At 58.4% G+C, this 230,686-nt stretch carries 149 protein-coding genes, 48 pseudogenes and 1 other annotated feature (1 of these 198 only partly in view); of the genes and pseudogenes, 56 read left to right on the forward strand and 141 right to left on the reverse strand.

Features of this window, described 5'->3' with window-relative positions; translation table 11 throughout:
* The 3 genes from ACSKB8_RS02660 to ACSKB8_RS02670 all read right to left on the reverse strand — a co-directional run.
* On the reverse strand, positions 1–268 hold the start of the coding sequence (locus ACSKB8_RS02660; protein WP_438102321.1) for a carbohydrate ABC transporter permease. It extends 629 nt beyond the left edge of the window; the window shows 268 of its 897 coding nt (coding positions 1–268); the start codon lies at positions 266–268; its stop codon lies beyond the left edge, outside the window.
* A gap of 53 nt (positions 269–321) precedes the next feature.
* Positions 322–1,602, reverse strand: a complete 1,281-nt coding sequence (locus tag ACSKB8_RS02665; RefSeq protein ID WP_438102322.1) for an ABC transporter substrate-binding protein — start codon at positions 1,600–1,602, stop codon at positions 322–324.
* A gap of 190 nt (positions 1,603–1,792) precedes the next feature.
* Positions 1,793–3,217 carry a mandelate racemase/muconate lactonizing enzyme family protein gene (locus tag ACSKB8_RS02670; protein ID WP_438102324.1) on the reverse strand — a complete coding sequence of 475 codons (1,425 nt, stop codon included), beginning with the start codon at positions 3,215–3,217 and terminating at the stop codon, positions 1,793–1,795.
* Positions 3,218–3,232: 15 nt separating this feature from the next.
* Between ACSKB8_RS02670 and ACSKB8_RS02675 the strand changes: the two are divergent.
* Positions 3,233–3,933, forward strand: a pseudogene (locus tag ACSKB8_RS02675) (transposase); the annotation flags it as partial.
* A gap of 204 nt (positions 3,934–4,137) precedes the next feature.
* Positions 4,138–4,692 (forward strand): annotated as a pseudogene (locus ACSKB8_RS02680) (IS701 family transposase); the annotation flags it as partial.
* A 54-nt stretch (positions 4,693–4,746) separates the two neighbouring features.
* Here the strand turns inward: ACSKB8_RS02680 and ACSKB8_RS02685 are convergent.
* Positions 4,747–5,941 (reverse strand): annotated as a pseudogene (locus ACSKB8_RS02685) (IS256 family transposase).
* A 155-nt stretch (positions 5,942–6,096) separates the two neighbouring features.
* On the opposite strand from ACSKB8_RS02685, the pseudogene ACSKB8_RS02690 reads away from it, so the two are divergent.
* A pseudogene (locus ACSKB8_RS02690) lies at positions 6,097–6,911 on the forward strand (IS701 family transposase); the annotation flags it as partial.
* A 98-nt stretch (positions 6,912–7,009) separates the two neighbouring features.
* Here the strand turns inward: ACSKB8_RS02690 and ltrA (ACSKB8_RS02695) are convergent.
* The 3 genes from ltrA (ACSKB8_RS02695) to ACSKB8_RS02705 all read right to left on the reverse strand — a co-directional run bounded on the left by ltrA (ACSKB8_RS02695) (position 7,010) and on the right by ACSKB8_RS02705 (position 10,462).
* Positions 7,010–8,332 carry a group II intron reverse transcriptase/maturase gene (ltrA, locus tag ACSKB8_RS02695; protein WP_438102326.1) on the reverse strand — a complete coding sequence of 441 codons (1,323 nt, stop codon included), beginning with the start codon at positions 8,330–8,332 and terminating at the stop codon, positions 7,010–7,012.
* A 1,535-nt stretch (positions 8,333–9,867) separates the two neighbouring features.
* On the reverse strand, positions 9,868–10,095 hold the full coding sequence (locus ACSKB8_RS02700) for a hypothetical protein (RefSeq protein ID WP_438102328.1): 228 nt from the start codon (positions 10,093–10,095) through the stop codon (positions 9,868–9,870).
* A gap of 25 nt (positions 10,096–10,120) precedes the next feature.
* Complete coding sequence (locus ACSKB8_RS02705; RefSeq protein ID WP_438102330.1) at positions 10,121–10,462, reverse strand: hypothetical protein; 342 nt, start codon at positions 10,460–10,462, stop codon at positions 10,121–10,123.
* 390 nt (positions 10,463–10,852) lie between these two features.
* Here ACSKB8_RS02705 and ACSKB8_RS02710 point away from each other — a divergent pair.
* Positions 10,853–11,044: pseudogene (locus ACSKB8_RS02710) on the forward strand (IS3 family transposase); the annotation flags it as partial.
* 281 nt (positions 11,045–11,325) lie between these two features.
* Here the strand turns inward: ACSKB8_RS02710 and ACSKB8_RS02715 are convergent.
* The 5 genes and pseudogenes from ACSKB8_RS02715 to ACSKB8_RS02735 all read right to left on the reverse strand — a co-directional run.
* The gene (locus ACSKB8_RS02715; RefSeq protein ID WP_438110356.1) at positions 11,326–12,177 is read right to left on the reverse strand and encodes an NAD-dependent epimerase/dehydratase family protein; all 852 of its coding nucleotides are present in this window, start codon (positions 12,175–12,177) and stop codon (positions 11,326–11,328) included.
* 141 nt (positions 12,178–12,318) lie between these two features.
* A pseudogene (locus ACSKB8_RS02720) lies at positions 12,319–12,590 on the reverse strand (SAM-dependent methyltransferase); the annotation flags it as partial.
* A gap of 14 nt (positions 12,591–12,604) precedes the next feature.
* On the reverse strand, positions 12,605–13,075 hold the full coding sequence (locus ACSKB8_RS02725) for a hypothetical protein (RefSeq protein WP_438102332.1): 471 nt from the start codon (positions 13,073–13,075) through the stop codon (positions 12,605–12,607).
* A 246-nt stretch (positions 13,076–13,321) separates the two neighbouring features.
* Positions 13,322–13,873 (reverse strand): dTDP-4-dehydrorhamnose 3,5-epimerase family protein, encoded by a 552-nt coding sequence (locus tag ACSKB8_RS02730; protein WP_438102334.1) that lies wholly within the window; start codon positions 13,871–13,873, stop codon positions 13,322–13,324.
* A gap of 477 nt (positions 13,874–14,350) precedes the next feature.
* A pseudogene (locus tag ACSKB8_RS02735) lies at positions 14,351–14,614 on the reverse strand (IS256 family transposase); the annotation flags it as partial.
* Positions 14,615–16,399: 1,785 nt separating this feature from the next.
* On the opposite strand from ACSKB8_RS02735, the gene rfbH reads away from it, so the two are divergent.
* Genes rfbH through ACSKB8_RS02750 form a run of 3 tightly spaced genes read left to right on the forward strand, consistent with a single transcriptional unit; the run spans position 16,400 to position 17,905 of the window.
* Positions 16,400–17,449 carry a lipopolysaccharide biosynthesis protein RfbH gene (gene rfbH, locus ACSKB8_RS02740; RefSeq protein WP_438102335.1) on the forward strand — a complete coding sequence of 350 codons (1,050 nt, stop codon included), beginning with the start codon at positions 16,400–16,402 and terminating at the stop codon, positions 17,447–17,449.
* Complete coding sequence (locus ACSKB8_RS02745) at positions 17,373–17,783, forward strand: DegT/DnrJ/EryC1/StrS family aminotransferase (RefSeq protein ID WP_438110358.1); 411 nt, start codon at positions 17,373–17,375, stop codon at positions 17,781–17,783. The genes rfbH and ACSKB8_RS02745 overlap by 77 nt, the downstream gene beginning before the upstream one ends.
* Positions 17,780–17,905 carry a hypothetical protein gene (locus ACSKB8_RS02750; RefSeq protein WP_438102336.1) on the forward strand — a complete coding sequence of 42 codons (126 nt, stop codon included), beginning with the start codon at positions 17,780–17,782 and terminating at the stop codon, positions 17,903–17,905. Before ACSKB8_RS02745 ends, ACSKB8_RS02750 begins: the two co-directional genes overlap by 4 nt.
* Before the next feature lie 150 nt (positions 17,906–18,055).
* On the opposite strand, the gene ltrA (ACSKB8_RS02755) is transcribed toward ACSKB8_RS02750, so the two are convergent.
* The gene (ltrA, locus tag ACSKB8_RS02755; protein ID WP_438102338.1) at positions 18,056–19,429 is read right to left on the reverse strand and encodes a group II intron reverse transcriptase/maturase; all 1,374 of its coding nucleotides are present in this window, start codon (positions 19,427–19,429) and stop codon (positions 18,056–18,058) included.
* 646 nt (positions 19,430–20,075) lie between these two features.
* Here ltrA (ACSKB8_RS02755) and ACSKB8_RS02760 point away from each other — a divergent pair.
* Positions 20,076–21,064 (forward strand): annotated as a pseudogene (locus tag ACSKB8_RS02760) (IS256 family transposase); the annotation flags it as partial.
* A gap of 244 nt (positions 21,065–21,308) precedes the next feature.
* On the opposite strand, the gene ACSKB8_RS02765 reads toward ACSKB8_RS02760, so the two are convergent.
* Together ACSKB8_RS02765 and ACSKB8_RS02770 are read right to left on the reverse strand one after the other, a co-directional pair.
* Positions 21,309–21,716, reverse strand: a complete 408-nt coding sequence (locus ACSKB8_RS02765; protein WP_438102340.1) for a hypothetical protein — start codon at positions 21,714–21,716, stop codon at positions 21,309–21,311.
* A gap of 173 nt (positions 21,717–21,889) precedes the next feature.
* Positions 21,890–22,243 (reverse strand): hypothetical protein, encoded by a 354-nt coding sequence (locus ACSKB8_RS02770; protein WP_438102341.1) that lies wholly within the window; start codon positions 22,241–22,243, stop codon positions 21,890–21,892.
* Between the two features lie 614 nt (positions 22,244–22,857).
* Between ACSKB8_RS02770 and ACSKB8_RS02775 the strand changes: the two are divergent.
* Positions 22,858–23,076 (forward strand): annotated as a pseudogene (locus tag ACSKB8_RS02775) (transposase); the annotation flags it as partial.
* Positions 23,077–23,357: 281 nt separating this feature from the next.
* Positions 23,358–23,501 (forward strand): annotated as a pseudogene (locus ACSKB8_RS02780) (transposase); the annotation flags it as partial.
* A gap of 377 nt (positions 23,502–23,878) precedes the next feature.
* Here the strand turns inward: ACSKB8_RS02780 and ACSKB8_RS02785 are convergent.
* The 3 genes from ACSKB8_RS02785 to ACSKB8_RS02795 form a co-directional block, all read right to left on the reverse strand.
* Positions 23,879–24,925: an NAD-dependent epimerase/dehydratase family protein gene (locus tag ACSKB8_RS02785; RefSeq protein WP_438102342.1), complete on the reverse strand. Its 1,047-nt coding sequence runs from the start codon at positions 24,923–24,925 to the stop codon at positions 23,879–23,881.
* A 917-nt stretch (positions 24,926–25,842) separates the two neighbouring features.
* Positions 25,843–26,436: an IS3 family transposase gene (locus ACSKB8_RS02790; protein WP_438102344.1), complete on the reverse strand. Its 594-nt coding sequence runs from the start codon at positions 26,434–26,436 to the stop codon at positions 25,843–25,845.
* On the reverse strand, positions 26,436–26,771 hold the full coding sequence (locus tag ACSKB8_RS02795) for a hypothetical protein (RefSeq protein ID WP_438102346.1): 336 nt from the start codon (positions 26,769–26,771) through the stop codon (positions 26,436–26,438). Before ACSKB8_RS02795 ends, ACSKB8_RS02790 begins: the two co-directional genes overlap by 1 nt.
* 1,473 nt (positions 26,772–28,244) lie before the next feature.
* On the opposite strand from ACSKB8_RS02795, the gene ACSKB8_RS02800 reads away from it, so the two are divergent.
* Positions 28,245–29,204: a lysylphosphatidylglycerol synthase transmembrane domain-containing protein gene (locus ACSKB8_RS02800; RefSeq protein WP_438102348.1), complete on the forward strand. Its 960-nt coding sequence runs from the start codon at positions 28,245–28,247 to the stop codon at positions 29,202–29,204.
* A 38-nt stretch (positions 29,205–29,242) separates the two neighbouring features.
* A complete protein-coding gene (locus ACSKB8_RS02805; protein ID WP_438102350.1) occupies positions 29,243–30,577 on the forward strand; it encodes an NAD(P)/FAD-dependent oxidoreductase in 1,335 nt (444 codons plus the stop codon).
* 109 nt (positions 30,578–30,686) lie between these two features.
* Here the strand turns inward: ACSKB8_RS02805 and ACSKB8_RS02810 are convergent, their stop codons facing one another.
* From ACSKB8_RS02810 to ACSKB8_RS02830, 5 genes and pseudogenes are all read right to left on the reverse strand, one after another.
* On the reverse strand, positions 30,687–31,118 hold the full coding sequence (locus ACSKB8_RS02810; RefSeq protein WP_438110879.1) for a hypothetical protein: 432 nt from the start codon (positions 31,116–31,118) through the stop codon (positions 30,687–30,689).
* A gap of 79 nt (positions 31,119–31,197) precedes the next feature.
* A pseudogene (locus ACSKB8_RS02815) lies at positions 31,198–31,686 on the reverse strand (glycosyltransferase family 2 protein); the annotation flags it as partial.
* 305 nt (positions 31,687–31,991) lie between these two features.
* Complete coding sequence (locus tag ACSKB8_RS02820) at positions 31,992–32,660, reverse strand: GDP-mannose 4,6-dehydratase (RefSeq protein WP_438102352.1); 669 nt, start codon at positions 32,658–32,660, stop codon at positions 31,992–31,994.
* Complete coding sequence (gene rfbF / locus ACSKB8_RS02825) at positions 32,657–33,436, reverse strand: glucose-1-phosphate cytidylyltransferase (RefSeq protein ID WP_438110360.1); 780 nt, start codon at positions 33,434–33,436, stop codon at positions 32,657–32,659. The genes ACSKB8_RS02820 and rfbF overlap by 4 nt, the downstream gene beginning before the upstream one ends.
* Positions 33,433–35,280, reverse strand: coding sequence for a hypothetical protein (locus ACSKB8_RS02830; RefSeq protein WP_438102353.1), 1,848 nt, complete (start codon positions 35,278–35,280; stop codon positions 33,433–33,435). The genes rfbF and ACSKB8_RS02830 overlap by 4 nt, the downstream gene beginning before the upstream one ends.
* Positions 35,281–35,607: 327 nt before the next feature.
* Between ACSKB8_RS02830 and ACSKB8_RS02835 the strand changes: the two genes are divergently transcribed.
* Both ACSKB8_RS02835 and ACSKB8_RS02840 read left to right on the forward strand, forming a co-directional pair.
* Positions 35,608–35,814: a hypothetical protein gene (locus tag ACSKB8_RS02835; RefSeq protein WP_438102354.1), complete on the forward strand. Its 207-nt coding sequence runs from the start codon at positions 35,608–35,610 to the stop codon at positions 35,812–35,814.
* Positions 35,815–36,695: 881 nt separating this feature from the next.
* Positions 36,696–37,276 (forward strand): annotated as a pseudogene (locus ACSKB8_RS02840) (transposase); the annotation flags it as partial.
* Positions 36,968–37,085, forward strand: a sequence feature (AL1L pseudoknot). Its footprint overlaps the pseudogene before it by 118 nt.
* Before the next feature lie 129 nt (positions 37,277–37,405).
* Here ACSKB8_RS02840 and ACSKB8_RS02845 read toward each other — a convergent pair.
* The 3 genes and pseudogenes from ACSKB8_RS02845 to ACSKB8_RS02855 all read right to left on the reverse strand — a co-directional run.
* Positions 37,406–37,720, reverse strand: a pseudogene (locus tag ACSKB8_RS02845) (mandelate racemase/muconate lactonizing enzyme family protein); the annotation flags it as partial.
* 313 nt (positions 37,721–38,033) lie between these two features.
* Positions 38,034–38,972 (reverse strand): DUF1932 domain-containing protein, encoded by a 939-nt coding sequence (locus ACSKB8_RS02850; RefSeq protein ID WP_438102356.1) that lies wholly within the window; start codon positions 38,970–38,972, stop codon positions 38,034–38,036.
* 261 nt (positions 38,973–39,233) lie between these two features.
* Complete coding sequence (locus ACSKB8_RS02855; RefSeq protein WP_438110361.1) at positions 39,234–39,857, reverse strand: GntR family transcriptional regulator; 624 nt, start codon at positions 39,855–39,857, stop codon at positions 39,234–39,236.
* Positions 39,858–40,251: 394 nt separating this feature from the next.
* On the opposite strand from ACSKB8_RS02855, the gene ACSKB8_RS02860 reads away from it, so the two are divergent.
* On the forward strand, positions 40,252–40,593 hold the full coding sequence (locus ACSKB8_RS02860) for a hypothetical protein (RefSeq protein WP_438102358.1): 342 nt from the start codon (positions 40,252–40,254) through the stop codon (positions 40,591–40,593).
* A 323-nt stretch (positions 40,594–40,916) separates the two neighbouring features.
* Here the strand turns inward: ACSKB8_RS02860 and ACSKB8_RS02865 are convergent, their stop codons facing one another.
* Together ACSKB8_RS02865 and ACSKB8_RS02870 are read right to left on the reverse strand one after the other, a co-directional pair.
* Positions 40,917–41,273: a DUF5110 domain-containing protein gene (locus ACSKB8_RS02865; RefSeq protein ID WP_438110363.1), complete on the reverse strand. Its 357-nt coding sequence runs from the start codon at positions 41,271–41,273 to the stop codon at positions 40,917–40,919.
* Between the two features lie 39 nt (positions 41,274–41,312).
* Positions 41,313–42,600: pseudogene (locus ACSKB8_RS02870) on the reverse strand (glycoside hydrolase family 31 protein); the annotation flags it as partial.
* On the opposite strand from ACSKB8_RS02870, the gene ACSKB8_RS02875 reads away from it, so the two are divergent.
* On the forward strand, positions 42,554–43,168 hold the full coding sequence (locus ACSKB8_RS02875) for a hypothetical protein (RefSeq protein WP_438102360.1): 615 nt from the start codon (positions 42,554–42,556) through the stop codon (positions 43,166–43,168). The pseudogene ACSKB8_RS02870 and the gene ACSKB8_RS02875 overlap by 47 nt on opposite strands.
* 70 nt (positions 43,169–43,238) lie before the next feature.
* Here the strand turns inward: ACSKB8_RS02875 and ACSKB8_RS02880 are convergent, their stop codons facing one another.
* A complete protein-coding gene (locus tag ACSKB8_RS02880; RefSeq protein ID WP_438102362.1) occupies positions 43,239–45,638 on the reverse strand; it encodes an ABC transporter substrate-binding protein in 2,400 nt (799 codons plus the stop codon).
* On the opposite strand from ACSKB8_RS02880, the gene ACSKB8_RS02885 reads away from it, so the two are divergent.
* The 5 genes and pseudogenes from ACSKB8_RS02885 to ACSKB8_RS02905 form a co-directional block, all read left to right on the forward strand.
* Positions 45,638–46,630, forward strand: a complete 993-nt coding sequence (locus tag ACSKB8_RS02885; RefSeq protein WP_438102363.1) for an ABC transporter permease — start codon at positions 45,638–45,640, stop codon at positions 46,628–46,630. The two genes, ACSKB8_RS02880 and ACSKB8_RS02885, sit on opposite strands and share 1 nt — an antisense overlap.
* Positions 46,627–47,772 carry an ABC transporter permease gene (locus ACSKB8_RS02890; RefSeq protein ID WP_438102365.1) on the forward strand — a complete coding sequence of 382 codons (1,146 nt, stop codon included), beginning with the start codon at positions 46,627–46,629 and terminating at the stop codon, positions 47,770–47,772. The genes ACSKB8_RS02885 and ACSKB8_RS02890 overlap by 4 nt, the downstream gene beginning before the upstream one ends.
* Positions 47,773–47,784: 12 nt before the next feature.
* Entirely contained in the window at positions 47,785–48,819 is a 1,035-nt protein-coding gene (locus ACSKB8_RS02895) for an ABC transporter ATP-binding protein (RefSeq protein WP_438102367.1), read from the forward strand.
* Positions 48,816–49,871, forward strand: a complete 1,056-nt coding sequence (locus ACSKB8_RS02900) for an ABC transporter ATP-binding protein (RefSeq protein ID WP_438102369.1) — start codon at positions 48,816–48,818, stop codon at positions 49,869–49,871. The genes ACSKB8_RS02895 and ACSKB8_RS02900 overlap by 4 nt, the downstream gene beginning before the upstream one ends.
* A 269-nt stretch (positions 49,872–50,140) precedes the next feature.
* A pseudogene (locus ACSKB8_RS02905) lies at positions 50,141–50,502 on the forward strand (DDE-type integrase/transposase/recombinase); the annotation flags it as partial.
* Between the two features lie 325 nt (positions 50,503–50,827).
* Here ACSKB8_RS02905 and ACSKB8_RS02910 read toward each other — a convergent pair.
* Positions 50,828–51,658 carry a phytanoyl-CoA dioxygenase family protein gene (locus tag ACSKB8_RS02910; protein ID WP_438102371.1) on the reverse strand — a complete coding sequence of 277 codons (831 nt, stop codon included), beginning with the start codon at positions 51,656–51,658 and terminating at the stop codon, positions 50,828–50,830.
* 354 nt (positions 51,659–52,012) lie between these two features.
* Here ACSKB8_RS02910 and ACSKB8_RS02915 point away from each other — a divergent pair, with 354 nt between their 5' ends.
* The gene (locus ACSKB8_RS02915) at positions 52,013–52,309 is read left to right on the forward strand and encodes a Dabb family protein (protein ID WP_438102372.1); all 297 of its coding nucleotides are present in this window, start codon (positions 52,013–52,015) and stop codon (positions 52,307–52,309) included.
* Positions 52,310–52,438: 129 nt separating this feature from the next.
* On the forward strand, positions 52,439–52,609 hold the full coding sequence (locus tag ACSKB8_RS02920) for a hypothetical protein (protein ID WP_438102374.1): 171 nt from the start codon (positions 52,439–52,441) through the stop codon (positions 52,607–52,609).
* A gap of 241 nt (positions 52,610–52,850) precedes the next feature.
* Here the strand turns inward: ACSKB8_RS02920 and ltrA (ACSKB8_RS02925) are convergent, their stop codons facing one another.
* Positions 52,851–54,224: a group II intron reverse transcriptase/maturase gene (gene ltrA, locus ACSKB8_RS02925; protein WP_438102375.1), complete on the reverse strand. Its 1,374-nt coding sequence runs from the start codon at positions 54,222–54,224 to the stop codon at positions 52,851–52,853.
* A gap of 558 nt (positions 54,225–54,782) precedes the next feature.
* Positions 54,783–55,969, reverse strand: a pseudogene (locus ACSKB8_RS02930) (IS256 family transposase).
* 711 nt (positions 55,970–56,680) lie between these two features.
* Between ACSKB8_RS02930 and istA (ACSKB8_RS02935) the strand changes: the two are divergent.
* Together istA (ACSKB8_RS02935) and istB (ACSKB8_RS02940) are read left to right on the forward strand one after the other, a co-directional pair.
* Positions 56,681–58,214, forward strand: a pseudogene (gene istA, locus ACSKB8_RS02935) (IS21 family transposase).
* Complete coding sequence (gene istB, locus ACSKB8_RS02940) at positions 58,211–59,053, forward strand: IS21-like element helper ATPase IstB (RefSeq protein WP_076832955.1); 843 nt, start codon at positions 58,211–58,213, stop codon at positions 59,051–59,053. The pseudogene istA (ACSKB8_RS02935) and the gene istB (ACSKB8_RS02940) overlap by 4 nt, the downstream one beginning before the upstream one ends.
* Positions 59,054–59,282: 229 nt before the next feature.
* On the opposite strand, the pseudogene ACSKB8_RS02945 reads toward istB (ACSKB8_RS02940), so the two are convergent.
* Positions 59,283–60,799, reverse strand: a pseudogene (locus ACSKB8_RS02945) (porin).
* Between the two features lie 659 nt (positions 60,800–61,458).
* On the opposite strand from ACSKB8_RS02945, the gene ACSKB8_RS02950 reads away from it, so the two are divergent.
* Entirely contained in the window at positions 61,459–61,776 is a 318-nt protein-coding gene (locus tag ACSKB8_RS02950; protein WP_438102377.1) for a MarR family transcriptional regulator, read from the forward strand.
* Positions 61,777–61,849: 73 nt separating this feature from the next.
* Here the strand turns inward: ACSKB8_RS02950 and ACSKB8_RS02955 are convergent, their stop codons facing one another.
* On the reverse strand, positions 61,850–62,899 hold the full coding sequence (locus ACSKB8_RS02955; protein WP_438102379.1) for an alpha/beta hydrolase family protein: 1,050 nt from the start codon (positions 62,897–62,899) through the stop codon (positions 61,850–61,852).
* 377 nt (positions 62,900–63,276) lie between these two features.
* Here ACSKB8_RS02955 and ACSKB8_RS02960 point away from each other — a divergent pair, with 377 nt between their 5' ends.
* Positions 63,277–64,161 (forward strand): DMT family transporter, encoded by an 885-nt coding sequence (locus ACSKB8_RS02960; protein ID WP_438102381.1) that lies wholly within the window; start codon positions 63,277–63,279, stop codon positions 64,159–64,161.
* 213 nt (positions 64,162–64,374) lie between these two features.
* On the opposite strand, the gene ACSKB8_RS02965 is transcribed toward ACSKB8_RS02960, so the two are convergent.
* From ACSKB8_RS02965 to ACSKB8_RS02995, 7 genes are all read right to left on the reverse strand, one after another.
* Positions 64,375–65,166, reverse strand: a complete 792-nt coding sequence (locus ACSKB8_RS02965; protein ID WP_438102383.1) for an SDR family NAD(P)-dependent oxidoreductase — start codon at positions 65,164–65,166, stop codon at positions 64,375–64,377.
* A gap of 222 nt (positions 65,167–65,388) precedes the next feature.
* Complete coding sequence (locus ACSKB8_RS02970; RefSeq protein WP_438102385.1) at positions 65,389–66,570, reverse strand: M24 family metallopeptidase; 1,182 nt, start codon at positions 66,568–66,570, stop codon at positions 65,389–65,391.
* A gap of 301 nt (positions 66,571–66,871) precedes the next feature.
* A complete protein-coding gene (locus tag ACSKB8_RS02975) occupies positions 66,872–67,675 on the reverse strand; it encodes an enoyl-CoA hydratase-related protein (RefSeq protein WP_438102386.1) in 804 nt (267 codons plus the stop codon).
* 29 nt (positions 67,676–67,704) lie between these two features.
* Positions 67,705–68,976, reverse strand: a complete 1,272-nt coding sequence (locus tag ACSKB8_RS02980) for a CaiB/BaiF CoA transferase family protein (protein ID WP_438102388.1) — start codon at positions 68,974–68,976, stop codon at positions 67,705–67,707.
* 450 nt (positions 68,977–69,426) lie between these two features.
* A complete protein-coding gene (locus tag ACSKB8_RS02985) occupies positions 69,427–69,684 on the reverse strand; it encodes a hypothetical protein (protein ID WP_438102390.1) in 258 nt (85 codons plus the stop codon).
* Positions 69,627–70,523, reverse strand: coding sequence for an alcohol dehydrogenase catalytic domain-containing protein (locus ACSKB8_RS02990; RefSeq protein WP_438102392.1), 897 nt, complete (start codon positions 70,521–70,523; stop codon positions 69,627–69,629). Before ACSKB8_RS02990 ends, ACSKB8_RS02985 begins: the two co-directional genes overlap by 58 nt.
* A gap of 391 nt (positions 70,524–70,914) precedes the next feature.
* A complete protein-coding gene (locus tag ACSKB8_RS02995) occupies positions 70,915–71,295 on the reverse strand; it encodes a Zn-ribbon domain-containing OB-fold protein (protein WP_438102394.1) in 381 nt (126 codons plus the stop codon).
* Positions 71,296–72,012: 717 nt separating this feature from the next.
* Between ACSKB8_RS02995 and ACSKB8_RS03000 the strand changes: the two genes are divergently transcribed.
* Positions 72,013–72,192, forward strand: coding sequence for a hypothetical protein (locus tag ACSKB8_RS03000; RefSeq protein WP_438102396.1), 180 nt, complete (start codon positions 72,013–72,015; stop codon positions 72,190–72,192).
* On the opposite strand, the gene ACSKB8_RS03005 is transcribed toward ACSKB8_RS03000, so the two are convergent.
* The 30 genes and pseudogenes from ACSKB8_RS03005 to ACSKB8_RS03150 all read right to left on the reverse strand — a co-directional run.
* Positions 72,173–73,309: a thiolase domain-containing protein gene (locus ACSKB8_RS03005; protein WP_438102398.1), complete on the reverse strand. Its 1,137-nt coding sequence runs from the start codon at positions 73,307–73,309 to the stop codon at positions 72,173–72,175. The genes ACSKB8_RS03000 and ACSKB8_RS03005 overlap by 20 nt on opposite strands.
* Before the next feature lie 135 nt (positions 73,310–73,444).
* On the reverse strand, positions 73,445–74,314 hold the full coding sequence (locus tag ACSKB8_RS03010; protein ID WP_438102400.1) for an SDR family NAD(P)-dependent oxidoreductase: 870 nt from the start codon (positions 74,312–74,314) through the stop codon (positions 73,445–73,447).
* A gap of 78 nt (positions 74,315–74,392) precedes the next feature.
* Positions 74,393–75,246, reverse strand: a pseudogene (locus tag ACSKB8_RS03015) (MaoC/PaaZ C-terminal domain-containing protein).
* 475 nt (positions 75,247–75,721) lie between these two features.
* Entirely contained in the window at positions 75,722–77,014 is a 1,293-nt protein-coding gene (locus tag ACSKB8_RS03020) for a M24 family metallopeptidase (protein ID WP_438102402.1), read from the reverse strand.
* Between the two features lie 366 nt (positions 77,015–77,380).
* Positions 77,381–78,748 carry an amidohydrolase family protein gene (locus tag ACSKB8_RS03025; protein WP_438102404.1) on the reverse strand — a complete coding sequence of 456 codons (1,368 nt, stop codon included), beginning with the start codon at positions 78,746–78,748 and terminating at the stop codon, positions 77,381–77,383.
* Positions 78,749–79,100: 352 nt separating this feature from the next.
* Positions 79,101–79,925, reverse strand: coding sequence for an enoyl-CoA hydratase-related protein (locus tag ACSKB8_RS03030; RefSeq protein ID WP_438102406.1), 825 nt, complete (start codon positions 79,923–79,925; stop codon positions 79,101–79,103).
* Positions 79,926–79,956: 31 nt separating this feature from the next.
* On the reverse strand, positions 79,957–81,858 hold the full coding sequence (locus tag ACSKB8_RS03035) for an ABC transporter permease subunit (protein ID WP_438102408.1): 1,902 nt from the start codon (positions 81,856–81,858) through the stop codon (positions 79,957–79,959).
* Positions 81,855–82,928 carry an ABC transporter ATP-binding protein gene (locus tag ACSKB8_RS03040; protein WP_438102410.1) on the reverse strand — a complete coding sequence of 358 codons (1,074 nt, stop codon included), beginning with the start codon at positions 82,926–82,928 and terminating at the stop codon, positions 81,855–81,857. The genes ACSKB8_RS03035 and ACSKB8_RS03040 overlap by 4 nt, the downstream gene beginning before the upstream one ends.
* 464 nt (positions 82,929–83,392) lie before the next feature.
* The gene (locus tag ACSKB8_RS03045; protein ID WP_438110880.1) at positions 83,393–83,665 is read right to left on the reverse strand and encodes a hypothetical protein; all 273 of its coding nucleotides are present in this window, start codon (positions 83,663–83,665) and stop codon (positions 83,393–83,395) included.
* Positions 83,666–83,675: 10 nt separating this feature from the next.
* Positions 83,676–84,017: pseudogene (locus ACSKB8_RS03050) on the reverse strand (UPF0149 family protein); the annotation flags it as partial.
* On the reverse strand, positions 84,014–84,244 hold the full coding sequence (locus ACSKB8_RS03055; protein WP_438110365.1) for a transposase domain-containing protein: 231 nt from the start codon (positions 84,242–84,244) through the stop codon (positions 84,014–84,016). The pseudogene ACSKB8_RS03050 and the gene ACSKB8_RS03055, both read right to left, overlap by 4 nt.
* 12 nt (positions 84,245–84,256) lie before the next feature.
* A pseudogene (locus tag ACSKB8_RS03060) lies at positions 84,257–84,558 on the reverse strand (IS66 family transposase); the annotation flags it as partial.
* The gene (locus ACSKB8_RS03065) at positions 84,519–85,193 is read right to left on the reverse strand and encodes an IS66 family transposase zinc-finger binding domain-containing protein (protein WP_438102412.1); all 675 of its coding nucleotides are present in this window, start codon (positions 85,191–85,193) and stop codon (positions 84,519–84,521) included. The pseudogene ACSKB8_RS03060 and the gene ACSKB8_RS03065, both read right to left, overlap by 40 nt.
* 35 nt (positions 85,194–85,228) lie before the next feature.
* Positions 85,229–85,582, reverse strand: a complete 354-nt coding sequence (gene tnpB, locus ACSKB8_RS03070) for an IS66 family insertion sequence element accessory protein TnpB (protein WP_438102414.1) — start codon at positions 85,580–85,582, stop codon at positions 85,229–85,231.
* Entirely contained in the window at positions 85,579–86,040 is a 462-nt protein-coding gene (tnpA, locus tag ACSKB8_RS03075) for an IS66-like element accessory protein TnpA (RefSeq protein ID WP_438102415.1), read from the reverse strand. Before tnpA ends, tnpB begins: the two co-directional genes overlap by 4 nt.
* 481 nt (positions 86,041–86,521) lie before the next feature.
* Complete coding sequence (locus ACSKB8_RS03080; RefSeq protein ID WP_438102417.1) at positions 86,522–87,277, reverse strand: extracellular solute-binding protein; 756 nt, start codon at positions 87,275–87,277, stop codon at positions 86,522–86,524.
* 654 nt (positions 87,278–87,931) lie between these two features.
* Positions 87,932–88,921 carry a DMT family transporter gene (locus tag ACSKB8_RS03085; protein WP_438102419.1) on the reverse strand — a complete coding sequence of 330 codons (990 nt, stop codon included), beginning with the start codon at positions 88,919–88,921 and terminating at the stop codon, positions 87,932–87,934.
* A 416-nt stretch (positions 88,922–89,337) separates the two neighbouring features.
* Positions 89,338–92,710, reverse strand: a pseudogene (locus ACSKB8_RS03090) (carboxyl transferase domain-containing protein).
* Positions 92,711–92,914: 204 nt separating this feature from the next.
* The gene (locus ACSKB8_RS03095; protein ID WP_438102421.1) at positions 92,915–94,306 is read right to left on the reverse strand and encodes an acetate--CoA ligase family protein; all 1,392 of its coding nucleotides are present in this window, start codon (positions 94,304–94,306) and stop codon (positions 92,915–92,917) included.
* Complete coding sequence (locus tag ACSKB8_RS03100) at positions 94,290–94,859, reverse strand: CoA-binding protein (protein WP_438102422.1); 570 nt, start codon at positions 94,857–94,859, stop codon at positions 94,290–94,292. Before ACSKB8_RS03100 ends, ACSKB8_RS03095 begins: the two co-directional genes overlap by 17 nt.
* 174 nt (positions 94,860–95,033) lie before the next feature.
* Positions 95,034–95,516 carry a hypothetical protein gene (locus tag ACSKB8_RS03105; protein ID WP_438102424.1) on the reverse strand — a complete coding sequence of 161 codons (483 nt, stop codon included), beginning with the start codon at positions 95,514–95,516 and terminating at the stop codon, positions 95,034–95,036.
* A 296-nt stretch (positions 95,517–95,812) separates the two neighbouring features.
* Complete coding sequence (locus ACSKB8_RS03110) at positions 95,813–96,250, reverse strand: Rieske (2Fe-2S) protein (RefSeq protein ID WP_438110366.1); 438 nt, start codon at positions 96,248–96,250, stop codon at positions 95,813–95,815.
* Positions 96,251–96,302: 52 nt separating this feature from the next.
* A pseudogene (locus ACSKB8_RS03115) lies at positions 96,303–97,136 on the reverse strand (amidohydrolase family protein); the annotation flags it as partial.
* A gap of 13 nt (positions 97,137–97,149) precedes the next feature.
* Positions 97,150–97,380 (reverse strand): hypothetical protein, encoded by a 231-nt coding sequence (locus ACSKB8_RS03120; RefSeq protein WP_438102426.1) that lies wholly within the window; start codon positions 97,378–97,380, stop codon positions 97,150–97,152.
* 1,006 nt (positions 97,381–98,386) lie between these two features.
* The gene (locus ACSKB8_RS03125; RefSeq protein WP_438102428.1) at positions 98,387–98,653 is read right to left on the reverse strand and encodes a hypothetical protein; all 267 of its coding nucleotides are present in this window, start codon (positions 98,651–98,653) and stop codon (positions 98,387–98,389) included.
* An 890-nt stretch (positions 98,654–99,543) separates the two neighbouring features.
* A pseudogene (locus tag ACSKB8_RS03130) lies at positions 99,544–101,059 on the reverse strand (ISNCY family transposase).
* A gap of 128 nt (positions 101,060–101,187) precedes the next feature.
* The gene (gene istB, locus ACSKB8_RS03135; RefSeq protein WP_076832955.1) at positions 101,188–102,030 is read right to left on the reverse strand and encodes an IS21-like element helper ATPase IstB; all 843 of its coding nucleotides are present in this window, start codon (positions 102,028–102,030) and stop codon (positions 101,188–101,190) included.
* Positions 102,027–103,559 (reverse strand): IS21 family transposase, encoded by a 1,533-nt coding sequence (gene istA / locus ACSKB8_RS03140; protein WP_438102430.1) that lies wholly within the window; start codon positions 103,557–103,559, stop codon positions 102,027–102,029. Before istA (ACSKB8_RS03140) ends, istB (ACSKB8_RS03135) begins: the two co-directional genes overlap by 4 nt.
* 232 nt (positions 103,560–103,791) lie before the next feature.
* Entirely contained in the window at positions 103,792–103,986 is a 195-nt protein-coding gene (locus tag ACSKB8_RS03145) for a hypothetical protein (protein ID WP_438102431.1), read from the reverse strand.
* A 742-nt stretch (positions 103,987–104,728) separates the two neighbouring features.
* A pseudogene (locus tag ACSKB8_RS03150) lies at positions 104,729–104,914 on the reverse strand (transposase); the annotation flags it as partial.
* Between the two features lie 311 nt (positions 104,915–105,225).
* On the opposite strand from ACSKB8_RS03150, the gene ACSKB8_RS03155 reads away from it, so the two are divergent.
* Entirely contained in the window at positions 105,226–106,173 is a 948-nt protein-coding gene (locus ACSKB8_RS03155; RefSeq protein WP_438102433.1) for a transposase, read from the forward strand.
* A 244-nt stretch (positions 106,174–106,417) separates the two neighbouring features.
* Here the strand turns inward: ACSKB8_RS03155 and ACSKB8_RS03160 are convergent.
* The 5 genes and pseudogenes from ACSKB8_RS03160 to ACSKB8_RS03180 form a co-directional block, all read right to left on the reverse strand.
* Positions 106,418–106,782, reverse strand: a pseudogene (locus ACSKB8_RS03160) (transposase); the annotation flags it as partial.
* A gap of 154 nt (positions 106,783–106,936) precedes the next feature.
* The gene (locus ACSKB8_RS03165) at positions 106,937–107,506 is read right to left on the reverse strand and encodes a flavodoxin family protein (protein ID WP_438102434.1); all 570 of its coding nucleotides are present in this window, start codon (positions 107,504–107,506) and stop codon (positions 106,937–106,939) included.
* A gap of 23 nt (positions 107,507–107,529) precedes the next feature.
* Positions 107,530–109,605, reverse strand: coding sequence for a 3-hydroxyacyl-CoA dehydrogenase NAD-binding domain-containing protein (locus ACSKB8_RS03170; protein WP_438102436.1), 2,076 nt, complete (start codon positions 109,603–109,605; stop codon positions 107,530–107,532).
* Between the two features lie 287 nt (positions 109,606–109,892).
* On the reverse strand, positions 109,893–112,088 hold the full coding sequence (locus ACSKB8_RS03175; protein WP_438102438.1) for an acetate--CoA ligase family protein: 2,196 nt from the start codon (positions 112,086–112,088) through the stop codon (positions 109,893–109,895).
* 492 nt (positions 112,089–112,580) lie between these two features.
* Positions 112,581–113,266 (reverse strand): annotated as a pseudogene (locus tag ACSKB8_RS03180) (class II aldolase/adducin family protein).
* Positions 113,267–114,509: 1,243 nt separating this feature from the next.
* Here ACSKB8_RS03180 and ACSKB8_RS03185 point away from each other — a divergent pair.
* The gene (locus tag ACSKB8_RS03185; protein WP_438102440.1) at positions 114,510–115,472 is read left to right on the forward strand and encodes a D-2-hydroxyacid dehydrogenase; all 963 of its coding nucleotides are present in this window, start codon (positions 114,510–114,512) and stop codon (positions 115,470–115,472) included.
* Positions 115,473–115,573: 101 nt separating this feature from the next.
* On the opposite strand, the pseudogene ACSKB8_RS03190 reads toward ACSKB8_RS03185, so the two are convergent.
* Positions 115,574–115,708 (reverse strand): annotated as a pseudogene (locus tag ACSKB8_RS03190) (MFS transporter); the annotation flags it as partial.
* Between the two features lie 21 nt (positions 115,709–115,729).
* Between ACSKB8_RS03190 and ACSKB8_RS03195 the strand changes: the two are divergent.
* Positions 115,730–116,475: pseudogene (locus ACSKB8_RS03195) on the forward strand (MFS transporter).
* 410 nt (positions 116,476–116,885) lie between these two features.
* Here the strand turns inward: ACSKB8_RS03195 and ACSKB8_RS03200 are convergent.
* The 8 genes and pseudogenes from ACSKB8_RS03200 to ACSKB8_RS03235 all read right to left on the reverse strand — a co-directional run bounded on the left by ACSKB8_RS03200 (position 116,886) and on the right by ACSKB8_RS03235 (position 125,595).
* Positions 116,886–117,632: pseudogene (locus ACSKB8_RS03200) on the reverse strand (SDR family NAD(P)-dependent oxidoreductase).
* A 276-nt stretch (positions 117,633–117,908) separates the two neighbouring features.
* A complete protein-coding gene (locus ACSKB8_RS03205; RefSeq protein ID WP_438102442.1) occupies positions 117,909–119,009 on the reverse strand; it encodes an ABC transporter ATP-binding protein in 1,101 nt (366 codons plus the stop codon).
* A gap of 171 nt (positions 119,010–119,180) precedes the next feature.
* Complete coding sequence (locus ACSKB8_RS03210) at positions 119,181–119,993, reverse strand: ABC transporter permease (protein WP_438102444.1); 813 nt, start codon at positions 119,991–119,993, stop codon at positions 119,181–119,183.
* 16 nt (positions 119,994–120,009) lie between these two features.
* Positions 120,010–120,840, reverse strand: coding sequence for an ABC transporter permease (locus ACSKB8_RS03215; RefSeq protein ID WP_438102446.1), 831 nt, complete (start codon positions 120,838–120,840; stop codon positions 120,010–120,012).
* Positions 120,841–120,925: 85 nt separating this feature from the next.
* A complete protein-coding gene (locus ACSKB8_RS03220; protein ID WP_438102447.1) occupies positions 120,926–121,993 on the reverse strand; it encodes an ABC transporter substrate-binding protein in 1,068 nt (355 codons plus the stop codon).
* Positions 121,994–122,979: 986 nt separating this feature from the next.
* A pseudogene (locus tag ACSKB8_RS03225) lies at positions 122,980–123,325 on the reverse strand (hypothetical protein).
* Positions 123,325–124,413 carry an IS5 family transposase gene (locus ACSKB8_RS03230; protein ID WP_438102449.1) on the reverse strand — a complete coding sequence of 363 codons (1,089 nt, stop codon included), beginning with the start codon at positions 124,411–124,413 and terminating at the stop codon, positions 123,325–123,327. Before ACSKB8_RS03230 ends, ACSKB8_RS03225 begins: the two are co-directional and overlap by 1 nt.
* A gap of 123 nt (positions 124,414–124,536) precedes the next feature.
* Positions 124,537–125,595 carry an ABC transporter substrate-binding protein gene (locus ACSKB8_RS03235; protein WP_438102451.1) on the reverse strand — a complete coding sequence of 353 codons (1,059 nt, stop codon included), beginning with the start codon at positions 125,593–125,595 and terminating at the stop codon, positions 124,537–124,539.
* A gap of 1,075 nt (positions 125,596–126,670) precedes the next feature.
* On the opposite strand from ACSKB8_RS03235, the gene ACSKB8_RS03240 reads away from it, so the two are divergent.
* The gene (locus ACSKB8_RS03240) at positions 126,671–128,335 is read left to right on the forward strand and encodes an MFS transporter (RefSeq protein WP_438102452.1); all 1,665 of its coding nucleotides are present in this window, start codon (positions 126,671–126,673) and stop codon (positions 128,333–128,335) included.
* A 443-nt stretch (positions 128,336–128,778) separates the two neighbouring features.
* On the opposite strand, the gene ACSKB8_RS03245 is transcribed toward ACSKB8_RS03240, so the two are convergent.
* From ACSKB8_RS03245 to ACSKB8_RS03255, 3 genes are all read right to left on the reverse strand, one after another.
* Entirely contained in the window at positions 128,779–129,480 is a 702-nt protein-coding gene (locus ACSKB8_RS03245) for an SDR family oxidoreductase (protein ID WP_438102454.1), read from the reverse strand.
* Between the two features lie 529 nt (positions 129,481–130,009).
* Positions 130,010–131,065, reverse strand: coding sequence for an ABC transporter substrate-binding protein (locus ACSKB8_RS03250; RefSeq protein WP_438102456.1), 1,056 nt, complete (start codon positions 131,063–131,065; stop codon positions 130,010–130,012).
* A 422-nt stretch (positions 131,066–131,487) separates the two neighbouring features.
* A complete protein-coding gene (locus tag ACSKB8_RS03255; protein WP_438102458.1) occupies positions 131,488–132,261 on the reverse strand; it encodes a creatininase family protein in 774 nt (257 codons plus the stop codon).
* A gap of 326 nt (positions 132,262–132,587) precedes the next feature.
* On the opposite strand from ACSKB8_RS03255, the gene ACSKB8_RS03260 reads away from it, so the two are divergent.
* Complete coding sequence (locus ACSKB8_RS03260) at positions 132,588–133,025, forward strand: aldo/keto reductase (RefSeq protein ID WP_438102459.1); 438 nt, start codon at positions 132,588–132,590, stop codon at positions 133,023–133,025.
* Entirely contained in the window at positions 132,919–133,566 is a 648-nt protein-coding gene (locus ACSKB8_RS03265; RefSeq protein ID WP_438110368.1) for an aldo/keto reductase, read from the forward strand. The genes ACSKB8_RS03260 and ACSKB8_RS03265 overlap by 107 nt, the downstream gene beginning before the upstream one ends.
* A 291-nt stretch (positions 133,567–133,857) precedes the next feature.
* On the opposite strand, the pseudogene ACSKB8_RS03270 reads toward ACSKB8_RS03265, so the two are convergent.
* The 4 genes and pseudogenes from ACSKB8_RS03270 to ltrA (ACSKB8_RS03285) all read right to left on the reverse strand — a co-directional run bounded on the left by ACSKB8_RS03270 (position 133,858) and on the right by ltrA (ACSKB8_RS03285) (position 139,650).
* Positions 133,858–135,046, reverse strand: a pseudogene (locus ACSKB8_RS03270) (IS3 family transposase).
* A gap of 385 nt (positions 135,047–135,431) precedes the next feature.
* Entirely contained in the window at positions 135,432–136,505 is a 1,074-nt protein-coding gene (locus ACSKB8_RS03275; RefSeq protein WP_438102461.1) for an ABC transporter substrate-binding protein, read from the reverse strand.
* 442 nt (positions 136,506–136,947) lie between these two features.
* The gene (locus ACSKB8_RS03280; RefSeq protein ID WP_438102462.1) at positions 136,948–138,030 is read right to left on the reverse strand and encodes a M20 metallopeptidase family protein; all 1,083 of its coding nucleotides are present in this window, start codon (positions 138,028–138,030) and stop codon (positions 136,948–136,950) included.
* 390 nt (positions 138,031–138,420) lie between these two features.
* On the reverse strand, positions 138,421–139,650 hold the full coding sequence (ltrA, locus tag ACSKB8_RS03285) for a group II intron reverse transcriptase/maturase (protein WP_438102463.1): 1,230 nt from the start codon (positions 139,648–139,650) through the stop codon (positions 138,421–138,423).
* A 1,148-nt stretch (positions 139,651–140,798) separates the two neighbouring features.
* On the opposite strand from ltrA (ACSKB8_RS03285), the pseudogene ACSKB8_RS03290 reads away from it, so the two are divergent.
* A pseudogene (locus ACSKB8_RS03290) lies at positions 140,799–141,276 on the forward strand (Lrp/AsnC family transcriptional regulator).
* Positions 141,277–141,843: 567 nt separating this feature from the next.
* Here ACSKB8_RS03290 and purU read toward each other — a convergent pair.
* From purU to ACSKB8_RS03310, 4 genes and pseudogenes are all read right to left on the reverse strand, one after another.
* Positions 141,844–142,707, reverse strand: coding sequence for a formyltetrahydrofolate deformylase (purU, locus tag ACSKB8_RS03295; RefSeq protein ID WP_438102465.1), 864 nt, complete (start codon positions 142,705–142,707; stop codon positions 141,844–141,846).
* A gap of 61 nt (positions 142,708–142,768) precedes the next feature.
* Positions 142,769–145,270: a GcvT family protein gene (locus tag ACSKB8_RS03300; RefSeq protein ID WP_438102466.1), complete on the reverse strand. Its 2,502-nt coding sequence runs from the start codon at positions 145,268–145,270 to the stop codon at positions 142,769–142,771.
* An 896-nt stretch (positions 145,271–146,166) separates the two neighbouring features.
* Positions 146,167–146,796, reverse strand: a complete 630-nt coding sequence (locus ACSKB8_RS03305) for a bifunctional 5,10-methylenetetrahydrofolate dehydrogenase/5,10-methenyltetrahydrofolate cyclohydrolase (RefSeq protein WP_438110370.1) — start codon at positions 146,794–146,796, stop codon at positions 146,167–146,169.
* Positions 146,773–146,994: pseudogene (locus ACSKB8_RS03310) on the reverse strand (tetrahydrofolate dehydrogenase/cyclohydrolase catalytic domain-containing protein); the annotation flags it as partial. The gene ACSKB8_RS03305 and the pseudogene ACSKB8_RS03310, both read right to left, overlap by 24 nt.
* Before the next feature lie 81 nt (positions 146,995–147,075).
* On the opposite strand from ACSKB8_RS03310, the gene ACSKB8_RS03315 reads away from it, so the two are divergent.
* A protein-coding gene (locus tag ACSKB8_RS03315) for an IS5 family transposase (RefSeq protein WP_438102468.1) occupies positions 147,076–147,824 on the forward strand; the annotation gives its coding sequence in 2 pieces (ribosomal slippage) (positions 147,076–147,406 and positions 147,406–147,824; 750 coding nt in all).
* A 417-nt stretch (positions 147,825–148,241) separates the two neighbouring features.
* Here the strand turns inward: ACSKB8_RS03315 and ACSKB8_RS03320 are convergent.
* Together ACSKB8_RS03320 and ACSKB8_RS03325 are read right to left on the reverse strand one after the other, a co-directional pair.
* Entirely contained in the window at positions 148,242–149,642 is a 1,401-nt protein-coding gene (locus tag ACSKB8_RS03320; RefSeq protein WP_438102470.1) for an aminotransferase, read from the reverse strand.
* Between the two features lie 10 nt (positions 149,643–149,652).
* Entirely contained in the window at positions 149,653–151,164 is a 1,512-nt protein-coding gene (locus ACSKB8_RS03325) for an NAD-dependent succinate-semialdehyde dehydrogenase (RefSeq protein ID WP_438102471.1), read from the reverse strand.
* A gap of 152 nt (positions 151,165–151,316) precedes the next feature.
* On the opposite strand from ACSKB8_RS03325, the gene ACSKB8_RS03330 reads away from it, so the two are divergent.
* On the forward strand, positions 151,317–151,793 hold the full coding sequence (locus ACSKB8_RS03330; protein ID WP_438102473.1) for an Lrp/AsnC family transcriptional regulator: 477 nt from the start codon (positions 151,317–151,319) through the stop codon (positions 151,791–151,793).
* Between the two features lie 261 nt (positions 151,794–152,054).
* Here ACSKB8_RS03330 and ald read toward each other — a convergent pair.
* Positions 152,055–153,116 (reverse strand): annotated as a pseudogene (ald, locus tag ACSKB8_RS03335) (alanine dehydrogenase).
* A gap of 387 nt (positions 153,117–153,503) precedes the next feature.
* On the opposite strand from ald, the gene ACSKB8_RS03340 reads away from it, so the two are divergent.
* Positions 153,504–154,880 (forward strand): L-serine ammonia-lyase, encoded by a 1,377-nt coding sequence (locus ACSKB8_RS03340; RefSeq protein WP_438102475.1) that lies wholly within the window; start codon positions 153,504–153,506, stop codon positions 154,878–154,880.
* A 60-nt stretch (positions 154,881–154,940) separates the two neighbouring features.
* Here the strand turns inward: ACSKB8_RS03340 and ACSKB8_RS03345 are convergent, their stop codons facing one another.
* The 5 genes from ACSKB8_RS03345 to ACSKB8_RS03365 form a co-directional block, all read right to left on the reverse strand.
* Entirely contained in the window at positions 154,941–155,885 is a 945-nt protein-coding gene (locus ACSKB8_RS03345; RefSeq protein WP_438102477.1) for an electron transfer flavoprotein subunit alpha/FixB family protein, read from the reverse strand.
* On the reverse strand, positions 155,885–156,634 hold the full coding sequence (locus tag ACSKB8_RS03350; protein ID WP_438102479.1) for an electron transfer flavoprotein subunit beta/FixA family protein: 750 nt from the start codon (positions 156,632–156,634) through the stop codon (positions 155,885–155,887). The genes ACSKB8_RS03345 and ACSKB8_RS03350 overlap by 1 nt, the downstream gene beginning before the upstream one ends.
* 744 nt (positions 156,635–157,378) lie before the next feature.
* Positions 157,379–157,603: a hypothetical protein gene (locus ACSKB8_RS03355; RefSeq protein ID WP_438102481.1), complete on the reverse strand. Its 225-nt coding sequence runs from the start codon at positions 157,601–157,603 to the stop codon at positions 157,379–157,381.
* A gap of 944 nt (positions 157,604–158,547) precedes the next feature.
* Positions 158,548–158,766, reverse strand: coding sequence for a hypothetical protein (locus ACSKB8_RS03360; RefSeq protein ID WP_438102483.1), 219 nt, complete (start codon positions 158,764–158,766; stop codon positions 158,548–158,550).
* A gap of 75 nt (positions 158,767–158,841) precedes the next feature.
* Positions 158,842–159,312, reverse strand: coding sequence for a hypothetical protein (locus ACSKB8_RS03365; RefSeq protein ID WP_438102484.1), 471 nt, complete (start codon positions 159,310–159,312; stop codon positions 158,842–158,844).
* A gap of 428 nt (positions 159,313–159,740) precedes the next feature.
* On the opposite strand from ACSKB8_RS03365, the gene ACSKB8_RS03370 reads away from it, so the two are divergent.
* The 3 genes from ACSKB8_RS03370 to ACSKB8_RS03380 all read left to right on the forward strand — a co-directional run bounded on the left by ACSKB8_RS03370 (position 159,741) and on the right by ACSKB8_RS03380 (position 161,083).
* Positions 159,741–160,142, forward strand: a complete 402-nt coding sequence (locus tag ACSKB8_RS03370; protein ID WP_438102486.1) for a hypothetical protein — start codon at positions 159,741–159,743, stop codon at positions 160,140–160,142.
* Positions 160,143–160,368: 226 nt separating this feature from the next.
* Positions 160,369–160,623 carry a hypothetical protein gene (locus ACSKB8_RS03375; RefSeq protein ID WP_438102487.1) on the forward strand — a complete coding sequence of 85 codons (255 nt, stop codon included), beginning with the start codon at positions 160,369–160,371 and terminating at the stop codon, positions 160,621–160,623.
* A 226-nt stretch (positions 160,624–160,849) separates the two neighbouring features.
* Entirely contained in the window at positions 160,850–161,083 is a 234-nt protein-coding gene (locus tag ACSKB8_RS03380) for a hypothetical protein (protein WP_438102489.1), read from the forward strand.
* Between the two features lie 93 nt (positions 161,084–161,176).
* On the opposite strand, the gene ACSKB8_RS03385 is transcribed toward ACSKB8_RS03380, so the two are convergent.
* The gene (locus ACSKB8_RS03385; protein WP_438102491.1) at positions 161,177–161,422 is read right to left on the reverse strand and encodes a hypothetical protein; all 246 of its coding nucleotides are present in this window, start codon (positions 161,420–161,422) and stop codon (positions 161,177–161,179) included.
* 110 nt (positions 161,423–161,532) lie between these two features.
* On the opposite strand from ACSKB8_RS03385, the gene ACSKB8_RS03390 reads away from it, so the two are divergent.
* The 5 genes and pseudogenes from ACSKB8_RS03390 to ACSKB8_RS03410 all read left to right on the forward strand — a co-directional run.
* The gene (locus tag ACSKB8_RS03390; RefSeq protein ID WP_438110372.1) at positions 161,533–162,393 is read left to right on the forward strand and encodes a tyrosine-type recombinase/integrase; all 861 of its coding nucleotides are present in this window, start codon (positions 161,533–161,535) and stop codon (positions 162,391–162,393) included.
* A 9-nt stretch (positions 162,394–162,402) separates the two neighbouring features.
* On the forward strand, positions 162,403–163,596 hold the full coding sequence (locus ACSKB8_RS03395; protein WP_438102493.1) for an IS91 family transposase: 1,194 nt from the start codon (positions 162,403–162,405) through the stop codon (positions 163,594–163,596).
* 528 nt (positions 163,597–164,124) lie between these two features.
* Complete coding sequence (gene istA / locus ACSKB8_RS03400; RefSeq protein ID WP_438102495.1) at positions 164,125–165,645, forward strand: IS21 family transposase; 1,521 nt, start codon at positions 164,125–164,127, stop codon at positions 165,643–165,645.
* A 14-nt stretch (positions 165,646–165,659) separates the two neighbouring features.
* A pseudogene (gene istB / locus ACSKB8_RS03405) lies at positions 165,660–166,419 on the forward strand (IS21-like element helper ATPase IstB).
* A 335-nt stretch (positions 166,420–166,754) separates the two neighbouring features.
* Positions 166,755–166,994 (forward strand): annotated as a pseudogene (locus ACSKB8_RS03410) (integrase core domain-containing protein); the annotation flags it as partial.
* 214 nt (positions 166,995–167,208) lie between these two features.
* Here ACSKB8_RS03410 and ACSKB8_RS03415 read toward each other — a convergent pair.
* From ACSKB8_RS03415 to ACSKB8_RS03450, 8 genes and pseudogenes are all read right to left on the reverse strand, one after another.
* Positions 167,209–168,404 (reverse strand): annotated as a pseudogene (locus ACSKB8_RS03415) (IS256 family transposase).
* A 320-nt stretch (positions 168,405–168,724) separates the two neighbouring features.
* Positions 168,725–174,028, reverse strand: a complete 5,304-nt coding sequence (locus ACSKB8_RS03420) for a hypothetical protein (protein ID WP_438102497.1) — start codon at positions 174,026–174,028, stop codon at positions 168,725–168,727.
* 128 nt (positions 174,029–174,156) lie between these two features.
* On the reverse strand, positions 174,157–175,764 hold the full coding sequence (gene mads7, locus ACSKB8_RS03425) for a methylation-associated defense system protein MAD7 (protein ID WP_438102499.1): 1,608 nt from the start codon (positions 175,762–175,764) through the stop codon (positions 174,157–174,159).
* Positions 175,765–175,996: 232 nt separating this feature from the next.
* Entirely contained in the window at positions 175,997–176,917 is a 921-nt protein-coding gene (locus tag ACSKB8_RS03430; RefSeq protein WP_438102501.1) for a hypothetical protein, read from the reverse strand.
* A gap of 173 nt (positions 176,918–177,090) precedes the next feature.
* On the reverse strand, positions 177,091–179,916 hold the full coding sequence (gene mads6, locus ACSKB8_RS03435) for a methylation-associated defense system protein kinase MAD6 (RefSeq protein ID WP_438102503.1): 2,826 nt from the start codon (positions 179,914–179,916) through the stop codon (positions 177,091–177,093).
* Positions 179,904–180,965, reverse strand: coding sequence for a restriction endonuclease subunit S (locus tag ACSKB8_RS03440; RefSeq protein WP_438102505.1), 1,062 nt, complete (start codon positions 180,963–180,965; stop codon positions 179,904–179,906). Before ACSKB8_RS03440 ends, mads6 begins: the two co-directional genes overlap by 13 nt.
* Positions 180,966–181,283: 318 nt before the next feature.
* Positions 181,284–183,392 carry an N-6 DNA methylase gene (locus ACSKB8_RS03445; protein ID WP_438102506.1) on the reverse strand — a complete coding sequence of 703 codons (2,109 nt, stop codon included), beginning with the start codon at positions 183,390–183,392 and terminating at the stop codon, positions 181,284–181,286.
* A 404-nt stretch (positions 183,393–183,796) separates the two neighbouring features.
* Positions 183,797–184,372 (reverse strand): hypothetical protein, encoded by a 576-nt coding sequence (locus ACSKB8_RS03450; RefSeq protein WP_438102508.1) that lies wholly within the window; start codon positions 184,370–184,372, stop codon positions 183,797–183,799.
* Between the two features lie 277 nt (positions 184,373–184,649).
* Between ACSKB8_RS03450 and ACSKB8_RS03455 the strand changes: the two genes are divergently transcribed.
* Positions 184,650–185,033 (forward strand): hypothetical protein, encoded by a 384-nt coding sequence (locus ACSKB8_RS03455; protein ID WP_438102510.1) that lies wholly within the window; start codon positions 184,650–184,652, stop codon positions 185,031–185,033.
* Between the two features lie 416 nt (positions 185,034–185,449).
* Here ACSKB8_RS03455 and ACSKB8_RS03460 read toward each other — a convergent pair.
* A pseudogene (locus ACSKB8_RS03460) lies at positions 185,450–186,175 on the reverse strand (IS5 family transposase).
* Positions 186,176–186,350: 175 nt separating this feature from the next.
* Between ACSKB8_RS03460 and ACSKB8_RS03465 the strand changes: the two are divergent.
* A complete protein-coding gene (locus ACSKB8_RS03465) occupies positions 186,351–186,686 on the forward strand; it encodes a hypothetical protein (protein WP_438102511.1) in 336 nt (111 codons plus the stop codon).
* Between the two features lie 54 nt (positions 186,687–186,740).
* Here the strand turns inward: ACSKB8_RS03465 and ACSKB8_RS03470 are convergent, their stop codons facing one another.
* From ACSKB8_RS03470 to ACSKB8_RS03490, 5 genes and pseudogenes are all read right to left on the reverse strand, one after another.
* Complete coding sequence (locus tag ACSKB8_RS03470; protein ID WP_438102513.1) at positions 186,741–187,097, reverse strand: hypothetical protein; 357 nt, start codon at positions 187,095–187,097, stop codon at positions 186,741–186,743.
* A gap of 196 nt (positions 187,098–187,293) precedes the next feature.
* Positions 187,294–187,893 carry a hypothetical protein gene (locus ACSKB8_RS03475; protein ID WP_438102515.1) on the reverse strand — a complete coding sequence of 200 codons (600 nt, stop codon included), beginning with the start codon at positions 187,891–187,893 and terminating at the stop codon, positions 187,294–187,296.
* Positions 187,894–188,241: 348 nt separating this feature from the next.
* Positions 188,242–189,047, reverse strand: a pseudogene (gene thyA / locus ACSKB8_RS03480) (thymidylate synthase).
* Between the two features lie 857 nt (positions 189,048–189,904).
* The gene (locus tag ACSKB8_RS03485; protein ID WP_438102517.1) at positions 189,905–190,081 is read right to left on the reverse strand and encodes a hypothetical protein; all 177 of its coding nucleotides are present in this window, start codon (positions 190,079–190,081) and stop codon (positions 189,905–189,907) included.
* A gap of 1,617 nt (positions 190,082–191,698) precedes the next feature.
* Entirely contained in the window at positions 191,699–192,295 is a 597-nt protein-coding gene (locus ACSKB8_RS03490) for a GNAT family N-acetyltransferase (RefSeq protein WP_438102519.1), read from the reverse strand.
* 545 nt (positions 192,296–192,840) lie between these two features.
* Between ACSKB8_RS03490 and ACSKB8_RS03495 the strand changes: the two genes are divergently transcribed.
* Positions 192,841–193,134, forward strand: a complete 294-nt coding sequence (locus tag ACSKB8_RS03495; RefSeq protein WP_438102521.1) for a hypothetical protein — start codon at positions 192,841–192,843, stop codon at positions 193,132–193,134.
* Between the two features lie 13 nt (positions 193,135–193,147).
* On the opposite strand, the gene ACSKB8_RS03500 is transcribed toward ACSKB8_RS03495, so the two are convergent.
* From ACSKB8_RS03500 to ACSKB8_RS03525, 6 genes and pseudogenes are all read right to left on the reverse strand, one after another.
* Positions 193,148–193,546 (reverse strand): hypothetical protein, encoded by a 399-nt coding sequence (locus tag ACSKB8_RS03500; RefSeq protein WP_438102523.1) that lies wholly within the window; start codon positions 193,544–193,546, stop codon positions 193,148–193,150.
* Between the two features lie 388 nt (positions 193,547–193,934).
* A pseudogene (gene panC / locus ACSKB8_RS03505) lies at positions 193,935–194,683 on the reverse strand (pantoate--beta-alanine ligase); the annotation flags it as partial.
* 1,464 nt (positions 194,684–196,147) lie between these two features.
* Positions 196,148–196,504 (reverse strand): annotated as a pseudogene (locus ACSKB8_RS03510) (aminotransferase class III-fold pyridoxal phosphate-dependent enzyme); the annotation flags it as partial.
* Positions 196,504–197,138: pseudogene (locus tag ACSKB8_RS03515) on the reverse strand (dethiobiotin synthase). The pseudogenes ACSKB8_RS03515 and ACSKB8_RS03510, both read right to left, overlap by 1 nt.
* Positions 197,029–197,280: pseudogene (locus ACSKB8_RS03520) on the reverse strand (8-amino-7-oxononanoate synthase); the annotation flags it as partial. The pseudogenes ACSKB8_RS03515 and ACSKB8_RS03520, both read right to left, overlap by 110 nt.
* A 379-nt stretch (positions 197,281–197,659) precedes the next feature.
* On the reverse strand, positions 197,660–198,079 hold the full coding sequence (locus ACSKB8_RS03525; RefSeq protein WP_438102525.1) for an SET domain-containing protein-lysine N-methyltransferase: 420 nt from the start codon (positions 198,077–198,079) through the stop codon (positions 197,660–197,662).
* Between the two features lie 842 nt (positions 198,080–198,921).
* Between ACSKB8_RS03525 and ACSKB8_RS03530 the strand changes: the two genes are divergently transcribed.
* The gene (locus ACSKB8_RS03530) at positions 198,922–200,031 is read left to right on the forward strand and encodes a DUF2817 domain-containing protein (RefSeq protein ID WP_438102526.1); all 1,110 of its coding nucleotides are present in this window, start codon (positions 198,922–198,924) and stop codon (positions 200,029–200,031) included.
* A gap of 1,030 nt (positions 200,032–201,061) precedes the next feature.
* Positions 201,062–201,343, forward strand: coding sequence for a hypothetical protein (locus tag ACSKB8_RS03535; protein WP_438102527.1), 282 nt, complete (start codon positions 201,062–201,064; stop codon positions 201,341–201,343).
* Positions 201,344–201,540: 197 nt separating this feature from the next.
* Here ACSKB8_RS03535 and ACSKB8_RS03540 read toward each other — a convergent pair whose 3' ends face one another.
* From ACSKB8_RS03540 to ACSKB8_RS03580, 9 genes and pseudogenes are all read right to left on the reverse strand, one after another.
* On the reverse strand, positions 201,541–202,716 hold the full coding sequence (locus ACSKB8_RS03540) for a M24 family metallopeptidase (RefSeq protein ID WP_438102529.1): 1,176 nt from the start codon (positions 202,714–202,716) through the stop codon (positions 201,541–201,543).
* Between the two features lie 507 nt (positions 202,717–203,223).
* Entirely contained in the window at positions 203,224–204,006 is a 783-nt protein-coding gene (locus ACSKB8_RS03545) for an enoyl-CoA hydratase-related protein (RefSeq protein WP_438102531.1), read from the reverse strand.
* A gap of 284 nt (positions 204,007–204,290) precedes the next feature.
* Complete coding sequence (pimD, locus tag ACSKB8_RS03550; protein ID WP_438102532.1) at positions 204,291–205,433, reverse strand: pimeloyl-CoA dehydrogenase small subunit; 1,143 nt, start codon at positions 205,431–205,433, stop codon at positions 204,291–204,293.
* 172 nt (positions 205,434–205,605) lie between these two features.
* The gene (gene pimC, locus ACSKB8_RS03555) at positions 205,606–206,793 is read right to left on the reverse strand and encodes a pimeloyl-CoA dehydrogenase large subunit (RefSeq protein WP_438102534.1); all 1,188 of its coding nucleotides are present in this window, start codon (positions 206,791–206,793) and stop codon (positions 205,606–205,608) included.
* Positions 206,794–206,872: 79 nt separating this feature from the next.
* A complete protein-coding gene (locus tag ACSKB8_RS03560; protein WP_438102536.1) occupies positions 206,873–207,106 on the reverse strand; it encodes a hypothetical protein in 234 nt (77 codons plus the stop codon).
* 670 nt (positions 207,107–207,776) lie between these two features.
* Positions 207,777–208,655: an acyl-CoA thioesterase II gene (gene tesB / locus ACSKB8_RS03565; protein ID WP_438102537.1), complete on the reverse strand. Its 879-nt coding sequence runs from the start codon at positions 208,653–208,655 to the stop codon at positions 207,777–207,779.
* A gap of 382 nt (positions 208,656–209,037) precedes the next feature.
* Positions 209,038–209,474, reverse strand: a pseudogene (locus ACSKB8_RS03570) (transposase); the annotation flags it as partial.
* A 518-nt stretch (positions 209,475–209,992) separates the two neighbouring features.
* Positions 209,993–210,853 (reverse strand): MaoC/PaaZ C-terminal domain-containing protein, encoded by an 861-nt coding sequence (locus ACSKB8_RS03575; protein ID WP_438102539.1) that lies wholly within the window; start codon positions 210,851–210,853, stop codon positions 209,993–209,995.
* A gap of 783 nt (positions 210,854–211,636) precedes the next feature.
* Positions 211,637–212,524: a TauD/TfdA dioxygenase family protein gene (locus tag ACSKB8_RS03580; RefSeq protein WP_438102541.1), complete on the reverse strand. Its 888-nt coding sequence runs from the start codon at positions 212,522–212,524 to the stop codon at positions 211,637–211,639.
* Positions 212,525–213,538: 1,014 nt separating this feature from the next.
* On the opposite strand from ACSKB8_RS03580, the gene ACSKB8_RS03585 reads away from it, so the two are divergent.
* Complete coding sequence (locus ACSKB8_RS03585; protein ID WP_438102543.1) at positions 213,539–213,673, forward strand: hypothetical protein; 135 nt, start codon at positions 213,539–213,541, stop codon at positions 213,671–213,673.
* 902 nt (positions 213,674–214,575) lie between these two features.
* Here the strand turns inward: ACSKB8_RS03585 and ACSKB8_RS03590 are convergent.
* Positions 214,576–216,122, reverse strand: a pseudogene (locus tag ACSKB8_RS03590) (ISNCY family transposase).
* Positions 216,123–216,162: 40 nt separating this feature from the next.
* Here ACSKB8_RS03590 and ACSKB8_RS03595 point away from each other — a divergent pair.
* On the forward strand, positions 216,163–216,306 hold the full coding sequence (locus ACSKB8_RS03595; protein ID WP_438102545.1) for a hypothetical protein: 144 nt from the start codon (positions 216,163–216,165) through the stop codon (positions 216,304–216,306).
* 1,132 nt (positions 216,307–217,438) lie between these two features.
* Entirely contained in the window at positions 217,439–217,585 is a 147-nt protein-coding gene (locus ACSKB8_RS03600; protein ID WP_438102547.1) for a hypothetical protein, read from the forward strand.
* Between the two features lie 37 nt (positions 217,586–217,622).
* Here the strand turns inward: ACSKB8_RS03600 and ACSKB8_RS03605 are convergent, their stop codons facing one another.
* The 4 genes from ACSKB8_RS03605 to ACSKB8_RS03620 all read right to left on the reverse strand — a co-directional run bounded on the left by ACSKB8_RS03605 (position 217,623) and on the right by ACSKB8_RS03620 (position 225,157).
* Positions 217,623–217,892, reverse strand: a complete 270-nt coding sequence (locus tag ACSKB8_RS03605; RefSeq protein ID WP_438102548.1) for a hypothetical protein — start codon at positions 217,890–217,892, stop codon at positions 217,623–217,625.
* A 280-nt stretch (positions 217,893–218,172) separates the two neighbouring features.
* A complete protein-coding gene (locus ACSKB8_RS03610; protein ID WP_438102550.1) occupies positions 218,173–220,311 on the reverse strand; it encodes a di-heme-cytochrome C peroxidase in 2,139 nt (712 codons plus the stop codon).
* Positions 220,312–220,486: 175 nt separating this feature from the next.
* Complete coding sequence (locus tag ACSKB8_RS03615) at positions 220,487–221,857, reverse strand: hypothetical protein (protein WP_438102551.1); 1,371 nt, start codon at positions 221,855–221,857, stop codon at positions 220,487–220,489.
* Between the two features lie 102 nt (positions 221,858–221,959).
* The gene (locus ACSKB8_RS03620) at positions 221,960–225,157 is read right to left on the reverse strand and encodes a hypothetical protein (protein ID WP_438102553.1); all 3,198 of its coding nucleotides are present in this window, start codon (positions 225,155–225,157) and stop codon (positions 221,960–221,962) included.
* A 1,044-nt stretch (positions 225,158–226,201) separates the two neighbouring features.
* Here ACSKB8_RS03620 and ACSKB8_RS03625 point away from each other — a divergent pair.
* Positions 226,202–227,008, forward strand: a pseudogene (locus ACSKB8_RS03625) (transposase); the annotation flags it as partial.
* Between the two features lie 164 nt (positions 227,009–227,172).
* Here ACSKB8_RS03625 and ACSKB8_RS03630 read toward each other — a convergent pair.
* Positions 227,173–227,787, reverse strand: coding sequence for a hypothetical protein (locus ACSKB8_RS03630; protein ID WP_438102555.1), 615 nt, complete (start codon positions 227,785–227,787; stop codon positions 227,173–227,175).
* A 130-nt stretch (positions 227,788–227,917) separates the two neighbouring features.
* Between ACSKB8_RS03630 and ACSKB8_RS03635 the strand changes: the two genes are divergently transcribed.
* On the forward strand, positions 227,918–228,823 hold the full coding sequence (locus tag ACSKB8_RS03635; protein ID WP_438102557.1) for a hypothetical protein: 906 nt from the start codon (positions 227,918–227,920) through the stop codon (positions 228,821–228,823).
* 153 nt (positions 228,824–228,976) lie between these two features.
* Here the strand turns inward: ACSKB8_RS03635 and ACSKB8_RS03640 are convergent.
* Positions 228,977–230,405, reverse strand: a pseudogene (locus ACSKB8_RS03640) (IS701 family transposase).
* Between the last annotated feature and the right edge of the window lie 281 nt (positions 230,406–230,686).

Below are 230,686 nucleotides of genomic sequence, written 5' to 3' on the forward strand. Positions count from 1 at the left end.
AGGCGAGTTTCAACGGCACCGAGAAGATCACGTAGAAAAAGGTAACGCGCATCGCGGCGACGAATTTGGGGTCCGCCGTTGCGATACGCACGTAGTTGGCCGCGCCTACCCAATCCGGCGCCTGCATCAGGTCGAAATCGGTGAACGACAGGTAGAGCGAGGCGAGCGCCGGACCGAACGTCAGCCCGAAGAAGCCGATGATCCATGGCGCCAGGAAGAGATAACCCGCCCTGTTCTGGCTGAAGGCCGAGCCCGCATGGCGAGACACCGCCCGGGCCTCTCCGCGGGAGGAGAATCTGAGAGAGTTTTCCACGGCGTCCATTAGGATCTATTTCTCGAGAGGATCGCACGTGCTTCGGCGACGAACTGCTTACCGCCGTCCTCTGGCGTCAAGGCTTCAAAGGCAACCCGCTGACTTATGTGAAGCCAAAGGTTGTCGACCTCGCCGGTGCCCGGCGGAGGCGACGGAGGCATCTGTCGAAGCAAGTTGCCGAGCGAGTCGTTATATTCGAGGATCATGTGGTCGATGTCGTTGAGAAACGGCTTCAGTTCCTTCCGTATCGTCAGTGAGACTGGCACGCCGCGCTCGGTGCCCTGGACCTTCCAGGATTCAATGTCGTTGAGGAAGAAGTCGACTAGCTTGACGCAGTCCTCGGCGGCCTTTGTGGTGCTGGACACGCTGAGGGCAATGTTCGGCCTCAGGTAGTGACTCGGCTTGGCATCGGCGCTGGCACGCGGGTAGGCGACTGGGACAAGCTTCTCCTTGCTCAGTTTTTGATAGCCGGGCAGCAGGTGAGAGTAGGAATAGACGACCGCGGCCTTGCCGAGCGCCAGCATGCTTGTGTCGGTAGTGCCCTGATCGAGCGCCTGGACGTCGGCCGGCACGCAGGCACCGCTTCGCCGCATCTTGGCCCAGAGACGGAACCATTCCGCCACATCGCTCTCGTCGATGGCGAGCTTGCCGTCGGCCGTGAAGCGCTCCTTTCCGCGCCCGAGGAGCCAGTTCTCAAAGAACCCCATGGAGCCGCCGCCGTCGGGCGCCCCCCAAAAGCGTTTGCGCTTGGTATCCTTGGACAGCTTCTCCGCGCGCTCGGCAAACTCGTCGAGCGTCATTCCGTTCGATGGCGGCTTCAGGCCCACCTCCTCCCAGGCGGCCGCGTTGACAAACATGGCCCGCACCGCGGTGGAGAGAGTCATGCCATAAAGCTTGCCGTCGACGCGACCAGAATCCACGCTAGGCCGGTCCACATCTTCAATATGGAGACTCTTGCCGAGATAGTCATCGAGGGCGAGGAGCGCGCCACGGCGCCCATATTCGGCGATTTGTGGATAATCCATCTGGATTATGTCAGGCGCGTTGCGTCCCGCTGTCTGGGTCGCAAGACGCGTCCAATAGCCTGCCCACCCGATAGTCTGGCCGTCGACCTGTACGGTCTTGTTCTTTGAGGAATAAAGATTGAGCGCCTTGAAGGTGTGGTCGGCTCGCTCCTGCGAGCCCCACCATACCATGCGCAGGCGCGTCGACTGGGCGACTGCCGAACCACATCCTAGCGCGCCCAAAGACAATCCGCCAGCAAGAAAACGCCTCCTATGGATGACCAAGTGCTCCTCCCTAATTTTGACAGCCCGATCCCCTCAATTAACAAGACCAGCAGTTGCGCCAGGGCGTTGTCGACATCCGGCGGCAGGGCGATTGCCGAGGGAACGGCGACGAGGCGCTTCGGTGGCTCCGTTGTTTCACCGATCCAAGGTGTCAACAGCGGTTGCGATCTCCTCCGTCGCGTCGTGCTGGCTACAGCTGCGCAACCGCATATTTCCTGAGAACAGTGTCGTTGATAGTCACCCCGAGCCCAGGCCCCGTGGGAACTGCGATGGTACCGTCCTTGCCGGGCTCGAGTGGCACGTCGAGCAGATCGTCTCGGATTGGGTTCTCGGCCAAGTCGCATTCGAGCGGCGCTGTGGGGAATGCCGTCTGCCGTTCGGTCCAGTCGGGACGGCTTGCGAGCAGGTGAAGCGTGGCGACACGTGCCAGCTCGCCATCGAAACAGTGAGGGATGGTTTTGACGCCATTGGCGTCGGCAATGCGCCAGAAGCGACCCACTCGCTCGAGGCCGCCATGACCGGCCACATCAGGATTTATGATCTCCAACTCTCTGCGGGCGATAAGGTCGTCGAGCAGGTCGGCGGGGACCGATTCGCCGCCGGAGACCGGCACGTCGATGGAGTTGCGCAGCTCGCGATAAGCCCGCATGTTGGAGCGCGGCAGCGGCTCCTCGAACCAAGCCACGCGCTCGGGGTGATTGAGGGAGCGGATGAACCGCCGTGCAGTCGCAAGATCCATCGACCTGTTGGCGTCGATGGGAAAGACGGTCGGCGCCGGGATCGCATCCATCAGAGCATTGACCCAAGCGATGTCGGTCGCAACGTCGTGATAGCCGACGCGGAGCTTCACGGCGATGTGGCCGCGGGCCACCGCATCTTCGGTTTCGGCGATCACAGCGCCAACAATGTCCTCGGCTTCGCTCGCATTTAACAGAGCGCCATAGGCAGGTTGGGCAGTGCGGTAGGCTCCTCCGAGCAGCGCGCAGATGGGCAGGCCGGCGATTTTTCCCTTGAGATCCCAGAGCGCGATGTCGACGCCTCCGGCGAGCGGCATGTCAAAGGCAGCGATGCGATCCACCAGCCGATTGGACTCCAGGCAGCTGGCACCGACGAGAATCTCGGCGGCATCGCGCCAGTGCTGTTCGAGCACGCGATAACCGAAAGTCTCGCCCCAACCAACTGCACCGTCGGATGTCTCGATCCGGACGAAGACCGAAGAGCGCTGCGATTTCAGGCCAGTCGCGGCACCCTGGCGCCGCCTCAGAGTGCAGCGCAGGTACCAGAAGCCAACCCGGGCGATTTTCATGCCATCATCTCTTGTATGCAGCTTCCCGAACGACAGCTGATAGATTGAACCAGTGGACGTTGCCGTGCATGACCATTCCACACCTCGCATGGTCACGTGAACAAGTGCAATCTTTGTACGAAGCGCACCAATGTGTGCGCCCCCCGGCAAGTGTGCTTTAATCGTGACATAACGGTACGCTTCGTGCACCAGCTGGTAAGAACGCACGGTCCGTACGTTGAGCTGCGCCTTCGAGATGACTGAATGCAACTGTACGGAAATGACCTCGCCCCTTTGGCCTAATCCAGTTTGAAGTTCGTTCTGGCCCACGACAAGGACCAGAGCATGAAGCGCAGCTGCTTTTCGGAAGAGCAGATCATCGCGATATTGAGGGAGCATGAGGCCGGCGTTTCGGTCGCCGACCTGTGCCGCAAGCATGGCGTCAGCGACGCCAGCATCTACAAATGGAAGGCCAAGTTCGGCGGCTGGAGGTCTCGGAGACCAAGCGGCTGAAGACAGCCGCGGAAGATAGCAACTCTCATGAGGGCAATCGCCCGGGAGCGCCGTCGCTTCGGCTATCGGCGCCTGCACGTTCTGCTCAGCGGGAGGACTATGTGATCAACCACAAGAAGCTGTTCCGGCTCTATCGGGAAGAGAGGCTTGCGGTGCGCCGCCGTGGCGGCCGCACGGGGCGATCGGGACCCGGTCGCCGATGACGGCGGCGACGGCGCCGAACGACCGCGGTAGCTCGACTTCGTGTCGGATCAGCTCACCGATGGCCGCCGCTTCCGTATCCTCACCGTCGTCGATGATTACACCCGCCAGTGCCTGGCGCTGGTAGCCAACACCTCGCTCTCCGGCACCCCAGTGGCGCGGGAACTGGACCGGCGGGTGATGGAACGCGGCAGGCCGAAGATGGTCGTCAGCGACAACGGCAGCGAGCTCACCAGCAAGCCTTCCTGAACATGGGCCGATCAGAGCCGTGTGAAGCATGGCACTACATCGCGCCGGGCAAGCCCATGCAGAATGCCTTCATCGAGAGCTTCATGTATAGACGGCCCCGCGGATGCTCATGTGACGGGACGGTTGTGACATGGTGATAGACTTGTTCGCACAGCTCTGCAGGTCGTTGAGTACCACAATGGCGAGTACCCCGATCAAGACGCGCGAAGCAAGCATAACGTCTTAGCACTACTTTGGCAGATTGTCGGTTTTGCTGTGCTTTATAGGATTCCCGAATCAATTTTTCAATGATTCATGGGTGGTCGGCTCTTGGAGGGCTGACCATGGCGGGATGGGAAGACGAACTTGAACGCTGGCTGATGCCGTTTTTGGACCGGCTGGGCCATAAGACTCGGCAGCGGATGTGTCCTCTGTATGTTGCGGGACTGATCGGTCCTGGCGATCGCAAGAGTGTTCAGCCGATGGCGGAGCGCCTTGCCTCGGGCAACTATGATCAGCTGCACCATTTCATTGCGGACGGTGTCTGGGACGCGACGCCGCTGGAGACAGAGCTGCTCAATCAGGCGGACCGACTTGTCGGCGGCAGGGATGCGGTGCTGGTTATTGATGACACCTCACTGCCGAAGAAGGGTGAACGCTCGGTTGGTGTTGCGGCTCAATACGCGTCGGCTCTCGGCAAAACGGCAAATTGCCAAACGCTGGTGTCTTTGACGCTTGCGCGCGGCGAAGTGCCAGTGATGGTCGCGTTACGTCTCTTTCTGCCTGACAGTTGGACAAGCGACGTGTCTCGTTTGAAACGCGCTCGCGTGCCAGTCGAACACCGAACGCCCGATCGTGTCCCGTGGCGTGGTGTAGGTGAGTGCGGGTCACCGCGTCGCCGGCATGGGCCGGATTGGTCAGGTGGCGATTGCCGGGAAGCTGACGGCGGGATCATCGCCTAACGGCGCGATCGTTTCCAGTGTCATGTAGCGGCCGCGCTGGACCGCCCACTCGTCGTTCTGTTCGAGCAGGATGGCGCCGACCAGACGGGTAATGGCGTCCTCATTGGGGAAGATGCCGACCACTTCGGTTCGCCGCTTGATCTCGCCGTTGACGCGTTCGAGCGGATTGGTCGAGTGCAGCTTGGCGCGGTGCGCGGCCGGGAAACTCGATATAGGCCAGCACGTCGGTCTCGGCCTCGTCGAGGAACGCCGCGAGCTTTGGCAATTTGGGACGCAGTTGGTCGGCGATGCGCCGCCATTGCGCCCGTGCCGCCTCGGCGTCGTCCTGGGCGAAGGCGGTGGCAATGAAGGCGGAGACCACGCGCCGCCCGCTCTTGCCGGCATGTGCCAGCGCGTTGCGCATGAAGTGAACACGGCAGCGCTGCCAGGTGGCGTTGAGGACCTTTCCGACCGTAGCTTTGATCCCCTCATGGGCGTCGGACACGACCAGCTTGACACCGCGCAGGCCCCGGCGGGCAAGCTTGCGCAGGAACGCGGTCCAGAACGTCTCGGCCTCGGACGGACCGATGTCCATGCCGAGAACCTCGCGTCGGCCATCGCTGTTGACGCCCACCGCAATGATGACCGCGACCGAGACGATGCGCCCGTTCTGCCGTACCTTCACATAGGTGGCGTCGATCCACAGATAGGGCCAATCCCCTTCAATCGGCCGCTGCAGGAAAGCCTTCACCTTGTCGTCGATCTCGCCGCACAGCCGCGACACCTGGCTCTTGGAGATCCCCGTCATGCCCATCGCCTGCACCAGATCGTCCACCGAGCGGGTCGAGACCCCCTGGACGTAGGCCTCCTGCACCACGGCGGTGAGCGCCTTCTCAGCCATCCGTCGCGGTTCGAGGAAGCCCGGGAAGTAGGAGCCCTTGTGCAGTTTGGGGATGCGAAGCTCGACGGTGCCGGCGCGGGTCTCCCAGCTTCGGTAACCGTTGCGCTGGGCCAGCCGCTCCTGGTTCTTCTCGCCGTAGGCCGCCCCAGTCAGGCCCTCGACCTCGAGCTCCATGAGCCGGTGGGCGGCAAAGCCGATCATCTCGCGCAGAAGATCGGCGTCCGGGCTCTTCTCCACGAGCGCGCGCAGGTTCATCATGTCGTCGGTCATCGGTGGTTCCTCGAATCAGGTTGGTGTCGCAACCCAAACCTTACCGACGAATCATCGGTGACCACCCGCAAAGCCGCTCGCTCGCTACGGCGCTATGTGAGGCGCGCGTCGCGAGCGGCTTAGCTAATCAGCTACACCACTCCTTGGGACACGACCGAACGCCCCGGTCCAAGCCGGAGATTGCTTTGGCCGAGATTGACCGCGCGATGGCAGCCAACGTGCGCTTTGGATGTGTGCTGGCGGATGCAGGATACGGACTTAGCGCTCCGTTTCGACAAGGGCTGACAGAGCGCGGGCTGGCCTGGGCTGTCGGTATCCCTCGGCACCTGAAAGTGTATCCCGTCGATGTGAAGCTCACTTGGCCGATTACCAAAGTCCGCGGGAAACCACGAAAGCACCACGTGCCCGATATCTTATCGATTGCGGCAGAACAAATGCTGGCCAGCGCCAAATGGAAAGCCGTGAGTTGGCGCAGCGGGACGAAAGGTCGACTGAAAGCCCGATTTGCTGCTCTTCGTGTCCGCACCGCCGACGGCCCTCCTCAGCGGATTTGGGATAAGGGTCAGCAGCATCTCCCGGGCGACGAAGCTTGGCTCATTGGCGAGCAACGCGCCTCAGGGGAGAAGAAATACTATCTTGCCAATCTCCCTGCGGCGACGGATCTGCGCACACTAGCCGCCACCATCAAGGCAAGATGGATTTGTGAGCAGGCGCATCAGCAGTTGAAGGAGGAGCTTGGACTTGATCACTTCGAGGGGCGATCATGGCAAGGTCTTCATCGCCACGCCCTGATGACAATGATTGCCTACGCCTTCCTGCAACATCGTCGCCTCGCACACGCGGGGCGGAAAAAAAGAATCAACGGACCTCCGCCTCAGCCAACCATGCCCGCCGTACGTCACGCCATCGTCGATCTCATCCTTCGGCCGCCGTCTCAACGGTGTCCATACTGCCGAAAACAAATCCTTGAAAAACACTGGCGCAAACAGATTCTGTTTGCGGTAGGGACACCCATCACTGGGCGCCCCCCGCGCAGATCCCGGCGAGCCCAATTAAGGCACCGGGCTCCTACCTCGGGTGTTTGACGGCGAAGCGCAGCTTCGGCCATGGATGAAGGATGCGAGCCTTGGGGAGCCAGTCGTCGGTGATCTGCGTTATGCGATCCCAGGTCAGACAGTTCCGCTGACTGCGCCGCCGAAGCGTACGCCTCCAGAGGTCGGTCAGATAGAACCGAAACGCATTGAGCGCTCGGCCATTCGTCGGGACAGCAAAGTACGCAAAGTGGCCGGTCACGACCTGCCTGAGCCATCTCCCCTGTGCAGGGATCGGCCAGTGCATTCGGCGCCTCAGCTCCTTCTTGATCTCGCGGAGTTTGGTTCGCATGCGGTCGCTACGGGTCTTCCGTTGAAGCTGGAAGCGCCCTTGGCGTGATTTGCCGCAGATGAATGTGAACCCCATGAACGCAAAGGTTTCCGGCTTTCCGAGTCCGCGCTGCTTACGTTGAACCGCCGCATGGCGACCAAACTCAATCAGGCGGGTCTTGGCCGGATGGAGCGTCAGCTCGAACTCCTCCAGTCTCGCGCGCATCGCATCGAGGAAACGACGTGCGTCGTCCTCGCGCTCAAAGCCGACCACTACATCGTCCGCGTAACGCACGATGATCATGCCGCCGGAGGCCTCGCGTTGTCGCCAGCGCTTGGCCCACAGGTCGAGAGCGTAGTGCAGGTAGATGTTGCCGAGGAGCGGTGAAATCACCGAACCTTGACCCGTTCCCCTGTCATCAGCGGTTACGACGCCGTCTTCGAGAATACCTGCCTTCAGCCATTTCTGGATGAGGCGGATGATGCGCTTGTCGCCGATCCTATGTTCCAAGAAGCGCACCAGCCAAGATTGACTGACTGCGCCAAAGAAATTTTGGATGTCGGCGTCAACGATCCAGTTCACCTGCCGCGTCTCGATCGCTGTGCAGAGCGCGTCCAACGCATCATGTGGCCCTCTGCCGGGCCGAAACCCGTAGGAAAAGCCACAGAAGTCTCCTTCGTAGATGGCGTTGAGCACGATGACGGTGGCGCCCTGGACGATTTTGTCTTCGAGAGCCGCGATCGCTAACGGCCGCTGCTTGCCGTCTGCCTTTGGTATGTACGTCCGGCGAGACGGTTGCGGGCGGTACGTTCCTCGTTGGACCCGTTTGTGCAGATCGGCGAGCTGGGGCTCGAGATCTTCCTCGTAGTCCTGCCACGTCATGCCATCCACTCCGGGAGCGGCCCTGCGCCTGAGCGCAAAGAACGCCGCCCGCAGTGTATCGACATTGATGTGGTGAAGGAGCGCGGTGAACCGGTCCTTCTTCCTCAGCCTTGCGGCTGTCCGTACGCGGTCCAGCGACTGGGTCATGCGAGCCCGGCCCTGTGTCCGGTGTATGCGCTGCTGTTCCGCGTTTCCCTTGGTCCCCAGCCTTGGCTCCACCCACTCCGCCGCCGGTAATCCGGCTTTGTTCGTCGGCTTCTCAGCTACTATGCCAGAGTCAGACTTCTCCGTGTCGTGCATCAGCGGCTACGGCTCCTCGCCTTCCCGCTGCGGACCATATCCTCGGAGGAGGAAATGGCCGACCCGGAGATATCCCGGTTCCCGTTACAAAGGAGCTTCCATGCATGCCAGGGTCTACGACCACGCCGGGCTGGACGGGTGCTCGCGCTTGCGCACTCGCCCATGTTGCCTTCCGCTCTTTGGACAGCGTCGACGCCCGGGATAACACTGTTTCGCGGCTCAATGGCTGGCCTGCATGCTCCCCTACCGACGCTTCGCCGACCCCCTCGCGGAGGCCTGCGCACGGCTCGGGGCCGATGTAGTTCGCTACACCTTCATCGCAATGGACTTTCACCATCTACTCCTTGCCGGTCTCCCGGCGCACCCAAAGTAGTGTTAGTTGCGGTAACCAACAGAGCGCAGAAGACGTGTCGCCGATGATCCGCCGTCGCGGCGTCCTCGTCTTGGACGAGCGCCTCAAGCGTTCCTCCGCATAGGATGGCGCATAGGCGTGGGGCGGTCATCACGTGTGGCCCCCCCGCAGAGCAGCCGTTTCGACTTCGAGCTCCTCCAGCATCCCGCCCGCCACTGCCTGGGCCCAGCCCATCTGGGACGCATCGGATCCACGCTCGCGCCTTTGGCCGGGAACAGCTTTGCCAAGCGCTGACGTCCTTCGATGCCGCCGGACTCCGCCAAGTGCAAGCCCGGCTGAAGGGCAGCCTCGAGGGACTCAGCCAGTGGATCGGGATCGTCGAGGGGTAGCGCCAAACTTGCCACGCCTGATAGGCCCACTCCTCCAGGACCTCAGGCGCCAGCGGCTGCACGAGCGGCGGAATGACCCGCACCGGCATTCGACCCGGCTGGCCCGGGCGAAGAACTCCGTCGCGTCGGCGCTCAAGAAGATAGGCTGGACCAGGACCAGCCCCGTGATTGCGCAGTCTCGCGTGGCGCCTTCCAGCTGATCCAGGGGCTGACGATGACGGTCTCTCGGCGAAAGGGCATGGACGTCGCAGTCGATCCTCAGCGCTCTCGCCGCAAAGCGCAGGGGCCCGAGCGCCCGCCAGGTCCCAGCTCACGCTCAAAAGCAGGTCCCCGATGGCGGCGCCTGGGCGTAGAGACTCTCCATTATCCGGTCAAGCACGCAGCGAGCGGTGTTCCGCTGCGCGTCGGGGTCGTGGCGCTTGACCTCCATGATGTCGCCGATAGGGGGAAGTCCTGAGGTCGAGTGCCCGCGCGCCGTTGCAAATACGGGCTCGCTATAGGTGCTCATTTGTTGCGGAAAAAATTGCCAGATCCAGATAAGAAGAGGATCTGGTGCTTTCGCCGTTGCACCTGGAAAGACGGGAGCTCCCAATTGCGATCACCTCGCTCGACAAATGCCCCGCGAGCGGAGGCCAGAACTGTTACATCAGCCGTGCGGATTCCGACGATCTCGCCCAGGCATACCGAGATGATGCCGCTTGGGATTCCTGCGCGTAGGTGAAGTTCGAGGCACCGAGGACGGCGACGAAGATCTGAGCATTGCGCCGCTTCCCGGTGACCCGATCGATGACCACGGGGATGATGTCGCCGGCATAGTCCACGAACAGCTTGTCGCCGGTCGCGTGGGCTTGGCAGATCGTTACCGACAAGCGGCCTTCCCAGGCACGGTAGAGCTCACAGACGGTAGCCGTCGGGCTCGGCGGCGATGTCTTCCTCCCACAGAATCGACAGCGTCACATGCTTGCGCTTGAGCTCGCGGTGTACTGTCGCGCAGTCGGGCGCGGCGCCGGTGGCACCGGCGACGGCAAACGGCCGGGCCTCTAGAACTGCATCCGTGACGCTCTTCGGTAACGGCCAGGTCAGGCATGCCGCCTCGAACCGGCGGATCATAGCCGGACCGTCGAGGGTGCAGCCCCGATCCGCCGCGCGATCTCGCAGATCGGCGATCCGGCCGGCTTCGATCTGATCACATCGCGCACACGGCGCGCAAGCCTCTCCGGCGGCATCCAGGTCCACTCCTTCGCAAAGCCGAAAAAGGTGCACCCATCAGAGCCAGAGGAGGTCTCCTCAACCCGGGCGACATCATCCCGGAATGATGGGCGAATCATCTCGGAACGGTGGGCGAGATCATTCCGAAATGGTGGCGACATCGAGCGGAATCCGCAGCCGAAGCGATAGTTGTCGTCCGTTGCGCCAATGCGAGGTGGTCTCGATTGCCACGTGGTCGCCGACCGCCACATATTCGCGGACGGCTCAGGCGTAAGGCCACACGATTTGGAAACACCGAACTTCAATAGCAATTCAGTTGGACGGCCTGTTTCTAATCGGGATAGCAGTCTGTATTCCTGCAAACCAAGCGCCAATGCCGGAGAAATTCAGCGTTGGCGCCCTTGCGCAGGCGCCCAAACAGATGGAGGCCACTCCCGCATCCTCGCCGTCCTCGACGATTGTACGCACGAGTCCCTGGCGCTAGTGGCCAACACCTTGCCTTGGGTGGCGCGGGAAATGGACCGGCTGGTGATTGAGCGTGGGAAGCCGAAGATGGTGGTCAGTGACAACGGCAGCGAACCGGCCAGCAACGCTATCCTGGCCTGGGCTGCGGACATTAAGGCGATCAACAGAAAGCGCGAATGGCTCTCGTTCAATTTAGCAAGCCAGGAGGGCCGGTTTTGCGACAGAAACTAAAGACGTGAATCGCTCAGCAATAGGCCATGACCTAACACACCAAGGACAAATTGGCTGCAGCGCTGCGCGAGGTCGGCCTCAGTGAGACGTTGAAGGAACATGAGGCTGGAGGGAAGACGGCCGACTTGGCTGCAAGCTGGACCTGTGTCGGACAGAACTGACGTGTCTCTGTTGGATGTACATGACTTTTGGTTCTAGGTACGGCTGCGGAGCGAGTCCAACTTGGCAGGCACGCCCCAAAACGCCATCGGTTCGTAATCCGGATAAGGATAGCGCCCACGGTTGAGCCGAATGCAACTAGCTCGCGCACGGCAGCGCTGGCGCACTAGCTCGAGTACCGAAATCGGACGCCCGCTGCTGCAATTGATCACCCCGCTGCATTGCGCCGAATTGGCAGCTGCTCGCACGAAATCAGCCGCCACCTCCTCAATCGGGAGATAATCCCGCAACTGATCACCATTTGACATGTCAAAAACATCATCCCCGCGGTCAATTGCGCAATCAAGCTGCGACAAAAGGCTGTTTGGATTTTGACCCTCGCCGTACATGTAGAAGAGCCGCATCCACTGCAGAGTGAAGGGATGATCCTTCTGCAGCAATTCGAGGCTCTTGCGCAGCGTATCTTTGGCGAAGCCATAGGGCGTATCGGGCCTTGTCTCCGTGTCTTCGGTCAAAGGTCCATACTGCATACCGTATTCAAAGCAAGTACCAGCGACCATCAACTGTCGTAAGCCGGTCGCAACGGCGGCTTCCAGAAAGGCAAGGTTAGCCGGTAAATTGCGGCCGATATGGAAGAAATTACGATAATTCGGCAAGCCGGACCACGCGAGGTGGACCAAGACGTCAGACTTTAGGCAGAGCTCTAGCGCCGGCTTGAAATCCATAGCAAGATCACAGGCGACGAAGTCGACTTGCGGGTACCACGGCATTGCCGCAGCGCGATCGGCGTTTCGCGCGACGGCAGCGAGGGAATGGCCCTCGCGTAAGAACCGAGTGATCACGTGCCGCCCGACAAAGCCGGTGGCGCCGGTCACCACGACCTTCATGACAGAACTTTCAGTTCGGGAATTCAATGACAAACCTGCCGCTCCACCACTTGACCTCCTCATGCCGCTGCATGACCCAGCCGACAGAACGAGGACCCAATCCGGCTTTCGCCTCGCGAGTTCTCTCCGATGAAGGCTCGGAATGTGGCTGCCATGCAAGCACTTCGCCGCGGCATCACAGATAAGGCCGATAAGGTCATCCTTCATCCCGGCATGATTCGTTAGGGTATGCCTTTGGCAGCGGCGCCGTAGGCGGCGACCGCCTTGCCGGCCCGTTTCTGTTCGATTAGAAAAGCGAGGAAGCGGTTCTTTACCTCGTCTGCCTTTGCTGAACGTCCGGTACAAACCGCGCCCCTGCACTCCAAACCGGCTTTCTTGGCCAGCATCGCTATGACGGCTCCTTCTTCCGTGATCGCCTCTGTGGCAGCTAAAGATCCGCCATGCGTCGGGAGCTTTCAAGATCGAAGACGCCTAGCCCGCCCTCAAAAGTACGGCTGACCGCTATCAGCAACAGATACGAGAAGTGTTCATGAGAGGCTGTGTCGAACCGGTTCTGCGCAATCCTGTTCTCGAGGTGCGGGAATTCCGAGTCCACAGCACGCCCCGAATTGAGCGCAATAATCAAGCGCAATATGAAGTCATTGATACCGGGCACATGAGCGTAGACGTTGTTGCCGCAGATCAGATCTACCCGCTGTCCGTTTTCGGCGAGCCTGACAGCGGCCGCGCCAACGAATCCGCGGAAGACCAATGAGCCGATTCGATCGGCAGCGTCGGCGGTGCTGGTACTCGGTTTGGTGCCCGGGGACGGTATGCCTATCGCTACAAAGTTCTTCGGGAGGTATCCGTCATTGGAGGCGACCTCGATGACAACACTGTCTTTGGTCAGATGCGGCATCTCAGTGACTTTTTCGCAATCGTTCTTAGGATGTTTCAACTAACCTTGCGGCGTCGAGAAGAAGTCGGTGTAACCATTTGGGAACAATTCGTCAGCGGCGCTGTAGTCTTCGCCTTGCCGAGCCACCATGACAAACAAATATCTTGGGCGGAACAGTCATTTCCCATACATCGAGTTCCGCTTCGTTGAAGGCGACGAGTGTTCAAGATCAAGGAACGTGCGCTCCAATGGTGTCATGATGGCACTTCATAACTCTAGTCCTTCAAAGTCCACGTCAAGAAGCGGATGATTCGAGTTCCGGGTGGACAAATCGATCGGCGGCAAAGGCCATACGACGCCTACCATCGGTTCGTCGAATCGAACGCTGCCCTCGTCGGGCGGCGAATAGAAAGCGGTGTGCAAATAAAGCACCTCCGAGTTCTCCTCCAATATCTGAAATCCGTGCGCGCACCCTTCGGCGATGATGAAGGAGCGACGGTTGTCCGGGGTGAGTTCGACTGCCGTCCACTTCAGGAACGTGGGCGAGTTCTTGCGTAGGTCAACTGCAACATCGAACACTCGCCCTCGCAGGCAACGAACTATCTTCATCTCGGCCATGGGTGGCTTTTGATAGTGCAGCCCACGGACGGCGCCGACCGAATGTGTGAGGGAGAGGTTAATTTGGACAATTCTCCGTGCGCCGATGATCTTCTGTTCCTCATTGGCGCAGAACAGGCGATGAAATGTGCCGCGGTGATCTGAATGCACGGTGCTTTCAGTAATCCAAATGCCAATGATATCAGCTTCGAATACCTTCATACTCCGCTGCCCTTTGACTAGCCCTAGTTCAAACATACTAAACCACTTGCTTCGTCGCTTGGGCAGCTGCCACATCAGATAGGGGCTAGCAGGCTCTTAAAGAGTGTGCCACGGTCTGGTTATTTAGTCGGCTTCATTTCCGCTGTGAAAGCAAATCCGACCTTCAGGAGTCCCGTCTGGGTGCAGCTCGGCCTATCCGTTGCCGGCCGCTTCGTCCATTTCGTCGTTGCCTGACCAGGTGAACTCCTACGCCGTCACCGTAACCCATGTGAAGGCAAACTCTTCGCCAGATCTGCTGAAGAGGATGGAGGCCGGGCCTCACGCCGGGAAAGTCGGTTTCATAGTCCATCTCAACGACGTGCAGCTTGCCCACAAGAGCTTAGGCAGCCGGATGAGATCATCGGAAGCTAGCGCTCTAATGAATGCGCCTTTTGCCTTCTCAAGAAGGGCTATGCGGGATTTTGTGTCACGAGGTGATCAGGCGCTGACCTTCGGCAACTGATTTGTGCCTTTGAGTCGTCGCCAGGTTTTTGATGCGGCCATGACCAGCTTGAGCACCATCAGCCTCGCAGTGGTCGGCGACAACGAGCCCTTGGTGCGCACCGTCGTGTGCCGTACGGTCGCGAACACGCTTTCGATGGGGTTGTCCGTGCGCAAGTGATCCCAATGCTCGGCAGGGAAGTCAAAGGCCAGCAGGGCGTCGCGATCCTTGACCGGGCATTCGACCGCCCGGCCGTATTTGCGGCGTCGCGAATATTCGCCCGCGCCACCTCGACCGGGCTGACGCCCGTCGCCGTGCCGCACGACACGGGCGCGTCCGTCGGCATTCATTGTGGCAAGAAAAGTCTCGACTTTCACCTCGACGGCCTGCGCCAGATGCTGCCGCGTCCCCGCGCGCGGACACTGGTTAGTGGATCGTCGATCTCGTCGGGCTGACGAAGCGGGACAATGTTGGTACTCTCATTCATGGCGTATTGCTCTCCTCGAGAGGTTCTGGCAGGCTTGGACACCCGCCTCGATACGGCGCCTATCTAAGGTGGTCATGACCACTTTCCCGCCTGGCTCTCAAGAACACGGAACCTGAGCTGGCCGGGACCTCCAAGGGATCTAATCCAGCCGAAGACGGACGCGCTGGCTGATCGCACCGCCGGGATGGCAGGTGGCATGTCGAACGATGCTGTCGCAGCGGGATGCAGTTACGACTGTAGTGCTCTTGATGGCAACATGCCGCGCTACGTTGCGCTCCTTGAGCGCCTCGTCAAAGTCAAGACGTCATAAGCTTTATTCGCGCACAACATGGTGCGCAGACCCGCACGGCGCTCATCGACCCACACCAGAACCACCTCACGCTCGGCAGTCCCTGTGGTATGGGTCACTTCACTCGCGGACGGCAAGGTCGTTGCGGCTCTCCATAATGGAGTGGTCCATATAGTGAGGTCGGCTCTGTTGACCATGCCTTTGTATCTCGATCGGTCGCTCCTTCGGCGCGCGAGCCAAACGTTTTGGAGAATAGCTATAAACGCCACGATGTCGCGGGCTTTGCATCACAAGAGCGCGGATTGGCAGATCGGATGTTGCCGCAGCGTCGACTTGGCGATCGCAACGACAAATGAAATCGTCCACTACTGACCGTCCCTGCCATCCGGCATTGGGCTCTGCAGCACGGCACTGAACTTCAACCGAAGAGCGCGAGCCACAAAGCCTGTTGCTCGCGACGCCGAAATCGGCATCGAGCTCGTGGCGCAAAATAAGAGCCGACCAAGGTCACTCGACGTCAGAAGATCGCTTACTCGACTTTGGCAAGTCCCAATCGGAAACGGCCCCGCCCAGCACGTTATGGATACTCAATTGAAATTCGTCGCTTTCTTGCGACGTGATTGGCAAAGCAAGAATTCCGCGTGCTACCATCCGGTATTGCAAACGTTTTGCCATCCGTTGATCGTGCGTATATTTCTAAACTTCTCGCTATCAACGACCAAACAACTTGTGATTGTTAGGATTAGTCGCGCCTCGTGCGCATCTAACTTGCACCACGGTCAACGACCAACGCTAGTAGTTGATCTAGATGACGGAAACATGCCACGTGTCGGTTGATGAACGTTGGCCTATCACACTCACTTGCAGGGGGTCGGCATGCAAGATTAACCCAATCTGCTGGCCAACGGCCCTGGTCGATGCGATGGCTCCTCACCCGAGAAGTGCTTTTAGCTCGCGATGCCGGCATCTCCAAATCTGGAGCAACCATTCCATTCGAGCTGCAGTACCGGCAATGCGGCAAATATGCGGTCGCACTAGCGGTTGAGGGAGGCATTGCGGCCAATGATCGCTCGACTCGATGCGCACAATGAAATCTACGCTGCACCGATGCACCGTGGCGTAACGCTTGGCCCACTCATAGACGACCGGTGGCGCGAGATTCCGTCGAGGCGCATACCGATCTGCGCCCGAGGCGTTACTACTGCTGACGGTTTGTGAAGGAACCACGTCAGTGCATCGAATCTACCGTCAAACCTCCGGGAAATTATCATGACAATCGAATGCACACCGGCATGCCCGCCTGTCGATTCGGTCCTGCAGGCAGAGGACATCCGACGCGAAATCCATCAGCTGGTCGAACGCTACTACACGCTGACTCATGCCCGGAAACTCTTTTCCGCGGGTCGTTCGTTGGTGCCTGTCTCCGGTCGCGTCTTCGACGCCACTGATGTGAAGCATGCGGTGGATGCTTCACTAGAATTCTGGCTCACCGCGGGGCACTTCAACGATGAGTTTCAGGCCAAGCTCGCACAGCGCGTCGGGGCACTCTATGCGCTCACGGTCAACTCCGGTTCGTCGGCAAATCTGGTTGCTTTTTCAGCTCTCACCTCGCCCTTGCTCCGGGAGCGCGGGTTGGAGCCCGGCAGCGAGGTCGTCACGGCAGCAACCGGATTTCCGACGACCGTCAACCCATCTATGCTGTGGGGGATGACGCCAGTCTTCATCGATATCGACATTCCCACTTACAATGTTACCCCCGAGCTCGTCGAGGCGGCGATAACTCAGCAAACGCGCGCTATCATGGTGGCCCATACACTTGGGAATCCATTCGACGCGACGCGGATCGCTGAGATTGCCAAGCGGCATAACCTTTTTCTCATCGAAGACTGCTGCGACGCGCTTGGTGCAACGCTCAACGGGCGACATGTCGGGACATTCGGCGACATTGGCACCCTGAGCTTTTATCCCGCCCACCAAATTACGATGGGCGAAGGCGGAGCGGTTTTTACCAGCCATCCTGGATTGCGCCGGGCGATGGAGACTTTTCGCGACTGGGGCCGGGACTGTTATTGCAATCCCGGCAAGGACAACACCTGCAACCGCCGCTTCGGCTGGCAGCTCGGAGATCTTCCACATGGCTATGACCATAAATACACGTATGGTCACCTCGGTTTCAATCTGAAGATCACCGATATGCAGGCCGCCGTTGGCCTCGCTCAGCTCGGTCATCTTGAAGATTTCATTGCCGTGCGGCGGCGCAATTTCGACTGGCTGTGGCAGGGTCTACGCGGAACTCGAGGACTTTTTCATCCTGCCTGAGGCCACGGCGAATAGTCAGCCGTCGTGGTTCGGTTTTCTGCTTACGGTACGTGAATCAGCGCCGTTCAGCCGGGACGAAATCGTACGACATCTCAACGATCGGAAGATCGGCACTCGCTTGCTTTTTGGCGGCGATCTCACTCGGCAGCCCTACATGAAAAATCGGCACTACCGAATACATGGAAAACTGACCAACAGCGATCGCGTGATGAACCAGACGTTCTGGATCGGTGTCTACCCCGGTCTTGGGGCTGCGGAACTCGATTATGTAATAAGCACGATCGGTGATTTCTGCCGCGCCCGGCTCGCCACCAATCGCACCAGTAGACCATGAACGGATCCGAATACATTGCCGAATTCCTGGACCGGATCGACAGCACGCGCGCCTTCACGCTCACGGGTTCCTGCTGCGTCATGGTTGATCGTCGCATCAACTCGATGGACCTAATCCCGTGAGCTTGCCGGCCAGGCTCGCGCGACGAAGACGCAAATCCTCGACTACGTCAAGGCGCATCGCTCGTCACCGGGTGGAAAAGGGACAACAAAGCCTCGCGCTGAGGGCACCACACAAAGACACACGCACTCTCTGGGTCGTGGTCGAGTAGCTCAGCCATTTGGCTTCGCCCTCACAGATCCGGGCAGGCGGATTTCCCGCACCCGGCTCTTCCCGAGGGTAACCCGCGTCATATCCGCGCCTGCGCCCAAGTGCGAGTGATGCGTGGGACGGGCAGCCGGAAGCGTGCCGTCAGGGTCTCGAACTCCGACCAGCCCATGCGCCGACTTTTCTGGCTGCGCCGTCTCAGACAGCGCATCCAGGTCCGACGCACTTCGCGGTAGAAGCCGTTGAGCGCTGGATAATTGTGCGGCCTGCCGTAGTAGCCGTAGTGTCCACGCAGAACAGCGGCGAACCACTCGTGCTGCGTGGCCAGTGACTCGTGCATGAGCCGCCAGGCGTCCTGGCGCAACGCCGTCAGCTTGCGCGTCAGGCGTTTCCCTTCCGATGAACCGGCCGTCCCGGGTCCGCCCGCAGTAGTGGGTGAAGCCGAGGAAGGCGAAGGTCTCGGGTCGCCGCTCGCCGCGCCGCTGACGCGAGAGGGCCGCGAACCGGCCGAACTCGATCAGCCGCGTCTTGCCCTCATGAAGCATCAGGCCAAAGCTGACCAGCCGCGCCTTGAGGGCCAAGAGCATCTCCTGCGCATCCGCCTTGCTCTCGAAGCCCATGACGAAGTCGTCGGCATAGCGCACGGTCACAACGCGACCACGTGCATGGCGACGGCGCCATTGGTGGGCCCAGAGATCGAGGACGTAGTGCAGGAAGACGTTAGCGAGGAGCGGGCTGATGCCCGCCCCTTGCGGCGTACCCCTGTCCGTTTCTTGCTTCTCGCCGCTCTCAAGAACGCCGGCCCGCAGCCACAGCTCGATGAGCCGCAAGATGCGAGGATGGGCGATCCTGTGCGCCACCATCCGCAGCAGCCACTCGTGGTCGACCGAGTCGAAGAAGCTGCGTATGTCGGCATCGAGCACCCAGTTGACACGCTGGCTCATGATCGCCGTATGCAGGGCATCAAGCGCCATCTGAGGATTCCGCCCCGGCCGGAAGCCGTAGGAGAACCCGAGGAAGTCGGCCTCATAGACGGCGCTCAACATCTCGGCCACGGCGCTTTGGACAATCTTGTCCTCTAGCGCCGGCACACCGAGAGGTCGCTTACCGCCATCGGCTTTGGGGATGTAGACTCGCCGCACCGGCTGTGGCCGGTAGCGACCGGTGTGGACCCCTCCGCAGAGGTCGCGGATGTTATCCGTGAGCCTCTCTTCGTACTTCGCCACCGTTACCCCATCGACCCCCGCGCTGGCCTGCCGCTTTTGTCGTCGAAACGCCCGAAGCAGAGCGTCCTCGTCGATGTGATGCAGCAAGGCAGTGAACCGGGTTTGGGCAGCCCGCTTGGCCGCCGCGTTCACCCGCACGAGATTCGACGGCAAGGTAACCCGGCTCCGTGTCCGGACCCTGGCCTTCTCGCGCGGGCTCCCCTCGGGCTGGTCCCTTCCCTCCATACATCTCGTTTCCTTCGACGACTTCACAGGTACTATGGACCAGTCCGACTCCCGACCTCAGCTCGGACCGCGGCTCTGGCAGTGCCTTGCCGCTGTCCCCCACTGGAGACCAATCCAATGGACCCGGTCGGGCCTCTCATGTTCCGATGATTACCTTCCATGCGTGATCCGGCCATCGACCCCGACGGAGCGGCATCGTCTCGCTATAACGACGATGCTCATGCCGCCTTCGTGACTAGGGAACACACTCGGCCTCCGCGAACATCCACCTTTCGAGGCTCATTCCCGCACCCCGCATGGCTCCTATCTACACTTCGGACCCCACGTTGCCGCGACGCCCGCAAGACTCGGTCCCGGCTTGCCTGCTTCGGCTTTGGCCGGATGGGACTTGCACCCACAAGCAATCATCAGCTCGGCATGACGTACTCCCAAGGAGTGGTGTAGCTGATAGCTAAGCCGCTCGCGACGCGCGCCTCACATAGCGCCGTAGCGAGCGAGCGGCTTTGGGGGTGGCCACCGATGATTCGTCGGTAAGGTTTGGGTTGCGACACCAACCTGATTCGAGGAACCACCGATGACCGACGACATGATGAACCTGCGTGCGCTCGTGGAGAAGACCCCAGATGCCGATCTGTTGCGCGAGATGATCGGCTTTGCCGCCCACCGGCTGATGGAGCTGGAGGTCGAGGGCCTGACTGGGGCGGCCTACGGCGAGAAGAACCAGGAGTGGCTGGCCCAGCGCAACGGTTACCGCGACCGGAGCTGGGAGACCCGCGCCGGCACCGTCGAGCTTCGCATCCCCAAACTGCGCAAGGGCTCCTACTTCCCGGGCTTCCTCGAAACGCGACGGATGGCTGAGAAGGCGCTCACCGCCGTGGTGCCGGAGGCCTACGTCCAGGGGGTCTCGACCCGCTCGGTGGACGATCTGGTGCAGGCGATGGGCATGACGGGGATCTCCAAGAGCCAGGTGTCGCGGCTGTGCGGCGAGATCGACGACAAGGTGAAGGCCTTCCTCAATCGCCCGATCGAGGGCGACTGGCCCTATCTGTGGATCGACGCCACCTACGTGAAGGTCCGCCAGAATGGGCGCATCGTCTCGGTCGCGGTGATCATCGCGGTCGGGGTCAACGGCGACGGCCGACGCGAGGTGCTCGGCATGGACATTGGCCCGTCCGAGGCGGAGACGTTCTGGACCGCGTTCCTGCGCAAGCTGGCGCGGCGGGGCTTGCGCGGCGTCAAGCTGGTCGTGTCCGACGCCCATGAGGGGATCAAAGCCACGGTCGGAAAGGTTCTCAACGCCACCTGGCAACGCTGCCGCGTCCACTTCATGCGCAACGTCCTGGCCCATCCGGCAAGAGCGGGCGGCGCGTCGTCTCCGCCTTCATCGCCACCGCCTTTGCCCAGGACCACGCCGAAGCGGCCAGGGCTCAGTGGCGCAAGGTCGCCGACCAGCTCCGTCCCAAACTGCCAAAGCTGGCCGCCTTCATGGATGAGGCCGAGCCCGACGTGCTCGCCTATATGAGCTTCCCGCCTCAGCACCGTGCCAAGCTGCATTCGACGGATGAGATGGGCAAGCGAGTTTTATGACCGCGCCGCGAGTGACGATTGCGGGAATCGCGTCCATTCTTTCGTTCGGCCGCGCCGCGGGCCATTCTTCCGTCCCGGCCACCGATCTCGCAGCCGCCGCGCGCAGGGTCGGTCAAGGCCAAGCCGCGCGGTGGCCGCAAACGCGGCCAGCCTTGACCGACCCTGCGCGCGGCGGCATGCTGGCGTGGAACGGGACTGCATTCCTGGCTGGCACTTGCCGTCACCGGCGGTTATGGTTGTCGGGCGCCGGCGACCTCGTGGCGAAGCGTGACGCGTCGGCTGCAAGCATCACCGGACTGCCTATTTTGTCCTGCCGAACTGGGGCGCCCGCGCGCCGGTCTTTTGGGGCCGCCGCGGTTTCCACTTCGACACCAATCGTTCTTAGCTTCGCTCCGCTGGCGGCAATCAACATCTCACGGTCGCGCAGCACCTTGATCTTGTAGGCATAGGCTGGTCCACGCCGGCTGCCTTTCTGTTGCGGATGCCCGGCTTGAAGCTGCATCGCGCGGGTCTTGTTGGCGACCAGCGCCGGCCGCGCCCACAGGTAATCCTCGCCGTTTGTCAACAAATGCCAGCAGAGCACAGTGAGCTTGCGAGCCACGGCAACCGCAGCGATCTGATGGGCCACGCCGGGCGCGGATGCGCACGAAAAAAGCATGCAGTGGACCGGGCGCCTTGGCCGCGGCCCAGGCCGCCTCGACCAGCATGGCGCGCGCGTGACTGCGGCCGATCTTGCTGATGAGACCGTGACGGGCGGCTCCAGTCCCGACTGCCGCGCCCGCGGGTTCAGCCCGAAATAGCTCACCAGCTTCTGCGGGCTGTCGAACCGATCGCCGCCACTATGCCGGCGGCAACCGCCAGATTGACGCCGGTGATCGTCATCAATCTGTTGACCGCGAGATCGTCGGTGGCGACCTGCGCGATCTCGCGGTCGAGCAGAGCCAGATCTTCTGCCAGCCGTTCAAGCTCGCGAACGTGCCGATCGATGGCCGCTCGTTCATCGTCCGGCAACTGTTGAGCGGCCAACCACGCCCGGCCGCGGGCGTTGAAAAGATCCGCATGTGGGCACTTCGGGACCAAGTGTGCGTGCAGGATCGAATGCACCTCGTTCTTGAGCCGCGTGCGATGCCGCACGACCTGGTAGCGCCGCGCCACCAGCCGACGCTTGCGTTCGGTCTCCGCGTCAGGATCCAGATCTGCGGCAGGTACCCGGCCGCCTGCAGACTGGCGAGCGTGCCGGCATCGATCTTGTCGATCTTAACGTGAGCCTGGGCGATCGCTTTCACCTGCAGCGGACTGGCGATAATCACCCGTGCCACGAACGGCGCCGGAACCCGCGACACCGCCATGCTGTTGCCGGTCGCTTCGAGCACAACCTCATCACTGGCCAGCAGGGTCTTGCCAAATCCCTCCAGCGCAGTCCGCGTCATATCAATACGGCCCGCGTGCCGAAGTCTGCATTCTCCCAAAACACCAGCTCGCCGAAGCTTCGGTGGACATCAATGTCAATTACCCGTTGCATTCGTCACCTCCTGTCAGACACATGATGACGGGAGCCTGCGGGCGACACGACAACTACGGATTCGCGCTCCCAGCGCAACCGGGCGAGTCGCAGAGGCGGCCAGCTACTAACTCGAGCTCTCGGCTCATCGAATAACATCGGCCTGCCCGCACTTCGTGCTCCCGGTGCCTCTGTCCTGATGGTCGCACCATACGCCACGATGTAGCAACACCGCAGCCGAACGTTGGCACCGAGACATCTCATACCGGTTACCAATCCGCTCGAACGGGTCAACGGCGAGATCAAGGGGCGAACCGAAGTGGTCGGCATCTTCCCCAATGAGGATGCCATCACCCGTCTGGTCGGTGCCATCCTGCTTGAACAGAACGACGAGTGGGCGGTCCAGCGCGGCCGCTACATGACACTGGAAACGATCGCGCCGTTGGGCGATGATCCCGCCGTCAGCTTCCAGGCAATCGTCACCTGACCGATCCGGCCCATGCCGGCGAATGCGGTGACCCGCAATCAGCCACACCACGCCACGGGACACGATCCACTCGCAGAGAAGGGCACTTATCCGCTATCCTACTGACTGGAGGTAGGCCACACGACTACCCGATCGCCAAGCATCTATCCGCAGAGCAAAGCCGCCGAAGCATACTCGGCGACACCGCCTAGTCTAGACGAGGGCAACGAATTACGCGAGAAACCGGGCGACGGCGGAACTAAGCCGGGTTACTCCAACCGCAGCAATAGGATACGACTGCTCAGCTTCAACAAGCCCTCTACGAGCTTCGCTGGCGGGTCGAGAGCGCCTTCAACAGACTGAAGGACTTCAGGCGCATCGCAACCCTGCGTGAAAAACTGGCACGCAACTGCTTCGCCTCCGCCTGGCTCGTCGCAGCGCTTGTATGGTGGGTGAACTCTATTCAGGCCGGCGAACCCCGGCCAACTTTCAAGACGCCGCCTAATGTCGCTCCCGCCACATGATACTTCATTTTAACATAGCGCGCTATAATCGCGACGGAAGGATTTGGTTGCGGGTTCGATATCTTTTGTGCGTGCAGCCAGCGCTACACCTCACTGGGTTCATACCAGGCGTCTGATCCCCTTTTCAGGAATATTGCGGCAAATACCCGTCGTGGGATGGCATCTCGATACAGCGCGCTGCGGGTCAAAATTGAACAGTGCTCACGCACTCAGATCCTGCCACGTGAGCTCGATTTGACGAGACGGAAGCATGATAGGCCCGAAAGATGTCCGATGCTGTAAGCAGCTCTCTCATCCCGTCAACTGCATTTCCTCCATTCCAATCTTTCATTCAACCGACCTGCCTGCATGTGACCCTCTAACACCTTGAGACGGATCAGATTGGAGGAGAAAAACTCGCCATCTTTGAAGCTCATCCTCTTTAGGCCGGAGATCAGGTTCTCGATAGACTCGTCAAGTTTAACCACTGGCTGATGATGAGGCGCCAGAGAGCGGAACAGGCCGAAATCCACCTTATAGGAGCGACTGTCCACAGGAGCAGACGTATTGATGAGAACGTCGGCACCCGGAACCTTGCTAGCAACCGCGTTGGCAAGTTCCTTCACTTGATAGTTGTGATCATCCGAACCCACATTGATCGCCAGGAAACGACCTCCTGCTTCTGCCGAACGAACAATGGCCCAGTCGATTGCGCGCGCCATGTCCGCGACATCGATCAACGGACGCCACGGTGTCCCGTCAGACAACACGCTGATCTTCTGCCGGCTCAGAGCGCAAGCGACAAAATCGTTGAGGACGAGATCAAGCCGAAGCCGATCAGACATTCCACAAGCCGTGGCGAAACGAAGGCAGGTGACGACCATATTTGGATCAATGGTCGCGAGCTCTTGTTCGGCACCAATCTTCGACTTCGCATAAGTCGTAATCGGATTGAGAGCATCACTTTCTTTTCGGGCCGGTCCATCGGAAATACCGTAGACGCTGCAGCTCGATGCAAAAACAAAATTCCTAACCCCGGCTGCGGCGGACGCTTTTGCGAGAGCAATTGTTGTGTCCCGGTTAATATCCAGTGTGACCGCCTGGAACCGGCTGCTCATCGGATCGTTGGAAATCGCAGCTAGTTGAACGACTGAGTCATATCCTGTCAGATCAATGGACGTCCCCCGAACATCGCCATAGAACTGCTGGTCAAGACAGCGTTCCGGCAGGAACCCACAGCCCGTCAAACAGTGCGCAAAATATGCATTATCAAAGCCGTCCAGCGTTACGTCTGGTCTTCTCGCCCGCAAAGATTTTGCGACCTCAGTCCCAACATATCCCATATTTCCGATGATCAGAATTCTCAAGGGCGGAGTCTCCTTTACTCGTCGCGGATCGGGATTTTAGAGATCCCATTGAATCGTCTCCTATCCGGTTCAAGTTGGTAGCATCAGGCTGCAAGCCTTGTTTCATCTGACGAAACGCCGCAGCCCCGACCGGAATCTTCGCTCGGAGCGCGCGATAAACAGCTCAAACCCAATCCAATTCAGCCACCTGGATTTGGTGAGCGCACGCTCTCCAGCTTGTTCTTTGACCTTCAGGAGCTTTCGCTGCAGTCGATGGATGTTGTTGCTGGATTTTTCTGCAAGCAAACCTCTCCTTCGTGATCCGTCGTGCACACGTTGGCCTTACGAGACGAAAGAGCAATCCGCGTGCCAAGTTGGCGCGAAAGCAGATTGCGCCTTCACCCGCCAGCATCCCCTGATTCGATCTCGTGGCCTTGGGAGATTGACCCATCAGGCGTGTGATCAACATCTCTCGAAACTGCATTGTCCGTTCGCTGATCACTGTGCCGTTCGGGCGCGCCCGGGGCAATGAAGGTCGTGAATCTGGGCGACCGCGTTGGAGCCGAGGTCGGTTAAAGTCTGCCTCTTTCCCAGTCGACTAGGATCGTTTGAAGAGATTCGGCAGACAATCGCACGAATTCAGAGGAGCGACTGCGGACCCTTCGTCTGAAGTGGAGACCCCATGCATGGCACCACGGGACCGGTTTGTTAGTTAGACTCACGGCCGCTTCGGATGTCCTGATATCACGCTGCGAACACCGCTGTCTGCTGCTGTTGTTGCGGCTCTGCGGGCATGTGGGCAACGCCTCGGCGTTGTCCAAGCGCAGCGTCATGTCCACAGCCTATTCAACGAGTCCGTTAATGCCTTCGCACCAAGCCGCCATCGGCGCGCGACGATTGAGCGCCTGATGTCGGTGACGGGTGTTGTAGAAGGCGATTCAGGCGGCGATGCCGGCGTAGGCCTCGCGGCCGTCGGCGTACCCTTTGCGGTAGATGTCCTCGTGCTTGAGCGAGCGCCACAGCCGCTCGATGATCCAGCGACTACGGCCGTCCATCGAGGTGCGCACGTCGGCCGCCATCAGCGCGCCGGTGAAGGCGGAACTGGTGAACTGGCTGCCCTGGTCCGTGTTGAAGATCTCCGGCCACCCGAAGCGGGCAAAGCTTTCCTGCAGCGCACGACGCAAAGAAGGACACGTCCATCGTGTTCGATAGCCGCCATGCCAGCCGCCCGGCTCGCCCAGTCCATGATCGCCACGAGATAAAGGAAGCCGCGGCCGATCGGAACGTAGGTGATGTCGGCGCACCAGATCTGGTTGGGGCGCTCGATCGCGAGGCCTTGCAGCAGATAGGGGAAAGATCCGGCTCGGGCTTGCTGGTGCGGGGCTTCGGCCCGGCGCCGTGATCCTCATCTTGCGCATCAACCGCTGCACGCGCTTGCGATTAATGGCATGGTCTTCGGCGCGCAGCATCGCCGTCACCCGCCGCGAGCCGAGGAGCGGACAACTCGTGAACAGTTCATCGATCCCCTGCATCAGCGCTGGATCGTCATCGTCGTTGGCGGTACGTCGTGGCCGATGACGCTTGAGCGGGCGGCGCCGAACAGCTGGCACCGCCCGCGCACCGATAGCTTACCATGGTTGCAGTCGACGAGCACACTGTGATCGGGGGCGCTCATTTTCCGGACCTCTTCGCTAAAAGATCCCAAGCGACCGATCTTGGCGTGCAGCTTCTCGATCTCGCGCTCGTGCCCGTCTGCGCTGTCGCCGCTGCCGCTCTCGAACGCCCGCGCCGCCTGATCCAGAAGTTGCTTTTTCCAGGCGTAAATCTGGTTCGGGTGCACCTGATAGAGCTGCGCCAGATCGGCCACCGTCGCATGCTCCCGCAGCGTCCAGCGCGATCTTCGCCTTCAGCGCCGCGTCAACTCCTCCGTCTCGTCCTCTGCGTCATTCTCCGCTCAGTCGGTTGCGACGGAACGGCGCAAAATCCAATTAGTCAACCTCCGATTTTCGGGGTCCACTTCAGGCGATCCTATGAAGCTGCGGCCGTATGCACATACACGACGAAATCCAAATTGTAACGGTAGCCTGTAGAGCAGACTTATGCGGCGCGCACCATCGTTACCGCTTTGGCTGGGGAATGTCTCAGCTTCTTTCCGGCGACGACATTGATTTGAAAATGATGAACGGCGACGGCGCTCCTTGCTAAGTCGAGAGATTTGGTGGCCAATGACAGTTGGTGGCTGAGAACGCCGCGTGTTCAAAGTGTCAACATTGGGCGAGGCCACGATCGCAAGTTCGATTTTATCCATCAGAGCCGCAGCGTCTTCGACTAGTACCGGCACCATGTGATCGGCGCGACAAACTGCATGACGGTTGATGAGGCATCAATGCTGAGCGCGCGGTGGCGAGATCGCCCTAGGACACATCATCCTCAAGCAAATGTTCGAGGTCGGATCGACAGGCGACGGCGATCATCTTAAGCTTCCATTTTTCTCTACCATCTATGTCCGGTTGATGACGCCGCTGTCGCGAATCTGACAACGCGTCGCGGTTATTCCAGCGGGCATGCTGGCACGCTTGGTTTTTCGCTCCCGGTAAGCGAGCAAGCACCATGCTCCACGAGTGGCACGCCGATTGCTAAGAGCAAAGAGCCGCCGCGACCAAAGCCGGTCGTAGCGGCCCGGTCCCGGGAGTTCCGGATGAGACTTGTCTTATTGATCCAATGCTATGCTTATGCTGCTTATGCTTGGAAATACAGGAGCGGCGAACATCAATGTGGGACTCCTCGAACTTCACCGAGCCGGTCAACGCTTCAAGAGGAGGCACTGTTGACCTTCGGCACGATCGGACAGTCAGCCCGTTCATCCACGCCGCGCCATTACCAATGCTGACTATTCTGGACCGCTTTGGCAAGCCATCGGCGAGGGATGGATAAGATCCAAATGCACGGCTTCAAAAACCGTGAGCGTGGGTCGCTGGAGGTTGCTGGCCCGGAACATCGTCGCTTTTACTGTTGGGTGGTGCGGTGTGGCGTCGGCTGGGCAACGGTCTTGACCAGCTCGCGTCGCGCAAGCTGAACGATCGAACGGGCGTCCTCGATCCTCCTCGCCGAATTTCCCTTGAGATGATGCGCGGCGGTCCTACTCCGATCGCAAGCGCAAGGCTGGAGCCGTTCGGCTTTTTAAGTTTCAGGCATGGGAGCATCCATGAGAGCATCAGAGAGATCGGCGCCCCCGGAGCGATCCGTTCGAGTGCCCGAGGTGAGCGCGTGTGGATCGGTACCGTCAATGAATGAGGCAACTAGGCCGGGGCTCTTTTTTTGGTTCCGCCGATGTTTTAGCATGATTGTGGGTATCCTTATTAGCTTCGCCTGCATTGGATACATCATCTCGCAAATAGATCTCGCCGGTGTGCGCCACGCTGTGGCGGGATTTGAGTGGCCGTACCTGCTGTTTGGTCTAATTTCGTTTGCCTTTGGATATGCGTCGCGCGTTCTTCGTTGGACGGTTATGTTGCGCTCGACTGGCGCTCCAATTTCGATTAGTGCATGCGCCGGCGCGTTCATGGGATCTATGGCCTTGAATAATGTTCTTCCGGCGCGTCTGGGTGATGTGGTTCGAGCTTTAGTGTTTCCCGCGGCCTTAGGTGTAACGAGAGCCATCTCGACCGGAACCTTAGTGCTCGAGCGCTTGACCGACTTGCTTTCGGTTTTGTCGTTTTTGGCAGCAGGTCTCGCAGCTACTGACAAGGTGGAGCTTAGCACAGGTTTGAGAATGTCCGCACTTCTGCTAGCTGCCGGCGCGACAGTTGTGCTGATCACTATAGTTCTTTGGAGTAAAGTTTTCGCTGAGCGGCTTCAACGGCCGATGTTGCGAAGCTGTGGGCGCCGCGACAAAGCCATCCGGCCAGTACTGGAAGCGTTCGCTCTGTTGTTTTCATGCTTCGACGCAATGTCCAGGCCTACTGTGCTCGTAAATATATTTTTCCTTTCGGCATTGGCATGGGCCGGCGAGGTTGGCCTCTTTTGGTCGCTTCTGATTGGACTTGGCCTTCCGGCGAATGCGAGCTCTGGCGTGCTCGTTATGGCGATCGCGGCTCTAGGAACATTGATTCCCTTGTCTCCTGGGTATGTTGGGCCGTTTCATCTGGCCGCTTACGCGGCCGTATCATTTATTGGGGGGACCTCGGATCAGGCGGCTAGCTTTGCTGTTCTCGCTCACGCATCGGTTTGGCTTCCCACTTCCCTGATTGGAGGATTGGCAATCCTAATGAACCCTCGCCTTTTTAGGCTGCGAACGTAAGTCCCCGTAGATTATGTCATCCCAAAGAACCTGACCAAATGGTAGAAAACAGCAGTTATGACGTAGTAATCGTTGGTGGCGGATTTACCGGCCTAACTGCCGCGTATGATCTTACTAAGGCAGGTAGAAAAGTCGCCGTGCTAGAGGCCGACTCAAGGCCGGGCGGTCTCGCCGGAACCTTCGCATTTACGGATGGCGTCAGAATCGAGAAATTCTATCATCATTGGCACAACCACGATCTCAACGTCCCAGAACTTGTTCGGGAACTTGGGATGGACGGTGATGTCGTCACGTTGCCAACCAACACTGGTATGTTCTTCAATGGTCGCTTGTGGAGACTTTCGACCCCGTTAGATCTTCTTCGCTTTGATGCATTAAGCCTATTCGATCGCTGCCGGTTAGGCTGGTTGGTCTTCAAAGTACGACGCATAAAGGATTGGCGCGCTATAGAACATCTCAGCATTCGGGAATGGCTAGAGCCTCTCGTTGGGAAGCAAGTTTACAAGATTGTTTGGGAGCCGCTGATTACAGCAAAGTTTTCGATCTATGCGGATGCCGTAAACGCTGTCTGGATGTGGAAGAAGCTGGTTCTTCGAGGAAGCACGCGCAATGACAAAGGTGAGGAGGAACTTGCTTACTTTAAGGGTGGTTTTGGTCGTCTCGCCGAGGCACTTGTAAATGCGATAAGAATGGGGGGCGGAGAAGTGTACTTCGAGACTAAAGCGACTGATGCAGTCGTGAAAAATCAGACGATTTGTGCGATGAAGACTTCGCATGGAGAATTTGCCGCGCGACAGTATATTTTTACACCCGCATTTCCTATAATAGCGCGTATTCTTCAAAATTCGTCGGATCAAGACTGGTTGGCCAGCCTACAACAGGTGAATTACCTAGCAAATATTTGTTTGGTCCTCAGATTAAAACAGGGCCTATCGAACACGTATTGGTTGAACGTGAACGACCCAGGTTTCCCGTTCGTAGGCGTGATCGAGCACACGAATCTTGATGCTCCCGAACACTACAAGGACAGCCACGTCGCATTCCTCTCGCGCTACCTTGCCAAGGAAGATCCAGTCTGGTCGTACAGCGACCAACAGTACTTCGAATTTTCGCTTGCGCACCTCAAACGAATGTTCCCTAAGCTGGATCGCAGCTGGGTAATTGAGTACAACGTATGGCGCGCAGATTATGCGCAGCCCGTCACCGAGAGAGGGTATTCGCAATATGTACCTGGACGCAAGACGCCGTTCGACAATGCCCATATATCCACTATGGCGCAAATATACCCGGAGGACAGAGGGACGAATTACGCAATCAGAGAGGGACGCGAGATAGCAGCTGTGGTCGAGAGCCAACTTGCTGCCGAAGCGTGACGTCGCTCCTTGGAACTAAATAAGGAGCAGCGAACCAACCGCGCAGCGCCGGACCAAAGCCACTAGGATACTCGTTCAGCCGGACAAAGAAGCAGGCTATATGCGGAGGCTAAAGCTTGATTTCGTCCGCCCGAAAGTTGAGAGCATCCTCGACAATGGCGAGAGGTTCGCCACGCAAGATTAGATAAATATTGAGCAGATATTCTCCAACGATACCGAGCAGAAATGCATGCAGGCCTATCCCGAACAAGAGCAGCACGTAAACGCTGGCGAACACGCGCGGATAGTCCGGCTGAACGATCTTCTCGATGACGAAATACAGCCCGCCGATGATACTGATCAAGAGCGCAGCCGCTCCGACAAAGGAAGCAAGGCGCAACGGAGCCACCGAATGATTGATAACTGCGGCAAGCCCTAACTGGGTAATTCGCACGAGGTTGAATTTGCTTTGTCCGAGCGTGCGAGGATCCCGCTTGTAGGAAACGCCGATCTGCTCGAACCCGAGTCCGGCGATCATACCGCGAAGGTAAGGACTCGGCACATTCATTCTCGTCAGTGCGTTCGAGGACCGCGCGATCGATCAATCGGAAATCGCCTGCGTCCCTGGGAATGGGGTGCTCGCTCAACTTGTCGATTGTCCAGTAGCCAAGCCGCCGAAACATATTGATCGCGGCGCCTTCAGCTCGCACCCTGCGAATGCCGTATACAACCCGGTGGCCCGATCGCCACAAGTCAAAGAACTCGGCAAGAAGTTCGGGCGGATCCTGGAGGTCGGCATCGATCTGCATCACGGCGTCGCCGCGCGCATGCATATAGTTGGCGAGAATTGATCGTTGATACCCGACGTTCTTGCTGAAGCGAATGGCCCTTACGCGGGAATCCTTGCTCGCCAGCTGCGAGAGCTTCGTCCAAGTCAGATCATTTGAATGGTTATCGCTGAACACGAATTCAAGTGTGCAGAGCCCCGCCATTGTTTCGCCTAGACAGCAAAGTCGCTCGTACAGTGCATCGAGATTGTCGGCCTCATTGAGGACGGGGATGGCAATCGTGATCAACGGGAGGGGCGATTGTCGACCACTTTGAGTTTTGAAAGGAGCTTCCTGGGTCATGACTCGGCACTGCCCTGGATATTCAACGATCGCCCGGTACGCATCCCTGGCTCGACATCTCGCAGGAGCAATGATCGCGAAAACACATCTAGATTCTCGTGGCGCGCCATCGGCCGAGGCCCACCTGCAACTTGTCGAGGCAGCCGAAGGCTGCAATATGTGGGTGGCAAGATCGGAGACGCGGATCGGCTGCGCGTCGTTGAGGTTAAACGCCCAGTTGAGATCCGCATGCAGCAATTGGACATTGCGCTTACCTCGTCGGCGACGTGATGACACTCGCGCAATTGCGTTTTCCCTCGGACATCTCAAATTGTAGCTTGCGCGCAATTTGTCCGAGGAACATGTGATCGGTCGTCGGACGTCCTGTCCTTTGCCCAGTCGCCGCCGTGCCACGTTGCCGGCAGGTGCAGTGGCCAGCGCCACAGCGTGGCCCACATGCCTGCCGGGCGGAAAGGAAGAGTGACGGAAGGTCGAGGACACAACTTCAGCACAGGCCTTGCTCTTGCTATAGGGATCGCGGCCGCGAGCCGATCGCTTTCACGATAGGCCGAGATCGATTCACGGTTCTCGTAGCACCTACCGTAGGTGATATTGAGGACGGCCCGGACCGAGTTCACCTGCCGAAAGCTCTGCAACAAGTGCACCGTTCCCAGGACGTTGGTACGATAGGGTCGATCTGGATTGGCATAGGAATAGAGCACCAATGATTGTGCGGCCATGTGGATAACGATATCTGGCGTAGCGCTACGAAGCGTGCTGACCAAATGATCGTAGTTGGTCACGTCGTCCAGAATCGACGCCCTGCCGGTCCCTACGCGGGCAATTTCAAGGAGTCTGGGCGTTGCGGGCGGCGGAGCCAGCGCGTAGCCGCTCACCCGAGCGCCGAGATGTTGCAGCCAAAGGACGAGCCACGAGTCTTTGAAGCCCGTGTGTTCAGTGAGAAACATGCGCTTGCCCGACCGGAAGCCGCTCATTTCTCCCATACCTTCCACGGAGCCCTACTCTCAATCCAGAGGCTTTCGAGGAACCTCTTGTCGCGCAGAGTATCCATGGGTTGCCAGAAGCCGTGGTGCTGGTAGGCCGAAAGCTGTTGCTGTTCAGCCAAGGCCGCGAGCGGCTCGCGTTCCCAAACAGTGGAGTCATCCACCAGCAGGTCTATTACTTTCGGCGAGAGAACGAAGAAGCCACCATTGATCATCCCCCCGTCACCCCTGGGTTTTTCCCTAAAAGTCGCGACACGGTGATCAGCGCGAATTTCGATAGCGCCGAAACGGCCAGGCGGATAGGTAGCAGTTAGAGTGGCGAGCGTACCCTGGCGACGGTGAAAGGCGATCAATGCGATGATGTCGATGTCTCCCACACCATCGCCGTAGGTGAAACAGAAGGCGTCATCATCGGTCAGGTAATTAGCAACTCGCTTGAGCCGACCACCAGTCATGGTCTTCTCCCCGGTATCGACCAGCGTCACCTTCCAAGGTTCGGCATGGTGCCTGTGAACCTCCATGCGGTTATTTGTCATGTCGAAGGTGACATCTGACACGTGCAGGAACTGGTTTGCGAAGTATTCCTTGATCAGATAGCCCTTGTAGCCGCAGCAGATGACGAAATCGTTTATGCCATAGTGCGAGTAGATTTTAAGGATGTGCCACAGAATCGGCTTGCCGCCGATCTCGATCATGGGCTTGGGCCGAAGGTGGGTTTCCTCGGAGATTTGGGTTCCAAGCCCACCCGCGAGGATCACAGCTTTCACCATCGGCTCCATTTCTGGCTATCCGGCCGTTGGTATCTGGCTTCACGGCAGGATTGCTCCGCTACCGCGGCGGGGCGTACGGGCTTGAGCAGAAACTGGGTGTAAGCATTCGGATAATCCCCGTCGTTGGGAGTTTCGAACGTAGCGGCGACGACGTAGTCCGCCTGCCCAGCTCCAAAGGAGGCCATGATACTGGCATGATCAAGATGACGCGGGCCATCCGGCTCGATCAGTACCCACGCTTTGACCAGATCGACGCAATTCTCAAGTCCGAGTGCTTCCACCGCGGCTGCGTTACTGCCGGGATATCCCCGCCATGGTAGACCGAACCAACCCTCCCGGGTTAGGTTACCGCGAAAAAAAATTGTCCCGGTCAGCCATGGTAGTCCGAGCGCCCGCGTCTCAAGCACATACAACAGGCCGGGCCAGCGGCCAGAAAGATCGACCATCGGCATACTGACTTCAAGGCCGGCGGCACGAGCCTGGGCTCTGGCCGTGGCCAGATAGTCGTGGTAGGATTGCGGAAGTATCAATTTGCCACCACCTGGCAGGGATGTGACAGCCGTATAAGCGCGAAGATCTTTCACCTGACGGAACGGCTTGAGCATGGCATCATTGACGATCGATGCAGCGAGCAGCTGTGCCAAGACTGTCAGGGGCAGTAGGGCGGCGAAGCTGCGTCCCTGTTGCCCAAGAGGGCTCAGGAAGGCAACGACAGCGAGCATCCAGAACAAGGCGGCTTGCGAACCGCCGATCCAGTAGTTGGCATTGGTGCCCAATGCGAACAGGTGCGGCAGGACCAAAAAGGTTAGCCCTAGAGCGAGGCTTGTGGGAGCTTGGACGCGCAGAACCAATCCCTCACGATAGAACATCGCGCCAAGGCATGTGAAGGCCGGCACTAGGAATAGGGTCGAGGGCTCGATGCTGATCGGATGGATCCCCAGCAGCGCAATTGCTATTGTTACGATCAACAGCGCAGCGAGCGCCAGCGATGGGAGCAACTTGTGCGTAGACCCCATGAGAATGCTGAGCAGAAGGGCAATCGCCATTAACACAGCGATAGCCAGTTGCGAGCGACTGGTGACGAGCCAGTTGATCCTAAACATGAGAGATAACTCGTGCCCGGCGCCGAACAGGACTTCCATCTCAGCGCTCTTGACCATACGGGTCACCAGCCCGGTGATGCCGCCGTCGATCAAGTAGGCGGTAACGATCAGTAGAGCGAGAGCGATCAGCGCCGCGCCAAGCATGGGCAGCAACGACTTTCGGCGCAAGACGACGACATTGAGTATAACGACGAGGGCAATACCCGCAGCGGTGGTCGGTTTGGCCATGAAGCAGAACCAGCCGCCAACGCCGACCAGGACCCACCCCAAGACCTGGCCGATCCGCCCTGGCCGGTCGGCTAGCAGCAAGCCGATCATCACCATCAAGAGCGATTGAAAGTTCAGTGTGTTGTAGTTGGGGGTGAGCAGCCAGTCGTTAGAGACCACCAACGCCAGGCTGGCTATCCCTGCCGATAGCACCGCCGTCTGCCGCCAGCCCACTGTCCAGAGGCGCCGGATCATAAGAAAGGCCAGAATCCAGCCTAGCGCCATAGTGAACGTGACGTTCGCCATGCGAAGCACTGCGATGTCGCCGCCCACCCATCGATATGGCCAGTGATAGACGAAGCCAAAAAGGGACGGCGGCATATTGATTGTGTAGGCGAATGGGTTCGCGATGGAGTTGAGGTACCAACCTTCGTGGCTGAGCTCGAGACCGTAACTGCTGTAGTATAGTAGCCAAGCGAGAAGGATTGCCGTAGTCACGGCGGACAGAACCAGCAAAGTCCGATCCAGCAAGACTGCCGTCCTTCTATTGGCAAAGCGGTCTCTTGGCATGGGCGCCTTCCTGCTAGCCACTTAGAGCAAGCTCATTGCTATTAAGCCTCAAGGAGCTTTTAACTGACCTGAGCCCCGTTATCTCCCCCAGGATTGGTAGAGTCCATCACCTCGGAGCGGGATGAACATGAAGCCGAGCCTGTTCACCGAAGAGCAAATCATCGGGATTACGGGAACAGGAATGGGGCGAAGACGGCTGACGTGCGCCGAAAACACGCGATCAGCGGGGCGGGCTGGAAGCGTCCGATGCCAAGCGACCAAAGGCGCGGGGACGACGAGAACACGAAGATGAAGAAGTTGCTGGCGGAGACGATGCTCGACAACTCCATGCTCACGACGGTCGTACAAAAAATGTGGCGGGCCGCCGAACATGAGGCCGTCGCTCGCCTTCTCTGCGATCGCTGTCCGGATATCCGGCGTCCAGTGAACTGCGGAAATCTCGGTTGCTCACGCACTCAACAACCATCGGAGCATCAAGCACAAACTTGCGACTAAACTCGCCGTCACCGTGGGCGATCCAATCCGGAGTCGATTCGCTCGATCCGTTGTAATACGTCTTCACACTCGCGACAAAAGCGCTAACGAAGAGCGCCGATTTGGAAAGCACAAGAAGGACAGTTTAGTGAAGCGCAGCGCCAGATTTCGGACCAATTGACTATTGGATTTCGCGCCGTTCCGTCGCAACAGACGGAGCGAGGAGAAAGACGCAGAGGACGAGACGGAAGATTAACGCGGCGCTGAAGAAGATAGCGCTGGAAGGACTACGGGAGCGGGCGATGGTAGCCGATCTGGCACGGCGTGATCAGGTGCATCCGGAACCAGATTTACGCCTGGAAGAAGCAACTGCTCGAGAAAGGGGGCAAAAGGCATTTGAAAACTGCCAGGGTGAGGCGGCGGATGGAGCGCGAGGCACGAGATCGAGAAGCTACATGTCAACATTGGGCAGTTGATTATCAAGCGAAACTTTTCTGGCGAGAGGTCCGGAAGATGAGAGCCCCGGACCGTCGTGCGCTCATTGACCGCAATGATTGCGACCTGTCGGCTCGCTGGCAGTGCCAGCTGCTCGGCGTTGCGCGGTCGGGCGTCTACGCCTCCCCCAACGACGATGACGGTCTGGCTCTGATGCGCCGGATCGCGCCCCGCCTCGGAGGAGCCGGGGCCGTTGACGGGCTGCTACGATCGGTCGCCATTGCGGCGGGAGAAGAACAAGTGCGCGGCGAATTCTTGGCCTTTGGGGCTAAGACAAACCTTCGTGGACCTCCGGCCCGCTCTCGCCTACTCGCTCGCGCTTGATTTCGTTCGCTCTGCCTCTGGCGTATGAACGTATGAACCGCGCCAGATTGGTCAGAGGCTCCTATTCCTGAGAGGATGGAGCGATGACGAAGCGAACCCTACCCCATTTACCTGAGGTCCCGCCCGCGCGGTCCGGATGGTTTTGGACCAGGGCGAGCACGGCTCGCAGTACGCGGCGATCCGCTCGATTGCCCCGAAGATCGGCTGCTCGGACAAGACGCTTCCCATTGGGTCCGGCAGGCTGAGCGTGACCCAGTCCTGCGCGCCGGCCCGACCATGGACGTGAGCGCATCAAGGCGATCGAGCGCGAGAAGCGCGAGCTACGCCAGGCCAACGAGACCCTGCTGAAGGCAAGCGCCTATTTTGCCCAGACGGAGCTCGAGCGCCGGTCCAAGATAGGATCGCCTTCATAGACGGGCATCGTGCCGTCTACGGGGTTCGAGCCGATTTGCGGTGTGCTGCCGATCGCCCCGTCAAGGTATCACGCCCATGTCGCGCGGCGGGCCGATCCCAGCAAGGTACCGGCACGGGCTCAGCGTGACGCGGCGCTCCAGGCCGAGATCCGGCGTGTGTTCGATCAAACTTTCGCGTCCAGGGCGTGCGCAGAATCGGGCGGCAACTCGGCCCGGAAGGCGTTGCAGTCGCCGGCTGCACCATGGCGCGGCGGCCTTGTACCCCGCCGCGACGAAGGCTCGCGCCTCCTCACCAGTACCCGGTTGCCCTTGCCGGGCCAGTAATAGCCGCCGCTGCTGTAAGCGGGCACGCGATCCAGGACGCAGCTCCCGAGATAGCGGTTCAGCGGCAGTCCGGGGCTGCGCGTCGACAGATCCCGGAGGGCGATGTCGATGGCGGAAAGAGCCCGCATGACGACGCCCACACGCCCGATCAACAGCGTTTCTTGGTAGAGCTCGCGCCAAATCCCTTCGATGCGGGTGGACTCTTCGCCGATCAGCCGCGGCGCCAGAATCTCCCGCACCGCATCGGCGAGGAGCGTACCGGCATTGTTCACCGCATAGCTGTAGCCGAGGCCCTGCTTCCCGCACTCGCCGGTGATGCGGACAAGGCAGTATTCGTCCGCCTTCACGGTGCGCGTGGAGAAATCGATGGGATTCGAAGGGGGACCCTGCTAGGCATACATCGACACTGACAACCTTGGTCATGGGACGACTTCAACGAAGTCTTTTGTACTTATTTCTCGTGTGACTGTTTTTTGTCCTTGTTTGCGGGCGCTAAATATTTGGGATGAAGCTACCGAAAGGACCGGGCGGATGGCGGCGGCGCTGTGCGTATACTGCGCGGCAGTGCTACGCCAAATATGAGAAACCCGCCGCGCAGACGAAGAACGCTTTCATCCTGCTTCCTCTCTTCTGGCTTGTCGCACAAAACGGGCGAAGGAAAAGAAAGTTCGCAGGCAATGACGCCTAGCGTTCGGCCGGCACGTCCGCCGCGCCGAGCGCGGCCAAGATCGCGTCGGTGAGCGCGCCATAGTCGGCGGAATCCGCTGGCGTGACTGACAGATCGCCGACGCGCTGCTGCCAGTCGGCGGCTGCCGTGCTCATCGGCGCGGGCAAGCCCAGCTCGGTTGCCGTCACCGCCACTTCGCGCATCTCGGCGGCGCGGCGAACGCCATGGGTCGCAACCCGCTCCATCATGTGGCCGATGCGCTTCTTCCAGTAGAAGCCGGGAAAGCTGGCATCGAGAGAAGCGATGACGAGATCGTCGACACCGGCCTTGCGGCCGGCCAGCACGCATTCGATCACCAGCGCCTCTAGCCCCTTGACCATGATCGAGCGCGTCATTTTGATCGCCGCGGCGCGGCCGACCTCGCCGGGTTCGAGCCGCACCACCATGTCGAGGCTTTCAAGGACCTGCCGACCGGCCTCGCCGTGCGGGCCGGCGACGATCAGCGGCGTCCTGTGGAGGCCGGGATGCACCGGCGCCATCACCGCCACGTCGACATAGCGCCCGCCGGCCTTATCGATCAGGTGGGCGGATTTGCGCTTAGTTCCGGGCGAACAGGAATTGCAGTCGAAAAACAGTGCGCCCCGCCTGATCACGGTTGCCGCGTCGGTCGCGGCGGCCAGCGCTTGGTCGGCGATCACCGTCGAGAATATTGCCTCCGCGCCGTTGATCGCGTCCGCAAGCGTCGCGCGGCCGGCAACGCCGGCACGCCGGTAGTCCGACCACTTGCCATTGCGCACTTCGGCATAGGCGGCATCGGTCTTGATGTCATAGGCGGCGATCCGCGCCGCCACACCGGCGCCGCGCCACCCCTGTGCGAATGCCGAAGCGGCTTCGCCGAAGCCGATGAAGGCGAGGCGCAAACGGTTTCCTGCGTCGTCGTCAGTTTCGCCTGCCATGACGTCCAGGTCTCTCCTCTGTCTGCAACGCCTTAAGCTACGCTTTCGTCCTTGAAGGAAAAGCGCCGGGCGCGCAGCGTCCACGCTTCTCTCTGGCATGGCGTGTCGTTCGCACGCCTCGAACCCGCTGCCTAGGGTAAATCGGGCAAGTGAACACCGCTTTTCCTTCCGATTTGCGCAGGAGCGCCAGGTAGACGCAGTTCGCGTTTCCGGAGAGAACGAACCAAGTCGGGGCACGGTTCAACTTTCTCTGCGCGGTGGTTAACTCGGATCGACACGACCGAGGTACTCCGCCTTGCTGGGCCTCAGATGATCGACACAAAGCTGTCCGAGCACCCAATTGTCGCACCCCTTCAGCATCTCGATCATCATTCGATGGTGCGCGCTCGAGATTGCGAGCTGCTCGGGCATTGCCATCACCAACGCCCGCACCGGCAGGGTGAGCCGCATATACTGCTCTATCGTGCCGACGAGATACTGGTTGCCGCACGCGCCGAACATGGTCAGGTGAAAGCGATCGTTCGCCTCGTGCGCACCGCGCAGGTTGCCGTCATGGATGTGTTGTTCGAAGGTTTCCTGGATTGCAGTAAGTTCGTCGATCAGCGCCGCCGGCGCGGGCAGCGGAATCCACAGCGCCGCCTGGCGCTGGATGAGTTCGCGAACTGCGTAGATTTGCCTAACTTCCTCCACTGACAACGAACGCACCGTTGCGCCCTTGTTACGTTCGCGCACAACGATGCCCATAGCTTCCAGCTGGACGAGGGCCTGACGCACGAAGTGGCGGGTGACCGGAAAACGCGCCAGGAGCATTTCCTCGGTCAGCCGCGTGCCCGGCTCCAAGCGCCCGAAGATGATGTCCTCCTCAAGCGCCTTGACAATGGGCATTTCGCGAAATGCGGTCGTTGCCGTTCGGTCGAGCAGTTCGAAATCATCGACGTTATTCACGGGAGCGATCTCCTGTGCTGGTGGCGGATGCATGCCGCGCCTGCCGGCTGCTTCGGCCGGCCACGTCGTATGCCGTCTCGACCAACGGCTGAGTATTCAGGTTGTCCGCAAAACTCGTTTCGAAATGCCTGCCCGCAGCGAGCTCGTCCAAAAAGTGGCAGACGGTGCATCCCGACCTGTAATCTTTGATTGCCAGATATTATCTTCCGTTCGTCGAAGGCGCCCCGCGCGTATTTGAGAGTCATCGCGCCAACTCCTGCGGACAATCGACTTTGTCCGTGATCGCGAGCACTATGCAATTCGCTCGCTGCTCTCGTAGCGGGTACAGGCGATCATGCTCCCTTCGATCGAGACACGCAGGTTCCTGGAGACCTTGCCAATTCCGCTGATCGAGGTTGGCAACCTGCCGCGAAAGCCTATCGACTTTGCCGTCGACCATTCCGATTTCGAGGCTGACTGTCTTGCCAACAGGCGTCTGTTCGACGTCGGGCGACACAGGATTGCGAACATCTGCGGCTACGCGCGTCGTACTTCGAACGCGCACGACCATTTGAACGGATATTGCCGAGCTTTGCAAAAAGCCGGCCTGGAGAGCTGGCAGGTGCAGGTCGAACATTCGATCGACGCTAGCTTGAATGGCGTTGATCATCTTTTGTGGTCGGCTCGCGATTGGTGACGATCTCGTCATCAGCGGTAAGATCTGGGCCGCCGCCATCGTGCTGAAGCTCCTCGATATCGGCTGACGCATTTGAGGTCGAGCTCGCATACTATCTGTCCGCTACTATTCGCGCTGCTGCGCGTGAGGCGGCACCCGATCCGGCTGTCATGCGGCTGACGAAATCAGCCAGGCGGTGGTTCAAGTTACCCATCCAGCTTATTGCCAACGCCACTGCATAGGCGCTTGCTCAGGCGCTCTGGAATGCGACCTCCGCGATACCTTCGATAGGGCCGGTGGCGACGACAATGCGATCTTCCAGCATTGTCCAGCAAGGTTGCCCGTCATCTGCTTGCGATTCCACGCGTTTCAGCGGCTGCCCGTTCAGTGTGACACGCAGTGGAATGGCAGGAGGACGGAACTTCGATACGATAGCGCCGGGCGGTGAGCACGCCCTTGTGCCGGCCGGATATTGCGCCGATTTCTAGTTTGAAGGAATTCCGCGCAGCAAGAGCGGAGATGGCGAACCGCTGTTTGGAGTGCTCGCCCTCCTCGTAGCGATAAGTTTCCCGATCATCGTCATAGAGCGTAAACGTACCCTCTTTGTTGCCAGGCACGGCGAGAAGCGTGAGCTGTTCATCGCTCTGGCTCGGGATCGTATCGGAGTTCTGACGCAGCGGAATGACAGTTCCCGTTCTCACAAATAGTGGGTCCTTGCCCAGCGGCGCCTCGACCGTGATGGTGGTCGGACCCTGCCAGACCTGGTGCGTCCAGTAGTGCATCCATTGGCCCTCCGGCAGATACACATCGCGCTGGCGCGCCCCTTTCGTAGACCGGCGCCACGAGCAGGTCCGGCCCCCACAGAAATTCGTTCCAGATTTTCCTCGCGATGATATCGTCGGGATAGGCGAGCACTAATGCGCGCAGCATCGGCAGCCCAGTGCGGTGCGCCTCGGCCATAAGCGTGTAGTTGTATGGAAACATCGCGGAGCGGAGCTTGATCAGCGGGACGAAGCGGGCCTCATTCTCCGGGCCGAAGCCCCACGGCAGCCGGCAGCGCCAATTGGTGCCGTGCGAGCGCATGATTGGAGTGAAAGTGGCGAGAAACGCCCAGCGGATGAAGAGCTCATCGGTCAATTCCCCGGTTGCATAGAACCCGCCGATGTCGGTCTCCGCGAACAGAATGCCAGACATGCACATCTGCAGGAGCCAGACGGTCTGGATCTTCATCAACCGCCAGCTGCTCCAATAGTCACCCTGGTTGACGCCGGTGGCATACGCCTGCATGCCGGGGAACGCGGTACGGTTCAGGAAGTAGACCCTTTGGTCGGGATAGTCGCGGCGCTGACGTTCGTAGAATGCCTTTGCTCGAAGCAGGCTCCAGACGTTGTCGTGCTCGTCACGGAAATCATCCGTGAACTTGGTCTTGTCCTTGATCGTGTACGACTGGTCGGCGGATGTTCCATCCCCGACGTCGCAATATTCGGTACCGTCCAGCCACCATCCCGACCAGCCATCGTCGAGCAGCCCACGATAGTCCTGCCACAGCTTCTCGTTTTCCGCCTCGTCGGAGAAATCGCCTACCCAATAGCCATGAACGATTGGCCGGAAGCCGCGGTCGCATAGCTTTCGAACGTCCGCCGCCCCGTTCGGCAAAAGCTTGGGATTGTACGTCTTGTAATCTCCGCGCTTGTGCCAGCCCTGATAATTGTCGAGATAGCCGGTGTGAAAGTCGCCCCGGCTGTACCCGATGCCGGGGGCCACTCCATAAGTGGTCAGCAGGACGAACCCGTCCACCGGGATTTTCTTCTCGCGGAAATAGGTGGTCACGAAATCGAGTTCGGCTGGCCCCATCCACGAACGGGTCCCCTGCTCGTAGCCGAGCGCCCATGCCGGGTGCATGGGCGGCAGCCCGGTGAGCTTGACGTAATTGCATAGCGCCTCGGCAGGACTCGGGCCATCTATGAAATAGAAGGTGCGGATGTTCTTTCCCGAGACGACGCAGCGGTCGCGGAGATCGACAGTCATCGGGAAGCTCGAAGTCGAACAGCAGGCCGAATCCCTCGCCGGACAGCAGCCAGGGGAAAAAGTTGTTGCCCTGCCCAGTGTAGCGGTGATGGATGCGATACTCGTGTCCCCAGCGGCTGAGGTCGATGTCCATCAGCTCGTCGAATTCGTCCCGAGCCTTGCGACGCCACGCGCTGTTGCCGCCAAGGCCGTAGGCTGGGAATCCGCGGTCGATCGCAATCGTGGCCCCGCCTGTCCATACGCCCACCAGTTCCGCCACCGGGCGCCCGGGTGCGCCCTTTCTGAAGATACGAACCACGTCGCCGGTCAACTCGGCGCGAAGCGTCGCGGTTTCGACGCGGTCGCGGCGGCCGGCGTCGCCGGTCTGCGCGGGTGCTGCGGCGGGCTGCGGCACCAGAAAGGAAGCTTTGGAACGGGTGTATGCGTTGTGGCAGTCGATGGCGACGACATTATCGCCGATCGCGCGCAAGCTCAGGAAATCATCGGTCATAAATTGCCTCGGGAAGTGATGCAAAGGGAGACGGGCACTAGCAGGCTGTTGAAAAAGAGAACGACGTTCCCGGTTTGATTCCGGTGCGATCACATCGGATTCCGATGCGCCCCAGTGAACAAACGACTTTTTCAACACCCCTGATAGACTAATTCTTGAAGTACCACTGTTCGGGCCGCGCGCCGGCAGGGCTTTCGATCACGGTACCGTTGATCTGCCGATCCGGAATATTGCGCATGTTGTTCTTGACGACGCGCACGCCCTGGATCGCTGGGGATAGGCCAACGGTGCCAATTGCCCACTGGTTCTCGAGCACGATCTGCCAGATCTCGCGGCCGATCTCCAGGCGTTTGTCCGGCGGAACCTGCATCCCGGCCTGGTATAGCGCTTCCATCCTCGCCATATCCGGAGGCGGTGGCAAACCCTCCTTGCCCCGGCTTGCAACATAGCGGCCGTATTCGGGGCCGGCGCAGGAATAGGACGCGACCGGCCACAATTCGGTGTGATATCCGAAGATGTTCTCGGCGCCCCATGTCGTGTCGATGGTCAACTCGACCAGATTGGCGCGGCGCCGGGCATAGCTGGCGTTGCGCTCCATCTGCACCACTTTGATCTCGATTCCGAGGTTCTTGTAGTTCTCGGCGATCATCTCGCCCAAGGCGGTGTAATCCATAAACGAGAGATAGGTGAGCAGCTCAAACGACACTCGCTTGCCGCTGCTCGGATATAGGCGGTAGCCCTCGCTGTCGCGCTTGGTCAGCCCGGCCTGGTCGAGCAGCGCGTTGGCCTTGTCCGGCTCGTAGCTCGACCATTTGACCCGCCAGATCGAGTCAGGACCGGGGCTGAAGATCGTCCCTTCCTCAGGCGCGATCGATCCCGGAGTTCCGAGGCCCAGGAACAGCACCTCGTTGATAGCGTCGCGCTTGATGCCGAGCGACAACGCACGGCGGAAGTTTACGTCCGCAAGCAGCTTGCCCTTCTCCGCATCCGCCGTGTAGGATGTGTTTACGCACACGTAGGCTTCGCCGCCTACGCGCGACGTATCGAGGTGGACCTTGTAGTTGCCCTTCTCCTGATTCTCCAACAGCACCGGCAGCTTAGTAAGGTCGATGTGGCGCTCCATCGAGTCGTATTGGCCGGCGATCGCCCGCAAATTGATGACCTCGAGGTTCTCGGCCTTCGTAAATACGACGCGGTCGATGTAGGGCAGCTGGTTGCCGGCCTCGTCCATCCAGATCGAATATGGGTTGCGCTCATACTCCCAAACATCGCCCGTGATCGGCTTCACCAGCTTCCATGCGGCCATGGTGGGCAGATCGACATTGCGGTAGCCGTTCGACCGAGCGAGGAAGAAGGTTACCCAATTATCGAAGCCGCCGGCCTTCGCCATCTTGTCGACCGCTTCCTGCCCCGCGTATTTCGGAAGGAACTGTGCTAGATAGTGCTTCGGCGCAAAGCCGCCTTGGCCAAACATGCCAAAGCCAGCAAAACCGCCCAGCCCCCCGATCGACGCCAGCTTGATGGGCAGCAAGTAGTAAGGATTCTCCGAGACGTAGCGGATCGTGTAATCGTCGACCTTTTCCACGCGAACCGGCTTGCCGGCGACGAGAAGCCCTCGCACCGGGCTCGGATTGATTGCTCGATTCGACGCGATGTCGTCGTACCAGAACACGAAATCGTCTGCCGTGAACGGAACGCCGTCCGACCAGTGGATGCCTTTGCGGAGATGGACTGTTGTCGTCCTGCCGTCATCGCTCATCTCGTAGCTCTTGGCGATGTTAGGCACGAGCTCCGTCTCGTTGTAGCTCCAGAAGAACAGCCGGTCGTGCGCCAGTGCGCGCCTGGCATTCACCTCATCAGTCGGCCCAAGGAACCCGCGGCGCCAAGTGCCGCCATATTTGCCGATTTCGTGAATCGGCCGAAGCACGAGCGGCTCGGGCCCGACACGCTTCTCGACGGGCGGCAATTTGCCGGCCTTGACCAGCTGGGCGAGGTCCGGCGCCTCGTTGTATTTTGACGGCACGAAATCCTTGAGGATCGTGACACCCTCAAGCTTGCCGATCAGGGACCGGTCCTGGGCCGTGGCTGGCACGGCCAACAGGATCGCCGCAAACGATGTGAGCAGTAGTCGTTTCAACATTTCCCCCAGGGCATACGCATTGCAAGATGTGGACTGGCTGCAGGTCAGCTTGAGCTGGGCAACACATATCAACCCGGCCAGAATTGTCAATAATCTTTGTAGTTTTGCCATCCATCGCAGCTTGGTGGTGCGCTGCCTCTGTAAACCATGCAAGCGGTGTAAATCGTCACGAAGCGGAAAATAGAGGATATTTCTTTGGTAGTTTTGACTAAATTGCCCGCTATGATTTTCGGCGCAAGTCGCATGGCCTACAGGTCCACAGCAGCCAGTACTCACGCCATAGGACCGCGCACTCCAAATTATCAATAATTTGTAGTGGCGGTGGTTGACTCTGGGACGGTGCCGTCGATAGTAGTTGGCGAAGGTCCGTCGCGTAGGCGGGCGCGCGCCGAGGGGGCGATGAGACAATGCTTTCCTATTTAGTCCAGCGCCTGCTCATGGCGGTAGGGACGCTGATAGTCGTCTCCATCGTCGCGTTCACGATTATCCAGATGCCGCCGGGCGACTACGTCGATGCCTACAAGGGCCTTCTAGAGTCCATGGGCGAGATCGTCACCGAGGACCGCGCGTATGCTCTGCGGCTGCAATACGGCCTTTTCGATCCAATGTATGTGCAGTACCTGCGCTGGTTGGGCGGCATCCTGACGGGCAATTTCGGGCTGTCGATGGAGTACAACCGGCCGGTCGCGCAGGTGATCGGCGATAGACTGTGGCTCACCGTCATCGTCGCCCTGGCCTCGGTCGCCTTCGTCTGGCTGATGGCGCTGCCGATCGGCATCTACTCGGCTGTTCGCCAGTACTCGTTCGCCGATTATGCCTTCACGTTCATCGGATTCCTCGGCCTAGCGATACCACACTTCCTGCTGGCGCTGATCGTCATGTATTGCTCATTTCGCTATTTCGATGCCAACGTTGGAGGCCTGTTCTCCACCGAATACGTCGAAGCGCCGTGGAGTATCGCGCGGGTAATCGACTTGCTCGGCAATATCTGGATTCCGGCGCTCATCCTCGGCACATCGGGAACCGCCGCGCTGATTAGGGTCATGCGCGCGAACCTGCTGGACGAACTGCGCAAGCCCTACGTGGTCGCGGCGCGTGCGCGCGGCCTGTCCGAATGGCAACTGATCCTCAAGTATCCCGTGCGGGTGGCGCTCAATCCGTTCGCCTCGACGGTTGGCTATATCCTTCCCTACATCGTCTCGGGCAGCATCATCGTTTCGGTGGTACTGAGCCTGCCCACGGTCGGGCCGCTACTGCTGCGCGCATTGCTCGCCCAGGATATGTATCTCGCCGGCACGATCATCATGCTGCTCGGCGTCATGACTGTCATCGGCACCCTCATTTCGGATCTGCTGCTCGCCTGGATCGATCCGCGCATCCGCCTCGTGGGGCAGAAATGACCGTGCAGTCCGAAGCCGCCACCGTAGCGGATATCGGCGGCGCGGCCGTCAAGAGTGAGCGCATCGAGATCGCCACTCCGCGGCAATTGATGTGGTTGCGATTCCGCAAGCACAAGCTTGCGGTCGCATCGGCCGTCGTTCTGCTGGGTTTTTACCTGATCGCGCTCATCGCTCCTTTCCTCGCCACGGCCGAGCCCAACAAATCGGAAGCGCAGCGCTCGCTGATGCCGCCGGTGACCGTCCACTGGTTCGACGACGGCCAGTTCGCGCCACACGTGTTCAAGATGGTCGGCAAACGCGACCCCAAGACATTCAGGCGCGTCTACGTCGAGGACCCGACGCAGAAGTTCCCGCTGCACCTGTTTGGGCGGGGTTTCGAATACAAACTGTTCTGGTTGATCCCGACCGACATTCATCTGCTCGGACTGGAAAACGCCCCCATCGACGAAAACCTTTTCCTGCTCGGCACCGACGTGCAGGGCCGCGATGTCTTCTCGCGGCTTCTTTTCGCCACCCAGGTTTCCATGTCGATCGGTTTGGTCGGGGTATCCATCAGCCTATTTCTTGGCATTGTCCTTGGCGGCATATCGGGCTTCTTTGGCGGCCTCGTCGACACCGCGATTCAGAGGGTTATCGAGATTCTGCGCTCGATACCGACGATCCCATTGTGGATGGGACTGGCCGCAGCGCTGCCGCAGGGCTGGTCCGCGGTCCAGATCTATTTCGCGATTAGCATCATCATATCTATCTTCGGCTGGACCGAGTTGGCCCGTGTCGTGCGCGGAAGATTTCTTGCCCTGCGCCAAGAAGATTTCGTGATGGCCGCCCGCCTTTGCGGGGCAAGCCTGCCGCGCACGATCTTCCGCCACATGCTGCCTTCCTTCTTGAGCCACATCATCGCCGCGAGCACGCTCGCAATTCCGGAAATGATCATCGCCGAGACTGCATTGAGCTTCCTGGGGTTAGGATTAGCGCCGCCGGCGGTAAGCTACGGCGTTATGCTCCAGGCGGCCCAGAACGTACAGACGATCGCGACCACGCCGTGGCTCATGGTGCCCGCTATACCAATCACCATCGCGGTGCTAGCATTCAATTTTCTCGGTGACGGGCTCCGCGACGCCGCCGATCCGTATTCGCAATAGGCTCGCAAACTAATGACTCCGGATCCTTCTCTTCTCCTGTCGGTTCGCGAACTGAGGACGCATTTTCTGCTCGACGAAGGGCTGGTCGTCGCGGTCGACGGCGCGAGCTTCGATGTGCACGCCGGGCGCACACTCGGCATTGTCGGGGAGAGCGGCTGCGGCAAATCGGTGACCGCCCGTTCGATCCTCGGCATTCTCGACCGTCCGGGCAAGATTGCCGGCGGTGAGGTTCGCTTCCGCCGCCGGGCGAACGGAAACGGAGAGGAGGAGTGGGTAGATCTTGCCAAACTTGCGCCCGACGGCGCCGAGATGCGCAAGGTGCGCGGCGGCGAGATCGCGCTGGTCTTCCAGGAACCGATGTCGTCGTTCAGCCCGGTGCACACCGTCGGCGCGCAGTTGATGGAGGCCATCCGGATCCATCGCCATGCCTCCAAGACCGCGGCGCGGCGCATCGGAATCGAGCTGCTGCGTCAGGTCGGCATACCTGACCCCGGCGGTCGCATCGACGCCTATTCCCTGCAGCTCAGCGGCGGACTGCGTCAGCGCGCGATGATCGCCACAGCGCTGGCGGGCAACCCCCGGCTGCTCGTCGCCGACGAGCCGACGACGGCGCTTGACGTCACTACGCAAGCGCAGATCCTCGACCTGCTGCGCAACCTTCAAAGGCGCAACGGAATGGCGATCATGTTGATCACACACGATCTCGGCGTCATTGCGGAGATGGCCGATGAGGTGGTTGTGATGTACCTCGGCTGGGTCGTGGAAAGTGCTCCCGTCGACGAGATTTTTTATGGGGCCAAGCATCCGTATACGCGGACGCTGATCAAGGCGATCCCGAGCATCTCGGCTCCGCCGGGCGAAAAACTTGCCACGATCGCCGGAAGTGTTCCCCATCCGGGCAACCGACCGACCGGCTGCCCATTCCATCCACGCTGCCCGTCATTTATTCCCGGCACATGCGACCGCAAGGTGCCCAATCAAACCGAAGTTTCGCCGGGTCACGCAGTCCGCTGCTTCCTCTACGGCAACACGGAAACAACGACATGAACGTCGCCGCTGCCAGACCCGCCTGTCGCCTGCTGGAAGTCAGGGGACTTAGCAAGCACTTTTCCATCCACGCCGGCTTCTCGCGCCGGGTCGTCGGCACATTCATGGCGGTGGACGACGTCAGCTTCCACATCGATGATGGCGAGACGCTGGCTCTCGTCGGCGAGAGCGGCTGCGGCAAGACGACCACGGCGAGATGCGTTTTGCGCGCCATCGAGCCGACCGCCGGCGAGATGCATTTTCGCATCCCCGATGGAACGCGTGCAGACATCGCCGCGTTGTCGGCACGTGAGTTGCGCCAGCTCAGGCGCCATATTCAGATGATCTTTCAGGATCCGTTCTCCTCGCTGAACCCGCGCATGACGCTGTTCGACATTGTCGGGGAACCGCTTCTGAACTACGGCATGCAATCGCGCTCGTTGCGCAAGGAGCGCGTGGCTGAATTGCTTGGCCTTGTCGGTCTGCGTCCGGAATACATGTCGCGTTTCCCGCACGCATTCAGCGGCGGTCAGAGGCAGCGCATAGGAATTGCCCGGGCGCTGGCGCTCAATCCGCGGCTGGTGGTTGCCGACGAGGCGGTATCGGCGCTCGATGTTTCCGTTCAGGCGCAAGTCCTCAACTTGATGATGGAGTTGCGCGAGAAGTTCGGTCTCGCCTATCTCTTCGTCGCGCACGACCTCAGCGTCGTCAAGCATTTCAGCCACTGGGTGGCCGTCATGTATCTCGGCCGCATCGTTGAAACCGGGCCGACCGAGGCGCTGTTTGCGCGGCCGCGGCATCCATATACCGAAGCGCTGCTTTCGGCGGTACCGACGCCCGATCCGCGCCGCAAGTCGCGTCGCATCGTGCTTGCCGGCGAGGTCGGCAACGCGGTTAGTCCGCCATCCGGTTGTGCATTTCATCCACGCTGCGCCTACGCCACCGAAATCTGTCGCCATGAGATGCCGAAGCTCGAGGAGATTGCTCCGGGACACATGGCGCGATGCCACCACGCCCCGAAGCTCGCCCTTGCTGGCGCAGGCGAAATAGCCGGCAAAACGAGACGCCCGTGAACAAGCCGCCTGTCTTCGGCGATGGAGATGCCACGGCGACGGTGCGCATCTCAGAGTCCCCAGCTCCAGAGCCTGCTTGGCGACGAGCCGCTCCAGCGCAAGCGAGCCGCGCCTCGTACTTCTGGATCAAGTCGGCACGAGCGTCGTCGTCGAAGGCGCCTCATATTGCGAACCCAAGTTGCGGGAGAGGCCGTGACGCTTCGCAAGGCCGTGCAGCGGCTCCGCCGACGAACTCGCGATCTGGCGTTTGAACTCGATGTGGCTACGGTGGCTGGGAATACGTCCACATCTGCATCGACGATGCTTCCCGATCGCCTTCAGCAAGGTCATGAAGAGCGAACGACAGGGCTGCGCCGTAGCCTTCCTCAAGGCCGCGATCGCTCACTACGCAAGCCTGGGCGTCACGGTTCAGCGCGTGATGACCGACAACGGGTCTTGCTACAAATCCCTTGCCTTCCGCAAAGCCTGCAAGCGCCTCAGCCTCAAACACATCCGCACCAAGCCCTACACGCCGAAGACCAACGGTAAGGCAGAGCGCTTCATCCAGACCAGCCTGCGCGAGTGGGACCATGCCCGATCTGACAACACCTCAAAGGAAAGAGCCGCTGAACTGCCGCGATGGCTTCACAGCTAGAATTGGCACCGCCCGCTTGGCAGTATCGGTTCGATGCCACCCATCATTAGGTCTGTGGGCGAGGTCAATGGCAATCGAGGATTGGGCGGTTTGCCCGCACCAGCTCACTAAGCTCTATCAGCAGAGAGGAGTTTCATGGCCCGCCTAGGCCGACTAGCAAACCAGGTCTTCTGCTATGATACAGGACAAGCTGGCGTACCGGGGAAGGAGGCAGCCAAGAAATGCGATCTTCAGCGAAGATGGCGCGCTCTCCACGGGCTGGTCTCGTCCCCTGTTACAGAGACCTCAGTCTACTATGGCTCGCTTCACGTTGCCAGGTCAGCTACGAAGCCGCGTTGGCAGCCACTTTTTCCGATCTCTGCGTGGACTTCTCGTGTTGATTTTTATGATACGCAACGCATTCTGGATCCATATCGTAGGCAGGCCTTGGCTCATGCTCAAACGTGCGAAAAGTGTCCACTCCACGCACTAGGGTCGCAGAGTCCTTGCCCCAAATCTGGCGAACGTAAGTTGGAATGTAGCGAATAGCCAATCCGATGCGACGCTGCGTCTTTGAGCGGTTGGGAGCGGAGCCGTGGACCAAGCGGACATGATGGAGTGACATCTCGCCCGGCTCCAGCTCAAGCACAATGGATGAGCCCGGCTCAACCTCGACGGCAATCTCCTGGCCCCGCGAGAGCAAATTGTCCTTCGCATAAGTCTCGCGATGCGGAAGCTGCTCCTTAAGGTGTGTACCGGGGATAACCTCGAGAGCTCCATTGGCCTTGTTACTCTCTGAGAGAGCCAGCCATGCGGTAACGACATCGGAACTGGAAAGACCCCAGTATGTGGAATCCTGATGCCAGGACACAAACGAGGGGTCACCAGGCTCCTTGATGAAGAAACTACTAGTCCAGCACAGCAGGTTCTCGCCGTACAGATCCTCGATAGCGTCAACGATCCGCTCTTCACGGATCAGATCATTGACCCAAGTAAACAGCAGCTGACTCTTATGGCGAAAATCGCCGCTAAGTGGACCTCCTGTGCTTCTTTCGAATTCCTCGAGGCGCCTTCTAGTCTCAGCCGCACGTTCTGTCGAGATCACTCGTACGGGCGAGAGGTAACCCTCTTTCCGGAAATGCTCGACCTCATCGGCCGACAAGATCTTTGACATGGGCGCCTCCCCTTTGTAACGAATTCGATTGTGACCCCATGATACACCCAGCTCAACATTGTTTTGGTGCGATGAAGGCCTTGGTGGCGAGCAAATTCAGCGCGCCCGCCCTTTTCTTCGACGCATTTCAACGACTTGCCTGCCCGGGGCGACGGCCTATCGAACAGCTTTCAAATCAGAATGAGCACGAGACAGCGTGGCAGGAAGGAATGGACTTGATCACAAATATAACGAGCACGCCTTGGATGAGAGAGAAAAAGGAAAAACTAGCAGCAGTCCACCGCCTCGGCCGTACAGCGCTCCCTTAATTTCACGGTACTCAGCCGATCCACACTCGATAGCACCTACGCATTTATGATTTGCCACATCGTTTTGTTCACCGCCAAGGACAAGGCTCAGATCGACAAAATAGTCGAGGGTCTATCGGTGCTCACCGTAATCCCACATGCGCGCCGGCTGAGAATTGCCCGTAACCGCAAGAGTGACCAACTCGGGAATGATATCGATGTCGTGGCCTATGGCGAGTTTGACGACGAAGCGGAGCTGTCAGCTTACAAGGCGCACCATCTATACATTAAGCGGGTACGACGACCACTGCGGGAGCTACGGTTCGCGGCCGACCACCTTGGAGCAACGGATACGCACGCCTGAATGATGGGAAGGCGTTGGCGCACCACAAGAGCCTACTATTACGCGAGTGGTCTCACTCTCTCCACGAATGACCGCGCGTACATGCTTAGATAGGTTGTCGGGAATGAGTAGCGCGTGCCCTTGTGTTGCATGATCGATCTTCTTGCGCAACGCATGACGACTGTGATCTTTTTCATCAGCGCCTGCGATACGGCGGTGTTTGCCCGGCAATTGAGGGGCATTTCTGGCACGGTGGATAGTTGCGGCGCCCAGAAGGCGATCGCCCGCGGTGTGGTCAGGAGAAGTTTTGAGCCCTCATAAAGGATGTCTCCAGAGTGCGCTCCGCCTAGGGGGAGAGCTCGAGTTTGGCTTGAAATGCGTGAACCAGAGGTGAGACTCGATGCATGCCCGTGAACTCGTATAGCGCGACAATCAGGATGAGAGCGGAGTCTCACCCTGATTGCCGCCGCGCAACTCGGATGGATTGAGTCTGACATAGCTATGCGGCGTCTCGCGCATGCGCCGCAGCTCACATTTTTGGACAGTATCGTGGTCGAGTAGCTCAGCCATTTGGCTTCGCCCTCACAGATCCGGGCAGGCGGATTTCCCGCACCCGGCTCTTCCCGAGGGTAACCCGCGTCATATCCACGCCTGCGCCCAAGTGCGAGTGATGCGTGGGACGGGCAGCCGGAAGCGTGCCGTCAGGGTCTCGAACTCCGACCAGCCCATGCACCGACTTTTCTGGCTGCGCCGTCTCAGACAGCGCATCCAGGTCCGACGCACTTCGCGGTAGAAGCCGTTGAGCGCTGGATAATTGTGCGGCCTGCCGTAGTAGCCGTAGTGTCCACGCAGAACAGCGGCGAACCACTCGTGCTGCGTGGCCAGTGACTCGTGCATGAGCCGCCAGGCGTCCTGGCGCAACGCCGTCAGCTTGCGCGTCAGGCGTTTCCCTTCCGATGAACCGGCCGTCCCGGGTCCGCCCGCAGTAGTGGGTGAAGCCGAGGAAGGCGAAGGTCTCGGGTCGCCGCTCGCCGCGCCGCTGACGCGAGAGGGCCGCGAACCGGCCGAACTCGATCAGCCGCGTCTTGCCCTCATGAAGCATCAGGCCAAAGCTGACCAGCCGCGCCTTGAGGGCCAAGAGCATCTCCTGCGCATCCGCCTTGCTCTCGAAGCCCATGACGAAGTCGTCGGCATAGCGCACGGTCACAACGCGACCACGTGCATGGCGACGGCGCCATTGGTGGGCCCAGAGATCGAGGACGTAGTGCAGGAAGACGTTAGCGAGGAGCGGGCTGATGCCCGCCCCTTGCGGCGTACCCCTGTCCGTTTCTTGCTTCTCGCCGCTCTCAAGAACGCCGGCCCGCAGCCACAGCTCGATGAGCCGCAAGATGCGAGGATGGGCGATCCTGTGCGCCACCATCCGCAGCAGCCACTCGTGGTCGACCGAGTCGAAGAAGCTGCGTATGTCGGCATCGAGCACCCAGTTGACACGCTGGCTCATGATCGCCGTATGCAGGGCATCAAGCGCCATCTGAGGATTCCGCCCCGGCCGGAAGCCGTAGGAGAACCCGAGGAAGTCGGCCTCATAGACGGCGCTCAACATCTCGGCCACGGCGCTTTGGACAATCTTGTCCTCTAGCGCCGGCAAACCGAGAGGTCGCTTACCGCCATCGGCTTTGGGGATGTAGACTCGCCGCACCGGCTGTGGCCGGTAGCGACCGGTGTGGACCCCTCCGCAGAGGTCGCGGATGTTATCCGTGAGCCTCTCTTCGTACTTCGCCACCGTTACCCCATCGACCCCCGCGCTGGCCTGCCGCTTTTGTCGTCGAAACGCCCGAAGCAGAGCGTCCTCGTCGATGTGATGCAGCAAGGCAGTGAACCGGGTTTGGGCAGCCCGCTTGGCCGCCGCGTTCACCCGCACGAGATTCGACGGCAAGGTAACCCGGCTCTGTGTCCGGACCCTGGCCTTCTCGCGCGGGCTCCCCTCGGGCTGGTCCCTTCCCTCCATACATCTCGTTTCCTTCGACGACTTCACAGGTACTATGGACCAGTCCGACTCCCGACCTCAGCTCGGACCGCGGCTCTGGCAGTGCCTTGCCGCTGTCCCCCACTGGAGACCAATCCAATGGACCCGGTCGGGCCTCTCATGTTCCGATGATTACCTTCCATGCGTGATCCGGCCATCGACCCCGACGGAGCGGCATCGTCTCGCTATAACGACGATGCTCATGCCGCCTTCGTGACTAGGGAACACACTCGGCCTCCGCGAACATCCACCTTTCGAGGCTCATTCCCGCACCCCGCATGGCTCCTATCTACACTTCGGACCCCACGTTGCCGCGACGCCCGCAAAACTCGGTCCCGGCTTGCCTGCTTCGGCTTTGGCCGGATGGGACTTGCACCCACAAGCAATCATCAGCTTGGCATGACGTACTCCCGTGGCGTGGTGTAGCTGATTGCGGGTCACCGCATTCGCCGGCATGGGCCGGATCGGTCAGGTGGCGATTGCCTGGAAGCTGACGGCGGGATCATCGCCCAACGGCGCGATCGTTTCCAGTGTCATGTAGCGGCCGCGCTGGACCGCCCACTCGTCGTTCTGTTCAAGCAGGATGGCACCGACCAGACGGGTGATGGCATCCTCATTGGGGAAGATGCCGACCACTTCGGTTCGCCCCTTGATCTCGCCGTTGACCCGTTCGAGCGGATCCGTCGAGTGCAGCTTGGCGCGGTGCGCGGCCGAGAAGGTCAAGTAGGCCAGCACGTCGGTCTCGGCCTCATCGAGGAAGGCCGCGAGCTTCGGCAGTTTGGGCCGTAGCTGATCGGCGATGTGCCGCCATTGCTCCCGCGCCGCTTCGGCATCATCCTGGGCAAAGGCGGTGGCGATGAAGGCGGAGACAACGCGCCGCCCGCTCTTGCCGGCATGTGCCAGCGCGTTGCGCATGAAGTGGACGCGGCAGCGCTGCCAGGTGGCGTTGAGAACCTTTCCGACCGTGCTTTGATCCCCTCATGGGCGTCGGACACGACCAGCTTGACGCCGCGCAAGCCCCGCCGCGCCAGCTTGCGCAGGAACGCGGTCCAGAACGTCTCCGCCTCGGACGGGCCAATGTCCATGCCGAGCACCTCGCGGCGGCCATCGCTGTTGACCCCGACCGCGATGATCACCGCGACCGAGACAATGCGCCCGTTCTGCCGCACCTTCACATAGGTGGCGTCGATCCACAGATAGGGCCAGTAGCCCTCAATCGGGCGACTGAGGAAGGCCTTCACCTTGTCATCGATCTCACCGCACAGCCGCGACACCTGGCTCTTGGAGATCCCCGTCATGCCCATCGCCTGCACCAGATCGTCGACCGAGCGGGTGGAGACGCCCTGGACTTAGGCTTCCTGAACCACAGCGGTGAGCGCCTTCTCGGCCATCCGCCGCGGCTCGAAGTAGGAGCCTTAGCGCAGCTTGGGAATCCGAAGCTCGACGGTGCCGGCGCGGGTCTCCCAGCTCCGATCGCGCTAGCCGTTGCGCTGGACCAGGCGCTCCTGGCTCTTCTCGCCATAAGCGGCCCCCGTCAGGCCATCGACCTCGAGCTCCATCAGCCGCTGGGCGGCAAAACCGACCATCTCGCGCAACAGATCGGCATCAGGGGTCTTCTCTACGAGCGCACGCAGGTTCATCATATCGTCGGTCATCGGTGGTTCCTCGAATCGGTTGGTGTCGCAATCCAAACCTTACCGACGAATCATCGGTGACCACCCGCAAAGCCGCTCGCTCGCTACGGCGCTATGTGGGGCGCGCGTCGCGAGCGGCTTCGCTACCAGCTACACCACTCCTTGGGACACGACCCTCACCGATTACGGGGATAAGTTGCTCAAGCATTTCTTGCGGCTGGCGGAGATTCGCTGACCGTGGGATGCAGGCCCATTGGGATGTGGAATTCCCACCTGAGTCGGCCTCTTACACCCGCAGCAGGTAAGCTCCAGAGCTTTGTCGTGGGACCAAGTAGAATCAGCTTGCGCCCTTGCCGCATGTGTACGACACGATGAGGGTTCGAGCTCCGCAATTTCCCATTGACAACCTTGTGCTCCGCCAGCTTCGCCTGGCAAGCTTGGCTTTCGCTGACCAGTAATCAAATGGCTGCTCTGCACACCGCGCTATGTCCTCATCGTTGCCAAGATCTGGCACGCGAATCGACAGACGCTATGTTGAGTGCGCGGCGGCGATCAGGGTGAGACTCCAGCGACAATCAAGGTGAGACTGCGCCGATGGGGGCGGACCGAAGGGAGGGCGTAGCCCGACCGGAGGACCGTCCCCATCGGCGTCGCGCGTTTTTGGACCCGTCTGGCGGCCGGGTGCGGCTGGTGCAAGCTGTTGATTCGTCTCGACAAGAGGGAATCGATGCCTTGCCTGGCCTCCACATCACCGACCACCAGATGAGGCTGTACATGACCTACCGACAGACACTGCCCCCCGAGGCCGCCGCGGCCAAGGCGGGGTTCTCGAAAGGCAAGCGCGTATCGAATCGAGGGCGATTGTCGCCCGCCATCGCAGAAGAAGACGCCGAGGGGCCGGCGCCGGTCCGATCCGCTCGCGCAGTATTGGGAGGCCGAGATCGTTCCGATCCTGAAGGCTGCGCCCGGCATCCGCGTGATCGGCGTGCTGGACGAGCTGCGCCGACGGCATCATGACCTGAACCCGAACATCCGCCGCACGCTGGAGCGGCGCATCAACGCCTGGCGGGCGCTCAACGGCCCCGAACAGGACGTGATCTTCCGCCAGCAGCACGAGCCCGGTCGCCTGGGTCTGTCCGACTTCACCGACGTGAGCGCGCTCGGTATTACCATCGCGGGTGAGCCGCTCGATCACCGGCTCTATCACTTCCGGTTGGCGTTCTCCGGCTTCGAGCATGCCCATGTCGTGCTCGGCGGCGAAAGCTTCGTCGCCCTGGCGGAGGGCTTGCAGAACGCGCTGTGGGCACTTGGCGGCGTGCCGCGGGAGCATCGCAGCGACAGCCTGTCGGCAGCGTTCCGCAATCTGGCCGCCGACGCACGGGAGGATCTGACGCAGCGCTACGCCGGGCTGATGGGCCACTATGGCATGGCGCCAACGCGCAACAATGCGGGCATCGCACATGAGAACGGCTCGATCGAGAGCGCGCACGGCCATCTCAAGCGGGCACTGGAAGATGCGCTGTTGCTGCTGGGGACGCGCGACTTCGCCAGTCTCGATGCGTACCGGGCTTTTGTCGACGAGATTGTCGGCCGGCGCAACGCCAACCTCGCCAAGTCGATCGCGCTCGAGAAGGAGGCATTGGCGCCGCTGCCAAAAGGCCGCACGACCGACTTCGAGGAGAAAGTGATCCCGGTGACGTCGTCAGGCGGCTTCATCCTGCGGCGCGTGTTCTACACCGTGCCTTCAAGATTGATCGGCCATCGCCTGCGTGTGCGCATCTTCGACGACCGGCTCGAATGCTTCCTTGGCGTCACACCGGTCGTGACGCTGCGGCGCGGTCGGCCTGTGTCCGAGAGCCAGGGCGGTCATGTCGTGGATTACCGGCACGTCATCCATGCCCTGCGGCGCAAGCCGATGGCGCTCCTCAATCTCGTTTATCGCGACCAACTCTTCCCGCGTGCAGCTTACAAACGTCTGTTCGAGACCTTGCGGGAGCATGGTGATGACCGGCGCGCCTGCAAGGTGACGGTCGAGCTTCTGGCGCTGGCTCACGAGCGCGCCTGCGAAGCAGAACTCGCCGAGGCGATCGCGATGGATCTGGACGCCGGACAGTTACCTGATCTTGCCGCGCTGCGCGACCGCTTCCGGCCCGAGGCGGCCTCGATCCCGCGTGTCGCCGTCAAGCTGGCGCCGCTCGACGTCTACGATGAACTCGCCTCCGTCAGCGTCATGTCGGGCCGCTCGAACCTGGGAGAGGCAGCATGACCGGTATCGCTACCTCCGTCGATGCTGCCCGTGTCGAGCTGCTTCTCAATGAGCTCCGCCTGCCGGGCGTCAAGGCGATCTGGCCGAAGCTCGCCGCACAGTCGGACAAGGAAGGGTGGCCTGCCGCCCGCTTCCTCGCCGCCCTTGCCGAGCACGAGGCCGCCGATCGCACCCGCCGTCGGATCGAGCGACACATGGTGGAAGCGCGTTTGCCCGCCGGCAAGACGCTCGCAACCTTCGACTTCGAAAGCGTGCCGATGCTATCAAAGGCACAGGCGATGGCGCTCGCCGCCGGCGACGCCTGGTTGAAGGCCGGCGCCAATTTGCTCTTGTTCGGTCCACCGGGCGGCGGCAAGACCCATCTCGGCGCGGCGATCGGCCTGGCTCTCGTCGAGAACGGTTGGCGCGTTCTCTTCGCGCGAACCACTGATCTGGTGCAACGGCTGCAGGTCGCGCGGCGCGAGCTGGCGCTGGAGTCCGCGATCGCCAAACTCGATCGCTATGACCTCCTGATCCTCGACGACATCACATATGTGAGCAAGGATCAGGCGGAAACCAGTGTGTTGTTCGAGTTGATCGCCGCCCGCTACGAACGACGCTCGCTGCTGATCACGGCCAATCAGCCATTTGGCGAATGGGGGCGTATCTTCCCGGACCAAGCAATGACGTTGGCTGCCATCGATCGTTTGGTCCACCACGCCACGATCCTCGAGATGAACGTCGAAAGTTACCGTCGAAAAGTTGCCCTCGATCGCAAGCGCGGTCCAGGCCGGCCGCCTGTTCACACTACCCCAAACGAACTCGACAAGACTTTGATTGACGCTGGCAGCGCCGCTTGATTGTCGCGCAGCGTCAATCAACGCTTGCCAAGTCGACGGCCAGCGTCAATTATCTCCTGACTCGGCCGCCTCGTCTCATCTTGATTGACGCGCCGCTCTCATCCTGATTGTCGCGCTATAGTTGAGCCTCCACCATTGAAATGGCCTCCAGCGGATAGGCTGGAGGCCTTTTCTGCGGTTTTAGCTAGATCTAGAGAGCCGTGGTTTTCGTTGCACTTGGGACGAAAGCTCAGAAGTTGCGTTGAGCGGACAGCAGCAGCACGAGGGCGTTTTGATCCTTCAGTTCATATGCTGCCCCCGGCTTGGCAATACCCGCCTGCAACGGCAGCGTCACAGTGCTTCCACTCGCGTACTTCTGGTCCAGCATCGTGTAAGCAAGTTCCGCTGAGAAGGCTAGACCTTTGACGGGAGTCCAGCCGGTGCGTACGCCGACGGTCGCATAGTTGAAATTGGGGTTGCAGCCTGCAGTTCCGCTTGAGAGAGCAAGGCCTGTAACGACCGCGCCACAGATGTAGCTCGTAGCTGTGTTGTTATACCGAACAGCAGCCCAGCCGCCGAAGATCGCAGTGGCCCAGTATGGATCCCAATTATGTGTGAAGCCTCCGTTAAAGCCGTAAGTCGTTGTTAGTTCCTGGCCTGAGCCAGCAACGAACACGGAGTCAGAAAGACTGGCAAGTCCGACGCTCTGGTAAACTCCGGCAAGCCCCGAACGACCGTACCTGGCAAAAGTGCTCGATATGAAATCATTGAAGGTGTAGCGGCTAGCGCCGTTGGCATACACACCTTGGATGTTGATGGTATCGCCGGCTCCCGTCGGGAGGTTCTTGATCGATAACGCAAGCTGACCAGCCCAGCCCCACTTGTTACTTGGATGGCCAGTGAGCTCGGACGCGCCATAGTAGCCGACTTGATTGTTGTGTGCGGCAAATGAAGCCTGGAAGAGACCCCAAGCCTGGTCAATACGAGCCATCGCGACGAGGTCTGGAGCTCGCGAAGCACCAATGTTGTTGGAGCCGTAGGCGCCCGTGGCGAGCCCGGCCGCGGTGGCACCGCTAACGTTCCAGATATTACTTTGGTATTCTGCGACTTGATCCTGGGCAGAGAAGGAGGCCGTGATGCCCTGGTCGAAGTCGGCAGTATACGTGATCTGGTTTACGCGGTCGAAACCCCCGCTGCCCGGCAGCTCATGCCAGTTGGCCGGGTACTCAGCCCACGGCGAGGAAAACTGTGACGCAGCCCTACCGAATGTGAAACCAGCGAACTGGATGAAGGCGTCATAAAGAGTGAGTGCGCCACCACCGACCTGAGCACCAGCCGACGTGCTATAGGTCGTCGCACCATTCGTTGCAGTGCTACCAGCACCTGTAAAGCCGCCCGTCGTCCAAGTAAATAAGATCTGGGCGAAGGTGCGGACGACGCCATACTCGGATGCGGTACGCGTATCGACGTACACGGTTTGACGAGCACGGCCCGTATAATAGTTGCTCAGCCGGTTCTGCGCGCCACCCGCGCCAAAGGTGGCGGTATCAGCGATCACATTCGATCCCAACTCGGCCTGCACACGCAGATAGCCACTCAGCTTGATGCAAGTGTCGGTACCCGGGATGTAGTAGAATCCGGCCCATACAGTGAGCAGATTTTCACATACTCAATCGGCTTCGCCTTCATGGGAAGATCGGCCGCCTGCGCCCCAGCGCACGCCAGCATTGCCGCGGAACCGAGCATAAGGCTTTTCGTCAACTTCATTGATGAACCCTCCAAGGTTTGAACTCCAGCTGCATCCTTCAAAGATCCGCCTCCAGGGAGTCGCCGCGTCGGGCGTTTGACGGAACGACTTCGAGGCGCCCCCTCGCTGTCGAGCGACCTATACTTTCGATCATCAATTGTCACAATAAAATAATTAATTCAATCAAAATTTGGCCGGAAGCGTTGCAGATTCGCAACACAGAAGGTGAGCAGACTCAAAAACCGCTCAAAAACCATGACCCAAAAGCAAAAAAGCCTCCAGGGGGCATCCCGGAGGCTTTACTTGGAGGTCCAAAACTACACCGTCTCCTTCTCTGCATCAACGGTCGCGCAAACCTATAGCTGATATTAATTGGATCTGTCAATTGATTTTTTGATATGGTAACTGTGTCTCGCCGGCACTTTTTTAGAGCAGTCAAGAGCGATAGTTAGTGGCGGATCTGGAATCAGGTGGGGCCGTATTGGCAACACCAAGGTTGGCGGGAAAACCCACATGACCGAAACAAAACAACTAGATAGAGCGGTTAGTGATTTCATCTGGAACATCGTCGAGGTTCACTCTCAGCTCGAGGAAATCCATAAAAGCTGGGCTCAGATGCTAGGGATAACCGAACCACAATGGTTAATCCTGATGGCCGTCGACGAGCTCGATCAAGGTCGTGGGGTCTCGGGAACAGCGGTTGCGAACAAACTCCGAAATCGATCCCGCCTACGTTACGAACCAAACGAAAAGGCTGGAGAAGATGGAGTTGCTGGCACGCGTCACGTCTCGCGAGGACGCCAGATTCCTGCAAATGTCGCTGACGCAAAAAGCTCGCTCGGAAATCACGAAGCTTTCAATCAAGCGGCAAGCGCTCAACTCAACGATGCTTGGCGGGCTCGATGAGGAATCGCTTCATTATCTCAACAAACGGCTGACCTCGATTGCCAAGAATTGTGAATTGGCATCGCAAAAGCTGAGCATAGGCCTACTGTAGGCGCATTTGGTCGCCGACGAGCCTTGGCGCTGAGGCTTTTCCTTCCTAGGCCCAGCGACCAGGCGAATCGCGATCAAAATCTAACCGGTTCTTCGGGGGCAAACAGCGATGGCGCTGTACTGCGTCTGAGTTTGTGCTCTAGCCATCCGAAGATGCACTCATCGGAAGTGACGAAGTTTTCCACCTCTCCCGCGGGCGTCACGGCAGTCCGCGGAATGGCCAACTCAAGATCTATGTGCGCCATCTCGCAGTCGACTTGTAGTTTGACCGCCTCCGCCTCGCTCACCGCACTGCGCCCACCAGCGACGACCAGAGCCGGACAGCTCAACCTTCGTATTGATAGCAAACGGCGCGCCGAGAGCGCCTCTTCGTCCATAAGATCTGCAGTCTTATTGATCCAGCCGACAGCAGCCAGGGTCCGAGCCCAATGCCAAAGACCACCGTCGCAAACCGCGGCGCTAACCCGGCGATCACAAAGAGCGAAATCAGTCGCAAGGACAGCCGACACGCCATCTCCATAGACGCCGATCCGAGAGGAGTCGATATTCGGCTGAGCTGCCAAGTAATCCAAACAACAAGACAGCATGAAATTGGTTTGGCCACGCCACTGAGATGAAACGTCATCGTGAGAGATCACGAGAACGGTAATAGCCCTACCAACCAGCACAGGCAGCAGTCTGCCCAGCAGCATCTCTCCAGTTTCTTCTTCGCTGCTGATGCAAATGACTGCGGGTGCGAGCAAGTCGGGGCGACCAGAAGGCAAGTAGTATGCTAATAATTCGGCTGCATCGTCGCACGCAACATGCACCCGTTCGATGCCGTGCTCTGAACTTCGGATCTTCTCAAGGGCTCGCTCTACTTTGATTGAGACGCTTGCCCGTTGCGCATCGTCATCATCAACCAGCCGCCTGGCGACCTCAAAGGCAGTTAGCGCGCAAAGCCAGCCCTCGACGGCCTTATCGGATGCGCCTTTCTCTATTTCCAAGTCACCGATAAGGCAGTGCGCATTCCCGATGTTTGTCCACCGCCTAACCCAATTCTGCTGATTTGTCGCCGCAGAAATACTGGCGAGATCATCCAAGAATGCCGAGGCGCCCAAACGTGTGGACGCCAGATCGCCCATTGCGTGAGGCCAAGTCGCACACACCATCCATCTCGCCCCTTTGGTGCGGATCCTCTCTACATTCGCCAGATCTTTCCAGGGGCCGCCCCCCTCAACACCTCGGCTTCTGGAAATATTACCAAGTTCCTAAAGCCGAAATCCCTCGATGGATCCGTTCTCATCGCCGTAATTCTGCAAGCCAACCTTAGATTTGAAGGTTTTAATCGTAAGAGCAGCGCCACAAGAGAAGATGCAGAACCGGCAATGGTAAGGTGATCAGCCGAGATGAACGGCTGGTCAATGCATCCTGTTAGGAGGCACATGTTTGGACCCGTGAAGCCTTTCGGAAGTCGCAGTGTCTGCTTGCAGTGAAACATAAATGCAGTTGAACCGAATACATGCATGACACGAAATTTGACCAGACGAGGGCGGCCCTTCTTGCGCTGCTGAGTGGCGGTACGCTCATTGGTTGCTCACCAATTTTAGTTCGGCTTTCCGAACTTGGTCCTGTGTCGACGGCGTTCTGGCAACTCGCACTCGCCCTTATTCCGCTGCTTCTATTCTCAGCACGGGAAGCCGCAACAGGGACAGAGAAGCCGCGAACTCCCCGGGACGCCCTGCTCGTAAGCTTGCCGGGATTTCTGCTCGCGGCGGAACTGACGTCTTGGCATATCTCGCTACATATGACGTCCGTTGCAAACGCGACGCTGCTCGTCAATATCGCTCCGATCTTCGTCTCGCTCTATTGCTGGCTGTTCCTGCGGCAGAGACCGAGCCGATTGTTCGTCGTCGCACTCTCAATCACGATTGCCGGCCTCGTTATTCTGAAAAGCGGATCGCTGGATTTCGGCGGCGGCGACTTGAAAGGTGATGTCGCTGCTATCTTTGCCGCCATGCTCTACGCTGCGTACATACTCGCGCTTGCCAAAATGCGTGGGCGGTTCTCCACGTCCACTATCATGATCTGGAGCAGCTGCGCAGGCGCTTTGAGCATTGTCCCGTTCGCCCGGTTCAGCGAACCAGCGCAGCTTCCCGTCACAATGGTGGGCTGGACGGTGCTCTTCGCCCTCTCCTGGCTCAGCCAAGCAGGAGGACAGAGCCTGATCACCTATGCCCTAGCCTGGTCGCCGGCGACGCTCTCCTCACTCACGCTACTGTTGCAGCCCGTCGTTGCTGCGATACTGGCTTGGTTCGTTATGGGTGAGGTGCCAAGCCTCTGGCAAGGCATCGGCGGATCGATCGTCCTGGTGGGGATCTGGACCGCGCGCCGGGTGCAAAATTAAGCCATCGCTGTTTCAATCCAAGGGTTGGATCCCACCAGGCCCAGTTGAGAATGGCGCACTCGAACGAAAGCAGTTCATTGAGCGCGCACCTGAGGGTAGTGAATCGCAAACTCGTTTCAACGTATGAATGTGTGCCCCAGCGTCCAGATGGTCGACATCTCTGTCGAGACGATCAGGTTGGAACCTAGGGCCGGTGCTGCAGGCACTAGGGCACTAGCGTTCCTTGGCTGGAAGCAGGCCCAGATGGCTTCCGGCATCGACGATCAATATCTCCCCGGTAACGTTGGAGGCGCTGGTGAGAAAGAAGAGTGCGGCTTCAGCCATCTGTTCAGGCGTACCGGCCTGGCGCAAAAGCGTTCTCTGCTCCATGTCATCTTTCATCTTGTTATAGTCGGCCTCGCCCAAGCCGTTCAGAAGCCAGCGCGACTGAATAAAACCAGGACATATGGTGTTCACCCTAGCGGCCGGAGCAAACATGCGCGCTAGCATCAATGTCAGGGTGTTGACCGCCCCCTTGGAAGCCACATAAGGAATCGAGCTACCGTTACCCGTCACTGTCGCGTTTGTGGAAACGTTCACAATCGACCCGCGCTCTTTATTTTCCTCCCACTGCTTCTTCATGGTTGGCCAAACTGCGCGGCTCATCATGTAGGTTCCGGTGACATTGACGCGAAAGATGCGATCGAAGTCCTCCGGCGTTACGCCCTCGAAGTCGCCCTGAGCCTGAAACTTCGTTGTGCCCGCGTTGTTAATCAGACCGTCGATACGCCCCCACTTCTTCAGAGTTTCGGAGACTAGCTTACGGCAATCAGCGTCCTGTCCGATATCGGCCTGTACGACGATCGCGTCGCCACCTCGGGCCTTCACCATTGCGTAGGTCTCATCGGCCTCCTTTTTGCTCTTGGTGTAGTTGATCGCGACATTCCAGCCACGGTCCGCGAGATCAACGGCACAAGCAGCGCCGAGCCCTGTCGCGGATCCGGTCACAATTGCTACCTTGGTCATACGATTTCCTCCATCAAATAAAGGGCCTACCGACTAGCAACATCTACGCCGGCGGATAACGCTTGTTGCGAAAGCATCGACTAACGGAGCTATTGCCAAGAACTCATTGGCGTCACCCGGTGCGCCAGCGGCGAGAAGCTGCCGCTGCACAAACAAGCTGCCAATGGGCATTGCAATTGGATGTGCTAAGACCACACCATCGGTACGACGTTATGCGGACAATCAAGCTGCAGTCGGTAGTTCGATGAGTTTCAATGGCGCCTCCGTTAAAACTTCGACGCCTGCTTCGGTTACTCGAATACACTGACTAACCATCACTCCGAAGTCCTCATCGATCCAATTGCCCAAGTGCACATGGAAAGTCATGTTCGGCTTAAGCTCCGTCATGTCACCCTCCTTAAGACTGGCCGTCTGCTCTGTCCAATCGATGCCGACAGGATAGCCATACCGGGACTCCTTCTCGACACCATGCTTGGCAAGCGCGCGATGGGCGGCTTGGGCGACATCACTGCACGTGCGTCCGGCTCGAATGGTCTCCAGAGCGGCCTCTAGGCCGGCAATCTGAGCCTCATGCACCCGACGCAAGCGGTCAGAGGGGCGTCCAATTGAAAAAGTACGGCTCATGGGCGCTGTGTACGTATAACGCACACCGGCGATTTCTAGGTTGACTTGCGAATCATTCCGAAACACATCATCGCTCCACGTAAGATGACTTGTTCCGGTTCGCGGCGAGGAATTCATCCAAAAGCTTGCAAGCGACGTTCCTGGCTTGCCGTTAGCTCCTCGTGCAAGAGTCGCGACGATCTCGGCGGCCGCATCCGCTTCTCGAACTCCAGGCCGTATCACTTCTGCAGCGCGCAGAATTGCTGCATCGGTGATGGCGGCGGCCTCCTTCATCAGAGATATCTCAAGATCGGACTTGACCATTCGAATCCAAGTGATGACACTCGTGAAGTCCACGATCTTTGCCTTCGGCAGTCGCGCTCTAAACTTATCAACCGCGGCCGGCGGCAAGTTAGCAAATTCAAGTCCAACGCCCCCATTGGCGGCGCCTGCCTCCTGAACGAAGTCAATAACAGCGTCGTAGCCGTCCTTGTCCCGGCTTCCAATGAGTGACTCTGGATAGCCTACGACCTTATCACGCGACAAAAACGTTTGGTGATGGGCAGCAGCCACGTCCATCTTACGGAGAATAATGGTTGGCTCCTCCTCGTGAATCAAGACCACCAGGCCCTGCGGAATATACCCCGATCGCGCGGTGTAGCCGGTAAGGTAGTTCATATTCCGGTCAAAGGAGACAACCAGCGCATCGATCTGTCGACGAGCCATTTCCGCTTTCACTGCGGTCAACCTTCTCAGGTACTCAGCTCGCGGGAACACCTGTTGCGCCTTGTTGATTGTCATAGTCCGCCTCCACCAAAACTTCCGCTCGTATAGCAGCCGGCACGATTCCAGCCCGTTCGAACTATTACCGGCTCCTGTCCACCCAATTTCTCCGCTTTCAACTCTTTCTCGCGCGAATTCTGCGAGTGGCTCATACAATCCATCATAGATTTTCGGTCCGACCGGCGCGACCCTCGTCGGCGAAAATCCGGTCTACGGTGGCTGTTAACGCAAAGGGCTCAACAACCGGCGCTATTCTTCCGGCCGGAAACACGGCCGTAGAAACCACAAGCTGATCTTATGAGCATAGGTACTAGGGCGCCTATTTCATCTTCCACACTGGCCGCCTTTTCTCTGCGAATGCTCGAGCCCCCTCGACCGCATCCTCCGTCTTCAGCAGATGCTGCAGCATCGGCTCTCCCATCCTGTATAACTCCTCCAGGGGAAGATGCCGCCCTTTTGTCACCACCTGCTTTATGGCTTGAATTGCCAGCGGCGAACAAAGAGTTATAGCTTCGGCGATCGCATCAGCCTCTTTCATCAAGGATTCCCTATCGGTGTGCAGGCTGTGCACAAGCCCACAACGGAGAGCATCCTCGCCGCTGATCCGATTTCCGGTGAGTTGCATGTACAGCGCTTCACCCAATGGAATCATCCGCGACAGGTTGTGGCAGCCGAAATAGTTTGCCATCAGATTCCAGCGAGGCTCAGGCAACCCGAAGGTCGATTTAGAGGTTGCGATGCGAATGTCGCATTGAAGAGCAAGCTCAAATCCTCCGGCCACACAGTGCCCGTCTATGGCCGCGATTGTTGGCTTCCATATGCCCAGATCTGCAAAGCGGGAAAGCTCGTCCGTACTCCTGTCGCTGCCCTTTTCGTCGAACTCCTTTAGATCCATGCCAACCGAGAAAGATCGACCTCCCGCGCCTGTCATAACCGCCACCAGAAGATCGCTGTCATCTTGGAACCGCCTTAGCGACTCCATCAGCATTCTCTCCATTTCCATGTTGTGGGCATTCAGCACCTCTGGTCGATTAAGGGTAATATAGGCAACTGCTCCCTTTTTCTCCCACACTACCGCTCGGTCATCTGACATTGGGCCACCTTCGCCGTAAAATACCTTCAAGTCCTTGGACTCGACGCGATGCTCGCGATCTACGAATCGATCGCACGTTCCATTCGGAGTTGGGCTATCATCAGGGCGTCATACCCGAGCTCTTTCAGCACTTCGTCAGTATGCTCTCCAAGCATAGGCCCAGGTGTTGCAGAAGTGGTGATATTCTCGCCATCGATATTGATCGGGCTGCCAATGGTCTTCACCGTTCCGCACTTCTGATGCTCCAACTCCAAGATCAATCGCCGCGCCTGCGTATGTGGATGATCCAGTGCGGCACCAACGCTAAGGACTGGGGCATGCGGAATCCCCGCAGCAGCAAAGATCTCGCACCACTGCGCGACGGTTTTGGTCTTCAGCCGTTCTACAAGCGCCGCTTCAACCTCCTCTCGTCGTTGCACCCGATTGGCGGCACTGGTCAGCTCAACATTTTGCGCGAGCTCTGGTCGTTCGATGGCGCGGCACAGAGGCGGCCAGAAGTCGTCTCCAAACACCGCAATGGCGATGTAGCCGTCAGACGCAGGAAACGCGCCATAGGGAGTCACCTTCGGATCACCAGAACCGACCGGCTGGAATTCGAGACCATCTGCAAAGTACGAGCCTGAGAAGTACGGGAACGTCGTCAACAGAGCATCAAACATGCTGAGATCAATGACGCATCCTTTGCCGGACTTCGCGCGGCCGACCAACGCCGAGGCGATGGCAACGGCCGCATAAACGCCAGCAAGAATATCCCCAATTGGTATACCAGCGCGCACCGGAGGCCGACCCGGCTCGCCAGTCAAGCTCATCACGCCTGTCATGGCCTGCGCAACCAGATCGAAGGACTTATAGTCTCGAAGGGGCCCCGACTGCCCAAACCCCGAGATGGAGCACACAACGAGAGCGGGGTTGAGTTCTCGAAGCCGCTCGTACCCGAACCCAAGGGATTCGAGCATGCCGGGACGAAAATTCTCCACCAGAACATCTGCGCGTCGCACCAACTCCTCGAGCGCACGCTTGGCGCCCCCGCGCTTAAGATCGAGAGCGACGCTGCGTTTGTTCCGATTGAGGCCAGCGAAGTAGTAGCTCTCCCCTTGACGGAAAGGGTCGACCTTACGAGAGAGATCGCCGGCTCCCAGCCTCTCGATCTTTACCACTTCGGCCCCCAAATCCGCCAAGATGGTAGTACAAGATGGACCAGCCAAGACATGGGTGAGATCCACAACGCGGATGCCCTGCAATGGCCGACGCGCGATGTCTTGGTCGCTTGACGGCTCCGCATTGCCAAGTTTTGCCTGACGTGGATCCGACAAGGACGAAGATTCTGTCATGGTTATTCCATCGATTTTGGTTCTGATGAGAATGTAGGATACTTCATTTTTCCGTTGCTGCAGAATAGCGACCCTGTACGCCTACATTCGTCGTTCAGGCCTTCTTTTCGGGGAAGTTCGACCGTCGGCGACCGCCTCGTGCAGCGCCCCCTCCTCCGACCTCCTCACTCGACAATCGAAGATGGCCCAATAGGATAGGGCGGGAAGCTTTTCGTCCCGGTAGAACGACATGTCAGCACTCCTGAGATCTGCGCGCTTTTGGCGACTTGGCAAGGTAAGGAACCGGCTCCTTTATCGCCGCAGCCCCTATGACAGACCTTGTGAGCTTTGGGACTCGTGGACGGCGTTTCCGCACGGAGGCCCTCAATCCTCGGGACTCATCTGACCCACCAACGCCGATCGATGGTACATGTTGCGGTCACGTTTGGCGCCGGCCACGTCGTGTCATCATCAAAACTGAACTACCGAACGGATCTCTTCGCCGGCGCTGAGGCGCGCAAGTCCGTCATTGATATCGGCGAGCCCGATCGTCGACGTGACGTACTCATCGAGCTTGAGTGAACCATCGAGATAAGCATTTGCAAGCCACGGAAAGTCCCGCCACGGGTTAGCACCGCCATAACTAGACCTCACAATGCGTTTTTCGCCCGTTAAGGAGCCCCAGCGAAACGCCAGCTCTTCATTTGCAGGCAGCTTGCCGAGCCACACGACTTGCCCCCCGCCCGCACCATCTCAACGCTCGACCGGAATGCCGCGCGATTACCCGCAGCTTCGATCACAAAATCAGCGCCGCATCCGTCGGTGAGGTCGGAATGCAATGTACCGAGCAACTCGTCAGCTAGCAATGTGTGGGTCGCACCGACAGCCGCCGCAAGATCGAGCTTTTCTTGCTGCCGATCTATCGCAATTACGCGCCGTGCCCCTGCAAGGCGTGCGCCCTGCACGGCCGACAGACCGACCGCGCCGCAGCCGATGATCGTTGCTGTAGCGCCTTTTTCGATCCGCGCGATATGCATCGCCGCACCAACCCCCGTCATGACGCCGCAGCCAATTAGACATGCCCGATCGAATGGAATTTCGCGCGGGACTTTGACGGCACAGCGCTGGTCGACTACGCACAGTTCGGCAAAAGTACCCGAATACATGAGCTGATGCACAGGCTCGTCATCTTCTCTCATCAGCCGGGGCCGCCCGTCGAAGTGATAGGACTCGAGGGTGCGCGCGCGATATACCTCGCACAGGATCGGCTGATGACGTGCGCAGTGGTAGCACTCACCGCAGTGCGGATTCCAAGACGTCACGACATGATCGCCGACCCGTACCGCCGTAACGGACTTCCCAGTCCACTCAACGACACCCGCAGCCTCGTGGCCAGGAACCATAGGCAATGGCGTGCCCAACGAGCCTTGGACAGCTTCGAGATCAGTATGACAGAGGCTTGTAGCCCGCACGCGAATGACTACGTCGGTATCAGCAAGCGCGGTCAACTTGAGTGTCTCGATCGCGAGCGGCGCGCGCGCCTCGGATAGGACGGCGGCTCTGAACATCGACTATATCCTTCGAGGCGCTAGAGGAGCTAAATTTCAGAGCCGCGTCGCGGTGCCGATCTTTTTCTCGACATCTGCGCTCGCAAAGCGACGGCAGCGTGTAAGCCGCTGTAAAACAAAATGTAAAAAGGCAGGGCGCATAAAGACCCACAATTTCGAAACGGAATGTAAAAATGCTGCAAGAATGAGGCTCTTTCCGTCAGATTTAAGCGCCAAGCACTACACGTGCTGCGTTTTGCAAGGAACGACGATTCGCAATAAAACTGCCGCGCAAACAATTATCTGCCGCGTGCAAAGCCCACCAACTCGTGGCGAGACCGGAGGATCATAGCTAACAGCCAGGTGAGTAACACCTAGTCCGGATGCACCAGGACGAAGTGACAACCTAGTTCTATCGGAGCGCAAAGAGCGGAATAGACCCTTCTAAGCCGTCGGGTTTGAAGACCACCTTGACTTTGGTACCGATTGACAGTGCGGCCGGATCCGCATCGACCACGTTGCTCAACATAATAGGCCCCTCGTTCAGCGCTACGTAGGCGAGTACATAGGGCTCTTTTCCCCTACGATTCACGGCAAACGAATAGATCTCGCCCTCGCCTGGAGACTCCCTCCAATCTAGCTCCGTTGAGTGGCAATGCGGGCAGACGCCGCGCGGATACCAGTGGGTTCTGTGACACTGAAGACACCACGGTAATACAAACCGGTCGACAGCGGCCGCATCCCAGAAGGGCTTTGTTTCCGGGTTCTGCTGGATAAATTCTATGAAGTCCATCGGTTTGCTCCCGTGCAACTAAGATGACGCTCCGAGATCCCCATCCAGCTTCGGGCTGGTAATTAGGGATTAGGCCTCAGCTTTGATTGGTTCTGTTGTCGCTGCATCCTTCGGGTCGCCTAGAATGAGAGACGATCCTCTAACCGGCGAATTAGCGCTGTATTGATCACTGCCGCTTTGTCACACGTGAAAATTGTCCTTCAACAGAGACGACCAGGGCCATCTTTAGGGAAGATCATAAATAGCGCGTCCGACGACAGACCGCAAAGAGACGGTCTTGGTTGGAGAAATACTGCAAACGCAACTATCTTCGCCACGATGGTGAAGCTAGGATTGGTGTAGCCGACCACGAGCATAAGTTTGGCTTGTGCTACACCGGCTGCAATATTTGCGGCGGATGGGCGAGCTATCTACGCGGGTTCGAGCTTGGCACTCGCAACCTTCCAAATTCGCTCCTCGTCGGGCTACGACATACGGCGCTGCTTTGGTATCTTAACTCGATTGCAGCGGTGACAAACGTACCTCTTCGTCGTCCGATCCGTAGGAACTTGGCGCAAGAAGTACCCATACGTACCAGCTTACACCCTTGGGTAGATGCTTCAAGACCTCTTGGGCAATGCTGCTCCGGATCGCATCGATGCTAGCGCGTCTACCGGCGAAATCATGCGACCACACACGAATACCAATGTCTTTGCAATTCACGTCCAGAGTGCTCGCGTGATCGATCTCGACCATGATGTGCTGTGGCTCGAGGATAATGCTCTCAGCGCAAGTGAGTACGTTTGCCGCAACGGCGGGCAATTTCCTGGTAATTGCGATGATGGAATTATCCGAAATGGCGTTTCGGTTGTACCTGATTTGAATAACGGGCATTGGGCTACTCTCGCTCAAATATGAGGGTGGCGCCGCTGTGGCGGGTGCCCATTCTTCCTCCGACCCCGTGCGCAAGCGCCAGCGCGCAATCCTTGACCTGGACAGCTGGGTGCGCTTCGCCGCGCAACTGGCGGACGGCTTCGATCACCTTAGTCATCCCGCCCCGACTCGGGTGATTGTTACACAGCCCACCGCCATCCGTATTGAAGGGCAGCCGACCGACGCCAGAGATGAGGTTGCCATCCGCAACAAAATGACCGCCGCGTCCCTTTTCGCAGAAGCCGAGATCCTCCAACGCGATGAGAACGGTGATAGTGAAGCTGTCGTAGATCGATGCGTATTGGATATCGCTTGGTTTGACGCCGGCATCCTTGAAAGCGATAGCGCCCGAGTGTCTTGCAGCTGAAGCGGTAAGCTCGACCGCGCCGGCCGATTGCCCCTGAACGGCCTCCCCCGCGCCGATGACCTTCACCTGGGGACGCTTTAGGCTCTTGGCGATTTCCGGGCGCGTCACCAAAACAGCGCCGCCTCCATCCGAGACGACGCAGCAGTCCAGTCGGTGCAACGGGTCAGAGACCATGGGCGACGCCAGCACATCTTCGACAGTTACGACCTTGCGCAGCAGGGCGTGAGGGTTGTGCTGGGCATGGTGGGACGCGGCGACTTTGATCCACGCCAGCTGTTCGCTGGTGGTGCCATACTCGTGCATATGACGGCGTGCCCCGAGCGCGTACATGTCCAGGAGCTCATATCGCAGCGGCGTCTCCCACATCATGTCAGGTCGAGCGGGGTTAACAAAAACCTTCTCGCTGCGAGGTCGTCCTGCAAGGGTGACCAAAGCAATGTTGCACTTGCCCGCTGCGATCGCTTGAGCAGCGTGAGCGATCTGCAGCAAGGATGAGTTACCGCCGATATCGGTCGAGTCGCAATGCCGCACCTTCAAGTTCAAAAAGTCGATCATGCTAAGGACCGGCACATCGTCCACGCAAAAGTAACCGTCCACCTCGTTCTTGGTCAATCCAGCATCAGCGAGCGCGCCGGCGGCACATTCTGCGTGAAGTTGCGCTACCGACTTGTCGGGCGCTTTTCTAGTAGGATGCTCGTAAGCACCCACGATGTAACAACGTTCATTCCCAAGCATCGCTGTGCCAATCCCACTCTGTTTTCTATCTTCCGGTCCTAGGCGAAAGGTTCGTCTACTGCGCAGATCAGGATGCAATAGGCTTTTCGCTATAAAGAAGCAGCAATATCCGCTCGCGCATCCGAAACAACTATATCAAGAGTAGCGCGCGGACTTCTTCAGATCCTCCTGTGAGAAAAAGATCTCGTGTGTGTGCTCGACAATCTGTTGTACATTCCAACCGTTGCGCGGGGGCTTCCAGCCGTCTGTTTCCATCATGCGCATCTCGCGAACTCCCCGCGGACCGGACACGCCGAGCACCTTGCCGGTCTTGTCTCCCGACAAGTCACTGACCATGTATAGTACCACCGTGGCAATTTCATCGGGAGACAGAGCGCTTTCTTTATAGTCGGGCAGATCCGCAGTCATGCGGGTCAGCGCGCTCGGATTAAGGGTCCAGACGCGAATATTGTACTTAAGCCCTTCGATAGCGAGCGTATTGGAAAGCCCCCAAATTCCGCCTTTAGCCGCGCTGTAGTTGGACTGGCCAAAAATGCCAATTAGGCCCGCGCCAGCTGAAGTATTGACGATGACACCACCGCCGTTGTCGCGCATCCAGCGGAAGACCGGGAGCGTAGCGCAGTAGGTGCCCTTTAGATGCATCTTGATTACTTTGTCCCAATCCGCTTCATTGGGATTAGCAAAGGTCTTGTCGCGCAGGATACCGGCGTTGTTGACCAGGATATCGGCTCGGCCGAAATGTGTGATCGCGTCTTCGAACAGCGATTGGCCGCCCTCCATGGTGGAAATGTCGGCAACGTTGGAAATCGCCCGTCCTCCTTCCGCTTTGATTGCCGCGACCACCTGCTCCGGGATGGATATGTCCGCGGCGGTCTCGCCGCGTGGGACCTGAAGGTCATTCACTACAACCGCAGCTCCCTCCCGCGCGAACTGCTTAGCATAGGCCACACCCAAGCCGTCGCCCGCGCCAGTGATCCGCGCCACCTTGCCCTCAAGAAGTCCCATCCCGTCCTCCGACTAGTTCATTACACCATCAGCTACGGACAACCGCGACGCAAACAACAGAGCGACAGCAGAAGGAACTCATCCGAGCACCGTCATGCCATTCCTCACCACTACGACGTCGCGCGCCTTCACCTTGGCTTCGAACGAGATCACATTGCCATCCTGCCACATTTCCATCGTCAACGTATCGCCTGGATAGACCGCCGAGGAAAATCGGGCAGCGTGCCGCTTGAAAGCGCTCGGATCGTAGTCGGCATACGTTTGCAGAATACCGCGGCAGGTGATTCCGTAGGTGCACATGCCGTGCAAGATCGGCTTGGAGAAACCGGAATGTCTCGCGAATTCAGGATCCGAATGCAGTGGGTTCCGGTCGCCGCAAAGCCGATAGATCAGCGCCTGATCGGGACGCGTGCAGATCTCGATGGTTCTGTCGGGCGAGCGAGTTGGCACTTTGTGCGGCTCTGGCTGGCCGTCAGACGGCCCACCAAATCCACCGTCGCCACGCGCGAAGAGCGTGGCAACCACCGTGGCTAGCGGTTCGCCGTTGCTATCTTTCAGCACTGACTGATAGCGAACAACTGCACCCTTTTCCTTGCCCTTGTCGTAGACTGCAAGTACGGAGGAGTCGGCTGCGCCATGTGCAGCGGTTGCTAGCGGCTTGTAAAAAATAATATCACGTTCGCCGTCTACAGATCTATCGAATTTCATGTCACCGGGGTCAGCCCCCAGGCAGCCATGGAGGAAAAGGTCGGCACCACCTTGAGAGGTCGTGGCGTCAATGTCGCCTCATTGACGAAGGCAAGCTCCCTTTCGTCGAGCGGATCAACTCCCATGCCAATTGCATAGGCGTAGAGCATCACGTCGCGATTGTCGTAACAGTATTCTTGGCCAACATTTTTCATGGCCATTAGCTCTTGGTAGTTTATTGGCATACGCAACTCCTCCTCCCACGGGCCGCGTTCTATTTGCCCTTTTCCTAGAATAGAGGCGGCAGCGCAGACGGCCTGCGCCTAGTGCCAAGAACAACACCACTCGAATACTCCCGAGCTGCTCTTCGTTTAGACCGATGTATGATGGATCGTGCTCGCCTAAAGGCCGCTAAATTGGCTCAAAATTGCAGAGATCCTGCAAAATAGTAATGTCATGCTCATGTTTCCCTTCGCCGCTAGACGTACTCTCTTCGAGGCACTTTCTGCCCAACGCTGAATAGCCGCCCCTGTTCATGCGGTCCTCAACGGGTATTGGGCCGATTGACGTGTGGTTTGACTTGGCCGCAATGCATGAATTGAATTGAATTCCCACGGTTCAAGCGAAGTGTACGGTCCTCAGCGCACGAACAAATCGCAGGATCACCCGTACAAGCCCAAACGAATGCATCGCAGGTGATGGCCCCCCCTGTATTAGTCTCTAGTTCTCAGGACACTCCAGCTCTCTGGAATAGTCGAAGATAGCTTCCGCGCCACTATCCGTTACGAGCACCTGTACGCCGAAGCCGACGCTCAGATTAGGTTCAGGGAAAAGCACCTGGACCAAATGGAAGACCATGCCTGCTCTCAGGACGTGCGGATCATTTTGCTTGAGCTCTACGGCCAAATCCTCCAGCCATCCGGGACAGATGCCGATACCAACCGGGTAGCCTGTCCGGTGAACCAACGCATTGGTCAGGCCTGCGCGAGCGAGAGCACCGCGGCGGGCGGCATCGACATCGCCGCTAGTCGCGCCAGGTGTAATGGCAGCTATAGCCGCATCTAATGCGTTTATAGCACTATCGGCGGCTTTACGGATTGTGTCATTAGGCTTCCCCACCGACCACGTCCGCAACAGGACCGCGCAGTACCGCTTGCAGTTGGCGGCCCCCGAAACTTGGACTAGATCACCGCTCTCTATGCGCCGGCCGGACCAGGTCGCATGTGGAAGTGCGATGCGGGGGCCAGAGACGATATAAGGGGCGCCCGCCTCATACCCACTGCCAGCCAAGATAGCGGCATGATTGAAGGCAGCGGCCACCTCGTTCTCTGTACGCCCGGGTCGCACAACTTCCTGAGCTGCTCTAAAAGCAGCGTTGCGCGCTTCAGCAGCGCGACGGATATACGCGATTTCCTGGGGGGATTTGACCGCGCGTATCTCGGCAAGTACGGGCGATCCGTTAATGAGGCGAGCTTTAGGCAACATACCGCGCAGCCGTTCGTAAGCGCTCACCGGAAGGAACCAGGAACTGGCATCGACGCCGATGGTCATTTTCGCCATGCCTAGATCGGAGAGCGTCTTCGCGAGCACCTCAACCGGCACTTCGGTGTCGTGCCATAGTGCTACATTCTTATAAAACGACAGCCGATCGACGTTGACCTGCTCATAACGACGTACAACAAGAATGGGCTCGCTGGTATGCATCACCACAAGCGCTTGAAAAACGTAGTACCCTCGCGTGATGAAGCCGGAGAGATAGTAAATATTCTCAGGCGAATTGAGCACTAAGCAATCTATTTCGCGCTCCGACATTGCCTTTCGGCACGCTGCAAGGCGCGCTTCGTATTCAGCGGGCGAGAACGGTAGCTGGTCGATCGCATCAAAAGGTAGCAATTCAGAGTGTGTGCTCACTGCTCTATCTCTCCATTGCAGTCCAGAGTCCAAAGTCATCAAGGCCTCGCGCGAGCGGGTATAGTGAAACTGTGCTGAACTTTCCAAGTCGTGACGCGCCACGGGGGCTCAATACGATCACACCTCGCAGCTGAGCACGAGAATCCCGGACCTCCCTACTGATCACCGTTTAAGCGGAAGGTAATGATCATTACCAACAGGTAAAAAGGGTTGCCGACTAAAAGATGCAACGATTGGCTCCTGTTGCAGAAAACCTGAATCACAGAGGTCGCTACTATGCCTCTTGTTTGGCTCAATGTTTCGAGCGCACACGCGGCCGCGAATGGCCGAGAAGCAGGATCCCGCAAGCACCTTCTCGAAGATACCATCAACTCATTTCGCCTTGCCCACAGGCCTTTGAGCAAGGTTCAGTGACTGCGAAACGTATTGCTTCGCGCTGTTTGACGGATTCAGATTTGCCAGCTGGCACTACTCCCTTCGGGTTTTCTGATAAGATGATCTTGTGTCCATTTCGGCACCGTGCGGATACGCTGCATCGGTTCGTTGCTGGTTTGGAAAGAACCGAAGTGCGTTTCCGCGCATGATGCGCTCGATAACCTCAGGCGCTTCTTCGCGTGCGATCCACCCCTCACCGACCAACTCCGACATTGCCTGCGCAATCCCGCGGCGGGCGACGCAGGCATGCCCATAGACTGGCTCAACAGCCGTGTAGTCGCCACCGAATGTGAAGATCTTCTCGGCCGGAATTGACAGCAGAAAATCTTTTAAGAAACGAACGCTGGCCGACGGATTGACGATCCATGACCAAGACATGTCGATAGCCACGTTCGGATAGTGTTTTGCCAGAGCAATGAACTCCTCCTGGTATGGGTAGCCGATGTGCATCAGAGCAAATCGGGTGTCAGGGAAATCTTGCAGTAACCGGCAAAGGTCGGCGGCGTTGTCTCTGACGCGAGCAAGTTGCATTTTACCGCGACCGGCCAGATGGCCCGTATGCAACTTGACCGGCAAGTCGCGCTCACCAGCCTTGCGCACACAGTAGCGGAATAGAAAATCCTGCAGCGCCTTGAGATCATCGGGGCCGAGGGCGTGTCGCGATTGACCGATGTGGTGCAGAAACAGCCGTGACGCATGCGCCTTGGTAACTACCGCAAAATCAAGGGCGCGGGAATAAGCAATTTGGCATTTCGCCGCTACGGCTTTTCGACCATAAGTCGTAAAATAAAAGTCGATGATATCCAACCATTCTTGCAATGACGTTGGTCGATTACCTGTTTCGGTCTCCACGCGATCCAGATCGGCAGCGCTGCACCGGCAAAATTCAAGAATGCTGAGATCCTGCGGCAATAGAGTCGGATGCTTACTTTCCATGAAGATGCGCTCGACAGAATTGACTTGGCAGGTCTCAACGTTGGCGCGCCGCATGATAGCGGCGTAGAAGCCGGGCCGCACAGTTTCGTCGTATCTTTCAGCAATGCGCGGCAGGCTCTCGGCCGTCAGATCATCCTCACCGTAGAGACCGCGAAGCGTATGGCGAAGAGCCTGCGCATACCCGGTGTGGCGAACTCGGGCCCAATAGGGTGCTACAAGCCGATACTTTGCTTCGCCCGAAAGATCCGGCATAAAGAATTTTTGTAGCTCGAATACGGGCATTCCTGCGAGCACCAGATCATCGGTAACATAGTCGCGAAACAGATAAGCCCAGTCGTTACAGGGGAGGAAATCCGAATGGAGCACGCCCGAAGTGCGCATGCTCTCCTCAACGAGATGCTCGTGCGTGTCCACGAACGGCGTCTGCTGGACCCATTCCATGATCTCTTGGTCAGGATATATCACGACTCTCTCCTGCATAGCTGTTGAACGCACAGCCGGAGCTGCTGCTGCGAGATCAGGCGGCTCGTCATATCATGCCTACTAACAACGAAGTGCCCGCGCTTAGAGCCGTAGCCCCCGGGCAGACGCGGTACGAGCGCTCCGCCGACTAGTCACGTCAGGCGCCTCGCCAGACTTCGAACAGAGAGGGCGGCTGTGGGGACTACAGGCTCGAGCGGCCGCTGACATGAGGCTTCCTCCCCAAGGTCCAGAGGCGGTAGTCGAGAGCTGAGCATTGGACGCTTAGATGACCTCGCGACGATACCGACGAATGGTTCCTGATTAGTCCGCCACAGGGCCGATCCTCCGTGCTGTATCAGCGCCCCTCGAAGACGGCTTTGCGTCTCTCGGTGAACGCCCGCACACCCTCCTTGTAGTCGTGGGTCAGTTTCGCTCGTATGTGGTTTTTGGCCTCGTAGTCCAGCAACTCAATCAAGCTTGAGCTAAGGGTGTGATCCAAGTTCTCCTTTATGAAGCGGAACGCGACGGGTGGTCCCTCTGCGAGCGAGACCGCAAGCGCAAAAGCGCTCTCCCGCAAATCGGCATCGGGCACCACTCTGTTAACGAGACCAAGTTCATGCGCTCGTCCCGAATTGATACGGTCGGAGAGGAGCAGAAGCTCACGAGCACGAGCGAATCCGGCCACTCGCGACAGCAACCACGTAATTCCATAATCGCCAGCCAAACCAATGCGCGCGTACGCGGTCGTAAGTATTGCTGATTGCGCGGCAATGCGCATGTCACAGGCAAGGGCGAGTGCGAATCCCGCGCCTGCCGCCGGACCTGCGATGGCGGCAACAGTCGGCTTTTTCATTGTTGCCAAGGCCCCAATAACGGCGCGTTGTTCCTCACACAGCGCTGTAACACGCTCATCAAAAGATGGTTCAACCCTTGCAGTATTCTGGCTCATGCTCTTCACATCGCCGCCCGCGCAAAATGCCGTTCCTGCGCCCGTGACGAGGACAGAACGAACTCGCGGGTCGTCGCCAACTCGTTTGATCAGACCACTCCATGCCTGGAGCATAGAGTCCGAAAGAGCGTTGCGGGCCTCTGGCCGATTAAGCGTGATAACGGCAACTCCGTCACGGACTTCAGCCAAGAGTTCCGTTGTACCGGTATCGATTTCGAGCCTCTTCGTCATCTCTGGTTTCTAGCCTCCTTGTTAAGCCAAATTAGCGGCCCAGACCGCAATGGCGTGATCGAAAACAGTGCCATTTAGAACGGGAGCTTATCTCGCGCGACCGTCGGCAGTCTTGATCGCAAGCATGTCCCACGATGCTCGACTCCGGGACTCGTCTGCCCGGCAACTCCCCGACAACTTTGAGTCCGATTGTGATCAGGATGAGCAATAGCGAGACAGCTGCGATGGTTGGATCAATCTCAAAACGAATACCTTCCCAGATCCGCACGGGAAGCGTTTTGGCACTTGTACCCGAAAGGAAGAGCGCGACTATTACATCATCGAACGACGTGACGAATGCCAAAAATGCAGCCGATATGATGGATGGACGCAGCACGGGAAGCGTCACAAACCAGAAGGCGCGAAGAGGCCCGGCGCCCATCGTCAAGGCCGCAGCCTCCAACGATTCATCAGCGCTTTTCAAGCCTGCGGAAACAGTCACAACGACGAATGGAAGTGCAAGAACAATATGCGCTACCGCGAGGCCGCCTACAGTTCCTAGCAAACTTAGTCGCGCATACACAGCATACAGCGCTATAGCGAGGATCAGAACCGGCACTATCATAGGCGAAATGAGAACCGCAGACACGAGACCTTTGCCAGGAAATCGGCCACGCACGATTGCATATGCGGCCGGGAGACCGATCGCGACGGCGCCAAGCGTAGCGATAACCGCGACCTTGAGACTGTTAATGGTTGGCGCAATCCAGTCCTCGCGCGAGAAATACTTCTCAAACCAACGAACGGAGTACGTTTGCGGAGGAAAGTGAAGATACGCCTCACCAGAAAACGCCAGGGGGACGATCACTAGAATAGGGGCTACGATGCAACCAAGGGTCCCCCAAGCCCAGCACTTTACAAGTAGATGGCCAGAGCCCAATTGGCTAGATTCTATCGCTTCAGATTTGCGTAACGGGAAAAGTCTTGCAAGGATCCGTTCTCGCCAGACTAGCAAGTGAATTGGTCCACGCTGGAAGACGTACCGCACTAAGCGCCCAAGGACTCCAGAAGACGTTTCCACGCTGAGCGTTAGCTCGTAAAGGAGCGTAAGCATGCCCGTTACACAGAATAACAAGACTGACATCGCAGAGGCCAGCCCCCAGTTGTTGAGTTCGTTGACTTGCTTCTCAATTGCCATGACGTAGGTAACATCCGCAAGTCCTCCGAGCAGAGCTGGTATCACAAACATTCCAACCGAAGACATAAACACGAGCAGAGATCCTGCGAGCACCCCCGGCAAACTCAACGGAAACACGATCCAAAAAAACGCTGAAATCGGCCGCGAGCCGAGGCTTTCCGCCGCAGATAGCAGGCGGAAATCTATTTGCTGCAGCGTGCTGTAAAGGGGCAAGACCATGTACGGGAGCATGATGTGCACCATGCCGACATACGTACCTACAGTGTTGTATACAAGCTTAAGGGGCTCGTCGATGAGACCGAGATCCAAAAGCGTCGCGTTTACAATGCCATTGCGCCCGAGTATCACAATCCAAGCAAAAGAACGCACGAGGATGCTTGTCCAAAGTGGGAGCAGGATGAGGAGTATCATAGTTCGCCTTGTCCGCTCCGAGACAAAGCGCATCGCGTATGCGATGGGGTAACCAGCAACCACGCAAAGAAGCGTGATATTCATTGAAAGCAGGAACGTATGAGACAGCACGCGTAACAAGAACGGATCTCTAAACAGTTCCAAATAGTTTGCTATGGTCCAGCTATTTTCTCCAAAGCTCCGAGATACAATTCGCGTGAGCGGATACAAATACAGCGGCAAAAACAGAAGAGCCGCAGGAAGTAACAAGTATACGATGCCAGTCCGGCTTGCGCGTGTCAGCATGATCTTTATCGAGTATGTTTGAAGTTCACGTCCGCATTCAGCCTTGATCAAACGCTTCACTCGTCTGCCGCGGGTTCAACGAACACACGTACGTCCTCGAGATTCCAACCAACCGTCACCTCGTCACCGGCACTCGCTTGAGGAACATGCCCGGGCTTGTTCTGCAATGTTACTTCAATCAAATCTTTTTCGTTGAGAGCCACGCGGTATCTTAAGAGATCCCCAGTGTAGGCGATCCGCTCGATGCGCCCCGGAAATCGTTCCCGCGTAAATGTCGCGGCATTGAGCGCAATGCGTTCTGGACGTAGCATCAAGCGTGCGCGGCCGCTACACCGCGGCGCGACGTCCGGAACACGACAGTGCGCTCCGCCAGCGGTAACGAGCCGCCATCCAGCCGCATCTTCCCGAAGCTCACCCCGCAAGAAGTTGGACGTTCCAAGAAAGTCCGCCACGAAGCTGCACTGGGGCCGCTCATAGAGATCACTTGGCGAGCCGCATTGGACAACCCTGCCGTCCCGCATCACGACCACGCGATCGGACATGATGAGAGCTTCGGACTGATCATGCGTGACGTTAACTATTGTGATGCCAAGATTGCGATGAAGCTCTCGAATTTCAAGCTGCATGTGTTCGCGCAATTTCTTGTCCAATGCGCTCAGCGGCTCATCGAGAAGAAGGACAGGAGGATCAAAAACCAATGCTCGCGCAACCGCAACGCGCTGCTGCTGGCCACCAGAGAGCTCCCGCGGCGCCCGCGCTGCAATATTGGGCAACCGCACTAGATCGAGGACCTCTGCCACTTTTCGATGAATTTCGGCTTCAGGTTTGCGGCGCATGCGGAGTGGAAATGCGATGTTTTCTGCGACTGTGAGGTGCGGAAACAGCGCATAGCTCTGGAAGACCACCCCGAGGTTGCGATGCTGAGGCCTGAGATGGGTGACATCACGGCCGCCAATCGCGATCGCACCTGACGAGGGTACGGTCAATCCCGCGATCATCATGAGTACAGTTGTTTTTCCCGAGCCGCTCGGCCCAAGTAGCGTCACAAACTCTCCAGCAGCAATGTCAATGAAGACATCATCAACTGCTCGAAAGGCGCCGTATTGCTTCGTCAGCCCGAGGAGCTGCACCGAGCCGTTATTCGCCTTCCTGATTTCTCGAGGTCCACTGCTCCCTTGCGTAAGCGAACGTCCCGAAACGGGACTGACCTGTGACGTCACCTCCGCGCTTATCATTTCCCTGCCCCTACTTCAGCTCAGTGAGTTTCAGGCGTGCATACTTTACGCATTGCAGAGGAGCGACACCTTGCGCGCCGCACGGTCCCTGGCTCGCCGCTCCTGCCGCGAGCTGGCGCCAATCTTTCTAATACCATGCATATTGCGGGTTGAAGCCATTCAATCCTTCGCCAAGAGAAGGCTACGCTCGTCTCCTGCTAACTGTACGGTGCTTCATCACTGTTTAGCTCCATAAGCATCGCGCTTTCGCATAAATCCAGCGTTTGCGCGCAATTTTGGCAGAAATCATCTACATCCTTGCTCTCGTCAGCATCCAGCCGTTGAAGTGTAACCGGTATGAGCTCCCACATCCGCAGTGATCAGCGGGCGCGTGCGTAGCGGATCGGCATCCAGTATTGGCGCAGCGCCTCGACGGCCGCTGGAATATCGAGGTGGGCGTTGCGGAGAAAGTCCTCGGTCTCGCGGCCGCTTCGCGGCGGTCCGAGCAGCGGACGGCCCTGATCGTCGCGACAGTGCAGCAGGACGGGTAGCAGCAGGCCGTGATTGACGTTGCTGGTGTCCAGCAACGGCGCCCACGCCGACAGCCTGTAGCCGCATCGCGACATAGAAGCCCTGGCACCAGGGACGCGCATCGATATCGCCATTGGCTTCGCGCCGGTGCATCGGCGCGAACTGGCGAGGCGTGGTCGAAAGGGTCTGGCTGATCTCGTTATGATGCAGCGCGACGGCGGAAATCGCCGCGAACTCCGGGGTGCCGCCGTGGTTGAAAGCATCGGCATCGATGGCGAGCAGCGGGCAGATCCAGTCGAGCGGGCTCATCGACACCGGTCCGGTCACGATCGCGGCGACGTAGCCATCGAGCGTGGGAATGCTGGTGGCGACAGGATGCCGATCAACGCGAGCCTGGAGCCATCGCTCGAGCTTCTCAAGTGGCATCGCGGCTACCGCCATCGCTGACGCTGCTTTATGACGACGCGGGCTCATGCCGCAGCCTGTGCGGTGCGCTGGCGCGCCGCCTTCCAGTTCCAGGCGAGCAGCTCGTGCAGCTGATGGCTCTTGGTTTGCCCGGACAAGATGCGCTCCAGCACGTCGGCCAGGTAGGCCTGCGGATCGAGTTCATGGAGCTTTGCCGTGTTCACGAGCGACGCCAGGATCGCCCAGCTCTCGGCGCCGCCCTCGCTGCCGCTGAACAACGAGTTGCGTCTTCCCATGGCAATCGGGCGTATGGAACGCTCGACCGTGTTGGAATCGACCTCGACGCGGCCGTCGCGGAGAAACAGCGTCAGGCCATCCCAGTGATTGAGCGCATAGTTGATCGCCTCTGCCAGCTTCGACTGGAGAAGAGCTGGCCCACGATCTCGGTCAGTCGCGCCTTGAGCGCCACCATCAACGCTGCGCTCCTGGTGCGGCGGGTGGCCAGCCGCTGCTCCGCACTGTTGCCGCGGATCTCGGCTTCGATCGCATAGACCGCCAGCAGGCGTTCGATCACCTCGCGCGCAAACGGCGACTGCGTCGTTTTGAACACCTCGACGAATTTGCGTCTGGGGCGAGACAAAAGGCGAGCTGGATCGCGCCGCCATGGTCGCGGGCGAGCGCCTTGTAGGCGGCATTGAGCGCGGTTGAGGCCATGCCGCTCTCGATCAGGCGTGGCAACGCCTTCACCTGGACCACGCCATCGGTGCAGCCGCGGCAGGCGTATTTGGGACGGATCGTCCGCAGCACGCGCAGGATCGCCGGGATCACGTCCAGCACCTCGCTGACGTCCTCGCCGATCTTGTGGAGCTGACCCTGGCAGCACGGGCAGGCGGTCGCCTCCGGCTCCAGCACCTGCTCACAGCGCAGCAGGTGCTTGGGCAGCGCGCCGATGTTGCGGCGCGCCTTCTTGCGTAGCTTATCAGACGGCTTCGGCGCAGGCGCATCGTCGTTGGCAGCCGCAGGCGGGGTGGCGCCGGTCTCAAGGTCGTCAAGCTCAAGCGCGAGTTGCTCGGCCACGAGCGTGGCAAGCCGCTTCGAGCGCTTCCCGAAGATCATCTCCTTGAGCGTCTGCATCGCCACGCGCAGCTTCTCGTTCTCGACGTCAAGCGCGAGCACCATCTCGGTCAGAGCCGCCGGATCGGTCGGGAGAGCATCGGGGCGAACCGCCATGATCGAACGATACATGCGCCCACTCCATGCTCCAGCGAAATCCTCACCTCTCAGCCAACAACGGCCGGCTGCTTCACAGGCTTGGGAGAGACACGCGTCCACTCGAGTCCGTCGAGCAGCATCGCGAGCTGCGTCGCACTTAGATGCACCACACCGTCGCGGATCGGCGGCCAGGTGAAACGCCCCTGGTGCAACCACTTCGTCACCAGCACCATGCCGCTGCCGTCCCACGCTAAAAGCTTCACTCTGTCCATGCGTTTGCTGCGGAACACGAAGACGTCGCCACAATACGGGTTCGCACGCAGCGCTTCGCTCACCAGCGCCGACAGCGTGTGCACCGACTTGCGGAAATCGACCGGCTGTGTCGCCAGCACCACCTTGAGGCCAGACCGCAGCGCAATCAACGGATGCCCCGAAGCGCCGACAGCACCGTCGAAAGCGTCGCCAGCTCCACGCCCGGCTCAACCCGGATGCGCGCCCCACTCAGTTCGATCTCGATCACTCCGCAGGCCTTCGCCGGCGGCGCGGCGATCTCCAAAGGCCTCGTCTGTGCTGGCGAACTGCGCTCGGCCTCGCCGGCCGTCTCGCCGTCGCTCTCGGCCCCAATTTGGATCGGCACGAAGCTCGACGCCTTGCCGGCTACCACCGCCGCAACCTGGCGTCGCCACACCGTGAGCAGCCCGCGGGAAACGCCATTGCGTCGCGCCACCTCGGAGATGTTCGCACCTTCCTCAAAGCTCTCCGCCGCGATCCGGGCCTTCTCCTCGCCCGTCCATCGTCGCCGCCGGCGCTCCCCGGTGATTACCTCGACGCGACGATAAGAATCGCCTTCCTGCCTGACATCAAGCATGGCATTTGCCATCGTTCCACCTCCAGCGAACCACTCATGCCAGGCTGTATTGCGCGCAAGCCGAGGGATGGCTAGGTGGGGGCGTCGCGCCGCTTACGTTGAAGTAAGCCCCGGCTGCTCCACGTTCTCCGGCTCAGACTTTGCAGTTCGGGAGTCAACTTTGGATGATTCAACTTCGCGAGGAGGTCGTGGCACAATCGGTGATGACATTGTCTTGGGGCAAATCACTGCGGGCGCTGCCCCCAGGACGTATGCCGTATCGCGAACCGACGCTAAGGCACACTTTCATGAGGACATCCAGTACGGTTCCTGGTCGGTTCGTGCCGCACCATTGGCTACCTTCGTGAGGTTAGACAAGCTCGCGAGCATTAGAACGCGACGCCTTGCCAATGGTGTGTGCACTGCCACCCGCCATCAGTGCGTTTCGCAGTTAGCCAGTCGTACGGAGGCCGCGGTCCGGACCAACCACGAGTGTGTTCGCGCAAACGGTGGCTTACTTTTGCAGGCTCCAGGCGTTCCACAATGCGCTATTGATGGCCTGATTGGTCCTTCCGGATGCGTCCTTCTTCGCCCACCATGCCGCGTTGCGCCAGATCGCTTTAGCGACATTTTCGAGATATGTCGGCAATACCTTCGCGCGATCCAAGGGAATCAAATCGAACGCCTTCTTATTCAAGGGGCCAATAACGAACAGTTTGGCATAAGCTGCCTGGCTGTCTGCCCGAGAGGCGAATTCAATGAACTTCTGCGCATTCTCGACATTCTTCGCGCCCCTCAAAATGCCGCAGTAGCTGTGCTCGATCAGCGCTTGATTCCAGACATAGTCGACTGGGGCGCCCTGTTGCTTTGCCTGCTCGATGCGCCCCTGCTGCGCAGGCCCAATCACCCCTTCACCTGAAACGAGAGCCTCTGTCTCCAGAGCCGCGCTGGTGGCCCATTTGAAAACGTTCGGCTTGATGCGAGAGAACGCGGCATACGCCCGCTCGAAGTCGAGGGGATAGAGGTTCTCCGGAGCAACGCCGTAGGCAAGAAGCACATACTCGATCGGCGGGATCACATAGTTGCCTGCATCGATAATCCGTGGGCCAGGGAATTTCGCGACGTCCCAAACGTCTGCCCAGCTCCTTGGCCCAATTTCTCGTGTATACTTCTTGGTGTTGAAGGCGATAACCTTTGCGTATAGGACCGTCCCCACTCCGGTAGCCTGGACAGCCCCTTTCGGAAAGCCGGTGAAAACGGACTGATCCATCGCGTTGTAGTCAAGCGGCTGAAGTTTGCCTTCGTTTGATAGTTCCACAAATCATGGGGCTGAAGGTCGACCACGTCCCATTCCGGGCTGCCAGTCTCGATCATCGGCCGAAGCTTCGAAATCGAAGGAAAAGTAGCCTCAACAACCTTGATCCCAGTGGCTTTCTCAAAAGGCTTTAAGATGGCCTCTCGTAGAGCGTCTTCGGCCGTCCCTCCCCAGGATGCGACAACTACCTGCCCCTTACCTTGTGCTGAGGCAGAGGCAACCGGGACGAGAAGCGTAACCGCTGCAAAGATACGGCGAGAAAAGCTCGATCCAAAATGCATACTACTGCCCGCAGTAAACGAGTGAGACAGCTCGGTTCGTCTGGGCAAGCTTAACGTAAGCTGACGCTCCGCCACCGGGTAATCAAATGAATATAGAGCCTGCCTGCGCGTAATGACTGCGAATTTTTGGTGAAGATGAAGAAATTCGACAAGCTTAACTGAGCTACTAGCTTTTGGCAGCCTCTTCACCTGGTCTCGTCAAATAGGAGGCGCACAAATTGCAGGGGAACGCGAAAGCCGTTTGTTCTGTGTCAATTCGCGGAGAGGCAAAGGGCGCACCTATCGTCAAAGTAAATCCACCGCCGAGGAGAAGGCTGCGGAGAAGCAATCAAATCCGGAAGTCGCGGCTCGAACAGCCAAGTGTTGAAGGGCAAATCGTGGTACCTCTTGCCGGGTCCAACTCCTCGCGATGTTGCCCGGCAGGCGCCGTTGTCATCGCACGCATTCGGATAATCGTCGCACCGATTCCGCTCAAGATGATCATGGCAATGCCAATCCACCCGCAGCCCGAGATCTTCTCCTCAAAAATCAGGAAGCCTAGAATGGCGGAAAACAGGATGTCGCAATATTGCAGATTGGCGACCAGTAGCGACGCCGTTGGGCTGGTTGAGTTCGAATAAGCCCGCACCACACACCACGCGCCGAGCGATGCGACCAAGCCGATCATGACGAGCCATAGCGTGCCGGGCCACGACAGACCTGACATGCCCGTGAACCACATCCACACCGCACCGCCAAGCGCATTTGTTGTCGAGAAATAGAACACGGTTCGAGTAGTTGGCTCTCCCAATTTTCCCAGTGCGATGATTTGCTTGTATGCGACAGCACCAAGCAAGCCTGACAACAAACCCAAAGCGCCTGCAAAGAGCTGCCCCTCTGGCAAGTCAGGTAGTAGCAGGAGTAGCACACCTCCAAATCCAGTGACTATGGTCAAACCATGCCACGCATTAATCGGTCCGAGCTCGTCTCGTGATTCGGCCCTCTCCGAAAGCAAGCGAGCAGCGATTATGAATACAGCGATCCAAAGGCTACTTGTGCTAATCAGCGCGTTGGCAGTGGCAAGCGGAAGGAATGTGACCGCATAGAACCATGCAGCAAGTGAGCCGAACGAGACAAGGCCACGCCACGCGTGCCGCCGCGCGAAGTCGGTCCGGAGGGAAACGCCTTCCCAGCGGGCAAAGCCCCACATGCAAAGCATACCAATGAGGCTACGACAGAAAATTATTTCCGCGGTGGTGAAGTGTGCCGCTGCAAGCTTGATGCACGCGCCCATGACGGCAATAAGCACTGAACCAACAATTATCCAAATAGCTTGCATGGAGAACGAGACCGCCGCACCATCAGCTTGATTGGTGCTGAGGAGACGCGCTCACATCTAAGCGCATCAGTGGGAGATGAATCTATTCGGGCCACGCGCGCTCGCGCTTATGGCGCGCAAGAATATTATACGGAGATTTTTAATCGGTTTCGTGCGATGCCTCGCGTCTTCACGCCTAAATTCGGCGTTTCATGCCACCATTGAGCCAGGCTCATCCAGAAGAACCTCTTGTAAGCGCGAGGCACATTCGTGGAGGCACACGTGCGGAAAAGACGGGAGGTCAAACGCGGGGCAGCAGCCGGCAGCCATTGTCGTATATCTAATGGAGAAGTTTATCCTCAACGTCACGCTTCTAGGCCGAATGAGAAGTGCGTCTCGAGCGGTCTGCTCTTACAGGCCCACCGATCTGCCGCCGGCTACCAGCTGTCGATCCAGCGCAATTTCTTTTCCGTTCTCCGGGGAACCGGTGGTAAACTCCTCAGGCCCGCCATGATCCATTTTCGCGTGTCGGCAGGATCAATCACATCGTCCAGGCCATGCCGGTCGCGCGCGAGAGTGCGCGACCTTTAGCATAGGCATCGGCAACCAACTGATCGAACCTCGATTTGCGGGCTGGTGGATCCGATATTGCATCGAGCTCGTTGCGATAATCGAGTTTGACGTAACCTTCCAGCCCCATGAAGCCGAATTCGCCTGTTGGCCAGTAAACGACGAACATCGGAGCCTCGAAGCTGCCGCCGGTCATAGCGGTGGACCCCAAACCGTAACTCTTGCGCAGAACCACCGAGAAGATCGGCACGGTTAGATTTGAGCCAATCACGAACAGACGTGAGCAGTGCCGGATGAGTCCCGTCTTCTCCGCTTCAGGACCAATCATGCAGCCTGGCGTATCGGACAGGGACAGAACCGGAAGGTCGAAAGCTTCGCAAAGCTGCAAGAACCGGGCGGCTTTGTCCGAGGCATCGGAATCGATAGCTCCGCCCAAGTGCATCGGATTGTTGGCGATCAGGCCCATGGGTCGGCCCTCGATACGGAGGGGCGGTGATCATCGACTGGCCAAATTTCGGCCGAAGTTCCAGCACGCTGTTCTTATCTACAAGCGTGGTAATTAGCTTCCGAATGTCGTAGCCGCGAAGGCGCTCCTCGGGAATTGCCCGCCTGAGCAGTCTCTGGTCGGAACAGGACCAGTCCTCCACAGGTCCCTGGAAGTAGGACAGATAACGTTTGGCGACGGCGACCGCCTCCGCCTCGTCCTCTACCAGAACATCGATCGTTCCGTTGCTTTGCATCACATTGGCGGGCCCAATCTCTTCTGGCCGGAACACACCTAAGCCGCCGCCCTCCACCATGGATGGTCCGCCCACACCCAGCGCCGAGTTCTTCGTGGCAATGACCACATCGCGGCAGCCGAGGAGCATGGCGTGGGCGGCGAAGCAACGGCCAGAAACGATGCCTATCAAAGGAACGGCGCCGGAGAGTCGCCCCACAGCTCGAATAGACGGTCATAACGTCCACCTTGATCAAGGTCGAAGCACGCCCCCCGTGCACCACCCCCTTCGGTGAAGATCACGAAAGGCAGCTTCCAGCGCAATGCCAGCTGGCACATGCGGGCGAGCTTCCAGCGACTGTTGACGGCCGTTGTACCTGCCATCACAGTATAGTCAAAACTGACGACTGCGGCGCGGGCTAAATGCTTGTCAAATTTGTCGCCGTTGATCGATGCCAAGCCAGCCGTCAGCGGGCGTGGTGTCGATGAGTTCCTCGACTGGCCTGTCGCTCGCCGCCACCGCCAGCGAGCTGTATTCCATGAAGCTTTCATCATCTACGAGATCGGCGATATTTTCCCTTGCCGTACGTTGACCACTCTTGCGCCGCTTTGCCACCGCGGCGGGACGAGCCTCATCGAGCACTCGTCTGTGTCGTTCAAGTACCTCAGCAAGGTCGGGGCGAATTCCGTCGAGGTCGACGCTTTCCTCCGCCTGTCCCGCCACACCTGCCCCCTCGATCACCTCCAAATAGGCGAGCGGATGTCCCTCGAACACGGTATCGCCCACTGCAACACACAGCTCGCGCACGATTGCCGAACTCTCAGCGGAAATCACATGCTCCATCTTCATGGCTTCGATCACCATCAGCGCCCGACCGGCGCGGACCGTCTCGCCGACGGCGGCCAAGATGTTGATCACAGTGCCCTGCAACGGGGCGCGCAATGGCTCGCTTCCTTGCGCTTCTTCTGACTCTGCCTCTACCGAACGACGAGGGGCCTGCCTGCCGAGTTTAAGCACTGCTAGCGGATCATTCGGGTCCACCTGATGGCCGGCACGCTTAGCGTTCGCCGGCGGCGCCCCGCCAATAGCAGCATCGAAATACAACTTCGGGTGTGCCTGCGGCTCTCCTATGAGCCGCTTCATACTTTCTTCGATGAAACGGGTGTGAACCTCGCCGGCGGCTACTGCGGGATATGTCAGCAGATTCTGCAAAAAGGTGATGTTGGTTGGTAAGTCTTCGATGCGGAATTCCGACAGCGCCCGATAAGCTTTTGCGATGGCTCGCGACAGGCCGCCAACGTCCGAATGCACAATGAGTTTGGCTAGGAGAGAATCAGAATCTGGCGGAGGTGCGGTATCCGGCATAGCCGAAAGCGTCGACCCGAACGCCAGGCCCAAACGGTGGTTCAAAAACGGTGAGCGTTCCGCCCGCCGGCCTCGCCGAGCCATCAGGAGCCATGGTCTCAAGATTTACCCGGACCTGCACCGCATGACCGCGAGGTGGTGGGATCCGGCACTGGGTGAGCTCAAGGTCCGCAAGCCTACGACCTGCCGCGACCTGCAACTGGATACGCACCAGATCGAAGTCCAGTCACTTCTTCGGTGACCGTGTGCTCCACCTGTAGCCGGGCGTTGCCTTCGATAAATACGAAGTGCTCTTCGGTACGGGCATCGACTAGGAACTCCATTGTCCCCAAACCGCGATAGCCACTGGCTTCACCCAGCGCAACGGCGGCGGCAAAGAGCTGCTCTCGTATGCTCGTCGGTAGAACGTCGGCAGGCGCGATCTCGACGAGCTTTTGTCGCTGGCGCTGCAGGCTGCATTCGCGGTCCCACAAGTGTGAAATGCTTTCGCCATCGCCTACGATCTGCACCTCGGTGTGCCGAGCCATGGGCAGGAACTGCTCGATATAGAGACTGCCGTTCCCAAGGCCCCTTTAGCCTCCGGGGCGCAGCGCTCGAAAACACTTGCGAGTTCGTCAGCAGACACCGCCGGCCGCAAGCCGCGCCCGCCACCGCCTGCTATTGCCTTGACCATCACCGCCCCGCCGCGACCCAAAGATTGGAGGAACGCTTGTGCCTGCTCTAGGCTTGTCGGCCCCTTCGTCCCAGGCAGGATCGGCACGCCGCATTGCCGCGCCAGAGCTCGTGCGTGGGCCTTATCTCCGAACAGCTCCAGGGTGGTCGGCTGCGGCCCCACAAACGTCAGGCCAGCCACGGAGCACGCCCGAGCGAAGCGGGCGTTTTCCGACAGGAAGCCGTACCCCGGATGGACGGCGTCACAACCAGTGCGCTCCGCCGCAGCAATCACTTGATCCGAGTCAAGGTAAGCGGCTGGTCCTGAGCCTTTCAACGCGACCGCCTCATCTGCCCGCCGAGTATGCAATGAGGCAGCGTCATCCTCGGAATGGATAGCCACCGTCTTGATTCCCATCTCGGCAGCTGTTCGCGCAATACGAACCGCGATTTCCGCGCGGTTAGCGATCAACAGTTTCATCACTTGCGCACCTCCTCGCCACATGCAGGAAAGAGCGCGTGCGCCGGCCAATCACCGCAGGGCTGGCAAGCTTGCATTTCCATTGTGTGCTCCTCGCACTCCTGATGTCCGTCAATTGCTCGGATTCTCAGTAATCGTCAGAGCCATTTCGAAATAGGCCCGCAACGCATATGTGCGTCCAACTCTGGACGGCAGATTTGACGCCGGCCTCTCCTTGAGAGGTGCTCGTCAAACAGCGGGATTCGCCTTTCTCGCAATCAGGCAGTCGACGGCTGTGAGACCTTTGCCGTCGGCTGCGAGGATGATGGGATTGATGTCGATTTCGCCGATCTCGTCCGCCAGGTCGGCGCACAGCGTGCCGAACTTGACGATGCACTCCGCCAGTCCATCCAGGTCCGCCCTTGTCCCACCGCGGGCGCCGCGCAACACGCTCGCTGCCCGAAGTTCGCCAATTGCAGCCTGGACATCTGCAGCATCGAAAGGTGGCATCAGGACACGCACGTCCTTCAGCGCCTCAACCCAGATCCCGCCGAGGCCGAAGGCAATGACTGGCCCGAATTGTGGATCAAACTTGGCGCCGAGCATTACCTCGATGCCGGGCTTGGCCATCTCCTGCACCACCATCCCGGCGATCTTGGCTTCGGGGCGACACGAGCGGACCGAGGCAATGATCTGGTCGAAGGCTGCCGCAGCTGCTTCGGCTGAGGAGATGTTCAGCACGACACCGCCTATATCCGTCTTGTGCAGGATTTCGGCAAATTCCACCTTCATGACGACAGGAAAGGTCAAATCCTGCGCTATACGCCCCGCTTCATCGGCTCCGGTTGCGAGCGCTTCACGAGTAACCGGAATGCCATAGAGCGCCAGCAGGCGCTTGCCTTCCCGCTCCGTCAAAACTCCACCTTTGGCCTCGCGCAGCAGGCGCACGGCGTCTTGATATCGCTCGCTTCGCCGACCCCAGTGTTGGGACAGCTGGTTGCTCGACTTGCGCTCACGCAGAAATTCCGAATAGCCAATAAGCGCAGAAAGAGCCTTCAGCCCAGTTCCCATACCCTGCAGAAAGGGCATGCCGTCAAAATCAACTTGAGGGTCAATCATCGCGATGTGAGGATCAGGAGTGGGATAGAAATGCCCGCCTGGAATACTCATTATCGGGAAGACAACGTGCGGCGCTGCTGTCGCGGCTATCTTCAGCGCTTGCCCAACATTTTGCGCCATATCAAGAGGCGAAGGGAAGCTCCGTCCAAAAGCGACCAAATCATAGGCGCCGCAAGTAGCAAGCGCCCTGAAAGATGCCTCCAAGACGCGTGCATCGTACGCGCCTTGTGCGGTGATATCGAGCGGGTTGTCGGAATTAGCGAACTCGGGCAATAAGCCATCGAGCCGAGCCTTCACTGCGGGGGGCAACGGCGGGAACTCGATGCGGCAGGGCTCGGCGAGATCCGACAACATGCTGTTCGCGCCGCCAGACCAAGAAACGAACGCGACGCGCCGACCGCATGGGCGCTTGGTTGCCGACAGCGCAGCCGCGGTCTCGATGAGATCATCCAACGTGTCGACCCTGACTACGCCCAGCTTTTTGAGCACAGCATCGATTGCCACATCAGAGCCCACCAGCATCGAGGCAGGCCTCGTTACCCACCGTGACGACCCGACCGATGCCGATCCCACGGGCCAGCGGCGGCGGGACAAGGCTGCAAACGACCATGCCACTCTGCAGCACGGCACTGATGCCACCGGCCTTCATGGTGTGGTATGTAGCAGCCATTGCGATCAGCCCGTTGGCCGCATTCAGCAGGCCGAGGCAGTTCGGGCCAGCGACTGGAATACTCGTTCGTCGGGACCATTCAACGAGCCGGGCCTGCCTCGCGGCACCTTCAGTTCCCTGATCGGCAAAGCCATTTGAGATGATCTGGATCGCCCCCACGCCAGCGGCCTCGCAATCACCAAGAACGGCTGGAATGCCGACACCGGGAATGCCGACCAGGGCAAGGTCGACGGGATGCGGGATTGCTGTCAGACTTGGAAAGCACGGCAGCGCACCTATCTGCTCGTAGCGAGGATTAACCGCAAACAATTTGCCTGAGAAGCCCCAATGGTTCAGGTTCTTGAGTATTTCTGTAGCCATCCCCCGTTTGGAGAAGCTCCGACGACTGCGATGGATCCAGGCCAAAGAATCGGTTGATCGCGTCGACGGAATCCAAAGTCGCTATCATTCTCTGTCGTCTCCGAGGCGCATACTCGACGGCGTTCAGCACCGCTCCCCCGCATCACGCTGGTACATTTTCGGTGTCAAAGGAGCATCAAGTACTGTCCGCGAATACGTCGCGTGCCGAAGTCATTTTGCTCAAATCTCGCGCGAACAGTTGCCAAGCCCACATGCTCTTGGGCAAGAACGACTTGGTGAGCTAAATCGACGATGCTTGGGAGCTGCGCAAGGCGGCCTGCCGTGAACCGACGCGGGCCGACAGAAAACGTTGTTGGGTGGCGCGCGGCCTCGAAGTTTTTCCAGGTCCCCAGCTCCGCCCTCGAAGAGCAGCGAGTCCGCCTCCTTGGGCTCGAGCGGTAACACGTCGCCACGGCCGTTGATAGTGAAGAGGACTTCGCCGCCGCCCTCCTCATTACCGATCTGCCACCAGCGCCGCGCCAAAAAAACCTCGCTCGGCCGCGCCAACATCGCAAATGCGCGCCGATTCTCGTAATTGACCACCTCGATGCCGAGTTCTTCCTCCATAGCCCCACTCGCCCTCCTTACGAGCTTAGCAAGATAGGCGGACCTGCCGGCCCGCGCCTCGGCATTAATTTGAGTCTCGACGATGACCACGAACATGATCACTCACACCGACCTCTTTCACGAACGTAGCAGTCAAGCTACACTGCGACCCGGCAGCAGCTTTTGCTGCGACCCCGGTCAATTGCGCATCACTTCTGGAGATTCCGCAACCGCGCGTCTGCGATTTCCTTGTGGTCGTCGCGACCGAGCCGGCCCGATAAATAGAGCGGATGACTTTCACGCTTCGTCAGTGCAGTGTACCGACCTTCTGTGCTCTATCATTCGCGTCATCCTGGCGTTGACAGCCTCTCGTCGTCGACAGGCAGGATCTCGGTGCGGTCAACTCGCGTTACTTAGCCACCGCCCAAGCTCACGCGAACCTCCCCGTCGACAACGTTCACCTTGCATTTGCGCAGCCGCATCTCCTTCGGAGCTAGACAACGCCCAGTAGCCAGATCAAATTCGTGCCCATGCCACGGACAGATGAGGATCTCGCCATCCCGACTCCAGTGGAATTTCCAGCCCGTATTGGCGTTGCAGCTCATCTCGCCGCCCACCGGTCCGGCGCATACTGGCCCGTATTGATGCGGACAGACATTGATCAGAGCATGCAGATTGCCATTGACGTTGTATACGCCGACCTCCTGCGTGCCGACCTGAACGATTTTGTGTGCGCCGGGCGGAAATTCGCTTGCCAGTCCGACCGGATATTCGGTCGCCGCGCGCGCCGACCGAACCGTCTTCATCTCGGCCTCGGCAGTGCGCCCGGCCATCTCGCGATTGTTGTTCATACTCGCTGTCCCTCTCTTTCGCGAGCCTCTCGGGCCTCGGCAGCTTGAAGAGGCTCAGCGCGTTCTCGCCCATGATCTTCCGGCGCTGCTCCTGCGTCAGCGGCAGCCGAGCCAGGCTCCGCGGATGGTCGAAGTCGTGGTGCGGCCAATCTGAGGCGAACAATGTGCGGTCAGCACCACCATAATGCTCCATGGTCTCGACCAAGTGCTTCGGATTGACTGGCTCCTCCAGCGGCTGTGTGACAAACCACATCTGCCGCTTCATGTAATCACTCGGCCGCTCCTCTAAGAATGGCACGCTTCGGCGATACTCGTGGTGATACCTATCCATGCGCCACATCATAAAAGGCGCCCAGCCCACACCGGCTTCAGTGAAGACGATTTTGAGCTTGGGGTAGCGCACCGGCACGCCGGTGTGCATCAAGCTCACGAGGTTTGCCATCATCGCGAAGGGATGCCCGATTACTTGCCTTGCAAAGTGGTTTTCGAATTGGTTGAGCTGAGTGGGGAATGCCGGGGAGATCACCGTCACACTATGCAGCATGACCGGAAGGTCCGCAGCCTCTGCGGCAGCCAGGATGCGATCGTAGCGGCGATGACCCCAGAGCGGGTCGACGCCGGCGGTCGGCAGGTAGACGGCAACAACGCCCGGCGTCCCCGCGTAGCGCTCGATCTCCTTGGCTGAGTTGTCCGGGTTCTGCGGACAAGCCATGATAGCACCGTAGAGGCCGTTACCCTCGCGAACCCACTCGGCTACGATCCAACGATTGTAGGCGCGCGACAACGCCGTGGCGTACTCGATGTTCGGCAGTTGCGCAAAGCCCAGCAGGTGATCCGGCAGCAGGATGCCGTAATCGATTCCCAGCGCATCGAGCTCGTCGCGCATCGCCTGCGGGGTGTCAACACTCCGCAGCCGGTCGTCCCCCAGGGACCGACGGGCCCAGAACGAAAGCGGGAGAATAGCCGGGAATGTCCAGGTAGCGCTGCGGGATATTGCTGAGAATCTCGAGCGTCTTGCGCCACGGCATTTCGCAATGAGGAGCGAGGTATTGCGGAAGATCGTTGACGTGGATATCACAATCTACGACCACCATTCCGTCTTTCGCCACACTATTGTTTTGTACAGACATCGTCTCACCTTTCCTCCGTCCTCATTGACGCGCTTATCCACGCGCAACTACCACACTTGTTTTGTTGGCTTTTCAGCTGCTCCTCCGGTTTTATTCACTCAGCGAAAAAGAAAACTGCGAAATTCCGTCTGATGGCGCACAATCAAGCGATTTTACTCAAGTAAGCGCCGGAATTCTTCGTGACGATAAATGAAGCAGCAGCGGGGATGTCCCCAAACGGAGCTGGGTCTAGTCTTCTGAATCGAAAGTGTTGTTGCCGTCTTGACAGGAGTGATTTGAAAAGCGTCACTTTTCGGCATGGAGAGGCCAGGTTTGGTCTGATAAAGTCGACGGCGAGCGCAGCGACGCCGCTTTCGGGATATATCAAAGGTCTTGCGAGCGCGATCGGGCAAGCAGGCCCGACTAAACCTGATCGTGGTTGCTGCACTGCGTCGATTGAGGCCGTCTAATCGAAAGAGTGGTGAGCCGATGGGGCGGCCATTGACGGCACCTGAGCTGTTTCGATTCATGATCTCGCGATTCGATAGCAAACCTAATGCGATCGCCCAGTTCAGCCGCACAAATCCATTGCTTGGTTACGGATCTAATAAAGCGCGCATCTTCCGGTGAACAACGCATGTGACTTATCTGCTCGACGGATATCCGGGTGTGTTCGCGCAGCTCGCTTAAGAAAGCCCTTTGGTCGCTTCCGCGCTTCTCAACATACTGAAGACAGTCAACTTTCAATTCCGCAACTGATCTAGGGAAGTCACGATCATGAAGGCGGCTAATGTCGTCGAGGATCCAAACAAGCCCCTCGAAAGACATAGGTTAGATGCCCTGCGTGGCGCCCCCTCAAACCATCCAGTTCGATCGTGGTCGAGTAGCTCGGCCATTTGGCTTTGCCCTCACAGATCCGGGCAGGCGGCTTTCCCGCACCCGGCTCTTCCCGAGGGTAACCCGCGCCATATCCGCGCCTGCGACCATGTGCGAGTGATTCGTGGAGTTGGCAGGCGGAAGCGTGCCGTCAGGTCTCGAACTCCGGCCAGCCCATGCGCCGACTTTTCTGGCTACGCCGTCTCAGACAACGCAGCCAGGTCCGACGCACTTCGCGGTAGAAGTCCTTGAGCGCTGGATAATTGTGCGGCCTGCCATAATAGCCATTGTGCCCGCGCAGAACGGCGGCGAACCACTCGTGCTGCGTTGCCAGTGGCGCGTGCATGAGCCGCCAGGCCTCCTGGCGCAAGGCCGTCAGCTTGCGCGTCAGGCATTTCCCTTCCGTCTTCTGCTTCACGATGAACCGGCCATCTCGTGTCCGCCCGCAGTAGTGGGTAAAGCCGAGGAAGGCGAAGGTCTCTGGCCGCCGCTCGCCCCGCCGCTGACGCGAGAGGGCCGCGAACCACCAAACTCGATCAGCCGCGTCTTGTCCTGATGGAGCATCAAGCCGAAGCCGGCCAGCCGCGCCTTGAGGGTTCCCGCGCATCTGCCTTGTTCTCGAAGCCCATGACGAAGTCGTCTGCGTAGCGCACGATCACGATACGACCGCGTGCGCAGCGACTACGCCATTTCTGGGTCCAGAGATCGAGGATGTAGTGCAGGAAGATGTTGGCAGGAGCGGGCTGATGCCGCCCCTTGCGGTGTGCCCCTGTCCGTCTCTTGCTTCTCGCCGCTCCCAAGGACGCCGGCTCGCAGCCACCCCCGATTAGCTGCAAGATGCGAGGATCGGCGATCCTGTGCGCCAGCATCCGCAACAGCCACTCGTGGTCGACCGAGTCGAAGAAGCTGCGTATATAGCGCGACAATCAGGATGAGAGCGCGTATTGCCGCACGTAAAAGTGCTCCCTCTGGCTCGTCCGCTGCCTCATCTTTTTTGCTCCCGGCTTGAAGCGGAGGCGGCCAGGCGTCTCAATGATTGCCGAAGTGGGCCTAAGATGTGCTGGAGTAACCCCATTGTGGTGGCAGTTCGCCATGAGCTTTGCTGACAGAGGCCGGCCTCAAGGCCGGGCGTGCCAGCAAAGCTCATGGTCGTCCGCGGCCTGATCCGCGCGCAGGGGTCAAGGCTCGCGAAGCGACCCGCGTAGCGGGCTTGGCCTTGACGCCGAGCACGGATCAGGCACTCGGACGCACCGGATGCGAAGATGGTCGCGGTTCGCAGCGCCCGGCTTTTCCTGCGCGAGCCCGGCGTTATTGAGGCGCTACGACGTCGAGGGCGAGCGGCGGCACTTGGGAGGGGCCGAACAGCAGGGCGTTGGCCTGTTCGCTGCGCCAGGTCTTTAGGCGACGCTGTAGCGTGCGCAGAAGTTTTTGGGGATAGACTCCAGGGTATTCTGCCTGCAATCGCGCCAGGAGTTCGCTGCTGGTCCGCCACGGCTCGGCTTCAAACCATTTGCGCAAATCCGGCGTCACTCGAATGAGCGGGTCGGGACGGCGACGGCCTCTTTTTGCTTTGACGATCGGCCGATCTGTCGGCCGGGCGCCGCCCTCCTTCCAGGCGGTTCTCAAGCTCGCCAGGAAAAGGTCGATCGGCTGCGCGATCGCGCCGGGATTCGCGACAGGCTCGGCGTCGGTAAGCGTCGCCAACCGCTCCTGCGTCACTCGGATATCGCGCAACAAGGCGACGGGGTCGAGGCTGACGAAAGTCTCTTGTAAACGGGCGCGAACTTCATCGGACGTGCGCGCGTCGGCGGCTAGCCGTTGATGCGGCGTCGCAGGCGCGCTGTAGGTCTTGTGCACACGGGCGCCGTCGCGCTGCTTGGCGATCAGCTTGAACGACGGTTGGAAGAAGTTCACGAACAGGCGCGCTGAGCGGTAGAGCTGCGCCAGCAGCGTCGCCGCCTCCAAACCCTCGAACCGCCGGTAGCCGACCATCCTGCGCACGACAGCGCCGTTCTTTTGCTCGACGAACGCCTGATCGTTTTTGCGGTACGGCCGGCAGCGCGTGAAAACGATATTGGCCGTGTCGCAGTACGTCTTGAGCGTCTCGTTCATGAAAACGGTGTCATTGTCCGTGTCCAAGCCAAGAAGCGCGAAGGGCAATTGCTTACGCAATTCCGTCAGCACGGTGCTCAGCAGCGTCTGCTCGCGCACGATCAGCGGCGCGCATTCCGTCCAGCCCGTTCGCGACGTCAGTGAGGACCAGGGTCTGCACGAAACTGCCGCGCGCCGATGGGCCGCTGTGGGCGACAAGGTCCGCCTCCACGAATCCCGGTGCCGGATCATTCCAATCTGCTGAAGTCCGGATCGGAATGCTGCGTCGCAGGGCGTGCGCGGCCGGTCGCCGGCGCTGGCGACCAAGCCCTTCCCGAATCCGGCCCAACACCCGGTCGATCGTCGCCGCGCTCATCGAAAGCAGCTTGCCGCGGATCTCGGGAGCAAGGTCAAGATGGCTGTGCCGCTCCATCGCCTCGATCAGCATCGGCATCAAGGCTTTCAACCGCTTGCCGCAAACCCGGTCCGACGCTTCCCAGAGGAGTGCGAGCACATTGCGTTCGGCTTCACCGTAAATCCGGCGCCGGGCCCGACGCCCTGTTCGCGACCCATCATGGCCCCGCAGCAGCCGCATCGCATGCTTGCGATGATATCCAGTGATATTGACGAACTCATCCAATATCCGCGCCTTCTCCACGCGATCGCCCGATCGGTAGCGTTCGCCCACAGCTGCCGTCAGTTCCTTCCTAGTCGCCATGCTCAGCCGCCTCATCGTCGCCCCCGCCCGCCCGTTTGGTCGGGGAGCAACTTACATGAGGCAACGGCCTATCATTCGGGAGCTTCTACGCTGACGCAATGCGGCCGTCGACTTGGCAAGCGTTGATTGACGCTGCGCGACAATCAAGCGGCGCTGCCAGCGTCAATCAAAGTCTTGTCGAGTTCGTTTGGGGTAGTGTGAACAGGCGGCCGGCCTGGACCGCGCTTGCGATCGAGGGCAACTTTTCGACGGTAACTTTCGACGTTCATCTCGAGGATCGTGGCGTGGTGGACCAAACGATCGATGGCAGCCAACGTCATTGCTTGGTCCGGGAAGATACGCCCCCATTCGCCAAATGGCTGATTGGCCGTGATCAGCAGCGAGCGTCGTTCGTAGCGGGCGGCGATCAACTCGAACAACACACTGGTTTCCGCCTGATCCTTGCTCACATATGTGATGTCGTCGAGGATCAGGAGGTCATAGCGATCGAGTTTGGCGATCGCGGACTCCAGCGCCAGCTCGCGCCGCGCGACCTGCAGCCGTTGCACCAGATCAGTGGTTCGCGCGAAGAGAACGCGCCAACCGTTCTCGACGAGAGCCAGGCCGATCGCCGCGCCGAGATGGGTCTTGCCGCCGCCCGGTGGACCGAACAAGAGCAAATTGGCGCCGGCCTTCAACCAGGCGTCGCCGGCGGCGAGCGCCATCGCCTGTGCCTTTGATAGCATCGGCACGCTTTCGAAGTCGAAGGTTGCGAGCGTCTTGCCGGCGGGCAAACGCGCTTCCACCATGTGTCGCTCGATCCGACGGCGGGTGCGATCGGCGGCCTCGTGCTCGGCAAGGGCGGCGAGGAAGCGGGCGGCAGGCCACCCTTCCTTGTCCGACTGTGCGGCGAGCTTCGGCCAGATCGCCTTGACGCCCGGCAGGCGGAGCTCATTGAGAAGCAGCTCGACACGGGCAGCATCGACGGAGGTAGCGATACCGGTCATGCTGCCTCTCCCAGGTTCGAGCGGCCCGACATGACGCTGACGGAGGCGAGTTCATCGTAGACGTCGAGCGGCGCCAGCTTGACGGCGACACGCGGGATCGAGGCCGCCTCGGGCCGGAAGCGGTCGCGCAGCGCGGCAAGATCAGGTAACTGTCCGGCGTCCAGATCCATCGCGATCGCCTCGGCGAGTTCTGCTTCGCAGGCGCGCTCGTGAGCCAGCGCCAGAAGCTCGACCGTCACCTTGCAGGCGCGCCGGTCATCACCATGCTCCCGCAAGGTCTCGAACAGACGTTTGTAAGCTGCACGCGGGAAGAGTTGGTCGCGATAAACGAGATTGAGGAGCGCCATCGGCTTGCGCCGCAGGGCATGGATGACGTGCCGGTAATCCACGACATGACCGCCCTGGCTCTCGGACACAGGCCGACCGCGCCGCAGCGTCACGACCGGTGTGACGCCAAGGAAGCATTCGAGCCGGTCGTCGAAGATGCGCACACGCAGGCGATGGCCGATCAATCTTGAAGGCACGGTGTAGAACACGCGCCGCAGGATGAAGCCGCCTGACGACGTCACCGGGATCACTTTCTCCTCGAAGTCGGTCGTGCGGCCTTTTGGCAGCGGCGCCAATGCCTCCTTCTCGAGCGCGATCGACTTGGCGAGGTTGGCGTTGCGCCGGCCGACAATCTCGTCGACAAAAGCCCGGTACGCATCGAGACTGGCGAAGTCGCGCGTCCCCCGCAGCAACAGCGCATCTTCCAGTGCCCGCTTGAGATGGCCGTGCGCGCTCTCGATCGAGCCGTTCTCATGTGCGATGCCCGCATTGTTGCGCGTTGGCGCCATGCCATAGTGGCCCATCAGCCCGGCGTAGCGCTGCGTCAGATCCTCCCGTGCGTCGGCGGCCAGATTGCGGAACGCTGCCGACAGGCTGTCGCTGCGATGCTCCCGCGGCACGCCGCCAAGTGCCCACAGCGCGTTCTGCAAGCCCTCCGCCAGGGCGACGAAGCTTTCGCCGCCGAGCACGACATGGGCATGCTCGAAGCCGGAGAACGCCAACCGGAAGTGATAGAGCCGGTGATCGAGCGGCTCACCCGCGATGGTAATACCGAGCGCGCTCACGTCGGTGAAGTCGGACAGACCCAGGCGACCGGGCTCGTGCTGCTGGCGGAAGATCACGTCCTGTTCGGGGCCGTTGAGCGCCCGCCAGGCGTTGATGCGCCGCTCCAGCGTGCGGCGGATGTTCGGGTTCAGGTCATGATGCCGTCGGCGCAGCTCGTCCAGCACGCCGATCACGCGGATGCCGGGCGCAGCCTTCAGGATCGGAACGATCTCGGCCTCCCAATACTGCGCGAGCGGATCGGACCGGCGCCGGCCCCTCGGCGTCTTCTTCTGCGATGGCGGGCGACAATCGCCCTCGATTCGATACGCGCTTGCCTTTCGAGAACCCCGCCTTGGCCGCGGCGGCCTCGGGGGCAGTGTCTGTCGGTAGGTCATGTACAGCCTCATCTGGTGGTCGGTGATGTGGAGGCCAGGCAAGGCATCGATTCCCTCTTGTCGAGACGAATCAACAGCTTGCACCAGCCGCACCCGGCCGCCAGACGGGTCCAAAAACGCGCGACGCCGATGGGGACGGTCCTCCGGTCGGGCTACGCCCTCCCTTCGGTCCGCCCCCATCGGCGCAGTCTCACCTTGATTGTCGCTGGAGTCTCACCCTGATCGCCGCCGCGCATGCGTATGTCGGCATCGAGCACCCAGTTCACGTGCTGGCTCATGATCGCTGTATGCAGAGCATCAAGCGCCATATGAGGATTCCGCCCGGCCGGAAGCCGTAGGAGAACCCGAGGAAGTCGGCCTCGTAGACGGCGCTCAGCACCTCGGCCACCGCGCTTTGGACAATCTTGTCCTCTAGCGCCGGCACGCCCGAAAGGCTTACGTCGGCTTTGGAGATGTAGACGCGCCGCACCGGCTGTGGCCGGTAGCGACCGGTGTGGACTCGTCCGCAGAGGTCGCTAGATTATCCGTCAGCCTCTCTTGGTACTTCGCTACCGTCACTCCATCGACCCCCGCGCTGGCCTGCCGCGTTTGTCGTCGACCAACGCCAGGGTCCGAAGTGTAGACAGGAGTCGTGCGGGGTGCGGAATGAGCTCGAAAGGTGGATGTTCGCGGAGGCCGAGTGTGTTCCCTAAGCACGGAGGCTGCATGAGCATCGTCGATATGCGAGACGATGCCGCTCCGTCGGGGTCGATGGCCGCATCACGCATGGAAGGTAATCATCGGAACATAAGAGGACCGACCGGGTCCGCTGGATTGGTCTCCAGCGGGGACAGCGGCAAGGCACTGCCAGAGCCGTTGTCCGAGCTGAGGTCGGGAGTCGGACTGGGTCCATACTACTGTGAAGTCGTCGATGGTAACGAGGCGCATGGAGGGAAGGGGCCAGCCCAAGGGAGCCTGCGCGAAGAGGCCAGGGTCCGGATACAGAGCCGGGTTACCTTTCCGCCGAACCTCAAGCGGGTGAACGCGGCAGCCAAGCAAGCTGCCCAAACCTGGTTCACGGCCCTGCTGCACCATGTCGACGAAGACGCTCTTCTTCTGCCGCAACGCCCGCAAACTCGGTCCCGGCTTGTCTGCTACGGCTTTGGCCGGATGGGACTTGCACCCACAGCTGACGGCAGGTCACCGCCGATTTTCCGGCGGGTCGGAAGGCATCAGCCTGCCACGGCAGGCAAGCCGACGATGGGATCATCGCTCAAGGGCGCGATGGTTTCCAGCGTCATGTAGCGGGCCCGCTGAACCGCCCACTCGTCGTTTTCCTCGAGCAGGATCGCGCCGACTGGGCGGACGATGGCGTCTTCATTTGGGAAGATGCCAACCACCTCGGTCCGCCGCTTGATTATAGCGCGACAATCTGGGTGGGGGGCCGCATCGATATGACGCGGACTGCGCTGGAGAGATTTGGCAAGACCCTGCTGGCCAGTGATGAGGTTGTGCTCGAAGCGACCGGCAACAGCATGGCGGTGTCGCGGGTTCCGGCGCCGTTCGTGGCACGGGTGATTATCGCCAGTCCGCTGCAGGTGAAAGCGATCGCCCAGGCTCACGTTAAGATCGACAAGATCGATGCCGGCACGCTCGCCAGTCTGCAGGCGGCCGGGTACCTGCCGCAGATCTGGATCCTGACGCGGAGACCGAACGCAAGCGTCGGCTGGTGGCGCGGCGCTACCAGGTCGTGCGGCATCGCACGCGGCTCAAGAACGAGGTGCATTCGATCCTGCACGCACACTTGGTCCCGAAGTGCCCACATGCGGATCTTTTCAACGCCCGCGGCCGGGCGTGGTTGGCCGCTCAACAGTTGCCGGACGATGAACGAGCGGCCATCGATCGGCACGTTCGCGAGCTTGAACGGCTGGCAGAAGATCTGGCTCTGCTCGACCGCGAGATCGCGCAGGTCGCCACCGACGATCTCGCGGTCAACAGATTGATGACGATCACCGGCGTCAATCTGGCGGTTGCCGCCGGCATAGTGGCGGCGATCGGCGACATCAGCCGGTTCGACAGCCCGCAGAAGCTGGTGAGCTATTTCGGGCTGAACCCGCGGGCGCGGCAGTCGGGACTGGAGCCGCCCGTCACGGTCTCATCAGCAAGATCGGCCGCAGTCACGCGCGCGCCATGCTGGTCGAGGCGGCCTGGGCCGCGGCCAAGGCGCCCGGTCCACTGCATGCTTTTTTCGTGCGCATCCGCGCCCGGCGTGGCCCATCAGATCGCTGCGGTTGCCGTGGCTCGCAAGCTCACTGTGCTCTGCTGGCATTTGTTGACAAACGGCGAGGATTACCTGTGGGCGCGGCCGGCGCTGGTCGCCAACAAGACCCGCGCGATGCAGCTTCAAGCCGGGCATCCGCAACAGAAAGGCAGCCGGCGTGGACCAGCCTATGCCTACAAGATCAAGGTGCTGCGCGACCGTGAGATGTTGATTGCCGCCAGCGGAGCGAAGCTAAGAACGATTGGTGTCGAAGTGGAAACCGCGGCGGCCCCAAAAGACCGGCGCGCGGGCGCCCCAGTTCGGCAGGACAAAATAGGCAGTCCGGTGATGCTTGCAGCCGACGCGTCACGCTTCGCCACGAGGTCGCCGGCGCCCGACAACCATAACCGCCGGTGACGGCAAGTGCCAGCCAGGAATGCAGTCCCGTTCCACGCCAGCATGCCGCCGCGCGCAGGGTCGGTCAAGGCTGGCCGCGTTTGCGGCCACCGCGCGGCTTGGCCTTGACCGACCCTGCGCGCGGCGGCTGCGAGATCGGTGGCCGGGACGGAAGAATGGCCCGCGGCGCGGCCGAACGAAAGAATGGACGCGATTCCCGCAATCGTCACTCGCGGCGCGGTCATAAAACTCGCTTGCCCATCTCATCCGTCGAATGCAGCTTGGCACGGTGCTGAGGCGGGAAGCTCATATAGGCGAGCACGTCGGGCTCGGCCTCATCCATGAAGGCGGCCAGCTTTGGCAGTTTGGGACGGAGCTGGTCGGCGACCTTGCGCCACTGAGCCCTGGCCGCTTCGGCGTGGTCCTGGGCAAAGGCGGTGGCGATGAAGGCGGAGACGACGCGCCGCCCGCTCTTGCCGGATGGGCCAGGACGTTGCGCATGAAGTGGACGCGGCAGCGCTGCCAGGCGATGTTGAGCACCTTGCTGACGGCGGCCTGGATGCCCTCATGCGCATCGGAGATCACGAGCTTGACGCCACGAAGCCCGCGCCGAGCGAGCTTGCGCAAGAACGCCCGGAGCGGACCGACCGCCCCTCGCGCCGATCAGGCGCCTGACAATCGCTAACTGATCGGAAGATTGCAGGCTTTGCTCGGGCCTCAGCCGAATGCTGGACGACTTGTCACATGCGGAGAGCCAGACGGTGCGCTCGCTCCAACTCCGCGTTCACTTAAAGAGCTTCTCGGCCTCGGCGAGCGCCTCAGCATCGTTAAGCACATTGCCGGGACGATTCGCATAACCGACAACCGAGCCGGCCCAATCCATCTTCATGTATTTAGCGTTAAGCTCGAGCGTCTTCAACAAAGCGACCGTAGTAGATTTATCCGGATCAGCGACGATTGTGACTGCCCACATCTTCTTGCCAGCCATGCGGGGCTTGAAGTCTAGTCCCGGCGCCCGCATCCAAGCTGTCCAGTGATCGAGGTAGTGTTTCGCGTGAGTCGGCAGAGCGTACCAATAAGTTGGCGCAACAAATACGAGGTCGGTGGCCGAGAGCGTGGCTTCCGCTAGCAGACGCAGATTGCCGGTTGGCACATCATATTGGCTATCGCCATGACGAATGTCCTCAAACGGATCGATGGGCAGATCGATGTGGCGTAGCCAAACCTGCTTCCACTCGGTTGGCAGGCTCTTCGCAGCGTGTCGCGCCAAGATCTCCGCGTTACCGTTGCGACGAGTGGACGACATCAAAAAGAGAAACTCTCGGCTTGCTGGCGTCGGGTTTGTAGTCGTCATTGTTTCGGTTTCCTTCGGTGAACTCAAGCGGCCTTTGTGTGCGGAGAGAATGAAGCGAACCCTTTGCCTTGTGCGACCAACCGCTTTAGCAACGGCGCGGGCTCAAGCGAGGGATCGTTGGTTTCTTTGGCATAGAATGCAAGCCGGTCGGCAATATGCGCCAACCCGACTTCATCGGCCCAATACATCGGACCGCCGCGATAGATCGGCCAGGCGAAGCCATACAGCCAAACGAGATCAATGTCGCCGGGCCTGGCTGCAATGCTCTCTTCGAGTATCCGCGCGCCCTCATTGATCATTGGGTATGTCAGCCTCTCAAGGATTTCGTCCTCACTGAAGGTACGGCGCTTGCAGCCGAGCCGGGTGAGCGTCTCGTCGATCAGCTTCTCAACATCAGGATCTGGTATCGGGACCCGCGAGCCGGGTTCATATTTGTAATAACCCTTGCCCCACCTCTGACCAAAACGACCAGCTTCGCATAGTGCATCCTCAATTGGCGCCTTTTCGCCACTCTCTTTGCGCATGCGCCAGCTGCCCTCGAGACTTGAGAGATCGTTCATCGCAAATGGGCCCATGGCCATGCCGAATTTCGTCATGACGCCATCAACCTGCTGGGGTAGCGCCCCTTCGTAAAGCATTTTCTGGACCTGATTGTTGCGCTGGTCCCACATGCGATTTCCAACGAACCCGTGGCAAACCCCAACCACAACAGGGATCTTTCCGATCTTCCACGAAATGGAAACTGCGGTCTCCAGCGCGTCCGGCGCAGTTTTCGCACCGCGCACGACCTCGCAGAGCTTCATTACGTTGGCCGGCAAGTTAAAGTGCATGCCGAGGACGTCCTGCGGACGTTTCGTCATCTTCGCCATTTCGTTGATGTCGTAATACGAAGTGTTGGAGGCAAGCACCGCGCCAGACTTTGCGAACGTATCGAGCTGCCTGAACACTTCTTTCTTCAGCGACATCGACTCGTACACCGCCTCGATAATCAGATCTGCGTCCCGGACGTTGTTGATCCCGACTGCGCCGTTGATGAGCGCCATTCGTTGAGCAGGCGCATCGGCGGGGATACTGCCGCGCGCAGCGGACGTCTCCCAGTTCTTCTGCATCACGTCCATACCACGCTTCAGCTGCTCTGCATCAACGTCGATCAGCGTCACAGGAATTCCGGCATTCGCGAAAGACATCGCAATGCCACCGCCCATCTTGCCAGCACCAATGACGGCGACGCGCTCGACCGAACGCGGCTTGGTCGATTCGGGTATGTCCGCAATCTTGCGTGCCTCGCGCTCGGCGAAGAAGACATAACGCTGTGCCTTGGACTGATCACTCGCCGCCAGTTTGCGGAAAACTTCACGCTCCTTTTTCAACCCTTCTTCGAACGGGAGGTCGATGGCGAAACCCACCGCTTCGGCCGCAGCGAACGGAGCTTCCAGACGCCCCGCCCGCTTGGTCATCGAAGCCACCGTATTGTTGAAACCAGAGCGATCCGTTTTTGCGGCCACAATCCTTGAGTCGTCATTACGCAGCTTCCGCAACGGCCGCCTGTCGGCTATCGCTTTACGCAGAAAGGCTTCTCCGCCCGCCTCTGCACTTTGGACAATTTCGTCGATAAGGCCATTTTTCAATGCTTCGCGCGCAGAAATCGGTTCACCGCCGACGATCATCTTCACCGCAAGCTCAGGTCCAACCGCGCGAGGCAGACGCTGGGTACCACCGGCGTTGGGCACAACGCCGAGCTTGACCTCGGGAAACCCAAGCTTTGCAGTTTCGGTGGCGATGCGGAAATGGCAAGTCAGCGCCAGCTCGAGTGCCGCCCCAAGCGCTTCCTCCTGGATCGCTGCGACGGTAGGCTTCGGTGAGCTTTCAATCAGCGCCAGCAGCTCGTCCCAATCCGGCGCGTCTATGTCCGTGCCAGCAATAAGGGCGGCATCTATGCAGGCCAGCACGATGCCCTTCACATTGGAGTCGGCGATCGCACCGTTCATGCATTTGAGAAGAACGCCTTGAACGTGAGCGATCGATCTACTGGCTGAGGGATTGTCGACCGTCACGATCGCAAAATTTTCATGACGCTTTAAGTTAACCGGTTCGCTCATGCTAGCTTCCTTACATTTCCTCTTGCTGTGTGGCGCGTGATCGCACCAGACCGTCACGTCTCTGGAATTCGACCGTCGCGAAGATGCAGGTCCCGCAGCCAATTCCGGTCATTGTCATCATCATACGCTTCGCACCGCGCCATCCCGCGACCTCAAGATTGTCGATCCGGCGGTCGCGGATCTCTTGTGGCGGCATACCTGCGGCACCATCCACTTTTGCAACGGGCTCTCACCAGTGTCTTCGGTTCACGCCCGCTACTGTCCGCCTTGGCGAGTTTTCTGCGCAATCAGCTAGTTACGGTCTGCTTCCGCGCAATCAGGCAGTCGACGGCTGTGAGACCTTTGCCGTCGGCTGCGAGGATGATGGGATTGATGTCGATTTCGCCGATCTCGTCCGCCAGGTCGGCGCACAGCGTGCCGAACTTGACGATGCACTCCGCCAGTCCATCCAGGTCCGCCCTTGTCCCACCGCGGGCGCCGCGCAACACGCTCGCTGCCCGAAGTTCGCCAATTGCAGCCTGGACATCTGCAGCATCGAAAGGTGGCATCAGGACACGCACGTCCTTCAGCGCCTCAACCCAGATCCCGCCGAGGCCGAAGGCAATGACTGGCCCGAATTGTGGATCAAACTTGGCGCCGAGCATTACCTCGATGCCGGGCTTGGCCATCTCCTGCACCACCATCCCGGCGATCTTGGCTTCGGGGCGACACGAGCGGACCGAGGCAATGATCTGGTCGAAGGCTGCCGCAGCTGCTTCGGCTGAGGAGATGTTCAGCACGACACCGCCTATATCCGTCTTGTGCAGGATTTCGGCAGATTCCACCTTCATGACGACAGGAAAGGTCAAATCCTGCGCTATACGCCCCGCTTCATCGGCTCCGGTTGCGAGCGCTTCACGAGTAACCGGAATGCCATAGAGCGCCAGCAGGCGCTTGCCTTCCCGCTCCGTCAAAACTCCACCTTTGGCCTCGCGCAGCAGGCGCACGGCGTCTTGATATCGCTCGCTTCGCCGACCCCAGTGTTGGGACAGCTGGTTGCTCGACTTGCGCTCACGCAGAAATTCCGAATAGCCAATAAGCGCAGAAAGAGCCTTCAGCCCAGTTCCCATACCCTGCAGAAAGGGCATGCCTTGAAATTCAGCCTTGAGCTCAATCGATGAACTGTCCTGGTCGGACGCAGCGTAAAAATGCCCCCCCGAGAAGCTCATCACCGGAAACACGACCTCCGGCGCCGCTTCCGCCGCTCGCTTGAGAGACAGACCGACACCCGAACCCATATCGAGCGGAGAAGGGTAGCTCCCGCCCCAAGCCACCACGTCGAAGTCGCCGCTGGTGCCGAGTACCTTGAAGAACTCCCCCATTCTCTGAGTATCGTAACCGACTTGCCCCGTCACATCGAGCGGATTGCCCACGCTGCCGAACTCAGGCAAAAGGGCCTCAAGCCGCGCCCTTGATGTCGGAGACACTGGCGCAAACTCAATCCCGCAAGGCTCTGCAAGATCAGACAGTATGCTGTTCGCTCCGCCGGAAACGGATGCGAATGCGACACGCCGGCCGCGCGGCCGCTTGGGGGAGGACAGCGCAGCCGCAGTTTCGATGAGATCGTCGATCGTATCGACGCGGACTACGCCAAGCTTCTTCAGCAGGACATCGATAGCCACATCCGAACCCACGAGCGAGCCGGTATGAGCCAAGGCCGCCTGGCGGGCCCCCTCGGAGCGGCCAACCTTGATCATCGCGATCGGCTTCCCTCGGTCAGCCGCACGCTCACACGCCTTTATGAAGTCAAGAGGACGCTTGAACTGCTCACAGTAGCAGGCGATGACCCTCGTAGCCTCATCGTCCACCAGATAATTGATGAAATCTGCCACATCGACGCAGGCTTCATTGCCGGTAGTGACCACGCGCCCAACCCCGATCCCTCGGGCCAACAGTGGCATGAGCAACGCGGAGACAAGCATTCCACTTTGAAGCACCGCGCTTACGCCGCCAGGCTTCATCGTTCGGAACGGGACACCATTTGCAATCAGACCATTGGCTGCATTCAGCAGGCCATTGCAATTGGGACCGACGACAGGAATACCTGTCCGCTCCGCCCATTCGACCAAACGCCGCTGCTTCGCGACACCTTCAGTTCCCTCATCCGCGAAGCCGCTCGAGATGATCTGGATTGCACCTACACCCACAGTCTCGCAATCCTTGAGAACATCCGGGATTGCATTGCTTCGGACGGAGAGCACCGCAAGTCCGACGGGGTGCGGGACGGCCCGCAAGTTTGGATAACACGGAACACCCTGGATCTGCTTGTATCGCGGGTTAACCGCCGCAAGCTTGCCTGAGAAGCCCCACTTGTTGAGGTTGTTGAGGATATCCGTGGCGAACCCCCCCTTTGGGGAGGCTCCAATGATTGCGACCGATTCCGGCCAAAAAACTCGATCGATCGCATTGACCGACCGCAAAGTAGGAGCTGCGTTCATGTTCATGGTTAGACTCATATCTTCGCGGCACCGCTGGAAGGCTGCATTTACGATCAGCGCATCGCGAAAAAGCTGCAATTTTTGTGGTACCGCATGATTTTCCAGAGCGATCTGCCGACTTGTCGCGGTTAGGTCAGATTTGCATCCCTATACAGCCGCCTGTCGACCTGCCCTCGCTGGCGTCGGGTGCATGTCGGCTCCCACTACGATGCTCGCGCGCTAGAACCATCCGGAGCAAATTCTCCCATTGCGAGGCACATTTCAGCGCCGGATGACTTTGGCTTCCTCGCGCAAGACCGCGCGATCTGTTCGGGCTGAAGTTCTTTCCGGAATAACCCTGAACGGCATTACAGAGCGCGTTGCCCGGATCTATTCTCGTGTTCGGGCCTCTAGCTCTGTCAGCGCGTAACTGCCTGGGGCAACACCCTTATACGACGTTGCTGGTTCAACAATTGCGCCGCAATGACTGAGCGCCTGCGCATTGCCGCTCTGCTGTCGTTATGTCGCGTAATCGGGCTCGTTGCGGTCGAGAATCCGTTTCAACGCATCGAAATGGCGCTGCGCTGGAGACGGGCCCTGGTAATAGAGATGATATTCCCGATCCCGCCGTCCCTTTTCGATAACGGACGGGGGCAGTTGCTTCAGCTTCTGACCAGTCCACATTGCATAAATTTGCACCTGCGCGACGCGCTCGAGGTAATAGAGCTTGTCATAGGCGTCTGCCCCGGCTTCGCCTAGAGTGGAAATGCCGTGGTTGGCCATGAATAGCACAGTCTTGTCGCCGATTATCCGGGCGAGGCGCGCGCCCTCGGCCGGGTCGAGCGCCGGACCGGCATATTCATCGTCATAGGCAATCGCGCCGGAAAGCCACAACTCAGTCTGTCCTATCTCTTTAATGCGAGGATTCTCAGCCGGGTCAAAGCGCTCGCATAAGGCATATGAGTATGAAATACTGCCTTGGCCTGCGGTAGAGCCTTGTGAATCGGCGCGTGAATGCAATAGCAGGAACGCTCAACCTCTCCCACCCCGCTCTTAACCTCAGCGTCCTCGATGCCCACTTCCATGAAGGAAGATGCAGTGACCTCCGACCAATGCATCCCAAATGGAATCTGGTAGTAGCGATCGCTGTGACCGGGGACCGCGAAGGTCAGATGGTTAAAGATCCCTTCGCTGAACCCATGCATGTAAGCGAGGCGGGGGCGGGAGCAAGATCAACCCGAGCCTGCCACACCTCCGCACCAACACTGGCCAAGTTCGACGAACCCTTGGTAGGCATAGCATCTCTCTCGTGCTGCATCGGCGCCGCGCTGCAGTCTCCGCGGTGCCAAGTAGCATATCAGGTCCCGCTAATCGGTTCCCAACGATCCGCATGCAACTGCTGTTGTTAAAGTGCGCCGACATAAGTAATCGCGCAGCCATTTGCCTTGGCATCCGGTGCGGCCTAAGCCGCATTCCAAACTCAGCGCAGTTGCGCAGATCTCGGCTTTACCGGCGATGTCGTCAATGGCGGGACGAGCGTCTCATCGCTCGCGCGTTCAAATACCTGAGCCGGTCGATGAATGGCTCACCGGCTGCGGCTCGCATTGTGCGAGAATTCGACTTTCCGTGGCGTCGGCGAGGGCCCTGATGAAATCGACCCGGGGAAGCGCGACCGCCGGTCACCTCCGGTGGCACCACGTTATACAAGCGGGAGTTGACGGCTTTCCTCGAGACGCGGCTAACAAGCCGCTGCGTCGGCCTTGGGTTGGATCGTGTGTCCGATCCTCTCAGGTCTCCGGAAGACGTACAGGTGGTCAACATCGGCTCCCGTTGCCGAGATCAGAACTGGCGAATACCAAGGGCATCGAGCAGAATTTCGGCTTTGTGAAGGCTTCGAATAGCCACATCTGGCATCCGCACGTACTAAGATGTGCGAAACAAGCGAGTCCCTTGCTCAAGGCACATTTCGAAAGAGGGAGCGATGATATGAGATCGCCGCGCGGATCACACCCGGGGATCATCCCGCAACTCGTCATGCGTTCCGCCCGATAGGAGAGCTGAACACCGCAATTTCTGAACGATCGATAGCGGGGAACATCAATTGCCAGACGAGTCCCAACTGTTTCACGCCAACTCAGGTTTTGCACCTTCTCGTTCGGTCCTTCGCAGGTTTAGGCTCTGGAGATCGATCGCATTCGGCGCGGTCGGCAGCTTCAACCCGCAATTTTATATTGCGAAATGATTTATCGCTCGGGGGATTGGGACGCGGAGTACTCTCTCCTAAGTGTCGAGACGCCATGATCGATAGCACCGCCTCATACGCGCCGTTCAACTCAAGTAAGCAGGTACGCGGGAGTTAAACGTAAGGCCAATTCGCAGAAGCTAGACCATCGCGCTGCCACAGCGTTCAGTTTTAGCAGAGCTCGTCAGATTACAGAGAGGTAAGTCTTGCCGAAAGACATTCCAGCGCCCACCGTTGTCCTCTATCACCCAGACGCCGATGTATATACGCGCCTAGTCGCAGAAGCATTCCCACAGGTTCGCACGATTGTTGCTCCCAACCTTGAGCAACTGCGCCTCTGCATAGATAAGGCGGACGCACTGTTTGCCTCTCACTTTCCTGTTGAATTGCTTGGGCAGGCTAAGAAATTGCGCTGGTTTCAGTCCACCAGGGCCGGCGTCGATTGCATAATGCCGATTCGCGAGAAGGTGGGTCACATTACCGTCACCAATGCGCGCGGCATTCATGGCGATATTATTGCGGACTTTGTGATGGCGGGAGTGACGATGCTGCACTGGAATTTCCGCCGGTTTATGAACGAGCAGGCGGAGCGGACATGGAGCCCTTGTTATGTTGCGCCTTTGGCTGAGAAGACACTCGGCGTGATCGGACTTGGCTCGATCGGCTCAACGATCGCCCGGCGGGCCAGGAGCGCGGGAATGACTGTAGTCGCCTCGAAGCGGGATGCATCTGAACACGTAGATAGCGTCGATCGGTTGTTCGCCCCCGAAGGGCTCGAGGAACTGCTGTCGCTTTGCGATTTCGTGGTGCTGGCTGTGCCAGCAACGCCGGTCACGTTAGGCCTCATTAATGGAGCCAAGCTTGCGCGCATGCGGCCCAATGCATTCCTGATCAACATCGCCCGAGGCAGCGTCGTTGTGGAGGCCGACCTAATAGAGGCGCTCAAGACGGGTACAATCGCTGGTGCGATGCTTGATGTGTTCGAACGTGAACCACTGCCACAGGACAGCCCTCTTTGGGATATGCCCAACGTAATTGCAACGCCGCACGTGGCGGGAGGCACTACCAATTATGCGGAACAAATGTTTTCTATTTTCGGTAACAACCTTCAGCGATTCTTAGAGGGCCAGCCGCTGATCAACGTTGTCGATCTGAAACGTGGTTATTGAGGCTAATGATTGAGCGAGATTGTTGGCACGAGGGGTATCCTACTAAATTCGCCATTTGGTCACTCGCCGGCGGGGGCGCTCTTGGACCAGCAAGAGCAGACGACCAGCAGATCGGAAGTCGAGATTGTCGCCATCAGCCAGCTAATGGCAACAGTCTGCATCAACGAGCCTACGCTAGATATCTGAGTTGCTAACCAGACCGAGCGGAAAACCTGATTCCGAAGTGGCGCTAAGATTGACGTCGAATTCGGATCCGAATCGCGTGCGCCGCATGTTCCGCGTCCCTCGCTCTAACGCGCTCGCTTGCACTAGCCGCTGTCATGCTTGGTCTGGCCGGCGCTGGCTGGGTAACAGCCTGGTCGACTTTTGGCACGAGCGTGCAGTTGGCGAGCCCGCGATGGGTTGTTGGTCGCAGCCTCTCGATCTATTACGCTATGACGTATGGCGGAGTCGCAGCTGGCAGTTGGCTGTGGGGCGCGGCCGCGGAGAATTATTCCGTGTCCTGGGCGCTGGAGGGCTCGGCTGGAGCTCTGCTGCTGGTAGCAGCGGCCGGCGTCATGTTGCCTCTCGGAGAACTTCACAATTTGGAGCTCGACACATCGGGCGAAGGGTTCCAAGCACCGGAGCTTGCTGTCGATCTCAAACCAAGCAGCGGGCCCATTGTCGGGCGAATTGAGTATTGGGTTTCGTCGGAGCATCTAAACGCTTTTCTTGATCTCATGTCGGAACGGCGAATGGCGCAAAGCCGCGCTGGAGCTCGGCATTGAAACTCCAGCGCGACCTCCAAGATCCCTTGCATTGGATAGAGACATTCCGCACGCCTACTTGGACGGAGTATCTTCGACTCAACCATCGACTGACGGTCAAGGATAAGCAACTGGACGAACGTCTGTCCCAGTTGCATTCGGAAGAGCGTGCAAGCCATCTTACACTTTCCATCGAGCGACCAACAGGATCGGCTCGTACGATAATTCAATCGAGGCCGTTCGTCTCGCATCCATGAGTTGGATGAAGAAAAGCGCGGAACGCGCTTCAGAGGATTCCGCAAACATGGAAGAACACCTTGTACGACCAAGCGAGACACTTCACCGCTGGACGATCGGGGGCGGATGCCTTGTAGCAGAAGTTCACGAACGAAGAATCATCGGGCTCAAGCCAACGGTTGGCGGCCTTGCAGCACTGCTTGACGGCATTCAGGTTAACATTTTTCAAGATCACTCGTTCGCGATCACCCCAACGACAGCGTCGAATGGACCGATCCCGGCGGCTACAGAGGGCTCCTGCCTGCGAGATCTTTGTACCCCGACCTCCAAAGGGCTGGACTCAATTTGGGGCGGACGCCAACTATTGCTTCAGCCAAGTAGACCCGCGCCGCGTAACTTATCGGACCGCCCAACAATACCTTCGTCAGGTTCATACCGTGAGATATCCGCCGTCAACCGGCAGAGTGATGCCGTTCACATAGCTCGCAGCAGGGGAGGCAAGAAACACAACGGGCCACGCTATCTCTCCTGGAAGACCATAGCGGCCGAGAGGACAATGCCAACCGATCCACTGCGCCATGGAAGGGTCGTTTTTGGGGCCCATTGGGGTATCGATGAAGCCGGGCGCGACCGCGTTGACGCGGACACCAAAGGGAGCCAGTTCGCGACACATCGCCTAAGTCAAAGACCGCATGCCGCCTTTGGACGCTGTGTAGCCCACATGCCCGAAGCTGCTTGTGAACCCGACGACGGAAGAAACATTGACCACACATCCCTTGCGAGCCTTGAGCGGCTCAAGAAGGGCTTTTGTAAGCTCGAAGGTGCCAGTTAGATTGACCGCCAAGATCCGATCCCAGTTTTCGGATGACCGTTCACCGTCGATCGACCCGAACTCGAAAATGCCCGCGTTGTTGACCAGGACGGATGCCTCTCCATAACGCGAGTGAACTCGGGCGGCGAATTCTGCGACGTTGCTACGGTCGGCAACGTCAAGTCGCTCGCCCCAGGCATGACCGCCATTTAGGGCTAGGCGAGATGATACATCCCGCGCCGCCTCCTCATTCCGATCCGCCACGACAACTTTGGCTCGGCATGAAGCGAAAGCAGATGCAATCTCCGCGCCGATTCCGCGTCCACTGCCAGTGACAATTACAAGGTCTTCGCGCATGTCGAACATCGCGGTCTCCTCTGTGTTTCAGATCGCTTCAATGGCCCCAGCGCATTTTCCGCAGAACACGACTCCGCCATTGACAGCATTGAGTTATGCTCGACCTAAAGTCTCAACAATGCATCGTTGACGCCGGCGCGCGGATCCAGCATCCGAAGTGTCACGGATCTAGCGTCGTCAATCGGCAAGCACTTTGGAAATCGGCGGTCTACCTAAGCTCAGGACGAGGCCTTTTGATTTAGATCTCACATGAGTCAGGAGTTCGCAACTTGCTGAACCCCAGCATCACGTCTCGAGCACCACCATGTCGGATGAAGACCAGCAAACTCGCACTCGAGCTCCAGCTTGCGGCCTCGAGGCCGCCCGCCCGGACACCATCTTGGCTGTCATGTTCAGGCCGATCTCGGTCTGGATTGTCACGCGGGTCATACCCCCGACGAAAGAAGTCGTTCCAATCTCGCCGCTCAGAACGTTGCTGCCTTCTTTGACGGGCTCATCTATGTCACAGATTCGCACCCTCTCCGGCCGAACCATGACCAGGAGCTCCGCGCCCTCAGTCCATCCGCCGGCCGGAACGGGAATAGATCGGTTTCCGGCGATGACCAATTGACCGTTACTATTCATCCGTCCGCTGATCAGATTCGATTCCCCGATGAATTCTGCAACAAAGCGGTCGCGTGGTTGAAAATACAATTCATCCGGAGTTCCGAGCTGAGTGATCTGGCCCGCGCTCATCAGACAGATACGGTCCGACATGTTGAGCGCCTCTTCCTGATCATGGGTGACGTAGATAATCGTTGTTCCAAGCTCCCTGTGAAGACGCTTGATTTCACTCTGCATCTGCTCCCGCAAATTCTTGTCCAATGCGCCGAGCGGCTCGTCCATCATAATGATGGACGGCGAATAGACGATACATCGCGCAATGCCGACGCGCTGTTGCTGACCACCGGACAATTGGCGCGGTTTTCGATCTTCAAAGCCACGCAAGCCAACACGCTCGAGCGCCTCCGCCACCTTCGCCCGGATCGTACTGGCCGGTTGGCGCCGCGCCCGCAACGGATATGCCACATTATCAAATACAGTCATATGAGGCATCAAGGCGTAGTTCTGAAATACCATCCCGATCCCCCGTTCCCGCGGAGGCATCTGGGTAATATCGCGCCCGTCCAAGAAGATGGTGCCCGTGGTTGGCCCGATTGCGCCCGCAATTAGGTTGAGCAACGTGGTCTTGCCGGAGCCTGACGGACCAAGCAGGGTGAGGAATTCGCCCATATCGACGCTAAGATCCGTCGGATGCAGCGCCGTCACGAGACCGTACATCTTCGAGATGCCCGTCAGGGCGATCGCGTGCGCAGTGTGAGGGCCAGGAACTGTCTCGTCCTGCATCCGGTTCACTCCTTCACAGGCACTGTATGGGCGAGGCACAGGCGTCTGGCCTGCGTGTAGACCGTTGCGCTGGTCATGTGCCCTGAGATGTTCAATGGCTTCCCCTCTGCTAGCGTGAGGCATCATGCGGAATCGCGTCCTTGTATTCATTCTGATGATTGCAGCGACCGATCAAGTTTCGACCGGAGTCGTCTTCTTGAATGCGATCGCGACGATGCTGGCGAGCAGCGAGATTGCCGTCAACAATGTTGATACGGCTGCGATCACGGGCGAGACTTCCCATTCGAGAGCGCTGAACATCTTCACTGGCAGAGTCACCGTGTTGCTGCTGGCCAGAAACCAAGAGATGACGACCTCATCGAAGGATAGCAGAAAGGCGAAGAATGCAGCGCTCAATAGCGACGGAACTAGTTGCGGAATGACTACTGTAAAGAACATTCGTATCGATCCGGCACCCATCAGTTCTGCGCCGAATTCGAGATTGCGGTCCAGTTTGTGTACGCCCGCTATGATCATGAGCACGACGTAAGGCAAGGTGACTACGATGTGTCCTAAAATCAGCGACAGCGTCGTTCCGCTGATGCGAAGGTAGGAAAAGTAGAGATAGAGTCCAAGGGCACCAACGATCGTTGGGATGACAAGGGGACTCATGATTAGTCCGGTGATGAGTCCTTTGCCGACGAATTCGTGGCGCGCAATCCAGTATCCTGCGGGCACACCGGCAAGCATTGCGAGTGCAGTCGCTCCCAAGGCCACTTTAATGCTTTCCAAAAGCGGGTTTAGCCAATCCGGTGAACTGAAGAAGATCCTGAACAGGTCGAGTGAGTAACTTGACGGGGGGAACGTCAGCGCATTCGTCGGGCCGAATGCCATCGGGATCGTTACCACGATCGGCGCCAATAGAAAAAGGTAGATAACCACGGCTAATGTGGTCCCAAAAGCGTCGTAACGACGTGAATGCGGGTCGCGAATGATATCTGACATGAGCGGTCCCTATACCTCACGCCCACAGCTTACGGCGGCGCCAAAACGCCAGAGGAGCTGCGAAGACAAAAACCATACCGAGCAGCACCACGCTAATTGCGGACGCTTTCTGCCAATCCAACACCTCTCGGTTATAGAACGCGACGAGGCTTGACAGCATTTGATCTTGCGGCCCTCCGAGCAGCGCCGGGACGATGAAAGCCCCCAGAGACATTACGAATATGCTCAGCAAACCGGCCAAAAGACCGGGAAGACTCATTGGGAGGGTTACCGTCCAGAATATACGAGCGGGCTTGGCGCCCATGATAGCGGCGGCGCGGTAGATTGCGTTGTCGATGGCGAGCAAGCTGGCGAGAACGGGTAGGACGACAAGCGGAATGAGAAAGTTGGTCATACCGACAAGTAAGCCGATCATGTTGAGCACAAGCGGCAGCTGGATCTTGGTACCGAAGATCCAGCTAAGTATACTGTTGATGATCCCCTCACGACCCAAGATAACCGTAAATGCAAAGCACTTCACCAAAACGCTGGTCCAAAAAGGCAGAAGCACAAGAACAGTCAAAAATGCTCTACGCCGTGCCGATTGGCGAGCAAGGTGGAGCGCGACAACGAAGCCAAGAAGCAAGCTCAGTAGTGACGACAATCCCGCAACTATCAGCGTCGTGCCCAGCGTTTGTCTGAACAACTTGCTTGTGAGCACCTGGCCGTAAGCAGCCAGCGACAACGCCGGTCCGTAGACGCTGGTGTAGAAGACGTACAAAAGCGGGGGCAATATCAACAAGGTCGCAGCCAGAACGGCCGGCGACATGAATATTGCCTGCGCGCGGATGATGCTTATCCGATTCATGAGCCCAGAAGTTTGATCAGAGACACTACTTGGTGATGTATTTGGGATTGGCCGGAACTCGCCCATCCAGTTTCAAAAGTGCATTTCAGCCCAGAATCCACTCGTTGAAACGGCGCGATACCGCTTCGTAGTGATCCGCCCAATAAGAGCTGTCGCTCACGAGGTGGTTAGGTTTCCTGGGATCAGGCTGCCATTTACGAACCTCGGTCGACAACATCGGCACTGCCTTCTTGGACACAGGAATGAGGCCGGCCTCATTCTGAAACCGGGACTGAACTTCAGGACGTTGGCAGTACGCGATAAGTTTCATTGCGCCCTCTTTGTTCGGCGCACCCTTGAGTACTGCGAAATCTGCAGTGAACAATAGGTTTTGCTCAAAAGAAAACGCTAGGGGCTTTCCGCCGCCCGGCTCATTGGTGGCTTTGACGCGGTTCGGGTAAGTATAGCTGAAATCGACCTCGCCGGTCTGCAACAGGCTAATCGTTTGAGCCGTCGCTTCCACCCAAGAGGCTACACTCGGCTTGATGCGGTCCAGCGCCTTGAATGCGCGATCCAGATCAAGAGGATATATGTCTTTCGGCGCTACGCCATCGGCAAGAAGCGCAAGCTCCATCACATCCGAAGGAGCTTTGCGCATGACGCGGCGCCCCGGAAACTTCTTCAGGTCGAAAAATTCGACGAAGTCTACCGGATGCTTTCCGGTGCCGTATTTCTCCGGATCCCATGCTATGCCCCCGGCGTACATCTCCCAAGAGACGGTATCGCCTTTCGGCGGAACGGACATATCCTTAAGATCAAACAAAGAAGGATCCAGTTTTTCCCAAAATCCCTGCTTGGATCCGAAAGCGGCTTGCGCGCCTTCCCCTTCATAAAGATCCCATTCGACGTTGCCCGTGAGTAGTTGAGCCTTGACCTTCGATAGGTCTGGCACCGGGACCAAATTGACGTTTATTCCGGTTTCCTGTGTGAACGGTTTCAGCAGCTGCTTCTCCATCGTCGCTTGATAGCTTCCGCCGTAAGCCTGCAACGCCAACGTCACCAAGTCAGATTTGGCGGCCGATCGCGAGGACTTCAAAACTACCGGCGCAGCGAGTACGCCCGCCGTCCCCGCAAGGAAGGAGCGGCGTGAGATTGTCGATACAGGCATGTTCATGGACATCTCCGATTCATTCAAGTTGCCGAATTGCCGTGCTCAGGCGGGGCCATCCAGCAACGCATTGCGGGACGGCCTAGGAGGATACGCCGCTAGTTAGAGCTTATGCGCGCCACGCCGCCTGCCCATGGCGCCGTTTACAGTGTGGATAGTCGCGCGCACCGATTGCCGGCTGCAGCATCTTGGCCCAGCTAGAACCTTGCCCGATTTGGCAGGATGGGTCAGCGGGCCGAAAGTTGTGTAATTGGCCGTCTCACTATCCCCCTCCCTCCCCGACCAATGCCCATCGACTAAGCGCTTGGCCGGAATTCGTCCTCTTATTTGTAAATCTTGCCAGACTTGAAAGCCGAGTCTCCCTGTTGTCGGGGCTCATACCGCCGAAATTCTGCTCTTCACAGCTCCTATACGCCTAACTTCTGCAAGTGGACTGCGCGGGCAGTAGCTCTCGTTGCAAACTTCTCCATTGGGGCTGCGACCATGCCATATCTACCCGCAATTAGGGGCGATGGTGGCATGACGGAGCGGCGGCCATATCTATCTTCGAGGCTTTCCGAGAACCATGATGGCCAGCAACGGCTTGATTTTATCGGCGAGGATTGCCTTGAAAGGATGCTGCGGCAATAACGGACGGCGCAAAATCGGCGGGACGCAACCGAGATGCTGGAGATTGTCCCGCGAGAATGGCTGCAGGAGAGGCTATCCCGCGAACCCTAAGAGATCATTAGCCAACCTCCAGCGCCCATCCAATGTGACGCGAGGTGGCTTCGCCGTGCCGAAGCTGCCCGCGATGATGCGGTTGAAAAGCTGACCAACGTTCCAGCCACATACCTGGCAGACTTTTTCCGATCTCAAGCCTGCACACCACGTTACGAAAGCGCAAGGGGCTGCCGACTTGAGCTGGAGGGAGGCGAATACGGTCGAGGTCGCCACCAAAACACTGGTGGCAACCTGAATGTAACTAGCCTCCTAGCAGGCTGTTGAAGAACTCAGCCGCGTTCGCAAACGAAGCCTGAACTCCTCGCCATTGTGGATGTAGAAGTGGCCGACGAGCCTGCCTGCAGTGCCGATCATGACCCATCCGCGACCGCAGACGGGATCATTCTCGTCGTGCCCTTCCCATGAGAACTCCGCGCAGGCCGATCCGTCGCGGGTGCCGTAGCGCACGTCCAGGAAGCCCTTGAGAGCCCCAAAGGCGATTTCGCCATTGGACTTGCCCTGGAAGGCGAGATGCGCCTCTTCGACAAGATCGAGGAAGTCGCTATCCCAGACGTCCATCTCGACGATGCGCCAGCGGCCGACAAAGGCCTTGGCGAAGCCGGGCACCTTGGCCATCAGCCGGTCTCCGCGATCAGCTTGGGCAGCCGCACCAGATTGTAGGCGGTGGCAGCGAAGGTAAAGGCCCATGCGACGCGATCACGGCCACGGAAGCGGGTCTTCTCTTGCCCGGCGACCGTCTTGATCCAGCCGAAGGCCTCCTCGATCCGTTTGCGGATGCGCTGACTGACGGCATAGCCGCCGTGCCGGGTCGTTCGTCCGTCAATCGCAGAACTACGGCCGCTGGTGTTCTGTGCAACATGCGGCGTCACGTTCATCGAGCGCAGTTCGTTGACGAAGTCTTCTGCATCGTAGGCTTTGTCGGCGCCAAGCGTGATCGCTGTCGGCCGGTCAGCACGAGGCTCGATCATGTGCAGCGCGGCCACCCGCTCGGCATGCCCGTCGGCCTGCGTCACGCAGGCGTCGACCAGCAGACCGTGGCGGTTCTCCATCAGCCCGTGCCCAATGAAGCACAGCTTCGTCTCCTTTCCTTTGCCCTTGCGGTACAGCCTGGCGTCTGGATCGGTGGTCGACGTATGGGTGTCGTTCGAGCGTTTCTGGCCATGGAAGTCCGCATCGGCATTGCGCCCGCCTTGCGCCGGCGGCTCGTCCGAGCCGTCCTTGGGCTTGACGCTCTTCATCGAGGCCCAGGCCTCGATCAGCGTGCCATCAACCGAGAAGTGATCGCTCGATAGAAGCTTCTTCACCTTGAGCTGTGCCAGCACCGCCGCCAGGAACTTGGCCGCGATGTCGCCTTCCAGCAGCCGGTCCCGGTTCTTCGAGAACACCGAATGGTCCCAGGCGGCGTCGTCAATCCAGCTTCCGACGAACCAGCGGAACAGCAGGTCGTATTCCAGCCGCTCCATCAGAAGCCGCTCGGAGCGGATCGAATAAAACGCCTGCAACAGCATCGCCCGCAGCAGCTTCTCCGGCGGGATCGACGGCCGTCCAATCGGCGAATAGAGCGCGGCAAACTCCCGCTCCAGCGCCGACAGTGCCTCGTTCACCATCGTCCGGATCGTTCGCAGCGGATGATCACGACGCACCCGCGCCTCCAGGTCGACGTAGCTGAACAGCTCGCCCGTTCGATTGTCGCCGCCGCGCACGCACCACCTCCGAATCTCGTCGGAGCCAATGAATCACGGTCGCCGGTCGGCGGCGAGCGCCTTTTTCAACAGCCTGCTAGGACGAAGTAACCGTCACGCGGGCTTGGACTGACGTCAAAGCAATCAGCTCAGAAGCCATTCTTTGAAACGACGTGACACCGCGTCGTAGTTGTCTGCCCAATAAGCGCTGTTGCTCGTTAGGTTCTTAGGATCATGTAGGTTTGGCTGCCATTTGCGCGCTTCAGTCGACAACAGGTTCCTGGCCTTTTTGGAGACAGGAATGTTAGCAGCTTGATTTTCCAACCGCGCTTGAACTTCCGGGCGGAGGAAGTAGGCTATAAGTTGTAACGCATTTTCCTTGTTTGGCGCCCCCTTGAGCACTGCAAGATCTGAGGGGTAAATCAGATTTTGTTCAAAGGAAAAGGCCAGGGGCTTGCCACCACCTGGCTCGGTCGTGGCTTTGACACGATTAGAAAATGTATAGCTGAAGTCGGCCTCACCTGTTTGCACGAGTGAAATCGTCTGCGGAGTAGATTCTACCCACGCCGCGACGCTCGGCTTTATCCGATCGAGGGCCTTAAACGCTCGGTCTAAATCCAAGGGGTACATGTCCTTCGAGGCCACGCCATCAGCAAGAAGGGCGACTTCCAAGACGTTATTAGGCCTATTGCTGAAAGCGCGACGCCCCGGGAATCTCTTCACGTCAAAAAAATCGGCAAAGTTCGCCGGGTACTTTCCGGCATCGAACTTTGCCGGATCCCATGCTGTGCCGCCGGGATAGAAGTCATAAGTGACGCTATCTTTCTTTGGAGGGGCAACCAAATCTTCAACATCGAACAAGGAGGGGTCAAGCTCCTCCCAGAAGCCTTCCTTTGATCCAAAAGCGACGGTCGCGCCAGCGTCCAAGAAAATGTCCCATTCAACATTGCCCGTTAATCGCTGAGCCTTGATTTTCGCAAGAGTTGGCGCAGGGACAAGATTGACCTTGATCCCCGTTTCTTCCGTAAAGGGAGTGAAAACGTTTTTTATCAAGATCTCTTGATAAGACCCGCCATAAGACGTGAACGTAACCGTGTTCGACTTACTCAAGACGCGCGAGGGCCTGATCAATGCGGGCGCCGCAAGTGCGGCCGCGCCTCCAAGAAAAGAGCGACGCGAGACCGATGCAACCTTTTTCTTCACGAGATTTGTCCTTTGAATTGTTCGCGCCTGTCTAGGCAGCGCACTCGAAGCAGCGCTCCGGCTTACCGACCACCAGTCAGTGCTGCCGCGCTTATAGCGGGCAAGTCCACATTCAGAGAACGCAAAATCGACTGATCGCCGCAGAAAACCTGCAGATACATGCGCACACGGTTCTGATTTCGGCACTATGCGCTTCGACAGAGCAGGCAGCGTCTGAAGCTGTCAGACTGGACCGAGCAGAAGCCGCCTGCGTCCAATACGAAGGGGGAGGTTGCCTCCGTCCTCCTCAAGTTGAACTAACAATCGCGACTGTAGTCCCCAGGCTCTCGCAACTGGTCGCGGCTCCAAGGTGGCCGGCAGGCAGAACTCTGACCCGCAGGACCACTATTTGTGAGCTAATCGAGATTCGAGCACCGCCATTGGCTAAGGCCGTTGCGAGCGCGAAGCGTCCACGAGATGAGGATCCGAGGCAGGGCACAGCATGGTTGGCTGTGACACTCTCCAGATCAATGTATTCGCGCCTTATTTCGTCGCTCAGTCGGCCAAAACGCTCGAAACCCGCGCCTCCGCAATCTACCTTGTGCTGTAGTCTCACTGAGGAGAATTCCTCGATGTTCCGTGAATTATTGCAATCGCTGGCCTCGCTGGAGACACCGCGAAGACTTCGCCCAAGAGCTCCATTGGCTACATAGAAATTATCGTAGGCCAAATTTTGTCTTTAGGAAGCGACTATCGCTCGGCGCGCCAATGCTTCTACAGACGCCTGAGGGCACAGCCTGCCGTATCTGACCCTTGCGAGCTTCGCCTAGGCGCAAGACGGTGCATTCAGAAATGAGATCACAACTCTTCAGCTGTTTGGCGTTCACTATCCTCCGAGAGGTTAGGGATTGCGCGCCAGTTGGCAAGTACCAGCTACCAGGAACAGCGCTAGTTATTACCGGATCTCCTCAGGCTCTCTCACTCAAGTTGCCAATGCTACACCGAGTTGGAAACGTCCTGGGTTGCTGGATACGACCTCAAGGAGCCCCAAACCGGACGGCCGAGCGTCAAGCTCGTTGATCGAGCAAGGGCCGATATGACCGATCCAGCTAAGGCGCGGGAACTCAACACTGAGGGCATCGGCGCGCCTTTACGCTTTCGAGCTTTTCGGCGCATCTGGCTGGCCAGCCTGCTCTCGTATCTAGGGATCCTGATCCAGTTTGTTGGTGCGGCGTGGGCAATGACGGAGATGACGTCATCAGCCGACAGGGTGGCTCTCGTGACCACAGCATTGATGTTGCCAGTGATGTTGGTGTCAATGCCGGCGGGCGCAATTGCCGACATGCACGATCGCCGAATCGTGGTGCTCATTGCGCTGTCGATTTCGCTTTGCGGGGCTACCACCCTGACTGTGCTCGACTTCCTCGGCCTGATCACCCCTAATCTTCTGCTTGTACTCTGCTTTGTCGTGGGCAGCGGTATGGCGCTGATGAATCCGGCGTGGCAATCTTCCATGAGTGAACGGGTGCCTCTCGAAGCCGTACCGGCAGCCGTTGCGCTGGATGGCATCAGCTACAACATCGCGCGGATCTTCGGACCCGCCCTAGGCGGTATTGTGGTTTCGGTCGGGGGAGCGGTAGCGGCCTTCGCACTGAACGCACTGCTTTTCTTGCCGCTCATCGTCGCGCTGTTCCTCTGGAAGAGGGTGATAGAGCCGTCGGACTTCCCGCGCGAACAGCTAACCCGGGCTATTGTCTCGGGGCTGCGCTACATCACCAATTCCCCATCGATCAGAATTGTGCTGGCCCGCACCATGGTAACCGGCTTTATCGCCGGTTCGATTTCCGCGCTAATGCCGCTGGTGTCGCGCGATCTCCTGCATGGTGGCCCGCAAACTTATGGGATTATGCTCGGCGCGTTCGGCTTTGGCGCCGTTGCCGGAGCACTCAGCATGAGCCAAATGCGCACGCGCATGAGCCGTGAGGCTGCGATACGCGCCTGTTCGCTCGCGATGGGGGGCGCTATCGCAGCTTTGGCGTTGAGCCGAGAGCCGGTCCTAAGCGCGATAGCATTGGTTCTGGCCGGCTCGACGTGGATGATCGCTTTCACGTTGCTGAATATTGGGATACAGCTCTCCGCGCCCCGCTGGGTCGTGGGCCGATCGCTCGCGGCTTATCAGGCATCTATGTCCGGCGGCGTAGCTATGGGTAGTTGGGCCTGGGGCCGCCTCACCGATGCAGCCGGTGTCGAAATTGCTCTGCTTGTCTCTGCCACGCTTATGATATTTTCGGCACTACTTGGCTTCTGGCTGCCGGTACCTCGCATTGACGCGCCTGATGAGGAGGGCGAGCTACTGGCGATGCCGGAGGTGCGGCTGCCGATCACTGGCCGCAGCGGACCGCTCGTGGTTGAGATCGAATATCGCGTTGCGTCAGAGAACGCACGAGCGTTTCACACCGCGATGCAGGATGTGCAGCTGTCACGGCAGCGCAACGGCGCGCACGGTTGGTCAATTGCCCGCGATATTGCCGAACCCGAGCTTTGGACGGAGCGTTATCGTTGCCCCACATGGCTCGATTATCTGCGCCAGCGCAACCGCTCGACACAATTGGATCGCGCAGTGGAACAGCGGGCAATGGCTTTCCACGTAGGGGCTAATCCGGTGCGGATCCGCCGCATGCTGGAGCGGCCGTTTGGATCGGTACGCTCAACGGAAGACATGCCTGATCGCGTCGGAAACAAGGTAGTCCCACTTGATTGAGAGCGCAGCCCGAGCAATGCTCGCTCGCATCCGCCCGGCAGTCACCAAGCCACGAGGCGTCGGTGACTAAAGGTCAAGTCCGTCTGGCGACGACATCAGACGTAAGTGCAGGTGCTCCCTTTTCTTCAGGGAAGAGTGCAGCAAACGCGCGTTAGTTGTCAGCTTGATCTATTACCATAACCGGGAGCCGTCACTAGAGCTAGGTGCTCAGCTTGTTGGCAACCATACGGCCCTGAACCTGACGCTGGTTCGCATAGGTCATCTCGTGGCACGAATAGTAGCACCGGAGATAAGAGCGCTCCGCCGGCTTGGCGTCTCATCCTTCCGGTGACGAGCAAGACGGTCTCTCGGTTTGGAGCGCACGCAAGTGGCGATAGTGGGCCTGATCTTGGCCGCCGCGAGCCCACGCGAGCGCATGCCCGTTATTCCCGAGTTGGCACGATTCAGCTGCCCGCAGCGCCGACTGTCATTCCTCCGCAGACATAGAGGACCTGTCCCGTCACAAAGCCACTCCGTTGATCGAGGAAAAACGACACGGCATTAGCGACGTCGGAAGGCGTACCGACGCGCCGGACAGGAATTGCATCGATGATGGCCTTCGTATGCGAACTTCCGGGCGGGTTTGCACGATCAAACAGTTCGGTCTGGATCGGTCCGGGACCTACGGCGTTGGCCGTGATGCCAGAGTCACCTAGTTCGAGAGCCCAGACCTTCGCCATCGCGATGAGCCCAGCCTTTGTCGCTGCATACGCGGAACGGAGTTCCTTACCCAGTGCGGCGCGCGATGACATGTTCACAACGCGCCCAAAGCGGGCTGCCTTCATACCGGGCAGAACCGCCTGAAGACATTGTAAAGCGCACCTCAGATTGAGTGAGACCGCAGCGTCGAGATCTGCCAGGCTCTGCTCCTGCACTGGATTTGGCCTCACCACTCCGACGTTGTTCACAAGACGCGTTATCGGCCCATTCTTTAATGCTTGTTCGAGTGCTGCGGCAGTCGATCGCGGATCAGACAGGTCTGCGACGATATCGCCATCGAGGTGATCGATCACTACTACATCGTATCCTTCGGCTTTGCAGCGTTCCGCCGTTGCACGGCCGATTCCTGCTGCCCCTCCTGTGATTAGAACGCGTTCGCTCGACATTTACTTTTCCCTACGGATTTCTGATTTCTTACGATGCTATCGCAGCCAGCTCTTTGAGTGCTGAAAGGTGCCTCGTGGCTGATATTTTTGGTCGGCAACCACTCCGGGACGGAGCGGCTGATGGGCTGCGAGTCGCAATTCCGGCGTTGATGTTTTGTTAGTTCACGCCAGCGCTACACAATTACAACATCTCTTTTTTGGTAAGATAGTGAGGTATCGCGCCTGAATTGAGCGTTTCATTTGCGTGGAATGCAGGTGTTTGCATCGCAAAGTCGATCTTCTGACAACGTTCGAATCTGTATTGACATGCACTGTCCTGCCGTGGGGCCCCAACAGGGCGATTGGGGTACGCACTGGTGGCTCTCGCGGGTAAGCTCTGACTCCTGCGCATCGCTAAAGTATGGCGAAGCTCTCGCCGCTGCTTGCCACCTCGACGAGCCGTAGGAGCTACCTCGTCGAGGCTCAGTGCCGTTCATGTCTGCAATTGGTAGCTCGACGAAATTGCGAAGCAAACAAAAGAATCATCAGCTCAGCTCAGCAACCATTCTTTGAAACGCCGCGAGACTGCTTCGAGGTTCTCGGCCCAATAAGCGCTATTGCTTACCAGATTTTTCGAATTGTCCATGGCTGGCATCCATTTGCGAACAGCCTCGGGGAGCAACTGCATGGCTTTCTTGGAAACTGGAATGTTGCCCGCCTCGCTTTCCGCCCGCACCTGAACGTCCGGCCGGAGGATGTAAGCGATAAGCTTCATCGCGTTTTCCTTGTTCGGCGCGCCCTTGAGCACTGCAAGATCCGAAGGGAAGATTAGATTTTGATCAAAGGAAAATGCCAAGGGCTTGCCGCCCCCCGGTTCGGTAGTCGCTTTTACGCGGCTCGCATATGTGTAACCGAAATCGGTCTCGCCTGTTTGCAGGAGGGAAATCCCTTGGGGAGGCGTCTCCACCCACGAGACAACGCTCGACTTAATGCGATTGAGCACCTTAAACGCCCGATCTAGATCAAGCGGGTAGACATCCTTCGGGGCCACACCATCAGCAAGGAGCGCCACTTCGAACACGTTATTGGCGCGATTGCTAAAAGCGCGACGTCCCGGAAACTTATTCAGATCGAAGAAATCGGCAAAAGTTGCTGGATGCTTGCCCGCACCATATTTCGCAGGGTCCCAAGCTATACCGCCGGGATAGAAATTATATGTAACACGGTCGCTGCTGGGGGGCACCGTCATGTCTTCAATATTAAACAAAGAAGGGATCAGCGGCTCCCAAAAGCCTTCCCTCGACCCATGAGCAACGCCGGCGCCCGAATCCAAAAAGACGTCCCACTCGACGTTGCCGGTAAGCATCTGCGCCTTGATCTTCGCAAGGTTCGGCGCAGGGACAACGTTGACCTTAATCCCTGTTTCTTCTGTGAAGGGATTGAACACCTTCCTGACCAAGATGTCTTGATACGAGCCTCCATAGCCCGTGAAAGTCACTGAGCCTGAGGAGCTGGCAGCTCGCGAGGGCATGACCGCTGGGGCCGACAGCGCCGCGGCTCCGACAAGAAAGGTACGGCGCGAGAGTGTTTTAAAGGTGTCCTTCAAGGATTCCTCCTTCGATCCATTTTGCGTCTCTTGTTTGCGGCTGGTTTGGCTACTCGCAGCTCTTGCTGTTCCTATTTGTGAGACTGTACAAGATTAGAGTGGGGGCAAGTCGGCGCCGCACAACAGCAAATTTGACAAGAATTTGCGGAATTTATGCAAAGATCGACGCCTTTTTGCCGCGAGCGTCAGAAGGCTGGCAGCACCTCCGAGACGCGTACTCCATTGGCGGTAGAGAGGCTCGTTGGCGTTGAAGGCTGAAGTTGGCGCAAACTGGATTATGATTGCGGACTGGAATTTGGCGGATCAAGCGAACAGGCGCAGATGCCTCGCGCACTTTAAACGCCGGGCTTATCCAAACAGGATTGCGTAGAAGCGCTACCCCTCAGGGGAGCGTGCAGCTCGGGTCGAGTCATTAAGGGACGTCAGCGCCAGGGCATCTCCCAAAGGTTCTTGCAAAGCATTTTATCAGCGAGATTCTCGGCAATCGCCGTGAGCAACCTCTCGCCTTTCTCGCGGCTCGCCGCGCTGGGGAAACCTTGGACGCCGGCCGAAGAATAGCTCTGTGCGCTGCACCAGCGATAAATGCCACCCCCCACAAGTTCAACGACTGTAGGGCTGCAATTGACTTCCGCAAGGCGGATGCGTTCTTCGGCGACTAGTTCGGGTCGAAGCGACATGTACATCGAGGTCTCTGCTTCGCAAGCGTGCCACAGATTGTCTTGCTTCTCGAGCAAGGGCGCTATGACCTTCTCTGCAGCGTACCAATACGTGAACTGTACGATGGGCACGTTCAACTTTGGGCTGAGCTCCCCAATCGCGACACGCAGCGCACTATCATTGCCGCCATGTCCGTTAAGCACAACGATACGCCGAAAGCCCTGGCGGATGACACTCTCGAGGACGCAACGAATGAGATTAAAGAAGGTGGGAAAATCGAGTGTGACGGTGCCGCCAAGCGACATGTGATGCTCTGAAAGCCCCGTCCAGAGACAAGGCAGAACGACGACGTTGTCCTGCGCAGCAATGAGTCGAGCCGTTCTGAGCGCGACGGTCTCACCAAGCACGCTGTCTATTTCGACGGGAAGATGAGGCCCGTGCTGTTCTAGTGCCCCGACGGGGATGATGACCATAGCATCCGCCGCAGCCCTCTCTCGCAGCTCTTCCGCCCTCAGGCGCCGCCATTCAACCTCAAACATTGTCTGACCTCCTCTCCGACTTTCCCTCTCTCGCGGTCGTGGCCAGCGAAAGCGCTGCCGATTGATTAGAACACATACTCCGCATTGAAGCCGAATTTCCCTAATCAGGGGCCTCAGCAGGCCGAAACTCTGCGCCTGCCTAGACAACACCAACACTTCCATGCGTTCGGAGAGTGCGGCAATTCGGTCTTGCTTGCCGGTTTCGAAACATCGAGCGATCAGCTCAGAACCCACTACTTAGCTAAATTCAGCAGGGGTTCGTCAACGGGCAAGGTCTCGTGTATCTTATCTCGAAGTTCTCTTATATTGATCAATCGAGGAGCCCCATGAAGACACGACAACTGGGGAGTACCGGTATATCTGTTTCGCAAGCGATACTCGGTTGCGGAGAATTCGGTGGCGTCGGCGCCCGGACCCATCTCATCGGACGCGGCCTCACGCGCGAAGCATCATTCGCGTCTCTTGATGAAGCAGTTAGGCTAGGCATTAATGTTCTCGACACTGCCTATAGCTACGCTGGAGGTGCAAGCTCACGATTTATTGGTGAGTGGTTGCGGGCGCAGCCGGCCCCTGTTCGTCGCTCGGTTCATATCGCAACGAAAGTTGGAAAGGTTGTCGAGCCGAGCGGCGTTCGCGTAGACCTTTCGCCGCGTAAATATCACTGCCCAGCTCTCGCTCAGTTTGGAACAGCTGCGCCTTTCGCACGTAACATTCTGTCTCACACATGCGCCGGACGAGCGAACGCCGATCGAATCCACACTTGAGGCCTTTACAGAAGCGATCGAGTCCGGGCAGTTGTCGCATATTGGAGCTTGCAACATCGACGCCAGGCAACTTTCCGCCGCGATGGAAGCGAGCGCGCGGCTTGGGCTATCCCGATACGAATGGGTGCAGAACGAATACAATCTCCTCAACCGCGGCGATGAACGCGAGCTGTTCGCTGTCTGCGCTGAACACAGTCTCGGCTATACGCCGTACTCGCCGATCGCTGGAGGAGTCCTATCAGGCAAATACAGTCGGGGTAAGCCGCCTCCGGCTAAATCGCAACTCGCACTGCTGCCCGGTGGCACAATCTTAAACGCAACATTTGATGCGGTTGAACGCATAAGGTGCAAGGCGGCGCTGCATGATTGTAGCACCGGCGCCCTGGCGCTTGCGTGGGTCATGCATCATCCAAGCGTGACAGCGGCGGTTTGTGGCCCCGCAAAAAGGGCGGAACATCTCCAGCTTGTCCGCGAGGCGCTTGCGATTGAGCTGAACGAGGCAGAGAGAGCCGAAATCGCTGCGTGGTTCGAAGCGTCCTGACCGAAGCTCCTCGCGCGCCTTGCATCGAGGTTTGTCCGCAGCCGTGGGAGGTCTCGAACTGCTCGCCGCTATAGGAGCTCGCATGAGGCGAGATCAAGCAGAATGTCGCGCTTGAAAAACGTGCAACGTTGCGCAGGCCGAAGTCAACGGCACCTAGCCTGCCGGTCTCGACGATATGGCACCAATGGTTGTCGCTCCTGCCGGAAAATCGGCTCCCAATGTAGGAGCAGCCACGGATGATCCAAGCTAGCCTTGCTCATTATGCGGAAGAGCTGACCTTGCCCCCAAGTTTTATCCAGTCCTGAGTTCGCTCTGGCTGGTGGGTTTACCCGAATGGGCGGTGGTAGCGACGGGAGCTGGTGCGGAGCCATCGGCATAGCGCAGCGCCAGATCCCGTCGCGGGTTGCAGGTGAAGGCGAACTCCGATGGTGTTTTCCATCCGAGTTGCGAGTGAGGTCGCGTATCGTTGTAGTCGGCCGCCAATGTCCGAGTTCGACCCGGGCCTGGGCCAGCGAAGTGAACAGCGTCTCGCTCAACAATTCGTCTCGGAGGCGGCCATTGAAGCTTTCGATGAAGGCATTCTGCGTTGGCTTGCCGGGCGCGATGTAATGCCAGGCGACGCGGCTCTGATCGGCCCATGTCAAGATGGCGTTGCTGGTCAATTCGGTGCCGTTGTCGCTGACCACCATTTTGGGCTTGCCGCGCTCGATGATCAGCCGGTCCAACTCCCGAGCCACCCGGGAGCCAGACAGCGAGGTGTCGGCCATCAACGCCAGGCACTCGCGCGTGCACTCGTCGACCACGGTCAGGATGCGGAAGCGGCGGCCATCGGTAAGTTGATCCGAGACGAAGTCGAGCGAGCAGCGGTCATTCGGGGCTATCGGCACCACCATCGGTGCCCTGGTCCCGAGCGCCCGTTTGCGGCCACTACGGCGACGGACCACGAGCCTCTCTTCCCGATAGAGCCGGAACAGCTTCTTGTGGTTGACCAGATAGCTCTCCCGCTTGAGCAGAACATGCAGGCGCCGATAGCCGAAGCGACGGCGCACCTCAGCGATCGCTCTCATGCGTTGGCGTAGGGCAGCGTCATCCGCCCGGGTCGTCCGATATCTGATCGTCATGCGGCAACAGCCGATGGCTTTACACGCCCGCCGTTCGCTCATCCCGTGGGCCTCCACGAGATGCGCGACAGCTTTCCGCTTCCCCGCGGGCGTCACCATTTCTTTCCCAGGAGGTCCTTCAATGCCGCATTGTCCAGCATGGCGTCGGCCAAAAGCCGCTTCAGCCGCGTGTTCTCGTCCTCCAGCGTCCTCAGCCGCTTGGCCTCCGAGTCCTCCATCCCGCCAAACTTGGCTTTCCATTTGTAGATGCTGGCGTCACTGACGCCGTGCTTCCGGCACAGATCGGCAACCGACACGCCAGCCTCGTGCTCCTTCAAACTCCCGATGATCTGCTCTTCCGTAAAGCGGCCGCGCTTCATGCTCTAGTCCTCATATGGGCCAGAGCGAACTTCAATCTGGATTAAGTCCAGGGGGCAAGGTCAGAGCCTCGGCGAGAAGCTGGAGCTTTGCGGTGAGTTAATCAGGAGGCCAATCGTAGCCCGGCGATGTATCAAGCATCCAGGCTCGCCACGTGATTTTCCTCTTCGCCATCGGTTGCGCCGACGAGCGACGCATACGGCGGCACGCATCTAATCCGCGCTCGGTATCGGATTTAGGGCCGGCTCCTCATGTTCGTACTCATCGGCTCTGGGAATGCCGTCGCAGCCCCGCGATAGCTAGGCTAACTTTTCCGGGCGCCAAATGTCCTCTCGCCGCTCTTTTTCTCTGTAATCTACGCCAACTTAATTCTTTGCCAGCGTCCGCTCACCGCTGAAGAATCCACTCGTTCCATAGCGCGTTGTTAATTTCCAAGTTACTTTTTCCAGAGGCCTCCTTCTTTGCCCACCACGCGGGATTAAGCTCGATAGTTTTGACGAGGTTCTGGGGATAGGTTGGCAGCAGCTTCGCTCGCTCCTCAGAGATCAGATCGAAGACCTTCCTGTTCAAAGGACCGAGCAGTTGAATTTTCACAAGGGCTGCTTGACTTTCCGGTCGTGAGGCGAATTCAATGAACTTAAGCGCATTCCCGGCGTTCTTTGCCCCCTTCAAGATAGCCCAATAGCTGAAATCAGTCATTGCGCCATCCCAGACAAAATCGACAGGAGCCCCCTGTTCCTTTGCGAGTTGAAGTCGGCCAAGGGTGGCAGGGCCAATCACCGCCTCGCCGGAAATGAGTGTTTCGACCTGCATTGCTGCAGCTGTCGTCCACTTTACGACATTCGGCTTTATACGGGAGAGCGCCGCATAGGCTCGCTTGAAATCGAGCGGATAGAGCTTTTCTGGAGCAACGCCGTCAGCAAGAAGCGCGATCTCAATTGGGGGAATATTTGTATTACCCGCATCGAGAGTGCGTGGCCCAGGGAATTTCTTCACGTCCCATACGTCCGCCCAGCTTTTTGGCCCATTGGCCGTTGTGTACTTCTTCGTGTTGAAGGCGATTACCTTTGCGTATACGAAAGTTCCAACACCGGAGGGCTGAACTGCTTGTTTGGGGAAATCGGCGAACACCGACGGATCAATCGCGGTGTAATCTAGCTGCTGTAGCTGGCCTTCGCCCGACAATTGGAGATAGTCTCCAGGCAACAGATCAGCCACGTCCCACTCAGGGCTCCCCGCCTGAAGCATGGCTCGTAACTTTGACATCGTGGGGCCAGTTGCTTCGACGACCTTGATTCCTGTGGCCACCTCAAAGGGCTTGAAAATCGCTTCGCGCAAGGCATCTTGGTACGTACCTCCCCACGCGGCCACGACGACGCTGCCTTTGTCTTCGGCGCAGACTGCCGAAGACAGCCCGAACATTGCGGCAAATAGAACGACAAGAACACGGTGAAAGCGCATCCAAAGCCCCCAGTGATAATCAAGCGGTGAGGCGCGCTCAGCGCCGGGCCGCTATCTCGTTAGCACGCGGACCGTGGCGACGAGACCTCCCACTGCTTGGCCATTATCTCGATCAACCAGCGGAGTAAGATCGTAGATGGTAGGGACCGCTAAAGGATCGCGAATTTAAGCTGGCGAACGAGTAAATCCTGCAGAATGATCGCACATGCTACTGAAAACCGACGGCGACCCCTCGAAGGCGGTCGCCATTTCACGGCACTCTTAAGCACGGTAGCAGGAGACGGCGATTCTAGCCTGGCGTTTTTCCCGGCCAGCCGCTGACATCCGGACGTAGCGAGCGTGGCTTGCTCCTGGACCGCAAGTTGTTTGCTTGTGCTGGTCTGGTTTGCAGGAGAAAAGGCTGCCCAATAGAGGTTCAGAGGCAGTCCTATTGCACCTCTTCCTACGAATGCAAGAAATCGAGGATGTATCTGACGGTGAGTTCAGTTGTTGGGATAATGATTTCGTCGGAGACTCCAAATGTAGGCGTATGAACATGGGATTTGTTGCTGGGTGTACGGCTGCCGAACCAGAAATAGATAGATGGTACACAAGCGGAATAGAAGCCGAAGTCGTCACTGCCATCTGCCTGCTTTTTCCTGTCGGTGAGCGCGTTCGGGCCGACGCTCTCTTGGACAACCCGTCGGAAGCGCTTGACCATTTCTTCATCGTTGACGACGGGCGGCTCACCGGTGCGGATGATGCATTCGGCTTGCCCGCGGTGCATCGCTGCGACGCCTTCAGCCAATTCGCGCACGCGCTGCGACAGCAGCGCGCGACGCTCGGGGCTACGTGTCCTGATCGTTCCCTCCATTACGACTGATGGGCAGATGATGTTCATCGCTTCACCGCCGTGGATAGTGCCGATCGTGACGATCGCACCATCGTCGACCGGCATTTCGCGCGAGATCACTTTCTGTACTGCGTTGACGAAGGCGGCGGCGATCGCGATGGCATCGACGCCCTTGTGAGGTGCAGCGCCATGGGCCATCTTGCCCGTAATCGTGAGCCTAAAGCCGTCGGCTGCTTTCGTAACTGCACCTTCGCGCGCGCCGAACATGCCGGCGGGAATTTCCGGACTGACGTGGAAACCGACGGCTCGGTCGAAACCATCCAACAGCTTCTCTTCTTGGACTGTGCGCCCGCCAAGCGGCTCCGCCTCCTCGGCCGGCTGGAAGAATATGCGGACCTTGCCGGCAAAATTGTCGCGGAGCCGGTGGAAGGCAAGCGCAGTGCCGAGCGCAATTGAGCCGTGAACGTCGTGACCGCAGGCATGCATGACTCCGCTGACCTGCGAGCGATAGGACAGATCATCGCGCGTCTCGTGAATTGGAAGCGCATCGATGTCCCCGCGTACAGCGATCGATCTCTTCTGGCCGGAGCCCGTACCTTCGATATCGATATAGAGGCCGGTATTATGAAAAACCTTGGCGCCATTCAGTCCGAAATGCCGCAGTACCCCCGGATTCGCTCCTGCGTCTTCCATTCGGCATTCGAGAGCTCGGGCTCGCGATGCATGGCATGGCGTTCGCGGTAGGGACGCGAGTTACCTCGCGCCCCCCGCACAGAACCGTACGGGCGGCTTTCCCGCATACGGCTCCCACCTTGGGTGTGTGACGGCGAAGCGATCGCTCGGCCAAAGATGAAGGATGATTGGTTCTGGGAGCCAGTCGCTCACTAGCTGCGTCATCCGTTCCCACGTCATCCGATCCTTCTGGCTACGCCGCCGCAGCGTGCGCCGCCAGAGGTCGGTGACATGATGCCGGAAGACGGCCAGTGCATGCGCGTTGGTCGGTACGGCGTGGTAGTTGTAGTAGCCGCGGACGACCTGCCTCAGCCATTTCCCTTGTTCGGGGATCGGCCGGTGCATACGCCGTCACATCGCCTCCTTGATCTCCCGCAGCTTCGCCCGCATGCGATCCCTTCGGGTCTTCCGCTTGATCTGGAATTTGTCCGAGCGGGTTTTGCCGCAAATGAAGCTGAAGCCCAGGAAGTCGAAGGTCTCCGGCTTGCCGAGCCCGCGCCGCTTACGGCGCTTCGCCGCAAAGCGTCCGAACTCGATCAACCGGGTCTTCTCAGGATGCAACGACAGCGCAAACTCCCCCAACCGCTTGCGCATCTCGTCCAAGAAGCGCCGGGCGTCGCTCTCATGCTGGAATCCGATGATGAAGTCATCGGCGTATCGTACGATGATCATGTCGCCCGTGGCCTCGCGCCGTCGCCAGCGTGCGGCCCAGAGGTCGAGGGCAAAGTGAAGGTAGACGTTGGCAAGCAACGGTGAGATCACCGAGCCCTGTCCCGTCCCCTTGTCACTAACCGAGACGACCCCGTCTTCGAGGATGCCCGCCCTCAGCCATTTCTGGATCAGGCGGATGATGCGCCGGTCGCCGATTCGATGTTCCAGGAAGCGCACCAGCCATTCCCAGCTGATTTCGTCGAAGAACGATCGGATGTCGGCGTCCAGTATGTAGCTCACCTTCTTGCTGTGGATCCCGACGCAGAGCGCGTCCATTGCATCATGGGCGCCGCGTCCAGGTCGGAATCCGTAGCTAAACCCGAGGAAGTCTTCCTCGTAGATCGCGTTCAGCAGCGCAGCCACCGCCCGTTGGACAATCTTGTCTTCCAGCGCGGCGACCGCGAGCGGGCGCTGCCGGCCATCCGGCTTGGGGATGTAGACCCGCCGGCTCGGCAATGCCCGATACGCTCCCCGCTGGACCCGTCCATGCAAATCCTCGAGATTGCACCCAAGGTTTGCCTGGTAGTCCTTCCACGTCAGCCGATCCACGCCGGGTGCAGCATTCGCCTTGAGTTCATAGAACGCTTCTTCGAGCAGATCGATGTTGATGTGGTGGAGGAGCGCGGTGAACCTCTCCTTCTTCCTTTCTCTCGCGACTTTCCGTATGCGTTCCAGCGCCTGTGACACGCTTTCCCGACACTGCGTCCGGCGCGTGCTTTGCTGGCCCGCATTCCCCTTGGTCCCTGCCCTTTGCTCCACCGACTCCGCTGCGTAGGGCTCCCCAACAGATCGCTCCGCAGAGGGCTCCGCTTTGTTCGTCGGCTTCGTAGCTACTATGGCAGGGTCAGACTTCTCGGGTCCGTTCATCATCGGCTACGGCTCCTCACCTTCCCGACGCGGGCCGGCAACGGCAATGCCATTCCGGTCAGACCCGAGACCTCCCAGCTTCCGATGCGATCCCTTTGCACGTGATGTGGCCTTTGACCCCGGCAGGGCGTCAGCACCTCGCATAGCGGTGCCGCACATGTTGCCTTCGAGCGAATAGAAACTCTCGGCCCCTGCGACATCTGATCTTTCGTGGCTCAATCCCACACCCCATGCAATCGCTGTGTACGCTTCGCACCCACTGTCGCCAGTGGCCACGCAACACTCGCTACCAAGCGGACGCTACGCCTTACTTGGGCCGGACTTTCACCGGCTGGATCGCACCAGCTTGCGGCTGGCGCACCTATTCAATCACTGCATCGCGCTCGTCATCGGAAAGAAAACTGTTGCTGCGACTTATCAAAGGACCCCGCCTGGTCGTTCACGTCATTCGGATTTTTGGCTAACAGAGAAAGATTACTCTGCCTTGGTGCAGAAGATTGAGCGACTTCTGAGCTTATCGCGCATTCAATCGGATGATTTGGCTGCGTTGCCGCAGAACTTCATCGTAAAGCAGCCTCACAGTCCCCAAGTCTGGTCAGGTCCGAACACTTCGAGACGCGGCAACCTACTTGCTGGCACGACTTCCTGTGGTTGCGGCGAATGCTCGTACATACACGTCGCGCAGGTAGTATGCCTTCCGAGGTCAAACGCAAACTCGGCCGAACCTACCGTCGGCGAAATTGCGGCTGTTCTTCCTGTTAAAGCCCTCTCCGGCCTACATAGGCGGCCAGGTCACTACCCAAGCTTACTGCGCCCTCGGAGCGGAGCGATCGATCAAAACCGGCCAAGGAGTGCGGAACCCAATGTTTATATTCATATTTCTGGTAATTGCTCTTCGCTCCAGAAGCCTTCCATAATCGTGCATCAGGAAATATCTGGTGATCGAAGCAGCTTTGCCGTAAAGCTCCTTGCGCCCGCCGCAAAGTCCTCAGCACAAAATTATCCTATCCCCGCCCCGTTGAAATGTCCCGAGCATTCAGGATATTGATATCACGGAGATATTTGCGTCGCACTTTCCGGCCCTTTGGCTCGATTTCTGCATTAAGCTGAAGTTTTGCGGCGGAATTCACCAGGGGGACTCCAGGCTAGATATGCAATACGATCGAATAGACGCCCGCATCCTCGAGATCGTACAGAAAAATAACCGCCTCACTTCTGACGTGATCGGCGAACTTGCGGGGCTTTCTGCTACCGCGTGCCAAAGGCGGCTGAAGAGACTTCGATCGGAAGGCATTATTGAGGCCGACGTCTCAATCGTTTCGCCGAAGGCGGTGGGAAATCCTATTCAGATGCTCGTGCTGGTTAGCTTGGAGCGGGAGCGTTCGGACATCATCGACAGATTCAAGAAGGCGATCAAATCGTCGGTTGAAGTCGTCAACGGATTTTACGTCACCGGAGACGCTGACTTTGTCCTATACGTCACCTCCCGCAGCATGGAAGACTACGAGCAATTTACCCGTCGAATTCTTCTATGAGAATCCAGACATCAAGGCGGTAAAGACGATGGTTATAATGGACCGCGTTAAGGCTGGCTTTGCGATCCCGATTGAGGCGCCATCGGAAGATTGATGCGAGCTGGCGGTCCAAACAATGGCGCCGTCGTCATCTCCTCGCGGTGAGCACGCGTCAGAGAAGCTTGCCGCCGGACCTAGGACCGATCGGCGGTAGGTCCTAGGAAACAAGTTGCCAGAGAGCATTCTCTCCGTCCTTCCGACTTGCAGTGGCTGCGGATTGCTGCGGCTCGGTATTCGACGAAAATGGCTGGATCGCTACGCGAGACAGCAGTTCCTCTAGCGGTGTTCCTCGCGCTGGGGATGCGATCGCGGGTCGGGCTCGATTGAGAGCCTTCGCCAAATTGTGCGGCGCTCTGCCGAAACGGGCTGATCGCGTTGATGCCATCGACCCAACTTAGTTAGGTTCTTGACCACTATCAGCTATGAGCACACGGACAGCCGAAAAGGCTCTTTGCTATCGGTGTTCGTGCTTCGGGGCGTCGAAGCGCGACCAGCCACAATCCAAGGCTCCCTCAGGTACCCGAGTTAGTGGATGGGTTGGTTTTGGCACAACCTACCTCCGAACCGTCTCCAAGCCGTCTTAGCTCAAAATGACGGCTCTCGCCCGGACTCTCCAATCCGCTCAGCCACTAAAGACAACAGTCTTCTTGCCGTTCAAGACGACGCGGTCCTCGAGGTGATGGCGCACAGCCCGTGCGAGAACGCGCCGTTCTATATCACGTCCTTTGCGGACGAGATCGTCGGGAGCGTCATGATGTGAAATCCGTTCAACATCTTGTTCAATGATCGGTCCTTCGTCCAGATCCGAGGTCACATAATGTGCTGTCGCGCCGATCAATTTGACGCCCCGCTCATATGCTTGATGATAGGGCTTGGCGCCTTTGAAGCCCGGCAAAAACGAATGGTGAATGTTAATGCAGCGTCCGGACAGCTTGGCCGAAAAGCCATCCGAGAGGATCTGCATGTAGCGCGCGAGCACAACCAGATCCGTATTGGTCTCTTGCACGAGCTCCCAAATGCGCGCCTCTTGCTCCATCTTCGTCTGTTTGGTGACAGGAAAATGATAAAATGGCAGTTCGCCGAGATCCGTGGAGGCCAAATGCTCGCGACCATGATTAGAAACGATCGCCGTCACCTCCATCGGAAGCTCGCCGATCCGCCAGCGATAAAGCAAATCGGCCAGGCAATGGTCGAATTTCGACACCAGCAGCATCACACGTTTTTTTGCGGAACTCTGCCGCAAAGTGAACGTCATGGCGAACCGGCTTGCGAGTTTCTCGATTGAGGCAGCAATGTCCGCTTCTGATTTTGCGTGTTCGAGACGAACGAACACGAGGCGCATGAAGAGGTGACCGGCCTCCGTGTCGTCGAACTGCTGAGCATCGAGAATGTTACAATCAGCTTCAAACAGCAGGCTTGAGACGGCCGATACGATGCCCGGACGATCAGGGCAGGAAAAGGCGAGAATCAAAGAACAATCAGACATTGTAATGAGCGCCTGATGGCGGCTCCTGGTGAGAGGCGTTGAGGAAGGACGGAGGAAACAATCAAGCCTTAGCTCGGAGAAGCTCCGGGGCAATGATGTCTTCGAGCTTGCGCCATTCGCCCTTCACTCGCGTGCGATTCACATCATAGAAGGCGCGAAGTGATGCGATCGCCGGATGCCGTTCGCCGGCGATCTCTATTTCAAAAGCTCCCTTCGCCAGCCAATCCGCACTGACCCCAGTCTCGCAGTGCAGATAGCCCATACCAACACCGCAGCCTAAAGTATGACCGAAGCCCGCGGAGCGCAGGTAGCCAACGAGCGATCCATTGCGCCAGACCGGCTCTGTTCCGAACATGAGCGGCAGTGCCCCCGGCGCGGCCAACTGCACAAGGCGCCGCCGCGGGGTTTGGCCGCGCTGCGATTCGAGAACCGATCGGCCGATGAAATCGGCACTTTTGTTCCAAGCGATTGTGAACCCAAGCCCCGCCTCGAGCGGCGTATCTTCGTCACTCACGTCAGCACCCCAGTCGCGGTAACCGGCTTCGAGGCGCAGCGTGTTCAGCGCTACATAACCGGCATTGCGCACATCGAGATCGCGCCCTGCAGCAACAAGTGCATCGTAGACATTCAGCGCCTGCTCAGCCGGGATGTGCAACTCCCACCCGAGTTCTCCTACGAAGGTCATGCGGAAGGCGAGCGCCATGCCGTAACCGATCTCGATTTCTCGGGTGGTCGCGAACGGAAATGCTGCCTCAGAGAAATCTGCCGGACTCACTCGCATCAGCAGCTCTCTGGAACGCGGTCCCATGACGGAAAGGCAAGCGTAGCCTGACGATACGTCGGTGACGAAGACGTGTCCCGCACCTTTCGCATGCATACGCAGCCAGGCGAGATCGCGAACGCGCTGGACGGCAGCAGTGACCACCAGGAATTCATGACCGCCCGTCCGCGCGATCGTGACATCAAATTCCATACCGCCGCGCTCGTTGAGCCATGGCGTGTACACGATTCGACCAATTGGAACGTCGACGTCGTTGGTCGAGAGGCGCTGAAGAAAGGACAGCGCATCGCGACCCTGCACGAGCAAATGGGCAAATGAGGTTTGGTCGAACAGCGCAACCCCGGACCGGGTTGCTTCATGTTCGGCGCCGCTCGCCTTGAACCAACCGTCCCGACCAAATGTGGCGTGCCCGTACGCCCGAGCGTCAGCTGGCCCAAACCATTGCGCCCGCTCCCAGCCTGCAGCCTCTCCAAAAGTCGCACCAGCCGCCGCGAGCCGATGGTGCAGCGGCGAGACCCGCACGTTTCGAGCCGTCGCTGGTGACTTGTGAGGCCAATGTAGAGCGTAGAGGAGCCCAACTGCTTCGCCGGTCCGGTCATGCAAATATCGCCGATTGCGCTGGAATGGCATGGCGCGTCGCACGTCCATTTCCCAATAGTCGCTGGCCGGCGTACCCGTCGACATCCACTCGGCCATGACTTTGCCAGCGCCGCCAGAAAACTCGATGCCGCACGAATTGAAGCCGGAAGCCACATAGAGGCCCGCAATGTCAGGTGCAGGCCCCGACAAGAATCGATTGTCAGGCGTAAAGCTTTCCGGCCCATTGAAGTTCAGTTGCAGACCCACGTTGGCCAGCGCTGGCAGACGTCGCATGGCGTTGACGAGGTGAGGCTCAATGTGGTCGAGATCGTCGGGCAACGACTCGAAACTGAAGTCGCGCGGAATTCCCGCCATACCCCAAGGCTTGCCTTTAGGTTCGAAGAAACCCACCAGCAATTTGCCCGCGTCCTCCTTTGCATACATACACGCATCAAGGTCGCGCAGCGTGGGCGTATCAGGCGCCAAACCCGGCATGGACTCTGTAACAACATAGAAGTGCTCTGCCGCGTGCAGCGGTACCGTCCAATTGAGGTCGGCAGCCAGCGACCGCGTCCACATCCCCGCGCAGATGACGACCTTTTCCGCTCGCACAATTCCGTCCGCCGTCTCGACGCCGGCGACTCGTCCGTTTTCGAGCAGGATGCGCGTCACCGGCGTTTGTTCGAGTATTTTCGCTCCGCCCTGCCGCGCACCGGCCGCAAATGCGCGCGCCGTATCTACCGGATTTGTTTTTCCGTCTGAGGCGATCCATGCCGCGCCGAGCACATCAGCCACGTCAAGCATCGGCACCCGTCGCTTTGCTTCGGCAGCATCGATAATCTCGACGTCGAGACCGAAGGAACGCCCCATGGACGCACCCCGCTTGAGCTCCTCGAGCCTCTCAGGTGTCGCCGCGACGGTGATCGACCCACATTGCCGGAAGCCGGTGGATTGGCCCGTCAGCTCCTCAAGCTCTTGGAACAGCCCAGCTGTATACTGGGCGAGCTTCGCCATGTTCTCGCTGGCTCGAAGCTGAGTGACCAAGCCAGCCGCGTGCCAAGTCGTACCGCAGGTGAGCTGGTCGCGCTCAAGCAGCAGAACATCGCGATGCCCGAGCCGCGTGAGGTGATAAGCGACGGACAATCCGATGATGCCGCCGCCGACAATGACGTATTCCGCATGGGATGGAAGTTTGGTGTGCATTCAACGGCTCAGAAAAAATGGCTGCAGACCGGGTCAGGCGCAGCCTAGGGACAGTGATGGATACGTTTTCGAGGTTGGAGCGTGTGGCGTCCTGCGATGCAGGATTTGGTATCCGCTGTGAACTCACAAGCTCCCGACGCGGCATCGAGCGCCTTGGTGAGATTGCGATTCGGTCCTACTGTCTCTTGTCAGCGCATCGCACGCGACAGGACGCTAGGTGTACGGAATGGTGTAAATAGGTCTCCTTCTGCGTGTCTTGTCCTGGAAACGCCCCATGTCTTGAGGGAGATAGTAGGGCGTCGCCGATACTGAATTCGACTGATGTGAGCCTCCATGAAACAGAAATCCTGCGCCATATCGAGAAAACGATCATTTTTGCGGCGTCGGCATCTTTCACCCTCGGCTGATGGAGCTTTGGACGGATCGACCCGCTACAAGGGGAAGCAGGGCGCTCACGCGGAATGCGAGTTAGACGCTCCGACTGCCCCCAGCTTCAGCAAGCTGGTGTGCCTGTTGCCTCCTTGCAGGTTTGCCGAACTCAATCCCTGAAGTTCCACTGCAGGATCTCATTGCGTTCGGTCGCTTGCTTCACGCGTGAGCGCCGCGTTGCGAATTGATCGCGGCTGAGCACGACCTGGATGAGAGTTCGCTTTTCACAGCAATCTTGGTTTGGAACGATCGATGGCTAGCCGTACCGATCTGATGGACCAGTTCACTCGGCGGCATTACGCGCATGTGATAAGCGGGTCCTGAGCTTGGCGCGCAAGACAAGGATACAATGCAATACTACGGCCCATACCGCCGCAAAGCGCCTGTTCCGCGGTCCCATAGGATTGGTCCGGGTACTCGGCTGGAATGGCCGTTAACAGCCTTGCGTTAAGTATCGCTGATAGCCTCTAACTTGCCGCCTGAAGATCGACGGCCCGATCTTTCTCTCTGTGGCAGAATGACCGAGCTTGATCGCCCTCGTGATCAGCAGACAACTGCAAACCCCGGCGCGCGACCGCCGCATTCACGGTATTTGCGAGCAAGTACGCGACCGTCATCGGCCCGACGCCGCCAGGTACCGGAGTGATGTAGCTGGCTCGCTCGGTCGCTTCTGCGAACGCGACATCTCCTACCAATTTGGCTGCCCCCGTCGAATCGATCGCGCGATTGATGCCGACATCAATGACGATCGCGCCTGGCTTCAGCCAATCGCCCCGAACGAGTCCCGCAGAACCGGCGGCTGACACAACAATGTCCGCCTTGCGGCAGAGGTCTGGGAGGTTTCGCGTCTGTAGCTGCGCGCCTGTGACGGTACATCCAGCATCGCCTAGCAGAACCGCAAGAGGCTTTCCAACGATGTTCGAACGGCCAATGACAACAACATCGAGACCGTTCAAATCGCGCGCGACGGTCTTGATGAGATGAACAACTCCAAGTGGCGTAGAAGGCACAAGAGCTGGTCGTCCTGCCGCCAATCTTCCAACATTGTATGGATGAAACCCGTCAACATCTTTTGAGGGATTGATGGCCTCTAGCACACGCCAACGATCGATGTGCCCAGGCAGCGGGAGCTGAACTAGGATGCCATCGATAGACTCATCTCCGTTGAGCTCCTCGATTAACCTCAAGAGCTCGGTTTCGCCGACGTCACCCGGCAGCAGAAACTGTTGAGATTTGAATCCCACGGCCTGCGCATATCTGGCTTTTGTCGTAACGTAGACCGCACTCGCAGGATCGTTGCCGACTAAGGCCTGTTTACAGACAGGATTCCCAAATCAGTAGAAAATTGATTCAAGGCTGAAAATTGGAGATCAGCCTTGATTCGATTGATGTTGAGCGATGCGCAGTGGGAGCGGATTGCGCCGGAATTGTCTGGCAAAGCCGGTGATCCCGGCGGCACCGGGCGTAACAACCGGCTCTTTATCGAAGCAGTTCTTTGGATTGCGCGCACGGGCTCGCCGTGGCGAGATCTGCCGGAAGCGTTCGGCAAGTGGTTCACAGTGTATACGCGCTTCTGGCGCTGGGCGCAGAAGGGGGTCTGGGAGCGGGTCTTCAAAGCTCTCTGTGACGATCCCGATTTCGAATATGTCCTGATCGACGGCACACTCGTCCGGGTCCACCAACATGGCACCGGGGCAAAAGGGGGACTCAAAATCAGGCCATAGGCCGCTCGCGTGGTGGCCTGACTACCAAAATCATGGCTCTGGTCGACGCACTCGGCAATCTCATTCGCTTCGTCCTGCTGCCCGGCCAGCGTCACGACAGCATTGGCGTCGAGCCTTTGATCACTGGCCTCGATTTTGAAGCGCTGATCGGCGACAAGGCCTTCGATAATAACTGGCTGCGCGCCAATCTGAACCAACGCGGCGCCGCAGCGGTCATCCCGTCCAAGGCCGACCGCGCCGGGCGCATCCCGCACGACGCCGAAATGTACAAATGGCGCCACCTGGTCGAGAACTTCTTCTGCCAGCTCAAGGCATTCCGCCGCATCGCAACTCGCTACGAAAAGACAGACGCCTGCTTTGCCGGCCTCCTCAATCTCGTCGCGGCTTTCCTCGCAAACTAGCGACTGTAAACAGGCCTTAGGACAACAGCCAACCCCGGGGTAACGTTGCGTTGACCTTTAAGCAACGCAACATCGCGCGCGACGCGGGCTCGAACGCGCTCGGCAATCGCCTTTCCATCGATTGGGATAGCAGTCATTTCTGATTCCTGACCATTAGTTTGGTCCACGACAAGGGCCCAGCATTCATGGCCGTACAGTTCGATACGACCGTCGACTTACACGGCCTGACCATTCCATCCGCGATAACGGCCACGGCAATAGACCGGCCAGACCTTTTTGCTTTCTGGAGCGGTCGCTCTCGGCGTCCAGCAGCCGCTCTAAGCGTCCCGGTAGCGCAGACAGAGCTCCGCTTGCGCGAACTTAAAAGGGGGCCAGCGACAGGCCCCCCTGAGAGTTCGGCGTCCATGCGATCCGCACTCACGCAATCGCCGTTTCCTTTGCGAGTTCGTCCATGACTTGCTTGGTCGCCTGGTAGGCGAGGTCGACAATTTCATCTATCTCGCTCTCGGACACGACGAGGGGAGGAGCGAAACCAAGAATGTCACCATGCGGCATTGCTCGCGCAATAAGCCCGCGGTCACGAGCAGTCTTGGAAATACGCGCGCCGACCTTCAGCTGCGGATCAAATCGCCGCTTCGTGTGGCGATCTGCGACAAACTCGACCGCACTAAGCAGGCCTACGCCGCGCACTTCGCCAACAATTTCCAGCTGTGAAAATCGCTCCTTGAGACGCTTTTGGAAGTACGAACCGACGATCCGCGCGCGATCGCTAAGCCGCTCCTTCTCAACGATATCAAGGACTGCGTTGGCGGCAGCGGCGGCGATCGGATGACCTGAGTAGGTATATCCGTGCGAGAATGCGCCGATCCGATCAGCGGCCTCCTCTATGACTGCGTAGACTTTCTCGCCAACAATGGCTCCTGAGAGCGGCACGTATCCAGACGTCAGACCTTTGGCGACTGTCACCAAATCTGGCTCGATTCCATACAGGGTGCTGCCGAAGTCGGCGCCGGTTCGGCCGAACCCACAAATCACCTCGTCTGCGATCAGAAGAACATCGTAGCGCCTGAGCACGGCCTGAATCTCACGCCAGTAGCCCGTCGGAGGCGGCGTGATACCTCCCGTACCAAGTACCGGCTCCGCAATGAATGCGCCGATTGTTTCCGGTCCTTCTTGCACGATAAGCTTTTCGAGCTCGGCTCCACGACGGCGAGAAAACGCCTCCTCCGTCTCACCCGGCTCAGCACCCCAATAATGGTGTGGCGCGCCTGTATGCAGAACGCCCGCATAAGGAAGGTCCATGTGATCATGATAGAACGACATCCCAGTCATCGAGCCGGAGATCACCGAACTGCCGTGATATCCGCGCTCACGCGAGATGATCTTCTTTTTCTTAGGCTGCCCCCGTAGGTTATTGTAATACCAGACGAGCTTAGCTTGGGTTTCGTTGGCATCTGAGCCTGACAGCCCATAAAATACCTTGCTAGGCTTGCCCGGGGCCATTCGTACGAGACGATGCGAAAGGGTCACAAGCTCTTCGGTCGTGTGAGCTGCATACGTATGGTAATATGCCAGCTTATGGGCCTGCCGCGCGATCGCCTCGGCCACTTCCGTGCGGCCATATCCAATGTTCACGCAGTAAAGGCCAGCAAAGCCGTCGAGGTAGCTGCGTCCCGTCGCATCCTGGATGCGGACGCCCTTACCTCCAGCGACGATGGTTGGATCACCGAGCTTGCCGCTAGCAAAATCCTTGAGCTGCGTGAAAGGATGCAGAACACTGGAGCGATCTCGCTCTGCAATGGTTTTGATGTCGATCATGCCAACTCTCCTAGGCCGCCAAATCGCCGAAGCAGACGTATTTCATTTCCATGTATTCCGCCAAACCGTGTCGCGAACCCTCGCGACCGAGCCCCGACTGCTTCCATCCGCCGAATGGGATCGGCGGTCCCGTAAACGAAGCAGTATTGACGCCGACCATCCCACACTCGATCCGCTCAGACACCCGAAGGGCTCGACGCAAGCTATCCGTATAGACATATCCGGCGAGGCCCATTTCACTCGCATTGGCGCGAGCGATAACCTCCTCTTCCGTATCAAAGGGAAGGACTGCAGCGACGGGGCCGAACGTCTCCTCCTTGGTGATGAGCATATCTTCCGTAACGTCCCAGAGCAGGGTCGGAACAACAAAGCGCGGACCCAGACCGGCGTTTTGATTGGCGGATGTTGCGCGGGCTCCCCTTGTCACTGCATCATCGATTTGAGCCCTGCACTTTTCGGCAACCGACAACTTGGTCATTGGGCCGATGTCTGTTGCAGGCTCCAGACCATGACCGACCTTGAGCTGCGCAATTGCCGCAGCAAACGCCTTGACGAAGGCATCATAGATGCCCCTCTGGACGTAGATTCGGTTGGCCGCCAAACAGTCCTGGCCAGAGGTCGCAAATTTTGCGACCATCGCGCCTTTGACCACCTTGTCGAGATCAACATCATCGAAGACGATGAAGGGCGCATGCCCCCCCAGTTCGAGCGACACTTTCTTTACCGTTTTGGCCGAACTTTCCAGAAGCAGACGGCCAACTTCGGTAGAACCCGTGAACGAAAGAGCCCGAATTCTGGGATCCCGCAACAGGGGCGCCGCTAGCTCGACTGGATCGCCGACCACAACTTGAAACGCGCCTGCAGGAACTCCCGCTTCTTCAGCCAACCTGGCCAAGGCAAGCGCAGAGAGCGGCGTCTCAGGAGCAGGCTTCACAATCATGGGACAGCCAGCCGCAAGAGCGGCCCCCGCTTTTCTGGTGATCATGGCCACGGGGAAATTCCACGGAGTAATGGCTGCAGCAATCCCGATCGGCAGCATCCGGACGTGCAACAGACTGTCGGGCTTGTGGCTGGGGATCGTCTCTCCATAGGCACGCTCGCCCTCTGCAGCAAACCACTCGAGAAATCCCGCCCCATATGAAATCTCGTGGCGCGCTTCAGCGAGCGGCTTACCTTGCTCGCTCGTTACAAGGATGGATAACTCCTCCGAGTGCTCACGCATCAACGACGCCCAGGATCTGAGAATGGCGCCACGTTTCGCCGGCAACAATCCACGCCAAGCAGAAAACGAGCGCTCAGCTGCCGCGATGGCCGAATTCATATCGACGGCATCACACCGAGCAACATCGGCGATTTCCTCCCCAGTAGCTGGATCGACCACGACGTCCCGCAGCTCGCGCGCGATCCAACGACCGTCGATGAGCGCGGATCCGGCGACAAAATCGCGGCGACTCAAACTTTGCAGGTGCGAGGCAGCAACACCGACAGGCGACGTCTTGTGGTGAATAGTCTGAAAAGCCATATGGACGTCCACGCAGTCATTTGTTGAATTTGCCGGTGCATTGAGGATACTAATGTCGCGAGGATATTGCGTTGCATTTTCCTGCTGTCTCGACGATTTCCTGCAATGCGTCGACGTTTCGCGAAGGAAATGCACCTGAAGGCTGAACCAGTATGCAATATGATCGAATTGACGCCCGTATCCTGGATATTGTGCAAAGGAACAACCGGCTAACCTCAGACGTGATCGGCGAAATGACCGGACTTTCCGCCACCGCGTGTCAACGGCGACTGAAGCGACTTCGCTCGCGAGGTATCATCGAGGCCGACGTCTCGCTCGTTTCTGCGAAGGCGGTAGGACGGCCTATCCAGATGCTTGTGCTGGTGAACCTGGAGAGGGAGCGCTCAGATATTATCGATAAGTTCAAGAAGGCCATTAAATCGTCGGCTGAAGTCGTAAATGGATTTTACGTAACTGGAGATGCCGACTTCCTCCTCTACATCACAGCACGCAGCATGGAGGATTACGAGCAGTTCACCCGACAGTTCTTCTATGGGAACCTGGATATCAAAGGCTTCAAGACAATGGTCATAATGGACCGCGTTAAGACAGGCTTCGCCGTTCCAATTAAGGGTCTGTCAGAGGATTGATGTGCTGTCCCGCGAAAGAGCTGCTCAATGCCGGTCGCGCATGGACAATCAAGGCTGTCCATCGATAGGTAGTGAGAAGCCGCATGGTCGCAGCGGCTGCCAGGAGAAGCTCGCTACATCAACGTCCATCTCGATGTCCACGTTTTAAGGGCCCGTCGAGCCGAGGCTAAGAGGCTTCAAGAGATCTGTTAAAAAAAGGGGCCACTCCAAGGAGCGGCCCGTCAAGTCTGGGAGGAAAGCCCCCTAGGTAGCCTCTGGGGATCAGGCAGCAGCCTGATCGATTGGTGAAAATGGTAGATCGAGGCTCTCGGCAACGGCTTTGTAGGTCAGACGGCTGCGGTAAAAATTGAGGCATGCGCGCAAATGGGGATTCTCGAGCACAGCTGCGAATCCCTTGTTGGCGCGAGCCAGGCCAAATGGCGTGATGGAGTTGTTCAGGGCATGGCTCGAGGTGAGCGGAACAGCCCGGGCATATTGGCGACGCAATAATGGATAACGTCGTTTACGACGTAAGTTGGATCTGCGGGCGTCGTCGGACGCGAGGTCTCGAAACATCCGCCCTGATCGATGGCGACATCCACGATCACAGAAGCTTTACGCATCGAGCCGAACATGTCCCCGGCTGACAAGCTTTGGCGCGCTCGCCCCTGCAAGGAGCACCGCGCCGATGACAACATCCGCGGCAAATACCTCCTCCTCAGCAGCGGCAATTGTCGAGAACCTCGTACGAACGCGCCCTCGAGCAGTTCATCAAGCTCGCGAAGCCGGGGTATCGAGCGTCGAGGATCGTAACCTCTGCACCCAAGCTTACGGCCATTCGTGCCGCATGTGTCCCGAGTACGCCACCTCTAATCACGACGATGCGAGCTGGCTGGACACCCGGCACCCGCCAATTAACAGACCCCGACCGCCCACATACCGCTTGAGGGCCGCACCGGCTGCCTCGATCGAAAGGCGGCCCGCAACCTCACTCATCGGCGCGAGCAGCGGAAGGCCGCCGTGTGCATCCGTGACCGTCTCGTAAGCAATGGCGGTGGACCCGACTTAATGAGGCTTTCGCCTACTCCGGATCTGGGGCCAGATGAAGATTCTGTAAAGAGGATCTGGTTCTCTCGCAGCTGAATCCACTCTGACGGCTGCGATTCCTTGACCTTTGCGATCATCTCGATTGATGCAAGCACCTCGCGAGCGGAGTCCACTAGTCGCGCCAGCCTTACGATAATCGTCATCCGTAACGCCACTGCCAACACCCGCGCTGCTCTCCACCAATATGCTGTGGCCGTCAGCCACGTATTCGCGCACGGCGCCAGGCGTCAAGCCCACGCGATATTAGTGCGTCTTGATTTCCTTGGGGACACCGAACTTCATCTGCAATTTCCTATTTCATCACCTTTCTAATCGCGAGAGCGACGCAAACACCGACCCAGATGCCAACGTCGCGCAGAAATTCATCTTTTTTCTTCACGGGAAGCAGGATACCAGCCGGACCGTTGCAATATGCTAAACAGCGAACGCGCTTGGGACTAGCGTAACCGGTCGAGACAACTGATCTAACTTTGCTGAGCGAAATCGTCGCATAAGCTCGTCAGCATCGCTGGAACGTGAGATTGATGTTGCGGTTCTTACCGACCACCACGTTGATTTCCAAGACGGTGCGGATCGGGATCGCCGAACTGTAGCGCTCGATATTCTAAGATAACGCAGGTAACCGTGCCCGTCAGCGCTTTCGAATTGTTCAAGATCGGAATTGGGCCGTCGAGCTCGCACACGGTCGGTCCAATGATCGCCGCGCGTCGCTTCCTACAGGAGGCGGAGCAGAACGCGACCTTTCAACAGATCAATGAAGTGACCGTGGAACTATTCGGATCGCTCGCTCTCACCGGTCGCGGCCATGCGACAGATCGCGCCGTCCTCTTTGGACTTCTGGGCGAGGAGCCAGACACTATCGACGTAGAACGCGCGGCCGCACAAATCGATGAGGTCCGCCGAAATTGTCGCCTGACCATGCTCGGGCAGCACCAAATTGAATTCGATGAATCCAGGCATTTGATTTTCCATCAGAGAAAGAATTTGCCGCACCACCCGAATGGGCTGCGCTTCTCGGCTCGGGATCGATCTGGCGAGATCGTTTGCCAGCGTGACTACTATTCGATCGGCGGCGGCTTTGTGATCGCAGAAGACGAGGTGAACAATCGATCAAACGCAGCAGCGCATTTGCCTTACCCCTATCGATCGGCTCAGGAATTGCTCGTCATGGCGGCATCGCGCAAACTGCGAGTCGACGAGATTGCTCTTGCTAATGAAACGGCACGACGTCCGCTCCAAGAGGTCGTAGAGAAGATGGATATGATTTGGAGTGCGATGTGCGCTTCAATCGATCGCGGCCTACACAAGCAGGGCCATTTGCCAGGAGCTTTTCGTGTACGGCGTCGCGCACCGGGTCTTTATCAGCGGCTGATTGAGGACCATGGTCGCAACGAATCTGCGCCTCCCCTGCGGGAATTAGATTGGGTCACCGCGTTTGCGATCGCGGTGAACGAGGAAAATGCGGCAGGTGGCCGCATCGTGACCGCGCCGACCAACGGGGCCGCGGGCATCATTCCCGCCGTACTTAGTTACTATTGCCGCTTTTATCCCGCAGCTAACCGCAGCGTGATTCACCGCTTCCTACTGACAGCGGCGGCCATTGGATCACTCTACAAGGAGAATGCTTCCATTTCGGGCGCGGAAGTGGGCTGCCAAGGCGAAGTTGGCGTTGCCTGCTCAATGGCTGCCGCTGGGTTGGCGGCAGTGCTTGGTGGCAGCAACGAGCAAATTGAGAATGCAGCCGAGATCGGAATGGAGCACAATCTGGGCCTGACCTGCGATCCGGTCGGAGGATTGGTGCAAATTCCGTGTATCGAGCGCAACGCAATCGGCGCTACCAAGGCGATTACCGCGGCGCACCTCGCCTTATCCGGTGATGGCCATCATTACGTAACCTTGGACAAGGTGATCGAGACCATGAGGCAAACAGGCGCGGACATGCAGTCGAAGTACAAAGAGACGTCACTCGGTGGACTCGCCGCGAACGTGACGGTATGCTGATTTGATGTTAATCAAACACCGGCGGGAGTGTACTCCTCCGGCCGGTGTTTTTGGCTCGTTTTACTTGCCGAGTTTGCCGAGTTCGGCCGTCAGCTCCGGAACCGCCTGGTAGAGATCGGCCACCAGGCCGTAATCGGCGACCTGGAAGATCGGCGCGTCCTCGTCCTTGTTGATCGCGACGATCACCTTGGAGTCCTTCATGCCGGCCAGATGCTGAATCGCGCCGGAAATGCCGACCGCGACATAGAGCTCGGGGGCCACGACCTTGCCGGTCTGGCCGACCTGCCAGTCGTTCGGCGCATAGCCGGCGTCGACCGCCGCGCGCGAGGCACCGACACCGGCCCCTAACTTGTCGGCGAGCGGCTCGATGTACTTGGCGAAGTTTTCCCGGCTCTGCATGGCGCGGCCACCGGAGACGATGATCTTGGCCGAGGTCAGCTCGGGACGGTCGCTCTTGGCGACCTCCTCACCGACGAACGACGACAGGCCGGGATCGGCCGCCGCCGCCACGTTCTCGACCGGCGCGCTGCCGCCTTCGCCCGCTGCGGCGAAGGTGGAGGTCCGGACCGTGATGACCTTCTTGGCGTCCTTCGACTTCACCGTCTGGATGGCGTTGCCGGCATAGATCGGGCGCTCGAAGGTATCTGGGGCGACCACCTTGATGATCTCCGAGACCTGCATGACGTCGAGCAGGGCGGCGACACGCGGCATCACGTTCTTGAAACGCGAGGTCGCGGGCGCGACGATCGCGTCATAGGACGGAGCCAGCGAGACGATCAGCGCGGCCAGCGGCTCGGCGAGATCGTGCGCGTAGGTCTCGCCATCGGCGAGCAGCACCTTCTTGACGCCGGCAAGCTTGGCGGCGGCATCCGCCGCGGCCTTGGCGTTCTGGCCGGCCACCAGCACCTCGACGTCCGCGCCGAGTGCGGCAGCCGCGGTGAGAGCCTTGTTGGTCGCATCCTTCAGCGACGCATTGTCGTGTTCGGCAATCAGAAGCGTCGTCATCAGAGCACCCCGGCTTCATTCTTGAGTTTCGACACCAGCTCGGCGACGTCCTTGACCTTGACGCCCGCCTTGCGGCCCGCCGGCTCAGTCGTCTTGAGAACCTCGAGACGCGCGGCGACGTCGACGCCGTAATCGGCGACGGTCTTTTCCGCGATCGGCTTCTTCTTGGCCTTCATGATGTTGGGCAGCGAGGCATAGCGCGGCTCGTTGAGACGGAGGTCGGTGGTGACGATCGCCGGTCCCTTCAGCTTCACGGTCTGCAGACCGCCGTCGACTTCGCGCGTGACCTTGAAGTCCGAACCTTCGACCTCGAGCTTGGAGGCGAAGGTCGCCTGCGACCACCCGAGCAGCGCGGCCAGCATCTGGCCGGTCTGATTGGAGTCGTCGTCGATCGCCTGCTTGCCGAGGATGATCAGGCCCGGCTGCTCTTCTTCAGCAACCTTCTTCAGGATCTTGGCGACCGCGAGCGGCTCGACATTGCCCTCGGCCTTCACCAGGATGCCGCGGTCGGCGCCCATCGCGAGACCGGTGCGGATCGTCTCCGACGCCTGCGCCGGTCCGATCGAGACCACCACGATCTCGGTCGCCTTGCCGCCTTCCTTCAGGCGCAGCGCTTCCTCGACTGCGATTTCATCGAACGGGTTCATGGACATTTTGACGTTGGCGAGTTCAACGCCCGATCCATCGCTCTTGACGCGGACCTTGACGTTGTAATCGACCACCCGCTTTACCGGCACTAAGATCTTCATCGATTCTCTTTCACTTGATTCTCGTGGGGAGGTATCATGAATTGATTGAGCCAAATCGTAGGGATCGCGACCAAAACGCTGATTTTGTGCACGAGAGATCATTGGCACGCAGAAAAGCGCCTGCGCCTGTCTAGCGATGTGATGAGCAGTCCGTTTTCGGCGATGGTCCGCCATAGAACAAACATTTCAGAAATTCGGAGCAGTGGTGCAGCTAGCCGTCTTTGCCTTTTTCCTCGTCTCGGGGAGAGAGCAGAATAGCGTCGGCACAAACAGGTTCGTTCGCGCCATTCTACCGAATGTCAGGAGGGATTTCGTACGCGGAATTCTTCAGGGTAGCTGTGCGGGCATGCGGCGCGCACAACCCGTCTTCCGAGTGAAATGAATGGATTGCTATTAAGTGCCGCTAGCTCATCAGGCAGCTAGCGACCAGCGGCCTGACATGAAACGAGTAAAAAAGCAGAACGTGGGCTCTCAAAGCGGGGCCAGATGGATCGTAGTTTGGTAAGAAAAGTTCGGAGCAGCCGCTTACGGCGTGAAGCAGGAAGTCGACATCAGCTAGCAACGGGCGGGCGTCACCACTCGACGTGCTCGTCCGCCTCAAGAATGATAAGGTCGACTGGTGGAATGGCGTCCTCATCCAGGCTTCTGCCGCTCGCGACTCGACATTTGACAGAAACCTGCCCTTCCGCTCTCCAAGCCAAGGAGCGGCAAACCAAGCCAGCGACACCAGTTGTAGCAACACATTTACTCCGAACGCGGCCTGATAGGCGGCCAAAGGATAATGCCCGGCGCCTCCAGGGGCCATTGCTCCAAAATGAGTTCCATCCCGTACTGCACGGCGAAGGCCCAGCCAAATTGCAGGACGTTCAAAGCACCGTTTGCGCGCGCGACCATCTCGGCGGGAAAATCGTCCCCGATAATGGCGTAGGTCAGAGCGTTGCCGAGCCGGCAATCGACACGACGCACCATGGCAAGAGAGACGGCTAGGGCGGATGCAGGATCAGCACCAGCTCCGCCACAATCAACATCTCTCCTACGCTCTTCATACGAACTACAAGAATCACCCCCTAGGCCGCGGCCTCACTGTTTCGCACGGCAGGCTTGGACCTCATCGCCAGTGACATTGTCACCTATCAGTGCAGCGAAGTTCGCGCGCCTGGCATTGATTGCGGCCGTGGTAGCGTCCCAAACTCGATTCGCTAGCATTCGCTTAGACCACGCGCAGGATACCCTCAAGCGCCGGCCCTGAGCAGAAATGCGGCGTATGTGCCCCGCAATCGCCGCGAAACGTTCTGGTTGCAATGCTATATGGCCCAATCTTTGGGATAGCCATTGCTTAAGTCACCGTACTTCCTCATAACCGCCATCCTCTTTTGGGCCTCTCTAGGATGGCTTCTCTACTCAATTTGGAAATTGCCATTTTAATAGCTCAATGCCGCCGCAAGGCTGTAAGCTTGGGCGGTCAGACGTTGCGTAGTAAGGCGGTAGCGGTCTGAGGAATGATTGCACTGGTTGGACACGTTGCCGGTATGCTGCTGGGCGTGATTTTTCGAGTGGTTGGGGCGCCAATCCTCCGCCTCATCGTGACAATCATTCATCAAGCAGCCTGTAGAATGAAAGTGGTGCTCGTCAGTCACGACGTGCGGTAGCTCGCGCTTATTCCGCACCTCTAACAATCCGGGAGCCCGTAGTTGTGCTAGTGCCCGCCGCGCGCGCAGCATTTCTTGCCCTTCAGTTTTTACTGAAGCATCTCCCGATGAGCCCGGGATCTCCAGAGTGGAGCTGGTGGCGCCAACTGATCGACCCCTCCCTTATCGAAGGCACACCATCGGTTTACTGCATAGCGAACTGAAAAAGGGCACCTTGGGTCTATCTTCCGATCGACGATGCGATCCGAGGGATGGTGAGCCAAGCTATCTTGCTGATTTCGGTTCTTCTGGCAATTCGGCTAGGTCGCCGACACCAAATCGCGGATTGAAATCAGGATCAGGCTGAGCACCGTCGGCAAGTTGCGGCGGCGCCGCGTCGTAGTGCCTAACGAACGGCTTGCCGTGTCGCTGATCCGCGCTGGCTTCGTTATCGGCGCGGTCCACGCCAAGGTGGCCCTGAACGTCATGTAGCAGACGGGCCATGTGAAGGTGGACACGCTCAAAGAGTACGACCGGCGCGAAAAACGATTTCGATCATCACTCCGGCGGGGAGTTCTTCTAAGTCCGCTGTACAGTCGACAACGTAAAGCCGCTGATGCTCGCGAGCTTGATGCGCCATAGGGCACCGCTGCCCGTCAGCGAATTACCGACAACGAACTTCGTGTCTTTCATGTGAAGATAGCCGGGCTTCGAGCCGAACATGTCGTTGAGGTCACCTGGCCCCGGATAAAGCTGCCTGAAGCCGTCCATTCCATTGCTAAGGACCTCGCGAAGCTCTTGGCCATTCTGGCCCGCGACGTTTGCGTTCTTCATATTGGCAGCCATCGTCCGGAAGTACTCGTGTCCGCCGATCACCGTACCGGTTACGAGCTGGCCTTCTGCCGCAACGGTGATGCTCGTTGCGCATCCCTGTTCGGCCAGGTTGATGATCCAGGCGAGGAGCCAATCAACCCCCTCGTGCTGATCGAGGATCGATGGCGGTTTGTCGGGCGTCGCTGCGGATTCTCGGCGCTCATTTATGCTCTCCATTTGACGTGTCGAAAATCTGGACGGCGCAACGAGAATGGATACAGTAGGACTGCGAATACTTTCGGTTCCCGCAGCAGATTTACCCGCGGCAACCCGCCGATAAGGGCGCCCAGCGGGCCGCGAGGATGGACAAGCCCCAACGTCCACCCACTGTTGCCTACAACTGATCGCGCGACCACGAATCGCGGCATACAGCTACATCGAAAACTCTGCAGGTTTCGGCCGAAAAAGGATATCCCCGCGCGGGAATCATGCGCGATGAGGGGTTGGAGAGAGCGGAACTTCGAACTTGCGCGCGCAACCACGCTCGCGCGATGCAGACCACAGCGTCATCGGCCTGTTAGCCGGATTTTCTCCGGATAAGCCCGGCGCTAGATGTTGATCTCGCGCCGGGCCTTCGCCGCGTTCAGCCGAGAGACATTCGGCAAATGAGTACATCGAGCAGAAAGACCGCGGATCAGCGACCAACGACGCTGACAATCGTCATGGCTGCAGTGCTAAGGGATTCGTTAAGGCAGCGCTACATGATCAAGACATTTCGCAACGCGAGCGTAATCCTCACGTTCGTCGCGGTCACCGGCGGTAGCTCGTGCGGCTCCATGAATAACTGTTTCGCCTTTGGCCTCGCGCTCGTCGCCTCGTTCACTGCCGGAAGCTGCATCGAGCGCATCCTACTCAACCGCGCCTATCGCGAGATGGTTCGCCTCTATGGTGCGGAGTGGAGCTACGCCGACTACGAGCGGCCGGGTCCGCTGACAACACTCCTCGTCGCCACGCTAGCCATTTTCACCATCAGATTTTTCGGATCCGATCCGGGGGATCTACCCTGATGATCAAGCCGGCCCATGCCTTCCGGATCGCTCGCATTGAGCGCCTGCGGGAGCTGCTTGAAGGAACTGCGGAATACCAGCTAATCCGAACACCAACGAGAGCCCCACAAAGCTGGAAGCGCCTAATCCAGAGGTACTCGACTGCCAGGTTTGCAAGGGCCGCCCGGTTGTCCTTCTCGAGCGCTCGGGTTAGCGTGTTCATTGCGAGGCTTGCGAGCGCAACGGCATGCTGGTCTCGCCCCAGACCTTCCGGAGCATCAAGGAGGCCGTGGCCGTCTGGAACCGCGAGGAGTTGGCACAAATGAAACAAATGGCCGCGGTCGCAACCGTGCGCGAGAAAGCTCGCGGAACAACGAGCAACGAGATGTCGGCAGCGCGGTCTCAAGCGCTGGCGAGCGAGGCCCTGCGCGCCTGGTACGGCACGCAGTCCACGGTCAACACTATCGGGTTTCGACAGGCCGACTACGAGGAACTCAAGTGAAACCGACAAAGCGCCGGTGATCATAGGCTCCGGGCATCGAAGGAGGTCAGCGTGCTCGGCGCCATGATCTTCCTTGAAGTGACCCAAGGCAAGCCACAAACGGTCAGGGGACACTTGATTCCGGGGGCATGTGCCGAGACGCCGGCGTGCCCCCGCTAAACATTTACATACGTCATGACGCCAAATCGTACCTGTCGGTTGCGCTTGAATGCGAGCGCGCGACAAAATGGTCGCGCGCCTTCTTGGATGTGCTCAAGCATTGAAGGGCGATCAGTTCACATCATTTCTGCGAACTGAAACCGAGAACGTCACGCCTGAACTTGAGCGCGAGCGCGACATCGAAAGCGAATTGAGATTCGACCCGGAAGCGCCGAAGTTTCGCGAAAAAGTCGGCGAGAAGGATGGTGGGAGCTGCCGAACTTCTACCGTCGCCGAACAAGGGACGGCGTTCAACAGTTGAACAGCGATGTCTCTCGTCTATGTGTCTGTGTCTCAAAGGGGTAATCGCTGGCGATTTGAGCAAGGCAGCGTCCGTCGTCTTTAGCCGGATGGCTTAGCCTGGTATCTCGATCGAACCGATCGCGTCGCGCGCTACTCCCCAATGCGAGCCTACATCGAGGGTCAATTGGGGCTTCTGCTCTTTCGCGACGTTCTTCACGAGATCATCGATTTCGTGGGAAAGCGCCTTCATACCTTCGTACTTCTCCTGGGTATCAAAAATGACACGCGATCCGTCCGGGACGCGCAACCTCTTTGCATCTTCGGGATTGTGATGCGTAATCCGATGCAAGCCGGCCACTGATTGAACGAACCCGCTGCGCGGGAGTGGGGGCAAGCCTGCTGAACTGAGGTCTCCTGTCTGAGAGGATGTTGGTCTTCGCACCACCCCTCTCAAGACAGGAGACCCAGATGGCTACGATGAGCCCTCTTCGGCAGCGCATGATCGAGGACATGACCGTCCGCAATCTGTCGCCGTCGACTCAACAATCCTATATCTATGCGATCGCAAAGTTTAGCCGACATTTCGCCTGCGCACCGAACCGGATGAGTTTCGAGCAGGTCCGCGCCTACCAATTGCATCTCATCAGTCAAAAGCGTTCGTGGTCTCACATCAATCAGGTGGCTTGCGCGCTGCGGTTTTTCTACGGCGTGACGCTCGGGCAGACGGAGGCATTCGAGCGGATCATCGGTGGCCAGAAGCCCGACAAGCTCCCGCTCGTCCTCAGTGCCGGAGAGATCGAGCGCTTCCTGGACGCGGTTGCGGGGTTGCGCAACCGCGTTGTGCTGGCGACGGCTTACGCGGCTGGCTTACGGGTTAGTGAGGTCGTACGCCTGAAGGTGAGCTCGATCGACAGCAAGCGAATGTTGATCCACATCGAGAACGGCAAGGGCGGCAGAGATCGCTACGCCATGCTTTCCCCGCGGCTACTGGACATTCTTCGTGCGTACTGGATGCGAGCACGGCCGGGGCTGTGGCTATTTCCAGGCCAAGACCCAAGTGAACATGTCAGCGTCCGCGGCGTGCAGGCGGCCTGCCGGGCCGCCCGCCGCCGCGCTCGGATTGCCAAGCCGATTACCGTCCACACTCTCAGGCACTCGTTTGCGACCCATCTCCTGGAAAGCGGGATCGACATCCGTATCATCCAGGTTTTGCTCGGACATGCCGACCTCGGATCGACCGCACGCTACGCACAGGTTGCGACCAATCTGCTCGCCCGCACGACCAGCCCATTCGATGGTCTCTCTATCACGGTCATCCCACCCGACTGAGCCGCGCATATGCGCCCCGTGCTTGAGGTGGCGGACATCTTCCGCCGCCACGGTGCTGCGTTCCGTGCCGCCCAGGGCCCTCGGCTCTCATCCGAGCAGCGTCGTGTGATGGCGGCCATCGAGGCGTGCCGCACAGAGACGCTCGGCGGCCATGTCGAGCGGTGCGATGACTGCGGCCTGGTTCGCATCGCGTACAACAGCTGTCGCGATCGGCACTGTCCAAAGTGCCAAGGCCTCGCGCGCGCCCAATGGCTCGCCGAGCGCCAAGCCAATCTGCTGCCGGTCCCCTATTTCCACGTTGTCTTCACCGTGCCGGCGCCAGTAGCCGCCATCGCGCTGCAGAACAAGGCGGTGGTCTACGACATCCTGCTCAAGACGGCGGCCGAGACGATCCGTCTCATCAGCGCCGACCCGAAGCATCTCGGTGCCGAGACCGGGATGGTCGCCATTCTCCACACCTGGGGGCAGACCCTCACGCATCATCCGCATGCTCATTGCCTTGTGCCGGGCGGCGGGATTGCCCCTGATGGAAGCTGGGTTGGCTGCCGCCCCGGCTTCTTCCTTCCCGTTCGCGTCCTGTCACGATTGTATCGTCGGCTATTCCTGGAGCGCCTCCAGGCGGCGTTCGATAGCACCAAGCTCCAGTTCTTCGGCCACCTCGCCCACCTGAGCGAACCGGCGGCATTCGGCCGCCATCTGAACGCCCTCCGCAAGCTCGAATGGGTTGTCTATGCCAAGCGTCCCTTCGCCGGGCCAGAGCAGGTTCTGGCCTATCTCGGGCGCTATACCCATCGCGTTGCGATCGCCAACAGCCGACTCCTTGCCTATGAGCATGGTCGTGTCCGCTTTCGGTGGAAGGATTATCGTGCCGGCAACAAATCCAAAGTGATGACGCTCGAGACTGACGAGTTCATCCGTCGCTTTCTGCTCCACGTATTGCCGAAGGGGTTTCGCCGCATCCGTCATTTTGGCTTCCTGGCGAACGCCTGCCGCGTCGCCAAACTCGCGCGCATCCGAGCGGCGCTAAAGGCGCCAGAGCCGCCTCCACTTGCTGAACCTGCCGACTATCGTGAGCGCTATGCCATCCTCACTGGTCGCCGCCTCGACTTGTGCCCCATCTGCGGAGGCCGCATGGTCGAGATTGGGCTTGTTCCGCGCTCGGACACGCTGCGACGCGCATCACCTCGCTGCGACACATCATGACGAACCTCCTCAACTTATACGCTCCCATTGCACGCATCGCCCCGCCGACGTTCTCCATCGGACCGATCAAGCACGTTCACAAAGCCCCGCGAGCGAGCCATAGTCGGCCACACACGCTGGACGAGCAGCTCGCCGCTATCGACGCCGGTATCCGTTGCTGCCAACATCAGCGACAATCTGCGGCCTCACCCGCCCGCGGACCCAGCGTCGGGCGAGCCGCGCCCACCGGCGCCCAGATCGAGCGCCCATAGGTCCGTGCCCATAAGACGCGGCTTCGTTCAATCAGGCTTCAAATAGGTCTCGCGCCGAACTTGCGGCAACATCTGTGACGCGAAACCTATTTGAACCCTCCCTGATTCCGACGCAATCCGGCCACCGATTCCGACGGAAGTCGGCCACCCATTCCGATCGAAGCCGGCCACCCTGTTGAGACCGGCCTGACGCTCTCGAAGACGGCGATCGAATCGCGGACCAGCCCACCTTTGCGACCAAGCAAGGGAAGGTCTGATGCCCGCCGAGAGAGCGCCGATGCGGAAGGTTCGAGAAGTTTTGAGACTGCGGCACGCCCTTGGCGTGAGCGAGCGGCAGATCGCCGTCACGGTCGGCATCAGCCGATCGACGGTTGGCGAGTATCTGCGGCGGGCTGCCGTGATCGGCATCACCTGGCCGGTGCCGGAAGGGATGGACGACGGCGAACTCGAGCGCCGGCTATTCACGCCGCCGACATTCGAGGAGAAGCCGGCGCGGCCGTTGCCCGACTGGAAGGCGGTGCACCGGGAGCTGAAGCGGCGCAGCGTGACGTTGCTCCTGCTGTGGGAGGAATATCGCGCGGAGCACGCCGACGGCTATGGCTACAGCCGGTTTTGCGATCTCTACCGGGAATGGAGCGAGACGATCTCGCCGACCATGCGGCAGACGCATGGGCCTGGAGAGAAGCTGTTCGTCGACTTCGCGGGCGACACGGTGCCGGTGTTCGACGCCGCGACCGGCGCGCAGCGGCTGGCCCATGTCTTCGTCGCGGTGCTGGGAGCATCCAACTACACCTTTGCCGAGGCGCGTTGGTCGGAAGGGCTGGCCGACTGGATCGGGCTGCACGCCAATACGTTGCGCGCGATCGGCGGCGTGCCGAAGGCGATCGTCTGCGACAATCTGAAGGCCGGCGTCACCGCCACCTGTCGCTATGAGCCGGGCATCAACCGCACCTACCAGGAGCTGGCCGAGCACTACGGCACCGCGATCCTGCCCACGCGTCCGCGCAAACCACGCGACAAGGCGAAGGTGGAAGTGGCGGTGCAGATCGTCCAGCGGTTTGTGCTGGCGCGGCTGCGGAACCGGCGCTTCTTCTCGCTTGACGAACTCAACGGGGCCATCCGCGAGGCGATCGCGGACCTCAACGCCAGGATCATGCGTAAGCTCGGCGTGAGCCGCAACGAGCTGTTCGCACAGATCGACAAGCCGGCGCTCAACGCCCTGCCGCCGATGCCATATCAGTATGCCGAGTGGAAGAAGTGCCGAGTCGCGCCCGACTATCACGTCGAGATCGCCGGTCACTACTACTCGGTGCCCTCGCGTCTGATCCGCGAAGAGCTCGAGGCGCGCGTCACCGACAGGACGGTCGAGATCCTGCACAAGGGCAGCCGGGTTGCCAGCCACGCCCGCTCTGACGTACCCCACCGCCACACCACGATCCCGGAGCACATGCCGAGCGCGCACCGGCGTTATGCCGAATGGACCCCGGCGCGGATCAAGCGAGAAGCCGCCAAGATCGGCCCTGCCACGATCGCTCTCGTCGAAGCAATCATGAAAGCCAAACCACACCCCGAGCAGGGCTTCCGGGCTTGTCTCGGCATTTTGCGGCTCGCGCGCAGCTACGGCTCGGCCCGCATCGAGGCCGCCTGCCAGCGTGGCAACGACATCGGCGCGACCACCTACGGCTCGATCAAGTCGATCCTGCAGCACGGGCTCGATCGCGCCTACGCCAACGAGAGACCGCCAGACGGCCCACCGATCCGACACGGCAATATCCGCGGCACCGATTACTACCAGTGAAGAAAGGAGAGACGATGTTGACACATCCCACCCACGACCGCCTCGTCGCGCTCGGGCTTACCGGCATGGCGAAGGCCCTCGACGAACAGCAGCGACAACCCGACATTGCCGCGCTGGCCTTCGAGGAGCGCCTCGCACTGCTCGTCGACCGTGAAGCGACCGAGCGCGAGAACAAGCGGCTGGTTGCTCGGTTGCGGTTCGCAAGTCTCCGGCAGAACGCCGTCGTCGAGGATATCGACATGAAGGCGCCGCGCGGGCTCGACAAGCCGCTGTTCCAAAAGCTCGTCGCTGGCGAGTGGATCGACCGGCATCAGAACCTGCTCATCATCGGCCCGACCGGCGTCGGCAAGAGCTGGATTGCTTGCGCCTTGGGCCACAAGGCCTGCCGGGACAACCGCTCCGTGCTTTATCAACGGCTGCCGCGGCTGTTCGAGGCGCTCACCCTCGCGCGGGGCGACGGCCGCCATGCTCGCCTCCTCAGGACCCTGGCGCGTGTCGAGCTTCTGGTCCTCGACGACTGGGGACTTGCCCCGATGACTGCCGAGCAGCAACGCGACCTGTTGGAGATGATGGAGGATCGCCATGGCCGCGGCTCGACCTTGGTGACAAGCCAGCTCCCGGTCGAGCATTGGCACGAGCTCATCGGCAACCCAACCATTGCCGACGCTATCCTCGATCGCCTCGTACACAACGCCCACAGGCTCACTCAAGGGCGAGAGCCTGCGCAAAGCCGCCGCCAAGCGTCAGACGCTTGACGACGAGCCCGCCAACTGACCTGATGACGACGTCGTCGCGAGAGCCCGCCTCGGCAGGCGGCCGGGATCATCGGAATCCACGGCCGGCTTCAATCGGTACAGGCGGCCGGCTTCGCCCGGAATCCGCGGCCGACTTCGTCGGAATACGCAATTGTGATAAAGATAATCCAGATGGCGCTGGACCTCCGCCAGGATCCTAAGCTCGTACAGGTATCCGATCCGTAGAGCGGTCCGATCCGCATGATACATCGTCGCGGCTATATCGAAACTGGGAAAGTTGATTTTTGCACCCGCGTCCACGGCATCAGCTTTGACGTTCTTACACAATCGTATCGCCTTTCTAAGTCCGCCAAGGAGACGCTGTTCACTTCGCTGGCCCTGGCCCGGGTAGAACTCGGACATTGGCGGGCCGACTACAACGATACGCGACCTCACTCGCAACTCGGATGGAAAACACCATCGGAGTTCGCCTTCACCTGCAACCCGCGACGGGATCTGGCGCTGCGCTATGCCGATGGCTCCGCACCAGCTCCCGTCGCTACCACCGCCCATTCGGGTAAACCCACCAGCCAGAGCGAACTCAGGACTGGATAAAACTTGGGGGCAAGGTCAACAGAAACAGCGATACATTCACCCGATCAGTCTTGAACCCGGCAGTTCTGTGCGTCAAGTTCAGCAAAATTGATCATGGGGTCCGGCCAAGCCATCCCCTCGGAGCCGCCGTCGCTCGCTCGCCCCAAGCGCAGCGCTGGCGAGCGACGGCGGCGGAGAGGGGTGGCGTCCATCCTCTTGGTGGGCCTGAGCATCGTCAGGCCGCCCGGCGCAGCGTCTCCTTCTTGTGCTCCTTCAAGAGATCCATGTTGAGATAGCGATGGTCCTCGAGCCAGGCCTCGTGGCGCTCGACGGTCAGCGCCCGCACCAGCCTTAAACAGCTCTCGGCGTTGGGGAAGATTCGCACCACGTAGGTGCGCCGCCGGATCTCCTCGTTGAGGCGCTCCAGCATGTTGGTCGACTTCATGTGCTTGCGGTGCCCCAGCGGCAGCCGGAAGTAGGTGAGCGTCTCCTCGATGTTGTCCTCCACCAGCCGGTGAGCTTGGGGTACTTGCCGCTCCATTTGCCGAGCCAGGCCGCCAGATCGCGCCGCACCTCGCCAAGATCGCGCCGGTCGTACATCCAGCGCAGCTCGAGCAGACAATCGTCGTCGACCTTGCGCGGCACATAGTCGAGCGCGTTGCGCAGGAAGTGCACATAACAGCGCTGCCAGAACACGCCGGCGAGCAATTCGGCGATCGCCTTCTTCAAGCCGGGATGATCGTCGGAGACGACAAACTCGACGCCATGCAGGCCGCGGGCCTTCAGCGCTTCCAAAAACTCCTTCCAGCTCGATCGGCTCTCCCGGTTGGCAAGCTCGACCGCGAGCACCTGGCGCCGGCCTTCCCAGTCGACGCCGGTCGCGATCAGCACCGCCTGGCTCGCAATGATGCCGTCCTCGCGCACCCGCTCATAGCGCGCATCGAGGATCAGATAGGGGAACGGTTCCTTGAGCTTGCGCTCGCAAAAGGCCTTCAGCGACGCATCCAGCCGCTTGTTGATGGCGCTGATCGCCGAGGCCGAGAACGCATGGCCCACCAGTTCCTCGGTGACCTGCTTCACCTTGCGCGTCGAGACGCCCTGCACGTACATCTCGGCTAAGGCCGCTACCAGCGCCTTCTCCGAGCGCTGGTAGCGCTCGAACAGCTCGGTCGAGAATCGCCCCTGCCGGTCCTGCGGCACTTTGAGCTCGATCTTGCCGACCCGGGTGATCAGCGAACGGGGATAGTAGCCGGAGCGATAGCCAAGCCGTCCCTCGCTGCGCTCTCCTTTCTCCGCACCCAACAACTCCGTCATCTCGGCTTCGAGAATTTCCTGCACCGCACCCTGGATCAGCGGCTTCAGGAACTCCTTGTCCGAGCTCAACAACTCTTTGACTGCAGAGACGTCCGTCCTAATCTTCGTCACGGTCATGGCGGGTCCAAGCTCCTCTACGAGCGGTGATCTTCGCAATCACCGGACTTACCATGACCGCTTCAGCCTCTCAGCTTTTGCAGAACCTTCCACACACTACCAACCCGGCCGGCCTCAGCAGCCTGCCCTTGATCCGCAGGCATCTGCTCGTAGTAGGGATGCATTCCGCAGCGTGTTGAGCGCCAGCCAGTAGCTAAAATCGCAGCTTTCGATCGCGACGGTGTAGTCGACGAACTCCTCGCTTGGCGATCGCCGGCGCTTCTTCCTGCTAACCGACTTCGGCTTTGGTCTTTGCCGGCATCGTGGGCGAGGCAGCGAGGCTACACATCGACTGCAGTCTTTGTTCCGCCTCCGTGTTGTGAAAAACGAGGCCTGATTTCTAGCTTTTGCGGGCGAAGGCTGAAGCGCCGATCGGTGCTGCGCTGTGCCCAGACCAGGGCTTCTCCTGGCTGGAGGGATGTTACTGCCGCATCTTGCATATCTTCGAGAGCGACAATCGCGGTACGCAGATGCTTTAGCCACTGAGGTGATGTTATTCGGTGCAAGATTAGTATCGAACTCAGCTCGATGATCGCTCTCGGAACAGAGAGAGGGTCTTGACTCGCTATGATGACATTTGTCGCTTGATGCCTCATCTCCCTGATCGTTTCCACCACCTGTCCGATTAGTGAAGATTCTGAAATGTATTTGTGCGCTTCGTCGAACACCACGAGTTTGTTAAACTCGCGACCTTCATGCCGACTTGCTGCAAAAATGCGAAGCATGACGACAAAAAGTCCAAGGGCTTCGTCCTTTTCGACCCATTCGTCACGAAGATCAACGATGACGGTCCGGCCTGGACGCAAAAGATCTCTAAGCTGACGCTCATCATCAATGTAAGGTTCCGCAATTCTCAGTCGATCCTCAGCGAGGCGTCGTGAGGCTGGCGGCAGATCCGCGTTCTCTATCTCGTGACGGAAAGTCTCGATTGAGAGTCCCTCCCGGTGCCTTCTCATGATTGAAACGAGCTGCCTAATGTAAAGTGAATCATTACCATAGGCTCCGAGCAGAAACTTCCAACTCTCCGCTCCAAGCTCGGCTGCGCTGAATTTGATCGGCTCGACGATTACGCCAGGGATTTCGCGCCGTCGCTGTTCGACCTTCGCTTCAGGCGCCAGCAAAATCACATCATCAAGCCCCACCGCACTTGCCCCGTAATCTGCGAGAAGCCTGTCAACTTCTGACTTTCTTTTATTCGGCTCGATGGCAGCTACATACTCTGGCTCGTACGCGTCACTCTTGTGAAAATGGAAGATCACCGTCGCAAGCGGTGACTGGAGCACGTTGATGCCAGGATTTTGTTTGGATGCCATCTCTGCAATAGCACCCAAAGTATAGCTCTTGCCAAAGCCTTGTACGCCAAACAATGAGATTGTATTGCAACCGTTTAAGTCTATCGCAACAGTCTGAGATCCCGACCGTCCCAACAGACCATACTGTGGTGGCAGAGTCGTCGCACCTAGGACGACATCAGGGACAGGTATAACGCTGCTTCCTTTAGCTTGGAGGGATAGCTGGGATTTCGAGGCCTCTATCGGTCTGTCGAGAGAAGCATCGGGCGCAGTCGAAACAATCGGCTCAGCTGTGCTCTGCGAGGGCGCGTCGTGAGGTCCGCTTGGCGGTGCGACGACTGCCTCTTCAGATGCGTACGATTCGGTTCTTGTTGGACCGATACCACTGTCTTCGGAGCGCACAGTCAAAGAGTGGCGAAGCTCGTTTAATAGGCTCTCCTCAGCCGCGTCGTCGATCAGTGCAGGGATTCCTCTTTCAGTAGTCGACTGCGTTACCGACTCCCGTTCCCATCGCATAGAAGCCCGCTCACTATAACGACCCATCGCAGCTTGAAATAGCTTACGTGCCTTGTTTGCACCGAAACGGTGCACTGGGAATCCTGGCTCGTCTTCGTCAATGTGATGACCTGCGCCTAGACGCTCGAACACCATCCCCATGCTCTGGACTTCAAGCCTATAACCGTCGTCAAGTCGTTCTGCGATGGCAAGTGCGACATCTCCGTCCCGCGGCGTGAGCAGGCCGTATCGAACAGCGCGACGTATATAGAAAGATAGCACGCCCGCAAGTTCCTTTGCGCGCAGAGGAAGGTCGGCACGAGGCTGAACGTAGCGATTTGGATCAAACAGGTCGCGCAAGCGCTCCTCAGTATTGTCAGTTTGCTCTCGCATCGACCGGTACAAAGGCGGTCGCGCCGACGCTGGTAAGTCATCGCGCAACTTGACCTCTATTATGTCCATGCGAAGGACACCATTTCCGGGGAAGCCGACAAGCAGCAGGTCCGCTCTACGTTGTGGCGCGTCTGCCGTGAACCACGAACGATGGGCATCAAGCGGAATTACTATTCGATTCTCGAGAACGTCGAGCTCCTCCATTAGCCAGCGAGCGAAGAGCAAACCCACAACTTCCTTCGCCCGCGTAGTCGATCCTTCAAGTCGGAGCGCGAGCCGACCAGAGAGAGACCGTAGGCCATCGAGCACCATCAGTTCATCGCCCGATCGCAACTGAATGCCGTATTGGGTGAGCATCGGGGCGAGGACACCCTCGATTTCCTTGACATTCCTAGTCGTGACGACGATCCGCTGTCGGTCCTCCTGTAGGAACTCTGGGGCGAAGTCTAGTAAGTACCCAACTTCCTCACCAACAGCCGGCGCATCAAAAAATTCGATGCCAAGGTGACGATCGATTGTGATTACGCGATCGCTGACATCATGAACCTGTCGCAATAGAGCCTGCGCTTGGGTATCAAGCTGCAGTGCAAGAATTGGTCCCACTTGAGGATCTGGCGGCTGACCGAGCGCGACTGCTGCCTGCAGCACATGCATTGCGCCAAGCGTGTCGACAATGAGGTTCTCTGTTTGGTCGGCCTCCGGTCGGGATATCGGACGCACTCCCCTTGACCACCCCGTGGTCATTTTCGCCTGTGGGTCCAATCGCTCCGCAGCGATGGTTTCCGGATCTAGAACAAGTCCACCGACGAAAGAACCTCGTCGATACTGATTCAACGGCCCCAAGCGCCCCGATGCAGTGAATTGCTCGATAAGAATGGATAAGTGGGCCGGAAAACGCGTGTGGTTAGACACGAACTCTGCCACGTCGTTCCGAGCGACGAGAAGCTTCGGATGTAGATGATTGCCGCTGTATAGAGTGAACTCGTCGTCTTCGCTCACCTGACGTTCAGGATCAAGCAAGCTCTCCACAGCTTCTCCCACCGTCTCGAGCTGATTTGAGCTCGCGAATAAATGCACAACATATCGTAAAGGCAGTGGCAGCGGGTGTGCTCGACGCAACAACTCAATTCTCCGCAGCACATCTGAGATAAGCTCGCCGTTCCCGGGATTAAACACGTTCAGATGCAATTGATCGATATAGGGATGTTGCAATACGAACTCGAACAGCCGCGACGCAATCTCGTCTGGATTTGCAGTTGTGACCGAAACAGACCGCGCCTGCACACCTAAGGTCGTTAAGATCCGATCCCTGGCAACGGTAGAATCGACGTGCTGGCCTTGATCCCTATCGGGCAGGTACAGTCCCCAAAAAGGCGTGATTGGCAGTGTCTCGACATATGCGCGCCCGCGCCTATCGAATAGGGCCATCGGGAGGTTCAGCGGAACCAACTCATCTCTGAGCTGTTCGACATATTGACGCCAGTTTGGAACCTGATGCGTACGTTGCTCCCACGCATGCACAGCATGAGCGCACTCTATCGTGTGTTTGAGATGCCACATCAGTCGTAGCGGATGGGAGGGCGAGAGGAGAATGCCACGACCCGGATCTCCTGACTGATTGGGCCAACGCAGCTCGACTGCATCGAGCCAAGCGATGCTCCTCACAAGAGCCGCTCGGTCCGCCGCCTCAAGATGCATTGCCTCTCGAACCAGATTGGAGAACGATTGTGCGTACGCGCAAATAGCTTCCGCATGGATGCTAAGGTCCACAACTTCGATGATGCCCAGCCGTGCGGCACGCTCCTCGGGCATCGCGCCAGGCGGGAAATGCTGCTCTCGGATCCGACGAAATACTTCTTCTCGAGCGGACAGGAACGGCTTGACCGCCGGGATATTGCTTAGATCTGCCGTCTCCTTCCGTACCAATTCGACGTCCCCGGGCGTCCGCGCACCACCGAGAACCATGGAATAAACACCAAAATCGCGAGGGTTATCCAGAAACGTCACCTCGATCTTTCGCAACAGCGCTGGAACGACGACGGCAAAGCCGTGAAATCCGTCCGTCTCGATATTGAAGCGCAGGTCACCTTTGACTGACGCGCCCACTGGGTGGTTCCACGAGCCGGTGAGGCCGGCACGGCCCGGAACCTCCTCACGCACCTTACCGTCGAGTGCTTTGAGTGCGCCCCGGAGCCACGCGCCCATTAGTGATGGCACGAAGGTCGCCCGTACATCCGGCTCGTCAATGATAACTTCGTCACGAATGACTAGAAACGGTTCGGATTCGTTCTCAGCCCGCGAAGACTCGTCTTTCGGGTCTATGCGACGGGGCGTTGTAAGAAGCGTCCCCTCCGCATCGTAGGCATCGACTCGCAGAAAGTATGTCCCCTCGTCGAGACTCGTTAAATCAGCGACTTTAATAGAGCGACGGATCTTCGCCAGCCGGCCAGCCGCTGGCTTGGGGTAACTATTGCTTTCCCAAGCAACCGTGGCGCCTTCCTCACTCATGGAGAGCAGCTGAACCCGCCAATGCTTCCACGAGCTAGCTTGCGATGGATTTGGAGTGGAGCGAAACACAAGCTTGAGTGGTTCGCGGCCCGTGACGTTCAGGACTTGCATCCTATCAGCACCAGCTACCTGATCCGCGATCTGGCGGGGCAAACTGAGCGGATCCAGGATTATCCTCAATTCATTATCATCCTCGGACTCGGCAAACTGCCAGCGATCGAAAGAGAGCTGACGGCCCACTGATTCACATGCGATGGCTTGTGCCCAGGTGCGCGGTCCTTCCGTGTGGCGCAACCGAAGAAAAGTGAACAGGGACTTCTGAAAGTCCTCGCTCTGCAAACCCACCGCTCTAAGGCGCTTCTGAAGAGGCTGGTTTACATCGGAGAGCTTGTCGCACTTCTGGCGATTGCGACTGATCCAGTTGAGTGTGTTCGTCGAGCCTCGATTAAACAAATCGAAGTCTGGAACGAGGCCAAATAGATAGATTGATCCACCCGCAGCTTCACGCGTCCCGCCGTTCTTAACTACCGTGAGCAGGTAATTAACCTGCTCATCGACGTTCCGGATTTGGCGAACCTCGCTGAGGTGCCTTAGGACTTCTCGCACATCTGGTCTGAACGAGCTCTCCAGACGCTCGACTAAGGCGTCTGAGAGATTCTGTGCCATGGACTCCAGCGACAACTCCGTGAAAGTTGCAATATCAAGGGAATCTTCCGACGCAGTGCGGGGGCCCGGAGGGAAGAAGACAAGAAGCGGAGCGTCGGCGTGATCACGAAGTCGAATTATTGAAGCCGCAGTAGCCTCATAGGGCTTCTCAGGTCGTTCGTTCAGCACACGGACTATCCATCGCGTGTCATCGAGCACCACCGCAAGCCGTCCCATGACAGCTTCCGGCAATGTGGTTACCCGTAGTCGATGACCAAGACCGGCTGACTCCAACACCTTACGAAGCTTGGGCGCGAGCTCGTCAGAGAGCGCGTCGAAGTGGTCGTCAGGAGAAGCCGGAATGATTAGGGGCAAATCTATCACAGCGCGGTTTCCTCGGCTCGAAGGCGATAGCGAGGACGAATTGTCTGTGCGTTGTACGCATCCGAGAGGTCGTCATAAAACCCGATCTCTCGCAGTCGATCCTTGAGAGCACGCACGTTTTCGCGGAATGCCCTGTGCTCGTCCAACGAAACAGGCTTACGCCCCGTACTAGTTACCCCCGGGGCTATAACGAAACCGTAGCGCGTCTCTACCCATGTTAAAAAATCCTCGACAAGAATTGGCTCCGTTTCGAAACGCCGACCGGCGGCGGTATCCCTCACTTTCAAGACGGCAAGCTGAACGAGGACTTCAAGCGCTCGGCCGCCTAAGTGCCAGCGACGAGGGTTGGTCTTTGACTTCCCCTGTACCAGAGTCCCAAATGGCGAGTTCTTCTGAAACAACTTGTCAAGCATCTGCACTAGATATTTAATGTGATGCGCTTGGCGAACGTGCGTGACAAGCTCAATTAGAGTATCGAAAGACGACAGCCCCGCATCGAGAATGGCATTGATCTCTGGCGCTAGACTCTCGTCGTCCTCATTTAAGCTACGAATCTGCTTCAGTACTGCCTTGAAATCCGATTCAAACTCCGGAGTCGGATTGGCCAACAACGCGGGCACTTCAAGTGGGTCGTCCGAAATCTTTTCTTCGTGCGCGTACCTGAGAAGCTGATTCATCGCGAATACGGACTTTATAAAGTCGCCCAGCATCGAATATGCGGAGGCAGCACTCTCCTGAGATAGCTGCGCCATACGACTACGATAATCACCGCCCATGTCCGTAGTGAAGGTCACAGGATAAGGGCAATCCGAGAAAGGAGCCTCACTATTGCCGTATACGGGGCACGAACGACATTTCTCGTGAGAACCACAGTCTCGAATCCAACCGGAAAGCTGACGACCAAGCCGGAGCGTATAGATGCCCAAGTGCAAACCGAGGATTGTCCGGAGATACTCGATCATTACCGGCCGTGGAACGTCTTGATAAGATAGAATACGCTCGATGTCGTCGCAGAGGACACGAGATTGGCCGATGCACAAGGGCGGATACGGAGTAATCTTCTCGCCCGACGGATGCATATCGGCGACACCTTCAACTAATTTGAGGACCGCCAACGTTTCTAGGTCAAGCCTTGCGCCGGCCTGAAAATGCCGACCTCGCTCAAGATATGCCTTCAATTCTTTATGCGCATTCCCTTCGCCGTACTCCAGCATGGCATAAAGGGCATCCGCAAAATTATAGTCGCGACAGTATTTCGCCACTCGAATTTTGTGGGCATCCAAGTGCAGGGGCCGCAGCGATGCAATCGCCTCGGTGGGACGCCCGCGGTTCACTAGATCGAATACGTCGGTCTCCAGCCATTGCCGCGCAATCTCCCCGTTTTCAGCAAACCCTGTGACACCGGGCAGTCCAGCTAACCGCTTGAAGTGAACGTCCACCTTTTCGAACTCAGTCTTTTGTCGGCCGGTCGTGGCCGGTCGCATGCCGCCTGTCTTTAACCAAAGGAAAAGCACGACTAGCACGCGATCCAGATCGGCATTCTTTGGATCGGGGTAGAAAATCCGAGGGTTACGGAACTCCTGATCTTGCTTGCGGAGCTTCATGCACCCTCCTGACGCGCTATTGCTTCAATGCTTTGACGAGTCAACACCAGTCTGATCCCCTCTGGTCGGCTCTCTGCAGATACATCGTAAAACTGCTCATCATCTGACGACAACAGCACACGATCAAAGATCGTAGAGGCCAGCTCGTTGCGGAAGATTAGTAGATTTACAAATAGACCCTGGAGATCAGCTGCAGTGGGTCTGTAGCCATTCCGAATTAATTCCATCATTTCTAGTAGGTCGAGTGAGATTCGCAATCGTGCGGGTCCCCGTACCGAAACCAATTGGACTGCATCGGGGCAAACTCGAGAAAATCGCCGTATGCCGGTACTGAAACTTCAATGACGAAATCATCCTTGGGAAACAGGCGATAAGAGCGAATTGCAGCTTGTGCCACCCTTGAGACCCGGAGCGCCAAGTAATTCTGGCGAAGAAGCGGGTTTCGAACACCTTCGGCCACGCTTACGGCTTCGACCACGCGGTCTCGTAGAGTGGTCCGCGTGGTGGCACGTTCTTCGGGTGTCTTCGCGCTGATTACCGACTCGAGAAGCCCAACGGACGTGTAAGGCAGCATGTCGCGCCAACTGTTGTCGCGTCGCTCGTAGAACGCCCACCGACGGAGTACCGCCGTGAGATTTCGCCTCGCTTCGGCCACTACATCAAGCGCAATGCTGTCGCTCGGGCGCGGCACGCCAGCTGCATAACGTCGCAGCTGGGCCGCCGCAACCTTCGATCGGCCATCGAAAGTCATCCATGGGACAGCACTATCGACGTCGTAGTCAAGCTGCCTATCCAATACAGGGTGATTCACACGCCCCACATCGGTTTCGCGCAATTGACGCACGAGACGATCAACCGCACGATCGGGCCCCGATGCACTGATCGGTAGCGCGAACTCTTGATCGGCAAATGCTTCCGTATAGTAGAGCGCGACCAAACGCTCCGGCCCAAGTTGATCCAACTGTGCGAGCAAGCCTTTCACATCGGCGCACCCATGGTCCCGCAGTAAGAACCAGGAAAGCGCCGACCGAAGATCTCGCATTGTGATATGTGCGCGGCGGCGCAGATGAACGACTTCAAACAGCCTGAGGACGCGCTCCCGCACTGCAGGACCGGAATTTGAATCGCGCAACGTACTCGCGTTGTGCAGCAACGGGCATGACTCCCGAATGGAGCATCGATCGCAGGGCGCCCACAGCTCTGGCTTCAAGAGTTGCATCAGTTGTCGTTCAACCAGGGACTTAGATCCACCGGCTGTCACCGCGCGCATATTTAGGTTGACGAGAAGCGCCCCCTCTGGGGGCGGGCTACCCGCCAACGCATCGTTCACGAAACGTCGAATGCCCGTGTAGGCGCTAGTACGCGGACCATGGCTAGAAAATCCAGCAACCTGCCTTCATTGATCGCAATCAGGCGCACGTTAGAACCAGCGAGACCAGCGATTTCCTCACCCTCGAAGGGCTTTAGAAATGAATCCAACACTGCGTCGCTCGAGCGGTCTTCCTCGTCCTGAGAGCCGTCATAGTTTGTCTCGTAGGCCTTCCCCTCCCACGTCCATGTTGAGCCATTTTTGCTCGGGAGTCGCACCACATTCGCGCCGTTCTGATCAAACAGATGTTCAACTTGCTGAAGAAAGGCCGTCTTTCCATCTCCAGCGTTACCCGTAACGATGACTAACCGATAACAGCCAGTTGTGATGGCCGGAGCCAACTTCTCGTCAAGTCCGGTACGGACGTAAGTGAGCCGCGCAATTTCATCGAGCCCCCGCGTCCCGGTGTTCGTCCTCCGCGCCTGGCTGTACAGCGTTAGCATGCGCGAGACGTAGGGATTATAGTCAGCGCGGCCAATTTCATCGGGCTCGAGCTGAAGACCACCGAATGGATCTGCCGAGGCGACTTGCTTCGCCGGAGCCAACATCGATGGCACAGCGGCAAGCGCCGCCCGCATTTCCGATGCGGACTGAAAGCGATCGATGGCCCGAGGCTGCACTGCCTTAATCAAGAACTCGGCGAGCTCATCAGAGAAATGAACGCCAACCGAGATCTGACGTGGATCGTATGGCGCCCCATTTTCTGGTCGATCTTGCAGAAAAGGGTGCCTGTGAACGATCAGCTCATAGAGAACCACTCCAAAAGAGAAAAGATCAGCATGCGCCCCCCATCCTGCACTCGTAACGTCCGGCGCCCAATAACGACGCGTCCCAGCCTTACCTTTAGCTTCACTTGCCGGTGCAGCGATGTTGAAGTCGATAAGCTTTGGTTTATACGATGGAAGCTCCAACATCACGTTGGGAGGCTTGATATCGCGATGATAGACACCGTTACGATGCAATGCTTCCAGAGCATCCAGCACCGCCATTCCGATGGACTTTATGTCTGACCAAGCTAGCCGGCGCTGATCGTTGCAGTAGGGCTCTAGGGTTTCCCCTTGAACGAACTCCGACACAATGTAGGGATACTCGAGTGGCACGCCGAGACGAGCCATCCACACATTACGAACGATGTTTGGGTGCGTTGGCAAGCGTGGCTGAATCTTAGTGAATTCGTGCACCGCCAAATCGGCGTTATCTACGTCTACCAACACCTTCATTGCGTAGGTTCGTTGGTGGTCAAGGTTAAACACCCGATACACCTTTGCGAAGGTGCCGTTACCTATTTCCTCGTCAAGACGCCAAACTCCATCAAGGATAGCTCCCACTTCAAGTTTCGCAGGCGCTATCACAGATGGTTGCGATGCCCCCTTTCGGCCATGGCCGGTGGTCATTCCGAGCACACTTTGCAGGCGCGCAAATGCATCCGCGGCAGTAGGTCGTCTCTCGGAATCGTCGGTTCGAAGCAGATCGAGTACAAGCTCGTCAATGCTTGTGTCGATCCCCGCCCGAACCTCAGAGGGCAACTTCAACGGGCAACCACCAGATGCCAAGGCTACCTCAGGGCCATCGAACGGCAACTCATCGGTCAGAAGCTGGTAGAGCAAGACTCCAAACGAATACATATCGGAGGCGGCATCAAAGTCGTAGTCCGCCACATTCGATAGCTCAGGCGAGAGATAGGCTCTATTGGCTAAGCGTTCTGTATCAGGAAATACCGTGCTGTTGGCATCCATCCAGGCGCGATCGAAGTCGGTCAACCGCGGTCTACGATCGAAGCCTATTAGCACGGTAGAGGGACAGACGTTTCGATGGACAATACCCGCGCCATGCACGGCTCCGAGCGCCGCCGCAACACCTTCAGCAATCTCGAGGCGCTCGCGGATAGTGAGACGATCTCGCTCTGCATTGGTAAGGAAACCGTGAAGCGTTCCATATTCGGACCACTCGGTGACCTCGAAAAACTCGTGATCCTCGTCCAAGCAGTCGAACTGGAGTACGGGAAGCAAATAGGGATGACGACCGATACGGGCTACCGCCTCGGTGGGCCTACGCACGACCGCCTTTCGTTGTTCGACTTCCTCATGGCTGCCGTAAGTATCTATCTTCCAGGTTCGAACTCGGTAGCGCGATTGATCGCCCTCAACGTAGGCTCGGCGCGCAACGTATGCTGCCTCGTTTGCTTCCACCTGTAGGATCTCGGTAACTTCATAACTGCCGATTCGGCGTCGCTTTTGTCGCTGACGGGAAGCCCACTTTCCTTGAAGCGCAAATTCGATGGCTGGAAACAATGACGTGAGATCAAGCCCCTGCCGATGGGAAGGCACGTTACGTGGATTTTGCAGCCACTTTGGGAGATCGCTCATGTTGACGACTGAGGCTTTCCACGCGCCGCTCACAAGAATTGCTGTGCCATCCGGCACTACTAACACTGGTGCTACCTGCGCGTTGTTCGCAAGCGCGCCAAGCTCTGTCTTTAGGACCTTGCATTTGTGGTTGACGGTCCACATTGGGCAACGCTTTGGCGTCTGGTTGAGTAGCCACTCCTGATCGTCACCCGTGAGGCGGCCATACCATTCTTTGGCCTCGATCACGAAAATGGAATGGGCAGCCAAAAGTACTATGTCGTACTCAAGTGCGTCGTGTCCCCGTTGCTTGATTTGAAAATTCGGAGCTAATCCCCAGGTCCGAGGCAGGGTCTTCCGCAATACTTCCAGGACGTCCCTTTCGAAGGGGCCCACGGGGCCATCACCACCGGACGGCGTGTGTATCACGCGAGCCATTGCGGAAGAACCTCCTCCTCGATGATGCGGATTGCAGCAGCCTCAGCTTCGTCAGCTGCAATGCGTGCTTCTTCAGCTTTCAAGACGTGCTGCCGGATTTTGTCGAGTGTAACTAACGAAGGATCCGGGAACGGAAGGCGCTCAAGCAAATCGAGACGCATGGAAGGTATGCTGGTCCCCACTGCGGTTGACTTTAGAAGCCACTGGCCGACCGTGGTGGAGAGAAACGCGTAGGCCAACTCGCGATAGCAATCTTGAGCGAGTACTCTCAAAATATCCTGGGTAATCCCAGAACGCCAGCCAGCGAACGAAGCCAGCTCTACCTTCCCAAAAATAGATCCCTCATTCATCTGCCCGTGGCTACCGACAAGAAGAGCGTTGCGCGGAACGAACAGGAGCCTTTTTGGAATAGCGGGCAGCACTATGCGGCGGCCCACCGGCCGGATCATGAAGACGTCACGCTGGGATAGAAAGTCAATTCCGTATGGCGGTGAGCATTCCACTCGAGCAAATCGCGGACCATTAAAGATGCCATTGGCAACTAATACATCGCGAAGCTGTGCTTTCCATCGTTGTCCAAGCAAGCGGACAACGCCACCCCCGGCAGCGAAATTCCAAGCCCGGATTGACGGCAATGGACCATCCCACACAATACTGCGACTTGACCGAGTAGAGCAGGCCTCAAAGGCGTCACGCATCTCAGGCGTCTGCTCTAGCAAGATTTGAGCTTCGCGGATCTCAGTAGCGTATTCTTCACGTCCAGAGGTGCACCGACGGACTAGTTTGGCCACTCGCCGTACAATTGAATTCGGCGCTACAGGAACTGGTAGCGCTCTGAGAAGATCCTTGCGAACTCCCAGAATTTTCGTGCCATAACTCGTGGCCCGAATCGCCTGAACTCCAGTGGGGCTCGCCAACCACGCGTAAGCGAAAAGCGAGAAATCGTCGGTCGGATCTTCGAGCACCAGCGTCATAGCATGCGGCCCCACGTACTTGCCCGCGAGTTCGACCATCCGCGAGCAAGGCTCTGCCATAAATTTCATTTTCACCGAGGGTTCCTGCGCCCGCGATCAGGACGTGTCCTCGTTCAATGAGGTGCTTTTCGGGCTCCGGCATGGAATCGCGACGGATCACTCGGCCTCGTGGCTCGGCCAAGAACATATCGCTCTGTGTTACAAGCTCGATTCCATGATCGGGTTCACAATCTAGTCGTGTGAACACTGAGCCGTACGCAGGACCAAAAGCTTTGACGATTTCGTGGAGAGGACGAGCAGAATTGGTACCGGCCAGGCGGATTCGCTCTATCGCAGGATTATAGTTTAAAGCTCGCAGAGTCCTAGATTGAGCATCATCAATCACGAAGACTTTCACCTGAATCGCCCCTCTGCAACGAGCCGGCGATATTCCTCTGCGATGAGCGGCAGGTCATCGGCAATCCTCTTGCCTTTACGGATGCGTGTGCGCTCGTGGATCAGTCCTTCACGCTCCCAACGATCAGGAGCTTCAGTTTCGAACAAGCTTTCGCTTCCGTCCGGCTCGCGCAAGTACCGTGGTTCACCTCGTCGTCCATGACCACATTCCTCCGCTATGGCCATAAATACGGGCTGCTGTTTGGGCCCGCGTGGACCCAGCATACGTGTCTCTTCTGGGGCGCGTCGACGCACGAGGACGCAACTCGCTTGCACTGAAACCTGCGGGAGGAACGTTTCAGCAGGCAAGTCGACGCTGGCGAGCAACTCGCTATGAGTTAAGAGCCAATGCCGCACAAATTCCATCTGCTCCCCGGGATTACCCAAGATGCCGTTCGGCAAAACAAGTGCCATAACACCGGTACCGGGCTTTAAAAACTTCCAGCAAGCCTCAATAAAAAGCACCTCTGGCGCGACTTTTTTCTGCAACGCGTATTTTACCCATCTCGCGCCATCGCGCCTCCAAGTAAACCCCAGGTCGTAATGCCGCAGAACTTCAGGATCCTCGACGGGAATTTTTGCTCCGAAGGGAGGGTTCGTGAAAACGTAGTCAAATTGGCGATGCGCCTCACCAGGACCCACGCCCAGCTCGCGTTCCATCGTAACCATTTCAGGTGTACGATAACGCGAGCTACCGATACTTTCTTTCTCACCGTAAACGCCATACTCAAGACTATTGAAGTTGAAGATGTGCCCGTGGCCGTCGCCGTTCATGACCATGTTCATGCGGGCGGCCTTGCGAAGATCGCTGTCCACGTCAAAGCCATACAAGCTCTGCCGTGCATACCGTTTCACGAGAGGGTCAGCCTTCTTCCGTTCGCTCGGTACCGCATCATCTGGAAATGGGCAGCCGACCTCTTTGAGGAAACGACGACGGGCGTGGTTCAACGCCACTATAAGAAAGCCGCCGCTGCCACATGCGGGGTCGAGCACGCGTTTGCCCGGCTGAGGATCGACCATTTCAACCATCATCCGAATAACATTGCGCGGAGTAAAAAATTGCCCCTTCTTCTGCTTCAGTGTGTGTGAGGTGATCGCTTCGAATGCCATACCCTTCGCGTCGGTATCCGCGGAGAGAAGATCGAATCGTGCCAGCTGTGCGGCAACATAAGCAAGATTTCGGTCATTCGGTTCTAAACGCTCATAGCCATCGAACACATCCTTAACCTGCCCCTTCACGGTATCGAACAGAGCATGGATGCGTTTGGCAATTCGAGCTTGGCCTTCGGGCGTGTTACGCTCCGTAGCGCCGACGAAAAACAGGCGCTTACTTTGCTGCTCGTCAACGATCTTTGCAAAAATCAAATAGAGAAGCTGCCAAAACGCCTTTTCATCGCGCAAACCATGAGTGGATAGGTAATCATGGCAGTGATTGAAAGCGCGTAGCAGCGAGTTGCCTGCCGCTACGCGAAGCGCGCGGCGGTCAGCGTCATCTAAGTCGGCAAGTGTTTCATCAGGCGCTGGAAAGTCTGTCAGCTCAGTAATCACCGGGAAGCCATTGGCGGCATCGTATGTACGCATACGAAACGCCATTTCCTTCCCATTGGTCCACACTCCGTAGACCTCACTGCGTGCTTCGTTTAAATTCGACAGGACCAGCTCGAGCTGACCTATAGCGGCATCCGAGACTTTGGCATTGCTCTTCGCAACGAGCACGACGCGAATTAGATTGTCTAGAGTGTGCAGCTTGCCACTTTCGTAAACAGCGACACCAATCGAAACAGTCTTCTTCTTTTCGGCAGCGTCTCGGCACGCCACCTTGACATCACGTTCCATGTCGGAAAGCTCGATACGGTACTCGCGGTGCAATTGCTCGATTAGGCTCTGCAGTACGCGCTCTTCGGGCTTGTCGATCTTCGAGTGACCCGTTAGGGCACATATTAGCGTATCTTGAGGTATCAGCTCATCGCTGCCGTCTTCGCCGTCGACCATGCCCACATCGTGTTCACCTGCATCAGCTACCGTATCGATGACGTCGTCATCGTTTAGCTTGCGCGGACGCGCCATCTATCCCCCCAACACAAATCATTAAGGTCCGCCCGTTCGGTCGCGAGACCTTAAACCATCCCACTTCCAGGTGACTCCTCAGAGCAACACAAGCACGGATCCCGAGACTCAAGCCTAGAAGTAAGCGATGAATTGCAGCGAAGCAACCAGAAGCCGCAATGAGGGGCCCCTGCTTAAGCCCTAGTTGGCTCGGACGGAACAGGTGGAAAAAGGCGACCGCGGCGTTCGGAATCACTTGGTCTGTGCTAGCATCCGAGTCGCATTGCTCGACCGGATTAATCTAGATGTCGACTGCCAAGGGGCTCTCGCGCAAGCCTCCAAGCTCTTACCCGCGCCGGTCCCCACAGACGAGAGTTTCTGGATTAGCTTCGGTCCCGCCAAATTCTGGTGAGCTCAATTGCATATCATCGCCGGGGCGCACGCTTTCTACGGTTTTCTCCCGCGTAGTGGTCAAAAGCGCGTTCGACCTGCTGCTCTACAAAGAGGCGATCGTCCTGCCAGCTGAAGCCGAGCTGACGCGCCAAAGGAAGAAATCCTGGGCCCGGGGCGGTGCGGCCGGCAGTCTTGCGATGGACTATTGCCGATAGAAGGATTTTGCGCCGCGCGAAACTCTCCTCGGACACCTTTCCCAAGATCTCACCGATCTTGGTTCGGTGCGCCGGCACAGTTCTCGACAGACCGAGCACCTTCATGACTTGCTCGTAGAACACGACATTCCTGCTCGCGGCGGCCTCAGCTAGGTAGTCCCGGACGATCTGCACCTCGTGCTCAAATGCTTCCGCCAGCTTCACTAGGTCGCGCGCCAGCACGCAACGGGTGTTTTTGATTTTGACCTCCTGCAACTGGCCGATGCGCACCATCCTATCGATGGCGGCTCGGCTGACGCGCCGGAAATCCGCGGCCATTTGCAGGGAAATGACCGCCAGTTCGGGATTGCGCCCGAGGGCGTGGATATAATCGCGGATGTCGGCATATTGCATGCGCCACCTTGTTATGTAACGAATTCGTTATATAACAAACCGTCAGACTGTCCATAGCTCATTGGCGGGGCTCTACCAATCTGAGGATCGCCGTAGATGTCGCACTCGGATCTGTAGCATGCTGATTTCGCGTTCAAGAAGCCGCTTTTTTTCCTCCAGGTTGGCGAGATCGGCGCTCGTCGCGCGATCTACTCGGGCCTTCGTAAGTGCGGTCAGGTAAGGCCTCAGCGTTTCAATGTTGCTGTGCCCCGCGTACTCCGCTGCTTTGAGAAGAATCGTGGCTTCAGCTATCGGTATAACGCCTCGTCGCGACGATATCGGTGTGGCGCAGATGGTGAGAAAGCGCACCAAGGTCTCCAAGCTGGTATCGCCACACATATGCGATTCTGAAGAACCGACGGAACTGATGTGGCGTGAAGTGCCAGACTCTCCCATCTTTCGTCTTAGATATCCGAACGACGGCTGCGAAGTTGTTCAGGTCCCAGATCGGATTGATGGTGCGGATTTGGTCTTTATCGTTCGCGTCGATCGCTGCCCACCTGCAGATCTCTGCGTCCGGATCTTCACCACGCCCACGGCGACTGAGTTCCTCGAGCTTCTCGACGGCAATAGCGACAAGAGCTGGACATGGCGTGAACTCCTTTCGACGATTAGTCTTTAAGTCCTGATCCAGAACCCGTCCTTGGAATTTCCGCGCACGGATTGGGCGTGATTCCGCGGATCTCGTCTATCCTGCGGCCGCTAAAGGTAGCGATGACCACTACCGAAGCCATGGCTAGATATCTGACCGCCTCCGGAAGTGTAATGCTTAGGGGCTCATCACTGCGGTTGCGGACGGTGTTCATCAATGGCCACGGCGCAGATGGCCCTCCGGGAGCGTTCTCCATCTGCCCGACGGCAAGGCTAACGGGGTCCGAAATGTCTAGCCCCGCCATGTTTCGTAGAACGAGAGCCGTTTCGTGAGCAGCCAATATGGGATCTGAGTAGTCGAGTACCCGATTGAAATTAGGGAAATGAGACGCCGGGCCGCAGGGGCTTGGTGTCCGAATTGTCATCGACTTCGGGCGGACAAGTGGTTCACACGAGCCGGCCGATAGATCCGAATGGGCAGGTTCGTCTCTCACCAAGGACGCGGGCGAGCTGGACCATGGCGAGAAAGTTTGCGACGGGCTTGTCGTAGCCGATAGCGATCCGGCGGAAGTGCTTCAGCTTGGAGAAGAAGCGCTCGATCAGGTTGCGCTCACGGTACAGCCGCTTGCTGAAGCAGGGCTTTCAGCGACGGTTACTCTTCGGCGGGATGTTGGGTGTGGCGCCTCCTCTTGGATCAATTCGCGCATGCGATCCGAATCATAGGCCTTGTCCGCCAGCAATGGTGCGCGTCCAGAAATGGTCGAGCGATATATCAGCGATCTGCGCGTCCTGCGCCTGTCCTGCGGTCAGACCAAGCCGGATCGGGGGCCCCTGCGCGTCGACGACGACGTGGATCTTGGTCGTGAGGCCGCCTCGGGAACCCAGACAATGATCTCGATCCCCTTTTTGCCGTCGCGGCCTACTGGTGGGCACGAACGGAGGTGCTGTCGATCATCTGGATGTCGCCGTCAGGAGCGGCGGTGATAGTGTCCATCATCCGATCCCAGATCGCTGCCTTCCGCCTCGCACGAAGCGGTTGTAGCAGGTGGTGCGTGGGCCGTAGCGCTCGGGCAAGTCGCGCCATGGCGCACCGGATCGCAGCACCCAAACGATGCCGTTCAGCACGCGGCGATCGTCGACGCGCGGCACGTCTCGCGGCTTGTTGGGGAGCATCGGCTCGATCACGCGCTACTCGAAATCGGTCAGATCATATCGGCTCATGTCGAGACGCGCTGGCTCGATCAGGGGATACCTGCGCGGAATGTCGCGCGAATAAGCCACTCCACGAATCTTGGATGGCAGCAATAGAATTAATGGGCGACCTCAGGGAGGCAGGCGTCGACTCCGGATGAGCGCACACAACCCCCGCTTGGCGAGTATCGTTTCGACTACCCTCCTTACACCGGAAGTATCATCGGAAGGTTGGCAACAAGACCCAAAAGATCCTGTACGTCTCAATATATTTCAAGAGGTCTGCAAGCAGTTCACCACGGACTGCTCGTCTGCAAGCTTCACCGCACTGATTGACCTTGGTCAGGGCGATTTCCTGATAATCCAGGAAGGACTACAAAGAAGACCCTCGTTTTCCGCCGGCACCCGGGCCAACCTCCTCAGTTTCGGATTGTCCAACGCCGAGGAGGATGCTGTGTACCCTTCCTTCAACAAAGCAGTTCCGAAATTCTAGCGGAAGACCTTTGAAAGCGCCGCCGAAAATTTCAAATCCGCAACGGCGAATGCCCTAGTCCTTGTAGCGGAGCTCGATGTCGCGGGCGTCTCGGAGCGCCTCCTTGGTGAAGTCGGGCATGAATTGCAGCGCCGTGCTGTGGTCGAAGCCGGGGTCGATCGCCATCACGGCGGCCGCCGAAAACCGGGCATACCGCCTCATGTTGCTGTCGTCAGTCTCAGTCAGCGTGGCTCCGAAGCCTTCGAACATCCGGTCAGCGGTGCATCCAATCGCGGCCTGGATACCCGGCACTTCGAACTTTTCCAGTTTCGGTCCGGTGAACAGCCACACGAGCGCAATGCCCTCCCTGTTTCCGGTCAACGCATCCGTGAACTGCTCCCGGAACTGATTGCACGTGACCATGGGGGACATTTTTTCGTCTGTCTCCGCAGAAGGCCATCGGGAAGAGCAAAAATGGCGAGAGCCTTGAGAATAGGCCGTCGGCTGGACCGGCGCACTTGCGCGGCGGAGCCGAAACCAATCCTAGCTCCGCTCATAACCTTGCGGGCCCGGTCGCGTCCAGACATGTCGCGCCAGAAAGGATCATGATGTGCCAGGCCGACTGATTTTATTTCGGGCCGGTGCAGATAACCTTGTCGGTCGAATAGCCGCACTTGTTGCCCGACCTTGTGTCGAGCCGGACTACCGTGCTGGAAGTGCAGTGCTGGGCGGACCATGCCTTGGTGTCAAACCCGCAATACTGGTACATGTCGTGCGCCTGCGGACAGTTGCGCTCATACTCGCCGCTGCAAACCTTGTAGTCGACAACAGGTAAGGGGGCTGCAGTGGCTGTCGGAACAGGCGCCATGCGGAGGGAAATGAAAGCGAGTAGTACGATCGCCGCGATCAAGCCGAATGCCGTTGCGAGGATGTAAAGCAGATAGTTCGGAGCATGTTGTCCGGGCTTGCGATTGATGGCCTTCACCAGCGCCAATCCAACGCCGGTGACCCCGCTAGCGACGCTGGTCCAGATGGCGCTGTAGGTGTCCATGATGAAGGACGGAAGCTTCTGGAATGCCGGACTGCTGATGAATTGAGTGGCCATCGAGAATACGAAGATATCGAGAGCCGTGGCGATCAGGAGCACGATGAACGCGTCGACGAGATCCGGCCTCGCCGTGCCGCTCCTGCTGTGGTCCGGCAAGTGCCGATGGTCAATCACGGTCATGCTGGAACTCCATCGCTATTCAGAAGGAACCGCTGGGTCCTTCCCGCCAACTAAGACGAACGCCGGTCCCGATCCTGAGTTCCGGTTGCGCATGCCGGTAAGACGCCCCGGTTTGCACCGCGGTTAGGACGCTGAGGCATCATCCGTGATGACGGGCGGTCCGCCGTCGAAGGCCTGTTCTCCGATGTCGCGATGGCAAAGCACCAGCATGGCCCGGGAAGCTCGCCTTAGCCTTAATGTGTCGGTGACCATCCGGATCCGCCCCGGCTCGAGCCGGTCAATGTCGTCCGCGACCACCAGCAACGCGCTACGACACGCTTGCCGCCAATTCCAATTGGAAATCTGGGGCTAAACGGCTATCGGCGCGGCAATACTGGGGTGAGGGTTGTAATTCAGCAGTTGGAAATCTTCGTATCGATAATCAAAGATCGAGGTCGGACGTCGATCGATCTGAAGCGTCGGCAATTGTCGAGGTTGACGGGTTAGCTGCAGCCGAGCTTGCTCGACGTGGTTCTTGTAGTGGTGGACATCGCCACCCATCCAAATGAGCTCGCCAGGCTGGAGGCCGACTTGTTGTGCCAACATGTGAATCAGCAGCGCTGCCTCTGCCAGATTCCAGCCCAACCCAAGAAAAACGTCGCAGCTCCGCTGGAATACTATGCCGGACAATCTGCCCTCGCCACGTAATATTGGTAAGTCATGTGGCACGGCGGGAGAGCCATCCGATCCAATTCTCCGACGTTCCAACCGGTAAACAAGAGACGTCGGCTAGTCGGATTTTCCTTTAGAGCCCGCACCAATTCGGAAATCTGGTCAATGGTGCGGCCATCATTCGATTCCCAAGCGCGCCACTGTTTTCCATACACAGGGCCAAGATTCCCGTCCTTGTCTGCCCACTCATCCCAAATCGTTACGCCATTCTCACGCAAATATCGGACGTTAGTATCACCGCTTAGAAACCAAAGAAGTTCGTGAACGCACCCCTTGAAATAGATTCGCTTAGTCGTGAGGAGTGGAAAGCCGTCTGATAGTTTGAATCTTAGTTGGTGACCAAAGATCGAGAGAGTGCCAACGCCGGTGCGTCGCGCAACACCTCGGTGCAGAAGCGTTCGCAGCAACTCGAGATATTGGTCTTCGGGATGAAATAGCGGCAATTTTTCCACCGTACGAGCACGGCCTTCTAATCTGCGATTCCAAACAGCAGTTCGCTACGATAGTAGGCGTGACCGCCACTCGGCGTTTTCTCTAGGTTCTTCAATCCATTGGCTGTTCCTCGCGAAACAGTAGCAATCGGACATGTGAGCAAAGAACCCCGGCCTAAGAATAACGTCAAAAGGTCTCTCCCCAGATTTGAAACGACAGTTTAAGCTTGCATCCAAACTGCGTGACGTTCCGTGCATTAGCATTACTTTTCATGTTTCTGTTTTGAAGCCGAGCGCGGCGTCGAGCAGGTGCCGTTGATATGTGCGGTGTTCGTGTCGCTGCGTTTTGGTTGACGAATGTGAGTTTTCAACTGTCGATACTTACAATTCTCGCGGAGCAACCGGAGGGTCGCGCCACTCTCGCTGTCCTAAAGGAGTACCTAGCGGTGTTCTACACCAGCGGTCCGGAGTGGTCGGCTCATATGAAGCGACTTGCAGAGCGCGCGCCAGATCTCGATATTTTTGGGAAAAAGTTAGTTACGCAAGAATTCGGGCACTGGGTCATAACAGAAGGGCGCCGCGCCTTCCTTGCTTCACTGGAACGGGCGGCCATAGTAATCTCTCAGGGCGAGCGTCGAAGACACGTCTGACAAGCCACTGGCAAGTAGTCTTCTTGCGCTTTCTCCGGCGTCGCAACGCCGCAATGGTAGTCGCCAGATATCGCCGTCGGAAGAGACCGACGGGGCGCGAAGGCCGGTCGGCCTAACAGTTCTGCAAAGCGGATTGCGATTGTCAGTTCATTTATGTGGCCGACGAGACCGCCCGCACCTACCGAGTAGCGGTTTGAAGCGGTGACTTTGCGAAACTGGTTATTGCTTCGGCTCAAAGCGGGCAATTCTGCGCGGGCCATCCCACAGTTCTACAGGGTCGTCCTCGAGAAGGTCCTCAGCGCGGGCCTTGGCGTCGTCCTCGGTGGCGCAGATTAGATCGATCGTCAGAGTGATTTTGCCCTCGAATGTGAGGACAACCGCCCGAAATGATTTCATCGATGGCACTTACCATGTGTTTCCTGTTTCGTTCCACCCATTTCTGTTCAGAGCCTGTGATTCTGCAGCGGCAAACGAGGCGCGATCGGGCAGCTGCCAACAACGCCATCGATGCGACACAGCAAAGGTGCAGCGCTATGTAGGCCGCTGGTCGACAGACCATCAGACTGCATTCAGAGTTATGGCAGCACGTGGACAAGCGTGCTAGATCGTGCGCTCTGCTATTTTTCGATGCTATTGGTACGTGCCCCTGGACGACGAACTTCAATCGACATCGCGTACATGTTCGTATCTCTGACTATGGGTGATCGCCAGCTTTCCCCTGCTGCCGCTGTTCGACGACTGCTGCAATGGTTTGACGTGCGTAGTGCAGGCACGGAGTACGAGGATGCTTTAGCCGCCGTCGCGTTTTGCGGTTCATTCGAATACACATTTGCCGACCAATTCACGGCGCCGGATGGATCTTCCCGGAGCAGATATTCAAAGAGGTGATCCGCGAGGCTGCTGAAGACAAAGAGGCAAGCGAGATTGCAACGAGCGCATTCCCGTTGCTGCGGAATCTTCCGGATCGGAGAACGAAGTGGAAAGAGGCAGGTGAGAAATGGAATGTCCTGGTCAACTCGAGGCTTAACGATGACGCGCTGAGGCGGTGGACACAAGATGAGTTCCTAGCGGGCGCGTTTTGGCCGACGCAAGACTGAAAAAGCTTCCGCTACCCCCGAACACTGATGGTTGAACTTTGTTCCACCGATGCCGCCAGATGTAATGTCGGAAAGCGAATTAGTGGCCACGGTGGTAACTCGTAGACGCGAGATTCGAGATACGTTCTCGGATGCGGCGCGCGATGTCGATATCACGGAGCACCAATCACGCGTAAATATCCGTAACCTTCCCCGGGAGTGATCAGCGAACCTGCTTAGGCATCAGCTGCCCAGCCCCATTAGCAGATTGTCGAACACCGGAAGTCCCTTGAAGGGCGGCAGTGAAACGTCCGCGCCACGCCGAGGGCTCCGAAATGCGCGGAGTATTCTTTGTGTGGTCTCGAACTCCTGATGTTTTGATGATTCACTCGGGCGTAAGCCTGTTCGTTAGAGAGGGACGGATGAAAACGAATCAAGAGGGAGAGTCAATTGGATCTTCTGAGCGGTCACGCCCTAAACAACCCGCAAAATCCAGAACCAAAAAACTGACCGCGACCACGAAAAGGCGTGCTCTGAAAGTCAGAAAGCCCGAGCAACGTCCTCCTCCATCCTCCTGAAAGCTATTGCTGCGCAATTCCCACAATCTGATCGCGTATCGCGACCGAAGCGTTGCTACCACTTCGAGAAGGCCTCCAGGCCCCGCTCATGGGCCGCGGCGAATCTCCCCTGGACGGCAGGTCCGCCATCCAGAAGATCCGTGCGATCGGGCACACGTCATCGCCCGTGGCCCTGGAGATCGCTTTCCAGCTTCTTCCGGCCCGCGCTATGGCGGCTCCCCGGATCCGGAACGATACACAAAGGCCAGTCGCGGCGCTGAAAGCCACATGCCGGCGGGCATCCACTCCATGGAGTGTAGCAGGCCTGGCACCGGCCGCTGCCCGAGTTGTCGGCCCTATTCAAACCAGCCCTGCAAACCTCACCAGGTTAAATTAGGCGCAGGCCAACCTGCTCCTGCAAGAGCTGAGTGGGGAATGCGGCGGTGGAGCGTATGCCGCCGCCTAGCCTCTAATCGCGATCCGGTCGGAGGCTTAGCCCGGGGCCGTGAACTAGTTATGTCGTGTAGCGGCAACTTGAGGCGCGGACCCATTTCTGCAAAGCCAGCCTTCAAATACAACGCTGAATTCGGGCTCCGGCTCCACACCGGTTGTTTGGGCGCCCCGACTTCGAGTTGCCCCCAGCCCTTTGCCGTACCGAGGGCCACGGCCGCCTCGATGAGGCCCATCGCGACGCCAGACGAGCGTTGATCCGGTACGACGTAGAGCTCGGTGATGATGCCGTAGGTTCCACGCGCAAAAAGGGAGGCGCTTTCCGATACCATGATGACGCCCACAGCACGCTCCTCGGCAAAAGAGAGAAATCCATAAACGCGCTCTTTCATCGCGAGCAGGTCGGCAACCAGCTGAGCATCCGGTTTGGGCTGCCCGTCGGCGGCCTCGATTTCAGTAAGTAGAGCCCCAACCATCTGGGTCACGGTTATGGCGTCATCGACAGACACTTCACGCGTGGTCACCATGTCACAAGCTCCTTCAACCAGAACAGGTACCGCAGCACCCGCATAGACGAGAAGGTGCCGCGGCATGCATCGCTAGGCAGATATGCCTCCATATTGACGTTCAGATGACGCCTCTGTTCACAACTGTTGGAGACGACAGGCATTAGCGTCGCGTGCATGGACTACGAGAACTTTCAAAGTGGATGTGACGCCTCCCAGCGAACTTTTGATGAAGGCTTGGGAGCATTCGATTGAACGCCCGCCCCCAAATGACGCTAGCGAAACCACGAACTATGTTCTTGTCGCGCATACCTGTCGGAATTCCAAGGGCCTCATTCCAGTCAATCAGTGCTCCTCTCTGGCAAGCACCATTGACGAACGAATAGTCTCAGAGAACAAGCGACCAAGCCAGTCGAAGACGAACTCTTTTTCACCGCAACCGGAAAACCGGTTCTCTAAGATTCACGATGCGCAGATTGTTTGTTGCAGGGCGCCCAGCTCCGCAGATTCCGTGACGATTTTCACTATAGCACATCTCACTTGTCGGAGCCGCCAGGCGTTGAACGTTGGCGGACGCGTCGTCGGATGCGCCGGGCGGAGGCTTCCAGCTCCCTCGAGGCGGACGAAACGGACTCGATCACCTGCCCTACGGCTGCTTCGGATTCGCCCGCCAGCCGAGCGATGTCGGCCTTACGCTGATCGGCAGCAGTCTGGTCTTGTTCGACCTTAGCCTCAAGCTCCGCCTGCATCTTCTCACGAGCTCTCAGCTTGAAGATTTCTACCGCTTCGGCCATATCGCCGAGCTCATCTTTTCGTCCAAGGCCGGCAAAACCACAGCGAAGCGCCCCTCACCTAGCTGACGCATGGCGGCGGTCATGCCCGCGACGGTTTTGGCAATGCGCTGCCCGAAGAGAGCACACGGAACAGGCCCGCGAGCAGCGTTGCAAGTCCAATGAGCCAGACCAGCTTCTGCCGATTTTTTTCAGCCCGGATTTCCATAACCTGCGCTTGCGCGTCGGCCACGGACATGATCTTCGCGATTGCCCGGCGAATGCGGTCGTAAATCTGTCCGAGATCATCCACCTGATCGCTCAGCGCCTGCTGCGTCACCATGAATGATACAAAATTCGCCTTGTACGCCCGCTCCAACTCGAGAAGCTGGGATTTCTCCCCCACAGAATAGCTGCATCTCAAGCCTCCAATTTGCATAAAACATGCGAAGCACACACGAAAGTCGCGCCCAACCAGCACGAAAACGGGATATTCCAACATTTGGCTTGCGCGACTTGACCGTAGGCGCAGGCTTGGAGCTTCCAGTGAGTATCGATACTCACTCTACGCTCTTTTCAGCCGCCCTTTGGGGCGATTCCTCCCTGACTTGGCCGTGCGGATTTTCGCACGGCCATTTTTCGCAATCCAACGAAGAAGAAGCGCTGCGTCAATCGCTCATTTTTTCAAGTGAGGTGTGGCCCTGCGTTACACGGTTGTGCAGCAACCTCTGCGAAGCTCTGGACGCGGTCAGACCGACATCGGCGACCGGCCAACGCATATAACCATTTCAACGAGGCGATTGCGCGGAGCGAGGCGAAGAATCGTGGGATTCGAAGACATTATCGTTAGGCGCTCGCTGGCACCGTCGACCAGACGATGCCGTGCTTCGCCGCAAAGGACTTTCAGGAGGCTTCAGAGTATGGGGGTCGACCAGCTCAAGGTACTGCAGCCGGTCAACGCTTGCCAAATGCCTCTTAGCAGTCGCGATGAGCCGGCCTACGTCGCGCGCTCCTGAGCGACACTCATCCGTTGCTGCGAACAGGCCGGGCTGATAGCCAGCGTGCGCTGACGCTCTTCCCGCCAGAGATAGCGGTTGCGACTACTCATTGCGAGCCCATCTGACTCCCGCACAGTTGGTACGATCATGATCTCGAAAGATTGAGATCAGCAGCCATCCGACGAGCGACTGCGCATCGTTGAAATTCTTTTGTCCGAAATACACGTTATCCGGCTGCACCAAATTGAATAGCTTACACACTACCGTTACCACCCCGCGAAAATGCCCGGGACGGAAAACCGGCATAACGGGTTCGCGAGTTCGCCTGGCTCGATGAAGTCTCAAATTGGGTGGGATAGATTCTTTGTGAGCTCGGCGCAAAAGGAATCGAAAGTCCAGCATCGCGACACAGCTTCTGATCACGCGGAAAGTCACGGGGGTAGGTGCTCAGATCTTCTTTCGGCCCAAACCGAGTAGGATTGACGAAAATGCTGACAACGGTGAAATCGCACTGTGCACGGCTCGCTTTTACCAGCGTGAGATGCCCCTCGTGCACGTAGGCCATCGTCGGAACAAAGCCGATGCGTTTACCGCCTTTGCGAGCCTCGCCCAGGGCGACGTAGCTGAACGATCGTCGTTATTGTCCGCGTATTGTCCTCGCTCCGCTCGAGTTGGAACCTTCCAGTTTGCAATGGTCTCACGAAGCTGTTCGGGTAGCCGATAATTCGTGACTCCCCGGGAATGTGCCCTGACGGCCGCCCAGCGCGCCAGCGCCTCCCGAAGAACCCGAAAAAACTAATTTCGCAGGACCCTACTCGGCCGCTTCAGGAGGAGTCCTGGGCGTCCTTGCCGCCTACCTCGGCAAGGCTGATCGATGCGAGTGCCGGAGAGCATGGGCCGGCTAGGGTTCGCAAGCCATTCGTGGCCAATACCAGCCGCTTAATATCGCAGCCGGTCTGCAGCAAATGCCGACAAATGAATCCAAGCCGCTTCTCCCAGCATCGCTAACGGCCGTCCCTGTAGATTGATCAGGAAGAGCTCCGTTCAGACGCAGGCAGACCCATCAGGCCAAACGGGATCCAAGCGAGAGAAAGCCAAAAGAAATAGTAAGTTGTGAGGGCGTCATTGGACGCCGTCGCGCAAACCCGACTGGATGACCGCTTAGCCGCCGCACGCTTGTTCAACTTGTAGGCATTGAAATCGATGATTGTTGCTGAGGTCCGTGTCAGTTGATCCTCCATACCACTCCGGGTGGGCATTTACGGCAATGCATCGCCGGGCTAAAGCACTGTCGGCCGGGCCAATCCAGTGCCAGTTATCAAGCTGCTCGCAACCAGCGCAGCCATTTTTGATCGGCCTCCCGCCGCGCCTTGAAGCGGTCGACGCACCTTTTAGAGCAAAGCGCCTTTCGCCAGCAGTAGTAGCGGATCAGCCCGAACTTCCCGCCACAAACGGCGCAGCACCTTCCTGAACCACCATGGAAAGCGTGAGAGGTATTGCGCATCTTTGCCTCCTATCGGCGCCCCCTAGATCGAGCCCCATGCATTCTCCACTTTCACGTCACAGCGCCCGCACATCACGTGCGGCGTCGCCAATTCCGACTCTCGGGTATGCAAGAACCAGCGGGCACAGCAGAATGACTCTGATGCGCGCCTTCTTGGCGCGGCCGCCCTATGACGAGCATGTGCGCCAGGTTTTCCGACGTGTAACTGATATTTTGCTCTTAAATAATGCGATGAGCAGCATTCTGCCGCGCAAATCCTGCAATTATCTGCCCGTACTTGAGGTACTTCACCTCAAGCGGATCATTTCAATTCGCAGCTCTTGCCCGCCATGCGCCAAGCGAACAGATCGACAGCTTCCCTGATCGCGGCATAACTCTGATCAAAATCTGCAGGTCTAACGCAGCAAGGGTGGCATCACGTAGATCGTATTCCCCAGCGAACGCAGGAGCAGATTTCGATCCTTGAAGAGGGCCTGGAGCTTCGAACCGAACCGGTGAGATAGCCTCGTTCGTTTTTAGATCGAGCGCTGTAATGGTGCCGGTCCGACGAACTTCGCGAAACGCGCGTCCAGCCCGAAACTCAATGGCGTGCTCGTGCATCAAGGCGACGCTTCAGTGCCACTTCGACACTTGTCGAACCGCTTTCGGAGAATAAGTCATGCTCAAGGCCAGGCGGCGTGAGCTGCAAGAGCTGCGCCGCAAGCTCCTCGGCTGGCTCGTGGGTGTAACCCGCAAGGACGATCTGATTGAGGTTGCTCGCCTGCTGCTGGATGGCGCCCATTATATGTCGATGGTAATGACCGTGTGTTACGACCCACCGGGACGAAATTGCGTCCATGATAGATCGACCGTCGGCACAGTAAAGGTAAGCGCCATCACCGCGCACGATCTTCGTCATCTTGTCTTGAAGCGCGTGCTGCGTAAACGGATGCCAGATTGCCGACTTGCAGGTTGACATTATCGACTGAAATCGTCAGCGCGGAACGAGCAATTGAATGCACTCTGAAGCGCGTCTGGCGTGAGAAGAGAAAGCCAGGACAATCGCCCTAACCAGCGCACACGGCCAATCTCACGAACTGCAGTTTGAGCTTCAGGGTTGCGTTCGCCGACCTTTCGAAGGGCCTCGATCATAGGAACGAATGATTAATGGTGCCGAGTTCGGTACCTGCGCAAAGCACGACCGGAAGCCGCCACGTCTCGAAGAGGTCAACGTAGAGCGTGTCTCCGATGGGCGGCACCATGAGCCCGCCGGCCCCTTCGATGTCGAAAGGCCGTTCTCACATGTCCGGCAGATCGATCGACCTGGCGTCAATGCAAACTCCGTCAATTTCAGCGGACTGATGCGATACGGCCGTTCGAAGACGGTACCGCTCTGGCCCTATCCGGTCGGGTGAGAGGCGCGCTAACCTTGAGACAGTTTCGGTATCGGTCTCTCCTTCGAGCCCAGCCTGTATCGGCTTCCAATAACTCGCGCCGAGAAGATCAGCCTGGCCTGCGGCGAACACGGTCTTCCCAATCCCAGCATCTGTACCGGCCACCACGATACGCAAACTCGTTGAGCCCCTCGCCCTTTGTCTCCGCAACGAGGGCATCGACCGTCGACACCGCATCATCCTCAGTGACGTTTAATGTCAGAGAAATTCGAAGGCGCGCTGTTCCCGCCGGCACCGTTGGCGACCCAATTCCACGACTATCGAAGTCGCGATCCTGCAACGCAGAGGCGAGCCGCATCGCACCGCCGTCCGTGTGAGACGGCGCGCTCGCCACGAGCCGGGCTCGTGCCAGCAAACGCCGCTGGAAAAGACCCAGTATCGACACTCCAACGGAGAATAAATGCAAGGGGAGCCGCGGAACGCCGCTTGACGTGTGTAGCGGCCGCCGTCAAGTAGGCTCGGATCTTGATTTTGGCGAGGTCGCGCCGCACAGTGCGTGCAAAGCCCGCGCCAGGTTTTGGCCTCGCCTCCGTGTGGAGATTCCCAGCCTCGTTGGTGATCAGGCAGTCGAATGGCTGTCACGACCGTAGCCCCCCTATCTCGGCAAGTTCGCTCTCTAGGTATGGGCGCGCGTCGCTTCTCGGCCATGGCACGTCAAAGCCAGTCAAGACGTTTGCGCGTTACTCGACAAACGTTATAGTCTGAGGATAAGCAGAGATATTCGCATAGCGATGCGTGATCTCCTCATCCACTTTTATGTCCTTTATTGCCACAATGTCTGCCCACGCGCCGCTCGCCGTATCGGTCCACAGTATTTGAGCGTTTGGGTTCAACGAGTGGTTCACCATCGAGATTAAACCGAAAACAACGTAGCCTGTCGGAGATTCACCCTTGAAAAGCCGATGATGCCTGACGAAGTAGTACTCCAAGACTTCCGTACGATCTAGCAGTTTGGCTTGATTTTCATCAAACCCCCAAGTTGGAGCACGTTCAATCAGGTCTCCAACTTTGAATGGAATATTCGCAAAAACCCCGCGGCCTTTTCGGGGCACCATTTTGACATACATGCTATTGCTGCGATCAAGTACTTTATCGATCATTGCGGCTGCCCTGTTGGTGTTGAGCCTTGTTCGTTATTTCAGGTTCACAACTGACGATGCGATCATTTGACCGTATGGCTACAGCGTGTGGACCAGGAACGCGCGGAGTAGTCTGATCGAAGAGAAGATGACGACGCAGAGCGAATTGTGCACTTACAGTGCCGACTATCGAAAGTCGGCTCCCCGTCATTCTCACCAACGTGAGACACTTTGGCTCTCGAACGCATTATTCATCATCCCCGTGGTGCGGAAATTCAAGAGATCGACAGGCAGTAGACGTCACCGCGCCTGCGGTGTTCGCCCATCACGGCGCCTAGCTGCCAAAAGGGACTTCCCACGGCCAGGACATAACTCGGACCGCCATTTAGCGCGAGGCAGAGCATAGATTAGCCGTTACCAAGCGATACCTCCCTACGAAGATAGTTACTAATACGGGTAGGTGATTTTAGGCGCCTAGGATGTATGTAAGATACGAGTTAGTAACAGCAGGGACGCGTCACGTGACGAACGCATTCGCGTTGACATCAATCTAACGGAGCCGAGAAAGTGGTCTCGTCCGCTTGTTCGCGGCAACTAAGCAAGCTTTTAGCTCGAGCGCGCCGCAAACATTCGATCGCGTGAAGAGAGCAGAGTGGAATCTACGGCGTCATCCCTCTCGTCTGACAAGGCGATCTGCAACAGCGATGGCCTGAATCGTCGTGATGGGCTGCTACTCGGAGACGATCTAATACCGAAGCTAAATTAGCTGCGGTTGCTAACGCGCTTGAAGGTTCGAGAACTGCAGTGTACGGCCCGACTGCCGCACTACCGAGCTTGATTGTGGGCCATTGGTTGGAAGGCCGATGAACGACGCAACGATCGATGCGCTCAGCAAACATTTCGCATCGAGCTATTTCGAAGCACGTCAGAGGTTTCGCGACTACGTTGGCGAGAGCTCAGCAGACAACGTCGCAGTGTATCCTTCGCCTGCGCGCGGACCAGGTGACGAAGAACTCTCGACGGATGTTGCCTGGTTTGGTGACGAACGCGCTCCGAAAGTAGGGATTATGGTATCGGCTGCGCATGGGGTGGAAGGCTATTGTGGATCCGCGGCACAGATTGATTGGCTGGCTGCGCGTGGTTACGAGAGTCTAAAGTCTGACGAAGCGATGTTGCTGATCCACGCTCTCAACCCTTATGGGTTCGCATGGGACCGGCGCGTCACGCAAGAGGGATGCGACCTCAACCGGAACTTTGTCGACTTCACAGCCCCCTTACCCCGTAACCAAGGCTACGACCTGCTTGCAGACTCCCTGATGCCGCGTGAGTTGAACGGACCACTTTTCATCGCTGCCGAGGCAGCAATTGAACAGTTTCGCGTAGCACACGGCGAAACCGCCTTCCGAAAAGCTCGAACGTCCGGACAGTATCGGCACCCCGCCGGCATGTTTTTCGGCGGTTTCGGCCCTACTGTTGCCCGTCAAACACTCGAGCGGATCGTATCGGACTATGCCGTTGAATTGCGCCGATTTGTCTTAGTCGTCGATTATCACACGGGTCTCGGACCTTACGGCTATGGTGAGCTGCAATGCGAGCAGGCATCAGGCATGTCAGGGTACCAACGTGCAGTTGAAATTTTTGGTCCTTCGGTCACATCGCCCGAGCTTGGCACCTCATCGGCTGTCGTGCTTTACGGCACTCAGGATGATTTTTGGCAGCGGTTCCTTGGTGATCGACACGTCTACGTTTGCTTGGAGTTTGGAACCTATGCTTCGGAGGCAGGAAGAGCAGCATTGCGTGCTGACCATTGGCTCCACGCATATGGCAAAGCAGAACTGGAAACAGACATGGGTCATGAAATTCGACGTCGGGTGAGACAGCACTTTTATCCGGAGAGAGACGATTGGAAGGAGTTAGTGCTATACCGTAGTCGGCAGGTGCAGCGGCAGATGATCGGAGGTTTGCGGCTATGAGAGTTCGGCCGTTCGGTCGCCATAGGCGAGATACCGGCGCGCCTAAACCGCAGCAGCAGAGAAGAAGCTCCAGTGTCGGGATGCCATGTGGCTATCAGGTGGCTATCCGCTCGGGGATGTCGTGCCGTTCGCACCGGCGCCGCGATGTGGCGGCCGGATTTGCATGCGCGCTAGGCGATCATCGAGGTTGAACTCCAACTTCGCCTCATAGTCCGCCGCCATCATGCTATGGACCCCGGACGCGCCATCACTTCGCGTCAGAGTCAGCACCCGCTCGGGATATTGCCTCGCCAGATCGAGCTATCCATTGTCGATTCGTCAACAGGTTTGCGGGACTTAGCGGTCGCTCCGTGTTTCTCGTCATTCGGTCTTAACGCGTGCCGGCCCCCTTTCCCTCGAGCGCATCCCGAGAAGCCCAGCTCGCCGGCTTCCTCAATACAACAAGCTGCTACGTCTTCCGGCGAGGCTTATGTCTTCGCTTCGGGATTCCACATGCCTGGGTGTTTTCGTGTTGCCATACGCGCTCCCGGTGCTCGTTAAGTCGGTCATTGGCCTGGAGCTTTGTTGAGGCCGGTGCTCCGCGCGGTTTTCCGACGTGGGCACGAATGGAATCTCGAAGGTCCTGGTGGCCCGTCCCGTTCCCGTTCCGAGACCCCAGCCGAACCTGTGAACCTGACCATAGCGACTTTTCCAATGCTGCCCCTGATCCAACACTGCGAAGGCTTCAGCAATCACATGGCTGCCACACGGCTTAAGCACCGCCCTCGCTAGCTTCACGAGCGACGTTACCTCCCCATGCAAGACTTGCTTCCAGCTGGCCGGGTTCCGCCTTTGCCGTGAGCGAGTCGCCTCCTCTTGGTTACGTTGAAAGGTTTCAGGTCATAGTTCCTTCCTTTCACGGGGCGTCTTGACGCAAGCGGGGGTGCACCTGCGGCGCAAGTTCTACGAACTCGCGACAGCCGGCCCCGAGTAGATCGCAAGCGAGGCGCTGACGCGCGTTGCCACGCTCTACACGATTGAGAACGTGTCCGTGGCTGCAGCGCAGAGGAGCATCGCCGAGTCCGGCAGCGAAGAGCCGGATGCCTTCGAAGGTTGGCCGAAGCAATCCGACACGTCTTTCACGCTGGCAAGTCTTAACACCTTCATCAATGGCGGAGGCACCGAACTCGACAATAATATTGTCGAACGATCAACCCTGGCATCAAGCTCGGTGGCGACAACGCGCTGTTCGCCGGATTCGACAGTGGCGCCGAAGATTAGGCCGTCGCAATCTTCTCGAGATTTCGTCAACGACGTTGACTTGAGGTCCTGACAAGACCCCTTAACGAACATCCAGCCGCGACATACCTGCTGCCATTGGCCCGCCGCGCTCAAGCTCCCAAAGTCGGCGCCTGAAAGCGGTCCCGAACGGTGCTACCGACCGAGCCAAGAGATACGACAGGCAATTTGCTCAGCAGCGGCACTCGGGGGAGCACGTGGCTGCTATCAGCTAGAGAGCGCTCATCTACGCTAAGTGAGCTCAAAGATTTTCCGTGGCGCACTCGTCAGGACTTCAACGCCGGATTCGGTTACGCGAAATGTCTCGCTAATGACGTAGCCAAAATCCTCGTCGATCATCCAGTTACCCAAATGCAGATGAAAGGTCATGTTCGGCTTCAGGACCGTCATGTCGCCTTCCTTGAGGCTAGCCGTCCGCTCCATCCAATCGATGCCAACCGGGTAACCACAGCGAGACTCTTTCTTGATACCGCGCGCCTCAAGCGTGCGATGGACTGCCCGGGCGACGTCGCTACACGTGCAACCGGCGCGAATAGTATCGAGTGCGGCCTCCAGGCCAGCGAGCTGAGCGTCATGGACGCGACGCAGACGCTCGGACGCGCGGCCAATTGAAAAGGTCCGACTGATCGGGGCAGTGTAGCCATGACGTACACCTGCTATTTCAAGGTTTACCTGTGAATCTCCGTGAAACACATCCTCGCTCCACGTGATGTGGCTTGTTCCTGTGCGCGGTGAGGAGCACAAAAACGGAGTTGCGGTCCAAGTTCCGGGCTTGCCATTGGCGCCACGCGCCAGCGTCGCAAGGATCTCGGCAATTGCGTCAGCTTCCCGCATGCCAGGGCGTATCACTTCCGCGGCGCGCATAACCCCCGCATCGCTGATGGCCGCGGCCTCCTTCATGAAGGATATCTCCGGGTCGGACTTAACCATTCGGATCCATGTTATGACGTCCGTACAATCCACAATCCGCGCTTGCGGCAGTCGCGCCATGAACTTCTGCGCTGAACGCATTGACAAGCTGCCCAGCTCAAGCCCGAGGCCGCGATTTGCGAGGCCCACATCCACCAGGAAATCGATCAGTGCATCGTAGCCGTTCGTCCCAGGGTCACCCATGAGCGCTTCTGGATACTCGACGACCTTGTCACGTTCTAGGAATGTCTGATGCAGAGCTGCCGGCACATCCATCTTGCGCAGGATGAACGTCGGCTCCTCTTGCTGGGCAGAAACCACCATACCTTTCGGGTCATTTGGCGATCTGGCGGTGTAACCACTGAGGTAAGTAATGTTTGCGCCTTCAGTTATGACGAGCGCATCGAGATCTCGCTGCTCCATTTGCGATTTCGCGGCGGCAAGCCTCCGCAGATACTCTGTTCGCGAGAACGCCTGCGGTCCTTTTTTGATATCCATGTCTTGCTCTATGTCACGGCTTGGACGCGTGTATGCTGAGAATTAAACAAGAGAGAGAGAGAGAGAGAGAGAGAGAGAGAGAGAGAGAGAGAGAGAGACAGAAAAATGAGCTGTCGCGTCTCAATGGCCGATCTTTTTGGCGAAAGCGGGACTTGGACAACTGTGACCGCTATCAATTATGAGGGGTCGGCGCCATGAACGCCCGATCGTTTGTGCCCGCTCCAGCGGCAGACCGCCAACGCGCAGTGCGGAGTGTCGACTTTTTGCGCGTATCTACTCCAAGGTACTCGCGTGAAACGCTGCCACTCAGCCGATTTTCCCGCACTTGCGCGCCGCGTTCGGTACCAGCGGGTTCCTGATCCTGTTGTGTCTGCTGTTCGCGGTTGGCGCTTGGCGCCTGTTCCTGTTTCCGGCCTTCCTTCCATAACCGCGCTGTTTGAGAGTGGATACAACCACGCGGCTCCAGAACGTCCGGTATAGCCCGCGCATGGGGCCGCGTATCAGTAGCTACCGCCCCGTCCACCTGGGCGCCCGCTTTTCAATGAAAGCTCGCGGCCCTTCCTTATAATCTTCGGTTTCCGCATTTTTTCCTGAGGCGAGCTCGCTGGCTTCGCGCAGAGCCTCATCATCTAAGTCATAGGCCTGCCTAGCGACACCAAGGCTGGCGCGCACTGCAAGCGGAGCATTCTCGCATATCGCCATAGCCAGCCTTAGCGCCTCCGGCATTAGCTGATGGCGCGGCACCAGTCGACTAATTAAGCCATAATGGAACGCACGCTTGGCCTCGAAATATGCGCCAGTCATGATCAGTTCTAGCGCGATAGCCTTTGGCAGCACACGTGGAAGCCGATAGAGCCCGCCGGAGCTCGCGAGCAGGCCGCGCTTGACTTCGGGGAGGCCGAACACAGCTTCCTCGACCGCGACGATCAGATCACAGGCAAGCGCAATTTCGGTACCGCCGGCAAGCGCAAACCCGTTGACCGCCGCAATCCAGGGCTTTGTACGCGGCTGATGCACGAAGCCGGCGAAGCCCCCAGCCTTGGTGCTGAGGCCACTGACAGATCCCGCCGAAATCGCCTTCAGGTCCGCGCCCGCGGAAAATGCTTTGTCGCCGGCACCAGTGAGAATAACCGCCCAGGTGTTCCGATCCCTCTCTGTGACGGTCACCGCACGCTCAAGACCCTGAGCGACATCCGCGTTGACGGCGTTTCGTGCATCGGGCCGGTTGATCGTGACCTGCATGACATGCTCTGCAACCTCGCAAGTGAGAACTGCGTCGTTCGTGCTCATGTTATCTCCTGATTTGTGTTGCGGTTGCCGTTTGATCTCTCCAGCCGTAGACCCTGCCATCATGGATTGTTTCGTGCTCGCCCGCCAATCGGAATGCCAAGATCATTGCCTCAATCTTCCGAACTATAGATACTCGATTGGCACCTCGCCCCCGGAGTGCAAGCCATGGCGCGTTCTTGCTTAGTCAAGGCTTTGCGGCTTTCTAATTCCCGATGGCGCTTCAGCAGAGGCAAAACGGGAGTGCGGTACGACGATCATCACTATTCCGTCCCCCCTCAAACATATTAGATCAAGGTCCCGCTCTCACTGACCCGGCGGAGATGATAATCGGCGTCGCCGAATGTGTTCTCGATCATCGTCAGCCGTTTGAAATAGTGGCCGATCTTGGCCTCCATGCTTATGCCGATACCACCGTGAAGCTGAACCGACTGCTGGCCAATGAATCTACCCGACCTACCGATTTGCACCTTGGCTGCCGCGACGGCAGTGGCGCGCTCGTTCGCGTTGTCGAAATCAGAGGCCATGGCCGCAAACATCGACATCGAGCGGGCCTGATCGAGTGCGACGAACATGTCGGCAGCGCGGTGCTGCAAACTCTGAAAACTGCCGATCGGCGCGTCGAATTGTCTTCGTGTTTTCATGTATTCGACTGTTGTCTTCAGCGATTCATCCATCAGACCGACGGCTTCCGCGCAGAGCGCCGTCCGAGCGTCGTCGACGGTACGCTCGATCAGCTGGAGAGCATTCTCAGGGTCACCGATTGCGGCATCTGCGCTCACTTCGACATTGCTGAAAGTGATGTCCGCGGCATGAGAACCGCTGTGCGTTGTATATGCCTTCTTTGCCAGGCCTGTGGCGTTGGCCGGCACGAAGAAAACGCCGATGCCTGCCCTCTCGCGCTGCGCGCCCTTGGTGCGCGCCGTGACGATCAACGTATCCGCGTTCCCGCCGTTGAGCACCACAAATTTGTCGCCGTTGATCACCCAGCCATCGCCATTCTTCCTCGCCGACGTGGTGACGTCGGAAAGATCATAGCACGAGCTCTTTTCGAGTTGGGCAAACGCAAAGGTCTTGCTGCCGTCCATGATCGAATGAATGTGCGCCTCCTTCTGCGCGGCCGAGCCGCCATGGCGCAAAAATCCACCGCCGATCACGACTGTCGCAAGATACGGCTCCAGCACCAAAGCCCTCCCGAACGCTTCCATCACGATCATGATTTCGATCGCACCGGCGCCGAAGCCCCCGTCGGTTTCTGCGAACGGCAACCCGAGCAGGCCCAGCTCGGCAAAGCGAGCCCACATGGCTTTGCTCCAGCCGCCTCTCTCCTTCGTATACTTGTTACGCTGCTCGAAATCGTAGGTGTCGGCCAACAGACCACCCACACTCTCCTTCAAAAGCCGCTGCTCCTCTGACAAATCGAAATCCATCTTTCTCTATTCTCCCACTACTCAATTCCGTCGTGGCCGGCCATGTTCCGCCTGCGGGCCGAAGCGGTTTTGGAGAGGCAAAGCCCTGAGACCACATCTTCCGTCGTAATCACGTGGATGTCCGGCTTAAGGCGGCCATGACGACTGTGCACGTAGCCGTATGCCCAAACTATTAGAACCCCAGTACTGCCTTGGCTATGATGTTGCGCTGGATCTCGTTAGATCCGCCATATATGGAGAGCTTGCGGTTGTTGAAGTAACTGGTCGCAATCTGCGCTGTCCAATCCATCGCTTCGTTGGAAGAATTCAGGTGCTCGTTATAGCGTGCCGCAAACGGCCCGATTACTTCCATCAGAAGCTCAGTGGTGGTCTGCTGGATTTCTGAACCTTTGATCTTGAGTACCGAGGAAGCGGGATTGGGCTTACCCTTGCCGGATGTGCCTTCTTCGGCGACGACACGAAGCTGCGTGAGTTCCAGCGCCTTCAGCTCGATCTCGCACGCAGCCAACTTTTCACGGAAAGCGGAATTCTCGATCAAGCGACGACCGCTGATTTCGACCTTTGACGCCAATTCCTTGATACGGCGGATGCGCTCCTTGGAGACGCCGACCCGCGCGATTCCGGTGCGCTCGTTGCCGAGCAGGAACTTTGCATAATCCCACCCCTTGTTCTCCTCGCCGACTAAATTGTCGATGGGCACCTCGACATCGTCGAAGAAGACTTCGTTCACCTCGCGGCCGCCGTCGATGGTCTGGATCGGACGCACCGTTATGCCTTTGCTCTTCATATTGACGAGGATGAACGAGATGCCCGCCTGCTTCTTCGCGGAGGGATCCGTTCGGCAGAGGCAGAACATCATGTCGGCATATTGCGCAAATGTGGTCCACGTCTTCTGGCCACTGATGATCCATTTACTGCCTTTGCGCACACCCTTCGTCTTCAAAGACGCAAGATCCGATCCCGCCCCCGGCTCGGAGAACCCCTGACACCACCAGTCGTCGACGTTTGCGATGCGCGGCAGATAGTATTCCTTCTGCTCCTTGTTACCGAATGTGAAGATGACCGGGCCGACCATAGAGACGCCGAAGGCGAGCGGAACCGGCACCGGATACATCTGCAGCTCTTCATTGAAGATGTAGTGCTGAACCGGCGTCCAGCCCGCGCCGCCATACTCCTTTGGCCACTTGCCCACACTCCAGCCGTTCTTGTTGAGGATGCGCCACCAGCTGACCATCTCCTGTTTCGAGACGTGTCGCTCTTCGACAAGCTTGCGCCGCATCTCAGCCGGCACGTTGTCACGCAGAAACGTCTTCACTTCCTCTCGGAATCCCTGCTCCTCTTTTGTAAATGCAAGATCCATCGCATTCTCCCATGGAAGGAGTTCGTCGTGCCGCGCACGCCGAGATCAGTATCAGGATTAGAACAATCGCCAGTCGTCCCTAGGGGACGCGGAGGCCTGCATCAACGCCGGAGCGAACTGACAACCGCATCGGCGCGATCTCAAGATGATCAATGGGTTCGCTTTTGCCGTGTCTTCTGGAATAGTCGAGGCCGATGGCGTCCCGGCAAATCAGCAGGATGTTGGGTCTTAGCTTGGCCACCGCAGCTAACGTTTTCTGCAGCAGGTTCGACGTGTCTGTATCGCGCTTGCCGTAAAAAGTGATTTGTCTCACTGAGGGCATCCTTCTCTTCAACAAGCAGCTGCTAAGATGGCGCGGCTATTCCGAGCGCACACTAAAACAGGCGGGCACTGCTCTTCTTGCCCAGCCCGAATGTTTTCACCCCTCCCGTCAGCCAGTGTAACAGCAAGCGTCGTGCCACGAGCGGCTTAAGGGTTGTAAGCTTTTGTCCTCGTTTCGAAAAACGCTCGCACGCTGCAAACTACGCCGCGTGTATCGAACTCGGCCGCCGTTCTACCGCTGTCAGAAACCGGACAAGAATAAGCATCGTTCGTGCACATCTCACGCGGTCTCTGAGATGGACCCATGAGGCGCACGAAGTGAAGCATAGCGGAAAAAGCGTGAGCCCGCGGACGACGGCCGAATTGGAGTAGCCTTCCGGACCGAGCCGATTCGTCGGGAGCGACCAATCACCCGCTACCATGGGGGACGCTCCCCCGGTCGGATTGGCCGTATCGATGCCCGCGTGGCGAGTTCGCGCGGAAGCAGCGCTGTTTTCTTCCACACCAGTAGGAATCCGCTAGGTTTGCGGTGGCTCGCTGCAACGTGGAGGGGGTGTGACGATCGGAGGCATTGCCAAGGATGACAGTCGCGATGCCAAACTAATGGCCGGATTACCGTCGCCGCAAGCTCGATGTCGAAGCCCCCGAGCCAGTAGATGCGTTTAAGAGCACGTGAGGGCTCCGCGTGGCTCGCGCACCGAGCCTTCCTGTGCGACGGAAGCGACCAAGTCGCCATTAGGCTTGAAGATCATACCGCGCGTGAAACCGCGGCCCCCATGCGCGCTCGGCGAGTCCTGTGCGTAGAGCAGCCATTCGTCGGCTCGGAACGGCCTATGAAACCACATTGCGTGGTCGAGGCTTGCCGATATCATGCGTCCGTCAAACAGCGTGCGACCGTAGCGCGCCATCACCGCGTCAACCAACGAGAAATCCGATGCATAGGCCAGCGCGCACATATGCAAGGCCTGATCGTCAGGTAGCTTTGCCGTGGTCTTGATCCAGAAATGAACGCGACCGTCATGGATCTTCTGACCGAAATAACGGCCGATCTCGACAGGACGCATTTTTACGGGACGGTCGGATCCGTAATAGATTTGGACAATCTCCGGCATCTCCAGATACATGGGCTGCTTAGACAATTCCTCGGCCGTGAATTTTTCCGGCGGCGGTATTTCGGGCATTATATTCTGATGGTCGAAGGCGCTCTCCTCCTCGGCGTGGAACGACACCATGATAGAAAAGATCGTATGGCCATGCTGGACAGCATTGACGCGGCGTGTGGAGTAACTCTTGCCGTCCCGCAGGTGTTCGACCGTGTAAACGATTGGCGCTCGGGTATCACCAGCTCGGATGAAATAACAATGTAGCGAATTCGGCAGCCGACCCTCCGCTGTGCGGCATGCAGCGACCATAGCCTGTCCGATCACTTGCCCGCCGAACACACGTAGCGAGCTGGTCTTTGGACTCACACCGCGGAACAGGTTCACCTCGATCTGCTCGACGTCGAGAATGGCAAGTAGGTCGATCAGGCCTTTGGACATTTACTACCTTTGATTACTCGGACTCCGCGGAGATCGCAGATCCATGAAACCGAACGCTTGAGGTGTCGGCTTTCTCTCACGCTCAGTAGATTTCTACTTTTCCTGCTCGGCTACCATGAACCGCATTGATTTGCGCCAGCTCAAGGGATCTCATTGAACTCTGGCTTGAAACCGTGCGGCCGCCATTGCGGTAAAGCCTCCTTTTGCAATCGCCGTGCCGCAAGAGAGCGCTGTTAGCCTTGCTTAATTATTGCAGATCCAAGTCCTTTTCATTCCGCGCCAGGGCGAATGCTTACACGTCGCTGTACAGTTCCAGACATTGAGCATCGAACTGGACATAGACGAAGACGACATGACCAGAGTGAAATCCTTGGGCAGGACGTATGACCGCCTGGCTCGCAATGATCCCATCTTCTCGCACCCGCTCGGAGCACGCGTTCAAGATCAGAAAGGGAAAAAGGGGCTCCTTCAGCTTGCGTTCGCAGAACGCTTTCAGCGACGCATCCAGCCGCTTGTTGATGGCGCCGCGCGTCCACTCTGAGGGCGCTAGCGCTCGAACAGCTCGGTCGAGAACCGCCCCCTACGGTCCTGCGGCACCTTGAGCTCGATCTTCCCGAGCCGAGTGATCAGCGACTGCGTGTAGTAGCGGGAGCGATAGCGAAGCCGTGCTTCCGTGCGCTTCCCTTCCGCGCCGAGCGTCTCCGCTATCTCCGCTTGAAGAACCTCCTGCAAGGGCCTTGGATCAGCGGCTCGAGGTTGTCCGACGCCAAAAAGCTATTTGACGGCAGAGACATCCGCCCTACTCTTCGTCACGGCCATGGTGGTCCTTGCTCCTCTGCGAGCGGTGATCTTCACAACCACCGGACTTACCATGATTGCTTCAGGCCTCTCAGTTTGCAGACCCTCCCGCACACTACCCGCACCACTCACACTCCATTCGAGGTCATGGCAATGCTAGCGCATCCCTCTGTGACCAACTTGATGAGGCTCATCGCCGGCGGACACGGGGAATTTCCTGACGGTGCGTTGTCCGACTCTGGAGCGACACCACACGCCTGACAAATGGCTCATTGCCGCCGATGGGAGAGCGCCGCCGTCAGGTGGCTGAAACTGACCATCAGTGTCACTTGAGGTTCGAGCAGCGATGCTTGCAGACGGCTCGAGGCAATCCTCTTACTCGGACTAGGAGCTGCGTTCTACACCGAACGTAACAGCTCGGCGACGCAATGGCCAAGCGGAGCGATGCTCGCCGACTTGAGGACGCCTTCCAGATCAACCTTAGTTGGGGCACTCGAGCCACCGACCTAACGAAGTGGGGGCAAACCGTCCGGAAACGCTCAAACCAACACCGACTGCCCGTTCTTGGCGACGGTAACTCTGCGCTCTCGAACATAAGCTTCGAACGAGATCGAATTGCCATCCCTCCAAAGATGGACCGTAATGATCTCACCAGGGAACACCGGGGCAGAAAAGCGGACCCGATGACGAAGGAAGGCAGAGGGATTATAGTCGGCGTACGTCTGCAATACGGCCCTGCAGGTCACTCCATAGGTGCACATTCCGTGGAGAATGGGCTTGGAAAAGCCCGCCAGACGCGCAAATTCCGGATCGCTGTGCAAGGGATTTCGATCACCGGACAGACGATAGACCAGTGCTTGGTCGGTCCGGGTCGGGATATCGATTGATCTATCAGGTGCTCGGCGAGGTACTTGGTGGGGCTCGGGCATTCCCGCCGACGGTCCGCCAAAGCCGCCGTCGCCCCTCGCAAATATCGAAGAAATAATCGTGGCAAGCTTGTCGCCGGCGGCATCTCTAACGACGACCTCGTTCTGAACGATCGCGCCCTTCTCCTTACCCTTGTCGTAGACGCCGCGCACGCGCGCATCGGCGGTGACGCTAGCGGCGACGGGCATCGGCGCGTGAAACGTGATGTCGCGTTCGCCATCAACGACCATCACTCGGTTGAGGTCGATCGCTCCGGGGCGCGCCCCCCAAACACAAACCGAAGCGAAGGTCGGAACCACCTTGAGCGACTTGGGTGTTGCAAATGCCTCGTTGACAAATGGCAGTTCCTTTTCATTCAGAGGATCGGAGCCCATGCCGATACCCAGTGCATAAAGCATCACCTCCCGGTCGCTCCACGAGTAGGGAGCCGCCTCCGTTTTGAGGTCAAGTACTGCAGGATAATCAATAGACATCAGGCCATTCCGTTGTTGCTATTCCGCGAATTGACTTTCGCTCAGTCCGGCGGCAGCGGCGACGCTCCCAGCTAGAGACCGACCCAATCCGGCCCAGCTGCGCCTGCTCGGATACAAAAAGTTCTTGGACTAGGTGCGCGCGGTTCTCCAGGCGATGGAACGTTCAGAAACGCATCCACGCCTGGATCATCACGGCGTCGGATTTCGCAACCTGTGCGTACCTGTGCTGGAGGCTGGGCACCACCGTCTGCCGTACTCTCCGCTCGTATCTGGCGATAGAACTTTGTGACATGAAGAGCGGTGATGTTGTTGAGCTGCGTTCCACTCTCACCAAGGACCGAGTCTCCTCGATACACTTCAAAGCCTGTGATGCGCAATCCAGCAGATTCGCCTCGGTTTCATTGTTGCACCTCGTCCGGCCTGATGAGCCCCGTTTAGTTCAGTACAACGAGCTCCTCGCGTACAGTACAACATCGATAATTGATCGATACCTACCTAATGTGGTGAGAATATCGGATCAACTGCTGAGAAAGCCGCGCTGGTACTCACTCGATCGCGGCGCAGATGGCGCCGACATGCTAGCGAAGCTAAACGGCAGCACTAGAGGCGTGCAGCATCCGGAGAGGCACAAGCGGCGTCCGCGGTTTTTGGCTCATCAACCCAACGATCGCCGCTTTGTCAGACCAAGTGGGCGCCCTTCCGATCGTCATTGGACGGGCGCCCGCGCCACCCACTTTGCCTTGCACCGTCTCCCTTTTTCTAAAGCCGGACAGGAAGTCGTTACTAGGCAGCCTCGGCGGCCCGCGATCCTAGCCTTTTCATGCCAGCCTCATCGACATCGACTCGCAATATGAGATCGCGCCCCCCCGCCTTACCGATCGGATAGCGCTCAGTGGCATGATTGTCCCAGATCGCGACGTCGCCTTGCTTCCAACTCCAGCGCACCATGTTTCCCGGCGCCATGAGATAGGATTGCAGCCGCTCGAACAGTTTTTGGCTGGGATACCGCTGCAGGCCGACAAAGTTTTGCACTGAGCGGCCGAGCAATAGCAGGCGTTCGCCGGTTTCAGGGTGAACGCGAACGATTGGATGGACCGTTTCGTAGATCGTTCCGGACGATACATCTTCCAAGCGCTTCTTGTCCGCTTCCGTGTCGCCCTCCGTGACAGCGTAATCGAACGCGGCGCAGCGCACAGCCCAGAGGGTGTCGACAAGCATTCGTAGCGGCTCCGGAAGATCAAGATATGCAGCCGCGGTGCTCGACCAAGTCATGTGATCGCCATAAAGCGGGATCGCCGCACCGCGAAGGATCGAGATTTTTGGACGCGCGCCGTTAACGCTGTCGTCCATGTTCATCATATCCATATGGCCGGCGCCATCTGAGAGCGTTTCCCGGATCCTCAAGTCTTCGTTTGCGTCGACCGTTGTGGGATGTGGTATCAGCGAGCTGAGCCGGATGGCGAACCGCTGCTGCTGGGCGTCATCAAGATGTCCCTGATCACGGAAGAAGATGATTTTATGCTCGAGCAGCAGCTGCTTAATGGCTGCGATGACCTCGTCCGACAAATCATCGGATAGCCTGATGTTCTTTACCTCGGCGCCGAGCCGAAGCGCGTGCTTCACGATGTTTGCGCGGGGGATGATGTTGCCAATTGTCGTTGTGTTACTCATGACGGTGCCTCTGCCTATCGATGTCTAAACAACGCTCCGCGATTTGTGGTGGCGATACTGGCGGCGACGGCCAACCAGGCCATTTTGGTCAGAAGGTGCACCAATCTCCGGCGTGCTTCCTTAGCCGCACGATGAGCTAATCCAGGCGTCCGGATACAGCCCGTCATCATCCTATAATCTGACCCTGTCCGTATGTCGTTACGATCCGACGACGCGCCCTCGTGGGCAACGCCGCTCGATCCATTTGCAGCATGATCAACAACCTAGCTCTGACCTCGCAAATCATAGAGGCAATCCATGTCCAGTCCATGAAACGAAACGACCTTTCTTTTCGATCTCGAGTAACGTTCGCCTCGTCTCCGAACTCGTACTTGGAAAATCCCCGAATAACGATTGCGTCGTCACCTCACGCGACCGACGTGGCCTCATCCGCACGATGAAGAACCGAATTGGTCCGCGGCCTGCGCTCACGAAGTGGACAGGATTCTCTATCTTAGGACGTGCTTGACATATATCACTACTTATGCGAGTTGGCAATCATTTCATCGCGACTTCGAGTTGTTCAATGGCGCGCGTCTTTCGTCGGCTGGTCGATTGGATTGTTCTTCCGACTTTGCCGAGCAGGGGAGCCGCGCAAAATTCAAACGCTGCAACTCTCAGTACAGCTTAACAACGGACTCAATCCCTCGATTTTCGAAATCTGCACTCGTCACGGAATGCAGGTTGTTCGGGCGGTGACCTGCGTTTTTGGTTCTGTCCGGAGGCGTAGAGTTTCCTTACGGAGCGCAGCTTGTTTTAGCTTCCTGGCAGTTGACCGCACAGAATAGAGACAGAGCGCGGAGCGACTTCGCGCTCTCACATTGCAAGCCGCAAATTCTGGCAAGCTATTTTTGCCCCCTCACCATTGGCAGCACGGCACTGAGGCAGCGTCGGATCTAAGATCATAAGCCCGGATCCATCTTCCTAATGATCGCCCCGTCTTCCTCTCCTCTAACAACTGTAAGGCGCGTGAGCATGATCACACACGCACCAAAAATGCGCGATTTAAGAGAAGACGATGAAAGAATGCACCAGCAGCGCAACAACGCGCCCACGCGGCCGAGCATCGTGCAAGATTGCATCGCCGCAACAAAGCCCTTTCAAAACTGAGGTTCGTCACAAGCCGCAGTAAACTCCGTTGAGCTTACTTGCATGTGCAGACAAAGCTGCTTGTTAGCAGGTTGCGCCGCGCGAAATTGTGCTTTGAGTCTTGCTGGTCCGCTTGGCAGATCGGTCGCATTATGCCGCTTAAAATAACGGCTTCACCGGACGGGGCTGTTAGCAGCTTGGCTCTGAGAAGGACGCGGGGCAAAGCAGCATTCAATTTGGGCGCTCTCATAAAATTGAACGACGCCCGTGGGCGGATGATCGGCTCCTTAAGGAGCTCGGCGGAGTGGACGATGTCGCAGGAGGCTTGGGAATGGCCCGGTGGATGCTTTGGAGTGGGATTAGTGTCTCCGGTAAGGCGCAACCTATCTGGACCTGGACCAACCAATATGGCTCAACACTAAGCATCAACAGCTTTGACCAGAAAATACAGGCGCGATCTCCGGCACTATACAAACAATGCAAGCAGCAGCTGCGACGAAGGCGTGCCTCAAGCAGTGATCGGCTGGCTTGCTCAGACCAATACAGTGAACTCTGCCGGATGCGGCTCGACGACCGTTTGGACGGGGCAGCTCAATAGCGCGTCGGGCTTTCAGGGCCTATGGCTGCTCTCGCTCGCAGAGCCGGTTGCGCGGCGGCAATCAGGGTGAGACTCGTATTGCCGCATGTAGCGATGTTCCCGATAGACCTCTTGTTGCCTCATCTATTTTGCTCCCTAGCCAGGGGAGCGAAGGAAGCCGGTCGCACAACTGGTGGGCATTCCGAGCGCGCCGATGTCGCGCTCGGTCCTCGACCGAGCGCTTGCCAAGCCAACAGACCGGTGATCGGGCGTGGTCAAGGCCGCCAGCCGCCGAAGGCGGTGGCGCAGCGCGCCAGCCTTGAGCACGGCCGATCACCGGTCTACTTCACACCGCCGTTCCTTCATCGAGCAGCGGCCGGCTTTCCGGTGATGTGTCGATTACGTCGGTTTGTGCTGCGTGTTCCCGGGAGCTAAACACCAGTGCGCTTGCTTGCTCGCTGCGCCACGATTTGAGACGACGTTGAAGAGTTCGGAGTACTTTGCTCGGGTAGACACCCGGGCATTCCGCCTGAAGCTTGCACAGGAGTTCGCTGCCGGTCCGCCACGGCTCGGCCTCGAACCATTCGCGCAGCTGTGGCGTAGCCTTGACCAGCGGATCAGGGCGTTGTCGCTCTCGCTTTGGCTTCGCAGTTGGCTTGTCGGTCGGGCGGACCGACCCTTCTTCCACGCGATTCGCAAGTTCGACAAAAACTGTTCGATCGGCGGCATCGCAGTTGGATGGCTAGCTGCGGCGTCGGTGAGACTGGCCAACTTCTCCTGCACGGTTCGGATATCGCGCAGTAAGGCGACCGGATCCAGGCGGGCATAGATTTCATTGACACGGGCGCGGACGGCATCAGGTGTTCTTGCTTCGGCAACCAGCCGCTGATGTGGGGTCGCGGGGGCGCTGTAGGTTTTGTGGACACGCGCTACATCGCGCTCCTTACGGATCAATTTGAACGATGGCTGGAAAAAGTTCACGAACAAGCGGGCCGAACGATAAAGCTGCGCCAGCAAAGCAGCCGCTTCGAGCCCCTCAAATCGACGGTAGCCGACCATTCGGCGGACCACCGCGCCGTTCTTCTGCTCGACAAAGGCCTGATCGTTCTTGCGGTAGGGGCGACAGCGCGTGAAGACGATGTCAGCCTGTTCGCAATATTCTTTCAAGGTCTCATTCATGAACACGGAGTTGTTGTCGGTATCCAGCCCCAGGAGCGCAAACGGTAGCTGTTTACGAAGTTCGGTCAGAACCGTGCTCAACAACCTCTGTTCGCGCACCAGAAGTGGCGCGCATTCAGTCCAGCCGGTCGCGATGTCCGTGAGAACGAGCGTCTGGACGAAGCTGCCCCGCGCTGAAGGACCGCTGTGAGCAACAAGATCGGCCTCGACGAAACTGGGCGCAGGATCTCCCCAATCCGCTGAAGTACGAACAGGGATGCTGCGTCGCAGAGCACTTGCTACAGAGCGACGGCGCTGCCGGCCGCTTTGCTCACGAACGCTTCGAAGCGCCCGGTCGATCGTCGCCGCACTCATCGACAACAATTTGGCCCGAACCTCTGGCGTCAGGTCGATATGGCCGTGACGCTCCATCGATTCAATCAAGATCGTCAGCAGGGCCTTCAGACACTTGCCGCACACCCGGTCTGCGGCCTCCCAAAGCAGTATCAGCGCATGTCTCTCGGCGTCTTGGTAGATCCGCGCACGATTGCGACGCCCCGCTGTCTGGCCGTCAGGGTCGCAGCGCAGCAGCCGCATCGCATGCTTCCGATGCAGGCCAGTAATCGCGACGAACTCGTCGAGAATACGGCCCTTTTCGACGCGGCTCGATACCCTGTAGCGCCGCGCCAAAGCAGACTTCAATTCCTTGCGCGTCGCCATACTCAATCGCCTCATCGTTGCCCCTGCGCTCCCTTGCCATTGGGGAGCAATTTACGTGAGGCAACAACTCAGCATTCAGGAACATTTCTGGCGACGCAATGCGCTGGCGACAACGCACAATTACGTTCCAGTGGCGGCGTACGTGACCGAGAGCAGCGCGGGCGAGAAGCTCTCGAACACGAAGAAAAGCCCGAAGTGACATCAAACTCGACTTGGTTAGCTTCGATACTGAAGCAGACAGCGACCGATGGTTCACGCCGACGGGAACGATCCGCCCGGTGCATACGCGCGAGCCGAATGCTGATCGCTTGCCAGTTGCGCGCCTCCCAGGCTTGCTGACGTCATGCGCGACCAACGGGTCAACCGTCTTGACGCACTTGTTCGTGAGAGCTGCAGGATGGCGAGGCTGTGCGCGACAAACAGGATGAGAGCGAAATCTCACCTTGATCGCCGCCGCGCGGCAGCCTCTGCGATGCCGACGCTTTGCCGGTCTTCCCATCCTTTCCGCTCGCCCTGCTCCGGATCGGATAGCTGATCAGGTCAGCCGCAGCGCATTATATCACGTCAGCCCTTCGCGCTCGATCACAACGAGCCTTGAGGGCCCGCTCCGGAAGATCTTCGGCGAGTATCCAGCACTCTCCGCGCGATTCGATTCGAACTTACCACAGCGCTGCCTGCAGCAGTCGGAGGACCTCGCTCGGGCCGGTATGACCATTCGCGACAGATTGCTCAATGATTTTAATCCGTCGATGCGACATCGTCAGGCCTGATATTTCTCCCTTGAGCCTCCGGGGGCTTCCGTGCCACCTTATTCAGCTAGAATAGTTTACTCGAACTTGCGGAGGTCGCCGTCTCTGCGCACCAAATCACCCAGGTTCCTTGCGGGTTGCTTGGTGAGTCACCGGATGCCGCTATGATCCCGCTTCGCGAGACCCGCTGGCCAGTCTCTGAATTGTCTCCGTTTACGGCGACCCATGCCGTCTCGCGCGCTTAGCCGTTCCGGATCAGCTTCCACGACGGCGCTCCCTGAATGCTTCCAGTTCGCGGGCGCTTTGCTGATGGATTCGGATCGGCGGGCTTAATCCTGTTTGGATGGGCCGGTAGGTTCGGCGGCACCGCTACTTTCGGGTGAATACCGACGAGAAGCTTGCTGAGGCCACATCGAGGGAGCACTTGTCAACGCGTTCTGCCCAACTTGCCTGAGAACTTCGACGGACGTCTCGCCTCGAGAGGCGGCTTCTAGAATTTTGGAAGCGACGTGCGCTCGGATGCCGGTCTCGTGACGCGACAGCCCCTTGCAAACTTCATCCAGAATTCGACGGAGACAGGCGATGGTTTCGGAGTTGAGCATAGAAGGTCTTCTCCAATGGAGCGATGCAATGACTGCACTGCACGGCGACTTTCACGACATAAATATTATCAATGCCAATGTGAACAGCGATGGAAATTGCCATTCCTCTTTACTTAAGGTTGCATGATCATACAACGAAGAACGTCGCATCAAGTTTGATGTCTTTAACGAAGATTACGGACATACTCGGGCAAGTCGTTCCATAACCTGATGGTCTTGTCCGCGCCAAGCTGGGCCTCGCGCTTGAACATATCCGCTCGCGGCGCGTCATCAATGATCGGCGATTTATTCGATGTCGTGAACCCGACAAGCTCTGTCGATGACGCAGATGGCCCGCGTGCGCGATCCAGTTCACGTTCCGATGTCTGCGCAAACTGCATGCCCGGCTCGAGAGCGGGAGCACATCCTGAGTTAGCAGTACCGAAGAACATCACGGCTCTACTCCTGATCAAGGCTCTAGTCCCGGCGAGAGTTCAGCCTTGCCTGATTGAATTGATCAGCAAAGCCCAGCGCGGCCCGGCATGACTGGCAATCGTATCAAGGAGCGCCGCCGTCATCCGATCCTCGAAAGGAAGTCCGGCAACTCCCTTTCAGGACACTGAGTGACATGTCCTCAATATGCGGATGAGTTTACGTGGATAGTGTCGTTCCCAAAAAGATCGACTTGGACTGCCGTCGGGCGACGACCGCCGAGTTTCCATGGTAATGGCTTCCTTACAGCGTCTTCAAATACTCCAGAAGCGCTCGCCGTTCGGCGTCCGTTAATTCCGGCCCGATGACTCCAGGCGGCAGCTTCGTTATGTCGGTTTCCTTACCCTCAAAAGAATGCCCGCGATTGCTATTCCCAAGCAGCGATACGTTGAAGTCCGTCAGGCCGGCCGCGCAGGCGTCGTTCGCTCGCACTTTCGCAACAAGCCCGACGTCAACAGGATCGAATTTGCGGCTGCCAACGCAGAAAAAACTAGGCCGCCGGCCCTGCGGCAATAACATGTCCTTCAGCGTTGGCACGGACCCGTTGTGCAGATACGGAGCTGTTGCCCAAACACCGTCCAGCGGACGCGCACGGTACTGAGGTTCAAGAGCAAGGACATCTTCGTCCTTGCCGTTACGGCGCACCCGCGCTCCAATGTATGCTCGCGGGTTTTGGCAGTTCTTCCTCGGCCCCCACATCTGCTGCTTGGATTTTTCGGAAGAGTTGTTCGCGAGGTTCCATTGATCGATCGTCTTGGCCACGACATCCATCAGCGCGAGCACAAATAAGGGATTTGCCGCCCGATCGGCCGGAAGGCCGCACCCCCAGGCTTTGTTCAGGTCATCGATCGGATTGAGGCCGAGTGACTCGGGTAAGTGAACACGCCGCGTCGTCAGGACATTGGATTGCTGACGATCGGTGCCGATCACGTTCACCGGCAGCTGAGCGACGTTGAAATAGTGGCGTCCGCCGATCTCCACCCAATTCTTCTCGCCCTTGGCAGAGCGATCTGGGTTCTCCGGCTTCCAGAACGAATCGTCCGGCCACTTGGCGTCGAACGCGGGATCATTGACCGGCCCTCGGTGGCATTCAAAGCAGTGCGAGCGATAAAGATCGCGACCTTTCTCAACGAGTTTTTCGTCGATGGCCCAGGCCGGGTCGCCTCGGAACCTGTCCTGCGCATCCTTCCATCGTGGCGCGACAAGCCCGTTGAATTTCCTGCCACTTGCCTCCGCCGACGAAAACGGATCGGTACCGCGCAAAAGCTCCTCGAAACGCGCAATGTCCGAAAGATGGATGGATGATTCAAAAAGCGGCCGTCCAGGCGCGGGTGCCCTCATGTTGATTTTCGCGCTGACGCCGAGCGCTTCGCCAGAATTACGAACAAGCTCGTTGAGAACAGAGGCGTCATACTGCGCCCAAAGGAAGTACGGCGTGTCCCAGATCGGCGGAAAACTGACGGGAGCGTCGTTGCGCGCGAAGTTGCCCTTGAGGAGCGGATCTGGGAGTTCGCCGGTCGCCGGATCCAGGAAATTGGTATAGAAGACCTGGTTGCCGATCCGGTTCAAGGCATCAAGTCGGCCGAACCCCTCGTCGAGATTCGTCACGCCCTGCCCCGTCAAAAGGCTATCGTTTGCGGCCTTTTGCTTCTTGATCTTTTGAAGTGCGAGCTCCAGATCACGTCGAAGCTTCCCGCGGTCGATTCTTCGACCTTCAATGCTTTCCAGCCGGTCGGCGAAGCGTTCGAACCGCCAAGGCAAGATCAACGTATAGCCGATCGAAAGCCCAATGACTCGTTCAACCTCGCCGAGATTGACCATCGCTGGCCCACCATCGAAGCGAATGCTGACATTCTTGTACTCGAGATGACCGGTATGACAGGCCGCGCAGGTTAGTCCGATCTGATCTTCGTAGAGGCCTCCCGTTGCCGGGTCGACGCCACCCTTCAGGATCGCGAAACCTACAGGCAAACCATTTGCATTGTCAGGCGTGCTCGCTGTCCAAGTGGAGCTAACGCCCTTCGCATCCTCGTGGTAGCCGTACGCAGGTGAGCTAGCCTCAAAGTCCTTTGAGCTCGGACTTGGGATGAAACCAAGGCGTCGCAGATATTCGTTGTCGGTCAGGCTCGTGTAACGGATCGACAACTCAGGACGTTCCAGAGCCAGGAACCATCTATAGGGCACAGGAATAGTCGCCGTGCCTTGGGACGTGTGGTGGAACCAGTATCGCTGCCGCGAACTCCAATTCTGGGGCAGCCAGTATGCGCTATCGATCTTCGATGGCGCGGGCAGTGTCGCGGGCAGCAATTGCGCCACCAGATTTGCGCCATTCTTGATCTTGAGAGCCGCATCGCGAAGCTTCTCCGGTACGAAATACGCCATCCCTATTGACGCCGCCAGGACAAACACAATCGCGAACAACAGACTGACGACATGTGGCCACCGTCTCACCAGACCACCGACCCAAGAGCTGAACGAACGTGCCCCCATCCCAAATTCTCCTTAATCTCAAATGCGCCTGCCGCCGCGCGAGCGCGCCAGCCAGCAATGGCGCTTATTACTTGTTCAGCAATTGGCTATTGATGAAGGTGACGACGTCAGCGGTCTCGGCTGCCGCGCGTCGCGTTATGGTCGCGGCCGCTGGGCCACCATGCAAGAACGAGGGAAACCAACCGAAATTGCGAACATTCCACTCTTCTTTCGGTAGAACGGCTCGGTTCACCCCACGCACCGCGAAGCCTTGCACTTTCCTGGCGAGTGGCTGCGCAGTTTCGGTGTGACAGCTTACGCAGTCCGTATTGAAGAAATGACTCTTCTTCGTATCCGCAATGACATTGACGATCTCCAGGACGCGGCTATTGGGGACGTCGGCATCGATGAAATCGGCTGTCGAAACACCCTTACGATTGGCAAGGGGCAAGGGAGGATTCTGCAGCGCCGCGTGGCGACACGTCGTTGGATTCTGGTTATTCGTGACAGGCCGCGGGACCACGTGCGTCTGGCCAAGGATGCTGAACATCTGCGCGACATGAACGCCATCCAGCGTCGGGCCCGGCACTGGTATCAATCCGGCCTGCGGAACCCTTAGCATCGAGACGAAAACCCAGGGTTCTGGCGGTGAAATCCCCATGACAGCCATGGTGTTGAGGCGCTGCGGCGAGAGATGCTTTTCCAGCAAAGCTTTAACCGCATCACGAAACGGCTTTGCGGATGCACCGACAAGGCCCGGGTGCACGTTCATGTCACCGGCAGTCGAGACCTTGACATTGCCGAACTTTCCCGCCGCAAGTTGATCACGCAAAGATGCAACGTCACGAACGATTGCCTTGAAGGCTAGATCGTCAGGTTTAAATCGCGGGAATGGCGCACAACCATCGAGAGGTGGATCGGGCTCGAGGTTGAAACTGAAGATAAGATGACCGGCAGTGTCATGGACCTTGAACCCTTGGGGGCCATTGGTCACCGGCTGAATGATCAGGCGGATTTGCGGTTGCCGGCCAAACTGGGCGATGACATCAGCAGATAATCCCGGGGCTCCCGGATCGATCCGGATGCCCGCAACGAACCAGGCATCGATCTTTTTCACGATATCAGGCAGCTGAATGCGGCGCGCGCCCGAGTCCGGCACGCCTTCGCGTTCTGGATTTTCGGCATTTGCGATAAAACGCGCGAAATCCTCATCTGAGAAAAGCCGCTGCGGAGCTCCACCGGGGCCGGCGAGATCGGAAATCGCGATCAGATTGACGAGGTCTGCCGGAGCCTTGGGTGGAGGAAACAGGATGGACACATCATTGGCCGAAAGCGGCTTCGATGGCGTCTCGGCCCGGGCTGTTCCTGCTCCCGAGGCAACGGCGACGATCAGCCCCGCTGCGGACAGACTTGTAAACAGCCGACCAAGCTTTGACCGGCGGATTTCACCTTTTGCCATCGTCGGCAATTCCCCTGTAAGATTGAAAAATCGAAAGTCGGATGTAGACCGGTTTCAGCCACATAATCCCCGCACGCGGCGCGCGGCCGGGGATCAGGATGCTTACTCGCTGCCGTAAAATTTGCTCTGCAATGTCTTGAGTTTCGTCGGATGTAACGCCTCTTCAATGCAGCCGAGAAACATCTGGCTTCTTGCATTGACACGCTCCCTATCGGCTGGGCCATGCTCCATGTCGGTTTGCAACGCGCGCACGGCGATCCAGTCCTTCGACGGGTCCTTGAGTAGCTCAAACAGCGTTCGGTTCTGATAGGGATGAAGCCGAAAGTGAGCGAAAGCGACCTTGGCTGAGATCTTCGAATCACGCAGTGCGTCGGGAAGCGTGAGGAGATCAAGCCCCGCCAGTTCTCCGATCTCTTGCATTTGATTCTGCGCTTCCTGATATTGCTCGCGTCCCACTAGTTGGTACATTCCTCGTGGACGAAACAGCCAACCGTCGTCCGTTCCCACCTGGTTTCCGAACGGGTTGCCCTCGTAACCAAGAACAAAGTTGGCCAACTCCTTGGGATGGTTGAGCAATGCATCCATGCCGACGGGCGGTTTGTTCGTGGCCGCTAGGTCGGCGTTGTTCGTTTCTATTCGATCGCGCCATTTACGCGGCATTTGAGAGACCGCGCTGTAAGAGAAGTCTTCGCTGCTGCGTGTAAAGTCGGCGCTGTCGTAGGAGATTGCCCCCAGGATATAGGCCAGGATCCGCTGATCGGTCTCCTCGATGCGGTCCCATTCCTGCAGCAAGGCTTTGACCTGCTCTGCCTGGAAATATGCCATATAGCTCTTTCGATATGGCGGCACGGGTGCAGGAGCCGGCGAATGGTCCTTGATCGACTGCGCCAGCTGGTGCTCGTACGCAGACACTTTATCCTGGTGTTTCTGATAGCCGCGGTTCTGCAGCCACTTGCTCTCATAGCAGGCAAGTAACGGCTGAGGTTTGATCTTTGGAGCGGGCCTGTATTCCTGGTCTAACTCGTCAGCGTAAGCCGCCTGGGCAAGCTTGGCTTCTTTGAGCGTTTCAAAGGCGGATGCGACGGATCCGTTCAAGAGATGAAACAGCTTCACTTGCAGGCAATCGGCATTGCTCTGCTTCTTGCGGGATTGATCGAAGTCATCCTTCGGCACACAATCCCAGAAGCGGCCGCTGCTCAGCGAGATGATATCTTCAGTTTTCTGAGATAGCGTCCAGCCAAGGGGCAGGTTGTAAAACGAGCCTGTTATGTCGATTCGACCGAATGTTGGAAAGCGTTGCACGCTGGACGTTACATCGCTCGTTGGCCGACGATCGATATTGTTCGCGTGGTTGAGCGCAACATAGGTCCGAGAGCTTCGCGTGCTCAAGAGCGCGCGCACCGGCTCCATCAGCTCACCGAACATGAAAGAGCCGTGATCTCCGAACTGACCGCTCACCAGCGACAGCAGATAAATCCGGAATTTTGGCGCGTCAGAGGTGCCTTTGATGCTATTGAGCCGCTCAATCAAATCGAGCGCGGTCTCTATTCCGGAATTCTCGACATATCCGCCGTCCACCAGGCGCGCCTGCGAATTGGCGGTAATACAATCATTTCGCAACGAGACCGTCGCTGCCGGCGTCACCCATGGAAACCGCGCGCTCGTAAAGGCTGCAGCGCTAAGCGGAATCCGCAGCGAGTGGCTCTTGACAGTTTGATCGGCTCCGGTGCCGGCACGATCAAGCATCGAGAGAATACAGAGGTCTTTGTCTTTCGCGTGGAGCGGGTCGATATCGAAGGGAGAGATGACAACGCGTTTGCCGCTACCGGCATCTGTCGTGTTCAACAACAGCGCCGGCATATTGTTGGAAGGTGTCCAATGTGACTGAAAATCGGCCTTTAGCAGATTGGAGTGGTCGCCGGCGCCCTTTTGGTTCTTGAGCATTTTGTCTACAGCATTCTCCAGCGTGTACTCCAGAAAGCGCGCGCGATCAAAGCTTGGGATAGCGAGCGGAGAAAACAGCTGGGTGAAGTCGGTAAATAGAAAACCCGCAACCAAGGGCGAGAGAAAATCCGTCTCCAAGACGCTTGCAACGCGCTGTTCTATCTGCCCAGAGGCATCGATATCCTCAGCCCGGCCGACGCCGGCCAGAAAGTCGGCGATCTTCGGGCATGTCTTTGCGTCGGGAGCAATCGTATCAAGTGGTGCATTGTCGGCATGAAGCGCAGCTGCGAAGATTGCCGAGCCGACGCTCCCTCCGGAGACGCCGCTTATCGCAAACAGATGCTGCCGAAATGCCGGACAGAGATCCTGCATCCTGGCAAGAAAGCGCGCCGCATTGTTGGCCGCGTAGATGCCTCCACCCTGGGCGGCCACAATGAATACCGGATATTCTCCGAGCCTCTCGGCCTCGGCCAGGCGCGGTTTTTGCCGAAGCCAATCCCGAAATGCTTCGACTGCAGAAATGCGCGTCTCTTTTGATGGGCCGGTCGCTCTGGCAACGCTGCGCAGCCCGTGGTCATCGCCTCCGAACAATGAGGCAACCAGGAACAAGCCGCCAAACACAAAAGGTATAAAAGGAAAATTGAATCTGATCGTCAGCAGCGCAAAGTGGGTGGTGAGACCGGCCACGCACATCGTAAAGAAAGCGATTACGCCGAACGATCCGACGAATTGTGCAAGCCTGTCCGGAAACAAAACGAACCCGGTCGTTAACAGGGCGATGCCGCCGATCGTGAGCGCGAGAAATCTATAGCGGATGAAATAGGCGATGTTCGCCCGGTTCGCGAGTGCGGCCGAGCGGTCTTTTGATCCCATCCGCCAACCGAATACGACAAACAAGGCGAGCAGGATCAACATGACAAGCGCAAGGATGAGCAGCACGTTCCGCTCGAACGCGAGCGCTTGGTCCTGAATGCGGAAGATGCTTCCGACTTCCTCGACCTCGCCGATCTTTTCAGCCGGCCGCGAGGCGAGTTGACCTGCCGTCGCGGCGACGATCGGCAGCGCTCCGAGCACAACAGGTGCAGCTTTGATAAAGAACGCCGAGCGCCCCTTAGCGGGCCGGATATGAGGCAGGGTTGCGGCGGTAAGCTGAAAAGCGGCCGCCCAGATCGTTAGCGCAATCACGCCGACGGCGACAAACTCCTTGAGCATTACCCACCCGATGTCGTCAGCGGCTATCCGGTAGAGCTCCTGAATCTGATCTGGCAAGTACAGCAAAATTGAAATGACCACCGAAAGGACAGCAATCCACCGGAGGTTGCGCAACAATGTAAAGAGCTGATCGCGCAAAGTCATCGCGTCAAGTTCCCATACTGTATATCGGAGATAGTCCTGAGCGAGAAAATAGGCCTGGATTTTAGAAACTCGTGCCAGCCCTCGTCTAAGGCATTGCGTGATAGATAGCGGGCGGCCCGCAACAAATTGACGGGAGATCTCCTATCGGGCACCGCATTGAAAATTGAGAACATAACCTACAGTAGTGGTGCGATTTATCGAACATTCTTTTGAATCGTCAAGAGATTTTCGATGCTGAGGATCAAGACCCGTGATGTCGGCGTTTTGCACTGTGGATCCACCTACTCGCGCACTTTTTCTTCATTCATTCGCCTAGAACGCAATAAACCCGCATGGCCAGCTCGATCTCATGATCGGCCCTAATGGACCTCGGATCATCATCATTCGATATGGGCTTCAACACTTGGCATTCGCAGCGCGTCAGGCAATCTGCTACTTTATTGAGGCCTCGCGACCTCACGCCGCTTGAGCTCACCGATCCGCAACTTGCTTAATCCAGCCACTGGGACACATGACGTCGGTTCGTCCTGGTTCGTTCCGGGTCGCCACCAGCACATCCGCGGTGCTAGACGTCGGATTTGTCTCGGCCGCTGCCCGACTGAACGTTCGAGACTGTTCCTGACGTGCCGGTAGTAGACTGCGGAGTCCTCGATCCGACAGTTCCGCCTAACGAGCTCGGCTCGCGGCCGGGATGACGTGGGCTGGATCCGGCTGCACGCCTCGTACTTCCCGGGAGCAGGTCGCAATCGACGACAAATCTGAAGGAAAGCGCTGCCTTTCTCCGGCGCGAGCCCGGGTGTCAGTCACTCCAAACGACTGATACGCCGTCGGATGATATTTCGATCCGACGCAGGACTTTCGCGCTGTAGTTCAACTTCCTACCTGCAGTGCCCCCGCATCGCCGCGCTTCATGGATACGGTAGTCTACTTAGTCGTCGCGGTGTTCTTGCGCTGGAGATATTCATTCCATCAGTAGCTGCTCGGTTGGTGGCTGTGCCCCTAGTGGTGATGAAACGGGTCACGACTTGAGTCGACGCCAAGCATCTGGAGACGGAGGACAGCCGTCGAGAACTAGCCGAAATTGACGTGTCATTGGAACCGTCGAGCGTATGCGTCGTGGATGCCCCGGGGTAAGATCCTGAAGGAAGCGAAGGTCGCGAGCGAACCCGACGCCTTAATTGAGTTCTTAGAAGCGCTTGGGTTTGCAGTGAAGCGGATCGGGCTGAAGGCTGGCCGCTGCCGCAATGGCTGCATGCCGGGTGAAAAGAGCAGGATTCGTAACGGTTCGGCTCGAACGCGGCATGTGAGAGCCGCATTGTCTGCGTGACAGTGGAGACTGATCGCAAGGATTCGCGCGGGATCGCAGTTAATCCGGATGGGATGGTTCCGGCCCGTACACGCAAAGCCGATCCGATGCGCAGGAGATCCGGACCCTCCTGATCGCACGCAGCTTCTCGGGCGACTGATCGACGTGAAGTTGAGTATCCGCGGGATTTTGCGTGGCTTTGGCTGAAGGTTGGCCCGGTGACGCGGAACAATTTCGAAGCGCGGATCCGAGAGCTAGTTGCAGGTCAGGCGACATTGGAGTGCATTGCTACGGCGATGCTTTCGGCGCGATCTGCCTTGGAGGCAGACGGAAGATTACACAAGACTGTGCTGGCAATTGTGCGTGACGATGCGGTTTGTCGCCGGCTCATGACAGTGCCGGACGTTGGTCCCCTGGTAGCTGTTACCAACAAATCGGCGATTGATGATCCTCATCGCAACCTAAACTCGAAGGCAGCAGGCGCGCTGTTCGGACTCACGCCAAAGAAATACCAATCGGGAGAAAAGGACGTCACGGGCGGAATACCACCGCATTAGTCGGTCACGAAGCAGAGATTCTTGATGGCCGCGATCATGTAGTTATGAACGCTTCTTCTTGGATTCTGGCTGCCCTTTGTCTGTTCCGGATTAGTTCCGGTGGCTATCTCACCGAAGCGACACTTTGCTGTTCAGACGCATGACCCAACCGATCAAAGTTGGTAGTTAAATGGCGGTTCCGGTCGGGACAGCACGACGGCTAAATACGCCAACGCGGCGAGTTGCGCGGCGGCTAATAGAATAAGCAAGCCATCAGTGTAGTAGGGAAAGTATTGCATCACATCCCGCACCGAACCACTACCACTCACTCTCTTGCTGATCGCGAAGCAAGAACGATCCGAACAGGGCGCTTGATGGGCCTTAATCCGACTAGCCACGAAGGACTGGTCAAGCGGCGTCGGAGAATCCCAACGGTGAATTCTGCTATCTGCATACCTGCTTGCAAACAAAATGTTCGCTGCGATCAAGAACAATGCAAAAGAAACCAACGTGACCCAAGAGATCATTCGGTTGCGGTTGTTGGTCGCCTCGAAGGTGGTGTTGGGCGGTATGAAAATAGCCAGGTGCCTCGCCTTGGCAAGGCTGATATAGCGCCCCAATGCGAAGGTGAGAGCCGCTCCAACGAGAAGCGTTAAGGCCCAGCCAAAATATCCCCTCGTGATCAGCACACCTTCGTCGGGACCGTTTCGCACGAAATAGGCCCATCCCACAGCGAGCGGGATGAACGAATGGCCGACCCACGTCCAAAACCTAGCTAACGGCAACATGGCTCCTCACAGCATCCATCGGCGAGCATTGTCGCATTTCTGCTGACAGGCCTAACGACCCGCGCTTACGGAAGCAGTTTGCATCCTGCGGCAACAGGGGTAAAGTGTCGCGCTATTGCAGGGGGTGGCTATGCCGGTCCTCAACCGTGTTTTATTTGCGTTCCTCGTACTGCTATTGCCACTCGGCTGTCATTCGGCAGCAGCTCTTGAAACGCCTGAGCTATATATTTCCGACTTCGTAGCAACCCCGAATGCTTCCGGAGTGCCAGTTACTGTTGCAGGCAAGATTTATCTCAGCGTCAACATGACTTTGCGCGCGAGTCCTGTATTACGAATACATGCGCGCACAGATCTCGCTGATCTACAGCGTAAGATGCCAGCAATTGTAAGTACGATAAAGTTGCCGAATGAGAACTGTAAGAGCTTTAGCGCTAATAATCCTATCGTCACTCTAAGCAATACAACCCTATCTTTTGTTGATGGCCAAGCGGTATTTCATGCCGACGGCAATGTTGCTGTTTGGGATTGTCGCGAGAATCCAATTCCAAATTCAAAGGCCGACATGTGTATGCAAAAGATCGGGCCGTTAAAAACAAAAGTCCCTTGCCTCACCACTTGGCCTGGCGACCCCATTAAGGACAAATTAGGTAGCCAGTCATTTTCGGTCGATATTCCATTTGGACTTAAGCTAAGCGAAGGCGGCGCCGCGGCTGAACTTGTGCCTGGGGAGGCTCGCATGAACTTAGGAGGCCAGTACGTTGAAATAACCAAAGCAATACTGCGGACGTTCCAGATCGACCTCAATAGCAAATTGAACGATGCGATTCGTAGGGCTGTGGACCGAAAGGCAATTACCGCAGCTATTCCGAAAGAATATCTGGACGCAGGTCTTTCGTTCAGCAAAGCCTCATTTGTCAGAAACGACGAGGGATCACTGGGCCTAGATGTTCATGCAGATTTGAAGGTAACGAAGCAAGCCGCAAAAACGGCCGCACGGCTTCTATACGACGAGGCCAAGAAGAAGCTGGGTTTCTGATCGCCTCGCGTTCGTACCGCGATGTTGTTGCAGGCTCCTGCTACGCCGAGCACTCACCAGCTCTAGGGCCGGGTGAAAGAGACACACATCACTCGACTAGCCTGGCAAATCATTTTCGTCGGACATCGCCCGAATTCCCATTGTGCCTTAGTCTTACTGCGTCACAAACGGTGGTCTGTGGAGTGGGCGAACTTGGTTGCACAACCAGGACACCTCGACAGCGTTCGGACCAGCCCTTGTTCGAGCCGCCGTCGCATCGTCGTAATCGAATTTGGAATGTGACGTTCGGTCCGAAGCGGCAGAACCGCGGGGTCTGTAATCCGCGGAAACGCGAGCGAGCGGGATCGGCCGGGGGCGCCGAGTGCCTGAGGGGGGAATCGTCTCCCGCTCGGAGGTCAGGAATCCGTAGGCTGCAATGCACATCGTTGCGTGATGATGGAAGCCGCGCCAGCCGCGTCCCTCGAAGTGGCCAAGCCCGACCTCCTGCTTGAGTTCCTGATAGTCGCGTTCGATACGCCAGCGCAATATAGCCGTCTCAACGAGAGACCGGAATGCCACATCCTCCGGCAATGTCGAGAGCCAGTATTTGGTAGGCTGGTCCTCGCCTTTCGGCCATTCGATCAGCAACCATTCCTCCAATCGCTGGCTGGTTTGCCAATAGTCACGGTGCGCGGCACGGACCCGCACGCGCGCAAAGCGCGAGCTCAGCTTTTCGTTCGCTCCTTGCCGCCACGTGATGGTGCGCCAAGCTTTGGCCGGCAGGCCGATTGCGAGCGCTTTGACGGCGGCCGGCTGATGCTGACGGTTGCGGCGCATCAGTTTCGGTGGACGGCCGCAGCCCGACCATGGCTTCGGCGGCAAGGGACCGGTGCCGGGCGCCCATACCGTTGTGCTCGACAGAAGACCCGCCACATAGGTCAATCCCAGCGCCGTGATCTCCGCGCGCAGATCGCTGTTGTTGCCATAGCCCGCGTCCATCAGCACGACACCACGCGGAAGGCCGGTCGCGCAGGCCCACCGCAACTGCTCCAGCGCGATCTCCGGCTTGGCCGACTTCGGCAGGAATGCCCACCTTGCGCCGCCGATCGCAATCCTCAGTCCATTCCTTCGGAAGATAAAGGCGATAGGCAACAGGCAGGCTGGCGTGGTGATTGGCAATCGATAATGACACCGCCACCTGGCAATTATCCTGCTTGCCGAGCTGCCCGCAATATTGCCGTGCAACTCCAACCGAATGTCGCCCCTGCTTGGGAAATCCGGTGTCATCGATGATCCAAGCTTCGATCGGGCCCTGGCGTTCGATCGCCGGCAGGACCATCTCTCGTACCTTGCCCAGCACCTTCTCATCCGACCAGGCGCCGCTGCCGACGAAATGCAGCAGCGATTGATGTTGGGCGGCCGTCCGTTCCGGAGCCGTCATCGCCGCCATTGGCTCCACGCTCTTACGACCGCCACAGGCCATGAGGCCGACGCAATAGTCGCGCAGCGGTGCCTTCCGATCAGCATGACCGATGACGCTGGCAAGCCCTTCCAAATACGCCGCAAATCGCATCTCACTGGTCTTGGTGCCACGCCCGCTCATGTCGGCCTTCCCGGTTGATGGTCCATGCTTCGACCATCGCTGATTCCGGCCGGCCAAAGCCTGCGGTTTTGTGACTCAGTCAGACTATGGACCGGCCCAGGAACATATCGTCCTGCACTCCGGCGCTGGGCTCGCCGCCTGTGGAGATCGTTTCAGGATTCGCCACGTGGCCCTCGCGGCCGCGGGCGCGGGGATGCTGATTCATGGCCGGCCGACATTCAGTGCCCGTTGGCACAGCGGACAAACGCGCGCCCAGCGAGGCAATGCGCAAACTCGTGCGC

Origin of the sequence: Bradyrhizobium sp. BR 1432 (genome assembly GCF_051547705.1) — a bacterium.
GTDB lineage: Bacteria > Pseudomonadota > Alphaproteobacteria > Rhizobiales > Xanthobacteraceae > Bradyrhizobium > Bradyrhizobium zhanjiangense.

Coding starts and splice junctions, on each gene's coding strand:
- ACSKB8_RS02895 (WP_438102367.1), top strand. CDS start 47,785: ATGACTCCGGATCCTTCTCTTCTCCTGTCGGTTCGCGAACTGAGGACG.
- ACSKB8_RS02730 (WP_438102334.1), bottom strand. CDS start 13,873: ATGAAGGTATTCGAAGCTGATATCATTGGCATTTGGATTACTGAAAGC.
- ACSKB8_RS03470 (WP_438102513.1), bottom strand. CDS start 187,097: ATGTCCCCCATGGTCACGTGCAATCAGTTCCGGGAGCAGTTCACGGAT.
- mads7 (WP_438102499.1), bottom strand. CDS start 175,764: ATGAAGCTCCGCAAGCAAGATCAGGAGTTCCGTAACCCTCGGATTTTC.
- tesB (WP_438102537.1), bottom strand. CDS start 208,655: ATGTCCAAAGGCCTGATCGACCTACTTGCCATTCTCGACGTCGAGCAG.
- ACSKB8_RS03530 (WP_438102526.1), top strand. CDS start 198,922: ATGAACGACGCAACGATCGATGCGCTCAGCAAACATTTCGCATCGAGC.
- ACSKB8_RS03010 (WP_438102400.1), bottom strand. CDS start 74,314: ATGGGACTTCTTGAGGGCAAGGTGGCGCGGATCACTGGCGCGGGCGAC.
- ACSKB8_RS02715 (WP_438110356.1), bottom strand. CDS start 12,177: ATGAAGGTCGTGGTGACCGGCGCCACCGGCTTTGTCGGGCGGCACGTG.
- ACSKB8_RS03095 (WP_438102421.1), bottom strand. CDS start 94,306: ATGCTGGTGGGCTCTGATGTGGCAATCGATGCTGTGCTCAAAAAGCTG.
- ACSKB8_RS03475 (WP_438102515.1), bottom strand. CDS start 187,893: ATGACCGTGATTGACCATCGGCACTTGCCGGACCACAGCAGGAGCGGC.
- ACSKB8_RS03170 (WP_438102436.1), bottom strand. CDS start 109,605: ATGAGCGAACCGGTTAACTTAAAGCGTCATGAAAATTTTGCGATCGTG.
- ACSKB8_RS03280 (WP_438102462.1), bottom strand. CDS start 138,030: ATGGAAGACGCAGGAGCGAATCCGGGGGTACTGCGGCATTTCGGACTG.
- ACSKB8_RS02860 (WP_438102358.1), top strand. CDS start 40,252: ATGCTCCCTTCGATCGAGACACGCAGGTTCCTGGAGACCTTGCCAATT.
- ACSKB8_RS02995 (WP_438102394.1), bottom strand. CDS start 71,295: ATGGACTTCATAGAATTTATCCAGCAGAACCCGGAAACAAAGCCCTTC.
- ACSKB8_RS03465 (WP_438102511.1), top strand. CDS start 186,351: ATGAGCGCACACAACCCCCGCTTGGCGAGTATCGTTTCGACTACCCTC.
- ACSKB8_RS03350 (WP_438102479.1), bottom strand. CDS start 156,634: ATGAAGATCTTAGTGCCGGTAAAGCGGGTGGTCGATTACAACGTCAAG.
- ACSKB8_RS02850 (WP_438102356.1), bottom strand. CDS start 38,972: ATGGCAGGCGAAACTGACGACGACGCAGGAAACCGTTTGCGCCTCGCC.
- ACSKB8_RS02875 (WP_438102360.1), top strand. CDS start 42,554: ATGTTCTTTCCCGAGACGACGCAGCGGTCGCGGAGATCGACAGTCATC.
- ACSKB8_RS03600 (WP_438102547.1), top strand. CDS start 217,439: ATGGTTTCGGAGTTGAGCATAGAAGGTCTTCTCCAATGGAGCGATGCA.
- ACSKB8_RS03370 (WP_438102486.1), top strand. CDS start 159,741: ATGAGTACATCGAGCAGAAAGACCGCGGATCAGCGACCAACGACGCTG.
- ACSKB8_RS03330 (WP_438102473.1), top strand. CDS start 151,317: ATGCAATATGATCGAATTGACGCCCGTATCCTGGATATTGTGCAAAGG.
- ACSKB8_RS03500 (WP_438102523.1), bottom strand. CDS start 193,546: ATGTTGGAATATCCCGTTTTCGTGCTGGTTGGGCGCGACTTTCGTGTG.
- ACSKB8_RS03240 (WP_438102452.1), top strand. CDS start 126,671: ATGACCGATCCAGCTAAGGCGCGGGAACTCAACACTGAGGGCATCGGC.
- ACSKB8_RS02920 (WP_438102374.1), top strand. CDS start 52,439: ATGATCGATCTTCTTGCGCAACGCATGACGACTGTGATCTTTTTCATC.
- ACSKB8_RS03375 (WP_438102487.1), top strand. CDS start 160,369: ATGCTGGTCTCGCCCCAGACCTTCCGGAGCATCAAGGAGGCCGTGGCC.
- ACSKB8_RS02900 (WP_438102369.1), top strand. CDS start 48,816: ATGAACGTCGCCGCTGCCAGACCCGCCTGTCGCCTGCTGGAAGTCAGG.
- ACSKB8_RS02725 (WP_438102332.1), bottom strand. CDS start 13,075: ATGCCGCATCTGACCAAAGACAGTGTTGTCATCGAGGTCGCCTCCAAT.
- ACSKB8_RS02970 (WP_438102385.1), bottom strand. CDS start 66,570: ATGACAATCAACAAGGCGCAACAGGTGTTCCCGCGAGCTGAGTACCTG.
- ACSKB8_RS03065 (WP_438102412.1), bottom strand. CDS start 85,193: ATGTATCGTTCGATCATGGCGGTTCGCCCCGATGCTCTCCCGACCGAT.
- ACSKB8_RS03380 (WP_438102489.1), top strand. CDS start 160,850: ATGGTCGCGCGCCTTCTTGGATGTGCTCAAGCATTGAAGGGCGATCAG.
- ACSKB8_RS03325 (WP_438102471.1), bottom strand. CDS start 151,164: ATGGCTTTTCAGACTATTCACCACAAGACGTCGCCTGTCGGTGTTGCT.
- ACSKB8_RS03390 (WP_438110372.1), top strand. CDS start 161,533: ATGGCTACGATGAGCCCTCTTCGGCAGCGCATGATCGAGGACATGACC.
- ACSKB8_RS03345 (WP_438102477.1), bottom strand. CDS start 155,885: ATGACGACGCTTCTGATTGCCGAACACGACAATGCGTCGCTGAAGGAT.
- ACSKB8_RS02805 (WP_438102350.1), top strand. CDS start 29,243: ATGGTAGAAAACAGCAGTTATGACGTAGTAATCGTTGGTGGCGGATTT.
- ACSKB8_RS03360 (WP_438102483.1), bottom strand. CDS start 158,766: ATGGCCCGTCTGCTACATGACGTTCAGGGCCACCTTGGCGTGGACCGC.
- ACSKB8_RS02990 (WP_438102392.1), bottom strand. CDS start 70,523: ATGTTCAGAGCCGCCGTCCTATCCGAGGCGCGCGCGCCGCTCGCGATC.
- istA (WP_438102495.1), top strand. CDS start 164,125: ATGCGGAAGGTTCGAGAAGTTTTGAGACTGCGGCACGCCCTTGGCGTG.
- ACSKB8_RS03105 (WP_438102424.1), bottom strand. CDS start 95,516: ATGTTCGTGGTCATCGTCGAGACTCAAATTAATGCCGAGGCGCGGGCC.
- ACSKB8_RS03620 (WP_438102553.1), bottom strand. CDS start 225,157: ATGACTTTGCGCGATCAGCTCTTTACATTGTTGCGCAACCTCCGGTGG.
- ACSKB8_RS03300 (WP_438102466.1), bottom strand. CDS start 145,270: ATGCACACCAAACTTCCATCCCATGCGGAATACGTCATTGTCGGCGGC.
- ACSKB8_RS02890 (WP_438102365.1), top strand. CDS start 46,627: ATGACCGTGCAGTCCGAAGCCGCCACCGTAGCGGATATCGGCGGCGCG.
- ACSKB8_RS03525 (WP_438102525.1), bottom strand. CDS start 198,079: ATGATCGATAAAGTACTTGATCGCAGCAATAGCATGTATGTCAAAATG.
- ACSKB8_RS02835 (WP_438102354.1), top strand. CDS start 35,608: ATGAAGAAGTTGCTGGCGGAGACGATGCTCGACAACTCCATGCTCACG.
- mads6 (WP_438102503.1), bottom strand. CDS start 179,916: ATGGCTCGCGTGATACACACGCCGTCCGGTGGTGATGGCCCCGTGGGC.
- ACSKB8_RS03260 (WP_438102459.1), top strand. CDS start 132,588: ATGAAGACACGACAACTGGGGAGTACCGGTATATCTGTTTCGCAAGCG.
- ACSKB8_RS03175 (WP_438102438.1), bottom strand. CDS start 112,088: ATGAACATGAACGCAGCTCCTACTTTGCGGTCGGTCAATGCGATCGAT.
- pimD (WP_438102532.1), bottom strand. CDS start 205,433: ATGGATTTCGATTTGTCAGAGGAGCAGCGGCTTTTGAAGGAGAGTGTG.
- ACSKB8_RS03255 (WP_438102458.1), bottom strand. CDS start 132,261: ATGTTTGAGGTTGAATGGCGGCGCCTGAGGGCGGAAGAGCTGCGAGAG.
- ACSKB8_RS03110 (WP_438110366.1), bottom strand. CDS start 96,250: ATGAACAACAATCGCGAGATGGCCGGGCGCACTGCCGAGGCCGAGATG.
- ACSKB8_RS03320 (WP_438102470.1), bottom strand. CDS start 149,642: ATGATCGACATCAAAACCATTGCAGAGCGAGATCGCTCCAGTGTTCTG.
- ACSKB8_RS03540 (WP_438102529.1), bottom strand. CDS start 202,716: ATGGATATCAAAAAAGGACCGCAGGCGTTCTCGCGAACAGAGTATCTG.
- istB (WP_076832955.1), top strand. CDS start 58,211: ATGACCGGTATCGCTACCTCCGTCGATGCTGCCCGTGTCGAGCTGCTT.
- ACSKB8_RS03630 (WP_438102555.1), bottom strand. CDS start 227,787: ATGTTGCCGTTAGCTAGGTTTTGGACGTGGGTCGGCCATTCGTTCATC.
- ACSKB8_RS02790 (WP_438102344.1), bottom strand. CDS start 26,436: ATGCAGGGGATCGATGAACTGTTCACGAGTTGTCCGCTCCTCGGCTCG.
- ACSKB8_RS03490 (WP_438102519.1), bottom strand. CDS start 192,295: ATGGTGACCACGCGTGAAGTGTCTGTCGATGACGCCATAACCGTGACC.
- ACSKB8_RS03210 (WP_438102444.1), bottom strand. CDS start 119,993: ATGTCAGATATCATTCGCGACCCGCATTCACGTCGTTACGACGCTTTT.
- ACSKB8_RS03365 (WP_438102484.1), bottom strand. CDS start 159,312: ATGGAGAGCATAAATGAGCGCCGAGAATCCGCAGCGACGCCCGACAAA.
- ACSKB8_RS02800 (WP_438102348.1), top strand. CDS start 28,245: ATGATTGTGGGTATCCTTATTAGCTTCGCCTGCATTGGATACATCATC.
- ACSKB8_RS02750 (WP_438102336.1), top strand. CDS start 17,780: ATGAACGGATCCGAATACATTGCCGAATTCCTGGACCGGATCGACAGC.
- ACSKB8_RS03005 (WP_438102398.1), bottom strand. CDS start 73,309: ATGCTTGGGAATGAACGTTGTTACATCGTGGGTGCTTACGAGCATCCT.
- ACSKB8_RS03580 (WP_438102541.1), bottom strand. CDS start 212,524: ATGAGTAACACAACGACAATTGGCAACATCATCCCCCGCGCAAACATC.
- ltrA (WP_438102326.1), bottom strand. CDS start 8,332: ATGACCCAGTCGCTGGACCGCGTACGGACAGCCGCAAGGCTGAGGAAG.
- ACSKB8_RS03615 (WP_438102551.1), bottom strand. CDS start 221,857: ATGGCAAAAGGTGAAATCCGCCGGTCAAAGCTTGGTCGGCTGTTTACA.
- ACSKB8_RS03080 (WP_438102417.1), bottom strand. CDS start 87,277: ATGGATCAGTCCGTTTTCACCGGCTTTCCGAAAGGGGCTGTCCAGGCT.
- ACSKB8_RS03610 (WP_438102550.1), bottom strand. CDS start 220,311: ATGGCGTATTTCGTACCGGAGAAGCTTCGCGATGCGGCTCTCAAGATC.
- ACSKB8_RS03055 (WP_438110365.1), bottom strand. CDS start 84,244: ATGGGAAGACGCAACTCGTTGTTCAGCGGCAGCGAGGGCGGCGCCGAG.
- ACSKB8_RS02965 (WP_438102383.1), bottom strand. CDS start 65,166: ATGACCAAGGTAGCAATTGTGACCGGATCCGCGACAGGGCTCGGCGCT.
- purU (WP_438102465.1), bottom strand. CDS start 142,707: ATGTCTGATTGTTCTTTGATTCTCGCCTTTTCCTGCCCTGATCGTCCG.
- ACSKB8_RS02960 (WP_438102381.1), top strand. CDS start 63,277: ATGCATGACACGAAATTTGACCAGACGAGGGCGGCCCTTCTTGCGCTG.
- ACSKB8_RS03445 (WP_438102506.1), bottom strand. CDS start 183,392: ATGGCGCGTCCGCGCAAGCTAAACGATGACGACGTCATCGATACGGTA.
- ACSKB8_RS03045 (WP_438110880.1), bottom strand. CDS start 83,665: ATGCGCGTCCCTGGTGCCAGGGCTTCTATGTCGCGATGCGGCTACAGG.
- ACSKB8_RS02915 (WP_438102372.1), top strand. CDS start 52,013: ATGATTTGCCACATCGTTTTGTTCACCGCCAAGGACAAGGCTCAGATC.
- ACSKB8_RS02910 (WP_438102371.1), bottom strand. CDS start 51,658: ATGTCAAAGATCTTGTCGGCCGATGAGGTCGAGCATTTCCGGAAAGAG.
- ACSKB8_RS03120 (WP_438102426.1), bottom strand. CDS start 97,380: ATGTCTGTACAAAACAATAGTGTGGCGAAAGACGGAATGGTGGTCGTA.
- ACSKB8_RS03485 (WP_438102517.1), bottom strand. CDS start 190,081: ATGAAATCATTTCGGGCGGTTGTCCTCACATTCGAGGGCAAAATCACT.
- ACSKB8_RS03355 (WP_438102481.1), bottom strand. CDS start 157,603: ATGGTGCGTCGTGTCGATTGCCGGCTCGGCAACGCTCTGACCTACGCC.
- rfbH (WP_438102335.1), top strand. CDS start 16,400: ATGACAATCGAATGCACACCGGCATGCCCGCCTGTCGATTCGGTCCTG.
- ACSKB8_RS03215 (WP_438102446.1), bottom strand. CDS start 120,840: ATGAATCGGATAAGCATCATCCGCGCGCAGGCAATATTCATGTCGCCG.
- ACSKB8_RS02955 (WP_438102379.1), bottom strand. CDS start 62,899: ATGGGCGATCTGGCGTCCACACGTTTGGGCGCCTCGGCATTCTTGGAT.
- ACSKB8_RS03165 (WP_438102434.1), bottom strand. CDS start 107,506: ATGACGACTACAAACCCGACGCCAGCAAGCCGAGAGTTTCTCTTTTTG.
- ACSKB8_RS02820 (WP_438102352.1), bottom strand. CDS start 32,660: ATGAGCGGCTTCCGGTCGGGCAAGCGCATGTTTCTCACTGAACACACG.
- ACSKB8_RS03030 (WP_438102406.1), bottom strand. CDS start 79,925: ATGACGAAGAGGCTCGAAATCGATACCGGTACAACGGAACTCTTGGCT.
- ACSKB8_RS03220 (WP_438102447.1), bottom strand. CDS start 121,993: ATGAACATGCCTGTATCGACAATCTCACGCCGCTCCTTCCTTGCGGGG.
- pimC (WP_438102534.1), bottom strand. CDS start 206,793: ATGGATCTTGCATTTACAAAAGAGGAGCAGGGATTCCGAGAGGAAGTG.
- ACSKB8_RS03450 (WP_438102508.1), bottom strand. CDS start 184,372: ATGCAATATGCCGACATCCGCGATTATATCCACGCCCTCGGGCGCAAT.
- istB (WP_076832955.1), bottom strand. CDS start 102,030: ATGACCGGTATCGCTACCTCCGTCGATGCTGCCCGTGTCGAGCTGCTT.
- ACSKB8_RS02855 (WP_438110361.1), bottom strand. CDS start 39,857: ATGCCCATTGTCAAGGCGCTTGAGGAGGACATCATCTTCGGGCGCTTG.
- ACSKB8_RS03635 (WP_438102557.1), top strand. CDS start 227,918: ATGCCGGTCCTCAACCGTGTTTTATTTGCGTTCCTCGTACTGCTATTG.
- ACSKB8_RS03585 (WP_438102543.1), top strand. CDS start 213,539: ATGATCACACACGCACCAAAAATGCGCGATTTAAGAGAAGACGATGAA.
- ACSKB8_RS03205 (WP_438102442.1), bottom strand. CDS start 119,009: ATGCAGGACGAGACAGTTCCTGGCCCTCACACTGCGCACGCGATCGCC.
- ACSKB8_RS03545 (WP_438102531.1), bottom strand. CDS start 204,006: ATGAGCACGAACGACGCAGTTCTCACTTGCGAGGTTGCAGAGCATGTC.
- ACSKB8_RS02885 (WP_438102363.1), top strand. CDS start 45,638: ATGCTTTCCTATTTAGTCCAGCGCCTGCTCATGGCGGTAGGGACGCTG.
- ACSKB8_RS03575 (WP_438102539.1), bottom strand. CDS start 210,853: ATGTCTATTGATTATCCTGCAGTACTTGACCTCAAAACGGAGGCGGCT.
- ACSKB8_RS03275 (WP_438102461.1), bottom strand. CDS start 136,505: ATGCGCTTTCACCGTGTTCTTGTCGTTCTATTTGCCGCAATGTTCGGG.
- ACSKB8_RS02980 (WP_438102388.1), bottom strand. CDS start 68,976: ATGACAGAATCTTCGTCCTTGTCGGATCCACGTCAGGCAAAACTTGGC.
- ACSKB8_RS03085 (WP_438102419.1), bottom strand. CDS start 88,921: ATGCAAGCTATTTGGATAATTGTTGGTTCAGTGCTTATTGCCGTCATG.
- ACSKB8_RS03245 (WP_438102454.1), bottom strand. CDS start 129,480: ATGTCGAGCGAACGCGTTCTAATCACAGGAGGGGCAGCAGGAATCGGC.
- ltrA (WP_438102463.1), bottom strand. CDS start 139,650: ATGATGAACGGACCCGAGAAGTCTGACCCTGCCATAGTAGCTACGAAG.
- ACSKB8_RS03395 (WP_438102493.1), top strand. CDS start 162,403: ATGCGCCCCGTGCTTGAGGTGGCGGACATCTTCCGCCGCCACGGTGCT.
- tnpA (WP_438102415.1), bottom strand. CDS start 86,040: ATGGCAAATGCCATGCTTGATGTCAGGCAGGAAGGCGATTCTTATCGT.